A 229,528-nucleotide genomic window follows, 5' to 3' on the forward strand; every position below is an offset into this window, starting at 1 on the left:
GAAAAACCCGCCGACCATGCCGCCCGCGCGCATCCGGGGCAAGTCGAGATGGCCGGTGCCATCGCCTTCCAGCCAGACCCGCGTGCCATCGGCGCCGGCCGCCACGACGCGCTGGATAAAATCGTTGTGGCCGTCGAATACCGGGATCATCGCAAGGCTCCTTAACTGCTTTGTGCCGACCATGCACCGTGCGCGGGGCGGCGACAATGCCCCGCACCTTGGTGGCTTGTCAGCAGGGAAAATCCGCCTAGGCTGGGACAACGGCACAGCCAGAGGGAGGCAAGCCATGCCTGATATCCGTTCCGATTTCGACGGCCAGACCGTCATCTGCACGTTCGAGGTCACGCCGGGCAGCGCCCATGACGTGCTGGATCTGCTGACCGATGCGTGGGATCAGGTGATCCGGGTCCAGCCGGGATTCATCTCTGGCGCCATCCATCTGAACGACGCGCAGACCCGGATCGCCACCTATTCGCAATGGCGCGATCGCAAGGACTACCAGGCGATGCTGCGCACCGATGAAATGCGCGCCCGCAACCGCGCCATCCACTCGATGTGCAAAAGCTTCGAGCCGGTCATGTACGAACTGCAATCTGTCTTCGACGGCTGATGCTGCGTGTGCAAATACCCCGTGCAATCGTGCCAACGGGGCGCTAACGTCCGGTAAAATCACGGTGAAGGAGCGGCAGGCATGGCAGGCAGGATCATCACGGTGGCGCAGCAGAAGGGCGGCTCGGGCAAGACGACGCTGGCTGTGAACCTGGCGGTTGCGCTGCATGGGCGCGGCCATTCCGTGGCCTTGGTCGATACGGATCCGCAAGGCAGCATGGGACGCTGGTTCATTGAGCGGATGCAGGCGCAGGGCGAGGATGAGGCCATGGATTTCTCGACCTCGTCGGCCTGGGGGGCCAGCTACGAATCCGAAAAGCTGAAGAAGCGTTTCGATTATGTGATCGTCGATACGCCGCCAAAGATCGACAGCGATCTGCGACCGGCGCTGCGGGTCGCAGATCTGGTTATGGTGCCGGTTGCGACAAGTCATGTTGATCTGTGGGCGACCGAGGGCGTTCTGGACCTTGCGCGGCGTGAAAAGGCGCCTGTTCTGGTCGTGCTGAATCGCGTCCGTCCGAACACGCGCCTGTCGGTCGAGGTCGCGGAAAAGGCCGTCGAACTGGGCGCGACGGTCGCGAAGACCCAGATCGCCAATCGCGTCGTCTATGCCGAGACCTTGGGCGTGGGGTTGGGTGCGATCGAGCGTGCGCGCACAGGTCCCGCGCGCGACGAGGTGTTGGCACTGACCGACGAGGTTCTGTCGATCATCAGCTGAAATTCCGATATTAGAATATCAACTGCCCTCTCGCAGCCATCCGTGCTACGCTTCTTCAAATCCGAGGAGGAGGCACGGAATGTTTCGTAATCTTGTCGTTTTGTCGGCGCTTGTCGCCGCACCGCAACTGGCGCACGCGCAGGATGCACCCCGCGTGGGGATCACTGCCGACATGGCCAGCGTGACGGTCGAGACGGCCGATGGCCCTGTCGAGATCAAGCGTGAACAGGCCGAGGGGGCGACGCTGGAAGGTGATTGGGCGTTGGTGGGGCGCGACTGCCCGCCATTCTGCATCCAGCCGAATACACCCGCCGAGGGCGTGGAAACCATCGGCGAACTCGAGCTGTTGGACGCCCTGAAGACCGGCAATGCGACGGTGGTGGATTCCCGCACGCCCGACTGGTACGCGACCGGCACGATCCCCGGCGCGATCAATATTCCCTATACTCAGGCGGTCGAACAGCTTGCCAAATTGAGCTGCGAACCAGATTTCGACGGTCAGTTCGACTGTGCCAATGCCGATCGGGCGATCCTGTTCTGCAACGGTCTGTGGTGCGGCCAGTCTCCGACCGCGATCCGGGCGATGATCGATGCGGGCTTTCCCGCCGACCGGATCAGCTATTATCGCGGTGGCATGCAGACCTGGCGGCTTCTGGGACTGACCGTCGCGGGTGGGTCCGGCAACCCGGTGGTCGAGGAAACCACGACCGAGGCTGCCATGGACGGCGCTGCGCCGGTCGAGGAAGACGGGAAATGAAGGGGCATTGGGCGGCCTAGATCGGCAGGATCGCGGGCCCATCCGGCGTGTCGATACGCCGCGCGGTAATTCCGAAGGCGCGGCGCAACAGATCGTCGGTCAGCACCTGATCGGGGGCTCCGTCCGCCAGAACCTGCCCCTTGTCCAGCAGGACAAGGCGCGTGCAGAACCGTGCGGCCATTCCCAGATCATGGATCGAGACCAGCAGACCGCGGCCTTCCGTCGCCAGTGCGCGAAACAGGCGAAGACAAGCAAGCTGCTGCGCTGGATCAAGACCGGCGATGGGTTCGTCCGCGATCAGCAGCGGCGTTTCCTGGGCCAGCGCGCGGGCGATCAGGGCGCGGGTCTGTTCGCCCCCCGACAGGCGCAGGGCGGTGCGCGTCCGGAAATCCTGCAGGTGCATGCGGGCGATCGCCGCGTCGATGGCGGCGCGATCGGCGGGGCCGCGTCCGCCGCCGGGCCAGGGAATACGGCCAAGGGCGATCAGATCCTCGACGCTGACGGGCCAGGCGATCTCGCGCGATTGCGGAAGATAGGCGGCGGCACGCGCCCGGTCGGTCGCCGCCATCGCCGCAAGGTTCGACGCGCCGCTGAACGGGATCAGTCCCAGTGCCGCCTCCATCAGGGTGGATTTGCCCGCCCCGTTGGGTCCGATCAGGCCGACCAGTTCACCGGCCGCCACGCTCAGGCTGACGCGGTCCAGCACCGGTCGGTTGCGGCGGGTGACGGACAGGCCCTGCAGTTCCAGCATCAGACGCGTCCTCCGCTGCGGGTTTTCCAGATCAGGTGCAGAAACAGCGGCGCCCCGACAAGCGCGGTCAGAACCCCCAGCTTCAGATCGCGTTCCGGCAGGATCAGCCGCACCGCAATATCTGCCGCAAGCAGCAGCGCAGCCCCGCCAAGCGCCGAGGCTGGCAGCAGCGCGGATGGCCGTGCCGCAACCCACGGGCGCAGGATATGTGGCACGACCAGCCCGACAAAGCCGATCACCCCGGCAACCGCCGTCGCGGGCCCGACGATCAACGCGACGCCGGCGATCAGTCGCCAGCGCAGACCGGTCGCTGAGACACCCATCGCCGATGCCGCCGATTCCCCCAGTGTCAGCGCGTCCAACCCGCGCCCCGTCGTCCAGATCAGCGCCGCCCCAAGCAGCATCGGCGGCAGCGCCAGCCAGACATGAACCATCGACCGGTCCGCCAGCGATCCCATCAGCCAGAATACGATCTCGTTCGCGGCATAGGGGTTGGGCGACAGGTTCAGGACCAGCGCCGTGCCGGCGCCCGCAAGGGCCGATATGGCGATGCCCGCGAGGATCAGCGTCACAGATCCGCCGCGCGGCCCAGCAAGCGCGACCAGCAGACCGACGCCGATCGCGGCGCCCGTCAGCGCCGTGGCGGGCAGGGCCAGTGCGGTGCCGAGCGATAACCCGGTCTGGATTGCGATGACGGCACCCAATGCCGCCATGCCCGAGACGCCGATCAATCCCGGTTCGGCCAACGGGTTGCGCAGATAGCCCTGCATCGCGGCACCGGTCAGGCCAAGCCCCGCCCCGACCGCCAGGCCAAGAAGGGCGCGGGGTAGCCGGATTTCACGCATCACAATGGGCATCGGGCCGTCGCCGCCCAGGATCAGCGACCGCAGACCGTCCAGCGCACCGATCCCCGCCGGCCCGGTCATCAGAGAAATCGCGAACAGCGCCGCGACAAGCAAGGCGAGGGTGGCGAACAGGGGTTTCACTTCAGCGCCTCGATGGCCCGCAGGACGAAGGGTGTGCCGCAAACCCAGTCGCGGTCGGTGACCTCGGCGGTCTCGGGGGCGATCCGTGCCAGCGCCGGATGATCCAGGATGGCCTCGCCACGCGACTGGCCAGGCCATTTCGCCCCCGTGATCAGCCGGTCGGGTCGCGCCATGACCAGCATTTCCAGCGGCAGGCTGCGAGTGTCGGTGATCCCCAGATCGTCGGCGACATTGCGGTATCCCGCCGCCGTCAGAATCGTGCCGGCCAGCGTGTCGCGCCCTGATGTATAGCCGTTGGCGTAATACAGCGCCGCGCGACCCCGGTCCGCATTGCTATCAGCCAAGATCAGACCGCGTTCGAACCGTGCAAGAACCTCGGCGGCCTTGTCCTCGCGTCCCAGAAGCCCGCCCATGCGCATGATTTCGGCCCGGATCGCGTCGATGTCTTCGGCGGGCGGCAGCACCTCGACCCGGACACCCAGTCTGCGCAGCATCGCGACCGTCGGACCCGACGCATATTGCCCGGCAATGACCAGATCCGGGCGCATGAGATAGATTTCCTCGGCGCGGCCATGATTGATCGGATAGTCCTGCGCCCGATCAGCCATCGGCGACATGCGCGGATCGCGCGCCAGATCACTGACCGAGACCAGTTGCCCCGGCGCCGCCAGCAGCATCGCGATCTGGTCGGTGCACAGATTCATCGACACCACGCGCTGCGGCGCGGCCCCGGCAGAAGAGGCGATGGCTGATCCGGCGGCGGCGATCAGTGCCGCCGTCAGCCAGCGGCGTATGCGGTCAGAACGACGCACGAATGCCCGCATAGACCGACCTGTCCGGCATGCCGTAGCCGTCGTTCAGTTGATATTCCTCATCAAATAGGTTCTCGACCCGCAGATATGCCTCGGCGTTCGGGTGCACGTCATGGGTCAGCAGCAGATCGACGGTGGTGAAATCGCCCATGTCATTTGGACGCTTTGCGACGTGCTGAAGCGCGATTTCGGCCTTCGTTCCGGTCGCGAACGCCTTCTGGAACCCCAGGTTCAGGACTTGTTGCGGCACTTCTGCCCATTCCGAAGCGACCTGATTATCGGTGTAGGTGAAGCTGCCCGTCACCGCGTAGCCTAGGCCAAATGCGTGACGTCCGTCCAACTCGACTCCCCTGCGCCGCGCCTTGCCATCGACCTGCGCATAGCAGCCGAATGGTTGGCCACAGGCGGTCGAAGCCGGATCGAACCCGATCAGGCTGTCGGCCTCGGTCCAGAAGGCGGTCGCACGCATATACCCGTCATCGGCCCAACGTTTTTCAATGCCGATTTCGGCGGTGCGGCTTTCTTCACGATCCAGGCCCGCATCGCCATAAGGTCCAAACAGTTCATAAAGCGAGGGCGCGCGGAAACCGTTGCCGAAAGCCGCGCGAAGCAGAAGATCTTCGCGGACCCGCCAGACCCCTGCCAACCGGCCCGATGTGAACCCGCCGAACCGCGAGTGGTCGTCGCGCCGCAGCGAGGCGCTGAGGTCGATATCGGTGCCCACCGGGGCGCTTAGCTGCCCGAAGACCCCTGAAAGCCGGGTATCACCCAGGCCGTCCGCCTTTTCCTTTTCGGACTCGGCCCCGAACACCACGCGCGCGCCGGACGCACCGATATCGGTCGCACCCTGCCAGGACAGCTTGTCGCGGGTTCCGACGAACGGCGTTGAAAATCCGTTCGACCAGCTTGTGCGGTCGATATGATACCGGGTCAGCGCGACTTGGTGATCGACGGCACCTGTTGTGAAATCCGCGAACGCCCGCAGGCCATAGGATGACTTTTCAGAATAATCGTCACCCGGCGTGCCCGCGGCATCGCCTTCGAAATCGTCAAAGTCGCCCGTGCTGTCTTCCCAGAACCCGTTCAGGCCGATCCTTGCGCCATTTTGCAGCCTGTGCGCGGCATAGAAGGTAAGGCGCGTCGCGTCATAACCATCCTCCTCGAAATTGCCGTCATTCTCGTCGCGTGCGGAGAATCCATCGCTGTGAATTCGCGTCGCGGAAAAGGCCAGATCGGTGTCATCCTGCCGCAGCGTGACCCCATAGCCGGCCTGAAGGGTATTGTAACTGCCTGCCTCTATCGAGAAGCTGTGTTGAAGCCCGTCTTCCGTTGGTCGCAGCGACTGAAGGTTCAGAACCCCGGCCACCGCACGAGAGCCGTAGAGTGCGGATTGTGCGCCACGCAGCAATTCGACCCTGCCGATGGACGCGGTCGTCAGACCACCGATATCGAAATAGGGCTGTCCGGCGGCGGGATCGGAAATATCGATTCCGTCTATGATCGTCGGCAGATACTGGGCAGGCGCGCCGCGAAGCTGAATTGACCCGGTGGTGCCAAGCGACCCCGATTGCCGCCAGGTCACGCCGGGCAGTCGGGTCAGGCTGCGCGCCAGCGGCTGCCCGGCCCGGTCAGCAAGCTGCGCATCGGTCAGGATCGATACCGAACTGCCGGATCGGCTGAGTTCGGTTTCCTCCAGATTGGCGGTCAGGGTGATTTCAGGCAGCACATAGGTTTCCTGCGCTGTGGCGGGCAGGGCGGTCGCGGCTGAGGTCGCGGCCAGGATGGCAAGATGTTTCACGAGATAGGGTCCTTCCGGTCGCCCGGGGCGGGCGCGATGCGTGTTGTCCGGAAGAGATTCTGCCGGACGGCGAATACCACCACGACGGAAGATCCGCTTCGCACATGCCCCACGCATGCACTCAGGGTGATCGCCTTCGGCAGGTCTCCTGACTTCGCGGGTCATGGCTTGGCCGGACCTTCCCATCCGCGCGGATGCGGACAGTGGCATTTTCCGGCCTCGCTCGCCGCTGACAGTTGCGGGGGCAGCTGCGGAGTTGCACCGCATTCCCTTTTCACCGGGCATGGCCCGGAACCGAGGCAGGGCGGGGTTAACCCAGCCTCTGGATTCGCGCAAGGATTAAACGCGCTTATGCGATCGGGGCGGGCAGACTGATGCGCGCGATGACCGGAAAATGGTCGCTGATCTTCCAGTACTCGGTCCCCGCCGCCGTCTCGCGCGGGATCGCGGCCTCGGTGACCCAGCCGGCCGGCGCGTTGCGAGAATACAGGATATGGTCGATCCAGACCCGGTGATGAGTGTCGTTGAAGATCGGATCGGGAAAGCGCGTGGTACTGAGGTCGCTGAAATCGAGGCCGTCCCGATCCTTGACCGGCAGGCTGTCGTACAGCGCGTTGCCAAGTGTCAGCACGGGCTTCCAGACCGATCCCATCAGGGTCTCGACGCCCGATGCCAGCAGGCGCATCTCGGACGTGTCAAAACCCGGACCGTCGTTGATGTCGCCGCAGACGACCAGAGGTATCCCCGAGGTCTCGGCCGCGGTCAGATAGGGGTCCAGGAAATGTGTCCGGATATGGCGGCACTGTGCCAGCAGTCGGCGGCGGTTGGCGTCGGCAAGTTGCCACCATTTCGACCATTCATAGGCCTGAAAAATTCCCTTGGATTTCAGATGCAGCCCCAGCACGCGGAACGAGCGACCATTGGCGGGCCGGATCTCGACATAAAGTGGACGGCGCTCGTAGCGGAACCATTCGAAGACGCCATCTTCCTCGATATCCAGGAAGAACGGTTCCGACGCTGCGTGAATGCTGCCGGAGGCTGGATCCTCGCTGTCCCAGAAGATCGCGGGCGGATCTGCGAACCGGCCGCGATCGGTGCGCAGCGCGATACCCACACATTGCGCAGAGCCCAGACGGCGGCCGTCGGCGCCGGGCCGCGACTGATAACGGGATCGCTGCACATGGCAAAGCCATTCCCCCGGCGCCAGCGCGTCGAAGATCGCCTGCAGTTCGGAGGTCAGATTCGGTCCCTCGACCACGACGATGGCGTCGGCATCCAGATCGGCCAGCCCCTCGGCGATCAGCGCGCTGCGTGCGGCCACGGTCGGGTTCTCGGTCTGCCAGGGTGGCTTGGGTCCGCGCACCCGTGCATCGTCCGGCTTCAGGACCGGCTGACCCTGATCGTCGGTCGTCACCATGTCGTTCAGCCATTCCAGATTCCAGACGGCAAGTTTCATGACAGGGCCTCATCGGTCGCAACAGGATGATATTGCGATCCTATCATGAAAGCCGCGTGACGGCGCGTCCCGTGTCAGCGGCAGATCGCGTTGACCCATTCCGGCACCGTTGCCGAAGCCGGGCCGTGGATGCGGCGGTCGAAATCGCGGGCGTTGGCGCTGTCGTCCAGATTGAACTCCAGACATTCCGCGCCCATCCTGCCCGCGTGCTGCGCAAATCCCGCCGCCGGATAGACATTGCCCGAGGTGCCGATCGCTGCGAAGATGTCGGCCGCCTCAAGCGCCTGCCAGATCCGTTCCATGTGATAGGGCATCTCGCCGAACCAGACGATGTCGGGCCGCGTCGCGGGTTTGTTGCAGCGCGGACAGGGATCAGTTGCCGACATCGCCGCAGGTGCGTCCCAGCGATGTTCGCATGCCGCACACAGCGCGCGGCGCAGGCTGCCATGCATGTGGATCACGTCGGAACTGCCCGCGCGTTCGTGCAGCTCATCGACATTCTGCGTGACCAGGGTCAGATCGTGATGGCGGGCCAGTTCGACAAGCGCGCGGTGGGCCGGGTTCGGATGCGCGGCGGCGGCCCTGGTCCGACGGGCATTGTAAAAGCCATGCACCAGATCAGGGTCCCGGGCAAAGGCCTCGGGGGTGGCGACATCCTCGATCCGGTGTTGTTCCCACAGCCCGTCGCTGGCGCGAAAGGTGGCAAGCCCGCTTTCGGCGGAAATGCCTGCGCCTGTCAGGACGGTGATGTGCATTCACTCAGCGGCAATATGCCTCGGCCGCGCCTGCGAATTTCTTGTAGCGCGCCCAGAATGCGTTGTCGGCGTTGCTTTTCGACATGCGCACGACCTGCGCCTGATGCGGGTCGCGGAAGAAATCGGCCGCGCGGCGCTGATCGGAACGCGACAGCGTCTGGTTGGCGACCTGCTGGATGCAACCGCACAGCGGGGCGTTGCCGCGCGCGCGGTCTGATCTGATGCATGCACTGTCGATGGGGCCGGCCATGGCCAGCGGAGCGGTCATCATCACGGCGGCGGCCGCGATCACGATGCGATTCAGCATGGACTGTCTCCTCGGGTTCCTGAACCTATCCTCTGCGAGAGGGGTGCCGGCTGGACCGGTCTCGATGCCCTCTTCATAGTCCCAAGTCATAGCAAAAACGTTAAGCTCGCTCAATCACCACGATGAGAGCGTCCGTGATCTTCCGATCCGGCGCGGCGCTGCGGTCAGTGACCGGTGTGGCGATGCCCACCGCCGGCAAGATATTCGATGCGGGATCAACGCCCTGCCGCCGGCTGTCTTCATGGATGCGCCGTGGCCCGACGCATTTGACAACCGCGACGCGCCATGATCTCGGTGCGCCTTGCCGCGGGTGCTGCGGCATCTGGACGCAGGAGGGGACGATGATCGACGCGATCGGGCTGGATGCCGATGATACGCTGTGGGAGAACGAGACCTTCTTCCGCGTCACGGAAGCCCAGTTCGCAGCGCTGCTTGCCGATCACTGCGATCCCGACACCGTGGCAAGCCGGCTTTATGAGACCGAGCGGCGCAACCTTCAGCGTTACGGATACGGCATCAAGGGCTTCATGCTGTCGATGGTGCAGACCGCAATCGAATTGACGGATGCCCGGATCGATGGTTGCGCCATCGCCCGCATCCTTGAACTGGGCCAGGACATGCTGGCCCACCCGGTTCACCTGATCGAGGGGGTTGAGGACGCGCTTGCGGATCTGGACGGGCGCCGGCTGTTCCTGATCACCAAAGGCGATCTGATGGACCAGGAGCGCAAGATCGCCGCATCGGGTCTGGCCGAGCGTTTCCACGCGGTCGAAATTCTTGTCGACAAGACACCCGAGGCCTATGCTCGCATTCTGTCGCGTCACGGCGTTGCGCCTGACAGGTTCATGATGGCCGGTAATTCGATGCGCAGCGATGTGCTGCCGGTGGTCGAACTGGGCGGGCACGGCGTCTTCATTCCGCATGATCTGACCTGGCTGGCCGAACAGGCCGAGGCGTCGGATCATCCGCGGCTGCATCATCTGGACGCGATTGCCGACCTGCCGCAGTTGGTCGCAAGGGTGGAGGACGGTGCATGACGCCCAATGCCCGCGCTGCTGCCCTGATGACGCTGGGGATGGCCGCCTTCGCGTGCGAGGATGCGCTGCTGAAGCTGCTGTCGCGCGGCATCTCGATCGGGCAGTTGCTGCTGATGATCGGCTTTGCCGGGATGGTGGTGTTCGGGGCCTGGGTGGCGCGCAGTGCGGAAGGTCTGCGCTGGCGCGACCTGCTGCATCGCGGCGTCCTGCTGCGCAACCTATCCGAGGCGATTTGCGGCGTCTGCTTTCTGACCGCTTTGTCGGTCGGTGATCTCAGCATCGCATCGGCGATCCTGCAGGCGCTGCCGCTGCTGATGACATTGGGGGCCGCGCTGGTGCTGGGCGAACCTGTAGGCTGGCGCCGCTGGAGTTCGATCATCGTTGGGCTGATCGGCGTGATGATGATCGTGAGGCCAGGCACCGATGCCTTCCAGCCAGGGTCAGTTCTGGCCCTGGTGGCGGTAGTCGCGCTGGCGGTGCGCGATCTGGTGACGCGGCAACTGCCCGCGCGGATCGGCTCGGGGTTGCTGACCGCTTCGGCCTTTGGGTCGATGTCCGTGGCGGGCGCGGTTCTGGTCCTGATCGGCGGGCAAAACATGGTGATGCCGAACCCGGTCGAAGCCGGGATGATGGCTGTCTCGCTGGGGTTCGGGCTGCTGGGATACATGACCATGGTGATCGCCACACGGATCGGCGAGATCGGCGCGATCGCACCGTTCCGATATTCGCGGCTGGTCTTCGCGATCATTCTGGGCGTTCTGGTCTTCGCCGAACGGCCGGACGGCTGGACGCTGGCCGGGGCGGCGATCATCGCGTTCGCCGGCGGCTATGCCATGTGGCGCGAGGCAAGGCTGCGCCGGCGCCCGCGTCGCGCACCCGCCAGCAGTCTGACTCGGCCAGGCTGAGGTGTGCCGACGGGCACGGCACTCGTTTCAGGCTTTCGGATAGCCGATACCCTTCAGCGCCGTCCTGATCTCGTCCAGGATCGCCGGGTCGTCGATCGTGGCGGGTGTTCTGAAATCCTCGCCATCCGCGATCTTGACCATTGTGGCGCGCAGGATCTTGCCCGACCGGGTCTTGGGCAGACGGTCCACCACGCAGGCCAGCTTGAAGGCCGCGACCGGTCCGATCTGGTCGCGCACGCGGGCGACGACCTCGCGCATCACCTGGTCGTCGGGCGTCTCGACGCCTTTCTTGAGACACAGGAAACCCAGCGGCATCTGTCCCTTCAGACTGTCCGCGACGCCGATGACCGCGCATTCGGCGACGGCCGGATGACCCGACAGCACCTCTTCCATCGCGCCGGTGGACAGGCGGTGACCGGCGACATTGATGACGTCGTCGGTGCGCGCCATGATGTAAAGATATCCGTCCTCGTCGACATAACCCGCATCGCCGGTCTCGTAGTAGCCGGGAAAGTGATCCAGATAGGCCCTGCGGAACCGGTCTTCGGCGTTCCACAGCGAGGGCAGCGTGCCCGGCGGCAACGGCAGCCTGATCGCGATGGCGCCAAGCGTTCCGGGTTCGACCGGATGCCCGGCCTCGTCCAGAACCTGCACGTCATAGCCGGGCATCGCGACCGAAGGACTGCCTTTCTTGATCGGCAGCTTTTCGACCCCGAACGGATTGGCGGCGATGGCCCAGCCCGTTTCGGTTTGCCACCAGTGATCGATCACCGGCAGATGCAGCTGATCTTCCAGCCACTGGATCGTGTCCGGATCGGCGCGTTCCCCGGCCAGAAATACCGCCTGCAGGCTGGACAGATCATAGTCCCGGATCAGTTCACCTTTTGGATCCTCGCGCTTGACGGCGCGTATCGCGGTCGGCGCGGTAAAGAAGGATTTCACCCCATGATCCTGGATCACCCGCCAGAACGTGCCGGCATCGGGCGTGCCGACGGGCTTGCCCTCGAAGACGATGGTGGTGGCACCCGCGATCAGCGGGCCATAGCAGATATAGCTGTGGCCCACGACCCAGCCGACATCGGATGCCGCCCAGAAGACATCGCCGGCATCGACGCCGTAGATGTTCCTCATCGTCCAGTTCAGCGCGACCAGATGGCCTGCGGTGTGGCGGATCACGCCTTTCGGCTGACCGGTCGTGCCGGACGTATAAAGGACATAGGCCGGGTGGTTGCCTTCGACCGGCACGCAATCTGCAGGGGCGACGCCGTGCTGGAATTCGTGCCAGGCCACATCGCGGCCCGGTGTCAGCCCGGCGACTTCCTGTTCACGCTGAAAGATGACGCAGAAATCGGGCTTGTGCCTGGCCTCGTCGATGGCGGCATCCAGCAACGGCTTGTAGTGGATCACCCGTCCCGGCTCCAGCCCGCAGGACGCTGCAATGATCGCCTTGGGCTGTGCGTCGTCGATCCGGACGGCCAGTTCATGCGCGGCGAAGCCGCCGAACACGACCGAGTGGATCGCCCCCAGCCGCGCGCAGGCCAGCATCGCCTCCAGCGCCTCGGGGATCATTGGCATGTAGATGATCACGCGGTCGCCCTTTTCGATGCCCTTGGCGCGCAGCGCGCCGGCAAGGCTGGCCACGCGTGACTGCAGCTCGCGGAAGGTGATGCCGCGGGCTGAGTGGGTGATCGGGCTGTCATGGATGATCGCCAGTTGATCGCCGCGACCGGCCTCGACATGGCGATCGACCGCGTTCCAGCAGGTGTTCACCATGCCGTCGGCAAACCATTCGCCCACGGGCCCCTGATCGAAATAGGCCCTGCTGGGGCGGCTGTCCCAGTCGATCTTGTCGGCGGCCTGCATCCAGAAACCTTCCGGATCTGATTTCCAGCCGTCATAGATGTCGCTGTATGCCATCTTATGCCCCCTCCTTGACGCTGCCCGAAGTGTTACGGGGCGCTCAGGCTGTCGCGCAACAGTGTTAGCGGGATCGGAAACGGGACCGCGACGAAAATTCGCTAAACATGCCAGGCAAAGTTTGCAAACAGCGCGGCGCTGCAAAATCGACTTCGCGCCGCGCCGAAGTTTGCAAAAACAACGGTGATTGCGTGTCAGAAGCGGCGGGGGTGATTCGCCCGCGCCGCTTCTGTCATGGGTCAACTGTAATGGGCGACCGGGGTCCCTGCCAGCACGCTCATGTTCAACAGACCGCGCGTCGTGATCGACGGTGTCACGATATGGGCGCGGTTGCCCATTCCCATCAGGATCGGGCCGACCTCCAGACCATTGGCACGCATCTTCAGGGCGTTGCGCACACCCGATGCGGCGTCCGTGCCCGGGAAGACGAGAACATTCGCGGCACCTTCCAGGCGCGAGCCTGGGAAGATCCGTTCGCGCAGCGCAGGGTCCAGCGCCGCATCGACATGCATTTCACCGTCATACATGAAGTCCGGCTCGCGCGCGTCCAGCAGCGCCAGCGCTTCGCGCATCTTGCGGCCCGTATAGGTGTCGAGGTTGCCGAATTGCGAATGGGCGCACAGCGCGATCTTGGGCGTCAGGCCGAAGCGGCGGACATGGCGCGCGGCACCCAGCACGGTTTCCATGATCTCTTCGGGCGTGGGGTCGTTGTGGCACTGCGTGTCGGCAATGAACAACGGCCCGTCTTCAAGAATGATCATAGACAAGGCGCCGACCGGATGCAGCCCGCCGCGAGCAAGCACCTGGCTGATATATTGCAGATGCCAGTTATACTGTCCGAACGTGCCGCAGATCAGGCTGTCGGCCTCGCCCCGGTGAACCATCACGGCGGCGATGGCGGTGGTGTTGGTGCGCATGATCGCCCGGGCGATGTCTGGGCTGACGCCGCGCCGCGCCATCAGTTGGTGATATGTCTCCCAATAATCGCGATAGCGGGGATCGTTCTCGGGGTTCACGATCTCGAAATCCTTGTCGGGACGGATCGGCAGTCCGGCGCGTTCGGCGCGGGTCGAGATGACATCGGGACGGCCGATCAGGATCGGCACGTCGGTCGTCTCTTCCAGCATCGCGTTGGCGGCGCGCAGCACGCGTTCGTCCTCGCCTTCGGCGAAGACCAGCCGACGCTGGGTCGTGGCGGCTGCTTCGAAGACCGGGCGCATGATCAGCGCCGAACGGAAGACCGATCCGTCCAGATTGCGCTTGTAGGCGTCCAGATCCTCGATCGGACGGGTGGCTACCCCTGATTCCATCGCCGCGCGCGCGACCGAGCTGGAGACGATACCGACGAGACGGGGATCGAACGGTTTGGGGATCAGGTAATCAGCCCCGAAGGTCAGCGTCTCGCCGCGATAGGCCGCTGCGGCCTCGGCGGCGGTTGTGGCGCGCGCCAGGGCCGCGATGCCTTCGACGCAGGCGATCTCCATCTCGTCGTTGATGGTCGTCGCGCCGACATCCAGGGCGCCGCGGAAGATGAACGGGAAGCACAGGACATTGTTGACCTGGTTCGGAAAGTCGCTGCGGCCGGTGGCGATGATTGCATCGGGCGCGACGCTGCGCACATCGTCTGGCAGGATCTCCGGCGTCGGGTTGGCAAGCGCGAAGATGATCGGACGTTCGGCCATTTTCTGGACCATCTCGGGCTTCAGCACGCCGGGTCCCGAAAGCCCAAGGAACAGGTCCGCGCCGTCGATCACCTCGGACAGGGTCCGCAGGTCGCTGGCTTGCGCGAATTCGGACTTCTGCGGGTTCATGTCTTCGACGCGGCCCTCATGCACCAACCCGTTAATATCGCATAGCCAGACATTCTCGCGCTTGACGCCCAGTTTCAGCAGCATGTTCAGGCAGGCGATTCCAGCCGCCCCGCCGCCGGTCGAGACGACCTTGATATCCTCGAACGTCTTGCCAGCCACGCGCAGCGCGTTCGTGGCGGCGGCGCCGACGACGATGGCGGTGCCGTGCTGGTCGTCGTGAAAGACCGGGATGTTCATCCGTTCGCGGCACAGCTTCTCGACGATGAAACAGTCTGGCGCCTTGATGTCTTCCAGGTTGATCGCACCGAAGGTCGGTTCCAGCGCGCAGACGATATCGGCAAGCTTCTCGGGATCGGACTGGTCCACCTCGATGTCGAAGCAGTCGATATTCGCGAATTTCTTGAACAGGACCGCCTTGCCCTCCATCACGGGCTTGGAGGCGGCGGCGCCGATATTGCCCAGGCCAAGCACGGCTGTGCCGTTCGACACCACGGCGACCAGGTTGCCGCGTGCGGTATAGCGGCTGGCGGTTGCCGGATCGGCCTTGATTTCCAGGCAGGCTTCGGCGACGCCCGGTGAATAGGCGCGGCTGAGATCGCGTCCATTCGCCAACGGCTTCGTCGCTCGGATCTCGAGTTTGCCGGGCCGCGGAAATTCGTGATAATCCAGTGCCGCCTGACGCGCGTTGTCCTGCCTGCGATCTTCCATCCTTGCCCCTCCGTCTGGGAATTTAGTTCACCGTTAAACCATTTCTCGGACAAGGAACAGGCGGCTTCGGCTTGCGTTGGTGCCGCCCAAGGCGCAAAACTGCCATCATCGACCGGAATGAGGGAAAGCCATGTCACTTCTGGATGCGGCGCGCGAGGTTCGCGAAATGGCCTATGTGCCCTATTCGCGGTTCAAGGTTGGCGCTGCGGTGCGCGGCCCGTCCGGCGCCATCTATCGCGGCTGCAATGTCGAAAACGTGGCCTATCCCGAAGGCACCTGCGCCGAGGCCGGGGCGATTGCCGCGATGGTCGCGGCGGGCGAGACCGAACTGGTAGAGGTGGCGGTGATCGCGGACAGCCCGTCTCCGGTTCCTCCCTGCGGAGGGTGCCGGCAGAAGCTGGCCGAGTTCGGGCGTCATGACACCCGGGTTCTGCTGGCGACGATCGACGGTGCGACCCTGGCGACGACGATCGGTGAATTGCTGCCCGGCCGCTTCGACGCGGGCCATATGAGCAAGGCCGAATGACAGATCCGCGCGCGGTCATAGCGGCCATTCGTGATGGCCGAGGTCTGGACGGGCCGGGCGCTTCCTTGATCGCGCAGGGGTTGGCCGACGGATCGGTCAGCGATGCGCAGGCGGGCGCCTTTGCGATGGCGGTGCTGACGCGGGGTGCGGGCGACAACGGCCGCGTGGCGTTGACCCGCGCGATGCGGGATTCCGGTCATGTGATGCGCTGGGAACTGCCGGGTCCGGTGGTGGACAAGCATTCGACCGGCGGCATCGGAGACACGGTCAGCCTGATCCTGGCGCCGCTTCTGGCGGCAAGCCGGGTCTATGTGCCGATGATCTCGGGGCGGGGGCTGGGTCACACCGGCGGCACCCTGGACAAGCTGGAGGCGATCCCGGGCTATATTTGCGATCAACCCGAGGAACAGTTTCGCCGGATTGTTGAAAACGTCGGCTGTTCGATCGTCTCTGCGACCGCCGATTTCGCGCCTGCGGATCGCCGTCTTTATGCGATCCGGGACGAATCGGCCACGGTCGAATCGATCGACCTGATCACCGCCTCGATCTTGTCGAAGAAGCTGGCGGCGGGGCTTGATGCGCTGGTGCTGGATGTGAAGGCGGGGTCGGGTGCCTTCCTGAAGAAGCCCGACAGCAGCGACCGGCTGGCGCGCGCATTGGTGCAGACCGCGAATGGCGCGGGTTGCCGCAGCTCGGCCTTGATTTCGGACATGGACCAGCCGCTGGCGCGCAGCGCCGGGAACGCGCTGGAGGTCGCCGAGGCGATCCGCGTCCTTGGCGGCGAAGGCGGCGCGCTGCGCGATCTGACGCTGGAACTGGCGGCCGAATGTCTTCGTCTGGTCGGGCGGGACCCGGATGGTCTGGCAGGACTGATCGATTCGGGCGCGGCGGCCGAAACCTTTGGTCGGATGGTTGCCGCGCAGGGCGGGCCGCACGACCTTCTGGACCGGCCCGACGCGTATCTTGAAACAGCCCCTGTCATTTGTCCGGTTCCGGTCGGGCAGGGCGCGGTTGCGGCGATCGACGTGAGCGCGCTGGGACACGCCATTGTCGCGCTTGGCGGCGGGCGTGTCCGAGCGGGTGAGAGGATCGATCATCGCGTGGGTCTGAGCGCGTTGGCCAAGCTGGGCGAACCGGTCGGACCGGACAGGCCCGTGGCGATGGTTCATGCCGCCGACCAGACTGCTGCGGGTATCGCCGTTGCCGCCGTGCAGGCCGCCTACAGGATTGGTGAGGCCGCCGTCGCGGGTCCGCTGGTCCGTGACAGGATCAGCGCATGACCCGAAACCGCGCCTTCCTGATCGTCATGGACAGTGTCGGAATCGGCGGGGCGCCGGATGCCGGGCAGTTCTTCAACAATGATACGCCCGATACCGGCGCGAATACCGTCGGCCACATCGCCCAGGCGCAGACACTGCACCTGCCCAATCTGGATCGTCTGGGACTTGGCGCGGCGATCCGGCTTGCCTCGGGGCTGGACGCGCCGGGGCTGACGGCGGCGGCAGAAGGGTTATGGGGCGGCGCGACAGAGATTTCGCCCGGCAAGGACACGCCATCCGGTCATTGGGAAATCGCCGGCGTGCCGGTGCCGTGGGAATGGACCTATTTTCCGAAGACCGTTCCAGCCTTTCCAGACGCGGTGACCGCGCGCATCTGCGAACTGGCCGGAACCCAGGGCATTCTGGCAAATTGCCATGCATCGGGAACCCAGGTGATCGAGGATTTCGGGGCCGAACATCTCAGGACCGGCTGGCCGATCTGCTATACCTCGGTCGATAGCGTGCTGCAGATCGCCGCACATCAGGATCATTTCGGCCTGGATCGCCTGATCGCGCTGTGCGAGGGGCTGGCGCCGATGTTGCATCAGATGCGCGTGGGTCGCGTCATCGCGCGGCCTTTCCTGGGTGAGCGACCGGGCGAATTCAGCCGCACGCCCAATCGCCGCGACTTCGCCATCGCACCGCCTGCAGATACGATTCTGGACATTGCTGCCGGCGCCGGTCGCGTGACGCATGCCGTCGGCAAGATCGGCGATATCTTCAGCCACCGTGGCATCACGCATCTGCACAAGGGAAAGTCCGACGCCGATCTGGCCGATCACCTTCTGCGATTGGGACGCGAGGCCGAGCCCGGCAGCCTGACATTTGCCAATTTCGTCGAATTTGACACCAATTTCGGACATCGCCGCGATATTCCCGGCTATGCCGCACAGCTGGAATGGTTCGACAGCGTGGCGGGCCAGTTCATGAACCTGCTTGGGCCGGGCGATCTGGCGATCTTCACTGCCGATCACGGCAACGATCCATCCTGGACCGGCACCGACCACACGCGCGAACGGGTGCCGGTGCTGGGCTTCGGCCTGGGGGCAAGGGGGCTCGGGCTGGTCGGTTTCAGCGATATTGGCGCGTCGATCATGGCGCATCTGGAACTGCCCGCGCCGCAACATGGAAAGTCTTTTATTTGAACAAGATAGAGCTTCATCTTCATCTAGAAGGCGCGGCACCGCCGGGTCTTGTCCGTGCGTTGGCCGCGGAAAAACATGCCGACCTGTCGCGGATCTTCGATGCGCGCGGACATTATGCCTATGACGGTTTCGACGACTTCCTTCGGGTCTATGAGGCCGCGACAAGCGTGCTGCAGACTCCCCGCGACTATGCGCGGCTGCTGCGCGACGTGCTGGAACGCAGCGCCGAGCAGGGCGTGATCTATACCGAGCTTTTCGTCTCTCCCGAATTTTGTGGCGGTGGCGATCTGGCCGCGTGGCGCGACTATTTGGCGGCGATGATCGAGGTCGCAGACCAGATGCGGGCGCACGGCATCGACAGCCGGGGCATCGTCACCTGCATCCGGCATTTCGGACCTGATCGTGCCAAGGCATCGGCATTATGTGCGGCGGAAACCGCCGGGAACTGGATCACCGGATTTGGCATGGGTGGCGCAGAAGCCGTTGGAAAGGCAACCGATTATCGGTGGAGTTTCGATTGCGCACGCGAGGCAGGCTTGGGCCTGACCTGCCATGCCGGCGAATGGGGCGGACCCGACAGTATCCGGCAGGCTCTGGATCTGGGCGTGACGCGGCTGGGACACGGCGTCCGCGCGATCGAGGATGACGCGCTGGTCCGGGATCTGGTTGCGCGCGGCACCGTGCTGGAGGTCTGTCCCGGCTCGAACGTGGCGTTGGGGTTGTATCCTGGCTGGTCGTTGCATCCGATCGCACGGCTGGCGGATGCCGGGGTCAAGGTGACCGTCTCGACCGATGACCCACCGTTCTTCTACACGACCATGCGGCATGAATACGACCGGCTTGCCGATGCCTTCGGTTGGGGCGAAGACGACTTCGCACAGATCAACCGATGGGCGGTCGAAGCCGCGTTCTGCGATACCCCGACCCGCGACAGGCTGAGAAAGGAATTCCCGTGACCGACCCGCATCTGACCGTCATCACCCACCCGCTGGTCCAGCACAAGCTGACGATCATGCGTCAGAAGGACGTCTCGACCGCCAGTTTCCGGCGATTGCTGCGCGAGATCAGCCTGCTTCTGGCTTACGAGGTGACGCGCGAACTGGAACTGACCACGACGACCATCGACACCCCGTTGTGCCAGATGCAGGCGCCAACGCTGGAAGGCAAGAAGCTTGCTCTGATCTCGATCTTGCGGGCGGGCAACGGATTGCTGGACGGAATCCTGGAACTGATCCCGGCGGCGCGTGTCGGATTCGTCGGGCTGTACCGCGATCCCGAAACGCTGCAGCCGGTCGAATATTATTGCAAGGTTCCGGCCTTGGATCAGCGCATGACCATTGTCGTCGATCCGATGCTGGCAACCGGGAATTCCTCGGTCGCGGCCATCGACATGCTGAAGGCGCGCGGGGCGAAAAACCTGCGTTTCCTGTGCCTTCTGGCCGCACCTGAAGGTGTTGCGCGAATGCGCGAAGCCCATCCCGACGTGCCGATCTGGACCGCCGCGCTGGATGAGCGCCTGGACGATCACGGCTATATCGTCCCGGGGCTGGGCGATGCCGGTGACCGGATGTTCGGCACCAAGTAGCCCGGTCGTTAACCTGTGTTTCAGGCTTTTGGCCTAGCTCTGGGCCAAAGGGTCGAATCGCGGGTGGATGGATGCGGGTGTGGTGGTGTGCGGTCTGGATGATGGCGTTGACGGCCACGGTGCAGGCCGCCCCGGTGCCGCAACCGCCGCCGGAATTCGCCGGCGGCCAGTATATCGACGGCGAAGGCTGCGTTTTCCTGCGCGACGGCAGCGGATGGGTTCCGCGTCTGGACAGATCCGGCGCGGCCATCTGTGGTTTTCCCCCGACCTTGTCATCGCGGCGCACGGATCCTGACAGTGAACGTGTCTTATCCTCTGCCCAGGAAGAATCGCAGCCTTCGGCCGAGGATATCCTGATCGAAACGCTTGCGTCGGGCTTGCGGCAGGGTGAATTCAACGCGGACCCCGCGCCGGTCGCGGAACGCCGCGATCCGCCGATCCTTCGCCGCAATGATCCGGTCACCGACGAGTTGGGTCAGCTTGCCGCGCAGCAGGCTGCGTTGCGTGGCGTTCTGTCGGGCGCTGCCGGCAGTAGTTCCAGGCTTTGCGACTTGCTGGGATATCAGCCGGTTGGGAATGCCGCACCAATCCTTGGCGGCGACGTCACCCAAGGGCTGTGCGCAGGCATGCGCGCCCCGGTGCCGGAAGAACGGATCATCAAGGTCGGGAAACGCGACGAACGCGAGAACGCGCAAATCGCGTCGTCCGCCAGACCGGAAACAAAACGGGCCGGCCCGCAGGCCGCAGAGTCAGTTGCCGTGGATCGCCGGACGGACCACGCCGTCTCGCCCACCCGCAAGTCCGACCCGTCACGGGTCGCAAATTCTGCGCTGGGTCGCGGACTGGCGTCCAGGTCAGCCCAGGCGCAGGCACCCACGGTCGAGATGATCCCGGCCTCGGCGCGCTATGTCCAGATCGGCGGATATGCGGATGACGGGAACGCGGTGTCCGCCATCCGCAAATTGTCCGCGATGGGATTTCGCGTGGCGCAGAGGCGCGACCGTGACGGTGATCGCGTCCTGAGGGTCATTCTGGCAGGGCCGTTCACCGACCGGCGCGATCTGGTCGAGGCACTGAACCGGTTGCGCGACAGCGGATATCCCAACGCCGTGGCACGCTGACGCGCTATCGCCGATGACTGCCGGCACGTCCTGGGTGGCACGCTGCTGATGCTTGCCGGGTTGGCCCGACATGGGCGATCAGGCTGCGCGCTGCGCGTCGAATTCGGTCACGACGATGCGGGGCCGTTCGTCTCGGCTGTAATAGGCATACATCTGGTCCAGCACCGCTTCGGCCTCCTGGGCGCGCTTGCGGTCCGCGATGCTCTGCGGCTTTGACGCTTGGCTCATGTCTCGTCTCCGGTCATGGAGTGATCTCCTCCACGAGCGGCCACTTAGTCGGCATCAAACGCCATTTCCAGCCTTCGTAACGCACCGTCACCGAGACGTTACGGACGCACGATGCTAGCCGACCCGCACCATGCGATGCTTTTTCCGGCCGACCGAGACTTTCAGTCCGTCGCCGATCAGCGCCTCGTCAATGGGCAGTTGCGGATCGCTGACGGGATCGTTGTTAAGGCGCAGCCCGCCTTCGGCGATCAGGCGCTTGGCCTCCTTGCCGCTGGCGGTGATGCCGGTCTGGACCAGCATCTGAACGACCGACAATCCGCCGTCCAGCGACCCGGCGGGCAGGGTGGCGATTTCCAGATCGCCACCCGCGCCGCCCTGTTCGAAGACCTCGCGAGCCGTCGCCTCGGCGCTGGCTGCCGCGTCGGCACCGTGCAGAAGCGTTGTCACCTCGTTGGCAAGGCGCATCTTGGCCTCGTTGATCTCGGACCCTTGCAGCGCGCCAAGACGGTCGCATTCCTCGACCGGCAGTTCAGTATACAGCTTCAGGAAACGGCCCACATCGGCGTCGGTGGTGTTGCGCCAAAACTGCCAGAACTCGTAAGGCGACAGCATCGCGCTGCTCAGCCAGACCGCACCTCCCGCAGACTTGCCCATCTTGCGCCCGTCGCTGGTCGTCAGCAAAGGCGAGGTCAGCCCCCAGATCACCGCATCGTCCACGCGCCGGGTCAGGTCGATCCCATTGACGATATTGCCCCATTGATCCGATCCGCCCATCTGCAACTGGCAGCCATAGCGGCGGTGAAGTTCAAGAAAATCATAGGCCTGCAGGATCATGTAGTTGAATTCCAGGAAGGACAGCGACTGTTCGCGGTCCAGCCGGGATTTCACCGACTCGAAGCTCAGCATCCGGTTGACGCTGAAATGCCGGCCGATATCGCGCAGGAATTCCAGATAGTTCAGCCCGTCCAGCCATTCGGCGTTGTTCAGCATCAGCGCCGCGTTGTCGCCATAGTCCAGATAGCGTGCAAAGACCTGACCCATACCGTCGATATTCGACTGGATCGCCGCGGCGTCCAGAAGCGGCCGTTCCTCGGACCGGAAGGACGGATCGCCGACCTTGGTGGTGCCGCCGCCCATCAGCGTGATCGGCCGGTTGCCGGTCTTCTGGAACCAGCGCAGCATCATGATGTTCAGCAGATGGCCCACATGCAGGGAAGCGGCGGTCGCATCATAGCCGATATAGGCCGTCACCGGCCCGGCCAGCAGCGCACGGTCCAGCCCTTCGTAATCGGTGCAGTCGGCGACATAGCCACGTTCGATCATCACGCGCAGGAAGTCGGACTTTGGGGCATGGGTCATGGGCTGTTTCCTTCTGATCGGGGCGGATATACCGGCTGGGGAAGCAAAGGAAAAGCATGATGATACGGGCCTTGGGAATGATGTCTGGCACATCTATGGACGGTGTCGATGCGGCGCTGATCCAGACCGACGGTGTTCGTATCGGCGGCTTTGGTCGCAGTGCGTTCCGGGCGTATTCCGACAACGAATCCGCCGCATTGCACGCGGCGCTTGGGCGCTGGCCCGACGATGAAGGGGTGGCGGATGCCGCCGAAGTCTCGATCGCAAGCCATGCCGCGCTGGCTGGCGAATTTCCCGAGGCCGAGTTGATCGGCTATCACGGCCAGACTCTGGCCCATGATCCGCGTGGCCGCGGGACGCATCAGGCAGGCAGCGGTGCGGTACTGGCGCAGGCCACCGGGCGACCCGTGATCTGGGATTTCCGCCGCGAGGATGTGCGGCGCGGCGGCGAAGGTGCGCCGTTGGCACCGTTCTTCCACTGGGCCTGCGCGGACTGGGCCGCCGGAAACGGTCTGTTGGTCCGCAGCCCGGTTGCGTTTCTCAATCTGGGTGGGGTGGGCAACATCACTTGGGTCGATCCGGCCGCGTCCGCGCCCGAAGCCCCCGGCGCGTGTCTGGCCTTTGATACCGGTCCCGCCAACGCACCGATCAACGACCTGATGCGGACACGTCGTCGTCTCCCCCATGACGCCGACGGCTCGTTGGCCGCTTCAGGCCTCGCGGATGAACGGATTGTGGGGGATTTCCTGCGCCATCCCTATTTCGAACGGCCACCGCCGAAATCCCTGGATCGTGACCAGTTCGCGGACTTGCCGCGCGCGGTTCAGGATCTGGACGACGCCGATGCCGCCGCAACGCTGGTTTCCGCGTTGGCGGGGGCGGTGGCATCGGGGTGGAGATGGCTGCCGTCGGCCCCGGACACGGTGCTGGTCTGCGGCGGCGGGCGGCACAATGCGGCGATCATGCGGTCGCTGCGCGACCGGCTTGATGCGGATGTGCAACCGGTCGAGGCGGCAGGGCTGGATGGCGACATGCTGGAAGCGCAGGCCTTCGGATGGCTTGCGGTGCGTGTCCAGCGTGGATTGCCCATTTCGGGTCCGCTGACGACCGGAGTCCCGACGCCCAGTTGCGGCGGTCGGATCAGCCATCCGCACTAGGCGTTTGCCGCCGCGAAAATGACGGCGCGATTTTTTGTTCTGCTCTCTTGACGCGACCGTGCGCACTGCGTAAACCGCCCCTCACTTCGGCGGGCGATCAGCCGGAGCAAGGTGAGTGTGCGGTTGTAGCTCAGTTGGTTAGAGTACCGGCCTGTCACGCCGGGGGTCGCGGGTTCGAGCCCCGTCAACCGCGCCACTTACACCTTTCGCCCGGATATATGCGCGGTTGTAGCTCAGTTGGTTAGAGTACCGGCCTGTCACGCCGGGGGTCGCGGGTTCGAGCCCCGTCAACCGCGCCATTTCCCTTCCTTTCAGTCCGTGCCCGGTTTCTTGCGTCGTGATCGCATCAGGCGCGTTCCACACGGCACAGAAAGCAGTTGTTGCTGGCCGACCGGATGTGGACGAACGCAACCTCGGGCCGTGCAAGAAGTTCGGTGCAGCGCGCGGTGATGTGTTCGGTCGCGATCACCCCGCCGGTGCCATAAAGGATGCGTTCCCTGCTGCAGTAGCCGCGCACGATATGGGTCTGCGCAGTCAGGATGTCAGTCGGAAATTCGGTTCCTGCCATCGGACACGCGTCGTCGCACAGGAAGACCGGGCCGGTTTCGGTGTAGGGGTTCAGCCCCGAAAAGGGCCGGTGCGCGGCGATCAGATACGGGCGGCCCGGCGGAACCTGCCGCAGGCAATGCCGACATGGCGTGCCCGTGCCGCTGGACGAACCTGCGTGTTCGGCGGACAGACCATTTGCATCAAGCCCGGTTCGCAACGCCCATGCGGTCGCACTGTTGATCGCGAGAAAACGAATGGTCATATCGGGACTCCTGTTCTGCATCCCGATTGGTTATGCAGGGACTCCGGGTCGCGCGGGCGCGCGGAACGGGCGTTACATTCGAAAAAAGACGGGCAAGGATCACGGGCGATGAAGGATATGGACGACGCCGAGGCGCTGATCGAACAGATGGGGCAGGCCGCGCGCGCGGCGGCTGTCGAACTGGCGACGGCAAGCGCCGAACGCAAACACGCCGCGCTGATCGGTGCGGCCGAGTCGATCCGACGCAATGTGCCGGCGATCCTCGAGGCGAATGCCCGTGATCTGCAGTTCGGTCGCGAAAAGGGGCTGAGCGAGGCGATGATCGACCGGCTGAGGCTGGACGAGGACCGGCTGCGCGGGATCGAGGACGGGCTGCGCGCCGTGGCCGAGCAACGCGATCCGGTGGGTGAGGTCGTCGCCGAGTGGGACCGCCCGACCGGGCTGCATATCCGCCGCGTTCGCACGCCGATCGGGGTGATCGGGGTGATCTATGAAAGCCGACCCAACGTCACCGCGGATGCCGGTGCGCTGGCATTGAAGTCGGGCAATGCGGTGATCCTGCGGGGCGGATCGGAAAGCCTGCATTCAAGCCAGGCGATTCATGGCTGCATGGTCGAGGGGTTGCGTCAGGCCGGTCTGCCCGAGGCGGCGATACAGCTTGTGCCGACTCGCGATCGCGCGGCGGTTTCGGCCATGCTGAGGGCGCAAGGTCTGATCGACGTCATCATCCCGCGCGGCGGCAAGGGCCTTGTCGGGCTTGTCCAGCGCGAGGCGCGGGTGCCGGTTTTCGCGCATCTCGAGGGCATATGTCACATCTATGTCGATCGCGATGCCGACGCCGAAAAAGCCTGTCGAGTTGTGTTGAACGCAAAGACCCGCCGCACGGGCATCTGCGGTGCCGCCGAATGCCTGCTGATCGACCGTGGGGCGAAACCAGCGCTGCGCGAGGCGCTGATCGCCGATCTGGTGCAGGCCGGGGTCGAAGTGCGCGCCGAGGGCGAATTGGCAGATCTGCCGGGCACCGTGCCGGCCCAGCCCGACGATTTCGGGCGCGAGTTTCTGGACATGATCATTGCCGCCAAGCTGGTCGATGGCGTGGACGGGGCGATCGACCATATCCGACGCCATGGCAGCCAGCACACCGAATCCATCCTGACCGAACGCGACGCCACCGCCGAACGGTTCTTCGCCGGTTTGGACAGTGCGATTCTGATGCACAACGCCTCGACCCAGTTTGCCGATGGCGGCGAATTCGGGATGGGCGCGGAAATCGGCATCGCAACCGGCAAGATGCATGCACGCGGTCCGGTCGGTGCCGAACAACTGACCAGCTTCAAGTATCTGGTCAGCGGAGATGGCACGATCAGAAGCTAGAGAGAATTCCAGGGCTGGCTAGAAGGCGATTTCGGCGCCTTTCTCATCCAGCTCCCACGCCAGCGCGCGGCCTGATCCGCGCGCGGCTTCGGCCAGCAACGCGAATTGCACCTCGGCCGGAGACGGATTGCGCGAAGGGCCTGTCGCGCCGTCGGAAAGCCAGGACCAAAGCGCCGGGTCGGGACGCATCCGGTCGCTTTCCGCGACCAGTTGCCAGCCGGGCAGCTTGCGCAGGACCATGACCCGTCCGCCCCAGGGCATGGCGGTTTCCAGGCACATCAGCGCCAGCATCACCATGCGGATCTCGGGGCGGGCGAAATCTCCGTCGGCGTCCAGTTCGATCCGCAGCCTGCCATGCGCAGCCATACCGTCAAGCAGCCGGGACAATTCGACGCGCGCAACCCGCTGATCGCCTTGGGCGTGGCCGAAGGCCATCCGGAACGCCTGAATTCGCGACCGCGCCGCCGCCACCGATTCCGCGATCAGACGCAATTCGGGACTTTGGGCGATTGTCGGGAAATCGGTCGACATTTCAAGCAGTTCGACGCCGTTGCCAATCGCCCCCAGCGGTGAAACCAGATCGTGACACAGGCGCGATCCCAGCAATGCGGCAAGATCGCCCGGCGCGATCTGCGTTGTATCAAGGCTCATGCGGGATTACCTTTCGTGGGGTTGAGCGGAGCGTTGGCTGTGAACGAGATACTTGAACCCGGCATGATCGTCAGACATCCCGACGCCCCCGACTGGGGCGACGGGCAGGTCCAGTCACGCATTGGGGATCGTATCACCGTGAACTTCCTCGAAGCGGGCAAGAAGGTCATCGACGGTCGTCGCGTGACGCTGCAGATCGTGGGATTCGACAAGGGATGAACGGCTCGGTGCATGGCGCAAGAATTGCAACCAAAGATTGTGTCATGCAAGAGATAGTTGCATCGCACCCAGCTTCGTGTCGTCGCATCTGTTGCAAACCTCTGCCGCCCCCCCTAGACAGGCCAGCGCCGCAGCATGCTTTGCAGATGAAGGCCGCATGAAGTCTGATCCGTCATATTTCGACATCCGCATCGCCACCACCGAACGCGATCTGCTGGCGGCGCAACGGCTGCGCTATCGGGTGTTCATCGAGGAACTTGGCGGGACCGGACCGCTGGTGGATCATGACGCGCGACTGGAACGGGACGAGTTCGATCCGGTGGTGGATCATCTCTGCCTGGTGGACCGGCGCCGTTCGGCCGAGGAACTGGATCATGTCGTCGGCGTCTATCGCCTTCTGCCGGGTCAGCGGGCCAGGGAATTCGGCCGCTTTTACTGCGATGCGGAATATGACCTGACGCCGCTGCGAAACTCGGGGCGTTCGGTGCTGGAGCTTGGCAGGTCCTGTGTCGATCCGGCCTATCGTGGCGGATCCGGTATGTTCCTGCTGTGGAATGCACTGGCGGATTATGTGCTGGAACTGGGCATCGAGGTTCTGTTCGGCGTCGCCAGCTTTCACGGCACCGATATCCAGACTCTGGCGCCGTCGCTGAGCTGGCTGCATCACCATCATCTGGCACCCGCAGAACTGTGCCCGCGTGCACGACCCGAAGGGTATCAGGACATGAACCTGATCCCCGCCGACCGGCTTGACCGCCGCGAGGCGCTGGTGGCGATGCCGGCCTTGATCAAGGCCTATCTTCGGCTTGGCGGGCTGGTGGGTGACGGTGCCTTCGTGGATCGCGATTTCAACACCACGGATGTCTTTCTGCTGATGGACACAAAGATGATGTCCGAGAAGCACCGCAAGTTCTATGAAAGCCGCTGGCAACCGCAATGACCCGCCAATCAGCCGAAACCTCGGGCGGCATCCGGATTGATCCGGGTCGAGGCGATGCAACCTGGCGGGCGGGCGTGCCGCCGGCGCTGCCACGTCCCAGCGGCTTCCGCGGCTGGTGGCGTGTCGTCCGGCGCGGCGTGCCGGCGATCCTGGTGTTGCTGGCGGGGGTGATCCTGATCCTGCCGATGCGTGGGACCGAGCGTCTGGTTTACGGCGCGCGGCGACCCTGGACAGGGCCGTATGTCGGGGTGGTGTGCAGGCTGGTGTTAAGCTGCATTGGCATCGGTTGGCGGCGCAAGGGGCAGCCGATGCGCGGCCCAGGCGCGGTCGTGGCGAATCATTCAAGCTGGCTGGACATCCTGGCGATGAATGCGGCCATGCCGATCTTTTTCGTCAGCAAGGCCGAGGTTCGGGGCTGGCCTGGAATCAATATCCTGACGGCCGTCACCAACACGCATTTCGTCGTTCGCGACCCGAAACACGCTCGGGCGCAGGCACTGGAATTCGCGGCCCGGATCCGTGCGGGCCATCGCCTGCTGTTCTTCCCCGAGGGCACATCGACCGATGGCAGGCGTGTCCTGCCGTTCAAGCCGACGCTGTTTCAGGGGTTCCTGGACCCGGATCTGCCCGACGGGCTGGCCATCCAGCCGATGAGCGTGATCTATCACGCGCCGCCGGACGCGGATCCGCGCTTCTACGGCTGGTGGGCCGACATGGCACTGGCCGATCATTTGCTGGCCGTGTTGTCGGCACCTCGCCAGGGAAGCGTCGATGTCATTCTGCATGCGCCGATTTCCGTCGCGGACGAGACGCGCAAGACCCTTTCTCTGAAATGCGAAATCGCGGTTCGCCAAGGGCTTGAAGGGAACATTCTGGCCGTGGAAAAAAGCGATTGAAGCTTCGCAGATCCGACAATATCTGGTACAGTCTCCCGCCCTCGATACCAAGGAATGCCCCATGACCCGCTTTGCCGCCCCTATCGCCGAACAGATCTGGGACATGAAGTACCGGATGAAGGATGGCGCGGGACAGCCCGTCGATACCTCGATCGAGGACAGCTGGCGCCGTGTTGCGCGCGATCTGGCGCGGGTCGAGGCAGAGCCTGCGAAATGGGAAGACCGGTTCTATGCCGCGCTTGAGGATTTCAAGTTTCTGCCGGCCGGCCGCATCCTTGCGGGGGCCGGAACGGGCAGGGCGGTGACGCTGTTCAACTGCTTCGTCATGGGGACGATTCCCGACAGCATGGGCGGCATCTTCGACATGCTGAAGGAAGCCGCGCTGACCATGCAGCAGGGTGGCGGGATCGGTTATGACTTCAGCACCATCCGCCCGCGCGGCGCCGAGGTGAAGGGCGTAGCGGCAGACGCTTCCGGCCCGCTGAGCTTCATGGATGTGTGGGACGCGATGTGCCGCACGATCATGTCTGCGGGCTCGCGGCGCGGGGCGATGATGGCCACGATGCGCTGCGACCATCCCGATATCGAACAGTTCATCGAGGCCAAGCAGGACAGTGCGCGTCTGCGCATGTTCAACCTGTCGGTTCTGGTCACGGACGACTTCATGGAGGCTGTCAAGGCCGATGGTCCGTGGGAACTGACCTATGGCGACAAGGTCTATCGCACGGTTCAGGCGCGCGATCTGTGGAACCGGATCATGAAGGCAACCTATGATTACGCCGAGCCGGGCGTGATCTTCATCGACCGGATCAACAAGGCCAACAACCTGAACTACGCCGAGACGATAGCCGCGACCAATCCCTGCGGCGAACAGCCGCTGCCGCCCTATGGCGCCTGCCTGCTGGGTTCGGTCAACCTGGCGCGGCTGGTCACCGACCCGTTCACCGACGCGGCGAAGCTGGATGAAAAGGCGCTGGATGACCTGGTCCGTACCGCGATCCGGATGATGGACAACGTCGTCGACGCCTCGAAATTCCCGCTGCCCCAGCAAGAGGCCGAGGCGCAGGCCAAGCGCCGGATCGGCCTGGGCGTGACGGGCCTTGCCGATGCGCTGCTAATGCTGGGCCTGCGTTACGGCGCGCCAGATGCGGTGGAACAGACCCGCGCCTGGATGAAGGCCATCGCCAATTCCGCCTATCTTGCCAGCGTCGATCTGGCCAAGGAGAAGGGCGCCTTCCCGCTGTTTGATGCCAAGAAATACCTTGCCTCGGGCTTCATGTCGAAAATGGACTCCCAGGTGCGCGACGCGGTGGCAAAGCATGGTATCCGCAACGCGCTGCTGACCAGCATCGCGCCGACCGGCACGATCAGCCTCTATGCGGGCAACGTCTCTTCGGGGATCGAGCCGGTCTTTGCCTATGCCTACACGCGCAAGGTTCTGCAAAAGGACGGCTCGCGGACCGAGGAAGAGGTCGTCGATTATGCCGTCCAGATGTGGCGCGACCTGAAGGGTGATGCGCCGCTGCCGGATTATTTCGTCAACGCGCAGACCCTGGCGCCCAAGGATCACGTGGCCATGCAGGCGGCGGCGCAGGACTGGGTGGACAGTTCGATCAGCAAGACGATCAATTGCCCCGAGGATATCGGCTTCGAGGATTTCAAGGACGTGTATCTGTCAGCCTGGGACCTGGGCTGCAAGGGCTGCACAACCTATCGTCCTAACGAGGTCACGGGCAGCGTCCTGTCGGTCAGCGAAAAGACCGAAAGCACCCCCGAGGCCGACAAGGGTGCGGACGTGGTCTATCTGACCGAGCCGCTGGACCGGCCCGCCGCGCTGGAAGGCACGACCTACAAGCTGAAATGGCCGGGCAGCGAACACGCGATCTATATCACCGTCAACGATATCGTGCAGGGGGGGCATCGCCGTCCGTTCGAGGTCTTCATCAACTCGAAGAACATGGAACACTATGCCTGGACGGTCGCATTGACGCGGATGATCTCGGCCGTGTTCCGGCGCGGCGGCGATGTGTCCTTCGTGGTCGAGGAACTGAAAGCTGTCTTCGATCCGCGCGGCGGCGCCTGGATGCAGGGCCGCTATGTGCCCTCGATCCTGGCGGCGATCGGCGGTGTGATCGAACGCCACATGATCTCGATCGGCTTCCTGGAAGGCGAGGGGATGGGGCTGAAAACCGACCCGAAGGCCGAGGCGGTCGCCGTCGGCGAAGCGCCGCGCGGTCCCGCCTGTCCGTCATGCGGGCAATATGGAATGCGCATGGTCGAAGGCTGCATGACCTGTCCAAGCTGTGGTCACTCAAAATGCGGCTAGGGGTTTAATCCCTACATTATTCTGACTTTGCATTTTTCGCCCAGCTGTATGTCATCACGACACCAAGCTGGGCGGAAAACTTCTATGCCTGACATGCGTTGCGAAGCACATAAGTCGGCGTCTATTTATATGTGCAGTGCAATAGAGTTTCCGGTCGTATTTTTGTTCACTTTGCTGCCCTGCGGCATTCTCCGGAAGCAAGCCGAACCGGTCCATTCGAAAATCCTCGGTGCTCTTTGTAAAGAAAAGGTTAATTTCCCGGAATTTCGCTGGAAGTGAAAAGCAGAAATCTGCTGCGTTCGCAAAGCAAGGTGATTCGGAAATCTTCGAATCGAAGCATCGAGACATTATGAGCGTTATGTTCGCGCCTCCTGCAACCACAGGTTTCAGAATGCCGGGTGATTCGCATTTCAATTGATGATCAAATTGATCTTATTCGATTCTGTTGGCGCGGCTGTGCCTAGGTTTTCTGCGAGATGGTAAAAAACCGCCGATCCCGCCTATTGGCACCGAGCCATCCTTGCGCCGCGTTCATGGCCTAAAATATGGTCGCGCTAACCTCTCGGCGTATTCTCCGTTAGTACCATGTTAAGTTGTATGTGCCTTCTTGGCCGCGTCGGAAACGAAATCGACTGACCGACACGGGCACTGCTGCCCGGGTCGCGGGAAATCTTTTGGGAAGGTCTTCGGGAAATGGCTAGGACTCCGGTTTCGGCGGGCGATCTGTCGACGGGCGTGAACTATGAAACAGGCCTGCACGGCGCGGTATATACAGGCGAAGATTTTGACAGCCTGTTCGACGCACTCGACAGCATGCAGCGCGACCCGGACGCGACCTTTGTATCGGACGCGTTCGATTACTCTGCGTCATACGGCACATTGCGCGATTTTCTTGGAGAGGACGCGGAAACGCTGAGCGATCCGGCGACGCGCGCCATTTCGGATCAGTATGCGCTGCATTTTTCGGGACAGATCTATCTCGAGGCCGGGCGGCACAGTTTCTACAACATGACCGATGACGGTTTCCGCCTGACCATTGGTGACGAGTTGGTCGCGCAATATTCCGATCCGCGCGCAAGCGGCCTGACCGAGGGTCAGGTGACGGTCAGCGAAGCCGGATGGTACACGATCAATGTCGATTATTTCGAGCAGTGGGGCGCATCCGAACTGCGCATCGGGCATCGGCTGAACGGCGGCCCGCTGGAATATCTTGGCGGCGACAGGTTGAGATACGCGGCCGAGACTACCGGTGTGCCGACGAACACGCCGCCGGAATCTCGCAACGATTTGATGCAGGTGGCAGAGGATGGACGGCTGACGCTGGATCCGCTGGCGAACGACACGGACGCAGACGGAGACAGCCTGACCCTGGGCGCCATCAGCGATCCCGATCACGGCACGGTCACGCGCAACGCGGACGGGACATTGACCTATGTTCCAGAGGCCGATTTTCATGGCCGCGACAGCTTTACCTATACGATTTCCGACGGGCGCGGCGGCGAAGATACGGCCCGCGTGGTCATCGACGTCTCGCCTGTGAACGATGCGCCCGACGCTGTCGGGGACGGCGGTTTCTCGGTCGCGGCCGGGCAGACTCTTATGCTGGACATTTCCGAGCTTCTGTCCAATGACCGCGACGCCGACGGCGATGCGTTGTCGATCCTGGGACTGAGCGATGTCAGGAACGGCACCGCCGATATCGTCGGCGACCAGATCCGGTTCATCGGCAACGGTGCGGGCGATGCCAGTTTCCGTTATGTGCTAGGCGACGGGAACGGCGGGCGCGATACGGCCACCGTATCGATTGCTGTCACCGGTGGTGCCACTGGCACCCCTGAGGAGAACCGGGCACCGCACGCGCGAAATGACGTTCGCCGGATCGACGAGGACGGACAGGTGACGCTGGATCCTCTTGAAAACGATAGCGATCCAGATGGCGATCCGTTGACGATGTATCGTCTCGATCAGCCCGCGCACGGGACGGTCGTCAGAAATCCGAATGGCACTGTGACCTATGTTCCCGATGACAATTTCAATGGTCGGGACAGCTTTGTGTATTTCGTGAACGACGGCAACGGGCGCATTAACGCGGCTCGGGTCGTGGTCAATGTAACTGCCGTAAACGATGCACCCCAGGCGAACGACGACGACGGCTATGAGGTCGAGGCCGGACAGGTTCTGACCATCGACATCGCCGATCTGCTGCAGAACGACAGTGATGCGGACGGCGACGACCTGTCGATTATCCGCCTTGACGATGTGACCAACGGCTCTGCCGAGATCGTCGGCGACCAGATCCGGTTTGTCGGAAATGGCGAAGGTGAAGGCAGCTTCAGCTATCTTGTCGGTGACGGAAATGGCGGGCGCGACCAAGCGCGCGTTCTGGTCGATGTCAGTGGATCGGACGATCACGGCGGCTCGGACGGCGGCGACAGCGGATCGGGCGATCACGGCGGCTCGGACGGCGGCGACAGCGGATCGGGCGATCACGGCGGCTCGGACGGCGGCGACAGTGGTTCGGGCGATCATGGCGGCTCGGATGGTGGCGACAGCGGTTCAGGTGGGCATCACCACGGTGGCGGCTCGTTCGAGCCGATCGATCCGCCGCAGACCCCGGCCGAGATCGCGGCCTTCGTCAACATGGTCATGAACATGCCCGAGGACATGATGGAGGGGCATCCCGCCGGGATGGCCAACCACATGGCGACGCTGAATCTGGTTGATCGCAGCGACTCCACGCATGTAGCGATCGGTCATGGCGACTGGAACGACCCGTCCACCTGGCATAACGGCGAAGTTCCCGGCGAGGGTGCGCGCGTGCTGATCCCCGAGGGGATCTCGGTCGGCTACAGCCAGCAGAACGACGCCTCGATCTTTACCGTTCGCGTCGATGGCGAGCTGCATTTCGCGACCGACCAGGACAGCCGTCTTCTGGTCGATACGCTGGTGGTTTCGCCGTCGGGACGTCTGGAAATCGGCACGGCGCATGATCCGATCGAGGCGGGAACCTCGGTCGATATCGTCTTTGCCGACAACGGGAATATCGACGTGGGCTGGGATCCGGCGCTGCTGTCGCGCGGCATGGTCGCGTTCGGCGAGGTGGATATTGCCGGACAAGAGAAAAGCTCGCATCTGAAGGTGCAGGTCGATGCGATGGCCGGCGACACGACGCTGACCCTGGCCGAGGCTCCGACGGGCTGGCAGGTCGGCGACAAGCTTGTCCTGACCGGCACCTATCAGCAGGGCTTCTACTGGAACAACGACATCCAGGCGACGGATTTCGCGGAAAGCCAGGATGAGGAAGTGGTCATCACGGCGATCAACGGCAACACCATCTCGCTGGACCGGCCGCTGACCTTCGATCACGACACGCCACGCGACGATCTCAAGGCCTATGTGGCCAACATGACCCGCAATGTGACCTTCTCCAGCGAAGGGGGAGAGGATCTGCCCGCCCATCAGCGCGGCCATGTCATGTTCATGCACAACGACAATATCGACGTGCGCTATGCGGGCTTCAACGATCTGGGTCGTACCGACAAATCCGAATTTGCCGGACCGGCAAGCGCGTTCGGCGGCGTCGGCAACCTGTCGCCCGACACGAATGTCGAGGCGCGCTATTCCTTCCACATCCATGAAGCCGGGGTCGCCGATATCGAAAACCCGGCCAGCGTTGTGGGCAACGTCGTGGACGGATCGCCGGGATGGGGTTTCGTGCAGCATTCCTCGAACGCCGACCTGACCAACAACGTCGCCTATGACGTCTGGGGGGCATCCTTTGTCGCCGAGGACGGAAACGAGACCGGCACCTGGTATCGCAATATCGCCATCAAGGGCGAAGGCTGGGCCGCCGGCGACATCGCCGTGAAGCACAGCGAGGTGGATGGCAATGACGGGCGGACAGGCGACGGTTTCTGGTTCGCGGGCCGATTGGTCGAAGTGGTCGAAAACGTGGCGGCCAACACCACCCATGGGTTCGTCTGGCTTCACCGGGGTGAACGCGACAGCATCGACCCCGACACGATGCATCAGTACGAACTGGGCTATGGCCGGGACATGCTGGAAACCGACAAGGCGCCGATCCAGGGCTTCCGCGACAACGAGGCGTTCGGCACCAATACCGGGCTGATCGTCGTCAAGCAGAACCCCGATCAGGCCCATGACGTGCGCAGCGTCTTCGATGGTTTCCTGAACTGGGAAACACGCGAGGGCGTCGCCGTCAGCTATACCGGCCACTATACCTATCTGGATTTCGATCTGGTGGGCCAGCGACCCGAACCCGGCGAGGTGACCGATCGCGCCTATCAGGGCGTCAATCTGGGTGGCAACGCCTTCGACATGGTGTTCAACAACATTCGGATCGACGGCTTCGAACATGCCTTCAATCTGACCGATAATGCCAATGTCGATACCGGTTCGGGCCGAGGCCTGGAAAATGTCGTCATCGACGGAGAGTTCCTGAACATCTCCAACTCGGATATCCGGCAGAATTATCCGGGACAATTGCAGGTCTTGGGCGGGGGTGATCTGACGCCCGGCCGGCTTGAATTCCGCCTGACCGCCGACCGGATCGTGTCCGATCGCGAGCATATGTTCTTCGATGGCATCAAGACGGATTCCATCGGCGATATCGAACGCAACTTCGATCTTGAGCAGCAGGGGATCTGGGGCGTCGATCAGTTTCTCAATGCAAACGGGTATTGGGAATTGCCGGATGGGACGCCGGTCGCGCTGGTCGAGGACTACATTTCGGACAGGGCCACAGGCGAGATGGTCAAGCAGATGCTGGTCTTCGAACTGGACTACTCTGCCGCGATGCTGGAAAGAAGCTATCCGTTCAACGGTGTCGTCGATCTTGGCGGTCGGGGGGCGATCGCGCGCGACGACCGTGTCAGCACCTCGGTCAATCAGGATCTGATCATCGATCTGGTGGCGAACGACAGCGATCCCGATGGTGGACGGGTCTATGTCGATGGCTTGATCGACTCGCGGAACGGCACGGTCTACATGCAGGATGACGGCACCGTGCTGTATCGGCCGAACGAAGGCTTCGTCGGGGAAGATCACTTTACTTACTGGGCGGCCGATGAAGAGGGCAACTTCACCAGGGGCGAGGCTTTCGTCACCGTGATGCCTGGAAGCGGAATGATGCACGAGGCGATGCAGGCGGACATGTTCGACATGTGATCGTATCCGTCGATCACCGTCCTGCCCCGGCGAGAAAACGCCGGGGCAGGGCAATCCCGCCCCGGGAAGGGCGGGCAAAAGAAAATACCAGACAGCGATTTCAGAAACGACGCGACGTGTTCCGTGACCGTGCAAGCCGCGGTGCTCATGGACCCAGGGCCTGACCCGGTCGTTTCGCGTGCGGCTCGGCGCAGCGCGCCGCACCAATCGGAACTTCTATCGTATCGAAATGGCCGCCCGCCAGCAGGATCGAAACTGTGGCGCAGATCTTGCGGGGCATGCCGAACCTGGTGATCACATGCTGTAGGGGGGCGTTTCGCGACGTGAACTTGCGCCCTCGGATCAGCGGTCACCGATTTTCATCACGCTGCTGTTTCCACCGCCGATACATTCGCGCAGCGGGCCATTGGCGAGGGCTTGTCCCCAAAACGAAAAAGAACCCCCGGCGCCAGGCCGGGGGTTCCGCATCTTGAACTGGTCCTGTTTCAGCCCGCCGCGAGGTTGCGCAGCACATAGTGCAGGACGCCGCCGTTCTTCAGATACTCGATCTCGACCTCGGTATCGACGCGGGCCTTCAGCTTGATCTCCTTCGTCGTGCCATCGGCATAGGTGATCTTGCACGGCACCAGCGACAATGGCTTGAAATCGCCATCCAGCCCCTCGATCGAGATGGTTTCGTCGCCGGTCAGCTTCAGCGTCTTGCGGCTGTCGCCGTCGGTGAACTCGAACGGAATGACGCCCATGCCGACCAGGTTCGACCGGTGGATGCGTTCGAAGGATTCCGCGATCACGGCCTTGACGCCCAGAAGGTTGGTGCCCTTGGCCGCCCAGTCCCGAGACGAGCCGGCACCGTATTCGACGCCGCCGACGATCACCAGGGGCGTGCCCTGATCGGCGTATTCCATCGCCGCGTCATAGATCGCTTCCTGCTTGCCGTCCGGTCCCTTGGTGAAACCACCCTCAACGCCGTCCAGCATCTCGTTCTTGATGCGGATATTGGCGAAGGTGCCGCGCATCATCACCTCGTGGTTGCCGCGCCGCGAACCATAGCTGTTGAACTCGCGCGGCGGCACCTGACGTTCGGTCAGATAGCGTCCGGCCGGCGTCGATTCCTTGAACGACCCGGCGGGCGAGATGTGGTCGGTGGTGATCATGTCGCCCAGCAATGCCAGGACGCGGGCGCCCTCGATATTGTGGATGCTGCCCGGCTCCTTGGACATCCCCTGGAAGTAGGGCGGGTTCTGGATATAGGTCGAGGTCGATGGCCAGTCATAGGTTTCGCTGTCGGTCACCTCGACGCCCTGCCAGCGTTCGTCGCCCTTGAAGACATCGCCGTATTTGTCGATGAACATCTCGCGCGTGACGACGCTGGCCACCAGGTCCGCGACCTCCTTGGTGCTGGGCCACAGATCCTTCAGATAGACCGGATTGCCGTCCTTGTCGGTCCCCAGCGGGTCACGCGTCAGGTCGATATTCATGTCGCCGGCCAGCGCGTAGGCCACGACCAGCGGCGGCGAGGCCAGATAGTTGGCGCGCACGTCGGGCGAGATGCGTCCCTCGAAGTTGCGGTTGCCCGACAGCACCGACACGGCGATCAGGTCGTTCTCGTTGATCGACTTCGAGATCGCGGGCTCCAGCGGACCGGAATTGCCGATGCAGGTAGTGCAGCCATACCCCACAAGATTGAAGCCGATCGCGTCCAGATCGTCCTGAAGACCGGCGGCTTCCAGGTATTCGCTGACGACCTGCGATCCCGGAGCCAGCGAGGTCTTGACCCAGGGCTTGCGGTTCAGGCCCAGTTCGCGTGCCTTGCGGGCCACCAGACCGGCGGCGATCAGCACCGACGGGTTTGAGGTGTTGGTGCATGAGGTGATCGAGGCGATCACGATGCTGCCGTCATGCAGCGTGTAATCCTCGCCCTCGACCTTGCCTTCCGAAAAGCCCTTGTGACGGCCCCCGGGAACATAGCCGGGATCGCGCGTCCCGCCTTCTTCGCGCCAGTCGGTTTCGGCGTCGTCCGTGGCATCGGGGAAACGCACGCCGCGAACCATCTTCAGGAACGCGTCGGCCGACTGGTCCAGCGGCGTGTGGTCCTGCGGACGCTTGGGGCCGGAAATCGCGGGCACCACATCGGCCAGATCCAGATGCAGGGTCGAGGAGTAGACCGGCTCATAGCCTTCGTGACGCCAGAACCCGTTCTCTTTCGCATAGGCCTCGACCAACGCGATGCGGTCCTTGTCGCGGCCGGTCTGTTCCAGATATTGCAGCGTGATCTGATCGATCGGGAAGAAGCCGCAAGTGGCGCCGTATTCCGGGGCCATGTTGCCAATCGTGGCACGGTCGGCCAGCGGCATGTTGTCCAGACCGTCGCCGTAGAACTCGACGAATTTGCCCACAACACCATGCGCCCGCAGCATCTGCGTGACCTTCAGCACCAGGTCGGTGGCGGTGACGCCTTCCATCATGGCGCCGGTGATCCTGAATCCGACCACTTCCGGGATCAGCATCGAGATCGGCTGACCCAGCATCGCGGCCTCGGCCTCGATCCCGCCGACGCCCCAGCCCAGAACGGCAAGGCCGTTGACCATGGTGGTGTGGCTGTCGGTGCCCACCAGCGTGTCGGGATAGGCGACTTCGTTGCCGTTCTGATCGGTGTCGGTCCAGACGGTCTGGGCCAGGTATTCAAGGTTCACCTGGTGGCAGATGCCGGTTCCGGGCGGCACCACGCGGAAATTCTGGAACGCCTTCTGGCCCCACTTCAGGAACTGATAGCGTTCGATATTGCGCTCGTATTCGCGTTCCACGTTGAACTGGAAGGCGCGCGGTGTGCCGAATTCGTCGATCATCACGCTGTGGTCGATGACCAGATCGACCGGGTTCAGCGGGTTGATCTTCTGTGCATCGCCGCCCAGGGCCTTGATGCCGTCGCGCATCGCGGCAAGATCGACGACCGCCGGCACGCCGGTGAAATCCTGCATCAGGACGCGCGCCGGACGATAGGCGATCTCGCGCGGGTTCTTGCCGCCCTTGTCGGCCCATTTCGCAAAGGCCTTGATATCGTCGGTGCTGACGGTCTTGCCGCCATCCTCAAAGCGCAGCATGTTTTCCAGCACGACCTTCAGCGCGGCCGGCAGCTTTGAAAAATCGCCCAAGCCCGCATCGGACGCGGCGGCGATAGAGAAGTAGTCGACCTTTTGATCGCCCACGCTCAGCGTGCGGCGTGTCTTGGCGGTATCGGTTCCGGTCTGGATCGGCATCAGGGCCTCCCTGTCTGCAAGATGGATGGGTCGGGCATGCGTTCCCCTGATTTGCCCCATGCGGCAATGCAGCGCAAGGGCAGTCAGGATGAATTGTATGCCGTTGCATACCATAGGCAGCTCTGTTGCTCAAGAGGCACTGGTCGCAATTCACGCGACGGCTAACAAAGCCTTGATTTGTTCAGGGCCCATGGCAGCCGCTATGCAGATAACAGGCAAGGGGAAATCATGGACAGTTGCATGCGGACAGGGTCGGTGGACCGGATCACGGGCGTTTCGGTGATGCGCGGCATTCCGGCTGCGATGGCGCTGCTTGCCTGCCTGATGTCGGCGCCGGTTCTGGCTCAGACGCCGGGCGCTGATGTCGATGTCGGGACATCGGCATCGGGTGGCTCCGCCGTGACCTCCGCAAGCGACGCATCGGCTGTGGGCGCGGCACCGGCCGAATTGGCCGATGACGCCCCCGTGATCCCCGCACCCGACGATGCCGGCCGGGCAGAGCCCGGCGTGATGGGCTTCGCGGCGTCGGAATCGGGCGGCTTCAACAGTTTTGCGGCCCCGGATGCGCCGCCTCTGGACAGTTTTGCCCCGCCGACATTGCCCGTGGTGGTCGAACTGTTCACGTCACAAGGCTGTTCATCCTGTCCGACCGCCGACGCGATGCTGGCCGCTCTGGCCGGCAAGCCCGGCGTTCTGCCGCTGTCGTTCCACGTCGATTACTGGGACTATCTTGGCTGGGCCGACAGTTTCGCGCGGCCCGAATTCACCGCCCGACAGGAAGGCTATGCCCGCGCCTCGGGCGAAAGGTCGCTTTATACGCCGCAGCTGATCATCGACGGTCAGGATACCGCGGTCGCGCCGGGCCCGGCGCAGCTGATGGCTCTGATCGACGCCAACCGGCTGTCGCCCGCCATGCTCAGCGTCCAGCGCGACACCACCGCCGAGGGCGAGGCGATCGAGCTGATGCCGCTGTCGGATCTTGGCGGTCGGGTCGAGATCCTGTTGGTCCGCTATGCGCCGCGCCGCGACGTCAAGGTGATGGCGGGCGAGAATCGCGGCCGGACGGTCAGCTATGTGAATGTCGTGCTGGCCCTGGACGAACTGGCGAAATGGGACGGCACCGCGCCGCTGCGCCTGACGGTGCGCCCGGACGGCGAGCCGGATGAGGAGTTTCCCGCCGATGCGCGCCACGCGCTGCTGATCCAGAAGGAACTGACGGGCGATGACCTGCCGGGACCGATCCTGGCTGCGATCCGGCTGGACTGACGCGCGGCCCTGACGCCGGACGCGGCCGGCACATCTTGCAGATCCTGCAAATTCGCGCCATCACCAGCGGATGAGCGAATGGGTCATCCAGATCGCGGGCACGCCCGAGGGCGCGCGGGTGGCCTCGGCGCTTGCGGTCATGGCGGCATTCCTGCACGCGCTGTTCGGCGCCCTGCAGAAGGGGCGGCACGACCCGTGGCTCAGCCGCGCCGCCATCGATCTCAGCTATGGTGTGATGGCATTGCCGGTAGCGTTGTTCGTCGTGCCCTGGCCTTCGGCCGCGCTGTGGCCGGTGCTGCTGGGGGCGATGGTCATTCACATCGTCTACAAGATCGCGCAGGCGATGACCTATACGCGCGGGGCCTATACGGTGGTCTATCCTGTCGTGCGCGGCAGCGCGCCGCTTTTCGCGGTAATCGCGGCCGGGGTGGTGTTTCACGAACATTTCAACCTGATCCAGTGGGGCGGCGTGCTGCTGCTGACCGGGGGCATCTTCGGGCTGGCGGCGTGGAACCGCGCCCATCTGAAGGTGGGCCGCGAAACGCTGGGACCGGCCCTTGCCTGGGCAGTCGTGACCGGCGGTTTCGTCGCGCTTTACACGACCTATGACGCCTGGGGAATCCGGTTGGCGGCCGATCCCTTCACCTTCCTGGCCTGGTTTTTCGTGCTGGATTCGCTGTTCATGCCGATCTGGAACCTGCGCCGCCTCGCGCGGCTGCGCGGCGCCGAAATCGCCCCGCTGGCCACGCGCGGAATCCTTGGCGCGCTGGTCGCGTTCGCCAGTTTCGGCGCGATCATGCTGGCGACCCGGATCGACGATGTCGGGCGCGCTGCGGTCCTGCGCGAGACATCGACCGTGTTCGCGGCCCTTGTCGGCTGGCTGATCCTGGGCGAAAAGGTGGGGCTGGTGCCGGCCGCGCTGATGGCGCTGATCGCGGCCGGCGCGGTGGTGGTGGAATTCGCCGCCTGACAAGGCAGGAGTAGTGACGCGATGAAGGAACCGAAACCTTGGGTCAAACCGGTGCTGGAGCTGGGGCCCGTGCTGATCTTCTTCCTGGTCTTCATCCTCAAGCGGGGCGAGACGACCGTGATCGCCGGCCAGGAATACAGCGCGTTCATCCTGGCGACGCTGGTCTTCATCCCGGCGCTGGCGCTGGCCACGCTGATTCAGTGGCGGCTGACCGGCAAGCTGGCGCCCATGCAGATCGCGACGCTGGTGCTGGTGATCGTTTTCGGCGGGCTGTCGGTCTGGCTGAACGATCCGCGCTTCTTCAAGATGAAGCCGACGATGATCTATCTGCTGTTCGCGGCGATTCTTGGCTATAGCCTGCTTGCGCGCAAGAACTGGCTGCAGGCGGTGCTGTCCGAGGCGCTGCCGATGGACGCGCTTGGCTGGCGCAAGCTGACCCTGCGGATGGCTTTGCTGTTCCTGGCACTGGCCGTGGCGAACGAGGTCGTCTGGCGCACCATGTCCGAAACCACCTGGGTCTATTTCAAGACCTTCGGCCTGCCGCTGATCCTGTTCGTATTCCTGATGGGCAATGCCGGGCTGTATCGGGCCCATGCGATCCAGACCGATGCAGATGAAGGAAACCCGGACAACGGCCGGAAATGACCCGCTAGCCGCGCGCCAGCCCGAACTGGGCGGGCCCGGCCAGCAGGCGTGACCAGCGCGGTTCGATCCGGCCGGGCAGGCGGGCATGCAGCATGCCGATCGGCAGCGCCCATGGCCGGCACAGCGCGGTGCGATAGAAATCGAACAGGCCGCGGCGCAGATAGGGCGTCCAGTGCGACAGGCGCAGCGGCCGCCGTTCTGTCGGGAACCCCAGTGATTCCAGCGCGGCCAGCGTCTCGCCGTGATCGATCTGCACGTCGATCCAGTTGCGCGACGGCGTGTCCAGCCCGAACCCCAGCGCCTGACGCCGGCCCCGGGACAGCCATTGTTCCAGCGCGAAATCGAAGATGTCGTTCTCGCGCGAGGTGACATTGATGATCTCGGCGTCTTGCCCGGCCCGGCTGTCCAGCGCGTCGGCGGCGGCGCAGCGGAACTCGGCGCCCGTCAGCAGGATCACCCGGCCGATGCTGCCGGGATCGGCGTGTTGCAGCGATTGCAATGCCACGCGTGCGCCCAGGGAATGTCCGATCACCGCGACGGGTCGTCCGGCCCGTTCGGCCAGTTGCGATACGATCCGGGCCAGCGATGCACCGGCTTCGCCTGCACGGCGATAGGCGCCGCCCAGGCTGCCCCGCGCCTCCCATCCGAAGGCCAGTGCCAGCCCTTCCTCCCGCGCGCCGGTGCCGAATCCCAGCGCACGCGGCCAGGAATGGGCGCGCCGACAGCTGTGATCGGGGTCCAGCGACAGGATATGGCGATGCGGGTCATGTGCCGGGCTGGAGGGCGAATAACGGTACCCGTGCACCATCACGACGATCGGTGCCCCTTCCTGCAGCGTCTCGGCGGTCTGCCACAACCGCCGCGGCGCGTCGTGTTGTGCGTTGACCTTGACGACCGGCATTCCGACCTCCTGAACAACCACCGTTACGCGACGTGGTAGGTGGATGTTGCGACAACGGCGTGAAAGAAGCGTTAAGCTCGCGTGAAGGCTGGGGCCGTTGACGGATTATTTCATAAATCTGTTTCAAAACAGGATTTTGAAGACGTTATGTAATGAATGGCATGTTGCTTTCACGGCGGCTGTTGCGCGGTCGCAACCTGTCTTCCGTCGGTGTCGCGCAACAGGGTCCGGGCCGATCGGCCCGAAGTGTCCCGGTCTTGCGGCCCCGATGACCGACACGGCACTCGGGCGCCGATTCGACGCGTGATTTCTTTTCGGCATTGAAACTTGCCCTCATCCACCTCTATGTTGCGGTTATGCGTCATGCGCCCTCAACTTCGGGTTGCGACGCCAACAGTTTCGCAGCGCGGCACCTCTGGTCCCGGCCGACAGCCAGGCGACATGTGTCTCGCGGAAAACTCAGCCTCTGTGCAGCGACCTATCGCGACCGGGGCGATGTAGGACAGCGGTCCGGCCAGCCCTGCGGCTGACGGGCCATCACAAGGAACAGACGCGATGAAGCGCGCGACGGTCGGAGTGGAGCACGGAGGGCGGGCCGCAGGCCAAGCCGGACCCGTGACCACCGCCATCGCCGCCATCGCGCCCACATCATCCAGCAGCCATCTTTCGTCGGGGCCATTGGCGCCGACGGACGCATGCCTGCGCGAAAGACATAAAAATGGCAAAGAAAATGCTGATCGACGCCACCCACGCCGAGGAAACTCGGGTGGTCGTGGTCGATGGAACGAAAGTTGAGGAATTTGACTTCGAGACCCTGAACAAGCGTCAGATCTCGGGCAATATCTATCTGGCAAAGGTGACGCGGGTCGAACCCTCGCTGCAGGCGGCCTTCGTGGACTACGGCGGAAACCGTCACGGTTTCCTGGCATTTGCGGAAATCCACCCCGATTATTACCAGATCCCCGCCGCCGACCGCGAGGCGCTGCTGGCCGAGGAGCGCGCCCATGCCGAGGCTCAGGAGGCCGAGGAAAGCAGTGGCCGCGGCCGCCGCAGATCCGCGCCCAGGGCCGAAAAATCCGAGACCGGCGATGAAACCGTCTCGGCCGAGGCCGCGTCGCAGGACGGCGAGGCCGATGGCGACAACGGTTCCGACGCAAAGGGCGACGCCGCCTCAAAGGACGACAACATCGAGTCGGTCGCCGACGAGGATGTGTCCGAAGAGATCCGTCCGTCCAGAAAGCCCCGCGCCCGCCGCTACAAGATCCAGGAGGTCGTGAAGGTCCGCCAGATCATGCTGGTGCAGGTCGTCAAGGAAGAACGCGGCAACAAGGGCGCGGCGCTGACCACCTATCTGTCGCTGGCCGGACGCTACTGCGTGCTGATGCCCAACACCGCGCGTGGCGGCGGCATCAGCCGCAAGATCACCAATGCCGCGGACCGCAAGAAGCTGAAGGACATCGCGGGCGAATTGTCGGTGCCCAAGGGCGCCGGGCTGATCATCCGCACCGCCGGCAGCCAGCGCACCCGCACCGAGATCAAGCGCGACTACGAATATCTTCTGCGCCTGTGGGAACAGATCCGCGACTTGACCTTCAAATCGGTCGCGCCTGCGCCGATCTACGAGGAAGGCGACCTGATCAAGCGCAATATCCGCGATCTCTATTCCAAGGATATCGACGAGGTTCTGGTCGAGGGCGATCGCGGCTATCGCGTCGCCAAGGACTTCATGAAGATGATCATGCCGTCCCACGCCAGGAACGTGAAGAATTACGCGGATCCGATGCCGCTGTTCGCGCGCTACCAGGTCGAAAGCTACCTGTCGGGCATGTTCAACCCGACCGTGCAGCTGAAATCGGGCGGCTATATTGTCATCGGCGTGACCGAGGCGCTGGTGGCCATCGACGTGAACTCGGGTCGGGCCACTAAGGAAGGCTCGATCGAGGAAACGGCGCTGAAGACCAACCTGGAAGCCGCCGACGAGGTGGCGCGCCAGCTGCGTCTGCGCGACCTGGCCGGTCTGATCGTGATCGACTTCATCGACATGGAAGAGCGCAAGAACAACGCCGCCGTCGAAAAGCGCATGAAGGACCGGCTGAAATCCGACCGTGCGCGCATCCAGGTGGGTCGGATCTCGGGCTTCGGCCTGATGGAGATGTCGCGCCAGCGGCTTCGTCCCGGCATGCTGGAAAGCACGACGCAGCCTTGCGCGCACTGCCACGGCACCGGCCTGATCCGGTCCGATGACAGCCTTGCACTGACGATCCTGCGTTCGGTCGAGGAAGAGGGAACGCGCAAGCGGTCGCGCGAAGTGCTGGTCCGCGCGCCGGTGGCCGTCGCGAACTTCCTCATCAATTCCAAGCGCGAACATATCGCCGGAATCGAGCTGCGCTACGGCATGTCGGTTCGGATCGAGGGTGATCCCGCGCTGATCTCGCCCGATTACACGATCGAGAAATTCAAGACCGCGATCCGCACGGTTCCCGATGCGGCCCACCCGGTCCTGTCCGTCGATGCCGAACTGATGGCGCAAATCGATGATGAGGATGTGGGCGATCAGGACGACGACAGCGAAGCCGCTGCGCCGACCGATGAGGCCACCCCGGATGCCGCAACAAGCAAGCCGGCGGAAGCTGACACCAGCCCGTCCAACGGGGATGACGACGACGCTGGCCGCGGCCGCCGCCGTCGCCGCCGCCGGCGCAGGAAATCGGGCGAACGCGGCGAGGATCAGAACGGTGACGACACCGCCGCGGCGTCTGACCGGAATGATGGCGACGCGGATGAGGCGGAACAGGCCGCGTCGGGCGATGCGTCCGATGCATCGGCTGATGCCGACGAAAAACAGCCCGAATCCGGCCGCAAACCCCGTGCCCGCTCGCGCAGCCGTCGCCGCGACAGCCGTCAGGACGCGGATCGCGACACCGCCGCAGGCGCCTTGCCGGACGCCGTCGATCTTGACGACAAGGGCGAGGAAACCCGCGCCGACACGCTGCCCGGCGTGAATGCAGGCTATCCGAAGGCGGCTTCCACGGCCAGCGAGGTCACGCCTCAGGCCGGTGCCGAGGTGACCGCCGAGGTGCGCGAACCCGTCGCGGCCCAGTCTGATGACGCGGCGCACGAACCCGCCCCGCAAGCCGATATGCAGGGCGCCCCCGTCGATGCGGTCGCGGCCGAGGACGTCGCGGCGCAAGAGGCGGTCGAACGTGACGAACCCGCGGACGCCGAACCGGCACCGCAACTCGCCGACGCCGCGGCGCAGGTGACCGATGACCGCGCCGGCGAGGACGCGGATCAGGGCCGTGCGCCCGAAATGGCCGAGGCCGAGGCTGCGTCCGAAGCGCAGCCCGAGGATGATCGTCCCAAGCGCCGCGGCTGGTGGTCGCTGGGTCGCTGAACGGCTTTGATCCCGGGGCGCGCGCGCGCTGGCATTGACGCGCGCCCCGGCTGCACCCCACGCAACCGTGACGATTTGTCCCTAGGCGCCACGCGCCAAGTGGCTATTGTCGCGCCATGCTTGGAATCGAACTTGCCAGTGCCGCCTTCCTGCCCGCCGCCTTCGTGGCGCTGCTGGCAGGTCTGCTGTCTTTCCTGTCACCCTGCGTGCTGCCCATCGTGCCGCCCTATCTGGCCTATATGACCGGGGTCGGAGTCAACGGGCTGAAGACCGGCGAACGCAGCGCAGTCCTTCCGGCGCTGTTCTTCGTGCTGGGGCTGTCCACAGTCTTTCTGGTGATGGGCTTCGCCGCCTCGGCCTTCGGGCGCGCCTTCCTGCAATATCAGGACATTCTGGCCAAGCTGGCCGGGATCGTGGTGATCGTGATGGGGCTGCATTTCCTGCATGTCATCCGCATCCCGTTCCTGGATCAGGAGGCGCGGATCGACGCCGGTCAACAGGGCGGCGGGGCGCTGGGGGCCTATGTGCTGGGGCTGGCCTTCGCCTTCGGCTGGACGCCGTGCATCGGCCCGCAGCTTGGCATGATCCTGTCGCTGGCGGCGACCGGAGGTGAACTGTCGCGCGGCACGGCGCTGCTGGCGGTCTATGCGCTGGGGCTGGGCATCCCGTTCCTGCTGGCGGCGATCTTCATCCGCCGTGCCATCGGTCTGATGAACCGGCTGAAACCCTATCTGAAGACGATCGAAAAGATCATGGGTGCATTGCTGGTCGTGGTCGGACTGATGCTGCTGTTCGGGGCATTCTCTGCGTTCTCTTTCTGGCTGCTCGAAACCTTTCCGGCGCTGGCCGAACTGGGCTGATCGCAGGGCCGCGCGGCGGTTCCTGGAAAGCGGGGGGCACACCGCCGCTCCACCGTGGGGTATTTCCGCAAGGAAGAATCCTTCCAGTGGTCACGTGCCGACGGTTTTGTGATCTGCGCCGCAATCGGGAGTGGCGCGACAGATGAAATCACGCTATCCTTGCCGACAGATCCGGAAAAACCGGACGATGCAGAGGCAGTGACGGCGGTATTCCCATGACCGAGATGGTCTTTGGTGCCACGCCCGCAAGGGCGGGCGACCCTATTCTTCCACGCTGGTGGCGCACGCTGGACAAGTGGTCACTTGCCTGCGTCCTTGGGCTGTTCACGATCGGCTTGCTGCTGGGTCTGGCGGCGTCGGTGCCGCTGGCCGAAAAGAACAATCTGCCGCGTTTCTACTATGTTCAGCGCCAGGCGTTCTTCGGCGGCGTCGCGCTGTGCGTGATGCTGGTCATCTCGATGATGTCGCCGCGACAGATCCGCAGGCTTGGCGTCCTCGGCTTTCTTGCGGCCTTTGCATTGATCCTTGCGCTGCCGGTGATCGGCACGGATTTCGGCAAGGGTGCGACGCGCTGGCTGTCCCTGGGCTTCGTATCGGTTCAGCCTTCGGAATTCCTGAAGCCGGGCTTCGTGGCGCTATGCGCGTGGTTCATGGCCGCCAGCCAAGAGGTCGGCGGCCCGCCGGGCAAGTTCTATTCCTTCGTCACTGCCGGGGCGATCGTGGTGCTGCTGGCACTGCAGCCCGATTTCGGTCAGGCCTCGCTGGTGCTGTTTTCGTGGCTGGTGATGTATTTCGTGGCCGGTGCGCCGCTGATCCTGTTGATGGGGGTCGCGGGCATGGCGATCGCGGGCGGCGTCTTCGCCTATGGCGCGTCCGAACATTTCGCCCGCCGGATCAATGGCTTTCTCAATCCGGAAATCGATCCGCGCACGCAGATCGGCTATGCCACCAATGCTATTCAAGAGGGCGGCTTCTTCGGCGTCGGCGTCGGCGAGGGCACGGTGAAATGGTCCTTGCCGGACGCGCACACAGATTTCATCATCGCCGTCGCAGCGGAAGAATACGGCACCATCATGGTGCTGGCGATCATCGCGCTGTACTGCACCATCGTCGTGCGGTCGCTGCTGCGCCTGTTGAAGGAACGTGACCCGTTCACCCGCATCGCCGGAACCGGTCTGGCCTGCGCGTTCGGCGTGCAGGCGCTGATCAACATGGGCGTCGCGGTGCGGCTGCTGCCCGCCAAGGGCATGACGCTGCCCTTCGTCAGCTATGGCGGATCGTCCGTGATCGCCTCGGGGATCGCGCTGGGGATGCTGTTGGCGCTGACCCGGACGCGGCCACAGGGCGAGATGGCCGAAATCCTGCGGCGGGCACGCTGATGGCCCCCAGGCTGGCTCTGATCGCTGCCGGCGGCACCGGCGGACACATGTTTCCCGCGCAATCGTTGGCGGAACTGCTGCTGGCCGAAGGATGGCGGGTCAAGCTTTCGACCGACGATCGCGGCGCGCGCTATGCGGGCGGCTTTCCCGATGCGGTCGAACGTGTCGTCGTCCCCTCGGCCACGACGGCCCGCGGCGGCGTCATCGGCAAGCTGACCGCGCCGCTGAAGATCGCCGCGGGGGTGATGGCGGCACGCGCCGATTTCCGCCGCGACCGGCCATCGGTCGTGGTGGGTTTCGGCGGCTATCCGACCATTCCGGCGCTGTCGGCGGCGTTCACGATGCGCCTGCCGCGGCTTGTCCACGAACAGAACGGCGTCATGGGGCGGGTCAACCGGATCTTCGCGGCGCGGGTGAACCGCGTGGCCTGCGGCACCTGGCCGACCGATCTGCCCGCGGGGGTCGAGGGTGTCCATACCGGCAACCCGGTCCGCGCCGCCGTGCTGGACCGCGCCGCCGCAACCTATGCCGCGCCGGGGCTGGGCGTGCTGCATCTGCTGGTGATCGGCGGCAGCCAGGGCGCGCGCGTCCTGTCGGACGTGGTGCCCGCCGCGACCGCCGCCTTGCCCGATGATCTACGCGCACGACTGCGCGTCAGCCATCAGGCGCGGGCCGAGGATGCCGACCGCGTCACCGATGCCTATGCCCGATCCGGTGTCACCGCCGATGTGCAGCCCTTCTTCACAGACGTGCCGCAGCGGCTTGCCCAGGCTCAGCTTGTCGTCAGCCGCTCGGGCGCGTCCTCGATTGCGGATATCACCGTGATCGGCCGCCCGGCGATCCTGATCCCCTATGCCGCGGCCACCGGCGATCACCAGACTGCCAATGCGCGGGCGCTTGCCCGGTCCGGCGCCGCGCTCGTCCGGCCGGAATCCGGGCTTGACGCAGGCAGCCTGACGCGCGACATCCTCGCGATCCTCACAGACCCTGCGCGCGCGTCCGGCATGGCCGCGGCCGCCTTGGAACTGGGCCGCCCCGACGCGGCCCGCCGCCTTTACGATTTGATCACGGAGATAGTGCCATGAACGCCGCCACCAAACTGCCCGGAGAGCTTGGCCCGATCCATTTCACCGGCATCGGCGGCATCGGCATGTCGGGCATCGCCGAGGTGCTGCTGACCCTGGGCTACCAGGTTCAGGGCAGCGACCTGAAACGCTCGAAGATCACCGACCGGCTGGAAGCCCTGGGCGCCACAGTGTTCGAGGGCCAGCGCGCCGAGAATATCGGCGAGGCCGGCGTGGTGGTCATCTCGACCGCCATCAAGAAGGGCAATCCCGAACTGGAAGAGGCGCGCCGCCGCGGCCTTCCGGTCGTTCGCCGGGCCGAGATGCTGGCCGAGCTGATGCGCATGAAATCCAATATCTGCGTTGCCGGCACCCACGGCAAGACGACGACGACCACCATGGTCGCCACGCTTCTGGACGCCGGCAACCTGGACGCCACGGTCATCAATGGCGGCGTCATCCATGCCTATGGCAGCAACGCGCGCGCGGGCGAGGGCGAATGGATGGTGGTCGAGGCCGATGAAAGCGACGGCAGCTTCAACAGCCTGCCGACCGACATCGCCATCATCACCAATATCGACCCCGAACACATGGAACACTGGGGCGATTTCGACGCGCTGCGGCAGGGGTTCTACGATTTCGCAAGCTCGATCCCCTTCTACGGCCTCGCCGTCTGCTGCACCGACCACCCCGAGGTGCAGTCGCTGGTCGGGCGGCTGACCGAACGCCGCGTCGTGACCTTCGGCTTCAACGCCCAGGCCGATATCCGCGCCATGAATCTGCGCTATGAAAAGGGCATCGCCCATTTCGACATCGCGCTGCAGGGCGAACGCGCCAAGGACAGCACGCAGGTCGAGATGATCGAGGGATGCACCCTGCCGATGCCCGGCGATCATAACGTCTCGAACTGCCTTGCCGCCGTCGCCGTCGCCCGCCATCTGGGCATGAAGAAGGCCGAGATCCGCGAGGCGCTGGCAAAGTTCGGCGGCGTCGGCCGCCGCTTCACCCGCGTGGGCGAGGTCGATGGCGTCACCATCATCGACGACTACGGCCATCACCCGGTGGAAATCGCCGCCGTGCTCAAGGCGGCGCGCCAGGCGACCGAGGGCAGGGTGATCGCCGTCCACCAGCCGCACCGCTATTCGCGCCTGTCCAGCCTGTTCGACGATTTCTGCACCTGCTTCAACGAGGCGGACGTGGTTGCCATCGCCGATGTCTATGCGGCGGGCGAGGATCCGATCCCCGGCGCCTCGCGTGACGATCTGGTGGCCGGGCTGATCGCCCATGGCCACCGCCACGCCCGCGCGATCCTGTCCGAAGACGACCTGGAACGGCTGGTCCGCGAACAGGCGCGGCCCGGCGACATGGTGGTGTGCCTGGGCGCCGGCACCATCTCGGCCTGGGCCAACGCGCTGCCCGCGCGGCTGCAAGGCAAGGCCGCGTGACCGGGCTTCATCTTGCCACCGTTGCCGTCGCGGCGGTCTGGCTGCTGCTGGCCTGCCTGCTGCCGTGGCTGCGCGCCCATCATCGTCCGCGCGCCTTCTGGGCGCTGGTCGCCACGGGCGTGCCGGTGCTGGGCTGGCTGACCCTGAACTGGGGCCCGATCCTGGGCGTTGCGGGCTTCGCGCTTGGCCTTGCCGCGCTGTTCTGGCCACCCCGCCGCCATCCCCGCGATCCGATGCTGCCGCCGCTGGACTAGGACCGCGCGGGTGTCCCCCTGGCTCATCGCAATCGCCTGCGCCTCGGGCGCCGCGCTGATCGCCGCCGCCAGCATCTGGCTGCGCCTGCGCTGGCCGCTTGCGATCCTGTCGCTGCTGCTGGCAGCCATCGCGACCCAGCTTTTCTTCGCAACCAGGGGCCAGAACGGCTTTCACGACCTTGCCGCCCTGCGCGCCCAGATGTTCACCGTCCTTCCGGCTCTGGGCGGTACGGCTCTGGCCCTGATCGTCAGCGAAAGATTTCTCCGCCGATATCCCTGGCAAAGCCTGCCGGGGGTGTTGACGCTGCTGGGGCTGGCCGCCGCAGTCGGGATGTCGGGATGGACGATGCTGCTATAGGCAAGATGGCTTGTGCAGGCCGCTTTGTGCGTCAAAGCTGATGACATGAACGAACGACATCGCATCGCCAATATCGACGATCTCAAGATCTGACGTCAGAATGGTGATCCGGACGAGGCGACCAAATTCGCCCATCGCGCCGCCACGAGGGTAGCCCCGGTTTGGATAGCGTCCGTAGTCAAGCAATGGTCACAGAAATACGATCTATCGCCTCTGCCGGCGCTGCGCTTGGGCCTTTTGATAGGGGTCGCGATTAGATGCTCATCCGATGAGGTTCAGGTCGCGGCATCTGCAGCCGACGCTGCTTATGCAGGCTATGACGCCGCACACAAGGTGTATCGGGCAGATGACAAGGGCGCTGGCCATGCGTTGACGCGATTCGCTACGCAGTACGCGCCAACTCCAGCTATGCCGCTGTAGCAGCGTCCTCGGCCGCCGATGCATGTGCATATGCAGTCGATAGCCGTGGCGCTACCGCGTCTTGGGTCTCATTCGAGACGGATCTCAATGCAATATTTTCTGGTCGCGATCTGCTGTCATTGCCTCTCTGGCCTGAGCACAACCCGCTTTCGGGAATCTGGTCGTCCTCGATCCCGGTTCTGAAGGATGCGCCCGGCGGCGATTTCTGGATCGACTGGTATCAACGCGCCCTCGATTGCCGTCCGCATAGCTGGTCGCTGCTGCGCGACATCGCGCTGATCGACGATACGCAGTGGAAGCAGGGCGGCGAGGCGCTGGATCGTGAAATACGCCAGATCTCGGATCGACATCGCTTGCTGGAAGAGGTTCGCAGGCTGAAGGCTGCGCTAAGCCAAGCCGGCTTGGACGGGATCCTTGCTCCGCATCGGCGGCACAACGACCCGCCAGAAAGACTGTGCGATCAGGCTGATGCGGCGGTTGCCGCCGCGCAGTCCGTCGTCGAGCAGCTTGAACAGGCCGAACAGGAGCTTGAAAAGCAGCAACCTTCGGCCTCTAGATTGCGCGCCGTGGCGCGGCTTCTCAGGCAGGCAGTCATTTCGGTGGTTGAGTATGGGGCAGGGCTAGCCGACGAGGTGTTGAGAGGCGCGGCCAGAGAGATCGGCGGGTCAGTGGGCAAGTGGACGGGTCCGGCGGTTGTCACCTGGATCTTGTCGCAGAATCTGGACCTGCATCGGTTGGCCGATGCGCTGCTTCAGTATGCCGACGTGTTCATTCCCTATCGATCCCTTAACGCCGGGTCCGCAAGCTGTGTACGCTCTGTGCACGGGCTGTGCCGCCCCGGTGCACGGGCTGTGCGGCCGAAATCCCTGCGTTTGCTGGCCCTGCCGCCATCGGGGCGCGCGTCGCGGCATCACGCAACGCACGCCCTGTTGCGCGGCCCGTGCAACACCCGCGATGTTGACGCCTCGCGCGGCTCTGGCTACCAGCATCGGATGACCCTCGATCTTCCCACCCCCCGCGGCATGCTGACCCCGAACCGACCCCTCGACAGCCTGACATGGCTGCGCGTCGGAGGCCCCGCCGACTGGCTGTTTCAGCCCGCCGATCCGCAGGATCTGGCCGAATTCCTGGCTGCGCTGGACCCCGCCGTGCCGGTCTTTCCCATGGGCGTCGGCAGCAACCTGATCGTCCGTGACGGCGGCATCCGCGGTGTGGTGGTCCGTCTGGGGCGCGGCTTCAACGGCATTGAAATTGCTGGAGAAACCGTCACTGCCGGGGCCGCCGCGCTGGATGCCCATGTCGCCCGCCGCGCCGCCGATGCGGGGCTGGACCTGACCTTCCTGCGCACCATTCCCGGCAGTATCGGTGGTGCCGTACGGATGAATGCGGGCTGCTATGGCAGCTATGTCGCCGATCATTTAAGCTTGGCCCGCGCCGTCACCCGCGACGGTCGCCAGATCACCCTGACGCCGCAGGATCTGAACTTCGCCTATCGTCACGCGGACCTGCCGCCGGGCGCGATCATCACCGAAGCGGTGTTCCGCGCCGCAACGGGCGACCCCGACGCGCTGCACGACAGGATGGCGCGGCAACTGGCCAGGCGCGACGACACCCAGCCGACCAAGGACCGCAGCGCCGGCTCGACCTTCCGCAACCCGGCAGGCTTCAGCTCGACCGGCCGCGACGACGACAGCCACGACCTGAAGGCATGGACGCTGATCGACCGAGCGGGCCTGCGCGGGCACAGCTGGGGCGGCGCGCAGATGTCTGAAAAACATCCGAATTTCCTGCTGAACACGGGTGGCGCGACCGCAGCCGAGCTTGAGGCATTGGGCGAGCTGGTGCGGCGGCGGGTGATGGAGGACAGCGGTCACGACCTGCAATGGGAGGTCATCCGCATCGGCGACCCGCTGCCAGACGGCGACGACCCGCGCTAGGGCCAACATTCTGCGCGGAAACGCAAAAATGTCCTTTTGCGATTTCCGCTTTGCGGCTATCCTGCCGGAACAAGACGCAGGATCGGGAACAATCCGGCCGCGTCTCAACCAATCCAGCCCGGAAAAACCGGGCGAATGAGGCGAAAACGTGACGGGCAGGTCGAGCAGGACAGCCCATACCGTAGCCGTTCTGATGGGTGGCCCCTCGGCCGAGCGCGAGGTGTCGTTGTCATCGGGGCGCGAATGCGCCGCGGCGCTGCGGGTGGCGGGCTATGACGTGATCGAGGTCGAACTGGGGCCGGATCTGGGCAGCGATGTTGCTGCGCGGCTGTCCCGGATTGCGCCCGATGTCGTCTTCAACGCATTGCATGGCCGCTGGGGCGAGGATGGCTGCGTGCAGGGCATCCTGGAATGGATGGGCCTGCCTTATACGCATTCCGGTGTGCTGGCTTCTGCCATGGCGATGGACAAGACCGTGGCCAAGCAGGCGTTTCGCGATGCCGGACTGCCGGTCGTGGAAAGTGTCATCGCGGACGCGGCCGACGTTCGGACGCGCCATGTGCTGTCTCCGCCCTATGTGGTCAAGCCCAACGACGAAGGCTCCAGCGTCGGGGTCTATATCGTGCACGAGGCGGCGAACGGTCCGCCGCAGCTTGCCGATACGATGCCGGCTCGAGTCATGGTCGAGACCTATGCACCCGGACGCGAACTGACGACCACGGTCCTGGGCGATCGCGCGCTTGGGGTGACCGAGATCATCACAGAGGGTTGGTACGATTACGACGCCAAGTACAAGGCCGGTGGATCGCGCCACGTCATCCCCGCTGCGGTCCCCGCCGAGATCGCCGAAGCCTGTCTGGATTATGCCGTCCGTGCGCACGCGGCGCTTGGCTGCCGTGGCCTTACCCGAACCGATTTCCGCTGGGACGAGGCGCGCGGCCTAGCCGGCCTGATTCTGTTGGAGGTGAATACACAGCCGGGTATGACCCCGACCTCGCTGGCGCCCGAGCAGGCGGCCCATGCCGGTATGGATTTCCCCGCACTGATGCGCTGGATGGTGGAGGATGCGCTGTGCCGGACGTGATCGATCATCGTCCTCGGCCGCGTGCCGATGCGCCGTCGTCGCCCCGCATCAAGCGCGATCCGGCGCCGTCGCGGCTGAAATATCGGCTGGAACGGATGTGGCTGACGCCGCTGTATCGGCGACTGCTTCGTGTCGGTGTGCCGGCCTTCCTGATCGCGATGACCGCAGGGCTTTGGCTGTCCGACGAGGATCGCCGCGCCACCTTGACCGGAGGCGTCACCGCGCTGATCGACAAGGTTCAAAGCCGCGAGGAATTTCAGGTCCGCATGATGACGGTCGAAGGTGCGTCACCGGTCGTGGACAAGGCGTTGCGGGCGATGCTGCCGGTCGATCTGCCTGCGTCCAGCTTTGACATCGACCTGCCAGCACTGCGGCTTCAGGTGATGCAGCTTGATGCCATTGAATCGATTGATCTGCGGGTCAAGCCGGGCGGCATCCTGTCGGCTGTGGTGACCGAACGCGAACCGGCGCTGCTGTGGCGCCATGCGCGCGGCATCGAGATCCTTGACGAGGGCGGACACCGGGTTGCAGGCGTCACTTCACGCGAGGTTCGACCCGATCTGCCGCTGATCGCCGGGGATGGTGCGGATCTGGCAAGCGCCGAGGCCTTGGAACTGATCGACGCGGCGGGGCCGATCCTGCCGCGGCTGCGGGGCTTGGTGCGCCGCGGCGAGCGGCGCTGGGACGTCGTGCTGAATCACGGCCAGCGGATCATGCTGCCTGAAGACGGCGCCGTGATCGCGCTGGAAGCGGCGATCGCGCTGGACCGGGCCCAGGACATGCTGGGCCGAGATGTCACGACCGTCGATCTGCGCGATCCCTCGCGACCTGTTTTGCGCCTGGGCATCGACGCGCGCAACACCATCCGTCAGGCACGCGGCAAGCCGCTTCTGGGACCGGACGGCAATATTCTTGAAGACGAGAAGAAGGGGGGCTGAGACCAGATGGCGGAATTGTATCAGACGCAGCGGGCAATGCGGAACATGCGCCGCGCAGCCCTGCAACGCGGGGTTATCGGCATTCTTGATATCGGCACCTCGAAGATTGCGTGCCTGGTCCTGAAATTCGATGGCACCGGCACGTTCCGAGAGACCGACGGCGTCGGCCCGATGGCGGGGCAAGCGAATTTCCGGGTAATCGGCGCGGCCTCGACCCGGTCGCGCGGGATGCGGCGTGGCGAGATCGAGACCATGGCCGAAACGGAACGCGCGATCCGAACCGTCGTGACCGCCGCCCAGAAACTTGCGGGCGTACGTGTCGATCACGTTATTGCCTGCCTGTCGGGCGGTCGCCCGGCCTCTTACGGCTTGGCGGGTGAGATCGTGCTGGAATCCGGCAAGGTCGGCGAACACGATGTCGCGTCGGTGCTGGCGGCATGTGATGCGCCGGATTTCGGGCGCGGTCGCGAAGTGCTGCACGCGCAGCCGGTCAATTTCGCAGTTGATAACCGCAGCGGCCTGGCCGATCCGCGGGACCATGTGGGCAACAAGCTGGCCTGCGACATGCATGTGCTGACCGTGGACGGCGACATGTTGGGCAACCTGGTCCAGTGCATCCGGCGCTGCGACCTGGAACTTGCGGGTATCGCGTCGGCATCATACGCCTCGGCTCGGGCCAGCCTTGTCGAGGATGAACAGGAACTGGGCGCCGCCTGTATCGACTTCGGCGGCGGCGGCACATCCGTTTCGATTTTTGTTAAGAAACACATGATCTTCTCGGATCATGTTCAGATTGGCGGCGCGCTGGTGACGCAGGATATCGCCCAAGGGCTGCGGGTTCCGTTGCCGATGGCCGAACGGTTGAAGACCCTGAATGGCGGGGTCGAGGCAACCGGGCGCGATGACCGGGACATGATCGAGGTCGGCGGCGATACCGGCGATTGGGAGGCGGATCGTCGGCTGGTCAGCCGCGCCGACGTCATCGGCGTGATGCGGCCGAGGATCGAGGAAATTCTAGAGAATGTGCGCCAAGTCCTTGATGCTGCGGGATTTGATTTCATGCCCAGTCAGCAGATCGTGTTGACGGGCGGCGGCAGCCAGATCCCAGGGTTGGACGGGTTGGCGGCACGGATACTGGGTCCGAATATCCGCTGCGGCCGACCCTTGCGAATCGACGGGCTGGCGCATCAACTGACCGATCCCAGTTTTTCCAGCGCAGTCGGGCTGGCTTTGTTCGCGGCCCATCCGCAGGACGAATGGTGGGATTTCGAAATGCCGGCCGAGGCGTATCCGGCCCGCAGCTTGCGTCGGGCCTATCGCTGGTTCCGCAACAACTGGTGATTGCAGGAAAGTTTCACTATGGGCGCGCCACAGTGCGGCCACCATATTCAGGTTGCTTGGCAAGATACCGCCGATATGAACCGGCAGGAACGCCAGATTTTGCGGTGAAGAACTGTTTTTCGGGTGACGCGCGGTATCCTAACCGCTACGATTGCAGTTAATTCGGGGGATTCGAACGGGCGGTTCACGTCCGCGGCGAACTAAGACAAACAGGCGGAAACCATGAATCTCAATCTGATGATGAACGACGAAGAAGAGCTGAAGCCACGCATCACCGTGTTCGGTGTCGGCGGCGCCGGCGGCAACGCGGTCAACAACATGATCGAGAAGCAACTCGACGGGGTCGAGTTCGTGGTTGCCAACACCGACGCGCAGGCACTGGCCCAGTCGCGCGCGACAAGCCGCGTGCAGATGGGGCCGAAAGTGACCGAAGGGTTGGGCGCAGGCGCCAAGCCGTCGATCGGTGCCAAGGCCGCCGAGGAAACGATCGAGGATATCGTTGATCACCTGATGGGCGCGCATATGTGCTTCATCACCGCCGGCATGGGCGGCGGCACCGGCACCGGTGCAGCGCCGATCATCGCGCAGGCCGCCCGCGAGATGGGCATCCTGACGGTTGGCGTCGTGACCAAGCCCTTCCAGTTCGAAGGCACCAAGCGGATGCGTCAGGCGGAAGAGGGCGTCGAGGCCCTGCAGAAGGTCGTGGACACGCTGATCATCATCCCCAACCAGAACCTGTTCCGCCTGGCCAATGAGAAGACCACCTTCACCGAAGCCTTCGCGATGGCCGACGACGTGCTGTATCAGGGCGTCAAGGGCGTCACCGACCTGATGGTGCGCCCGGGCCTGATCAACCTCGACTTCGCTGACGTTCGCGCGGTGATGGACGAGATGGGCAAGGCCATGATGGGCACCGGCGAAGCGGCCGGCGACAACCGTGCGCAGGAAGCCGCCGAACGCGCCATCGCCAACCCGCTGCTGGACGAGATCAGCCTGAACGGCGCCAAGGGCGTGCTGATCAACATCACCGGCGGTTACGACATGACCCTGTTCGAGCTGGACGAGGCCGCGAACGTGATCCGCGACAAGGTGGACAGCGACGCGAACATCATCGTCGGCTCGACGCTGGATCCCGATATGGAAGGCAATATCCGCGTTTCCGTCGTCGCGACCGGCATCGACGCCAGCGCTGTCGAGGAAGTTCCGGCCCCGCGCCGCAGCATGGCTGAGCCGCTGACCCAGACGCCGTCGGTTGCCCGCAAGGATGACGCTGCCGATGACGTCGTTGCTGGCGACGACCTGCCGGTGCCGCCGCGCCGCACCCCGGCCGCCGAAACTCGTCCCGCCGCGCCGGTGTCCGCGTCCCGGACGGAAGAGGACATGCCGAAGCCCGCGTATCAGCCGAAAGAGCCTGCTCGTGCGGCTGCGGTTCGGGTTGATGACGACATGCCCGATTTTGTCGCTCCGCGCGCGCCTGCCGGTGGACGTGGCCAACCCGCACCCGAGGTGATGGATCGCCTGCGCCGCGCGGTCGAACATCACGGCCAGGGTCGTGCGCCGCAGCAGCCCGCTGAACGCGCCCCGCAGCAAGTCGCCGATGCACAGCAGCGCACCAGCCACGGTCAAAGCCGGATGAGCGGGCTTGGCCGGATGCTGGAGCGGATGGCCGGACATAATGAACAGGGTGGACATGCCCCGTCGAAGCCGGGCGGTTCCTCCATCGCCGAACGGGTCAGCGATCGCGTTGCCGCCCGCGCGCGTCAGCAAGAAACCGACTTCGACGATCTGGCCGATCCCGACCACGGCCAGGATAACGTCGAGATCCCCGCTTTCCTGCGTCGTCAGGCGAATTGAGCCGATCACGAAACTGTCACGAAGACTGACCTAAAGGGCCGCCTCGCGCGGCCCTTTTCTTTTGTTTATCAGATAATTACGACAGCACCCGCCGGGGTTGCGCCGGGTTCGCGTCTGAATGTTTCATGCCGTTACAATTCGTTAATTGAACGCTAACGCCGCTGCGCCTAGCTGAAACTGTGCCAAAGCGATCAGGCTTTGGACAACGAATTCAAAAGCAGGCTCGTCATGCAGGCAACGCTGAAAAAAATGGTGACCTTCGCCGGTGTGGGACTGCATTCCGGCGCGCCCGCGCGGCTGGACATCCACCCGGCGCCGGCAGATCACGGCATTGTCTTCCGCCGTGCCGATCTGGACCCGGCAGTCGATATCGTGGCGCGCTGGGACAACGTGACACCGTCGAAGCTGTGCACGCTGCTGGACAACGGGGCGGGTGTGACCTTGTCCACCGTCGAACATGTGATGGCGGCACTGGCCGGTACCGGCATTCATAACGCGCTGATCGTCGTGGACGGACCCGAGATCCCGATTCTGGACGGTTCGGCAGCGCCATTCGTGCGCGGCATCCTGCGTGTCGGTATTGCGATGCAGTCGGCCAAGTTGCGGGCCATTCGCGTCCTGCGCCCTGTCGAGGTGCGCGAAGGCGCGGCGTTTGCCCGGCTCAGCCCGGCCGACCATCTAGAGATCGAGTTTCACATCGACTTCGTGGACGCGGCGATCGGCCGGCAGCAGAAAACGCTGGATATGGCAAACGGCGCGTTCCTGCGTGAACTTGCCGACAGCCGCACCTTCTGCCGTCAGGCCGATGTCGATGCGATGCGCAAGAACGGACTTGCGCTGGGTGGTACCTATACGAATGCGGTCGTCGTTGACGGCGCACAGGTTCTGTCGCCGGGCGGCCTGCGTCACACCGACGAAGCCGTGCGTCACAAGATGCTGGATGCGATGGGTGATCTGGCCTTGGCCGGGGCGCCACTTCTGGCGCGCTATACCGGCCATCGCGCCGGTCACGCGATGACGAACCGCCTGCTTCGGGCCCTGTTCGCCGATCCGACCGCATGGACGTGGGAGACCTGTTCGCCCGCGCTTGAGGACCGTCTGCCTGGTGCGGGCGTTGCCGCCTACAAGGAACTGGCGGGAATCGAGATGGCCGCGCTGTAAGGCGCGGCCGCCGTGCCCGAGTCGCGTTTCGTCGCGGCAGTCCGATCAGGACCGGACAGAGCCTCAAATCACTCGTGAAATTCAACGGATTGCCATTTTGCGCCCCCTGATGTTCTGTGCTAGGAGATGCCGGCAGCCCGGCCTGAAACGGGCGGTCGCACAGCAGAATCGCAGGGCAGGGTAAAGATGGCGCGCTCGAAAATCTCGGCTTCCATGATGGCTGCGGTGTTGGCGGGGATGACGCTGGCGGGGTGTTCGTCGCTTGGTTCGGACGACTCGGACAAGCGGAATCTGGAACGCTTCACCGCCGAACAGATCTATACACGCGGCGAATTCGAACTGGAGAACAGTCGCAGCCCGGAAGACGCCGTCTTCTATTTCAGCGAGGTGGAGCGGCTTTACCCCTATTCCGAATGGGCCAAGCGCGCGCTGATCATGCAGGCTTATGCAAATCACCGGGCCAAGGAATATGAAGAGGCGCGCGGCGCCGCGCAACGGTTCCTCGACACCTATCCCGGTGACGAGGATGCGGCCTATGCACAGTATCTGCTGGCGCTGTCCTATTACGACCAGATCGACGAGGTCGGTCGCGACCAAGGTCTGACCTTCCAGGCGTTGCAGGCCCTGCGCACCGTGATCGAACAATATCCCGACAGCGAATATGCGCGCAGCGCGATCCTGAAGTTTGACCTTGCCTTCGATCACCTTGCGGCGAAGGAAATGGAAATCGGTCGCTATTATCTGAAGCGTGGGCACTACACGGCCGCGATCAACAGATTCCGGGTTGTCGTCGAGGAGTTTCAGACCACGACGCAAACGCCCGAGGCGCTCTTGCGCCTGACCGAAGCCTATCTGGCACTTGGCCTGAACGACGAGGCACAGACCGCAGGGGCCATCCTTGGCTATAACTTCCAGTCGTCGCCCTTCTATGACGATGCCTATCGGCAGTTGCGTGGGCGCGGACTGGCGGCCGAGGCACGTGGCGACAGTTGGCTGAGAAATGTCTATCGTCAAATGATTCAAGGCCGCTGGCTGTGATCGGGGACATGCCGCGCTGACGCGCGGCCTGTGGGGGCGGTATGCTGCGAAGCCTCGAAATCCGGGATATGCTGCTGATCGACCGGCTGGACCTGACGTTCGGGCCGGGTCTCAACGTGCTGACCGGCGAGACCGGAGCGGGCAAGTCAATACTTCTGGATTGTCTGGGTTTCGTGCTTGGCTGGCGGGGTCGTGCGGATCTGGTCCGGCAGGGTGCGTCCCAGGGCGAGGTGACTGCCGTCTTTGATCTGCCTGCGGATCATCCGGCGCGGGCAGTACTGGATGAGGCAGGTCTGTCCATCGACGATGACGAATTGATCTTGCGGCGCGTCAATGGCGGAGACGGGCGCAAGACCGGGTTCGTCAATGATCGCCGCGCCTCGGGCGAGGTTCTGCGGCGGCTGTCCGAATTGCTGATCGAACTACACGGACAGCACGATGATCGGGGGCTGCTCAATCCGCGCGGGCACCGCGCCTTGCTTGATGCGTTCGGCGCACAGGATCTTGGCCCGGTCCGCGCAGCGTGGGCGGCGCGGCGCGAGGCGATGAGGGAACTGGAAGCTGCCGAAGCGGCGCTGACAGCCGCCCGCGAGGAGGAGGATTTCCTGCGACATGCCGTCAAGGAACTGGACGACCTGAACCCGGTGGTTGGCGAGGAACAGGATCTGGATATCCGCCGTCGTGCGATGCAGGCGGCTGAAAGGATCCGCAAGGATGTCGCGCAGGCATTGCACTTGCTGGGACCGGAAGCGGCCGAAGGCGCCATGCTGGATGCCACGCGGTGGTTGGAGACGTCGGCCGACGCAGCCGATGGCCGTCTGGATGAACCCATCGCAGCACTGTCCCGCGCGCTGATCGAACTGGGCGAGGCGCATCGTGGTGTCGAGGATGCCCTGTCGGCGATGGATTTCGATCCCCGCGCACTTGAGGCCGCCGAGGAGCGGCTTTTCGCGCTGCGCGCACTGGCGCGCAAACACGATGTGCTGGCCGATGACCTGCCCGGCCTAGCGGGCCAGTTCCGCGACAGGCTGGACCGCATCGACGCAGGGGATGCGCGGATCGGGGATCTGCGCGCGGCGGCACGTCGCGCGGAAGAGACGTATCATGCTGCGGCCGACAAGCTTAGCCACGAACGGCATCAGGCGGCGATACAGCTTGACCGTGCGGTTTCGGCCGAACTCGCGCCGTTGAAGATGGATCGCGCGGTGTTCGAGACGCGTCTGTCGCCGGCCGACCCCGGCCCAGAGGGCAAGGACAGCGTTGCTTTCACGGTCGCGACCAATCCGGGTGCCCCGGCCGGACCTTTGGACAAAATCGCCTCGGGCGGAGAACTGTCCCGGTTTCTGCTGGCGCTGAAGGTTTGCCTGGCACGCGGCAACGACGCGCTTGTGATGATCTTCGACGAAATCGACCGTGGCGTCGGTGGGGCCACTGCTGATGCCGTTGGCCGCCGTTTGAAACGTCTTGCCCAGGATTCCCAGGTGCTGGTCGTCACCCATTCACCGCAGGTCGCCGCGCAAGGAGACAGGCATTTCCGCGTCGCCAAGTCGGTTGCCGACGGGATGACCACATCCACGGTAACGGCGCTGCCCGACGGCGCGCGGATAGAGGAAATCGCGCGGATGCTGTCGGGCGACAGGATCACCGACGCCGCGACCGAAGCCGCCCGCGCGCTTCTCAGCGGGTAAGCTTGCAGGTGCTGATCCCGAAGATCGAATAGGCGGGGCAAGTTCTCATCAGGCCCGTCAGCAGGGGCACGATGCCAAGCAGATACAGCCAGCGATAGCTTGCATCACCGTCCAGGAAGAACCCCGCGATCAAGGACAGGCCAATCAGGATGCGCAGGAAACGGTCCGCGCCGCCGACATTCCGGGTCATCTTCAGATCTCCTATTTTTTCATTCATGATAATGAATATATAAGCTCGGAATTCTGTCAAGTCACCATTGTCGTGTGCGTGGCGTCACGCCTTGTCGGTGACTGTCGCTGCGGCTACCGTGGGGCCCAGCCAATCAGCCGCAAGGATAGGCCATGTCAGACCGTCGCAATCCCGGCATTGATCTGGACACGTCATTTTTCGCGGATATCCGCATCAATACGCCCGCGGTCGAACGGCGCGCGGCGACCTTGCCGGTGCGTCGCAGCCTCAAGAAGGACTGGCAGGCCGCATGGCTTCTGAACGCGGTGCGCTGCATCGATCTGACGACACTTGCGGGCGACGACACCCCGGATCGCGTCGCGCGCCTGTGTGCGAAGGCACGTCAGCCGATTGCCTCGGATCTGCTGGCCGCGATGGGCGTCGAAGGTCTGACCACAGGTGCGGTCTGCGTCTATCCGACGATGGTCGCCGCCGCCAAGACCGCGCTCGGAAATTCCGGCATACCGGTGGCCAGTGTCGCGACCGGATTTCCCGCCGGGCTGATGCCGTTGGATCTGCGGCTGGCCGAAATCCGCTATGCCATCGATCAGGGTGCCGACGAGATCGACATCGTGATCACTCGCGCCCATGTCCTGCGCGCCGACTGGGGCGCCCTGTATGATGAATTGCGGGCCATGCGCGCAGCCTGTGGCTCCGCGCGGATGAAGGCAATTCTGGCGACTGGCGATCTGAAATCGCTGGAAAATGTTGCGCGTGCCAGTCACGTGGCCATGCAGGCTGGCAGCGACTGGATCAAGACATCGACGGGGAAAGAAGGCATCAACGCCACTCTGCCCGTCTCGTTGGTGATGTGCCGCGCGATCCGCGACTATTGCGCGCGGACCGGACACAGGGTCGGCTTCAAGCCCGCCGGAGGATTGCGGACTGCCAAGGATGCGATCAGTTGGCAGGTGCTGATGCGCGAGGAGCTTGGACGCGATTGGCTGTCGCCGGACCTGTTCCGCATCGGCGCCAGCAGTCTTCTGGGCGATATCGAAAGACAGATCAGCCACCACGTCACCGGCCGATACGCCGCCGGTCATCGTCAAGCCATTGCCTGAGGAAGATATGAGCCGCGTGAGCGAAATCATGGAAAACATGGAATATGGTCCGTCGATCGAGGACAGCGATGCGGTGCGCGACTGGTTGCGCGGCCGAAGCCCCTTCGGCCACTTCATCGGCGGCAAGTTCACACGGTCCGGCACGACCTTCACTACACGCGACCCTTCCACGGGCGAGGTGCTGGCCGAGGTCACGCAAGGCGGCGACCAAGACGTGGCCGAGGCCGTCAGGGCCGCCCGCAAGGCGCAAAACAAATGGTCGGGATTATCGGGCACCGAGCGTGCAAGGTATCTCTATGCAATCGCGCGTCACATCCAGAAACGCGAACGGTTCCTGTCGGTTCTGGAAACCCTGGATAATGGCAAGCCGATCCGAGAAAGCCGCGATATCGACATTCCGCTGGCCGCGCGGCATTTCTATCACCATGCCGGATGGGCGGAATTGCGAGACAGCGAATTTCCCGGTCACGCGCCGCTTGGCGTTTGCGGACAGATCATTCCCTGGAACTTTCCGCTGCTGATGCTGGCCTGGAAGATCGCGCCGGCGCTGGCGGCCGGGAATACCGTCGTGTTGAAGCCTGCTGAATATACACCCCTGACGGCGCTGGCCTTTGCCGAGATTTGCCAAGAGGTCGGATTGCCCGCAGGCGTCGTCAACATCGTGACCGGCGACGGGGCAACGGGCGCGGCGCTGGTTCAGGCCGAACTGGACAAGATCGCGTTTACCGGCTCGACCGAGGTGGGGCGCGCCATTGCGGACAGCCTTGCCGGGACAGGCAGGAAGCTGACCCTTGAACTGGGCGGCAAGTCGCCGTTCGTCGTGATGGATGACGCCGATCTGGACGCGGCGGTGGAAGGGGTCGTCGATTCGATCTGGTTTAACCAGGGGCAGGTCTGCTGTGCGGGCTCGCGCATTCTGGTGGCAGAAGCGGTGGCGGAACGCTTCGAGGCTCTGCTGCGCGCGCGGATGGAAAGACTGCGTATCGGACAGCCGCTGGACAAATCCACCGATATCGGCGCCATCGTCGATCCAGTGCAGAAGGACCGGATCCTGTCGATCTGCACCGAGGCAATCGGGGCGGGCGCAGAACTGATCGGCGGTCAGCAGGGCGAAGGTTGCTTTATCGCACCGGGCTATCTGCGCAACATCGCGCCCGCAAATCCGGGTATGCAGCAGGAAATATTTGGCCCCATCGCCACGCTTTCGACATTTCGTACCGCGGATGAGGCAGTCGAACTGGCCAACAACACACGCTACGGGCTGGCCGGATCGGTCTGGTCAGAAAGCGCGACGGTCGCCACCGATATCGCCGCGCGGATCAAGGCCGGGGTCATCTGGATCAACTGCGCGAACATGTTCGACGCCAGCGCGCCCTTCGGCGGATATCGCGAAAGCGGCTTTGGTCGCGAGGGCGGGCGCGCAGGCATGCTGGACTATCTGTCCGAACCAAAGGTGAAATCAGCCAGGGACCCGGCGCCGAGGCAGCCTGTGTTGATCGACGGTGCCGAAGGCAAGGGCCACGATATCGACCGCACGATGAAGCTGTATCTGGGCGGCGCGCAGAAGCGCCCCGATGGCGGGGCCATGTACAAGGTGCCCGGCGGGCTTGCGCCCCTGGGCAACCGCAAGGACATTCGCAACGCCGTCGAGGCTGCGGCTAAATCAGGAAAATGGGCTGCGATGGGCGGTCATGCGCGCGCGCAGGTGCTGTATTACATCGCCGAGAACCTGTCCGCCCGCGCCGACGACTTTGCCAAGCGAACCAATCGACAGGAAACCGACGCGGCCATCGCCCGCGCGTTCCAATATGCAGCTTGGGCCGACAAGTTCGACGGTACGAATGTGCAGGCAAAACCGGGCCATCTGGTCAATGTGCTGCCCGAACCGTACGGCGTGATGGCCATCGCCTGTCCGAACACCCAACCGCTGGCGGCATTCATGTCGCTGGTGATGCCCGCCATCGCGATGGGCAACAATGTCGTCGTCATTCCCGCGCAGGACGATCCGCTGGTGCTGTCGGACCTGTATCAGGTGTTCGATACCTCGGATCTGCCCGGCGGTGTGGTCAACATCGTCACGGGCGTCCGCGATGAATTGGCCCGCACGGCCGCCGCACATGATGGGGTGGCCGCGATGTGGTATGTCGGGGATCGTGACGGGCTGGCATCTGTCGAACGCGACGCGGGCGGCAACCTGAAACCCGTCTGGTCGCCCGCAAATCGCGACTGGACCAAGCCTGACGCGCAAGGCGCCGTGTTCCTCCGTCACGCGATCCAGTGGAAGACGATCTGGCTGCCTTACGGCGCCTTGCCCGAGGGCAGTGGCGGCGCGGCCTATTGAGATGAAAAGGGGGCTGTCTGCCCCCTCTTGTCTCGTGGCCGATTCACCCCTGAGGGTTTTTTCGCGAAGAAGCAGCGGCCAGAGGATCTGGGGGACGTCAGCGACCTCGAATCCGCGGATCCATCGCGTCGCGCAGGCCGTCACCGATATAGTTCACGCACAGCACCGTCAGCGAGATGAAGACGCCCGGCAGGATCACCCGGCTGGGATACAGCACCATCTGGTCGACGGCGTCGTAAAGCAGCCGACCCCAGGTCGGAAAATCAGGTGGAAACCCAAGACCCAGAAAACTGAGCGCGCTTTCGGTGATGATCGCGGTGGCGATCCCCAGCGTCGCGGCGACCATGATCGGTGACATCACGTTGGGCAGGATATGGCGCAGGATCATCCGGCGAGGCGGCGTGCCGATGGATCTTGCCGCCAGGATGAATTCGCGTTCCTTCAGGCCCAGAACATCGCCGCGCACGATCCGCGCCGATTGCATCCAACTGGTTGCGCCGATGGCCGACACGATCAGGATGAAGATCCCCATCGCGGGACCGAAATTCTGCGACAGCGGCTCGCGGAACAGCGTCACCATCAGCAACAGCAGGGGCAGAAGGGGCAGAGCCAGAAACAATTCGGTCATGCGCATCAGCGGCGCATCGAGACGCCGGAAATAGCCCGCCATCACGCCGATGAAACTGCCAAGGGTGACAGCGATGATCATTGCCGTCAGCCCGACAGCGATTGACACGCGTCCGCCCGCCATCAGGCGGGCCAGCATGTCGCGGCCCAGTTGGTCGGTTCCCAGGGGATGGGCTGCGACAAAGCCCGAGTTGCGTGCACGGATATCGACATAGGTCGGGTCGATGGTCCACAGAAGCGGTCCAATCGAAACGAACAGAAGTACGCCGGCGAACAGCACAAGCGCCACCATGGCGCCCTTGTGGCTGCGGAACTGCCGCCAGACATCGCGCCACTGGCTGCGCGTCTGGTCGCCGGCATGCACCGGGTCGTCGGGCGGCAGGTCGCTGGTGACGGGCGCGGCCGAAGCGGTTTCATCGACCAGTTCTCGGGTATCCAGCCGTGCCTGGCGGTCGGTTTCAGTCATAGCGGATCCTCGGGTCGAGCACGCCGTAGAGTATGTCGGCGATCAGGGTGAACATCACGATCAGGATCGCGAACAGGAAGGTCACCGTCAGCACCATCGGCAGGTCGTTGGCGTAGATGGCGGTGATCAGCAACTGCCCCAACCCGTTCACCTTGAACACCTGTTCGGTGATCAGCGCGCCGCCGAAGACGGTCGGCAACCCCAGCGCGATCACTGTCACGACCGGGATCAGGCTGTTGCGCAGCACATGCTTCAACACCACGGTCCGTTCGCCCAACCCCTTGGCACGCGCGGTGCGGACATAGTCCTGCCCCAGATTGTCCAGCATGGACGCGCGCATGAAACGACTGACCTGCGCGGCATTATAAAGTGCCAGGACCGTCACCGGCATCACCATCTGTCGGACCTGGGCCATGAAGCTGTCCCAGTCGCGCACTTCCAGCGTCGTGTCATAGACCGACGGAAACCACTGCAGCTTCACGCCGAAGATGATGATCATGACGACGCCGGTGAAGAAGGTCGGCATCGAGAAGCCGATCATCGACACGAAGGTGCCTACCTGATCGAACCATGAATACTGCTTGTAGGCCGACAGGATGCCGATCGGAATCGCGATCATGACTCCGACGACATAGGACATTCCCACCACGATCAGCGTCTGCGGCACGCGCTGCGCGATCACGTCGAAGACCGGGCTGCGGGACTGGAAGCTGATGATCCGCTGCATGCCGTCGCTGAAGGATGTCCCGAAGACCTGATCGAACCAGAACAACGGCTCGACCCAGAAGAACTGCTTCAGCCAAAGCACATAGCGAATATACCACGCTTGGCCCAGACCCAGCGCCTCGCGCATCCTTTCCTTCACCTCGGGTGGCACGGTCAGCGGCACGTCACCCAAGGGGTCGCCTGGCGACGCCTCGAGCAGCAGGAAGATCACCAGTGATATGAACAGCAGCGTCGGAATGGCCAGCAGCAATCGGCGGATGGTGAAGTTGAGCATCTGGACCTCTTTCACAGGTCTTGAGATCTGCCCGCACCGGTATTGCCGTGGGTCTGGCGCGGACGATGTGACATGACTTCCGGCGGTGCCGGTCTGCGGGACCGTCGGGGCAGGGCGCCGTTTTCGGGGACGGAACGGAAACCCTGAACCTTTTCCTTGTCCGCGTCGATCCGGGATCGCCGCTCGCCCAAGGGCCCACGCCGATCAATGACCGGCGTGGTGAGGTGCATGATCAACTCATTCCGTCTTGCGATGCCACTCCGCGACGTTCCACAGCTCCGTATCCCAGGCGTTCAGTTCGACCCCGCCAAGCGTATCGCTGACCGCCGAGGCGGTGCCGCGATAGACCAACGGAATGATCGCGTTGCTGTCCTTGGTGATCAGGTCGTTCATCTGTTGGCCCAGCTTGCCGCGAGCTTCCAGATCGACTGTCTTTCCCAGTTCCGCAAGCAGTTCGTCATGCTTCGGATCGCAGAAGCGACTGGTATTCTCGCCCTGCCACTGGTTCTCGGGGCCGGGCGCCTTGTTGCAGGTATTCTTCGCCAGATACGGCTCGGGGTTGTTGCCTTCGAAGTTGTTGGCATACATCTCGACATCTGCATAGAATTTTTGCAGCGTGTCGGGCGAGCCCGCGTCACTGCCGAAGAACACCGAGGCATCGACGGTCTTCAACTCGGTCTCGATTCCGATTTCCGACCACCACTGCTTGATCAGCGCCTGAAAATCCTGACGCACGGCGTTGACCGAGGTCTGGAAGACCATCGACAGGCGCACGCCGTCCTTTTCGCGCACGCCATCGCCGCCCGGCACCCAACCTGCCTCGTCCAGCAATGCCTTGGCACCCTCTATATCCTGGGTCAGGCATTCGGTGTTGTCCGAGGCCCATGCCGCGGGCGCGGGAACAAGATTGCAGGTTGGTTTGCCGGCCTGTCCGTAACCGATCTCGGTCAGCAGGTTGCGGTCGATTGCCATCGACAGCGCCTTGCGTACAGCGGGATCGGTCAGGAACGGATGCGGATGCTTGGTTGTCGACCGCTCGCCTTCGGGCAGCGACGACGACGGATCGGTCAGGTTGACGTGGATCCGTTCGACAAGGCTGCCAAACGCCGCCTGCACATGGCCCTTGCCATTGGCCTCCATCCCCTCAAGCACTTCGGGTGCAAGCTGGGTGTTCCAGGCATAGTCGAACTCGCCGGTTTCCAGCACCGAACGCGCCGCTGCCGCCGCATCGCCGCCGCCCTTCATGGTCAGCGTCGCGAAGGCGGGCTTGTCAGGGTCGCGATATTCGGGATTGGCCTCGAAGGTGATGACGTCGTTGGTCTTGAACTCGACCACCTTGAACGGGCCGGTGCCGATCGGGTTGAAGTTCTGGTCGGTGCAGGTGGGGGCCGCCGAACCGATGCATTGTTCGAACTGCGCCTTTTGCAGGATCGGGGACTGACCGCCCACAAAGGCAGAAAACGGATCGGGGTGCGGTTCCGTGAAGGTGACCTTGACGGTCAGTGGATCGACGGCTTCAACGCTTTCGACACCCTCGAATTTTGCCAGCTGTGCGCAGCCGCCATCGGGATGCATGCAATAATTGGCGGTGAATACGACGTCATCGGCGGTCAGGTCGGTCCCGTCAGACCACTTGATCCCCTCTTTCAGCTTCCATGTGACGGTCTTCAGATCCTCGGAAATGCCGCCATTCTCGATCGACGGCAGTTCGGTCGCCAGGCGCGGCGTCAGCGTGCCTTCGGGGGTAAAACTTGCCAGCGGCTCCAGCGTCATGCTGGCGGCGATGATATCCTTGGTGCCGCTGGACAGATACAGATTCATCGTCGATGGCGCCTGCCACATGATGACATTGACCTGACCATCGGCGCCTCGCTCGGCCATCGCCGCCGGCGCAAACGCCATCGTGGCCGCCGCGCTCATCAACAAGGTTCTCAGTTTCATCGCTTGCTCCTGTTGGGTGTCCGAACCCGCGGGATTCCGGTCAGGCGGTTTTCCCAAGCCGTTGTCTGGCTTTCATTATTCATTGCCTTCCCCGTTTGGCCGGGTGTGTTGTTGGGTGCCGTCATCCCTGCGGACTGCGATCAGTTTCAAACGAAGCCCATTTGGAAAGCAAGTCCAATCGCGCGGCGGTTGCCGCGAGGTTTCGTCTTTGACTTTCTACGCACGCCCGCTAGCCTTTGCGGAAGACCTGATCTGGGGGTGCCGTATGCTGGACGAAAAACCGCTTGTTTCCATTGAGAAACTTCGTGTCGAGTTCGAAACAAATGACGGCGTCGTGGTGGGCGTCAAGGATGTCAGCTTCGACATCAAGCCCGGCGAATGCGTCTGCGTGGTGGGGGAATCCGGATCCGGCAAGTCGGTCAGCTCGCTGTCGCTGATGCGGCTTGTCGAATTCGGCGGCGGCACGATCACCAAGGGCCGGCTGATGTTCGATCCCGGCGATGGAACCATGGTTGATCTGGCACAGCAATCGTCCCCCACGATGCGCGATATCCGCGGCAACAAGATCGGCATGATCTTCCAAGAGCCGATGACCGCGCTGAACCCGGTCTTCACCGTCGGCGATCAGTTGACCGAGGGGCTGATCGAACATCGCGGGATGGACAAGAAACAGGCCCGTGCCCGCGCGCTTGAGATCCTGAAGCAGGTCCGCATCCCCGAGCCAGAACGTCGATTGGATCAGTACCCGCATGAATTGTCGGGCGGTATGCGCCAGCGCGTCGTCATTGCCATCGCGATGGCCTGCGAGCCACGACTGCTGATCTGCGACGAACCCACCACCGCGCTGGACGTGACGATCCAGGCCGAGATCCTGGCCCTGATCGACAGGTTGAAACGCGAAAAGCAGATCGCCGTGCTGTTCATCACCCATGACATGGCGGTGGTCGCGCAGATGGCCGACCGCGTGGTGGTGATGTATCGCGGCGACAAGGTCGAAGAAGGGCCGGTCACCGACATCTTCGAAAACCCGCGCGAGGATTATACCAAGATGTTGCTGGCCGCCGTCCCGCGTCTGGGCGAGATGACCGGTAAGGCCGCGCCCGAAAGGCTGCGCCTGATGCGCGACGGGTCCATGGGACAGCCCGAACCCATCATCGTCAAGGATCCAAGGCCGCTGCTGACGGTTCAGAACCTGATCACGCGATTTGCGGTCAAGGGCGGCCTGCTGCGGCGTATCGTGGCGAATGTCCACGCCGTCGAGGATGTCAGCTTCACCATCAACGCCGGCGAGACGATGTCGCTGGTGGGGGAATCGGGTTGCGGAAAATCGACCTGCGGCCGGTCGATCCTGCGGCTGGTCGAACCGAATTCGGGTCATGTCACCCTTGGCGACACAGATATTCTGGCATTGTCGCAGTCGGATCTGCGCAAGGCACGTCGCGATATGCAGATGATATTTCAGGATCCGTTCGCCAGCCTCGATCCGCATATGAAACTGTATGATCAGGTCGCCGAGCCGATGCAGAATTACGGCATCGGCAGCCGCAGCGAACGCGAGGACCGGATCGCGCAACTTTTCGACCGGGTCGAACTGCCACGCAGCTTCATGCGGCGATATCCGCACGAAATGTCGGGCGGGCAGCGCCAGCGAATAGCCATCGCCCGCGCACTTGCACTGAACCCGAAGCTTATCGTCGCGGATGAGGCGGTTTCCGCGCTGGACGTATCCGTGCAGGCGCAGGTGCTGAACCTGCTGATGGAGTTGCAGCAGGATCTGGGGATCTCGATGCTCTTCATCAGTCACGACATGGCGGTCGTGGAACGCGTGAGCCACCATGTCGGCGTGATGTATCTGGGCCGCATCGTCGAGATGGGCACAAGGCAGCAGGTCTTCGAAAATCCCCAGCACAGCTATACCAGACAGTTGATGCTGGCCGTGCCGGTCGCAGATCCGCGTCAGAAGAAGATCAGCGAGGACCTGAGCTTCACGCCGATCCCGTCGCCGATTCATCCGGTGGATCACGTGGCCCAACCCTCGGTCTATCGCGAGGTCGCACCGGGGCATCGTGTTCTGGTCGATCCGGTGACCCATTCGTGAGGACAGCCCCGCCGATCGGCCCGGACTGTGCGCCGCGTTTTCGTGACCCTCTGCCCGATGCGGCAGATGTCGTGGTTATAGGCGGCGGTATCGCGGGTATCACGACGGCGCTGTATCTGGCGCGCGAGGGGCTTTCGGTCGTGCTGTGCGAAAAAGGCGTGATCGCGGGCGAACAATCGTCACGCAACTGGGGCTGGATCCGGGCGCAGGGTCGCGATGCAGCCGAAATCCCGATCATGATGCAGGCCAGGGATCTGTGGCGCGACCTGTCGCGGGAACTGGGCCACGAACTTGGCCTCAGGGTCTGCGGTGTCACATATCTGGCGGATGATCGGGCTGCCATGGACCGCTATGAGGCCTGGTTGGGAATTGCCCGGCAGCACGGGCTGGACAGCCGGCTGATGGGGCAGGCCGAACTGGCGACAGCGCTGCCAAATCGGGCGGGCTGGATCGGCGGTCTGATCACGCCTTCCGACATGCGGGCGGAGCCGGCGTCCGCCGTGCCCGGCATCGCGCGGCTTGCCGCCGCTGACGGGGTAGTCATTCGTGAACACTGCGCGGTGCGTGCCCTTGATTTCAGCGCCGGACATCTTTCGGGCGTGCTGACCGAAGATGGACCTGTCCGCTGCGATCGTGTGTTGCTGGCCGGGGGGGCATGGTCGGGGCTGTTCGCTGGCAATGCGGGACTGTCCGTTCCGCAGCTTTCGGTTCGGGCCACCGTCGCCGCGACCGAACAGATGCCAGATTTCTGGACCGGCGCCGCTGCGGGTTCGAATTTCGCCTTCCGACGCCGCGAGGATGGCGGCTATACACTGGCGCCCGGAATGGCGCATGATTTCTGGATCGGCCCGGCGGCATTCCGCCATCTGCGCGCCTATCTGCCGATGATGCGCCGCGACCTGCGCCTGACCCGACTGCAACCCTCTGCGCCGCGCGGCTTTCCCGACGCATGGACCACGGCGCGCCGCTGGTCGCCCGACCGGAAAACCCCGTTCGAGGCGATGCGCGTACTGTCGCCTGCACCGAACCTCGCCCGCGTCGCGCGGCTGCAGGATGACTTCGCCGCAGCCTTTCCGCAGGTCGGCCGCCCCAGGATACGGGCAGCATGGGCCGGGATGATCGACACGCTGCCCGATCAGGTGCCTGTCCTGGATGAAACCACCTTGCCGGGTTTCTTTGTCGCGACCGGATTGTCCGGTCACGGCTTTGGAATTGGCCCCGGGGTCGGCCGCGTGATGGCCGATCTGATCCGAGGGGTCGATCCCCGCCATGACCTGACACGTTTCCGGTTCAGCCGCTTCTTCGATGGTTCGGGGATCAAGCTGGGCCCTGACCTCTAGCGCCGCAAGCGCCGTCTGGCTTCACAATCGTCTGAGGCCGGGGATGAAAAGATGACATCTTCTCGTGTCCGGCTATGCTGACAGCCGCGCGGTATCTCGCCATGGGGAACATGACAATGAATGCTCGCTGCAAACTTCTGGCGGCTCTAAATTCGGCCAATTCGACGACTGGGTTGTTTCCGCGTGGCAGAAACAATGCCATGTCAGCTTTTGTCGCGTTCGCCGTACTTTTGGCCGTGCCGTATTCGCAAGCGTCTGCGCAGGCCGGGGCCGGCGACGACGTTCCCTCTGCGCAGCGGATCTGGCGTCATCTGCTGGATAATCCGTTGACCGAAGATGGGGCGGAAAACCAAGAATCCGCGCCAACCGCAGAGATGACAACGTCGGTCGATGCCGACCGGTCGTCTCACCGCCCCGTCGCGCAGACGGATGAGGCCTCGCTTGCCCGGGCCCGGGTTGTCATTCATCATCCGTCATCCTCCGGTGAGGCGGTGTCGCAGGCCGTGGCCAGCCGTCTGCGCAACGCAGGGGCGGGCGAGGTCGAGATACGACGGGTTCCGTTCGGGATCGATCAGGAAAGCATCCGCTTTTTCTTCGGGGCCGATCGCGGCGTTTCGGAAGATATCGGGACTTTGATCGCGCCCGAGCGCAGGGCCGAGGTGCAGGACTTTACCCATTACGCGCCTGCACCGCGCAGGGGCACGGTTGAAATCTGGCTGCGCTGACGGCTATCCGATGCCCCCCGTCCGGCGGTTCACGGCCTGTGCGGTCTGTCGTGCCCCTGATACTTCCAGGCTTCGCGGATCGGACTTTGCGAGCTTTGTGCAAGCCGTTCGCGCAGGCGCAACGCAAGCGGTGACAGCGGACGCCGCCGCAGATCCAGAAGATAATATGGCGACACCCGCAGATCGTGGCGCACGCTCAGCCGACTGAAGCCGGCGGAAACGGGCGGTTCGATCAGCAGGTCGGCAACTTCGTCCGAAACCGGGGCGATCGCATTGCTTTGCGCAAGATAGGCCATGGTCAGAAGAAGCGACGGACTGTTGACGACATTCGCCGGTTCGGGCAACCCGACATTAGCAAAGGCGGCCAGTGTGGCCTCTCGGATGGGGGCGCCACGCTGCTGCATGATCCATTCGCTGCCTGCCAGTTCGGTCAGCGTGACCGAATGCGATCTGGCCAACGGGTGGGACGAGCGGGCGATGAAGACGACCCGTTCGTCGCGCATTGGCAGAATGTTGAAATCATGGCTGTCGAATTCCGGCAGAATGCGCGCCAGAACCAGATCCATCTCTCCGGCTTCCAGATGGGTCAGCAATTCGCGCGACGGCATCACGTCAACGGTGATGTCCGCCTCGGGCGCTTCGTGCTTGATCTGCCTTATCGCACCGACCAGGTGGCTGACAGCCGGTCCGGTGACCGCGCCCACGCGAACCGCACCGGCATAGCCTTCGCGCAATCCGCGAACATCGGTCTCGATACTGGCCATTTCGCGGATGATGGCACGGGCGCGGCGAAGGACCGCGATCCCGATCTCGGTCGGTTCCATCCCCTTGGGCTGTCGGATGAACAACGGCGCGCCGATCTGGCGTTCGGTCTCTGCCAGCATGCGCGAGGCGGCCGGTTGGGTCATCGCCAGCGCCTCTGCCGCGACCTGCAGCTGATGATGGGTGGCGATCTGGTGGATCAACCGAAGCTGCGCGGGTTTCAGGGTCAGCCGAGGGATTGACATAACATTACCGGTATGCAGATTGCACGATTTCTCATTTTACCGACATGTCATCACCCTGCTACAACTTTCTCACCGACACAGGGACGTGACCCGGACCGGGCACGGCAGGGAGGAAATATCATGAAAATCAGAAACGCCGCGGTCGCGCTGGCGATCGGAGTCTCGTGGCTGGCGTCCGGCGCGATGGCTGAAACCGTGGGCATCTCGATGCCGACGAAATCCTCGGCCCGCTGGATCGACGATGGCAACAACATGGTCAAGCAGTTTCAGGACGCAGGCTACGACACCGACCTGCAATATGCCGAGGATGACATTCCCAACCAGCTTGCGCAGGTCGAGAACATGATCACCAAGGGTGTGGATGTCCTGGTGATCGCGGCCATCGACGGCACCACTTTATCCAACGCGCTGGCCAATGCGAAGGCCGCAGACATCAAGGTGATCGCATATGACCGGCTGATCCGCGATACGCCAGACGTGGACTATTACGCGACCTTCGACAATTTCAAGGTTGGGGTAGAACAGGCGAATTCGCTGGTCGAAGGACTGAACGAACGGTTCCCCGACGAGAAGCCGTGGAACGTCGAACTGTTCGGCGGCAGCCCCGACGACAACAATGCCTATTTCTTCTATGACGGGGCGATGTCGGTTCTGCAGCCGATGATCGACGCAGGCGACATCGCGATTCCGTCCGGTCAGATGGGCATGGATACGGTCGGCACGCTGCGCTGGGACGGCGCGGTTGCGCAAGCGCGGATGGATAACCTTCTGTCGGCAAACTACACCGACAAGAAGGTGCAGGGCGTGTTGTCGCCCTATGACGGATTGTCCATCGGCATACTGTCTTCGCTGAAGGGCGTCGGCTATGGCTCGGGCGACATGGCGATGCCGATCGTCACCGGCCAGGACGCCGAGGTTCAGTCGGTCAAATCCATCCTTGCCGGTGAACAATATTCGACGGTGTTCAAGGACACGCGTGAACTGGCCCGTGTCACAGTGGGCATGGTCGAGGCAATGCTGAAGGGCGGCGAGCCGGAGATCAACGACACCGAAACCTATGACAACGGCGTCAAGGTCGTGCCGTCCTACCTGCTGGAGCCAGTGGGCGTGGACAAGTCGAACTGGGAAGAGGTGCTGATCGGATCGGGTTACTACACCGCCGATCAGATCCAGTAGCGGCGTTCCTCGGGGGGACGGGGCCGCGTGCCATGATGCGCGGTCCCGCTGTGAAGGGAAGACAGGCATGGCCGCGCTTCTGGAAATGCACAACATCACCAAGACATTTCCCGGTGTGAAGGCGCTGGACAATGTCAGCCTTGAGGTTCGCGAGGGCGAGATCCACGCGATCTGCGGCGAAAACGGTGCCGGAAAATCGACACTGATGAAGGTGCTGTCGGGTGTCTATCCGGTCGGGACATATGACGGCCAGATCGTCTATGACGGTCAGCCTGCCCGCTTTTCCGGGATCCGCGACAGCGAGGATCGGGGCATCATCATCATTCACCAGGAACTTGCGCTAGTGCCGCTGCTGACCGTGGCCGAGAACATCTTTCTGGGAAACGAACGTGCAAGTCGCGGTGTGATCGACTGGCCCGAGACATTTCGCCAGACCGAGGCACTACTGGCCAAGGTCGGTCTGCGCGAGACGCCGGGCACCAAGGTCGACAGTCTTGGCGTCGGCAAGCAGCAACTGGTCGAGATCGCGAAGGCCCTGTCCAAGAATGTCCGCCTGCTGATCCTGGACGAGCCGACGGCGGCCCTTTCCGAAGGCGACAGTCAGGCGCTGCTGGATCTGCTGCTGGAACTGAAATCGCAGGGTGTGACCAGCATCATCATCAGTCACAAGCTGAACGAGGTCCGCCGCATCGCCGACAGCGTGACGGTCATCCGCGACGGGGCGACGATTTCCACCATCGATGCGCGGGGCGGTGACCTGACCGAGGATCGGATCGTGCGCGATATGGTCGGCCGCGACATGGCGCACCGCTATCCCGACCGGGATCGCCGCGCAGGCGACACCGTGTTCGAACTGAAGGATTGGAATGTCTGGCATCCCGAACATGCCGATCGCCAGATGATCCGCGACCTGTCGATGACCGTGCGCGGCGGCGAGGTCGTTGGCATCGCCGGGCTTATGGGGGCGGGCCGGACCGAACTGGCGATGAGTATCTTCGGACGTTCCTACGGGCGCAACATCTCGGGTCAGGTGCTGATGCATGGCAAGCCGGTCGATGTCTCGACGGTGGATCGGGCGATCAAGGCCGGGCTGGCCTATGTCACCGAGGATCGCAAGTCGCTTGGCCTGATCCTCGAAGAAACCATCCGTCGCAACACGGTGCTGGCCAATCTTGATGCGGTCGCCACGCGCGGCGTGGTCGAGGAGGGGCGCGAAACCGCCGTGGCCGAAAAATATCGCGACGTGCTGTCGATCCGCACGCCATCGGTTTTCCAGAAGGTCATGAACCTGTCGGGCGGCAACCAGCAGAAGGTGGTTCTGGCCAAATGGCTGTTCACCGAACCCGACCTGCTGATCCTGGACGAGCCGACGCGCGGCATCGATGTCGGCGCCAAGTATGAAATTTACAGCATCATCAACGATCTCAGCGCTGCGGGTAAGGCCGTCATCATGATTTCGTCCGAGATGCCCGAACTGTTGGGCATGTGCGACCGGATCCATGTGATGAACGAAGGCCGCTTCGTGGGTGAACTGACCGCCGAAGAGGCCAGTCAGGAAGCCATCATGTCGCTGATCGTAAGGGAATAGGAACATGACCGCCAACCAGACCGACCAGACCGCCCGCGCGCCGGGGATCGGCATCGGCGCCTATATCGCCAAGCATATCCGCGAATACGGACTGCTTTTCGCGCTGATCGCGATCATGGCCTTTTTCCAGGTCGTCACCGGCGGCGTTCTGCTGAAACCCGTCAACATCACCAATCTGTTCCTGCAGAACAGCTATATCATCATCATGGCGCTGGGGATGCTGCTGGTGATCGTGGGCGGCAATATCGATCTGTCGGTCGGTTCGGTCATGGGATTCATCGGCGCGCTGGCTGCCGTGATGATCGTCAGCTGGCAGATTCCGGTCGGCGTGGCGATGCTGGTCTGCCTGGTGGCCGGCATGGTGATCGGCGGCATCCAGGGCTATTTCGTGGCATACTGGAAAATCCCGTCATTCATCGTGACGCTGGCCGGGATGCTGGTCTTTCGCGGGCTGTCGCTGTGGCTGCTGGCGGGACAATCCATCGGGCCGTTCCCGCGCAGCTTTCAGGCCTTGTCCACAGGTTTCATCCCTGACCTGTTCGGAGTGGGCCGGCCGAACGCGCTGGCCATGACGATCGGCGTTGCCGCCGTTCTGCTGATCCTGTGGCTGGGGCTGCGGACGCGCGCCCGGAACGCCCGCTACGGCATCGAGGACGAGCCATGGGGCCTGTTCATCCTGCGCAACGCCATCGTGGCGGCGGCACTGTTGTTCGTGACCTGGAAGCTGGCCTGGTTCCGCGGCCTGCCGAATGTGCTGCTGTCGATGGTGATCCTGACGGTGATCTATGTCTTCCTCACCGAGCGCACGACGCTTGGCCGCCGGATCTATGCGGTCGGCGGCAATGCCAAGGCCGCCAAGCTGTCGGGCATCCGGACCGAACGTCTGACCTTCCTGACCTTCGTCAACATGGGGCTGCTGGCTGCATTGGCCGGGCTGGTCTTCGCGGCGCGGCTGAACACGGCGACGCCCAAGGCGGGGTTCGCGGTCGAATTGGACGTGATCGCGGCAGTGTTCATCGGCGGTGCGTCGATGTCGGGTGGCGTCGGCAAGATCGTCGGCGCGGTGGTCGGCGCCTTCATCATGGGTGTGATGAACAACGGCATGTCCATCATGGGGATCGGTATCGACTATCAACAGGTCATCAAGGGACTGGTGTTGTTGGCCGCGGTCTTCTTCGACGTCTACAACAAGAACAAGGAAGCCTGAGCCATGTTTCTGTCGCAACTTCACTTGCCCGACGGAACGCGTGTCGTGGCGAAGCGCCAAGGCGAGACGGCCCATCTGGTGCGCGGTGCGTCAGGCACCCGAGAACTGGCGCTGGCGGCCATCGAGGCCGGGCGCAGCTTGGCGGACGAGGTCGCCTTCCGTGGCGTAGGCGATCCCGTCGATCTTCCAGCGGCGCTGGCCCAGGGTCGAATGCTGCCGCCGGTCGATCATATCGATCCCGCACATCTGCACATGACCGGCACCGGGCTGACGCATCTGGGCAGCGCCTCGACCCGCGACGCGATGCATCAGAAGACCGACCCCGAGGATCTGACCGACAGCATGAAGATGTTCCGCATGGGGCTGGAAGGCGGCAAGCCCGCGGCAGGGCAGATCGGCGCGCAGCCCGAATGGTTCTACAAGGGCAACGGATATGCCGCCGTTGCCCCGGGTGCGGCACTGACCAGCCCCGGCTTTGCGCTGGACGCGGGCGAGGAACCTGAAATCGCGGGTCTTTATGTCATCGCGACCGATGGCCGACCCTTTCGTCTTGGCTTTGCCCTTGCCAATGAATTCTCGGATCATGTGACCGAGCGCGGCAACTATCTGTGGCTGGCACATTCCAAGCTGCGCCCGGCCAGCTTTGGTCCCGAAATGCTGGTCGGCGATCTTCCTGCACATATCGAAGGCGTCAGCCGGGTGATCCGGGACGGCAGCACGATCTGGGAAAAACCCTTCCTGTCGGGCGAGGCCAACATGTCCCACAGCCTGGCCAATCTGGAACATCATCATTTCAAGTATGCGCTGTTCCGGCAACCGGGAGATGTGCATGTCCACTTCTTCGGGACCGCGACGCTGTCGTTCGCCGACGGCATCTCGACCCGCCCAGGCGACGAATTCCAGATAGAATGCACAGCCTTTGGCCTGCCTTTGCGCAACGCCATCACCCAAGACCCCAATGACGCGGCTCCGGTCGCCGTCGCAGCCCTATAGGTGCGCCATGTCCTTCACCCCCGCAAAATGGCCCCGCAAACTGCGCTCTCAGGAATGGTATGGGGGCAATTCGCGTGACACGATCTATCACCGCGGCTGGCTGAAAAATCAGGGCTATCCGCATGACCTGTTCGACGGCCGCCCGATCATCGGCATCCTGAACACATGGTCCGACCTGACGCCATGCAACGGGCATCTGCGGGAACTGGCAGAGAAGGTGAAAGCCGGCGTCTGGGAGGCCGGTGGCTTTCCGGTCGAGGTTCCGGTGTTCTCGGCGTCCGAAAACACATTCCGCCCGTCGGCGATGATGTTTCGCAATCTGGCGGCGTTGGCGATCGAGGAAACGATACGCGGACAGCCGATGGACGGAGCGGTGCTGCTGGTCGGCTGCGACAAGACCACGCCTTCGCTGATGATGGCGGCTGCATCGACGGACATCCCGTCAATCGTCGTCACCGGCGGGCCGATGCTGAACGGCTGGTTCCGGGGCGAACGTGTCGGATCGGGCACCCATCTTTGGAAATTTTCCGAAGCCGTGAAAGCCGGCGACATGACGCAGGACGAGTTCCTGGAGGCCGAGGCATCGATGTCGCGATCCTCCGGCACCTGCAACACGATGGGCACGGCGTCGACCATGGCCTCGATGGCCGAGGCGCTTGGCATGGCATTGTCCGGCAATGCCGCCATCCCGGCGGTGGACAGCCGCCGCCGGGTGATGGCGCAACTGTCCGGTCGGCGGATCGTGCAGATGGTCAAGGACGACCTGAAACCCAGCGACATCCTGACGAAACAGGCCTTCGAGAACGCAATCCGGACGAACGGTGCGATCGGCGGATCCACCAACGCGGTCGTGCATCTGCTGGCCTTGGCTGGTCGGGTCGGGGTCGATGTGACGCTGGACGATTGGGACCGCTGCGGGCGCGACGTGAAGACCATTGTGAACCTGATGCCATCGGGCAAGTACCTGATGGAAGAGTTTTTCTATGCGGGTGGCCTGCCTGTCGTCCTGCGTCGTCTGGGCGAGGCGGGACAGTTGCACAGGGACGCACTGACCGTCAGCGGTGGCCCGATTTGGGACGAGGTGAAGGACGTCACCAACTGGAACGAGGATGTGATCCTGCCCGCCGACCGGCCGCTGACCGATCAAGGGGGAATCGCAGTGCTGCGGGGCAATCTGGCGCCGAACGGCGCGGTCCTTAAGCCTTCTGCGGCCAGTCCGCATCTGCTGACCCATCGCGGTCGCGCCGTCGTGTTCGAGGATATCGACGATTACAAGGCCAGGATCATCGACGACGATCTGGATATCGACGAGACCTGCGTGATGGTCCTGAAGAACTGCGGTCCGCGCGGCTATCCAGGCATGGCCGAGGTCGGGAATATGGGCCTGCCGCCCAAGGTTCTGAAAAAGGGCATCACCGATATGGTGCGCATTTCGGACGCGCGCATGTCCGGCACCGCCTACGGCACCGTGGTGCTGCATACCAGCCCCGAGGCAGCGGCCGGCGGCCCGCTGGCGGTGGTCCGGGACGGCGACATGATCGAACTGGACGTGCCCAACCGCCGCCTGCATGTCGAGATCAGCGATCAGGAAATGGCCGCGCGTCTGGCAAAATGGCAGCCGCAGCCCGGCCTGCCCGAAAGCGGTTACGCCTGGCTGCATCAGCAGCATGTGATGGGCGCGGATACCGGTGCGGACATGGACTTCCTGCGCGGCTGTCGCGGCAACCCGGTCGGAAAGGACAGCCACTGATGGCACGCAACAGAGTTGCCCTTGTCGGTATTGGAAAGATCGCGCTTGACCAGCACGTGCCCGCGCTGGCGGCCAGCCCCGACTGGGAATTGGCCGCGACGGTCAGCCGTCACGGATCGGTCGAGGGGATCGAGGGTTTTGCGGACATCCAGACCATGCTGGATAAGCGTCCGGATATCGGCACAGTCAGCCTTTGCCTGCCGCCCGTGCCACGGTTTCACGCCGCGCAGGCGGTCCTGCGGGCAGGTCGCAACCTGATGCTGGAAAAACCACCCGGCGCGACGCTGGCCGAGGTGCATATTCTGCGCGACCTGGCGCAGGCGCAAGGTGTCAGCCTTTATGCCACTTGGCACAGCAGGATGGCCGAGGGTGTCGAGGCCGCCCGCCGTCTGCTGGCCGATCGTGTGATACACGAAGGCCGGATCACATGGCGCGAGGATGTGCGCAAATGGCATCCCGGACAGGACTGGATCTTCGAGGCCGGTGGGATGGGGGTCTTCGATCCCGGCATCAACGCGCTGTCGATCCTGACCAGGATCCTCCCGGTTCCGGTTCATCTGACCGCGGCCGATCTGGACTTTCCCGCAAATCGTCAGGCACCGATCGCCGCGCGCCTGACGTTCTCGGGCGGGATCACTGCCGATTTCGATTTCCGGCAGCAAGGCCCGCAGACCTGGGACATGGAATTTAAGACCGACCAAGGCATCGTCGCCCTGCGGATGGGGGGCAACCGGCTGGAAATAGACGGCCACAAGGCCGGGGGCGACGACAGCATCATGGGCGAATACCCGGCGCTTTATGCGCGCATGGCGGAACTGTTGCGGGACAATGCGTCGGATGTGGATCTGTCGCCGATGGTGCTGGTCGCGGACGCGTTCACGCTGGGACGCCGCGGCATCGTCGAACCGTTCGAATTCTGAAGGAGAGACCATGGCATTCACCCCTCATGGCAAGCATCTGATCGCGGGCGAGTGGATCGCCGGGGACGGGCATTTCACCTCGCGCCCCGCATCGGGACCGGCGCATGAATTCAGTTCCGGAACGTCCCGAATGGTTGATTGCGCGGCCAGGGCCGCAGAGGATGCGTTCTGGACGTTTGGCTACACCTCGCGCGAAGATCGCGCCGCGTTTCTTGATGCCATCGCCGACGAGATCGAGGCTCGGGCCGAACAGATCACCCTGATCGGCACGCAGGAAACCGGATTGCCAGCCGCCCGGCTGCAAGGAGAACGGGGACGCACCACGGGTCAACTGCGGCTGTTCGCGGCGCATATCCGCAAGGGCGACTATCTTGACCGCCGCCATGATACGTCACTGCCTGACCGCGAGCCGCTGCCGAGGCCGGATCTGCGGATGATCCAGCGTCCGATCGGCCCGGTTGCGGTATTCGGGGCCTCGAACTTTCCGCTGGCCTTTTCGACGGCGGGCGGCGACACCGCATCGGCGCTTGCTGCGGGTTGCCCTGTCGTCGTCAAGGGCCATCCCGCCCATCCCGGCACCGGTGAGATCGTGGCAGAAGCCATCGACGCCGCGATCCGCGGGACCGGAATGCCGGTGGGTAGTTTCAACTTCATCCACGGCGACAGCCACGAGGTCGGACAGGCGCTGGTCCAGCATCCCTTGATCCGGGCCGTGGGCTTCACGGGCAGTCTTGCTGGTGGCCGGGCGTTGTTTGACATGTGCGCCGCAAGGCCCGAGCCGATTCCGTTCTTCGGTGAACTGGGGTCGATCAACCCGATGTTCCTGTTGCCAAACGCGGTCGCTGCCCGTGGTGACGAGCTGGCGCGGGGCTGGGCCGGATCGCTGTCCATGGGGGCAGGGCAGTTCTGCACCAATCCCGGCATCGCGGTCATCCGCGCCGATCAGGCCGGGGAATTCGCCGCAGCAACCGTGGACGCACTTCGTGAGACGGGGCCGCAGGTGATGCTGAGCGATGGTATCGCAGAAGCCTTTGCGAAGGGGCGCGACCGGGTGAAGGGACGGTCGGCGGTGCTTGATCTGCTAAGCCAGCCCTGTGATCGCCGTCAGGCGACGCCGCAGCTTTACATGGTCGAAGCTGAGCACTGGCTGGAAGATCAGACCCTGGCGGAAGAGGTATTCGGCCCGCTTGGCCTGATCGTGACGGCGGCGGATGACGATCAGATTGTCGCGCTGGCCCACGCGTTCGAGGGGCAATTGACCGCAACGCTGCATCTGGACGACGCGGATGCTGCACTTGCTGCGCGCCTTCTGCCGGTTCTTGAACGCAAGGCCGGCCGCATACTTGCCAACGGCTTTCCGACCGGCGTCGAGGTCAGCGAAGCGATGGTGCATGGCGGCCCCTATCCGGCCAGCACCAATTTTGGCGCGACCAGTGTCGGGACGTTGGCGATCCGCCGCTTCCTGCGCCCGGTCTGTTTCCAGAACATCCCCGAGAGCCTGCTGCAAGACGACTTACGGGGTTGAACGTGCCTGTTTGAAATCAAAACACCAAGGGAGGATAACATGACTACCAACACACTGATGACGACGGTCGCCGCTTTGGCGATTTCTGCCACGGCCGCGATGGCCGAGGGTGAGACGATTGGCTTCTCGCAGATCGGATCGGAATCCGGCTGGCGCGCGGCGGAAACGACGCTGACCCGGAACCAGGCGGAAGAGCGGGGCTACCAACTGCAGTTCTCGGACGCGCAGCAGAAACAGGAAAATCAGATTGCGGCGATCCGATCCTTCATCGCGCAGGGCGTTGATGCTATCCTCTTGGCCCCGGTCGTCGCGACGGGCTGGGATTCCGTCCTGGAAGAGGCCAAGGAGGCCGAAATCCCGGTCGTCCTGCTGGACCGTCAGGTGGACAGCAGCGACGATCTTTACCTGACCGCGGTCGGATCGAATCTGGTCCACGAAGGCGAGGTTGCAGGTCAGTGGCTGGCCGATGCGGTGGGCGACAAGGAATGCCGCATCGTCGAATTGCAGGGCACAACCGGATCAAGCCCGGCCATCGACCGCAAGACCGGATTCGAGAATGCGATCAGCGGTCATGACAACCTGTCCATCGTTCGCAGCCAGACCGGCGATTTCACCCGCGCACAGGGCAAGGAAGTGATGGAAAGCTTCCTGCAGGCCGAGAATGGCGGTCAGGACATCTGCGCGCTGTATGCCCATAACGACGACATGGCCGTAGGCGCGATCCAGGCAATCAAGGAGGCCGGAATTGCGCCGGGCAAGGATATCCTTGTGGTGTCGATCGATGCGGTGCCCGACATCTTCAAGGCCATGGCTGACGGTGAAGCCAATGCAACGGTCGAACTGACCCCGAACATGGCAGGACCGGCCTTCGATGCGCTGGAGGCCTATTGGGCAGATGGCACCATGCCTGAAAAGTTCATCCAGACGGAATCGAAGCTGTATACCCAATCGGACGACCCGGCCGGGGAATACGAAGCGCGCAAGGATCTGGGCTACTAGGCCGAACATGCCGGGCTGTCTGATGGCGGCCCGGCATTCACCCGCGAGGTTCCGACATGCTTCTGTCCGTGCAGGCGATGACCAAGACCTTCCCCGGCACACGTGCGCTGGACGCGGTCGATTTCGACCTGCGGGCCGGAGAGGTTCATGCCCTTCTGGGCGAAAACGGCGCCGGGAAATCGACACTGATCAAGTGCCTGACGGGTGCCTATCATCGCGATGGCGGAACCGTGACGCTGGACGGGGCGCAGATCACGCCCCGTTCAACCGTCGAGGCGCAGGAGCTGGGGATCGGCACGGTCTATCAAGAGGTCAATCTGCTACCCAATTTGACCGTGGCGCAAAACCTGATGTTCGGCCGCGAACCGCGTCGCTGGGGACTGATCGACGGCCGCGCGGTGCGGGCCCGGGCACGCGAGGTGCTGACCAGCTATGGATTGGAGATCGACGTCGATCGTGATCTGGGCAGCTATTCGGTCGCGATCCAGCAGATCATCGCCATCGCGCGGGCCGTGTCGCTGTCGGGCAAGGTGCTGATCCTTGACGAACCGACCGCCAGTCTGGATGCCGCCGAGGTGCGGATGGTTTTTGACGTCGTGCGATCGCTGCGCGAACGGGGGCTGGGGATCGTTTTCGTATCGCATTTTCTGGATCAGGTGTTCGAACTGACTGATCGCGTGACGGTGCTGCGCAATGGCCAGAAGATCACGACCGAAAGCACCGCCGATCTGGACCGCGTCAGGCTGATCGAACATATGCTGGGCCGTGCGCTGGAGGTCGAGGTTTCGGACCAGTCCGCCGATGAGACCTATCACCGCAGGCCAGAGATGCTGTCCTTCCGGAACTTCGGTCGGCGAACTGTCGTCGAACCGTTTGACCTGGACGTGACCAAGGGCGAGGTCGTCGGCTTGGCGGGTCTGCTGGGATCGGGGCGGACGGAAAGCGCGGAACTGATGTTTGGTGTGCGTTCGGCCCAGACCGGCGAGGCGCGTGATCAGACGGGCAAGCTGGACCTGTCTGGTCCGCGCGCCGCCATCGCTGCCGGTTTCGGCTTCGCGCCCGAGGATCGCAAGACCGACGGCATCGTGGCGGATCTGTCGATCCGCAAGAACATCGTCCTTGGCCTGCAGGCGCGGCGGGGCTGGGCGCGGCCTATCGCCCGTGCCGAACAGAACCGGCTGGCCGACGATTACATCGCGCGGCTGGATATCCGCACCTCGGGACGCGAAAAGGCGATCGGGGACCTGTCGGGCGGCAATCAGCAAAAGGTCGTTCTGGCCCGCTGGCTGGCCATGAACCCGCGCTTTCTGATCCTTGATGAACCCACCCGCGGGATCGACGTCGGAGCGCATGCCGAAATCCTGCGCCTCATCCGCGAACTGACCCAAGCCGGCATGTCGGTCCTGGTCATCAGCAGCGAGATCGACGAACTGGTCGCCGTGGCCGACCGCGTGATCGTGGTTCGCGACCGACGCCATGTCGCGGAGTTGTCAGGCCGACGCGTCACCGGGGACGAGATCATGCGCGCCATTGCCAGCGACGACGAGGAAGGAGATGCGGCATGACCCTGCTGAGACGCATCGCGCCACAATTGATCGCGCTGGCCGCGCTGATCGTGCTGGTCTCGGTTTTCTTTCCCGGTTTCCTCAGCGTGCAGATCAATGACGGCCGCCTGGTCGGGCCGGTGATTGACGTGCTGAAACGCGGCGCGCCGGTGGCGTTGCTGTCGGTCGGCATGACGCTGGTCATTGCGACCCGTGGCATCGATCTGTCGGTGGGCGCGATCATGGCGATCTGCGGTGCGGTCTCTGCCGCCAGCATCGCGGGCGGCATGGGTTTGGGGCCGTCTCTGGCGGTGGGTCTGCTGGCGGGTGCGGCTGCGGGCCTGTGGAACGGCGCGCTGGTCGCCATCGTCGGGATCCAGCCCTTTGTCGCCACGCTGATCCTGATGACCATGGGTCGTGGCATCGCGCAGCTGATCACCGAGGGGCGCATCCTGACATTCACCGATTCGGGCTTTGCGTTTCTGGGATCTGGCACCGTTCTGGGCCTGCCGGTTCCGGCATGGTTATGGCTGTTGACCGGGGCAGGGGTCGCGGCCCTGATGCGGCGAACCGCGCTTGGCATGCTGATCGAGGCCACCGGCATCAACCGGCGTGCCAGCGCGCTGGCAGGCGTCAACGCGACGGTGCTGCTGATCGCAGTTTATGTTGCATCGGGCCTGTGTGCGGCGCTGGCGGGGATCATCGTGACCGCCGATATCCGCGGCGCGGATGCCAACAATGCCGGGCTGTGGCTGGAACTGGACGCGATCCTGGCGGTGGTTATCGGGGGAAATTCCTTGCTGGGCGGCCGGTTCTCGATCATCGCCTCGCTTCTGGGGGCGATGATCATCCAGACCATCGATACCGGAATCCTGCTGGCGGGGTTCCCGTCGGAATACAACCTCGTCATCAAGGCGGGGCTGGTACTGGTCATCCTTGTGCTGCAATCGCCGCGCATCGCGGCGGAATGGCGGCTGTGGCGCGAAAGCCAGCGCGCCAGCCGCGAAGTGCTGGCGCAACGGAGGCATTCATGAACACCCGCGCGCTTCCCCTGTACGCGACGATTGCGATCTTCCTGATCGCCTATCTGCTGTGCTGGCTGCAGTTCCCGAATATTCTGTCCACACGCGTCATCGGCAACCTGCTGACCGACAACGCCTATCTGGGAATCGTGGCGGTCGGGATGACGCTGGTGATCCTGTCGGGCGGGATCGACCTGTCGGTCGGATCCGTCATCGCCTTTTCCGGAGTGTTCATCGCCGTGGTGCTGCGTGACACATCGCTGCATCCGCTGCTGGTCTTCGCAATGCTGCTGGCAATCACGACCGCGTTTGGCGCGGCGATGGGGGTGTTGATCGACCGTCTGGCCATGCCCGCCTTCATAGTCACCCTGGCCGGCATGTTCCTGGCGCGGGGGGCTGCCTACATGCTGTCGATTGATTCCGTGCCGATCCAGCATCCGTTCTACAAGGCGTTGCAATCGACCTATTACCTGATGCCGGGCAAGGGGCGGTTGACCTTGATCGGCATGGTGATGGTGCTGACCGTGATCGTCGGCATGATCGTCGCCCACAAGACCCGTTTCGGCGCCTCGGTCTATGCGCTTGGCGGTGGCGAACAGACGGCGCGGCTGATGGGCGTCCGGCAGGGACGCACGACGATGCTTGTCTATGCGTTCTCGGGATTGATGGCGGGTCTGTCGGGGATCGTCTTTTCGATATATACCGGGTCTGGCTATTCGCTGGCCACTGTCGGCACCGAACTGACCGCCATCGCCGCGGTGGTGATCGGCGGCACTCTGCTGACGGGGGGCGCGGGCTACATGTTCGGCACGCTGGTCGGCGTGCTGACCATGGGGCTGATCCAGACCTACATCGTGTTCGACGGCAGCCTTTCCAGTTGGTGGACAAAGATCGTCATCGGCATCCTGCTGCTGGTTTTCATTCTGCTGCAGAAGGGTCTGCTGAAGCTGTCGCAATCCAGGCTTAGCGGAGCATCCTGATGATCCCGTTCGACACCCGTATCTGCGAACTGGGCGAAGGCCCGATCTGGCATCCGGCGCGCGAACAGTTCTTCTGGTTCGATATCCTGAACCGGCGCCTGCTGTCCCGCGATGCGGACGGTGCGCGGGAATGGCACTTTGACAGGATGGCATCTGCGGCGGGTTGGGTCGATCATGATCGTCTGCTGATCGCGACCGAAACCGGGCTGGCGATGATGGACCTGAGGGATGGTGATCTGCACGAGATTGCCCAGATCGAATCCGACAATCCCCAGACACGGTCGAATGACGGGCGCGCGGACCGGCAGGGTGGGTTCTGGATCGGAACCATGGGCAAGCAGGCGGAAGACGGCGCGGGCGCGATCTGGCGCTGGTACCGCGGCGAGCTGCGCAGGCTGGTCGAAAATATCACTATCCCGAACGCGATCTGCTTTTCGCCCGATGGTCGCGTCGCGCATTATGCCGACACGCGCGCGGGGAAGGTCTGGCGGCAGGCACTGGACAAGGACGGCTGGCCGCAGGGCGCGCCGGCGCTGTATCTGGATTGCGCGGCGATGGGGCTGAACCCTGATGGCGCGGTCATCGATTCCCATGGGGCGTTCTGCGTCGCCTGTTGGGGGGCGGGCGCGGTGATCCGCTTTGCGGCCGACGGCATGCGCATCGACCACTACGAGGTTGGCGGACGCCACAGCAGTTGCCCGGCCTTCGGCGGCCCGGACATGCGCGATCTGCTGGTGACGACCGCGCAGGAGGGTGTCAAGAACCCTGACGCGGCGCAGGGCCTTCCCTATCTTGTCCGCGCTGCCGTGCCCGGCCATCCCGAACCGCGCGTGATCCTGTGATGCAAATCTTCGGAACGCTGCCGGATGGGCGCGACGTGCACCGGATCAGCCTGCAGAGCGGAGGGCTGAGCGCGCAGGTGCTGACGTTGGGGGCGATCGTGCAGGATCTGCGGCTGGATGGGGTTGCCCATCCGCTGGTCCTGGGATGTCCGGACGTCGCCTCGTATCTGGGACCGGCGCGCTATTTCGGTGCCATCGTCGGGCGCTTCGCCAACCGGATCGGCGGCGGCCGCTTCACCATTGACGGGCGAGATTATCGCACCGATCCGAATTTTCTGGGCCGTCACACGCTGCATGGCGGCGCGGACGGCGCGGATGTCCAGATCTGGCAGGTCGAGGGGCAGGCCGATGATCACGTCATCATGGGCCTTACGATGGCCGACGGGCATATGGGATTCCCCGGCAATCTGCGCATCACGGTCTGGATCGCGCTGCATGAAGACGCGCTGGAAATCGTGCTGACCGCGGTGACGGATGCGCCGACGATCTGCAGTCTGGCACATCATGGGTTTTTCGATCTGGACGGGCAGGGTGACGTTCGCCGTCATGCGCTGATGATCGCCGCCGACCGCTATCTGCCGGTCGATTCCGACCTGATCCCGACAGGAGAGGCGGCGATGGTGACCGACACAGACTTCGATTTCCGCAAGAAACGGATGATCGGCATCACCGGCTATGACCACAATTTCTGCCTGTCCAATGGGCAGCAGCCTCTGCGCCCGGTCGCGCAGTTGACCGGTGAAGGCGGGCTGTCGATGGCGGTCGAAACGACGGCCTGCGGGCTGCAGCTGTATGATGGCGCGCATATCGACAGAATCGGCGGACTGGATGGCCGCCGCTATGGCCGTCATGCTGGACTGGCGCTGGAGACGCAGTTCTGGCCCGACGCGCCGAACCGGCCGGGCTTTGCCAGGCCGATCCTGCGACCCGGGCGCGAATATCAAGAAGTCACGCGTTATCGATTCGCGTGGTCCTAGCGATCAGTGCAGCCCCGCCAGATACAGGACCAGACCGGCCAATGCAGCGCAGGTCAACGTCGCCGCCATGCCAAGCCGCAAGGCAAAGACGGCCAGCAAAGACCCCAGCGAGAGCAGCGCGGCGGTGGGATCAAGCGACGAGGGCAGCGGCAACTCCATCCGCAGCGGGCCGGCCGTAACCAGTTCGGTCCGGGTCCCGATGACATGGATCGCGAACCAGATCGCAAGATTGGCGATCACGCCAACGACTGCCGCCGTGACCGCCGCCAGGGCCGATGCCAGCCGGTGATTGCGACGCAAGGTCTCCATGTACGGCGCGCCAAGAAAGATCCACGCGAAGCACGGCGCGAATGTCACCCAGGTTGCCAGAATCCCGCCCAAGGTTCCGGCCAGCAATGCACTGTCCCAGCCAGCCTCGCGAAAGGCGCCCATGAAGCCCACGAATTGCAGCACCATGATCAGCGGGCCGGGTGTCGTCTCGGCCATGCCCAGACCGTCCAGCATCTGCCCCGGCGCCAGCCAGCCATAGGTTCCGACCGCTTCCTGGGCGACCCAGGCCAGCACCGCATAAGCGCCGCCAAAGGTCAGCATGGCCAATTTCGAGAAGAACATTGCGATGTCGGTGAAGACGCTGTCGGGCGCGATCAGATACAGACCCGCAACCGGCAACAGCCACACGGCAAGCGCGACGATGGCTGCGCGCTGCGCCCCCAAGGACTGGTGTCGCGACAAGACATGTTCCTGCCCCAGGACCGTCCCTGCACCGTCCGCGTGCTCCGAATCCTGCGTTCCGGACCCTGTCGGCCTGCCAGGCACGAAGGCGGTCAGCCCCGCCGCTGCGCCCATATACCCAGCCAGCGCCGCAAGCGCGATCACCAGCGGAAACGGGGCGGCAAACAGGAAAAGCGACAGAAATGATGCCAATGCGATCAGACGCATCGCGGCATTGCCAAGCGCACGCCCGGCGATCTTCACCAAAGCCTGCACGACGATCGCAAGCACGGCGGCTTTCAGACCGAAGAACATGGCCTCGACGACCTCGACCTCACCGAAGACCACATAGACCCAGCTTAACAGCATGATCGCGGCGACGCCGGGCAGGATGAACATTATCCCCGCTATTAGCGCCCCCCGCACGCCATGCATCAGCCAGCCGATATAGGTCGCAAGCTGCTGCGCCTCGGGGCCGGGCAGCAGCATGCAGAAGTTCAGCGCATGCAGGAAGCGGTCATTGCCCAACCAGCGCTGCTCTTCGACAAGGATGCGATGCATCACCGAGATCTGCCCCGCCGGCCCGCCGAAACTGAGCGCCGCGATTCGTGCCCACACCATTGCGGCTTCCCCTGGGCTTGGGTGTGGCGGCGACGGTGAAGCGGTCATGGCGGCATCGTCTTTTCCAAGGGCCCAAGCAGCTGACGCGACCATCGTTGACTGACTGGCCACGGTCAATCCGCAAGTGTTTGTCCACTCTGGTCGAACAGTCAGCGCAAAGCGGCAGGCCTAATCGCGGACCGGCGCAGGAGTTATCTGGTTGCCATGACGCGAGACGCGCCGAACTTGAAAGGAAAAATCATGAAACGCTTTGCCATTGTATTGACCGCCCTTGGACTCGCCGCCGGTGCCGCTCAGGCCGCAGGTTTTGATCAGCCGCATAACAGCCCGGTTCGTCCGTTCACGGCCGAACAGACGGCTCAAGTCCGGGCCGACGAAGTTCTGTCGCCGCGCGAACTGAACCAACGAGACATCGCCCCCGACGCCGTGATCGAGGTGACCAGCTTTCCGTCGAGCGATCGCATTGATCCGCCGAGCCGGAACGACTGATCGTCCGACACCGACATTCCGGGACACGCGGCCGCGTCGAACCTGCAAGGGTTCGGCGCGGACTTTTCTTTTCGTGGATTTGGTTCCAATAAGGGCCCCCGCAAAGGGTCTTCGCATCAAGCTCTTCCGCCCCTTCAACGCCAGGAAAGAATCATGGATGTCGCAGTACTGCGTTGTTTTGTAAGTGTTCTGGAAGAGGGTGGCTTTGCACCGGCCGCCCGGCGCATAGGCATATCCAGAAGCCTGTGCAGCAAGTATATCTCGGATCTCGAAGCGGATCTGGGGACACGCCTGTTCACCCGCACCACACGTTCGGTCGTTCCCACCGCCGCGGGCACATTCTATGCCACGCGGGTGCGCGATGCGCTGCGTCGGCTGGATGAGGCGACCGAGGCCGTGCGTGCCGTGTCCGGAAACCCGGCAGGCCCGCTGAAGATCGGATCGCCCATCGCTTATACCTTGAAGATCCTGCAGCCACATCTGCTGCGGTTCATGGAAACCTATCCCGATATCCGGCTGGAGGTCGTGCTGGACGATGGCCGCACCGACCTGATTGGCGAGGGCTATGATGCCGTGATCCGGATTGGCCAGCTTGAGGATTCCATGCTGCTTGCCCGCCGCCTGCAGGAGGTCCCGGTGATGCTTGTCGCCGCGCCTGCCTATCTTGAAGCGGACGGCATCCCGCAAGAGCCCGCCGATCTTCTTCGGCACCGCTGCCTGCACTACAGCAACCTTCGCGGTGCCGGAACCTGGCCCATGCAGCGCGGCCGCGAGATGATCCACCAGCGGATTCAGCCGGTATTTTCCAGCAACAACGGCGAAATGCTGCGGGCGATGGCCGTTGGCGGAAAGGGCATCGCCATGCTGCCCCAGTTTGTAATTGGCGATGAGATCGAACAGGGACATCTGGTTTCGGTGCTTGAGGATTATCGGCTTCCGGATCTGCCGATCAGCCTGGTCTATCCGTCGCGCAAGCTGATCACCGCAGCGATGCGCCATTTTCTGGATTTCATGGAGAACGTGGATCTTAGACGATAGTCATCGCCGAACTTGCATCCTGTGCAGTCGTGGTGCGACAAGGCGGCATGGCACGAATAAATGAAGATAGTCCTGCGGATCGCCTGACGCGTCAGGGCATGGTCGCGATGGTTGCTGCGACGCTGCTTTTGCCGATTGGCGATGCGCTGTCGAAATTGCTGACCGGGATCGTGACGCCGTTCGATGTGACCGTTTGGCGGACAGTGATGCAGGCGATGTTCCTGATTCCAGTCGCGGTGCTGTTGCGCAATCGGCTGACCGGGGCGGTATTCTCGTGGCCCTCCCTGCTTTCGGGGGCGTTGATCTCGATCGCGATGTTCTCTCTGATCAGCGCCTTCCAGCAGATGCCGATCGCCACCGCGATCGCGATATTCTTCATCGAGCCGCTTCTGCTGACATTGCTTGCCGCGCCGCTTCTGGGCGAGGTGCCCGGACGGCGGAGACTGATCGCAGTCGGGATCGGCCTGATCGGCGCATTGATCGTGATCAGGCCAAATCTTGCCACCTTCGGTCCGGTTGCGCTGTGGCCTCTGGGGGCGGCGCTGGCGTTCGCGCTGAACATGATCGTGCTACGCACGGCGACACGGACCCGGTCGGCCCTGTCCGTCCAGATCGGCGCCACGATCTCGGCGGCGGTGCTGCTGATGGGCGTGCAGGTGTTGGCCGGCGTCGCCTTTGATCGGGCGATTCCCAATCCCTTCGACCTGCCGGCATGGGCGGTCGGTGCGCTGCTTGCTGCCGGGGCGCTGGCCGCAATCACTTTCGTGCTGATTGCCGTGGCGTTCAGCAAGGCCGAGGCGGGGCTGCTGGCGCCGTTCCAGTATCTTGAGATCGTCGGCGCCACGATCGTGGGATATCTGGTCTTCGGCGACCTTCCCGACGCGCTGACCTGGCTGGGAACGGCAATCATTCTGGGCGCCGGAATGTATGTCTTCTACCGAGAGCGTCAGAGCGGACGCGGCCTGACCGGCCAGCAATCCAGCTAGCCAGATGATTTGGCAGACTCGGCCGACTTGACATCGCTGCGTCGCGGGTTAAGAGGGCTGCGTCATGGGGCCGTAGCTCAGTTGGTAGAGCGCATCGTTCGCAATGATGAGGTCAGGGGTTCGATTCCCCTCGGCTCCACCAGACAGGATCATCTGAAAATATCGTAAATACCGCCGCTTGCACGTGGCTACGATGCCCTCGTTGCAGGTAGGCCGGGCCTAGCTTCTCAGGCCGGTGCGCTTCAGCAGTCCCTTGCGCTTTGCCTCGTAATAATAGCCTCGGGCATACCACATGACCGCATCATCCGGATCGCCTTCTGCTACCAGCCACGCGCCGCGCAGATACTTGACGCCGTATCGCAGGTTGGTGTCGGCCTCCAGCAGCCCCGACGCAGATCCACGATAGCCCATCGTCCGCGCCGTCTGTGGCAGGATCTGCATGAGGCCGTAATAGGGACCGTTGCGGGCATCGGGGCGGTGACGCGATTCGCGTATCACGACGCGCTGGACCAGCTCGGCCGGAACCTCGTAGTGGCGGGCCCAGAAATTGATCCGTGATCTGAGATAAGGGGTCTCGTTCGGATAAAGCCCGGACGCGCGCAACCCGGCACGAGTATCGCCCGATCCGGACCGTCCTGTGCCGCATGCGGCGAGGATCAGCGCAGCCATCAGCAAGCTGCGCCGACCCATGCGTTTGAGGCTGGCCGATGCGGCGCGGCGCGGGGGCATGGCCCCCGCAGGTCGATCAGACATGGATTGGACCGTCGCCGCAGGCCAGCGCGGCCTCGCGGACGGCTTCCGAAGTGGTCGGATGCGCGTGGCAGGTCAGGGCCAGATCTTCGGCCGCGGCGCCGAATTCCATCGCCACGCAGACTTCGTGGATCATCTCGCCCGCGTTCGGGCCGATGATATGACAGCCCAGAATCCGGTCGGTTTCCGCGTCCGCGATCAGCTTCACGAACCCGTCGGCCTGCATCATGGCCTTTGCGCGGGCGTTGCCCATGAACGGAAACTTGCCAATCTTGACCTTGCGGCCGGCGTCTTTCGCGGCCGCTTCGGTCATGCCGACATTGGCGACCTCGGGGGTGGTGTAGATCACGCCGGGGATCACGTCGTAATTCACATGGCCATGCTTTCCGGCGATCACCTCGGCCACGGCCATGCCTTCATCCTCGGCCTTGTGGGCCAGCATGGGGCCGGGAACGCAGTCACCGATCGCATATACGCCCTTGACGCTGGTTGCCCAGTGTTCGTCGATCTTGATGAAACCACGATCGGTCATCTGCACGCCCAGGGCGTCAAGGCCCAGCCCATCCACCTGCGGACGGCGGCCGGTGGCAACCAGTACGCAGTCGGTGTCGATGCTGTGCTCGCTGTCGTCCTTTTTCAGGCTATAGGCGATCCGCGCCTTGCCCTTTGCCGCTTCGGCGGATTTCACCGCCGCGCCAAGGATGAATTTCAGGCCCTGCTTGGTCAGTATCTTCTGAAACTGCTTCTGCACCTCGGCATCCATGCCCGGGGTGATCTCGTCAAGATATTCGACCACGGTCACCTCGGCGCCCAGACGGGCATAGACCGAACCCAGTTCAAGCCCGATCACACCAGCGCCGATCACCACCATGGATTTCGGGATCTTCGGCAGCGAGAGCGCGCCGGTCGAATCCACGATGACGCCGCCCGCATTGTCGACCTCGACGCCCTTCAGCTTGGCCGGGTCCGACCCGGTGGCGATGACGACATTCGTCGCCTCGTGCACTTTGTCGCCGACCTTCACCTTTCCCGGCGCCTCGATGCTGGCCCAACCCTTGAGCCAGTCGATCTTGTTCTTCTTGAACAGGAATTCGATGCCCTTGGTGTTGCCCGAGACGGTTTCCGCCTTGTAGCCCTGCATCTTGGTCCAATCGACCTTCACCTTGGCGCCGGTCAGGCCCATGCGGTCGAAATTCTCGTGCGATTCGTGCAGCATGTGGCTGGCGTGCAGCAGTGCCTTGGAAGGGATGCAGCCCACGTTCAGGCAGGTTCCGCCAAGCGTCTCGCGGCCCTCGACGCAGGCGACTTTCAGGCCCAACTGGGCGGCGCGGATGGCGCAGACATAGCCGCCGGGGCCGGCGCCGATCACGATCAGGTCATACATGTTTCATGTCCCTTCTTTCAGTGGCGGCAGACGGATTTTTCGCATCCCGCGCCGGGTCGTCGGATCAAGCCGGTCTAGAACAGGCTTGCGAGAATCATCAGCAGTGTGGCCGCGAAACCGACCGCCCAGATGAAGGACCGCCACGGAACCCAGCCCAGCACATAGGCTGGCACATAGACAATCCGGGCGATCAGATAGGCCCACGCGCAGGCCGCGGTGAATGCAGACGCCGCGTCACCCAAAGTGACGACGACGACCGCCAGCGTAAACATGACAAGACCCTCAAAATGGTTATTTAGGGCCCTTTGCAGTCGGCCTGCCGTGCCGGTCAGGGCGGGCGGGTTGTCGCGAGTTCCCATCGCGACCTTGGGCCCGACCTGCCGGTTGGCCGCGATGGAAAAGCCCGCGAACTGAGCCACTTGCAGAAGCCCGGCCAAGGCCAGAACGGTAAGTTCGGTGGTCATCATCAGGCGGTCTCGACGAAATGGAAGCTGGTGGCGGTGACGCCAGCCTGCGAGTTGAATACGGCTGCCGCGCCGTCCAGATAGTTGCGCGCCGCCTTGGCGTCCCGGATGTCGAACAGCGCCCAGGCGCTGCCGTCATTTTCGTGCCACAATTGCAGCAGCGCCAGTCCGTTATTGCCGCGATCCTCGGCATCGGCATCGAAAGCGGTCTTGAAGGCGGCGTAGTCACCGATCGAATAATGGGCGATCATCTGCATGTCTTGGTCCTGCCTTTCGGGTGAACGAGGCTGAGTATCCCCTGCCTTCCGACCAACGGTTCCGGGGCGCGGATGGTTGCCTGAGGACGCCGACCACGAAGCGTCTCCTGTTGCGCAACGGCAGCGTGCGTTGCGCGCACGGAGCATGTTCCCGTGCGTGGGTCACAGCGCCTGCGATTGCTGGGATTTTCGCCGCACAGGGAATGCGCCGCGCGTGCACCGCGGGTGCACAACGCGTACACAGCTTGCGCGCGTTGCGCGGCCGTTTCGTGCGTATCCGCACAAACCGTCGCGCTGCGGTCAGTATCTGTGCGAAAACCCATGATCGACCTCGGGGCGGTGCAGGACAAGGACGGCGTGATACCGTTGCCGCGCGCCACGTCCCTTGCAGGCACGGCGCGCGGCGCCGGGATTACAGATCCATCAGCAGGCGGCGCGGATCTTCCAGCGCCTCCTTGACGCGCACGAGGAAGGTCACGGCGCCCTTGCCGTCCACGATGCGGTGATCGTAGCTGAGGGCCAGATACATCATCGGACGGATCACGATCTCGCCGCCGACGACCATCGGACGTTCCTGGATCTTGTGCATGCCCAGAATGCCCGACTGCGGCGGGTTCAGAATCGGCGAGGACATCAGCGAACCATAGACACCACCATTCGAGATGGTGAAGGTTCCGCCCTGCATCTCGGCCATCGACAGCTTGCCGTCGCGGCCCTTGGCGCCCAGTTCACCGATTTCTTTCTCGATCTCGGCGAAGCTTTTCTGGTCGGCATCCTTGACGACCGGCACCACCAGACCCGAGGGCGTGCCGACGGCAACACCCATGTTGACATAGTTCTTGTAGACCACATCGGTGCCGTCGATCTCGGCATTGACCTCGGGCACTTCTTTCAGCGCGTGGCAGCAGGCCTTAACGAAGAACGACATGAAGCCCAGCTTGACCTTGTGCTTCTTTTCGAACGCGTCCTTGTATTCGTTGCGCAGACCCATGACGCCGGACATGTCGGCTTCGTTATACGTGGTCAGCATCGCAGCGGTGTTCTGCGCGTCCTTCAGGCGCCGCGCGATGGTCTGGCGCAGGCGGGTCATCTTGACGCGCTCCTCGCGCGCCGCATCCTCGGGCTTGGACGGAGCGCGGGCGGCGGCCGGCGCGGATTTCGGTGCCGACGAGGCCTTGGCCACGTCTTCCTTCATCACGCGGCCATCGCGGCCCGATCCTTCGACCTGATCGCGGCTGACGCCTTTCTCGGCCATCGCCTTCTTGGCCGAGGGCGCATCCTCGAAGTCCTTGGCGTCGGCTTCGGAACGTGGGGTCATCTCTTCGGGTCCGGCGTCGGTGGCCTTCTCGTCGGGCGTCGCGGCGGCGGGCCTGCCTGCCGACGCACCTTCGCTGATGACGGCCAGTTTCGCCTTAGCGTCCACAGTCGCGCCTTCCTCGGCCACGATTTCGGCCAGCACGCCGGCAGCCGGAGCGGGAACTTCGACCGACACCTTGTCGGTTTCCAGTTCGCACAGCATCTCGTCGGCCTCGACCTGATCGCCGACCTTCTTGAACCAGGTCGCGACGGTGGCCTCGGTGACGCTTTCACCAAGCGCCGGCACCATCACGTCAACGGAATTGCCGCTCATGTCCTTCTGTCCCTCCGGGCTTTCTGTGGCCTTGTTGTCGGCCTGCGGTTTTTCGGTCTTTTTCGGGGCGTCGCCAGAGGCGGCGCCGGCTTCGTCGATCTGGGCCAGCAGCGCGTCCGGTGCGACCGTCTCGCCTTCGGCGGCGACGATCTCGGCCAGGACGCCTGCGGCGGGGCTGGGCACCTCGACCGTGACCTTGTCGGTTTCCAGCTCGCACAGCATTTCATCGACCTCGACGGAATCGCCCGGTTTCTTGAACCAGGTCGCGACGGTCGCCTCGGTGACGGATTCGCCCAGTGTAGGCACGCGGACTTCGGTGGTCATCGGATCATCCTTCGATATCGAGCGCTTCGTTCACCAGCGCTTCCTGTTCGGCCTTGTGGCGCGAGGCCAGTCCGGTCGCGGGCGATGCGGCGGCGTTGCGGCCCACATAACGTGCGCGAGAATGTTTGGATCCAAGCCGTTCCAGCACCCATTCCAGATACGGATCGACAAAGGTCCAGCCGCCCTGATTCTTGGGCTCTTCCTGGCACCAGATCACCTCGGCCTGCTTGAAGCGGCCCAGTTCCTTCACCATCGCCTGGGCGGGGAAGGGGTAGAACTGTTCCAGACGCAGCAGATAGATATCGGTGATGCCGGCTTCGTCGCGCGCCTTCAGCAGGTCGTAATAGACCTTGCCCGAACAGATCACGACGCGCTTGATCTTGTCGTCGTGGTCCAGCTTGGTGTCCGACAATCCGCGCTGCGCGTCGTCCCACAGGATCCGGTGGAAGGTCGATCCGGTCTGGAATTCCTCGGCCTTGCTGATCGCCAAGGGGTGACGCAGCAGGGATTTGGGTGTCATCAGCACCAGCGGCTTGCGGAAGCCGCGATGCAACTGACGGCGCAGGATGTGGAAATAGTTCGCGGGCGTCGTGCAGTTGGCGACGATCCAGTTATCCTCGGCGCATTGCTGCAGGAAGCGTTCCAGACGGGCAGAGCTGTGTTCAGGCCCCTGGCCTTCGAAACCGTGGGGCAGCAGCATCACCAGACCGGACATGCGCAGCCATTTCTTTTCGCCCGACGAGATGAACTGGTCGAACATGATCTGCGCCCCGTTGGCGAAGTCGCCGAACTGCGCTTCCCACAGGGTCAGGGTGTTCGGCTCGGCCAGCGAATAGCCATACTCGAAACCCAGCACCGCGTATTCCGACAACATGCTGTCGATCACCTCGTAGCGGCCTTGGCCTTCGGCGATGTTGTTCAGCGGGTAGTAGCGATCCTCGGTCTTTTGGTCGATGATCGCCGAATGGCGCTGGCTGAAGGTGCCGCGGGTGCTGTCCTGACCGGCCAGCCGGACCCGGTGACCTTCAAGCAGCAGCGATCCGAAGGCCAGTGCCTCGCTGGTGGCCCAGTCGAAGCCCTCGCCGGTCTCGAACATCTTGCGCTTGGCTTCCAGCAGGCGGCCGACCGTCTTGTGCAGCCCGACGCCTTCGGGGGCGGTCGTCAGCGCCCGGCCGATCTGTGTCATGTCCGATTCCGGGATGCCGGTCTCGCCGCGGATATATTCGGCGCCCTCGCGTTCGATGCCCGACCATTTGCCGTCCAGCCAGTCGGCCTTGTTCGGCTTGTAGTTCTTGCCGATCTCGAATTCTTCGTTGAGATGGGCCTGGAAGGCGGCCTTCATGTCATCGATTTCGCCCTCGGGGATCAGCCCGTCGGCGACCAGCCGGTCGGTATAGAGCTGCAGGGTCGTCTTGTGGCCCTTGATCTTGGTGTACATGGCCGGGTTGGTGAACATCGGCTCGTCGCCCTCGTTATGGCCGAAGCGACGATAACAGAAGATGTCCAGCACCACGTCCTTGTGGAACTTCTGGCGGAATTCGGTGGCCACGCGGGCAGCGTGGACGACCGCCTCGGGGTCGTCGCCGTTGACGTGGAAGATCGGCGCCTCGACCATCAGCGCGATGTCGGTCGGATAGGGCGAGGTCCGGCTGAAATGCGGCGCGGTGGTGAAGCCGATCTGGTTGTTCACGACGATATGGATCGTGCCGCCGGTGCGGTGGCCGCGAATGCCCGACAATTGCAGGCATTCCGCGACGACGCCCTGACCCGCGAAGGCCGCGTCGCCATGCAGAAGGATCGGCAGCACGGCGGTCCGCTCGGACTGATCGTCCAGCTGGTCCTGCTTGGCGCGTGCCTTGCCCAGAACGACGGGGTTGACTGCCTCCAGGTGGCTGGGGTTTGCAGTCAGCGACAGGTGGACATTGTTGCCGTCGAATTCGCGGTCCGAGCTGGCGCCGAGATGGTATTTCACGTCGCCGGACCCGTCCACGTCCTCGGGCTTGAAGCTGCCGCCCTGGAATTCGTGGAAGATCGCCCGATATGGCTTGGACAGCACGTTGGCCAGAACCGACAGGCGGCCGCGATGCGGCATTCCGATGACGATATCCTTCACGCCCAGGGCGCCGCCGCGCTTGATGATCTGTTCCATCGCGGGGATCAGCGCCTCGCCGCCATCAAGGCCGAACCGCTTGGTGCCCATGTATTTCACATGCAGGAATTTCTCGAATCCCTCGGCCTCGACCAGCTTGTTCAGAATGGCGCGGCGGCCGTTCTGGGTGAAGGCGATTTCCTTGCCGTACCCCTCGATCCGTTCCTTCAGCCAGGCGGCTTCCTCGGGGTTCGAGATATGCATGTATTGCAGTGCGAAGGTGCCGCAATAGGTGCGGCTCATCAGGTCGGTGATCTGCCGGATCGTGGCGATTTCCAGGCCCAGCACGTTGTCGATGAAGATCGGCCGGTCCAGATCATCGGGTCCGAACCCGTAGGTCGAGGGGTTCAACTCGCCATGGTCCGGGACGTCGCGCAGACCCAGCGGATCCAGCTTGGCGTGAAGATGACCCCTGATCCGGAAGGCCCGGATCAGCATCAGCGCGCGAATGCTGTCCAGCACCGCCTGGCGCATCTGCTGGGTGGTCATCTCGACGCCCTTGTCCGCCGCCTTCCGGGCGATCTTGCGGATCGCGGCGTCGGCGTCGGCCTTGTCGGCTTGCGGCCATTCGCCGGTCAGCGCGGCAAGGTTGTCGTCGCTTGGCGCGGGCGGCCAGTCCGACCGTTTCCAGCTGGCGCCTTCGGCCTCGCGCACGGCATCGGCTTCGGGATCGCCCAGGCCACGGAAGAATTCGTCCCAGGCCTGATCGACGGCGGCGGGATCCTTGGCCCACTGGCCGTAAAGCTGTTCCACCCAGGCCGCGTTGTGGCCCTGAAGGAATGACGAATCGTGGAATTCAGAGTTCTTGGGTTGGTCGGTCATGGGCTCATCCCCGGTTCAGGGTCAGGAAATCAGGCACAGGTAATGTCGATGATGGCCGCGCCGGGATCCGAATAGGGATCGAGGCGCGGGATTCGGTCGATGCCGGCGACGGCGCGGCGTTCCAGCCCGCATAGCGCGCTTGCGGCGCGCCTGTCGGCATTCACGGGCGCACGGGCGGGGTGATAGATCAGCCGCCAGCCGTAATCGCGACGGGCGACGGTGCGCACCGAGTCGGGGGGCAGGGTGCTGGCCTGATGCAGGTCGGTCCGGGCGGGGATGCCGCCGGGCAGGATCAGGTCGGTCATGCGGTCGCCGCAGGCGCCCAGAGTCAGAAGCGCGGCCAGTGACAGCGGGGCGGCTCTGCCGCAGCCGACCGCCGTGCGCGTCGCCGCGCTGCGGGCCGGGTCGGGCTCTGGTTCCTGCTGGCTCAATTCCTGCCTCGCGCGGTGGGTGTCCCGCGCCCCATACTTAGGTGGGGCGCGCGGGGTGTCAAATCATCAGCCCTTGATGGCCTTCAGCACGGCTTCGCCGAGACCGGCGGGGCTGTCGGCGACGACGATCCCGGCCTTCTTCATGGCCTCGATCTTCGATTCCGCGTCGCCCTTGCCGCCCGACACGATCGCACCGGCATGGCCCATGCGGCGGCCCGGAGGCGCCGTGCGGCCGGCGATGAAGCCGGCGGTGGGCTTCCATTTGCCCTTCTTCTTCTGCTCGGCCAGGAATTCGGCGGCTTCCTCTTCGGCCGAACCGCCGATCTCGCCGATCATGATGATCGATTCGGTTTCGTCGTCATCCAGGAACATCCGCAGCACGTCGATATGTTCCATCCCCTTGATCGGGTCGCCACCGATGCCGACGGCGCTGGACTGACCCAGACCCACGTCGGTGGTCTGCTTGACCGCCTCGTAGGTCAGCGTGCCCGAGCGCGAGACGACGCCGACGCTGCCGCGCTGGAAGATGCTGCCCGGCATGATGCCGATCTTGCATTCGTCGGGGGTCATGATGCCGGGGCAGTTCGGGCCGATCAGGCGGCTGGCGCTGCCTTCCAGGGCGCGCTTGACGCGCATCATGTCCAGAACCGGAATGCCCTCGGTGATCGCGACGATCAGGGGGATTTCCGCGTCGATGGCTTCCAGGATCGAATCCGCCGCGAACGGGGGCGGGACATAGATCGCGCTGGCGGTCGCGCCGGTCTTGGCGACGGCCTCGTGGACGCTGTTGAAGACAGGCATGTCCAGATGTTCGGTGCCGCCCTTGCCGGGCGTGACGCCGCCGACCATCTGCGTGCCGTAGGCGATCGCCTGTTCGGTGTGGAAGGTGCCCTGGGACCCGGTGATCCCCTGGCAGATTACTTTGGTATTCTTATCAACGAGAACGGCCATTTTTTGGCTCCTCAGTAAATTTCATTCCCTACGTGATCGCCTATCAACCTGGGCGAAGCAGTCGCCTCAGCCCCCTAGGATTCGACCAAGAAATAGAGACCTTGCGGAGTATCAGCGAATTGGAACTTGGCCGTCCGCGACGGTGTCTTGACCGTATAAACGAACATTCCGCCTCCTTCGATCGTGCCTCCATTTCGCGCAGCATACGCTCGAGCCAGGGCCTCAACTTCGGCCTCGCCATTGGGAGCCTTGCCTGACGACGATGTCACCATGCACCCTCGACGACGGGTGTCATATTGGACGCCGACGTCTTCGCCGGAAGTGTCACCGCCGAGTTTCAGCGTACCCAAAGCGGGCATCGGAGCGCTTTTGAAATAGGCGTTCGCCAGATCGACACCGTCAGTCGCCTCGCCAATGCTCGTGACGCAGAACTGGTCAAAGCGTTGAGCTGCCAAACTCATGCTCTGCCTGTCGACATTCGCAGCCTCTGGAGGCGGAGCAACAGCCGGCGCGCCTCCGCACGCCGCCACGATCAGCGGCATCGCCAGGAATCCAAGCTTCATCGAAGTGCTCATCCTCTGACCGCTTTCACAATCTTCTCGGCCGCATCCGACAGGTCGTCGGCCGAGGTCACGTTCAGGCCGCTTTCGCTGATGATCTGCTTGCCTTTTTCGACATTCGTGCCTTCCAGGCGCACGACCAGCGGAACCTGCAATCCGACATCCTTCACGGCGGCGACGATGCCTTCGGCGATAATGTCGCAGCGCATGATGCCGCCGAAGATGTTGACCAGGATGCCTTTGACGTTCTGGTCGCTGGTGATGATCTTGAACGCCTCGGTGACCTTTTCCTTGGTCGCGCCGCCGCCCACGTCAAGGAAGTTGGCGGGTTCGGCGCCATACAGCTTGATGATGTCCATCGTGGCCATCGCAAGGCCCGCGCCGTTCACCATGCAGCCGATCTCGCCGTCCAGGGCGATATAGTTCAGGTCGAACTTGGACGCCGCCAGCTCCTTGCTGTCTTCCTCGGTCTCGTCGCGCAGCGCCATGATGTCAGAATGGCGATACAGCGCGTTGTTGTCGAAACCCATCTTCGCATCGAGGCATTTCAGGTTGCCGTCGGTGGTCACGATCAGCGGGTTGATCTCCAGCATCTCCATGTCCTTCTCGATGAACATGCGATACAGGTTCCGGATCAGTGCCACGCATTGCTTGACCTGCTGGCCCGAAAGTCCCAGCGCGAAGGCCACGCGGCGGCCGTGGAAATCCGACAGGCCCGAGGCCGGATCGACACTGAAGCTGACGATCTTTTCCGGGGTCGAGGCCGCGACTTCCTCGATATCCATGCCGCCTTCGGTCGAGGCGACGAAGCTGACGCGGCTGGTCTGGCGATCGACCAGCAGCGCAAGATACAGCTCGCGTTCGATGTCGCTGCCGTCCTCGATATAGATGCGGTTGACCTGCTTGCCGGCCGGGCCGGTCTGGTGGGTGACAAGGGTGCGGCCCAGCATCTGACGGGTCAGTTCCTCGGCCTCGGCCACCGATTTGGCCAGCCGGACACCGCCTTTTTCACCGGCAGCAGCTTCCTTGAAGCTGCCCTTGCCGCGGCCGCCCGCATGGATCTGGGCCTTGACGACCCAAAGCGGGCCGTCCATTTCGCCGGCTGCCGATTTCGCCTCGTCGGCCTTCATCACCACGCGGCCATCGCTGACCGGCGCGCCGTACTGACGCAGCAGCGCCTTGGCCTGATATTCGTGGATGTTCATCGCGACCCCCTTATCGGTTCTGCAGATTTGCGGGTGTATTGGCACAAACTGGCATGGCGGCGAAACGATTTCCCGGTAAAAATGTCAAAACCGGCAGGAACCCGCATATTGTGATCACAGGCGGAAATGCCGTGATCACAAAGCGTGGGGTTGGGCGGGGCTGATCTGATTCGCAGGCGTGCAAAGCAAAAAAAACGGCGCACCAAAGGGCGCGCCGTTTTCAGTCGTGTCAGTCGTCCGGGGGAGGCGCCCGGGATCAGGCCAGGCTGCTGTCGATGCCCTTGCAGGCTTCGACCAGGCCTTTGACGGCGTCGATGGACTTGTCCAGCATCGCCTGTTCGTCCTTGTCCAGCTTGATGTCGATGACCTTCTCGATGCCGCTGGCGCCGATCACGGTCGGCACGCCGACATAGATCCCCTTCAGTCCGTAGGCGCCATCGACATGCGCCGCGCAGGGCAGCACGCGTTTCTGGTCCTTCAGATAGGCCTCGGCCATCTCGATGGCGCTGGTCGCGGGGGCATAGAAGGCGCTGCCGGTCTTCAGCAGGCCGACGATCTCGGCGCCGCCGTCGCGGGTGCGCTGGACGATGGCGTCCAGATTGTCCTGCGTGGTCCAGCCCATCTTGACCAGGTCGGGCAGCGGGATGCCCGCCACCGTCGAATAACGGGTCAGAGGCACCATGGTGTCGCCGTGGCCGCCCAGCACGAAGGCCGACACGTCCTTCATGGAGACGCCGAATTCCAGCGACAGGAAATGCCGGAAGCGGGCCGAATCCAGCACGCCGGCCATGCCGCAGACCTTGTTCGCGGGCAGGCCCGAGAATTTCTGCAGCGCCCAGACCATCGCGTCCAGCGGGTTGGTGATGCAGATGACGAAGGCGTCGGGGGCGTGTTTGGCGATTCCTTCGCCCACCGATTTCATGACCTTGAGGTTGATCCCCAGAAGGTCGTCGCGGCTCATGCCCGGCTTGCGCGGCACGCCTGCGGTGACGATGCAGACATCGGCGCCCGCGATGTCGGCATAGTCGTTGGTGCCCTTCAGCGCCGCGTCAAACCCCTCGGCGGGGCCGGATTCCGCGATGTCCAGCGCCTTGCCCTGCGGCGTGCCTTCGGCGATGTCGAACAGGATCACGTCGCCCAGTTCCTTCATCGCGGCCAGATGTGCCAGCGTTCCGCCGATCTGCCCCGCACCGATCAGTGCGATTTTGGGTCGGGCCATGGATAACCTCCGATTTCAAGGATGATTGTTGCGCGGTGGTTAGAACTTTGCGCAACGAATCGCAAGCCTCACGCGCTGCACCGCGGCGCTGATGGCCCTAACACTTGCCCCGCGGTGCGCGTCCCTGCGCGGCGTCAACTTTATTGTTGGGTGAATTCAGACCAACTTGGCGTGGCGTGCGTGGCCGATGCCGCACTGCGGCGAAATTCTCCTTGCCATTTCTGACGCAGCACGGCAGTTTCGCGCAAGAAAATTTCCCGGAGGTGTTCATGGCCCGCCCGTATCGGTCCGTCCTGTATATTCCCGCCGCCAATGCCCGCGCCATGGAGAAGGCGCAGGGTCTGCCCGCCGACGCCATCATCTTCGATCTGGAAGATGCCGTTTCACCCGGCGAGAAATCGGCGGCGCGCGATGCGCTTAAGGTGGCTTTGACCGGGGATTATGGCCCGCGGGCGCGGATCGTCCGGATCAACGCGCTGGACAGCGCATGGGGCGAAGACGACGCAAGGCTCTGTGCAGGGCTGGACGGTTATGCCGATGCGGTGCTGATTCCCAAGGTCGATTCCGCCGCCGATCTGGACAAGGTCGCTGCGTTGATTCCTGACACCCCGCTGTGGGCGATGATGGAAACCCCGCTGGGGATGCTGAATGCCGCAGGGATCGCGGCCCATCCGCGTCTGGCCGGAATGGTGATGGGCACCAATGATCTGGCCAAGGAACTGAACAGCCGCTTTCGCGCGGATCGTTTGCCGATGCAGGCAGGGCTTGGCCTGTGCCTGCTGGCAGCGAAAGCCCATGGCAAGCTGATCGTGGACGGCGTGTTCAATGCGTTTCGCGACGAGGACGGGCTGCGGGCCGAATGTGAACAGGGCCGCGACATGGGCTTTGACGGCAAGACGCTGATCCACCCCGCGCAACTGGCCATTGCCAATGAATGCTTCGCGCCGACCGAAGCCGAGGTCGACCTGGCGCGGCGGCAGATCGACGCGTTCGAGCAGGCGTCAGCCGAGGGCAGGGGGGTCGCCGTCGTCGATGGCAAGATCGTCGAGAATCTGCATGTGGAGACGGCCCGCACGACACTTGACCGCGCGCAGGCGATTGCGGCGATGGCCGGATAAGGGCAGGGTGAGCACGATTCACGTCCAGCGAAAGGAAGCCAGATGCTGATCCTGATCCTAGGCGTCGCCCTGTGGTGGGCCGCGCATCTGTGGAAACGTGTCGCGCCCGCAAGCCGGGCCGAATTCGGAGAAAAGGGCAAGGGGCTGGTCACCGGCGCCCTGATCCTGTCGGTGCTGTTGATGATCTGGGGCTACAAGATCGCCGACGGGCCGGTCTGGTGGGGACGCTCGGCCGCGACGGTCGGCATCAACAACCTGCTTGTGCTGATCGCGTTCTATCTGTTCGCAGCCAGCGGCATGAAGACCCGCGTGACCGCAATGACCCGCCACCCGCAACTGATCGGGTTCTCGCTGTGGGCATTCGCGCATCTGCTGGTCAACGGGGACCTGCCCAGCCTGATCCTGTTCGGCGGCCTTCTGGTCTGGGCGCAGGTCGAGATCCTGCTGATCAACCGCACGCCATGGACGCCGCCTTCGGGACCGTTCCCCGCCAGGAAGGAAGCCATGGCCGCCGCCGGGGCCGTGATCGTCACGCTGGCCGTCGGAATGATCCATGGCTGGCTGGGCTACTGGCCGTTCGGAGGCTGAGATGACCACGATCTATCGCTGCATCACCGAAGATGACACCGCGCAGTTCTGCCACCGGGTGACCGAGGCGCTGTCGCGCGGCTGGCAGTTGCATGGCAGCCCGTCGATGGCCTTCGACCCGGTCAAGGGCATCATGCGGATGGGGCAGGCCATCACCAAGGACATCCATGCCGAATATCACCCCGACATGAAACTGGGACAGCAATAAGGGCCGCAATGACGAAGACCAATCCGGGCCGCTTCTTCGAGGATTACACGATCGGCCAGATCATCCGCCACGCGGTGCCGCGCACCGTCGCCGAGGGTGAACGGGCGCTGTATCACGCGCTGTATCCGGCGCGCCACGCGCTGTATTCCAGCGATGAGTTCGCGGCCTCGTCCGGGCTGGAAAGCAGCCCGCTGGACGATCTGATCGCCTTTCACATCGTCTTCGGAAAGACGGTGCCGGATGTCAGCCTGAACGCGATCGCCAATCTCGGCTATGCCGAGGGGCGATGGCTGCGGCCGGTCTGGCCCGGCGATACGCTGCGGTCGGAATCCGAGGTGATCGGACTGAAGCAGAACAGCAACGGCAAGTCCGGCGTGGTCTGGGTGCGCACGCGCGGCCTGAACCAGATGGACGAACCGGTTTTGGACTATGTCCGCTGGGTGATGGTTCGCAAGCGCGACCCCGAAGCGGCAGCCCCCGAAACGGTGGTGCCCGACCTGGCGCAGGTCGTCGATCCGACCGATCTGGTCATTCCCGAGGGGCTGGACTTCACCGGCTATGATTTCGATCTTGCCGGCGAGCCGCATCGCTGGGGCGATTACGAGATCGGCGAGAAGATCGATCATGTCGATGGCATCACCGTCGAAGAGGCCGAACACATGCTGGCCACGCGGCTGTGGCAGAACACCGCCAAGGTGCATTTCGATGCCACCAATCGCGAGGACGGCAAGCGGCTGATCTATGGCGGCCACGTGATCAGCATGGCGCGTGCGCTGTCCTTCAACGGCCTGGCCAACGCGCAGATGATCGTGGCGCTGAACGGCGGTGCGCATGCCAATCCCTGCTTTGCGGGCGACACGGTGCGCGCCTGGTCCGAGGTTCTGGACAAGGCCGACACGACCGCGCCCGGTGTCGGCGCGATCCGGCTGCGGCTGGTCGCGACCACGGGCGACAGCGCGGCGTTCCCGCTGCGGGGGCAGGACGGCAGGTATGCGCCCGAGGTCCTGCTGGACCTGGACTACTGGGCCCTGATGCCGGTCTAGGCCGTGGCGCGGTCGATCCAGCGAATCATGATCGTCGGAGGGCCGGGATCGGGCAAGTCCTGGATGTCGCAGCGTCTGGCGGCGGTCAGCGGCCTGCCGGTCTGGCACATGGACCACATCCACTGGCTGCCCGGCTGGGTGGAACGTGACAGGCTGGAAAAGGACATGCTGACCCGAGAGGTTCACGCCCGCGACGCGTGGATCTTTGAGGGCGGGCATTCGCGCACCTATCGCGAACGTGCCGCAAGGGCGCAGTTGCTGGTCTGGCTGGATCTGCCGGTCGGGCTGCGGATTCGGCGTGTCCTGTGGCGCGCGATCCTGCATCACGGCAAGGTGCGACCGGGCATGGCCGCGGGATGTCCTGAAGCGTTCGGCCGGCAGACGGTCGATTTCCTGCGCTTCATCTGGCGCACGCGAGAGACCGGACGGCAGGCCGTGCAGCGCGTGCTGGACGCCGCGCCCGCACATCTGCAGGTGGCGCATCTGCGCGGCGCGGCCGAATTGCGCGGATTTCTTTCGACCGCCCGACCTGCGATGCCGGGGCCGGGACTGATCCTGTCCAGCGACCTGCGCGATGACCGAGGCAAGCCGTGATTCCCGCAGGTTTCAGGCGCCCTGCGGGTCTTGCTGCCCTGCCGTCGTGTGGCCAGAACGATCGCGTCCTTCGTTGTGCGCCTGTTGTGATCACGCCTGCGGCACGCGTGATCACAAATCTGCGAATCCACGACTTTTCTTGCAAGGCACTGGTATCTGCGGGTGACAGATGGCACAAAAGCCGACAGATGATGCGCCAATCGCCAGCCCGCGAGGCCAGCCCAAAGCCTGCGACGGGACGTGTGAGAACCGACAAAGGAGGGCCGCTTCATGGCTGACGTGAATCGGGGAAACCGGCCGCTTTCCCCCCATCTTCAGGTCTATCGCCTGCCGGTTGCGGCAGTTACCTCGATCCTGACACGCATCACCGGGCACGCGCTGGTCGCGGGAATCCTGCTGATCGTGTGGTGGCTGGTCGGCGCCGTCAGCGGGCCCGAGGCCTTCGCGATGGCAGACTGGGTCGTGCGGTCCTGGCTGGGCTTTCTGATCCTGACCGGATCAGCATGGGCGCTGTGGTATCACACGCTGGCCGGGATCCGGCACCTGTTCTACGACGCCGGGATCGGGCTGGAGATCGACGAGGCTCGCAAGTCGTCCTGGGCGATCATCATCGGATCGGGCGTGCTGACGCTGCTGTCCCTGATCCTGTTCTTCATCGGCTGAGGCGAGGGTTCGAAGATGCGCTATATCACCCCAAGAAAAGCCGCCGCCGGTCTGGGTTCCGCCCATAGCGGCACGGGCCATCACTGGGCGATGACGGTCAGTGCCTGTGCGCTGATCCTGCTGACCCCCGCCTTCCTGCTGGTCGTCGGCAGTGCCATCGGCCTGCCGCGCGAGGCGCTGATCGGTTATTTCGGTCGGCCCTATCCCGGCATCGTGACGGCACTGTTCGTGATCGTGGGCATGATCCATTTCATCAAGGGCACCCGGATCATGATCGACGACTATTTCCAAGGCACCGCCCGCAAGGGTGCGATCATCATTTCGGTGATCTTCAGTTGGGCGGTCATCGCCGCCGCGGTCTTCGCCCTGGCGAAGATGGCCTTCATCACCATCGCGATCTGAGGACGACATGGCTGCATATGAAATTCAGACGCATGATTACGACGTGGTCGTGGTGGGCGCGGGCGGCGCGGGTCTGCGCGCCACGCTGGGAATGGCCGAACAGGGGCTGCGCACGGCCTGCGTGACCAAGGTGTTCCCGACCCGGTCGCACACCGTGGCCGCGCAGGGCGGCATCGCCGCCTCGCTGTCGAACATGGGGCCCGACAACTGGCAGTGGCACATGTATGACACCGTCAAGGGGTCGGACTGGCTGGGCGACACCGACGCGATGGAATACCTGGCGCGCGAGGCGCCGAAGGCGGTTTACGAGCTGGAACATTATGGCGTGCCGTTTTCGCGCACTGAAGAGGGCAAGATCTATCAGCGCCCGTTCGGCGGACACACGACCGAATTCGGTGAAGGCCCCCCGGTCCAGCGGACCTGCGCCGCGGCCGACCGCACCGGCCACGCCATCCTGCACACGCTTTACGGTCAAAGCCTGAAGAACAACGCCGAATTCTTCATCGAATATTTCGCGCTGGACCTGATCATCACCGATGGCCGCTGCACCGGCGTCGTCTGCTGGAAGCTGGACGACGGCACGATGCATGTCTTCAACGCCAAGATGGTGGTGCTGGCGACCGGCGGTTACGGCCGCGCCTATTTCAGTGCGACCAGCGCCCATACCTGCACCGGCGACGGTGGCGGGATGGTGGCGCGTGCGGGCCTGCCGCTTCAGGACATGGAATTCGTGCAGTTCCACCCGACCGGCATCTACGGCTCGGGCTGCCTGATCACCGAGGGTGCCCGCGGCGAAGGCGGCTATCTGACCAACAGCGAGGGCGAGCGTTTCATGGAACGCTATGCCCCCACCTACAAGGATCTGGCCAGCCGCGATGTCGTCAGCCGCTGCATCACCATCGAGATCCGCGAAGGCCGTGGCGTGGGCGAGCACAAGGACCACATGCATCTGAACCTGATGCATCTGCCGCCCGAAGCCCTGCACGAACGTCTGCCGGGCATCAGCGAATCGGCCAAGATCTTTGCCGGTGTTGACGTGACCAAGGATCCGATCCCGATCCTGCCGACGGTCCACTACAACATGGGCGGCATCCCGACGAATTACTGGGGCGAGGTGCTGAACCCGACCGAGGATAGCCCCGACGCCGTGTTCCCGGGTCTGATGGCCGTGGGCGAGGCCGGTTGTGCCAGCGTTCATGGCGCGAACCGTCTGGGCTCCAACAGCCTGATCGACCTTGTCGTGTTCGGTCGCGCCGCCGCGATCCGTGCCGGTCAGGTCGTCGATCGCGAAGGCGCGATCCCGTCCACCAACCAGACCGAGGTGGATCGCGCGCTGGACCGGTTCGACAGGTTCCGCAACGCCGACGGCGGCACGCCAACGGCGGAGCTGCGGCTTGAGATGCAGAAGACGATGCAGGCCGACGCCGCCGTCTTCCGCACTGACAAGACGCTGGCCGACGGCTGCGGCAAGATGGAGGCGATCGCCGCGAAACTGGACGATATTCATGTCACCGATCGCGGTTTGATCTGGAACACCGACCTGATGGAGACGCTGGAACTGGCGAATCTGATGCCCAACGCGCTGGCGACCATCGTCGGCGCCGAGGCGCGAAAGGAAAGCCGCGGTGCCCATGCTCACGAGGATTACCCCGAGCGGGATGATGCCACATGGCGCAAGCATTCCCTTGCGTGGGTCGAGGGGAACAAGGTTAAACTGGACTACCGCCCTGTCCACATGGACCCGCTGACGACGGAAGAAGAAGGCGGGATCGACCTGAAGAAGATTGCTCCCAAGAAAAGGGTTTACTGATGCGTTTCAATCTGACTGCCGTTTTTGCTGCGGGTACACTGGCGCTGGCGGGCTGTGTCGCCCCGATGCCCACCACCGCGCCTGTCCCGACCACCCCGACCACGACTGCGCCGACCACGCTGGACGCCGCATCGCGGTCGCTGGCGCGCAGCGTCGTCAATTCCGAGATGGAAAAGCGTCTGCCGGGCGTGAACGTCGCCCCCTACAGCGATTGCGTCATCAACAACGCCACCACGGCCGAGCTGATCGATATCGCGCAGATGGCGCGGTCGGGGACCATGGGGACCGCCGACAGCGTTGCGTCGATCGTGTCGCGGCCTGCGACGACCCAGTGCATCGCCAACGCCGCGCAGTCCGTGTGATGCGATGAGGCGGGCGCACATTGCGATTCTGGCGCTGTTGCCGCTGGCTGCGTCCGTATCGGCCTGCGGGCCGGTTCCGGTCGATCAGGCCGAGGCCAGCTGCCAAAGCAATGCGCGTCTTGCCGAGCGTCCGCGCGGCAGCGTGACGATGGGCGCCGGCGCAGGGTCCGACGGATTCTCGGGCGGGTTCGGCCGGGTCGAGCTGGATATCAGCAGCGACTATCTGATGGGCCGCGATCCTGCCGAAGTCTATCGAAGCTGCGTGATGCGACGTTCCGGCCAGTTGCCGCGGCAGCCTTATTACAGCCAGACGGGCCAGGGCGGATCGCGATGATACGCGCGTTCTATCGTCCTGACCCCGCGCATCGCGGCGGTGCCCATCGCGCACCCTCCGAAGGCACTTCCTGAAAGGAGCACCCAATGGTCCAGTTCACCTTGCCCAAGAACAGCCAGATCCGGGTCGGCAAGACCTGGCCCAAGCCGGACGGCGCCACCAATGTGAAGAAGTTCCAGATCTATCGCTGGGATCCCGACACCGGCGAGAATCCTCGTCTGGACACATATTTCGTGGATCTGGACAAATGCGGACCGATGGTTCTGGACGCGCTGATCAAGATCAAGAACGAAATCGATCCGACGCTGTCCTTCCGGCGGTCCTGCCGCGAAGGGATCTGTGGATCCTGCGCGATGGTCATCGACGGCGGCAACCGGCTGGCCTGCATCTTCGGCATCGACGAGATTGCAGGGGATGTAGCGATCTATCCGCTGCCGCATATGCCGGTCGTCAAGGACCTGATCCCCGACCTGACGCATTTCTATGCACAGCATGCCAGCGTGAACCCGTATCTGCAGACCAAGTCGCCGACGCCGGGCAAGGAATGGAAACAGTCCATCGAGGATCGCAAGAAGCTGGATGGGCTGTACGAGTGCATTCTTTGCGCCTCGTGCTCGACGGCGTGCCCGTCCTATTGGTGGAACGGGGACCGCTATCTGGGCCCGGCCGCGCTGTTGACGGCCTATCGCTGGATCATCGATTCGCGCGACGAGGCCACGGGCGAGCGGCTGGACGAATTGGAAGACCCGTTCAAGCTGTATAGGTGCCACACGATCATGAACTGCACCAATACTTGCCCCAAGGGCCTGAACCCTGCGAAGGCGATCGCGTCGATCAAGCACATGATGGTCGAACGGCAGGTCTGATCGCGTCAACGCGACGGTCGGTCTGCCGGCCGTCGCCATGTTCCGAAAGCCCAAGCCCCCGGCGCATGTCCGGGGGCTTTTTGCTTGGCAACGGATCCTTCCGAAACGAAAACCCGCCCGGGCTGATGCCGGGCGGGCTGTTTCTTCGTACGCTGCAAAGCTGTCAGTCGACCAGATCGGTGTCTTCGCCGGTCTTCTTCGCCAGCTGCATGCGCCGCTTGAGCATCTTGCCGGCGACCATTGGCATGATGAAGCCGATGATCGCGATGCTCCACAGGCCGATGGTCAGGGGTGATCCGAACAGCACCGAATAGTCGCCATCGGCGATGGTGACGGCGCGGCGCAGATTGACCTCCATCTCGTTGCCCAGAAGCGTGCCCAGGATGATCGGGACCAGCGGGACATCCAGCTTGCGCAGCACCCAGCCGCCGATACCGAACAGGATCATCACGACCAGATCGAAGGTCGAGCCCGAGATGCCGTAGATGCCGACAAAGGAAATCATCGCGACGATCGGCATCAGGATCCGGGGCGGCACCATCAGCACCCGCGTGAACAGACCGATCATCGGGATGTTCAGGACCAACAGCATGACGTTGCCGATGAACAGGGCCGCGATCAGGCCCCAGACCACGTCGGGGTTGTTGGTGAACAGCAACGGCCCCGGCGTGATGTTCAGCGCCAGCAACACCGCCAGCAGAACCGCCGTGGTCCCGGATCCCGGCACCCCCAGCGCCAGCATCGGCACCAGCGCGCCGCCCGCAGCGGCGTTGTTGCCGGTCTCGGGTGCGGCGACACCGCGCGGATCGCCGGTGCCGAAGGTGTTTTCGCGGTCCACGAGGCGCTTTTCCATCGAGTAGGAGATGAACGAGCCAAGCGAGGCCCCGGCGCCGGGCAGGACACCGGCGATGAAGCCAAGGACCGAGGTGCGCGCCATGGTCGGGATGCAGGACCGAACCATGCTCCAGGGTGGAATGATGCGCCCGATCTGGACCTTGGGCCCGGTCGAGGAATCCTTGTCCGTGCCGCGATGTTCCAGGAAGATGAACACTTCGGACAGGGCGAAAAGCCCGACGATGGCGACAAGGAAGTCGATCCCGTCGTAAAGATGCACCTCGCCGAAGGTAAAGCGCGGAACACCGGTCTGCGTATCGACGCCGATCATCGCCAGCCCCAGCCCAAGTGCAGCCGCGAAGGCCGCCTTGGCCTGATTGGTCGAACTGATCCCGCCAAGCGTGGCGAAGGCCAGAACGAACAGCGCGAAATATTCGGCCGGACCGAACAGCAGCGCCACCTTCACAAGCTGCGGCGCCAGGAAAACCAGGCCCCAGGTCGCGAAGAACGCGCCCACGAAGGATGCGATGCCCGACAGGGCCAGCGCCTCGCCGGCCTGGCCCTTGCGCGCCATCGGATAGCCGTCGAGACAGGTCATCATCGCCGGTTCGTCGCCGGGAATGTTCAGCAGGATCGACGAAATCCGCCCGCCATACATGGCCCCGTAATAGACCGAGGTCAGCAGGATCAGCGCCGGCGTGGCGTCAAGGCCAAGCGTGAATGCAAGCGGGATCAGGATCGCGACCCCGTTCGAGGGACCAAGACCGGGCAGGGCGCCCATGATGGTGCCGAGAAGACAGCCCAGAAGCGCCAGTCCGATATTCTGGAAGGTCAGTGCGACAAGAAATCCGTCGCCGAGAGATGAAAGAAGCTCCATTGATCAGGGTCCTAGAATCCGAGGGGGCCACGGGCCAGCGACAGGCCCAGGATCAGCCGGAACACCACATAGATGCCGACCGAGGTTCCGATGCCGACCAGCACTGCCTCGACGGGTTTCGATCCAAGCCGCCAGGCCAGATATCCGGCTGCGAACATGGTCGCGACGACGAAGCCCAGCACCGGCAAAAGCTGCGCATAGGCGAACAGCACCAGAACCGCGAAACCGATCTCAGCCAGTCGCCCGGCCTGCGGCCAGTCCGGCGCGGGATCCGGCTTCACCAGGAAATAGATCGAGGCAAGCCCCATGATTGTGGCAACGATGATCGGAAAGACCGACGGCCCCACGGCGTCGCTCATGAAGGCGACTTCGATCATCGTCGCCTGGATGCCGAAGAAGATGGCGAGAACAAGCCCGATCCCGCCGAAGATGCGGTCGCTCATTGTGACCTCCCTTGATGATGTGCCCAAGGCTTCCGGCCACGCGGCCGGAAGCACATTGGCGGATGCGGCCCGGTTACTTGATCAGCCCGATCTCGCGCGACAGTTCTTCGATGCGGGCGATCGAGGCGTCCACATATTCCTGAAACTCGGGTCCGCTAAGATCCAGAGGCGCCAGGCCGTTGGTCTGCATCACCTGCTTCCACTGGTCGCTTTCATAGACGTCATGAATGGTCGTGGCCCAGTATTCATAGGCCTCGTCGCTCATCCCGCCGGGGGCGTAGAAGCCGCGCCAATTGGCGCCCACCGCGTCGATGCCCTGTTCGATGGCGGTCGGAAACTCCGAGAATTCACCTTCCAGACGCTCGGGCGCCAGCACGGCGATCACCTTGATGTCGCCGGAATCGACGAACCCTTTGGCTTCGGACAGATCACCCGTATAGGCCTGCAGCGATCCGGCCAGAAGCTGGGTGATCGCCTCGCCACCGCCCGCGAAGGCGATATACTTGACGCTGCGCACGTCTTCGATACCGGCCTCGTTCGCGGCGATCAGCACTTTCAGATGGTCCCAGCCGCCGACTGCCGAACCGCCACCGATCGAGATCGACCGCGGGTCCTGCTTGATCATGTCCAACAGTTCGGGCAGCGTCTCGACCTCGCTGTCGGCGGCAACCGCGATGACGCCATAATCGGCGCCAAGCGATCCCAGCCAGCGCACCTGATCGGAGGTGTTGCCGGGATAGGCCTTCTGTGCCAGCCGCGTCGCCGTGGCGGTCGAGGCCGCGACAACCAGATCGTTGCTGTCATTGCGCTTGTTCACCACCTCGGCGAAGGCGACGCCGCCACCGCCGCCGGACAGGTTCACGACCTGCATAGTGCCGGGGATCGCGCCTATATCCTGGGCGACCTTGCCGAACTGCCGGCAGGTAAAGTCCCAGCCGCCGCCCGGGTTGGCCGGGGCGATGCATTCGGTCGCTTCGGGTTCGAAGGCCGCCGCAGGGCCGCCGATGATGGTCGTGGCCAGGATCGCCGCCGCAAATGCGCGGCCGAAAATCATGTTCGGTTTCATCTTGCTGTTACTCCTCCCGTCGGGGTCGTGTGGCGTCCGGACGCCTCTCTCCGCGCCGGACCTTCCGTGTGGTACTATGCGAGGCTGTCGCGAAGCTGTCACACCGCGCAATCCGCAATTGTCAGAAAGGGTCGAGGGCCTATACTGGGCCGTCACGGCAGAGGGGGCCGTGGGGAGGAAGTGTCTGATGCGTATCCTGCTGGTCGAGGACGCGATGGATGTCGCCGAGGCGATCTCGGCCATGTTCACCAGGCGCGGTGACGCCGTCGATCATGCCGCGACCGTTCTTGCCGCGCAGGATTATCTGGCGGTGCAGGGCTATGACATCGCCATTCTCGATATCGGATTGCCCGACGGCCTGGGAACCGAAGTGCTTGCCGCGCTGAGATCGGCGGGCAAGGCGACGCCGGTGCTGATGCTGACCGCGCAATCGGATGTCGATGACCGGGTGTCGGCGCTGAACAGCGGGGCCGACGACTATCTTGTGAAACCTTTCGATCTGCGCGAGCTGGAGGCGCGGGTGCGTGCGTTGATCCGGCGCAACAGCGGCGATGTCTCGGGCTGCATCGAGTTTGCCGATCTGCTGTTCGATCCGGCCGGTTGCAGCCTTGAGATCGGTGGCGCGCCGGTGACGTTGACGCGGCGCGAATTCAGCCTGCTTGAGATCATGTTGGCCAATCGCGGTCGGGTGATCCCCAAGGAGCGTATTCTCGAACGCATGTATGCCTTTGACCACGAACAGGTGGGAACCAACACGGTGGAACTGTATGTCGCCCGGCTGCGCCGCAAGTTGCAGCCAAGCCGCGTGGCCATTCGCACGCTGAGGGGCCTGGGTTACCAGCTTGTCGCAGATAGCTGATCCCGACATCGCGGGCAAAGGTGGGTCGCTGACCCTTCGCCTTGCGCTGGCTTTCGCGCTGATCTTCGCGCTTGGCGGGGTCGCCGTCGCGGTGGCGGCGTTTTCCTACGGTCGTCAGGCGGCGCAGCAAAGCTTTGACCGGCTGCTTGTCGGGGCCGCCGATCAGATCGCGCGGTCGATCACGCTGCAGGATGGCGCGGTGTCGGTCGATCTGCCGGTCGGCGCGTTCGAACTGCTGTCCCTGGCACCGAATGACCGCGTGATCTACGCCGTCTATGGGCCCGATGGCGGGCTGATCACAGGCTATGAAGGGCTGGAGGCATTTCCCGAGGGCCGGCGATTTCATGACGCGACATTCGCGGGCGAGCCGATCCGCGCCATCCGCGTCACCCGCCCCTTCGCCGAGCAAAGCTATGCCGGCACCGTCGTGGTGGTCGTCGGCCATACGCTGCGCGCCCGCGCCGAAATGGCTGCGCAGATCACCCGCAACGCCGTGATCGCGGCAGGGTTGGTCGCCCTGGTGATGGCGGGGCTGGCAGTTCTGGCCGTGCGGGCGGCGCTTGCGCCGGTGAACCGGGTCGGGACGGCGTTGCACGGTCGTTCGCCGCAGAACCTGACCCCGCTGGATGTCGCCGTCCCGCGCGAGATCTCCAGCCTTGTGCAGGCGCTCAATCGCTTCATGGGGCGGCTTGACCGGCAGGTGGGGATCATGCGCAACCTGATCGCCGATGCCTCGCACCAGCTGCGCACGCCGATTGCCGCGCTGCGGGTACAGGCCGAACTTGCCGAAGAAGAAAACGATCCCGAGGCGTTGCGCCGGATCGTTCAGCGGATTCACGCCCGCGCGGTCAATCTGAGCCATCTGACCGACCAGCTTCTGAACCACGCCCTGATCATTCATCGCGCGGATTCCGTTCCGCTGGCGCGCGTGGATCTGCGGCAGGTGGTGATCGACGCCATCGAACATGTCGATCATGCGGTGCTGGACGGCCGGACCCCTGCGATGCTGGACCTGCCGGAGGATCCGGTGTGGTGCGACGGGGATGCCCTGTCATTGATCGAGGCCACGAAGAATCTGGCCGGAAACGCGCTGCGTCATGGGGTCGATCCGGTTCGGGTCTCGGTCGCGCAGGAGGGGGATCGCGCGCGGATCCTGGTGCGGGATGCAGGTCCGGGGATACCGCGCGATTACTGGGACGAGGCCGGGACGCGTTTTGCCCGCAGCAGCGGCGTATCCGCGAAAAGCGCGGGGCTTGGTCTCGCGATCGTGCAGTCGGTCGCGGCGGCGCATCACGGCCGGCTGGAATTTCGGACGGGCACGCCGTCCGGGTTCGAGGCGGCGATCGTGCTGCCCCTTGCCGAAAACGGGGCGCGATGATGGCTGGCTGGAGGATGCTGCTGCCCTTGATTTCGTGCCTGGCTGCGCCGGCGCTGGCGCAGCCCGTGCCGGAAGCCACGCAGGACTATGGCCGGTCCGACGCGCCGTTTGCCATCCTGGTTCGCAGCACCACCGACATCGCTCTGTTCGGCCCGGTCCTTGACGGGTTCGTGGCCGCCAATCCCGATATCCGCGTCGATTATGAGCAATGGGGATCGAATGATCTTTACGCCGTTTCCCTGGCCGAGTGCAGGTCCGGCGCAGAGACGGCGGATCTGCTGATCAGCTCTGCTGTCGATCATCAGGTGAAGCTGGTCAATGACGGTTGCGCGCGGTCGCACAGCTCGCCCCTGACCGAGGCGCTGCCGGCCGAGGCGAACTGGCGCGACGAGTTGTTCGGAATCACGCAGGAGCCTGCGGTGATGGTCTATAACAGCGACCTCGTGCCCGCGCAGGAGGCGCCGCGCACGCGTTTCGATCTGATCGACCTGCTGCGGCCAGAGGGCAGCCGGTACGAGGGAAAGGTCGCGACCTATGACATCGAGGAATCCGGGCTTGGCTATCTGTTCGCATTCGTGGACGCACAGCAGGCGACCACCTTCGGCAGCCTGATCGAGGCCTTCGCACGCAGCCGTGCCGTATCGACCTGCTGTTCGGCCGAGATCATCGACGGCGTGGCCAGCGGGCAATATGTCCTGGCCTATAATGTCCTGGGATCCTATGCGCTGGATCGGGCCGAGCAGGCGGACAACCTGGTCGTCGTGGCGCCGCAGGACTATACGCTGGTTCTGTCGCGCGGCGCGATGATCCCCCGGAATGCGCCGAACCCGGTTTCGGCAGGCCTGCTTCTGGATTTCCTGGTCTCGGATCAGGGGCGGCGGGCCATGGCCGCCGAGCATCTGTATGGCGATGCCACCGCGGTGGCGCCGGATAGCCTGGGACAAAACGAGGCGGTTCTGCGGCCCATTCCGCTGTCGCCTGTTCTGCTGGTTGGACTTGACCGGCAGAAGCGGGCGCATTTCCTTGCGCTGTGGCGCGACACCTTCGCCCGGCCACAGCGTGGGGCGACGACACCGTCGGAATAGACGATGCCCGGAACCCGGACCACGATGCAGATGCGCAAGGTTCGGGGATCGGCGCCATGGCGCAGGCTTCCCGCAAGTGATAGATATCGCGAGGTATTTGGACAAAGAAGAAATGCAGGTCTTTGACAAGATCATCTCGGATCGCGGGTCACGATATGCCGTGTCGGGCGGGAAGGCCGCCAGCCGCGAAGAGGCGGCGGCGTTGCTGGCCCAGTTGAAGCGCAACAAGCGTTTCGCGAAGGCCACGCACAACACATGGGCGGCAATCCTGTCGGGCGAGCCGGTCAAGGATGACGATGGCGAGGCGGGGGCAGGCGCCCTGATGCTGCAGATGCTTGAACGTGCGGCGCTTGTCGATCACGTCGTGATCGTCACCCGATGGTATGGTGGCAAACATCTGGGCGGCGACAGGTTCCGCCATGTGGCGGATGCGGTGCGGCTGTATCTGCGCGAAACCGGGCTTGGCGATCAGGGGGCATAGGCGCGGCGGCGGCCAAGGTAACGTCTGGATACACTGGCTTCGTCCCGACGCGCCTCAGGCGCAGCCGCAGTCCTCGACTATTCGGCGGCATTCACCTTTTCGGCCACATATTTCTGGAAGTTCTCGCCGTTCTCATAGCCGTGGTCGCGGACCCATTCCAGAAGCGCCGCGGTGGTTCCCTTGCCGAAGGCACCCGGCATGGTGGCCACCGCAGCCTGCGCGGCGGTCTGGCCTTCGGGCACCTCTTCGGGCAGGAAGATCATCGTCGGCGTGAACATCGCGCCCCAGCGGTTCACCATTTCCTTCTCGGGCAGTTCGGTGCCGTCGAAATCGGTGACTGCGACATCACCGAACATGTTGATCTGGATGACGAAATAGTTGTCGGTGATGTCCTGCGCGATCTCGGGGTCGGAAAACACCTCTTCATGCATCTTCTTGCAATAGATGCAGCCGCGCTGTTCGATCAGGATCATCAGGCGCTTGCCTTCGGAATTGGCTTCGGCCAGATCCTCGCGCAGATCCTTGAAAGTCTCGCGCAGCCAGGGTTCCTTGTGCAGCCCGTCATCGCCGATCGTGGCGGCCTGGACGGGCAGGGCCAGCGACAGCGCCAGCAGGGTGATGCGGATAAAGCTCATCTTGGTGCCTCCTCAGGTGATGGTCGCGGACCAGTCAAAATTGCGGATCATCCAGTCGGCGATCAGGTTGACGGTGTTCGTGGCGATGAGAACGGCGAACAGGATCAGCATGACGCCCATCACCTTTTCCACATAGCCCAGATATCTGCGGTTGCGATTGGCCCAGGCAAGGAAGGGGCGGGCGAAGAACGCCGCCAGAACGAAGGGCAGCGTCATCGCAAGCCCGTAAACCAGCAGCAATGTGCCGCCGCGCAGCAGATCGCCGGTGCCGGACGCGACCAGCAGGATCGCCGTCAGCGCCGGTCCCACGCAGGGTGTCCAGCCGAAGCCGAAGGCAAGACCCATGACATAGGCGCCAAGCATGCTGGAGGGTTTCGCCGGGCCGTCCAGCCGCGCCTCGCGGTACAGGAACGGGATGCGGATGACGCCCAGAAAATGCAGCCCGAACACGAACAGAATTGCTGCCGCCACATAGGACAGCGGCTGCTTCCATTGCGCAAAGACCTGGCCAAGGGCGGTTGCGCCCAGTCCCAGCAGCACGAAGATGGACGTCACCCCCAATGCGAAGGCAATGGAGGACCCGATCAGGCGGCGCTGTGCGCCCGGCGCGATCCGGCCATCCCCGCGCAGTTCCGCCATCGAGATACCGGCCATGTAGGACAGGTAGAACGGCACCATCGGCAGGATGCACGGCGACAGAAAAGACAGGATGCCCGCGACGGCAGCGCCCCAATAGCCGATCTCAAGCATGTCGATCCCCCTTCACGCGCATCGTCGTTTGACGAGGGATAACAGTCAATCATGAATGCGAATATGTGAAGGGGTTGTCCGTGTTTTTATGGTCCTGTGCGACGTCGATCTGCGTTCGTCTTCAGGTCGGTGCGTCGCAATCAGCCCAGATATGCCTTGATCGCCGCCGCCACGCCCTGTTCCTGAACCAGCTTCAATTTGCGGGTGAACGCCTCTTGAAAGCGGGGATTGTCGGCCAGCGGCCCGAACACGGTGCGGTTCGACAGGAAGGCCAGCGGATCCTTGCGCGAGGCCAGCGCGAACTCCCGCAAGGCGTCGCTGTTGTCGTCGTTCGGCGCGATCTCGTTGCCGGCCTCATCGGTGCGTTCGCAATAGCGGCACCAGAAGGCGACCTCCTGGGCCAACCCGTCGATGGGGAAATCATGACGCAGCGCGTCGGCCAGCGTCGGAAGGATGAATTTCGGCTGCCGGTTCGATCCGTCCAGGCACAGGCGCGGGATCGTGTCGCCGATCTCGGGATTGGCGAAGCGGCTGACGATCAGTTCCAGATAATCGGCGTAATTCACACCGTCGATCGGCGTCAGGGTCGGAACGATCTCGCGCGATTCCAGCGCGCGCAGCCACGCCTCGATCTGCGGATCGGCCATGGCGTCGTGCACGAAATGGTGCCCCAGCAGCGCCGAGGGGTAGGCGATGGCTGCGTGGCCGCCATTCAGGATGCGCAGCTTCATCAATTCGTGCTTGCTGACATCTGCGACGAATTCGGCTCCGACCTTTTCCAGCTGCGGGCGGCCCTGCGGGAAATTGTCTTCCAGCACCCATTGGCGGAACGGCTCGCATACCACCGGCACCGCATCGGTGATCCCGAACCTGTCGCGCACCAGCGCCCGCTCACGGTCAGAGGTCGCGGGCGTGATGCAGTCCACCATGGAGTTCGGAAAGGCGATGTTCTGGCGGATCCATTCGGCCAGCGCGGGATCGGAAAGCTGGGCCAGTTCGGTCACCGTCCGCGCGCAGACATGGCCGTTTTCCGGCAGGTTGTCGCAGGACATGACGGTGAAGGGATCGTGCCCCGCCGCGCGACGCTTGCGCATCGCGGCCAGGATCATGCCGAACACGCTGCGCGGCGCGTCGGGATGGGTTGCGTCATGGGCCATGTCGGGATGCGCGGCGTCGAAACCGTCGGTCTTTGCATCGACGTAGTACCCGCCCTCGGTGATGGTCAGCGATACGATGCGGATCGCGGGATCGGCCATCGCATCGATGACCTTGGCGGGATCGACCTCGACGAAGTCGATCATCGAACCGATGACGCGGGCGCTCAGACCATTGGGATCCAGCTCGACCACGGTCGTCAGCCAGTCCTGCGCGGCCAGCCGGTCGCGCATCGCTGCATCGCCGGGTCTGACACCGGCGCCGACCAGCGCCCAGTCATGCCCTTCGCCCGCCTCGAAAAGCTGATCCAGATACCAGGCCATGTGGGCGCGATGGAAATTGCCCACGCCGACATGCAGGATGCCGGGCTTCAGACCGGCCCGGTCATAGCCGGGACGATCGACCGTGGCGGGCAGATCGTTCAGTGCGGAAGTCGTCAGGGCGATGGCCATGTCTGGACCTTTCATCGGGTATGTCACGCCGGTCCGGCGCGGATCGGTTCTGCTGTGCGGCGAGGCGGCGGGTCCGGAAACCGCAGCCGGATCACCTTGTCTGAGGGCCTCCGACTGCGGTTGAGGAAAGATCAGTCGATGCGATCGCCGCTCTGGTCGAACTTGTGGATCTTGTCCTCGTTCGGGGTCAGCCAGACGGTGTCACCGTGGCGCAGGCGAACCTCACCGTCAGAACGGACGGTGATCGTCTCGGCCAGCCCGGTGTCCTCGACGTAGAGGAACGTGTCGGACCCCAGATGCTCGCTGACGCCGACGCGGCCTTTCCATTTTCCGCCCTCGGTCGAGACGCCGATATGTTCGGGGCGCACGCCGATGGTCGCGGCGCCGTATTCCGCTGCTGTCTCGCCCGAAAACAGGTTCATCTTGGGACTGCCGATGAACCCGGCGACGAAGGCGTTCTTGGGGCGCAGATACAGTTCCAGCGGCGATCCCACCTGCTCGATCCGGCCAGCGTGAAGAACGACGATCTTGTCGGCCATGGTCATCGCCTCAACCTGGTCGTGGGTGACGTAGATCATCGTGGTTTCAAGACGGTTGTGCAGTTCGCTGATTTCCAGCCGCATGCCCACGCGCAGCGCGGCATCCAGGTTGGACAGCGGTTCGTCGAACAGGAAGGCCGAGGGTTCGCGCACGATGGCCCGGCCGATCGCCACGCGCTGCCGCTGACCGCCCGATAACTGGCCGGGGCGGCGTTCCAGATAATCGGTCAGGTTCAGCGCTTTGGCCGCGGCATCGATGCGGCGGTTCTGTTCATCCTGCGGCACCTTGGCCATCTTCATCGGGAAGGCGATGTTCTTTCTGACCGACATGTGCGGATACAGCGCATAGCTTTGGAACACCATCGCCAGGCCACGCTTGGCCGGGGATTCGTCGGTGGCATCCTGCCCGTCGATGAGGATGCGCCCGTCGCTGACATCCTCCAATCCCGCGATCAGCCGTAGCAGGGTGGATTTACCACAGCCCGACGGGCCCACGAAGACCACGAACTCGCCGTCTTCGATATCCAGGTTCAGGGGCGGGATGACTTCGACATCGCCGAAACGCTTGGCCACGCCTTCAAGGGTAATACGTCCCATCGTGGTTCTCCTTATTTAACCGCGCCGAAGGTCAGGCCGCGGACAAGTTGCTTCTGGCTGAACCAGCCAAGGATCAGGATCGGCGCGATGGCCATGGTGGATGCCGCCGACAGCTTTGCCCAGAACAGACCCTGCGGGCTGCTGAAGGATGCGATGAACGCAGATAGCGGCGCCGCGTTTGTCGTGGTCAGCTGGATCGTCCAGAACGCTTCGTTCCATGCCAGAATGATGTTCAAGAGCATGGTCGAGGCGATGCCGGGCACGGCCATCGGGGTCAGGATATACAGGATCTCGTCGCGCAGCGTCGCACCGTCCATCCGCGCGGCTTCCAGGATTTCGCCCGGAATTTCACGGAAATAGGTGTATAGCATCCAGATGACGATCGGCAGGTTCATCAGCATCAGGATGATGACCAGACCGGTGCGGGTATCCATCAGCCCGGTGCGAAGGAAGATCAGGTAGATCGGCACCAGCACCGCGACGGCGGGCATCATCTTGGTGGACAGCATCCACATCAGGATGTCCTTGGTCCGCTTGGTGGGCGAGAATGCCATGGCCCAGGCGGCCGGGATCGCGACGATCAGCGCCAGCAGGGTGGACCCCACGGCGATGACAACCGAGTTCATGAACGGCCGGAAATAGTTGTTCTGGTTCTGGACCGTCTCGTAGCTGGAGAACGAGAATGACGGGATCAGGTCGAAACCGGCGATCGCCTCCTGTTCGGTCTTGAGGCTTGTAATGATGGTATAGAGGATCGGGAAGAAGATGATCAGCGCCACGAGCCATGCGGCGACGGTCCACCCGATCTTGCTGTTGCGAGAGATTGCGCGTGCCATGTCCGACCTCCTCAGTCCAGGTTCTTGCCGACGGCGCGCATCAGGAAGATGGCGACGAAGTTGGCCAGGATGACCGCGATGATGCCACCAGCGGCTGCACCACCGATATCGAAGTTCAGTCGCGCGGCGCGATAGATCAGGAAGGTCAGGTTGGTCGAGGCGTAGCCCGGCCCGCCATTGGTGGTCACAAGGATTTCCGCATAGATTCCCAGAAGGAAGATGGTCTGGATCAGGACCACCACGGTGATTGCGCGGGCCATGTGCGGCAGGGTCAGATAGATGAAGCGGCTGATGGCGGGTGCACCATCCATCTCGGCTGCCTCCATCTGTTCGCCGTCAAGCGATTGCAGCGAGGTCAGCAGGATCAGCGTCGCGAAGGGCAGCCACTGCCAGGCCACGATGATGATGATCGACAGCAGCGGATAGGTGGCGAACCAGTCCACCGGCGAGGCGCCGAAAAACTTGGCGATGTCCGCGAAGACGCCATAGCTGGGATGCATGATCATGTTCTTCCAGATCAGCGCGGCGACCGGCGGCATGACGAAGAATGGGCTGATCACAAGGATCCGCACGATGCCCTGTCCGAAGATCGGCTTGTCGATCAGCATGGCGATCGCGATGCCGCCGCAGACGGTGATCAACAGCACGCCCATCACCAGGACGATGGTGTTCCAGATCGCCTCGAAAAAAGCCGGGTCGGTGTAAAAATACTGATAGTTGAACCAGCCCGCCCAGCTTGTGTTCGCCGGGTTCAGCAGGTTGTAATTGAGAAACGAATAGTAAAGCGTCATCCCCAGCGGGATCAGCATCCAGATCAGCAGCAGAATGATTGCAGGTGCGCGCATCAGCCGCGCAAGGCTCGCGGTTTGGCGGGTCGCCATGGCGTGTGTCCTCCTCCGACAGCGGCGGGGCTTCCGGCCCGCGCGCTTTCCCCGTAGGGCGTCGCCCGGACAATACCGGGCGACGCGGTCGCGTGACTTACTTGATGTAGCCCGCGCGCGTCATTTCGCGCGTGGTGTTGGCCTGAGCCGCGCTCAGCGCATCTTCAGCCGACATCTGACCTGCCAGAGCCGCCGAGAACTGCTGCCCGACCGCAGTGCCGATGCCCTGGAATTCGGGGATCGCCACGAACTGACCGCCGGTATAGGGGATGTCCTGCACCGAGGATTTCTGCGTGTTGGCCGCATTGATGGCCTGCAGGGTCATTGCCGCGAAGGGTGCTTCGCTTTGATAGTCCGGGTTCTCATAAAGCGATGTGCGGGTGCCCGGAGGGGCCGCACGCCAGCCATCCTTGCTGGCCACCAGTTCGGTGTAGCCCTTCGAGGTCGCCCAGGCGATGAACTGCTTGGCAGCATCCTGCTTTTGCGACGACGCCGGGATCGCAAGGCTCCACGCCCACAGCCAGTTGCCGTGGTTGTCCATGCCCTCCTTGTTAGGGAACTGAGCGAAGCTGACCTTGTCGGCCACGGTCGAGTTTTCCGGGTCGGTCACGAAGCTGGCGGCAACGGTGGCGTCGATCCACATGCCGCATTTGCCCTGCTGGAACAGCGACAGATTTTCGTTGAAACCGTTCGAAGAGGCGCCCGGAGGACCGTAATTCGTCATCAGGTCCAGATAGTCGGTCAGCGCCGCATTCCATTCCTGGCTGTCGAACTGGGGTTTCCAGTCCATGTCGAACCAGCGCGCGCCATAGCTGTTGGCCATTGCGGTCAGGAACGCCATGTTCTCGCCCCAGCCCGGCTTGCCGCGCAGGCAGATGCCATAGACTTCGTTGTCCTTGTCGGTCATCGCCTCGGCCGCGGCCTTGATATCGGCCCAGGTCGGGCTTTCGGGCATGGTGATCCCGGCGGCCTCGGCCAGATCGGTGCGATACATGACCATCGCGGATTCGCCGTAGAACGGCGCCGCGTACAGAGTCCCGTCGACGGACAGCGCTTCGCTGACCGCAGGCAGCAGGTCGTCTGCGTCGTAGTCGTCGGGCAGGCCGTCCAGCGGAACCAGCCATTGCTGCTTGGCCCAGATCGGAACCTCGTAGGTCCCGATGGTCAGCACGTCGTATTGGCCACCCTGCGTGGCGATGTCGGTCGTGACCCGCTCGCGAAGGATGTTTTCTTCCAGCGTGACCCATTCGACGGTGATATCGGGATGCTTCTCGGTAAAGTCGCTGGTCAGGCCCTGCATACGGATCATGTCGCCGTTGTTCACGGTCGCGACGGTCAACGTGGTGTCCTGAGCAGCGGCGATTCCGGCGGTGGCGCACAGCGCGGTCGCGCCCATCAGGGCGCGGATAGTCCTGTTCATGATGTCCTCCCTTGGCGGCGTGGGCAATTGCCACGTCGATGGGCAAATACTCACGCATTCAGTGGCACATGTCAATGCCGAACCCTGCAGCGCCTTATCTGGAAGGTGTTCCGGGCAGCATTGGCGTTGATTGTCGCACAGAATTCGTGAAGTTGCACAATTTATGCGTTTAAAAGCTTTGAGGCAGTTGCTTCCGAGGTAATCAGCCCGTTGACCAGCTTTCCGGCCAGCGCCGCCCGAATCGCCGGCAGCTTCGCTTCGCCCGTCGCGACCGCGATCACCGGACGTTCGGCGGCGCGCGGCAGCGGGGCCGAGGCCACGCGGGCGTTGAACGCGCAGTCCATCACTCGGCCTTGGCGGTCATAGACCCAGCTTGTGATCTCGCCCGCGGCGCCGGCCGCGGCCAGTTGATCCATTTCGGCGCTGCTTGCGAAGCCGTCCACGAACATCGGCGCGCTGCGGTCCATCTGTCCGATTCCGACCAGCGACAGATCGGCGCGCTGGCACAGGGCGATGGTGTTCTCGACGGCCTTCTGTTGCTGCATCGCGGCCAGTTCCTCGGCGTCCTGGGCCAGAACCGGCAGCGGATAGGGGAAATGCGGTGCGCCGATCCGTTCGGCCAGCCGGATCGTCGCGTTATAGGGCGAGGCCGAGCCATCCTGCATCATGTTTCCCAACCGCGACACCACGATATGCTGCGGGCAGGCCATGCGCGGCAGCTGTTCGACGGTTGCCTTCAGGGCCCGACCGGTGCCCAGGCTGATGATTTTCTGATCCGGCGATTTCAGCGTCTTCTCGAGTTCTGCCGCGGCGGCGATCGCGACGCCGGTCAGCAGATCGGGCGCGTCGGGATCAGACGGAACAACCTCGCAGACTTTCAGTTCAAACCTGTCGGACAGCGCGCGGGCAAGGTCCATGCAGTGGGCGATGGGGTGATCCATCCGCACCTTGATCAGCTTTTCGCTGACGGCCATAGCCACCAGGCGCTGAGCGGACTGGCGGCTGACGCCCAGCTTGCGCGCGATCTCGTCCTGCGTGTTGCCGGCGACATAGTACAACCAGCCCGCCCGCGCCGCATCGTCCAGACGCGACGCCTCGGGTGTGAAGCGCCCAGAATTCACGGCTGTTCTGCCCCCTGTCCAAGATCCAGCAAGAGTTGCGGGAATTCCGACCAGTTGTCAAAGGACCGGACATCGGCAACCGGATCGGACGCGCCCCGCAGATGCGATCCGCCAGTAAAGTGAAGCACCCGCATTCCTGCCGCCAGCCCCGCGTCGATGCCCGGGCGGCTGTCCTCGACCACCAGCGCGCGGGCCGGCGATACGCCCATGCTGTCTGCCGCGAACAGGAACAGGTCGGGCGCAGGCTTGCCAAGCGCGACCTGGCTTGCGGTGAAGACATTGCCACCAAAACGTCCGGCCAGTCCAAGGATCTGCAGCGTCCGTGCAACCCGCGGCGGTGAGGACGAACTGGCGATGCAGACGGGCACGGTCAGGGATGACAGGATTGGCAGAAGTCCGGGGGTGGGGTGCAGTTCGGTTTCATAGCGTTCCAGCAGGCGGCGGCGATACTGGGCTTCGAAATCATCCGGAAGCGGGCGTCGAAACCGATCGCGTATCATCCCGGCGACCGTCGGAAAGCTGCGGCCCAGGAAATACTGGCGGACATAACCAGGGCTGACATCTATGACCAAAGCCGCAAGCTGTTCGATCAGCACCGTTGCCGACAGAACCTCGCTATCGGCGATTACGCCGTCGCAATCGAATATGACCAGATCCAGCTGCAATCCGCTCCTCCTGCCCGGTTGGCGCAGCATAGACGGGCGCAGCGGCGGCGCAACATTGTGGAGTCTAATCGGAAGCTGTCAGACGGTTCGCGGCGGTCAGGAAGAACCGGGTCAGCCCGTAAAGATAGGCCAGCAGCCCAAGCAGCCAAATCGGCAACTGACCAAGCCACGCCGCGACCGACATGATCGCGCCCATGAATTTTCCGTCCTGGTCATCGGCAATCACGAGTCCGTCCCCCAGCGGCGCGATGTTGAACACCGCGGCGACGTCATGCGGGACCACCGTATTGCCCTGCAGATCCGGATGAAACTGTTGCCAGGCGATCAGTGCCAAACCCAAAGAAATCCATGCCGCCGCCCAAAGGGCACGAAACACGACCCGAGGCTTTCGAACTCTGTCAGCCTCTCCGGCACTTGGCCCCAGAGACAGAAGCGATGGCATCATGATAGCCATAAGTCCCAGATTCCCTGACAGCCAATACGCGACAAGCGAAGCCCTGATCCCGTATCCTGCGATCAGGCATGCAACCGCGCCGACAAGGCCGAATATGACGGCAACAATCAGTGCGGGAGCGAGGATCATTCCGGAAACACAGCCTTCCTGCGCATCAACGAGGCTGACCGACGCGACATGATAGCCCGAAAGCCTGTGCGTTAATCCCTGGTAGGATGGCAGCCTCGGTGTGAATTTCAACTATTTGCAAGCTTATCGCATATCCGACGTCGTGTATATATATTCGGCCGAGTGGGATCGCGCCCGGCGGCATCCGACTTTGATATCCAATCGGGCGAAGGTCTGGCTAATACAAGCGCCGCCCTCCTTGCAACCTCTAATTGTAGATCAAGGAAGCGGCTTTGATGATCACAGGCGGCAGCATGTCCGGCAAGCGTGGTCCGGCCTGATGTTTCAGATGCTCCCCAAGGTTTCGGGAAACGGTCAGAACGGTATGCATCGCGCCTTAGCGACGCAGCCATGATCGGCGGGCGCGCCGTGCCCCAAAGATCCCGATGAACGTCGCCAGGAACACCGCTGCGCAAAGCATAGCCTTTGACGTCGGCTCCATGGTGCCCTCGATCAGCATCGCATGAACGATGCTGCCGGTCATGATGGCGATCGCCAGGCTTAGATGAATCCTGCGCCACCCCGGCAGCTTGCGGTGAAACAACGCGACAAAGGTCGTGACGAACAGCGCCCACATCGCGATGACGCCCCACACCGAAAAGGGGGTCGGGGATGTGAACAGCAACGCATCAATGACGTCGGGCGGGCTGGTGATCCATAGACCCGCGACATGAATGATTACCGCCACCAGCAAACCGGCCCCAACGAGCCTGTGCAGGCTGCGACCGCGGCTGCCGCCCAATCCGGGAAGCATCGACGCCGCCAGCATCGGTTGCAGCAGCAGAAACGCCATTCCGACGATTCCCGCAAAACCGGCCACGATATAGACAGGTCTCCGCCACGCCAGAAGCGGGCTTTGGGCCGCGATCACGATCGGCACGGAGATCAGCAGCGCGATGCAGATCCATGTCAGGACCGCGCGGATCGATCCAAGGCTCAAGCGGTTCAGGCCTGCTGAAGCACGAAATGAGCTTCCAGCGACGTGTCGCGCGCGCTGCTCATCACCGGGCGCAGGAACACGGTCGCGAAATCTCCGCTGTCATAGGCAAGATGGCCATGAGGCTGGCCAAAGGCCGGGACGATCTGCGGCATCTCGAGCCGGAACACGCCATCCGCGTCGGTCAGCGTCGCGCCGTGACTGTGCGGATCGCGTTCGTGCCCCTCGGTGGTGTGCGCCCAGATCTGGATGCGCTGACCTGCAAGCGGTGCGCCATCGCCCGCGCGCCGTACAGTCCCGGTCATCCAGAAGCCGCCGCCGCCGATGCGCTCCACGATCGGGGCGCCGGGAAGATAGTTGTTGGCGCCTCCGCGCATCGAGGCGGTCGGAGCCACGCCCTGCGCTCTGGCTGGGACGGTCAAACCGGTCGCGCCGGCAATCAGCAGGGCGGTGCCGCCAGCGATCAGGGTCCGGCGATCATGCACGATATCGGTCATCGTCATTTCCTCCTGCGTGCAAAATTCTGGACGACGGCCTTATCCGCCGCCCGTCTTCGGACATGATCCTACCGCGAAAGGGGCGCGCGCCAAAGGCCTGTGGGCCGAACTCACGAGGACTTGCAAACACCATAGACGATGAACATTCGCGGCCGCGCCACCATGGTGGCGCGGCCGCAGGTCGTGGATCAGGCGCAGGGCGGTTCAAGACCCCGCGCGCCGGAAGGGAGGTCCGGTCAGCCGATCCAGCCAACCAACTGGGCATAGATCAGGAAGATGGATGCGATCGCGACCCAGATTCCCAGCAGCGGCAGGAAGAAGCGCACCCAGCGATCCCAGCTGACACCGGCCAGCGCCAGGGTCGCCATGAAATAGCCCGAGGTCGGGAAGAAGATGTTCGAAAGCCCGTCACCCAGCTGATAGGCCAGAACCGAACTTTGCCGCGTGACCCCGATCAGATCCGACAGGGGCGCCATGATCGGCATCGTCACCAGCGCCTGACCACTGCCCGACGGTACCACGAAGTTGAACCCGAACTGCGAGGCGAACATCCCCAGCGCCGAGAAGGTGGACGGCAGGCCGCCCACAAGGTTTCCAAGGCCGTGAACCAACGTGTCCATGACCTGGCCCTGTTCCAGCATCACAGCAACGGCGCGCGCCAGACCGACGATGATCGCGCCGACCAGCACGTCCTGAAATCCTTCGTTGAAGGCGTCGCAGATCCGGGTCGTCGTGAGCCCCGCGATCAGTCCGACCGAGATGCCCATGATGACGAACAGACCTGCCATCTCGGTCATGAACCAGCCACGCGTCAGCACACCCCAGACCATGATCGCGAAAAAGCCGATCGTCGCGATGCCTGCCCATTTCTGGCGGGGCGAAAACCGCATCGCGTCGGCTTCGTCGTCATGGACATAGACTCGCCGCTTTTCGGCCTCTTTCGCGTCGTCCGCCATCAGGCTGAGTTCGGGATTGGCGCGAACCTTCAACGCATAGCGCATCAGATAGGCGATGGCAGCGACGGTCAGGCAGATCAACAGCAATGCGCGCAGCCCAAAGCCCGAATACAGCGGCAACTGCGCGATGGTCTGGCCCAGCCCGGTATTGATCGGGTTCAGCACACCGGCCGTGAACCCTGCCGTCGTCGCCAGCAGCGCAGTGCCGACTGCGACGACCGAATCAAAGCGCAGCGCGATCATAAGGGGCAGGATCACCGGCACATAGACCAGCGCCAGTTCCTGTGTGCCGATCAGCGTCGCGATGACCGCAAAGGTAGTCATCAGTACCGGGATCATCAGCACGCTGCGGCCCGCAAAGCGACGGGTCAGCTTGTCCACCGCGACATCGATGATCCCGGTGCGGCGGATCACCATGAACATGCCGCCGATGATCAGGGTGAAGAACACCACCTGGGCCGCATCCATCAGCCCGCGCGGCACCGCCATCATGAACTGTTCAAGCCCGACCGGCGCGGCCTCGACATAGCGGAACGTGTCCGGGTCCACCGCGACCCGACCGTTCGGCAGCGTGATCCGGTCATACATCCCGGCGGGGATCACATGGGTCAGCAGCGCGGCGATGGCGGTGAAGACGAAAAGGATGACGTAGATATGAGGCATGCGGAAACCGCGCGACGCCTTGTCATCGGTTGATTCGTGGGTCGTGTCCGACATGTACTTCTCCCTGTCGTCTTGCCGAGTTGGACCTGTTTCTGATGCCGGTTGAACCTGGCATTCTTTGTTTTATTTCTAGTAAAATGTTACATGATAGGTCAGTCTTCTGACTATGCGCGTTTCCAGAATGGTTTCGCTAGGGATTCTTGAAAGTCTATCAACGCGTATCGAAAGGGTGGCTCATGGATGTGGCGCGGGAACTGCAATCGGAACAGGCATTTACGGCGCTGCTGCGTGCGCTGAAAGCGGGCAGGGTCCGCAGCAGTGAATTCCTGACAATGCCGGGCCTTTCCGCGATTCTGGACTTTCCCATCGCCTCGACCCGCGAGGCGGTGAAGCGCGCAGAGGAACAATCGCTGCTGACCATCCTGCCGAAACGCGGGGTGATGATCATGGATGCGGGGCCCGAGATAACCCGGGCCTGCATGGACATGCGCGCCGTGCTTGAGAAAGAGGGGGTGCGTCGTCTTCTGTCAGCAGGCCGGCAGGAACTGGCGCAACTGCGCGACAATCACGAGCGTTTGCTGGAAGAGGCGCGCTCGCAGCCTGCATCTGATCTGTCCGTTCGGGCGCTTGCGACCGATCTGTCGCTGCATGATTTCATGGCGACAGGCCTGGATAATCCGTTCCTGCGTCAGGCCTATCAGTCCAATCGCAACCGAATCACCGTCATCCAGAACGCGCGCAGCTTTTTGCCCGATCGCGTCGTTCCCGCCATGCAGGAACATCTGGATATCATTACCGCGTTGCAGAACGGCGATATAGCCGAAGCCGTTGAACAGATCGAACGTCATCTGGGGCAAACGCTGCGTTGGTGGGGCGTCGGCACTAGCTGATCGACGGCTCATTCGAGTCGGGAGGATCGGAAGAACACATGCCCCCGCAGCCCTTGATCGCGGCCCGCGCATGTTTGCCGCCCGAAGCTCGACACGCTGTTGCGCCTTTGCATCAGCTGTGCGCAACCTGAGGATGAATCAGGGATAACCCTGTGGAAAAACCCTGAAGACAAATTCGTACTGCTTTGTAAACGAAACGCAATTTCCAGCTGTATCCTGATCTGACAACTCTGTTCGGACATTGCTGTGTGCGAATCTGCGCGGCGTCCATCCACGCTTCTGTCAACGGAAAACACTGTCTGCCGCGTGCAAAAAATCTGTTGAAAGCAGTGAAAGAAGGCGGCAGGTTGTGTGCTACGGCCAAAGCGGCACAAGATATGGTGGCAGCTGCCACTGACCACCACCGACGCGGCACGGCTGGGAATTTGGAACTTCAACGACTGTGGTCCCTGACCATCCGGCTTGCGTCATCTGCCGCAGGTCCGGGGGTGGACGACTATTGGTCCGGTTCCAGTTTCCGATGAGGGACAAAAGAGATCAGGACCAGAGGGCAGGCATGAAGATCGAACGGCGCTTTACGACAGCAGACGGCGGGGCCTACGGGGACATCGCCTTCACCACCACGATCAGCGAGATCCGCAATCCCGACGGCAAGATCGTGTTCCGCAACGAGAATGTCGAGGTGCCGAAGGGCTGGTCCCAGGTTGCCAGCGACGTGATCGCGCAGAAATATTTCCGCAAGGCCGGCGTTCCGGCGGCCCTGAAGCGCGTCAAGGAAAAGGGCGTGCCGGAATTCTTGTGGCGCAGCGTCGCGGACACGGACGCGATGGCCGATCTGCCCGAAGATCAGCGCTATGTCGGTGAAACCAGCGCAAGGCAGGTCTTTGACCGGCTGGCTGGCGCTTGGGCTTACTGGGGCTGGAAGGGCGGATATTTTTCCAAAGAGGAAGACGCCCGCGCCTATTACGACGAGATGCGCCACATGCTGGCCCGCCAGATGGCGGCGCCGAACAGCCCGCAATGGTTCAACACCGGCCTGCACTGGGCCTATGGCATCGACGGTCCGTCGCAGGGGCATTTCTACGTCGATTACAAATCCCGCAAGCTGGTCAAGTCCAACAGCGCCTACGAGCATCCCCAGCCGCATGCCTGCTTCATCCAGTCGGTCAGCGACGATCTGGTGAACGAGGGCGGCATCATGGATCTGTGGGTCCGTGAAGCGCGGCTGTTCAAATACGGCTCGGGCACCGGCACCAACTTTTCGTCCCTGCGTGCCGAGGGCGAAAGCCTGTCGGGCGGCGGCAAGTCCAGCGGGCTGATGGGTTTTCTGAAGATCGGCGACCGCGCGGCGGGCGCGATCAAGTCTGGCGGCACCACGCGCCGGGCGGCCAAGATGGTGATCTGCGACATGGATCACCCTGATATCGAGGCCTTCATCAACTGGAAGGTCATCGAGGAACAGAAGGTTGCCAGCCTCGTCGCCGGATCCAAGGCCCACGAGGCAAAACTGAACGAGATCTTCGCCGCGATCCGCTCCTGGGACGGCGAGATGGCCGACGCCACCGATCCGGCCACCAATGCCGGGCTGAAAACCGCGATCCGCGCCGCCAAGCGCGCGATGATCCCGGAAACCTATATCAATCGCGTGCTGCAATATGCACGGCAGGGCTTCGACAGCATCGAATTCCCGACCTATGACACGGATTGGGACAGCGAGGCCTATGTCAGCGTCTCGGGCCAGAACTCGAACAATTCGGTTCGCGTGACCGACGCGTTCCTCGAGGCGGTCCGCGAGGACAAACCCTGGGAACTGCTGCGTCGCACCGACGGCAAGACCGCCAGAACGGTCAGCGCGCGCGAATTGTGGGATCAGGTCGGCCACGCCGCCTGGGCCTGCGCCGATCCGGGCATCCAGTTCCACGACACGGTGAATTCCTGGCACACCTGCCCGGCGGACGGACCGATCCGCGGCAGCAATCCGTGCAGCGAGTACATGTTCCTGGACGATACCGCCTGCAACCTCGCCTCGATGAACCTGCTGAAGTTCTGGACCGGCGATCAGTTCGACGCCGACGGCTATGTGCATGCCACGAGGCTGTGGACCGTCACGCTGGAAATCAGCGTGCTGATGGCGCAGTTCCCCAGCAAGGAGATCGCGCAGCGCAGCTATGATTTCCGCACGCTGGGACTGGGCTATGCCAATATCGGCGGCCTGCTGATGAACATGGGGCTTGGTTACGACAGTGAACAGGGCCGCGCGCTGTGCGGGGCGCTGACCGCGATCATGACCGGCGTCGCCTATTCGACCTCGGCCGAGATGGCGGCGGAACTGGGCGCGTTTCCGGGCTATGCCAAGAACGCCGATCACATGCTGCGGGTGATCCGCAACCACCGCGCCGCCGCGCACGGAATCGGCAACTATAACGGCATCAATGTCCGCCCCGTGGAACTGGATGCCGATAACTGCCCGGATGCGCGTCTGGTCGCCATCGCCCGCGAGGCCTGGGACGAGGCGCTGACCTTGGGCGAGGATCACGGTTTCCGCAACGCGCAGGCCACGGTGATCGCGCCCACGGGCACGATCGGTCTGGTGATGGATTGCGACACGACCGGGATCGAACCCGATTTCGCACTGGTCAAGTTCAAGAAGCTTGCGGGGGGCGGCTACTTCAAGATCATCAACCAGTCGGTGCCCGCGGCGCTGGAAACGCTTGGTTACGGCAGCGCCCAGATCGAGGAAATCATCGCCTATGCGGTGGGCCATGCCTCACTGGGCAACTGCCCGGGCATCAACCACACGGCGCTGGCCGGTCACGGTTTCGGCCCGCGCGAGATCGAGAAGGTCGAGGCGGCCCTGGCCACGGCGTTCGACATCCGCTTCGTCTTCAACCAGTGGACCCTGGGCGAAGAGTTCTGCAAGCAGACACTGGGCATTCCCGCAGACAAGCTGAACGATCCAACCTTCGATCTGCTGCGCCATCTGGGCTTTACCCGCGCCCAGATCGATGCCGCCAACGACCATGTCTGCGGCACCATGACGCTGGAAGGCGCGCCGTTCCTGAAGGACGAACATCTGACGGTCTTCGACTGCGCCAATCCCTGCGGAAAGAATGGCACGCGGTATCTGTCGGTCGAAAGCCATATCCGCATGATGGCCGCCGCGCAGTCGTTCATCTCGGGCGCGATCAGCAAGACAATCAACATGCCCAACAGCGCCACCATAGCCGACGCGCTGGCAGCCTATGAATTGTCCTGGTCTCTGGGGATCAAGGCCAACGCGCTGTATCGCGACGGATCGAAGCTGTCGCAACCGCTGGCCGCGGCGCTGGTCGAAGATGATGAGGAAGCCGAGGAAATCCTTGCCAGCGGAAGCGCCCAGGAAAAGGCCGCCGTCATCGCCGAGAAGATCGTTGAAAAGATCATCGTCAAGGAGGCTGTGCGCAGCCACCGTGAAAAACTGCCCCAGCGCCGAAAGGGTTACACCCAGAAGGCGGTCGTCGGCGGACACAAGGTCTATCTGCGCACCGGCGAATATGACGACGGCAAGCTGGGCGAGATCTTCATCGACATGCACAAGGAAGGGGCGGGCTTCCGGGCGATGATGAACAACTTCGCCATCGCCGTCTCGGTCGGGCTGCAATACGGGGTGCCGCTGGACGAGTTCGTGGACGCCTTCACCTTCACGCGGTTCGAACCGGCCGGGATGGTGCAGGGCAATGACAGCATCAAGAACGCGACCTCGATCCTCGACTATGTGTTCCGCGAACTGGCCGTCAGCTATCTGGACCGCACCGATCTGGCCCATGTGAAGCCCGAAGGCGCGCGTTTCGACGACATGGGCGGCGGCGAGGAAGAGGGTCAGAACGTCGCGCCGGTCAGCGAACAGTCCGAACTGAAATCCTTGACCATGCTGAAACAGATCAGCAGCGCTGGTTACCTGCGCAAGCGCCTGCCGCAGGAACTGATGGTGCTGCAGGGTGGCGTATCGTCATCGGCGGTTGCCAGCGGCATGTCCGATGCGGCGGCCAGCTACCAGGTCGCCTCGGTCGCCAGCACAGCGATGGATGTCCGCACCAAGGCACGGATGCAGGGCTACGAGGGAGATCCCTGCGGAGAATGCGGCAACTACACGCTGGTCCGCAACGGCACCTGCATGAAGTGCAATACCTGCGGCGGCACCTCGGGGTGCAGCTGATCTAGCCGGGGCCGCTGCGGCGGCCCCCGAGTTTATGTCAGGCGAAGGGCGCGGGGCTCCCTCCTACCCGCGCGCCTATCGAAGCAGCCAGCCGCCCGGCAAGAGGCGCGCATCCTGACATCCCGCCCCCCGCGTTGTGGCAGCAATCGCGGGGGGTGACTTTTTTGCGGACAGCGCGGCGGTGACGACCCCGTTCCGCGGTTCCTTCGTACCACCGAACCCTGTGTGTGGACCGTCGGACGACGGGATAGGCCACATCCTTTCCTTGTTTCCGAGCGTGCGATAACGCCGTCGCGATAATGGTTGCAATTGAAACGAAATCTGTTAAGCAGATCAGGAAAAGGGATTGCCTGCCACGCGTCCGTTCGTGTGCCCGGCAGGACCTGAAGCAGACACAGGGGACATCAGATGCCGATGGTCGAACAGCCATTGCGCAGCCGGGTATCGGCTGCGAACGATGAAGGATGTGATTTTCCGATCCAGAACCTGCCGTTCGGCGTGTTCTCGGACGGGCAGGGGCCGCGCTGCGGGGTGGCGATCGGCGACATGATCGTTGACTTGGCCGAGTGCGAGGCGCGCGGCCTGCTTGAGGCGGGCGGCACCTTTCGGGCACCGCAGCTGAACGATTTCATCGCGCTGGGTCGGGCGGCATGGGACCGGGTTCGTGCCCGGCTGACCGAACTGCTGGCAGAGGGCGCGGACGAGGATGTGCCGCTGGTCCCGATGGACAAGGCCACGCTGCATATGCCGATCAGGGTCACAGAGTTCACGGATTTCTACGCCTCGAAGAACCATGCCTTCAACGTGGGCGTGCTGTTTCGCGGTCCCGAGAACGCCTTGCCGCCGCAATGGACGCATATGCCCATAGGCTATAATGGCCGGGCATCCTCGGTCGTGGTCTCGGGCACCGATATCCGTCGTCCGATGGGTCAGGTGAAGGCCGAGAACGGTCCCGAATGGACGGCCTGCCGTCGTCTGGATCTGGAACTGGAACTGGGCGCCATCGTGGGCGCCGACAGTGCCATGGGTCAGCGCGTCAGCGTCGAAGAGGCCGAGCAGATGATCTTCGGCTATGTGCTGCTGAACGACTGGTCGGCGCGTGACATCCAGGCGTGGGAATATCAGCCGCTGGGTCCGTTCCAGTCCAAGGCGCTGGGGACGACGATCAGCCCGTGGATCGTGACCCAGGCCGCGTTGGAGCCGTTCCGAAGCGAAGGCGCGGCGCGGGTCAACGACCTGCTGCCCTATCTGCGTGAAGAACGTCCCGGCTTCTATGACATGACCGTCGGCTGGACCATGAACGGCCAGAAGATGGGCGAGACGAACTACAACGTGATGTATTATTCCAGCGCCCAGCAACTGGCCCACCATACCGAGTCAGGCTGTCCGATGCGGGTTGGCGACCTGCTGGGGTCGGGCACTATCTCGGGGCCCACCCAAGATCAAACCGGCGCGCTGCTGGAGATGACGCAGGGCGGCAAGTCTCCGGTCAAGGTCAATGGCGCCGACCGAACCTTCATCGAAGATGGCGACCGGATCGGGCTCTACGGATTCGCACAAGGCGACGGTTACCGCATTGGTTTCGGTCCCTGCACCGGCAAGATCCTTCCGGCGGACTGACAATGACTGATATCGTCCTGCATGACTACTGGCGATCCTCGGCATCCTACCGGGTGCGGATCGCACTGGGGCTGAAGGGCATCATCTATACGGCGGTCCCGGTCGATCTGGTCATCGGCCAACAGCACGCAGCCGATCACCTGGCCCGCAACCCGCAGGGCCTGGTGCCGGTTCTGCAGATCGACGGTCTGGTGCTGACCCAGTCGCTGGCGATCCTGGAATATCTTGACGAAACCCGCCCCGAACCACCGCTGCTGCCAATTGACCCTGCCGCGCGTGCCCATGTCCGGGCCCTCGCCCTTGCCATCGCCTGCGAGATCCACCCGCTGTCCAATCTGGCCGTGCTTGGCCGGGTCGAGGCTTTGGCAGGCGCCGGGGCACGCAGCGACTGGAATCGTACCAATATCGAACGCGGACTGCGCGCGGTCGAGGCGATGCTGGACCATCCGCAGTTCGACGGGCGGTTCTGCCACGGCGGCGCGGCGTCGATTGCCGACTGCACGCTGATGCCGCAGCTTTACAATGCCGCCCGCTGGGGCGTCGGCTTCGACCACCTGCCGCGCATTGCGGCGGTGGCGGAACACTGCGCCACGCTGCCGGCCTTTGCCGGGGCACATCCCGACAGATCCGACCCTTCGCGACAGGCGAAGGCATCACAGGAGGAGAGCCGATGAAACCGCTGAAATTCGCCCTTGCCGGTCTGCTGCTTGCCGCGCAACCCGTGTTGGCCGAGGAACTGATCATGTCCTCGTGGCTGCCGCCCAAACACCCCATCGTCGTCAACGCGTTTGAACCCTGGGCCGAAGAGGTCGAAAAGGTCACCGATGGCCGCGTGACGGTGCGGATCATGGGCAAGCCGCTTGGCAGCCCGCCCGCACATTTCGACATGGCGCGCGACGGCATCGCCGACATCACCTACGGTCTGCATTCCTTTACCGAGGACGACCGCTTCACCCGCGCCAAGCTGGGCCAGTTCAGCTTTCTGGGCGACGATGCCATCGGCAACTCCAAGGCCTATTGGTCGATCTACGGCACCGATCTGAACGCGGCCGAGGAACACAAGGGCACGCATCTTTTGGGCCTGTTCATGCACGGGCCGGGCCTGCTGCACAACAATGTCCGCAAGATCGAGACACCCGGCGACATGCAGGGCCTCAAGATCCGCGTGCCGGGCGGCTATGTCGCCGATCTGGTGTCTGCGCTTGGCGCCACGCCGTTGTTCATGTCCTCGCCCGAGGTTTATGAAAAACTGTCGCGCGGCGTAATCGACGGGGTGGCCTTTACCTATGAGGCGATGACTGCCTTCAACCTGGTCGATGACATCAAGTATTCGATGACGGTGCCCGGCGGCATCTACAACACAACCTGGTTCTTCGTGGTCAACGAAGACCGCTGGAACGGGATTTCCGACGAGGACCGCGCGGCCATCGACGCGATTTCGGGCGAGGCATTCGCGGAACGGGTCGGGCAGGCCTGGAACGATGCCGATACCGCCGCCAAGGCCGAGATCGGCGACAAGGTCGATTTCTATCAGGCCAGCGCCGAAGTCGTCGCGCCGCTGCGTGACGCGGCGGCGACGCTGGAACAGGCATGGTCCGACAGTCTGGGGGACGGCTATGACGGCGCCGCCGCGCTGGCCCGGTTCCGCGAGATGACCGGCACCTCGGTCGCGGAATGACCGCGCAGGAACATGGCAATGACGTCCCGGCACCCGAGATGATGCCGGGACGCCCCCCGCATCGCCACAGGCGGTGGTATCGGGTTCTGGCCGGCGTATCGGCAGTTCTGATCCTGCTGCTGATCGGCGTGACCTGCGTCGATGTCGTGGGACGCTATCTGTTCAACCGGCCCTTCGGCGGCGCCTATGAGCTGACCCAGATCCTGCTGGCGGCGCTGGTCTTCGCGGCGCTGCCGCTGACCAGCGCCGATGGCGGCCATGTCGAGGTCGATCTGGCACTGCACCTGCTGCCGCGCCGGGTCCAGCGCCTGCTGGGACGATTGGCGGCAGGTGTTTCGGCGGTGGTTCTGGTCTATTTCGCGTGGCGGCTGGCGCTGATCGGCCTGGACCAGATGCATGACGGCGCGCGCAGCGCGTCGCTGGCCATTCCGATGGCGCCGCTGGCGTTTCTGGCGTCGATCAGCTGCGTCGCCTCGGCCATCGCGATGATCCTGCGGCAGGAGACAGCATGACCGTTTCCCTGATTGCCTTCGCCATCCTGCTGGGGATGGTCTTCATCCGAATCCCGATCGCGTTTGCGATGGCGGTCGTCGGCGGCGCGGGATTCGCGCTGCTGCGGGGCTGGGGCCCTGCCGGGGCCATGGTCGGCAACGCGGTCTTCGAAACGGGGCTGAACTATTCACTCTCGGTCGTGCCGCTGTTCATCTTCATGGGCAATGTGCTGGCAGGGTCGGGCATCGCGCAGGGTCTTTTCTCGGCCGCGGACCGGATCTTCGGCCGGATGCGCGGCGGGCTTGCGATGGCGACGGTCCTGTCCTGCGGCGGCTTCTCGGCGGTTTGCGGGTCGTCGCTGGCCACCGCGGCGACCATGTCCAAGGTGACGATGCCCTCGATGCGGCGCTTTGGCTATTCCGACAGTCTGGCGACCGGGGCGATTGCCGCGGGCGGCACGCTGGGGATCCTGATCCCGCCGTCGGTCGTGCTGATCATCTTCGGACTTCTGACCGAGGCTGATATTGGCAAGCTGTTCCTTGCCGGGATCATCCCCGGTATCCTGGGCATCATCGGCTATCTTCTGGCCGTGATGGTCGCGGTCCGCCTGAAGCCGGAACTGGCCCCGAAGGTCGGCGAGGTTCACCCGATGACACGGCGTGATGCGATCAGCGTCGTTGCCGTCCTGTCCCTGTTCGTCTTCATCATGGCCGGGATCTATGGCGGGTTTTTCACGCCGATCGAGGCTGCCGGGATGGGCGCCGCCGCCGCGCTGCTGATCGCGTTTGCGACAGGCGGTCTGACACGCGGGGCGCTGTGGACGGCGTTTCTGGACAGCGCCACCGCCTCGGCGATGATCTTCGCCATCATCATCGGGGCCGAAATCTTCAGCAATTTCGTCACATTCGCGGGGCTTCCCGATGCATTGTCGGCCATCGTGACGGATCTGGGACTGTCGCCCTGGGTGGTGTTGCTGGTGATCGTGGCGATCTACATGGTGCTGGGCTGTTTTCTGGAAAGCCTGTCGATGATCCTGCTGACCGTGCCGGTCTTCTATCCGCTGGTCTCGGATCTGGATTTCGGGCTCGCTATTCTGCAGGATCCCGATGCCGTCCTGATCTGGTTCGCGATCATCGTCGTGGTGGTGACCGAGATCAGCCTGATCACACCGCCCATCGGCATGAATGTCTTCGTGCTGCGTTCGGTGCTGCCGGATGTGACGCTGGGGACGATATTCCGGGGTGTCTATGTGTTCTGGCTGGCCGACCTGCTGCGTCTGGCGCTGATCATCATGCTGCCGGTCCTGTCGTTGTATCTGGCCACCTGACCGGTCCGAAGCCCGCCGGGCCGTTCGGGAACTTGCTTTCCGGCCGTCCGCACGGCATCCGGTGCACCCGTAACGTCATCCGCCCAGAAAGGTGGCAGCCATGCGTATCGAGACGTTCTTTCCCTATCGCCTCGCCGTCGTGGCCGAGGCATTTTCGCGCCAGCTTGTCGCCGTTTACGGTCGCGAACACGGCCTGACGCGCGAGGAATGGCGGCTGCTGTTCCTGCTGGAGGATGCCGGAACGCTGAATTCGCTGCAACTGTCTCAACGGACCTCTCTGGACAAGGTGCAGGTCAGTCGCGCGGCCTCGCGGCTGGAAGCCAAGGGCCTGATCACCCGTGAGGTGCTTGGATCGGACCGCAGGCTGCGGAACTATGCGGTAACCGAGGAAGGGCGTCAGGTATTCCAGCGTGCCTTCGGCGGGGTCGAGGCACGGGCCGCCGAGATCCTCGAGGCGATGCCCGTGGCCGACCGCGACGCACTGCAGCAGGGCATCGCCGCGCTGGATCGCGCCATCGCCAGGGTCACCTCGCCCCAGGAGGGTCGCGGCACGGCCTTTCCACGGCCGGGCACTGCCGAGCCGACCGACTGATTGCGGGCGCCGCCAGTCTTGCCGGCTGGCGGCGAGCCGCGTATCAACCTCTCGGCGGCCCGCCCAAAGAAGGAGAGTTCCGATGGATCATGCAAGCGCCGGCGAGCCCCGGCTTACATCGCTTTCTCATGGTGGCGGCTGCGGCTGCAAGATTGCCCCCGGGGTGCTGACCGGGCTGCTGCGCGGCACGGCGATGCTGCCGGTCCCCGAGGAACTGATGGTGGGAATCGAGACCTCGGACGATGCGGCGGTTTATCGCCTGAACGACGGACAGGCGCTGGTCGCCACGACCGATTTCTTCATGCCCATCGTGGATGATCCGCTGGATTTTGGCCGGATCGCGGCGACCAACGCGATCAGCGACGTCTATGCGATGGGGGCCACGCCGATCATGGCGCTGTCGCTGGTCGGCATGCCGATCAACACGCTGTCGTCCGAGACGATCGCACGCATCCTTGAGGGCGGGGCAGCGGCCTGTCGCGATGCAGGCATTCCCATCGGCGGCGGGCATACCATCGACTCGGTCGAGGCGATCTATGGTTTGGTGGCACTGGGCATCGTGCATCCCGATCACGTCAAGCGGAACTCTGGCGCCCGACCAGGCGACCTGCTGATCCTTGGCAAGCCGCTTGGCGTCGGGGTCTTCTCGGCGGCGTTGAAGAAAGAGGCGCTGCCCGCCGAGGGATATCAGGCGATGATCGCGGCGACGACGCGGCTGAACACGCCCGGCCCCGATCTGGCGGGGTTGCCGGGCGTTCATGCGATGACCGATGTAACCGGGTTCGGGCTGGCGGGCCACGCGCTTGAAATGGCGCGCGGATCAGGCTGCGAAATTCGGGTGGACTGGTCGGCCGTGCCGTTGCTGTCGGGGGCACGCGATCTGGCCGAACAGGGCTTTGTCACCGGCGCATCGGGGCGGAACTGGGCCAGCTATGGTGGTGACGTGGTCCTGGCGGACGATTTTTCGCAAATCGACCGGGATCTTTTGTCGGACCCGCAGACCAGTGGCGGACTTCTGGTGGCCTGCGACGCCGAAACCGCGGACCGGGTTCTGCGGATCTTCCGCGATCACGGATTTGCCGAGACGGCCGTGATAGGCGAGGCCGCCGAGGGCGCGGGCAGGTTGGTTCTGCGCTGATCCTTCCGGTTTTCCGGCGGCACGCGCAGCCGGGGATCCGGGCAAGGAAGAAGCCCCTCAGCGATAGCCCCGTGCCTGCAATTCGAACAGTTCGCGATAGCGTCCTTCGCGGGCGACAAGCTGGTCATGCGTGCCTTCGTCCTGCACCCTGCCATGTTCGATCACGATGATCCTGTCGGCCATGCGAACACTGGAAAACCGGTGCGAGATCAGCAGCGCGGTGCGGCCCGTGGACAGGTCGTTGAAGCGCTGGAAGACCTCGAACTCCGCGCGGGCGTCCAGCGCCGCGGTTGGTTCGTCCAGGATCAGGATCTGGGCGTCGCGCATATAGGCGCGCGCGATCGCCAGCTTCTGCCATTCGCCCCCAGACAGGTCCAGCCCGTGGGCAAAACGCTTGCCGACCATTTGATCATATCCGGCGGGCAGTTTCGCGATCACCTGATCGGCCAGCGCGCGTTCGGCGGCGGTTTCGATGCGGGGACGGTCGGTGCGTGCCTCGATCCGACCGGCGGCGATATTGTCCGAGGCCGACATGGCGTAGCGTACGAAATCCTGGAAGATCACCCCCACCGCCGCGCGCAACTGGTCTAGATCATAGTCGCGCAGGTCGCGCCCATCCAGAAGAATGCGGCCTTCCGTCGGATCATAGAGCCGGGCCAGAAGCTTGACGATCGTGGTCTTGCCCGCGCCATTCTCGCCCACCAATGCCACGGTTTCGCCCGCGTTCAGGTGGAACGACAGATCGCGCACGGCCCATCGACCGGCACCGGGATAGCGGAAGCCGACATTCTCGAACGTGATGCCCTGGCGGATCGGCGCCGGCACCGCCAACGCGTCGGGGGGCGAGGCGATACCGGGACGTTCGTCGAAAAAGCGGTAGAGGTCGTCCAGATACAGTGCCTGCGAGGCCATGTTCGAAAATGATGACAACAATCCTTCGATCAGGCCGCGCAGGCGCAGGAAACTGCCCGACAGGAACGTCAGATCGCCAAGCGACAGCGTGCCTGTCAGCGTGCGCCCGATGATCCACAGATAGGCGCCATAGTAACACAGCGTCCCGATACCCGTCAGGACGGCCATCACCACCAGCTGCCGCCTGTTGATCACCCGGTTCTCGGCGTAGAACCGTTCGGCCAGTTCCCGATAACGGTCGCGCAGAAAGGCGTTAAGACCGAAGATCTTGACCTCTTTCGCGGACTCGGATGTCGCGCCGATCATCCGCAGATAGTCGCGTTCGCGCCTTTCGGGCGCGCGGCGCCAGTTCATCGCGTAAAGTTCGGCGTTGAAATGCATCTGCCCGACCAGTGTCGGGATCAGCGCGACCAGCAGCAGCACCACCAGCCACGGGTTATAGGCGATCAACCCTGCGCCGAAGCTGACGACCGTAACGCCGTCCTGCATTTGCTGCATGACCTGACCCACCAGCGGAATCCGCCCCATGGTCTGGCGGCGGGCGCGGTCCAGCCGGTCCTGAAACCCGGCATCCTCGAAACTGGCAAGATCCAGATCGGCGGCATGGTTCATCAGGCGCATCGACAACGAGATGACCAGGCGTTCCTGCAGCAGGCTGTCTGCGTAGGTCACCAGCCGCCCGAAGAGGTCCGAGGCCAGCGCCAGTCCAAGCTCGGCTGCGATCAGAAGGATCAGCTGGTCCGAAAGTCCCGATTGCCACCATTCGACCAGCGTGTCGGGGCGCGCGTCCGCAGCCATCAGCCGCACCACCTCGTCGATGATCAGCTTGCCGATCCACAGCATCGCGACCGGCATCACGGCGCGGGCCAGCCGCAGCAGGATCATGGCACCGGTCAGGCCCGGACTGGCACGCCAGACCAGGCCCAGGAATGGCGGGATGTTCTTCAGCGCGGCCCAACGCGCGGCATAGGTGGGCGCGTCGGACGAGGCCACGCTCAGGCGGCCTCGGTATTGCGCGCGCGGGCGATTTCCGCGTCGGTCAGCGGGCCCGGAAAATGACAGGCTGTCCTGTGATCCTGGCCCAGAAGCGCCGGCACCTGTTCGGCGCAGGCCGCTTGGGCCCGCGGACAGCGGGTGCGGAAGACACAGCCGGAGGGCGGGTTCATGGGCGACGGCAGATCGCCTGACAGCGGGACGACCGAACCGGCCAGATCATGCGCGGGATCGGGCACCGGAACCGCCGACAGCAGCGCCTGCGTATAGGGGTGCTGCGGATCGGCAAAGAGGTCGGCCGAGCTTCCGATCTCCATGACCTTGCCCAGATACAGGACCATCACCCGGTCGCTGATATGCTTCACCACCGACAGGTCATGCGCGATGAAGACCAGCGCCAGCCCCAATTCCTTTTGCAGCCGGATCAACAGGTTGATGACCTGCGCCTGAATTGACACGTCAAGGGCGCTAACGGGTTCGTCGCAGATGATCAGTTTGGGTTCGACGATCAGGGCGCGGGCGATACCGATGCGCTGACATTGCCCGCCGCTGAACTCGTGTGGATAGCGGTTGATCTGGTTGGGCAGCAATCCCACCTTTTCCATGATCGCCTTGACGCGGTCCTTGACCTCGGCGGATTTCAGGCCGGGGTGGTGGGTCCTCAGCGGCTCGGCGATGATCTGGCCCACGGTCATGCGAGGGTTCAGAGAGGCCAGCGGATCCTGAAACACCATCTGGATGTCGCTTCGATATTTCATCATCTGCCGTGGTGACAGGCCGATCAGGTCGCGCCCGTCGATCCACTCCGCTTGTCCCTCGGCCGGGACAAGGCCGATCAGCGCGCGGGCAAGGGTGGATTTGCCGCAACCGGATTCGCCGACGACGCCCAGGGTCTCACCAGGGTTCAGGGTGAAATCGACACCGCCGACGGCATGTAGGGGCAGGGGGGCGGACCACGGCATCGCCCCCTCGCGGTGGATCCGGAAGGTCACGCGCAGGTCGCGCACATCGAGCAGGGGTTTCGTCATCATTCGTCCACCTTGCTTGGGGTTCCGGCCATACCGGCGCCCGCGATCGCGGCCATCGGCGTGGCTTCTTCCTCTACCGGATCTTCCGCGCCGATCTCGATGTCGCGCAGATGCACGGTCTGCCGTCGGGCCAGAACATCGGGCAGCGGCGCAAAGCAGGCGCGCGCGCGATCCGGCGCGAACACCTCCAGCGGGGGGCGCTGGCTGTCGCAGCCTTCGCGACGATAGGGGCAGCGCGGCTCGAATGCGCAGCCGGCGGGCGGCTGTGTCATGTTGGGGGGCGATCCGGGGATCGCAGCCAGTTCGTCGCCTCCCTGGTTGATGCGCGGAATCGCGTGCAGCAGGCCTTGCGTATAGGGGTGCGCGGGTTCGGCAAACAACGGCCCGACCGGGCCGGTCTCGCGGATGCGCCCGCCGTACATGACGGCGACACGTTCGCAAGATCCCGCGACGACGCCCAGGTCATGGGTGATCAGGATCATCGCCATGCCGAATTCGCGCTGCAGATCGGCCAGCAGCGTCATGATTTGCGCCTGCACCGTCACGTCCAGCGCGGTCGTCGGTTCGTCCGCGATCAGCAGTTGCGGACGGCACAGCAAAGCCATGGCAATCATCACCCGTTGCCGCATCCCACCGCTGAATTCGTGCGGATAAAGCCGGACGCGCCCCTTGGCATCGGGGATCTTGACCGCGTCCAGCATCCGCACGGCCTCGGTCACCGCCTGCTTCTTGGACATGCCCTTGTGAAGGGTCAGAACCTCGGCCATCTGGTCCGAGACCCGCATATAGGGGTTCAGCGATGTCATCGGGTCCTGAAAGATCATCGCGATCTTTTCGGCCCGGATGCGGTTCAGAACCTTCGGCGGGGCGTTCAGGATCTGCTGGCCGTCGAAGCGCACATTGCCGCTGGCCCGACCGTTCCTGGCCAGAAGCCCCATCAATGCAAAGGACAGCTGCGATTTTCCGGACCCGGATTCGCCGACGATGCCAAGCGTTTCGCCGGCCTCGACCGACAGGTTCACGTGATTGACGGCCTGCACCTCGCCATCGTTGGTGGCAAAGCGGACGGAAAGGTCGTCTATTTCCAGCAGCGCCATATCAACGATCCTTCGGGTCAAGGGCATCGCGCAGGCCATCGCCCACGAAGAAAAAGCCGAACAGAGTGATGACAAAGAAGAACAGCGGAAAGGCCAACTGCCACAGCGTGCCATAGTTCATCGTGCCCGCGCCTTCCGAGATCAACGCCCCCCAACTGGTCAGCGGTTCCTGCACGCCAAGCCCCAGGAAGCTGATGAAGCTTTCGGTCAGGATCATCAGCGGCACCAGCAGCGTGGCATAGACCGCGACGAGGCCAAGCAGGTTTGGCACGATGTGGCGGATGATGATCTTCCATGACGGGACGCCGGTGGCGCGCGCGGCCTCGATGAACTCGCGGTTCTTCAGGGACAGGGTCTGGCCACGGACGATGCGGCTCATGTCCAGCCAGGAAATCAGGCCGATGCCCAGAAACAGCATCGCGATGGACCGCCCGAACATCACCAGCAGCAGGATCAGCACGAACATGTAGGGGATCGACATCAGGATATCGACGGCCCGCATCATGATCTGATCGGTCCGCCCGCCGACATAGCCCGCCGTCGCGCCGTAAAGCGTGCCGACGATCACCGCGATCGCGGCGCCGACGATGCCGACCATCAGGCTGATCTGCGTGCCCTGCACGGTGCGCGCGAACAGGTCGCGGCCCAGATCGTCGGTGCCGAAGTAATGCCCGTTTTCGAAAGAAGGCATGCCCATGGTCGCGACCTGACCCATGACGGTAAAATCCAGATCCTCGTTCGACCACTGGGCGAACTGATTTCCAAGCAGCGCGAATAGCGCCACCCCGATCAGGATGATCAGTCCCGTCATCGCCGCCTTGTTGCGCAGGAAGCGCTTGCGGGCATCCGCCCAAGGGCTGCGACCCTTCACCTCGTCCTGCGACATGCGGGTGGCAAGCGATTGCATCTTGTCTTGTTGAATGACCATGGCTCAGTACCTGATCTTTGGGTCGATCCATGCGTACAGCACATCGACGACAAGGTTGAACACGATGGTCAGCGCGCCGACCAGGATGGTCACGCCCATCATCACCGCATAGTCGCGGTTCAGCGCGCTATCCACGAAGGCCTTTCCGATGCCCCCGGTCGAGAAATAGATGTCGATCACCACCGAACCGGTAATCATCGACACGAAGACCGGCCCCAGATAGCTGATGACCGGCAACATCGCGGGTTTCAGGGCGTGCCGGATGATGACGCGATGTTCGGGCATGCCCTTGGCGCGGGCGGTGCGGATATGGTTACTGCCCAGCACCTCCAGCATCGATGAGCGGGTGATCCGCGCGATCGAGGCCATGTAGCTGGTGCCTAGCGCGATCACCGGCATGATCCAGAAGCTGGGATCGCTGAAAGACCAGCCACCGCCCGGCAACAACCCATACCACAGCGTGAAGATCAGCACCAAGATCGGCGCCATCACGAAATTCGGCAGCACCTGCGCGCCGATGGAGATACCCACCGCCAGATAGTCCAGAAAGCTGTTGTGCCAGATCGCGGCGACGACACCCAGGCCGACGCCCATCACCACCGCAGCGATGAATGCCAGCGAGCCATAGGTCAGCGTCACCGGAAAACCTGCGGCGACCAGTTCGTTCACGCTGCGGTCGGGATAGACGAAGCTGGGTCCGAAATCGAAATGCGCGACGATGCCCCAGATATAATTGATGATCTGCTTCCAAAGCGGATCGTCCAGGCCGTATTTGGCATTCAGGTTCGCAAGAACCTGCGGCGGCAATTCACGTTCCTGCGTGAACGGCCCGCCCGGCGCAAGATGCATCAGGATGAAGGAAAAGACGATCAGCAGCAGCAGCGTGGGTACCGCCACAGCCAAGCGCCGCATGATATATGCGAACATCGCGTGCAGCCTCCCTGCAAAGGAAAGTTAAGCGTCCATGACCACGGTCCGGAAGGGAATAGTGCCCCTTCCGGAAAGCCAGTGGATCTGGCCAGGGTCAGTCCGCCAGACGATACAGGTCCTTGGCGTACCAAGAATTCAACACGTTTTCGGTCGGCAGGCCCTTGATGTCGGGGTTGATCATATCGACCTTGGCGTAGTGATAAACAAAGGCTGCCGGCACTTCTTCAGCCAGAATTTCCTCGGCTCGGGTATAGATAGGCGTGGTATCCTCGGCCGTCTTGGCGTCGGCCATCAGTTGATCGAATTCCGCATTTGACCATTTGCCGCTGTTATATCCGTCGGTCCGGAACCAGTCCAGGAAGGTCGAGGCTTCGTTGTAATCGGCGCACCACGCATAGCGGGCCATGTCGAAATCCTGGTTCTGCATCCGGTCGGTATGCACCTTCCATTCGACATTGTTCAGCGTGATGTTGACGCCAAGCGGCTTCCAGAACTGCTGCGCGGCAATGGCCAGCTTCTTGTGGTTTTCATCGGTGTTGTACTGCAGCGTCAACGAAATCGGATTGTCGGGTCCATAGCCGGCCTCGGTCAGCAATTCCTGCGCGCGCTGGGTCTTTTCTTCCTGGCTCAGCGTCGCAAGCTCGGTCTCGGGCTGATCGAACCCCTCGATGGCCCAATGGGTCCATGTGGTGGCCGGTTTCTGACCACCCTGCAAAACGTTGTTCACGATGATGTCGCGGTTCAGCGCCAGCGACAGCGCCTCGCGGACGCGCACATCTTTCAGGGCCTCGGGTCCCTTCTCGGACACATTATAAACATAGGCATAGGAACAGGCATAAGGCAGTGAAACCGCCTGATCCGGGGCTTCTTTTTCCAGTCGCGGATACTGACCGGCCGGGATCTGCACACGGTCCAGTTCTCCGGCCTGATAGCGGGTCAGTGCGACATTGTTGTCGTTGACGGTGATGCCCTTGACGGTCTGCATCACGACATTCTCGGCGTCCCAGTATTCGGGGTTCTTTTCCATCGTGATATCGACGCCCAGATTGTGCGATTTCAGCACGAAGGCGCCGTTGCCGACCAGATTGCCGGGCTGGGTCCAGGCATCGCCGTGCTCCTCGATCACCTTTTGCGGCACCGGGAAAGTCGTGGCATGCGACAGCGTCTTGATGAAATAAGGGGTCGGCGTCGTCAGCGTGACCTCCAGCGTCTTGTCGTCGATCGCCTTCACGCCCAGTTTTTCAGGGGATTTTTCGCCCTTCACGATATCGGTGGCGTTGACGATGTTCATCAGTTCCATGAACCACGCATATTCGGACGCGGTTTCCGGGTTCACGGCGCGTCGCCAAGCATAAACGAAATCGCCCGCGGTCACCGGCTCGCCATTCGACCATTTGGCGTCGCGCAGCTTGAAGGTGTAGGTCAGCTTGTCGTCGCTTTCCTCAAAGCTTTCGGCAACGCCGGGCACCATCGCGCCCTTTTCATCCTCGTTCATCAGACCTTCGAACAGCTGACGCAGAACGTCCGAACCCTCGACATCGGTGTTCTTTGCCGGGTCGACCGATTTGATCGCGTCCAGCAGCCAGAAGTTATAGACCTGATTTTCTGCCAGCTGCTCACCCTCGGCCGGCTGAACGGCAAAAGCTGGCATGGCGAGCGAGGCGACCAGGGCGGTCGTTGCGAAAAACTTCGTCATGAGGCATCTCCTCCTAGTTGAGTGCGGTGTCTTCTGCACCGGAATGAGGCGAAGGTAGTAGATCGTCCGGCGGGGTAAAGCAGGTTTCGGCTTTCATCGCCCTCGGGCTTGTGGAAGATGGGGCGGCAATGACGAAGAACGGGCATATCACCCTTGTCACCGGCGGGGCCCGTTCGGGGAAATCCGCGCTGGCCGAGCGGCTGGTCGCGCGGCATGCCGGGCCGCGCATCTACATCGCGACCGCGCAGGCGGGCGATGCCGAGATGGCGGAAAGAATACAATTACATCAACTGCGTCGCAATGACGCCTGGACGACGATCGAGGCACCGCACGATCTGACCGGGGCGCTGCACGCCAGCGACGGGCAGGGGGTTCGGCTGGTGGATTGCCTGACACTGTGGCTGTCGAACTGCCTTGGATCGGCAGATTTCGGCGCATTGGTCGGGACGTTGCGTCAGCAATGCTGTCCTGTTGTCCTTGTTACCAATGAGCTGGGGCACGGCATCGTGCCGGACAACGCGCTGGCACGCAAATTTCGCGATCAGCACGGCTGGATGAATCAGGCCGTCGGGGATATCGCCGATGAGGTCTGGATATCGGTCAGCGGCCAGCCCTTGCGTCTGAAACCTATGCGAGAGTCACCGGATGAGATCATTTGACGAAGTCGCGGCACAGCGTGCGCGCGATCGCCAGAACCAGCTGACCAAGCCACCCGGATCTTTGGGACGACTTGAGGAACTGGCCGTCTTCATGGCGGGATGGCAGGGTCGGGATCGGCCCGAGCTGAACCGAGCGCAGGCGCTGGTTTTCGCAGGCAATCATGGCATCGTCGCGCAGGGCGTGAATCCGTTTCCGGCCGATGTGACGGCGTTGATGGTTCAGAACTTCGCGGCCGGGGGGGCGGCGATCAACCAGATCTGCTCGGTCGCCGGGGCTGAACTTGCCATCGTGCCGATGGACCTCGACCGACCGACCCGCGACTTCACCCAAGCTGCGGCGATGGATATGCCCGAGGTCCATGCGGCCATGTCCATCGGCGCGGATTCGGTCGATCCCAAAGCCGACATCCTGATCCTTGGCGAAATGGGGATCGGCAATTCATCGGTCGCGGCGGCACAGGCGGCGTCCGTTTTCGGGGGCAGGGCGGAAGACTGGGTCGGGCCGGGAACCGGCGCCGAAGGTGATGTCCTTGCCCGCAAGCAGCGTGCGGTGTCCACGGGCATCGCCCTGCATTCCCCCAGCACTGCGCGGGAAACGCTGGCTGCGTTCGGCGGACGGGAACAGGCAGCGATCTGCGGTGCGATCCTGCGCGCACAAGAGCTGGGCCTGCCGGTGATCCTGGACGGGTTCATCTGCACCGCAGCCGCCGCGGTTCTGAGGCGAGACGACCCCGAGGCGCTGGCCCATTGCCTGATCGGTCACGAAAGCGCCGAGCCCGGACATCGTCGCCTGATTGCGGCGTTGGGGATGCGCCCGGTCCTGTCACTGGACATGCGTCTGGGCGAAGGCTCGGGCGCTGGGGTCGCGCTGATGGTTCTGCGTGCCGCGATCGCCTGCCATGGCGGCATGGCCACCTTCGCCGAGGCAGGGATTGGTTAGGCGCTGGCATCAGTTTCTGCTGGCGCTGGTCTTTCTGACCCGGCTGCCGCTGGGGAACGCGCTGCCGCCGCGCATCATGCCGCTGGCGCAAAGCGCATGGGCTTTTCCACTGGTCGGTGCGGTAGTCGGCGCAATCGCATCGCTGCCGCTGTTGCTGCCTGGGCCGCCGATGCTGACGGCGGCGCTGTCGGTGGCGCTGTCGGTCTGGTTGACCGGCGCGCTGCACGAGGATGCGCTGGCCGATCTGGCCGATGCAGGCGGCGGCAAGGATACCGAATCCCGTCTGCGGATCATGCGTGATTCCCGCATCGGCAGCTATGGGGTCATGGCCCTGATCCTGGTATCGATTGTGCGGGTGGTGTCCCTGACCGCGCTGGGACCGGCGGCGCTGATCGCCGCCGCGGCCTCGGGGCGCGCGGCAAGCGTCTTGGTCATGGCGGCGCTGCCGCCCGCGCGGTCGGACGGGCTGGGCCACGCCGCCGGTCGCCCCGCCTGGGCCGGCGTAGCTTTTGCATGCCTGACCGCGCTTGTCGCGGTACTGTGCGCGGGGCCGGGCAGCGTCATCGCTCTGATCGCGGCAATTTTGGCGATCGCGGCGGTGATCCGCCAGGCCCGGATCTGGCTGGGCGGCCAAAGCGGGGATGTGCTGGGCAGCGCCTCGATCCTGACCGAAACCGCAATTCTTTCAGCGTTCGCGATGGCTGGCTAAGCCCTTCGGCGGTCATGCTTGACGCTGCGAAAACCCTCGCGCATACCCCCGAGACGGTGCGAGAATGCAGCGCAAGGTGGCATATCCGAACAAGGCTGCCTGCCAACGAACCGGGGAGGATATCATGGGCAGCCTGTTGGCCCTTTCGCGCGGCATCGACCGCATCAATACGCTGATCGGCCGAACCGCGTCGTGGCTGATCCTGCTGGCGATCTTTGTCAGCGCCGTCAACGCGGTCGTGCGCAAGGTCTTCAGCGTATCATCGAACGCCTGGCTTGAATTGCAATGGTATCTTTATGGCGGGGCGTTTCTTCTGGCGGCGGCCTATACGCTGCTGGAAAACGAACATATCCGGATCGACGTGATCTATGGCCGGTGGTCGCGGCGCGTGCAGCACTGGATCGACCTTGTGGGCACCACGCTGTTCCTGCTGCCCTTCTCGGCGATCATGATATCGCTGGTCTATCCCTCTCTGATGAGTTCGTGGCGCGCGCATGAAATATCGATGAATGCGGGCGGGCTGCTGATTTGGCCGGCCAAGGCCGTGCTGCTGGCCGGATTCGTGCTGCTGTTTGCACAGGGGCTGTCGGAACTTGTCAAGAAGATCGCCGTGATGCGCGGCGTGATCCCCGACCCGCATGCTCCCGCCGGCACCCACGACAGCGCCCTTCACGAGGCCCGGCTGATGACTGTCGGCACAGCGCCTGACCACAGCCGTGACGACATCAGCGACGATCGGGAGAACCGCGCGTGATCGACCTTATCGCCCATAATCTTGCGCCCATCATGTTCTTCTCGATGGTCGTCTTTCTTCTGTTCGGCTATCCGATCGCCTTCGCGCTGGCGGCGAACGGGTTGCTGTTCTTCTTTTTCGGCGTCTTCATCACGCCCTATACCGATCAGGTCAACCTGGGCTGGAACCTGCTTGGTGCGCTTGGCGACCGGGTCTTTGGGGTCATGCGCAACGACACCTTGCTGGCCATCCCGTTCTTCACCTTCATGGGGATCGTTCTGGAAAGGTCACGCATGGCCGAGGAACTGCTGGATACCGTCGGCCAGTTGTTCGGTCCTGTTCGCGGCGGCCTGGCCTATGCGGTGGTTCTGGTCGGGGCGCTGCTGGCCGCGACCACCGGCGTCGTGGCGGCATCGGTCATCTCGATGGGGCTGATCTCGCTGCCGATCATGATGCGCTATGGTTATGACAAGCGGCTTGCCAGCGGGGTCATCACCGCGTCCGGCACGCTGGCGCAGATCATTCCGCCGTCGCTTGTGCTGATCGTGCTGGCCGACCAGTTGGGCCGTTCCGTCGGCGATATCTACAAGGGTGCCCTGATCCCGGCATTCGTCCTGGTCGGGATCTATCTGGCCTATATCGCCGTGCTGTCCATCATTCGCCCCAAGACGATGCCCGCACTGCCGCCAGAGGCGCGCACCCTTGGCGGCGGTGGCTGGTCGCTGATCGTGTCGATCGTCGCGGCAATCGCCATCTACTGGCTGGCCGAGCGTTACCTGGGTGCCACGCTGGGTGATGACAGTGCCATCTGGGCGGCGACGCTGTCGGTTGGTGTCATGCTGATCGTGGCATTGGCCGACCGGTATCTGAAGCTGGGGCTGATGTCGCCGATGACACGCGAGGTGATCATCGTGATGATCCCGCCGCTGGCCCTGGTGTTTCTTGTGCTGGGCACGATCTTCCTGGGCATCGCCACCCCGACCGAGGGGGGCGCGATGGGTGCGGTGGGTGCGTTGGCGCTGACCGCGATCAAGGGCAGGCTGACGGTGGATGTCGTGCGTCAGGCCCTGCTGTCCACGACGCGTCTTTCCAGCTTTGTCATGTTCATCCTGATCGGCGCGACAGTCTTTTCGCTGACCTATTATTCGATCAATGGCCATATCTGGGTGCGCGATCTGCTGACCGCGCTTCCCGGGGGCGAATACGGGTTCCTGATCGCGGTCTGCGCGATCATCTTCTTCCTGGCCTTCTTTCTGGACTTCTTCGAACTGGCCTTCGTGATCGTGCCGCTGCTGATCCCTGCGGCAAACGCGCTGGAGATCGACCTGATCTGGTTCGGCATCATTCTGGCGATGACGATGCAGACATCGTTCCTGACGCCGCCGGTGGGTTTCGCGCTGTTCTACCTGCGATCAGTGGCGCCGCGCAAAGCCTATCGCGACGCCGTCACCGGCAAGGAAATCGGGTCCGTCAGCACCGTCGACATCTATCGCGGTGCGGTCGCCTTTGTCGGTCTGCAGATCATGATGATCGCGCTGGTGATCGCTTTTCCGCAGATGGTCATGCACTACAAGGGCGCGCCGGTTGATACCTCGAATATCAGGATCCAGATCCCCTCTAATGGCGGGGGGCTGGGTGGACTGGGCGGTGGTCTTGGGGGCGGACTTGGCGGCTCGCCGTTTGGGCAGCCACCGGCGGCGGGCGGCGATGGTGCCGGTACGCCATCTGGCGGGCTTGGCGGTCTGGGTGGCACCCCGAATTTCGGCGGCAGCGCCGGTGATGCCACCGCTGATGCACCGGCGCTCACGCAGCAGCCCGATCAGGACGCGCCGGCAAATGAACCGTCCGGCGGGCTTGGCGGGATGGGCCTTGACGGCCCGCCGCCGGGACTGGGCGGCGGCAACTGATCGAACGGTGCCGGTCCAGACCGGCGCTTTTCTTTCGTCACGGCTTCGAGAATCGAAAACGCCCGCCGCGAGAGATCGCGGCGGGCGTCGGATCAGGAACTAAGGGCTTACTGCCCACCGCCCGGCGCAAGCTTGCCGTTGCGCTGCTGGATCATCATGAACGTGTCGAACGTGTATTCTGCTGTCTGGGCATACAGATACCAATCGTCGCGGAACTGCAGCATCGCGTCATACTGCTTCTTGAACGATGCGTTCTCGCTGGACAGTTCGGCATAGACTTCGTTCGACGCGGCGAACGCGGCCGTCAGGATTTCCTCGCTGAAGGAACGCAGCTGCGCGCCGGATCCGACCAGCTCTTTCAGGGCGGTCGGGTTCTTCATGTCGTATTTGGCCAGCATGTTCTGGTCGGTGGCCTGGCAGCAGGACCGCACCAGCGACTTGTAGCTGTCGGGAAGCTCGTCCCATTTCGCCTTGTTGATGAAGAAGCTGACCGTCGGGCCGCCTTCCCAGAAACCGGGATAATAGTAGTACGGTGCAACCTTCTGGAAGCCCAGCTTGCTGTCATCATAGGGACCGACCCATTCGGCGGCATCGATCGTGCCCTTTTCCAGCGACGGATAGATGTCACCGCCCGCGATCTGCTGGGGCACGACGCCCAGTTTTTCCACCACGCGGCCCGCAAGACCCGAGATCCGCATCTTCAGCCCCTGAAGGTCGGCCAGGGTGTTGATTTCCTTGCGATACCAGCCGCCCATCTGGACGCCGGTATTGCCGCCGGGGAAGCTGACGAGGCTGTACTGTTCGAGGAACTCGTTATAGTTCTCGATCCCGCCGCCCTGATAGTTGTAGGCGGCTTTGGCCCGGGCCGAGAAGGTAAAGGGCAGGTCGGCGCCGCAGGCGAAGGCCGGGTCCTTGCCCCAGTTGTAATAGCCGACAGAATGCGCGCATTCGACGGTCCCGTCGGTTGCCGCGTTGATCGCATCAAGTCCTGGAACGATCTCGCCGGCCGCAAAGACCTGGATGTTGAACTTGCCGTCGGTGGCTTCCTTCAGCCGAGTCGAAAGCTCTTCCCCGCCGCCATAGATCGTGTCCAGCGATTTCGGGAAGGACGAGGCCAGCCGCCAGTTGATCGTCGGCATCTCCTGCGCGATCGCCGGTGCCGCAAGCGCCGTTCCGGCTGCCGCCGCAGCGCCGCCGACCGAGGCGCGTGTCAGGAAGGAACGCCGGTCCAGGCTTTTGGAATCTTTCATGTAATCTCCTCCAAGCGGGTCGGATGGAGCTTTTGCCCCGACGAATTTCCGCCCTGCATGGCGCCGCAGTTTAGTCACTGATCGACGCCTGTCGAGGGGGCAGAGAGGACAGATTTTCGGGATTGGCCGCTGCCCCTGCGTCAATTTCACGCCACGGCGCGGCATTGGTCAGGATCCTGGCATTGGCGCCCAGAAAAGCCTGCCCGCGACTGGATCGCGGACAGGGCTAGAATGTCAGCGCAGGATCGAACGGCCCGCGTATTCCGCCGTCTCGCCCAGCATCTCCTCGATCCGGATCAACTGGTTGTATTTTGCCAACCGGTCCGAACGCGCAAGGCTGCCGGTCTTGATCTGGCCGCAATTGGTGGCCACCGCCAGATCGGCGATGGTCGCATCCTCGGTCTCGCCCGAGCGGTGCGACATCACGCTGGTATATCCCGCGCGGTCGGCCATCCGCACCGCATCCAGCGTTTCGGACAGGGTTCCGATCTGGTTGACCTTGACCAGCAGGCTGTTGCCGCAGCCCTTGGCGATGCCATCGGCCAGACGCGTGGGATTGGTCACGAACAGATCGTCGCCGACCAGTTGCACCTTGTCGCCCAGCTTTTCGGTCAGCAGCTTCCAGCCGTCCCAGTCGTCCTCGGCGCAGCCATCCTCGATCGACAGGATCGGATAATCACCGCACAGCGCCGCAAGGTAATCGACATTCTCGGCAGGCGACAGCGATGCGCCTTCGCCCTTCATCTCGTATTTGCCGTTGCGGAAGTATTCGGTCGAGGCACAATCCAGAGCCAGCATGATGTCGTCGCCGGGCTTGTAGCCGGCCTTTTCGACCGCCTTCAGGATAAAATCCAGCGCGTCGCGGGTGGACGACAGGTTCGGCGCAAAGCCGCCCTCGTCGCCGATCCCGGTGGACAAGCCAGCCGCCGACAGTTCCTTTTTCAGCGTGTGGAACACCTCGGACCCCATGCGCACGGCTTCGCGGATATTCTCCGCACTGACCGGCATGATCATGAATTCCTGGATGTCGATGGGGTTGTCGGCATGTTCGCCGCCATTGATGATGTTCATCATGGGCACCGGCAAAATCCGCGCCGAGGTGCCGCCAACGTAGCGATACAGCGGCTGCATGCAGTCTTCGGCAGCGGCTTTTGCCACGGCCAGAGACACGCCCAAGATCGCGTTCGCGCCAAGGCGGCCCTTGTTCGGGGTGCCGTCCAGATCGCACATCATCGCGTCGATGGCGCGTTGTTCGGTCGCGTCCTCGCCGATCAGGTTCTCGGCGATCTCTCCGTTGACGGCGGCGACGGCTTCCAGAACGCCCTTGCCCATGTAACGGGCCTTGTCGCCGTCCCGTTTCTCGACCGCCTCGTGGGCGCCGGTCGATGCGCCCGACGGCACGGCCGCGCGGCCCATCGTGCCGTCTTCCAGCGTCACGTCGACCTCGACAGTCGGATTGCCGCGGCTGTCCAGGATCTCGCGGGCGAAGATATCGATAATGGCGCTCATCGGCTCCTCCATTGGCTTGCGTTAGCGCCTACATAGCTGCCGTGGCGGCAAGTCGAAAGCCGCAATTTGTCAGGGCAGGGTGATCTCGGCCCAGATCGGCAGGTGATCCGAGGCATCGCGCGCGCCCGCGCCCGAGAACACCCCGTGCCGCAGCAATTCCAGATGTCGTGACATTGCGATGCGATCCAGCCGGAAACGTGGCAACGGGGCGGGATAGGACGGGCCGGGCGCAATAACCCGGAATCCGGCCAGAGATTCCAACCCGCGCTCATCATGCCATTCATTGAAATCGCCCATCAGCACGATGTTGTCGTCCGCGATCCGTGCGGCCTGCGCGCTGATCCGAGCCAGCTGCGCGCGCCGCGACGACCGCACCAGTCCCAGATGAACGCCAATGATCGTCAGCCCAGGCAAACGCAAGGCCAGCGCTCCGCGCGGTTCCAACCCCGGCAGGGGAAGCCGCCGCACGACGGCGTTCTGGGCCAGCTCGGGCCGCAGCAGGATGGTCTGGCCGTGCCAGCCAAGAGAGTTCTCGCCGCTTGGTCTGCTGATGTCGGCGGGCACAAGACCGGTCTGGTCCTGGATCAGCGCCCGCGGCAGCGCCTCGGGGCGGGCGCCAAAGCGGAAATCGACCTCTTGCAGGGCAATGATATCGGGGCGCATGGCCGCTATGACGGCCAGATTCCGCTCGGGGGCGTGCGGGCCGGTCAGGCCGCGGCATTTGTGCAGGTTGTAACTTGCTACTCGAATGACCGCCACGTCGCGTCCTCAAAAGGTTCGTCAGAAGATATCGCGACGGTGCCTGGTCGCAAGAGGACTTTGCCGAACGACAGGGGAATGTCGGGCCAAAGAAAGCACGGGTGCTCAGGTTCCGCAGAATGTCTGCCGCACAGCCTCGGACGCCAACGGCGCGTTTGCCAGGTGATCCCATTCCTGACGAACCTCACGCGGATGGGTGACAGCATCGAACAGCAGCCGGAAAGGCTGAAGGTCGTCTTTCACGGCAGCCTGGATCGCCTGTTCGACCCGGTGGTTGCGTGGAATGCGTCTTGGGTTGGCGTGGGCCATCAGCGCCGGGTCCGGGTCATGTTCCTGCCAGCGCAGCGCCCAGTCGTCGAATGCCGACGGATCCTTGAATTCGTCGCGCGCCGTGCCGTCGCTCAGCCCTGCGAAGACGCGCGTGAAATCCGCCCGGTCGCGGGCCATCAGCGTCAGCAATTCCTCGGCCAGTTCCTGCACCGGGGCGGCCTCGGTCAGGCCCAGCTTCTCGCCAAAGCGGCGACACCAGGCGGCCTGATACAGCGGCGCAAAACCGTGCACCGATTTCGTCGCCGCCTCGATCGCCGCATCGCGCTGACCCATCAGCGGGATCAGGCAGGTGGCCAGCTGCGCCAGATTCCAGACCGCAACCTGCGGCTGCTGCGCCCAGGCATAGCGCCCCGCGTGATCGATAGATGAGAAAACCGTATCCGGGTGATATGCATCCATGAAGGCGCAGGGGCCGTAATCGATCGTTTCGCCCGATATTGCCATGTTGTCGGTATTCATGACCCCGTGGATGAATCCCAGCGCCATCCACTGCGCGATGGTTTCGGCCTGCCGCGCGACGATATGATCCAGCAACGATAACGGCCCGGTCGCCTGCGGATAGTGCCGTTCGATGACATGGTCGGTCAGCGCGCCAAGCGCCGATTCGTTGCCGCGCACGGCGAAGTACTGGAATGTGCCGACCCGAATATGACTGGATGCGACACGGGTCAGCACAGCACCTGGAAACCCGTCCTCGCGCCACACGGTTTCACCGGTCGCCACGGCCGCCAGCGCGCGGGTGGTGGGCACGCCCATGGCGGACATGAATTCGCTGACGACGTATTCCCGCAGCACGGGTCCGATCCAGGCCCGGCCGTCGCCGCGGCGCGAAAAAGGTGTCTTGCCGCTGCCCTTCAACTGAATATCGAAACGGGCACCATCCGGCGCCACGACTTCGCCCAGAAGCACGGCGCGCCCGTCGCCAAGCTGCGGAACGAACCCTCCGAACTGATGCCCTGCATAAGCTTGGGCGATGGGTTCCGCGCTGTCGGGCATGGCGTTCCCGGCTAGCATCGCCGTGCCTTCCGGTCCACTCAGCCATGCCGCATCCAGACCAAGCCGGCCCGCCAATCCCTCATTCAGTGCCAGCAGAACCGGCTTGGTCACAGGCGTCGGATCGACGCGCGCGAAGAAACCATCGGGCAGACGGGCATAGCTGTTGTCGAAATGGATCATGGCAGCCTCCTGCTTGACATCTAGGGACTGGAGCCCGCACGGAAAAGGGTTGGCATCGCAGGGTGTGTCACAAAGGCATCCTCGAACCCTGCCGTCCCGGGTCTTGCACGATCGGGGCAGCGCGCGTATCGCATCCCCCGGAACAGGAGCTGCGTCATGAAATTCCTCGATCTCGCCAAGGTCTATATCCGTTCGGGCGGAGGCGGCGCAGGCTGCGTGTCTTTCCGGCGCGAGAAGTTCATCGAATATGGCGGCCCGGACGGCGGCGATGGTGGAAATGGCGGAGATGTCTGGGCCGAAGCGGTGGAGGGGCTGAACACCCTGATCGATTTCCGCTACCAGCAGCATTTCTTCGCCAAATCCGGACAGCACGGCATGGGCAGCCAGATGACCGGCAGATCGGGCGACGACATCGTTCTGCGCGTGCCGGTTGGGACCGAGATCCTGGAAGAAGACGAAGAGACGGTGATTGCCGACCTGACCGAACCAGGCGCGCGCGTCCTGCTGGCGCGCGGCGGCAATGGCGGTTGGGGCAACCTGCATTTCAAGTCATCAACCAACCGTGCGCCGCGCAACGCCAACCCGGGCCAGCCGGGGATCGAACGGACGATCTGGCTGCGGCTGAAGCTGATCGCGGATGCCGGGCTGGTGGGGTTACCGAACGCCGGTAAATCGACCTTCCTGGCGGCCGTGTCCAATGCCCGGCCCAAGATCGCGGACTACCCGTTCACGACGCTGCACCCGAACCTGGGCGTGGTCGGCGTCGATGGGCGCGAATTCGTGATGGCCGACATTCCCGGCCTGATCGAAGGCGCCAGCGAGGGCAGGGGGCTGGGCGACCAATTTCTTGGCCATGTCGAACGCAGCAACGTGCTTTTGCACCTGGTGGACGGCACGGCCGAGGATGTTGCGGGCGATGCCCGAACCATCCTGACCGAGCTTGCGGCCTATTCCCCGGTGCTGATGGAAAAGCCGCGCATCACTGCGCTGAACAAGATCGATGCCCTGGACGACGACACCATCGCCGAGCGCAAGGCCGCGTTGGAGACAGAGATCGGCGGCACTGTCCATCTGATGTCCGGCGTGGCCAAGCTGGGCGTGACCGAGGTTCTGCGTGCCTTGTGGACCGAGATCGCGCCCACCCGGGTCACCGATGAAGACCAGCCCGACGCGCCATGGCAACCCTAGCACCATCGCTGACGCGTGCACGGCGTCTGGTCATCAAGATCGGCTCGGCGCTTCTGGTCGGGCCGGACGGGCTGAACGCTGACTGGCTGCGCGGCCTGTGTGATGACGTGGCCGACTGGCGCCGGCGCGGCAGCGATATCGTTCTGGTGTCTTCTGGCTCGATCGCGCTGGGACGGCGGGTGCTGGACCTGCCGCCGGGCGCGCTGCCGCTGGAACAGGCGCAGGCGGCCGCAGCGGTCGGCCAGATCCGGCTGGCGCGCGCCTATGAAGAGGCGCTGGCCCCGCATGGCGTCAAGACGGCGCAGATCCTGCTGACGCTGGAAGACAGTGCCGACCGCCGACGCTATCTGAACAGCCGCGCGACGCTGCAGACGCTGCTGGGGCTGGGTGTGGTGCCCATCGTGAACGAGAACGACACCGTCGCCACCGACGAGATCCGCTATGGCGATAACGACCGGCTGGCCGCGCAGATCGCCGTGACCTGTGGCGCGGACCAGTTGCTGTTGTTGTCGGATGTCGATGGGCTGTACACTGCGAACCCCAAAACCGATCCCGACGCGCGTCATCTGCCGGTAATCGAACGCCTGACGCCCGAGATCGAGGCGATGGGCGGTGACCCGGTCTCGGGGTTGTCGAAAGGCGGCATGAAGACCAAGCTGATGGCGGCGCGCACGGCGATAGCGGGCGGTTGCGCGATGGCGATAGCCGAGGGGTCGGTGATGCGGCCATTGTCGGCGGTGGCCGATGGTGCGCGGTCCAGTTGGTTCCTGCCCGAAGGCGATCCGCACGCGGCGCGCAAACGCTGGATCGCGGCGATGAAACCCAAGGGCACGCTGATCGTCGATGACGGCGCGGCACAAGCGTTGCGCAGTGGAAAGTCGTTGCTGCCCGCCGGCGTTCGTGCCGTTTCGGGCGATTTCGGTCGCGGCGACCCCGTCGCGATCAGCGGTCCTTCGGGTGAAACGCTGGGGCAGGGCATGACCCGCTATACGGCGACCGAGGCGCGTCTGATCGCCGGACACCGCTCTGCCGAGATCGAGACCATCCTAGGCTATCCCGGCCGGGCGGCTCTGATCCACCGCGACGACATGGCATTGTGATGGCGCATCTTGAGATCACCTATTGCACGGGGTGCAACTGGCTGTTGCGTGCGGGCTGGTATGCGCAGGAATGCCTGTCCACCTTCGGTACGTCGCTGCGCGTCACAATCGTGCCTGATGACAGCGGCGGGGTGTTTCGCATCACGCTGGACGACCAGCAGATCTGGGAACGCAAGGCGGATGGCGGTTTTCCGGATATCAGGACGCTGAAGCAGCGTATCCGCGACCGGATCGCACCGGAACGATCCTTGGGACATCTGGATCGCGACAGCGGCAAAGGCTGAGCGGAAGGCTTACACAGCCGGGGCGCCCAAGCCACCAGCAGAAGATCCCCAGGATCAGGCGACGCTTTTCGAGGGCCGCGACAGACGCGCGCCGGTCGCCCCGCGCGTCAGCCTTGGCGCGTCCTTGTCCGGTGCGGGCAATGCCAGCACCGTGTCGCGCAGGGCCGCAATCGCCTCTTCGCTGTTGCGTGGCAGGGTTGCCGGATCGATCGGCCTGCCGACGCTGACCCGATAGGTCTGGCCGGCCTTGTTCAGCACCTCGTTGAACAGGGTGACATCCCGAAGCGTCGGGTGGATCGCATCCAGCAGATAGAACAGCGCGGAATTACGCGCCCGTATCCGCAGCGGAATGACCGGCACGCCGAACTTCCGTGCGATCATCGCCGCGCTGGCCATCCACGGCCGTTCCGTCAATGTCAGTCCGCGCCGCTTGGCCAGCCGTCCCGAGGGAAAGATCAGGCCAATCCGCCCTGCTTCCAACGCGGTGCGGGTATAATCCATCGTTGCCTTGGTCTTGGCATGGCTGCGCTTTTCGTGCCGCCACTCGACTCCTGCGATCATATCCTCGACCTGCGGCAGGACGCGGATCATGTCGTGATTCGCATAGATGAACAGATCGTCGCGCATCTGCGCCAGAACCGCGTGCATCACGATCCCGTCCGCGATGCCGGTGGGATGGTTCGACACGATCAGCGCCGGTCCGGTCGCCGGGATATGTTCGATCCCGGTCACGCGCACGTCGCGGACGATCAGATCGGTCATCCGGCGCATGATCTCGGGCGCGGGAAGGTCACGGAATTCCGCCCCCAGCTCAATCGTGCGGGGATAGCGCAGCAATCCCATCATCGCCCGTCGTGCGATCCGGTGATGCAGCCGGTTCGAGTAAAGCCACGGTGCCCGCTCGGCAATCAGCGGGTCCAGTCTGGCCTGCATCTCGGCCCTTGCATCGGCGTATCGGTCACTCATCTGCAGCATCTTGCATCGCCCCGCGCGCGCCCGCAAGCGCCGTCATGAACGCGCTTCTCCGGCGGCAATCATCCGCGACACCATCTCGCGAAGGTTGCGGCTGATGCCGTCCATCGCCGCCATTCGCTGCAACGCGGCACGTGCATTTTCGCGCCGTTCGGCATCGTAACGGGGCCATGTCTCGAAGGCGGTGGACATGCGCGCGGCGATCTGCGGGTTCACCTTGTCCATCCGCATCAGCCAGTCGGCGGTGAAGTCATATCCCGACCCGTCCGCGGCGTGGAAGCCTGCGTGATTGCCGGCCAGTCCCCCCAGCAGGGCGCGGAATCGGTTCGGGTTCTTCCAGTCGAAATCATTGCGGGCGGCCAGACGCTGCGCGATGCCGCTCGCCTGGGCGGGATCGGCGGCCATCACCTGGACCGAGAACCACTTGTCCATCACGAGCCGGTTATCGTCGAACTGATCGTGCAGGGCTTCAAGCGCGGCCTGACCGCGACCGCGCCGGATCAGACAGATCAGGGCGGCCATCCGCTCGGTCATGTTGCCGGCCGTGCCGAACAGCACCTCGGCGCGGTCGCCACGGTCGATCCGGTTCAGCAATCCCAGCGCGGCAATCCGCAACGAGCGCCGCTCGGCCGAGCGGGCATCGGGAGAGTATGCCCCGGAAACGGCCATGCTGTCGTAAAGATCGGACAACAGATCCGCATGCGCGTCCGCCACGCGGCGGGCCAGATCGTCACGGGCCGAATGGATCGCGTCGGGGTCCGGGGTCACGCCTTCCGCAGCAAGCCTTGTCGCGATTTCTTCATCGCCCGGCAACATCAGGCACAGCGCGCGAAATGCGGGATCTGCGCCGTCGTCCGCGGCCAGACGCCCGATCGCATCGATATAGTCGGCGCCAGCCGCCTGTCCCTGCGACAGGGAAATCAGCGCAGACATCGCCAGATCGCGCCCCGCCTCCCATCGCGCGAACGGATCGGTGTCGTGCGCAAGCAGGAATGCCCGCGTGGCATCGTCGATATTGCGGTCCAGAACCACCGGGGCCGAGAACCCACGCAGCGCCGAGACGACGGGCCGGGCGCCCAGGCCATCGAAGCTGAAGCTTTGCTGCGCCTCGGTCATTTCCAGCATCCGGGTGGCCTGCACCTCATCCCCGTTCGGGCCTATCAGGCCGACCGCAACCGGGATCACACGCGGCGGTTTGTCGTCCTGACCGGGGGTGGGCGGCGTGCGCTGGCTGAATGTCAGGGTCAGCTGACCGCCTGACGCGGCCTCGTCCCAGTCCTCGGCCATGGTCAGGTGCGGTGTGCCAGCATCTGTGTACCACCGCTTGAACTGGGTCAGATCCCGGCCGGTCGCATCCTCGAAGACCTTCAGCCAGTCCTCGATGGTCGCGGCCTCGCCGTCATGGCGCTCGAAATACAGATCCAGCGCCCTGGCATAGCCGTCATCGCCGACCAGCCGTTTCAGCATGCCGATTACCTCGGCGCCCTTCTCATAGACAGTCGCGGTGTAGAAATTGTTGATTTCCTGATAGTTATCGGGCCGCACCGGATGCGCCAGCGGGCCCTGATCCTCGCGGAACTGGCGCGCGCGCAGGGCGCGCACATCCTCGATCCGCTTGACCGGCGCGCTGCGCATGTCGCTGGTGAACTGCTGATCGCGAAACACGGTCAGACCTTCCTTCAGGCACAGCTGGAACCAGTCGCGGCAGGTGATGCGATTGCCGGTCCAGTTGTGGAAATACTCATGCGCGATCACGCTTTCGATGCGCTCGTAATCGGCATCGGTCGCGGTCTCGGGGCTGGCCAGAACCAGTTTCGAGTTGAAGATGTTCAGGCCCTTGTTTTCCATCGCGCCCATGTTGAAATCATCGACCGCGACAATGTTGAACACGTCCAGATCGTATTCGCGGCCATAGACGTCCTCGTCCCATTTCATCGACTTGATCAGCGACTCCATGGCAAATCCGGCTCGATCCTGATCACCCGGACGAACCCAGACATTCAGATCTACGCGGCGTCCGGAGCGGGTGGTGAAGACGTCTCTGACGGCCACCAGGTCACCTGCGACCAACGCGAACAGATAGGCCGGTTTCGGCCACGGGTCGTGCCATTCGGCGACGCCATCGCCCACGCTGACCGGGTTCCCGTTCGACAACAGGATCGGCTTTTCAGACCGGATGGTCACACGGAAAGGTGCCATGACATCAGGGCGATCGGGATAGAAGGTGATGTGCCGGAACCCTTCGGCCTCGCACTGCGTGCAGAACATTCCGCCCGAAAGATACAGCCCCTCGAACGCGGTGTTGGACGAGGGGTCGATGCGCACCTCGGTGGTCAGGCTGAACGGCGCGTCGGGCAGGGCTGCGGCGGCAATCGTCAGGGTCTCGTCGTCGCGGGCGACCAGCGCCGGGTCAGGCACCTTTCCATCGATATGCAGCGACAGCAATTCGACCGCGCTGCCGCCGTCCAGAACCAGATCCTTGGTCGCGTCGCGGGGGCGCATCTTCAGGTTTGCGCGAACCCGCGTGGCATCCGGCGCCAGGTCGAAATCCAGACGCGTCTCTTCGAGGATGAAGGGGAACGGCTGGTAATCGGCAAGATATCGCGTATCCGGGTTGTTGGGCTGGGTCATGGCGCTCTCCGGCTGAAAAAGCTTTGCGGCAGGCGGAACCTGTTCGTCTTTGCCTGTGTTAGTCGGCTGAAAGCCGGGTCGCAAGACAGGCCGCGTTCGCCTATCCGATTGACAGGCGCGGGCGGCTAGACCACAGGGTAGCGACGCTAATCCGGTGTTCTGACAGTCATAATGGAGGCCAGTGATGACCTACGACCCCAACGATCCCAAGCGCACCAATCCGGTGGACAGCGATCCGGCGACCCCGAAGGAAGCCTATGTCGAGCCGGTCGAGCGCCGCTCGTCGCCGCTGCCGCTGATCATCGGCGTGCTTCTGGCCTTGGCCTTGGCATATTTCGTGCTGCAGCGTTTCATGACCGATGATACCGTCGCCGTAGAGGGTGACACCACCACCGTCACGACCACGGAAGAGGCGCCTGCTGACGCGACCGTCGGCGACGAAGCTGCCGTCGAAGTCGAAGACGCTGCCGATGACGCCGAGGCTGCTGCCGAAAACGCCGCCGCCGACGCCGAAGCCGCAGCGGACGAAGCTGCAGCCGAGGCCGAGACCGCCGCTGAAAACGCTGCGACTGCGACCGAGAACGTTGCCGAGGATGCTGCCGAAGGTGCCGAGAACATGGCGGACGACGCAGCCACCGCGACCGAAGATGCTGCGGGCGACGCAGCCGCCGCGACCGAAGACGCAGCGGGCGACGCGGCCAGTGCCGCCGAGAATGCGGCTGACAACGCTGCAACTGCTGCCGATAACGCCGCCGATGCGGTTGGTGAGGCGCTGGACAACGCTGGTGAAGCCGCGTCCGAAGCCGCTTCGGATGCAGCCACCGCTGCCGAGAACGCCGCACGGGATGCTGCCGATGCCCTGGACGACGCCATCTCGGTGGAAGAAGAGCCTGCGGTCACCGACGATGCGACCGGTGCGACCACCGAAACCCCTTCGGAGACGACCAACACCAACTAAAGTTCGGATTTGCCGAGACTTGAGAACGAGGGCCGCGCGTTTCGAACGTGCGGCCTTTTTTATCAACACCTTGACGGATGAATATTCGACGGCAGCCGACATCAAGCCACGCATTTCGTGCCGATCTGCGGTCAGGAGAGTGGGTCGGACGAATCGCGGCCTTGTGATTGTTTGCGACGCGATGCTATGCAGACGCGACTGCGAACTGGGATATCGGGGGGCTTGAACGCCATGAAGATTGGCGCTTTGAAGGAGAGTTTCGAAGGCGAGGCACGGGTGGCGATCACGCCGGCATCTACCGCGCATCTTCAGAAACTGGGGCACGAGGTCTTCGTCGAAAGCGGCGCAGGCGAAGCGGCCGGATTTTCGGATGAGGACTATCGCAAGGCCGGTGCAACGGTTGCCGAAACGGCGGGCGCGCTGATCGAGGCGGTGGATGTTGTGGCCAAGGTGCGCCAGCCATCCGAATCCGAAATCGGGCAGATGCGCGAAGGTCAGACACTGATCTCGTTCTTCTACCCTGCTCAGAACGCCGAACTGCTGGAAAAGGCCAAACAGCAGGGCATCACGGCGATCGCGATGGACATGGTGCCGCGGATCAGCCGCGCGCAGAAGATGGACGCCCTGTCCTCGATGGCCAACATTGCGGGTTATCGTTCCGTGATCGAGGCCGCGAACAATTTCGGTCGGTTCTTTACCGGTCAGGTGACGGCGGCGGGCAAGGTCCCGCCGGCCAAGATCCTGGTGGTCGGCGCGGGTGTGGCGGGTCTGGCCGCCATCGGCACCGCGACCAGCCTTGGCGCGCAAGTCTACGCCTTCGACGTTCGTCCAGAAGTGGCCGAACAGATCGAGTCCATGGGCGCCGAGTTCGTCTATCTCGATTTCGAGGAACAGACCAAGGACGGTGCCGAGACGGGCGGTTATGCCGCACCGTCCAGTCCCGAATTCCGCGAAGCGCAGCTGAAAAAGTTCCGCGAGCTGGCCCCGGACATGGACGTGGTCATCACCACCGCCCTGATCCCCGGCCGCGACGCGCCGGTGCTGTGGACCAAGGACATGGTCGAGGCGATGAAGAAGGGCAGTGTCATCGTCGACCTGGCCGCCGAAAAGGGCGGCAACTGCGAACTGACCGTCGCCGACAAACGCATCGTGACCGACAATGGCGTGGTCGTCATCGGCTATACGGATTTCGCCAGCCGCATGGGCGCCCAGTCGTCCGAACTTTACGGCAACAATGTCCGTCACTTCATGGCGGACCTGACGCCGAAAAAAGACGGCGTGATCGACCACAACATGGATGACGACGTGATCCGCGGCGCCACCGTGGCGCATGATCACGACATCACCTATCCGCCGCCCAAACCCAAGGTCGCGGCGATCGCCGCGCAGAAGCCGAAGGAAAAGAAGAAGGAACTGACGCCCGAGGAACGCCGGGCGCAGGAAATCGCAGCCTTCAAGGCCGAAACCAAGTCACAGGTCACCCTGCTTGCGGCAGGCGCGATCGTGGTGCTGCTGGTCGGGCTTGTCGCCCCTGCCAGCTTCATGTCGCACTTCATCGTCTTCGTGCTGGCCTGTTTCGTGGGCTTCCGCGTGATCTGGAACGTCGCCCATTCGCTGCACACGCCGCTGATGGCGATTACCAACGCGATCAGTTCGATCATCATTCTTGGCGCGCTGATGCAGATCGGCTCGGGCTCGGCTTGGGTGCTGATCCTTGCGGCGCTGGCGGTGCTGATGGCGGGCGTTAACATTTTCGGCGGCTTCCTGGTGACGCGCCGGATGCTGGCCATGTTCCAGAAGTCGTAAGGGAGAGGGCACATGGAATACGGATTTACCACTGCCGCCTATGTGGTCGCAGCGATCCTGTTCATCCTCTCGCTTGGGGGGCTGTCGGGTCAGGAAAGCGCGAAACGCGCGATCTGGTATGGCATTGTCGGCATGGGGCTGGCCGTTCTGGCGACGCTGTTTGGTCCGGGTGCGGGCAACTGGCTGCTGTCGGTCATCATGATCGCCATCGGCGGCGGCGTCGGCTGGGTCGTTGCAAAACGCGTCCAGATGACCGAGATGCCGCAGCTGGTCGCCGCGATGCACAGCCTGGTCGGTCTGGCCGCTGTCTTCGTGGGCTTCAACGCACAGATCGAACTGGCGCGCGTCCTGCGCCTGAAGGCCGAGAACGCGGCGCATGAGTTTCAGGGTTTCGCGGCGGTCCTGGCGCACAAGACCCCGGCTGAGATCGGCATGCTGAAGATCGAGGTGTTCCTGGGTATCTTCATCGGTGCCGTGACCTTCACCGGATCGGTGGTGGCGTTCGGCAAGCTGGCCGGCAAGGTGGACGGCAAGCCGAAGAAACTGCCCGGCGGACACATGCTGAATGCCGGTGCGGTTGGTCTGTCGCTGCTGCTTGGCATTCTTTATTGCACCGGCGTCGGGCCGGGCGTGTTCTGGCTGATGCTGATCGCGCTGCTGGCGTTCTTCGTCGGCTATCACCTGATCATGGGGATCGGCGGCGCCGACATGCCCGTGGTCGTGTCGATGCTGAACAGCTATTCTGGCTGGGCCGCAGCCGCCATCGGCTTTACCCTTGGCAACGATCTGCTGATCGTTACTGGGGCGCTGGTCGGCTCGTCGGGTGCGATCCTGTCCTATATCATGTGCAAGGCGATGAACCGGCATTTTGTGAGCGTCATCCTTGGCGGTTTCGGGGGCGATACCGGACCCGCAGCCGAGATCGAGGGCGAACAGATCGCCATCGACGCGGACGGCGTGGCCTCGGCGCTGAATGACGCCGACAGCGTCGTGATCGTTCCGGGCTACGGCATGGCCGTGGCGCAGGCGCAGTCGGCGGTCAGCGAACTGACCCGCAAGCTGCGTGCTGCCGGCAAGGAGGTGCGCTTCGCCATCCATCCTGTGGCAGGCCGTCTGCCGGGCCACATGAACGTGCTGCTGGCCGAGGCGAAGGTGCCGTATGACATCGTTCTGGAAATGGACGAGATCAACGATGACTTCCCGAATACCGATGTGGTCATCATCATCGGATCGAACGACATCGTGAATCCGGCCGCGCAGGACGACCCCAACAGTCCGATCGCCGGCATGCCGGTTCTGGAAGTCTGGAAGGCCAAGCAGGTCTTTGTCAGCAAGCGCGGGCAGGGCACCGGCTATTCGGGCATCGAGAACCCGCTGTTCTTCAAAGAGAACACCCGGATGTTCTACGGCGATGCCAAGGACAGCGTGAACAAGCTGCTGCCGCTGCTGGATTGAGCACAGAAAGGGGCGCCTTCGGGGGCCCCTTTTCCTCTTCCGGATCGATTCGTGCATGGCTTGCCCGCCATCCGGGCAATGCGACTAGCAAGAAATCGTAAATACTGTATCAACGAATTCCGCAGCCATCAGCTTGCCAACAGGCTTGCGTCGCTGCCTTTCCCCGCGCTGAGATGAGATTGTTAACAATTCAGCAGGGGCGGAAAAATGAATCACGCAGATTATGTTCATATCAGCGGCGGCGATCCGTCGCTGTATAATGAGGATCTGGCGCCAGTCCCGCACGAGCGGCGAAACTGGGGCAGTTTCGAGATCTTCAACGTCTGGAACAACGATATTCAAAGCCTGTTTGGCTATACTCTAGCGGCATCGCTGTTCCTGTCATACGGGCTGAATGGTTGGCTGACTTTCGCCGCAATCGTGGTGGCCGGGCTTCTGGTGATGTGGCTGGTGAACCTGTCGGGGCGCCCGTCTGTCCGCTACGGTATTCCATATGCGGTCATGGCGCGTTCGGCGATGGGTGTGAAGGGCGCGCGGTTTCCCGCACTTGTGCGCGGGATCGTCGCGATCTTCTGGTATGGCGTGCAGACCTATTTCGCCTCGACCGCCGTTGCGCTGGCAATCCATGCGCTGTTCGGGATCGAACATGGGGCAGGGGGCTTTCTGGGACTGACCGGGATCGACTGGATCGCTTATATCATCGTCGCCGGATTCCAGATCGGACTGTTCCTGATGGGCATCGAATGGGTCGGCAAGTTCCTGAACTGGGCCGGCCCCTTCGTCTATGTGGTGATGATCGCCCTTGCGCTGATGATCTGGTGGAAGGCCGGCAACGGTATCTTCTCTGAGATCGGGGTGATTTTTCAGGGCGATGAAACGGAAGGTCAGGTCATTTCCGGATTTGTCGCGGTCGTCGGCACAATGGTCGCTTATTTCGCCGCGGTGGTCATCAATTTCGGCGATTTCTCGCGCTTTGTGAAGACCGAGGAGCAGATGCGGGCCGGCAATTTCTGGGGGCTGCCGGTGTCGATGGCGTTCTTCAGCTTTATCGCGCTGTTCATCACCGCAGGCGCGGTCGTGCTGTTCGGTGAGCGACTGACCGATCCTACAGCCATCGTCGAACGCGTGGACAGCCTTGCGCTGACGCTGATTGCGGCGGTGACATTCTTCGCCGCGACCGTCGGGATCAACCTGGTCGCCAACTTCATTCCGGCGGCCTATGACATCGCGAACATGTCGCCCTCGACCATCAGCGCCCGGACCGGCGGCATCATCACGGCCGCGATCGCCTTTGTGATCGGTGCATTGTGGGTGTCGCTGATTTCGACCATCGGGATTGCCGGGTTCGTGGACACGCTGGGGGCGATTCTGGCGCCGCTCTACGGGATCCTGATCGCGGACTATTATGTGGTTCAGAAGCGACACTTGGTCATAGATCAGCTTTTCACCGAAGACCCGGCAGGCCGGTATTACTATGATGGCGGCTGGAACATGCGCGCGATCGCAGCGGTGGGACTTGCGGCCCTGTTTTCGATCGGGACCGTCTGGCTTCCGGCGCTGCAGGCCCTTTCGGGCTTTGGCTGGCTGATCGGCGCGGTACTGGGCGGGGTGCTGTACATCGTGCTGTGCGGCCGAAGATAAAGGAGACTGGCGTGGGCCCGGCAACCGAACATCCCTTGCGCTATGCGCTGGTGAATGAACTTCATGCCCGGCCCTCGCCCCGTCTGGGGGCGCCATCGACCTGTGCTTTCGTCGCCTTCAAGGAACCCCGGGACGCCGTGAACCGTGATCGCGGTCGCGATGTGGCCCATCTGGAACAGTTGACCGGCCGTCACGGCGCGCCGCGGCCCGACCCCGACGAAAGCCACTATCAGGGCCAGTTGGGACGGCACGAACTGAAATGGGAAAGCCATACCGAGTTCGTGACCTACATGGCCACCACCCCCGGTCTGCCCGCGCGCGCCTTCGATCCATCGGCGGCCGCGATATTTCCGGATGAATGGCAACAGGCGGCGCCGGGCAAGCGGGTGGCGGCGGTGCTGGTCCAGATCGACCTTCTGCCAGAGGATCCGCAAGAGGTTCTGGACAGGATTGGTGACTGGTTCGCGCGCGACAGCCTGACCGCCGTCTGGGTGCTTGATGAGACGGCGATGATCGCAGGAGATTTCCGCATCGACGCGGATGGCTGGATGCGCTTTGCGCTGTTTGTCAGGCCGGACACCGGTTCCGGCAGGATCGGGCGGATTGTCCATCGGGTCGTCGAACTGGAGACCTATCGCGCCATGTCGATGCTGGGGCTTGGGCGCGCGCGCAGCCTGTCGCGCCGCCTCAACGAGTTAGAGCCGCGCCTGTCCGCGATCGTCGATGGAATGACCGAGGACAGGCCCGCGGATGCACTGCTGCAGGAACTGCTGTCGGTCTCGGCCGAGTTGGAGGCGCAGGCGGTCCAGCATTCCTTCAGATTCGGAGCCACGGCGGCCTATGAAGCCATCGTGATGGATCGGATCAGTGCACTGCGCGAGACGCGCTTCATGGGGCGGCAGATGCTGACCGAATTCATGCGCCGCCGGTATCAACCTGCGATGCGGACGGTCAAATCGAATGAAACGCGCCTGAAGACAATGGTCGAACGCGCCGCCCGCGCGGGCGAGTTGCTGCGCACCAGGGTCGATGTCGAACGATCCGCGCAGAACCAGGATCTGCTGGAACGAATGGACCGCAGGGCCGATCTGCAACTGCGACTGCAGCATACCGTCGAGGGTTTGTCAGTCGTCGCGATCAGCTATTACGCGGTCGGGCTGCTTTCCTATGCCTTGTCGCCGCTTGCCCATGCCATCGGTCTGGACAAGTCCTACCTGATAGCCGGGATGACGCCCGTTGCGGTGCTGCTGGTCTGGTGGGCCATGCGGCAAGTGCGACGGCGGCTTCAGCAGCCCGGCGAACGCGGGCATTTGTGACTTGCGGGTTGCGTTTGCGAACGCGATAACGCGGGCAGGGGACTTGCAAGGGAAAGCAGCGATGCGGCGATATCTCGGGCTTCTGGCTGTGTTGACCCTATCGGCATGCGGCGTGCCTTTCGTGCCGTTCATCTGAACCATATGGAGATGCGGATTTGTCGAGGAAACTGACGATGTATGGGTTGGCCCATTGTTCGACCTGTCAGAAGGCCCAGGCCGCCCTGCAGGACCACGGCTGGTCGGTCGAATTTCGCGATGTCCAGAAAGAGCCGTTGTCCCAGGAAGAACGGACAAGGCTGGTGGCCGAGTTCGGCGACAAGATCATCAACCGCGCCAGCCTGACGTGGCGCGGCATGTCCGAACAGGAACGTCTGGCTGATCCCGTCGTCATGATGGGCGAGAAGCCCAGTGTGATGAAGCGGCCGGCGATCATGGCAGACGACCTGCGGCTGCTTGGCTGGACCGCGAATGTCAAACGTGCGCTGGACGTGCCGGCCTGACGCCCGACGCGCCGATCACAGCTTTCGGTTGGCCAGCGACGCCAACAGGGGCCGGACGGGAGACAGATCATAGCCTGCGCCTGTCGCGGTCTCCAGGATTTCGGTTTCGGGACGCTTGCTGGCCTGACTTAGTGCCCACAGAACCGTGCAGCGGTGACCCGAGCGGCAATAGGCAATCACCGGCGCATGTCCGGCGGACGCGGCGCTGAAATCGGTTATCAGTTCAGGCGTGATCTGGCCGGGATGGAACGGCAGATAGTGATACTGCATCCCGGCTGCCTCGGCCGCCTTCGCCATCACCTCGTGATCGCAATCGGCACCGACCTCCTGATCGGGGCGATTGTTGATCAGAACCTTGAAGCCTGCCGCAGCCAGATCGGCCACGTCCTCGGGCCTGATCTGCGCGGATACCGCAAGATTGGGGCTGAGTTGACGCAGATCCATGACGACCCTTTCGTTGTCGAATGCGACTGCCCCAGTGCCGTCATTGCGATCGTTATGTCAAGTTTGCGACCCGCGTGCTGAGAAAAAAGTCGCGGGGTTGCCCAGGATTCAGTCAATCGATCACCGATCACGATATTGGCGTCTTATCGCAACGCTTCGGCTTCGATCAGGCGGGGAAGTCCTTCGAAATCACCGAAAGATTCCCGAAATATCAGATTTTCCAAGGGGATTTGTCGGTAACCTCGATCATAGATCAGGAACGGGACCGGCACGGCGGCTGCACAGGCCGCATCGAACTCGCTGTCGCCCACATAGATTGCCTTCGGGGTTTCCGGGTCGGCGCCAAGCGCCGCAAGGGCGGCACGCAACGGCGCGGGATCGGGCTTTTTCTCGGGCATGGAATCGCCGCCGATGATGGTTGCGAACATTCTGTCGATCCCGAAATGCTCCAGTATCGCCCGTGTCGGTCCAAGCGGCTTGTTCGTGCAGATCCCCAGCGGATGCCCGCGATCCGCCAGTTGCCCCAACGCCTCTGGCACCCCGGGAAACATTCGCGTCAGCGAAGTTGCCGTGTGGTATCGGGTCATGAACGACGCGACCAGATCGCGCTGGTGGGACGGATCGACTCCGGTCGCCGCGACGACCTTGGTCCACAGCACGTCCACACCGCCGCCGATGAAACTGCGCACACGGTCGAGGCTGAGAGGCGCAATCTGGTTTTGGCGAAGCACCGCGTTCACGCAAGCATGGATGTCGGGCGCGCTATCGATCAGTGTGCCGTCAAGATCGAAAACGACCGGGCAGGGCGCCATACAGACATTCATGCAGCTTTCCACTTTATTGAACAACCCATCGAAGGCGTCTGATTTTCTGGACCTTTCCCGGTTTCGGCGATTTCAAGCATCGCCTCTAGCAGTTCGCGGCGCGCGTCCTGAGGGCCGGCAGTTCTGGCCGATGAATCGAACCGTCCTCGATACTGCAGTTGACCGGCGGCGTTGTAGCCGAAGAAATCCGGGGTGCATTCCGCACCATAGGCCTGTGCGACAGCCTGCGTTTCGTCATAGAGATACGGAAAGGTAAAGCCGTGACGATCGGCTTCGGTCTTCATGTGCTCGGGTCCATCCTGAGGATAATCCGCGACATCGTTCGCCGAGATGGCGACGACGCCGATGCCGGCGGCCTGCATCTCTTTCGCGTCGCGAACGATCCGGTCGATGATCGACTGGACATAGGGGCAATGGTTGCAGATGAACATGATCAAAGTGCCGTTCGGACCGGTGACATCCTCCAGGCAGTAGCTGCGTCCATCCGTGCCGGGCAGGATGAAATCATGCCAAGGCGCGCCGAAATCGCACACGGGTGGTGAAACGGCCATGTGATCCTCCTTCATGCTGTTCGGGCGATCTTGGGGAAGCCCGGAAGCCGGGACAAGTCTGTAAATGGTCGCAGGGTTAATCTTGATCGGCCCGGAACACGAAGGCATCTCCGTCGCGGATTACCTTGCCGATTCCACCGTCGGGAAGGTGATAGCCGATGATCACTGATCCTGATTCTGCTAGCTGATTCAAAACCTTCTGACGCGTTTCCGCACCTTTTTCTGGGTTTTGATCGCTGCCCGACGGCAGCCATGGACGCTGAAAGCCCAAATGCGGCGTGGTGACCACATCACCGGCGACGAATGCCTTGCCGGCAAGGTCGAAACTTGTATGGCCCGGCGTATGTCCGGGGGTCAGAATGGCCTTGATGCCGCTTGCGACCTCGTCACCGTCCTCGAAGGTTTCAAGCCGGTCACCAAGCGTCTCGATCCGCCGCCGCGCACCCGCAACGAAGCTTTGCCGAGACGGATCAATGCTTTCCATTGTTGCTGGAGCCATCCAGTAATCACGTTCGACACGATTTATCAGGTGGCGTGCGTTGCTAAACAGCGGCTCATCGAAATCATCCAGAACGCCCCAGATATGGTCGGGATGCGCGTGAGTGAAGACAACATGCGTGATCTGATCGGCTGAGATTCCGACAGCATCCAGCGCTTCGGAAAGCTTGCCTGCGCTTGGCATGAAATCGGGCCCCGAACCTGCATCGAACAGGATCAGATCTTCGCCGCGGCGCATCAGCGTCAGGTTCAGCGGAGAATCGTAGCTGTCGCCGTCAAGCCCGGCGCTTGTCAGGATGTCGTTGACCTCGTCGCGACTGACGCTCTCCGGTATCAGGAAATCCATGGGCAATACCAGTTTGCCGTCGGAAAGCGTTTGAATCGAGAATCCGTCGAACTCCGCCTCGGTGATTGCCCAGGCACGGGAACCAACAAGTCCGAGCGCGGCAACACAGTGAAGAAGATGGCGGCGGGTCAGGTTTTTCATAGGGGTCCTCCAGTAGGACACATGCTAACATAAGGATATGATGCCGGCATACCGCATTTATGTTCCATAATACTGATTATTACGCTTATAGATCGCCTTGGTTTTGCAGCTTCTATCGCTGAGTTCGCCGCCTTGATCCGACACTCCCCTTGTGCAGCGAAGTTCGCCATGCTGACCCAAGGCCTCTTGTGCGCATCTCAAGGCTCGGAACCGTTGGGCCGCTTCAGGCGTCATCTTCCCAGTGATCTTTTCCTCAGGACCGACGAAAACAAGGAACATCTCATGCGTACTATGACCTCTATACTTGTTGGCGGCATGCTGTTTGTGATTGCTGCCTGTGGAAACAATGCCACGGAACGTGCCGCCACAGGCGGTTTGGGTGGCGCCGTTGTCGCGGGACCTGCTGGCGCCGTCGTCGGTGGTACGGTCGGTGCCGCGACCGCGGAATAAGCCCATCAGTTGGCCGCTGTGGTGGCGCATCGTCGCGGCGGCCATTCTTCCGTGACCTTGCGGCGCTTTCCTGCATCCCCTACATCTGGCGAGGAACCAGGAAGGACTATGCCATGGCGATGGAAGCTCATGACATTGAAATGCTGATCCGTCGGGCGTTCCCCGACGCCGTGATCACGATCACCGATCTGGCCGGCGATGGGAACCACTACGCGGCCGAGGTCATCGACGAGAGTTTTCGCGGCAAGAACCGGGTGCAACAGCAGCGTGCCGTCTATGCCGCCTTGCAAGGCAAGATGGATGGCCCCGCAGGCGAACTTCACGCTCTTGCCCTGACGACCAAGGCGCCTGACTGATCAGACGCCCGACCTGCAACAAGATGACATCGACCCGCCCATGGCGGGTTTCCGACCGAAAGGACCGACCAGATGAGCGATGTGAAGACCCGGATCCAGGATATGGTGGATGCCGCAGATGTCGTGCTGTTCATGAAGGGTACGAAGGAAATGCCGCAATGCGGGTTTTCCAGCCGCGTGGCCGGCGTTCTGAACTATATGGGCGTCGACTACCGCGACGTGAACGTGCTGTCTGACGAGGAAATACGGCAAGGTATCAAGGATTATTCCGACTGGCCGACGATCCCGCAACTGTATGTCGCCGGCGAGTTTGTCGGCGGTTGCGACATCATCACGGAAATGACCCTGTCCGGAGAGCTGGACCAGCTGTTCGATCAGAAGAAGGTCGCCTACGACAAGGCGGCAGCCGAGAAGATCCGCGAAGCCAACGCCTGATTTTATGGGGCTTTGACAACCTAACGCAATACGCGGCCGGGCACCCTGCCCGGCCGTTTGCATTGCCCGCAGGGGCAACCTGAGATGCCCGCGCTTTCTGCTTTGACCTGTGTCGGAAAGCCTCCTAACCTGCTGCCTCATAAGCAATCAGGGAGGAAAAAATGACGCTTCGCAGCAAGTTGGTGGCCGCCGCCGCCGTGGTGACGCTTGGCGCCGTGCCGTTCGCGGCAGGGGCACAGCAATTCATCAACATCCTGACCGGCGGAACCTCGGGCGTCTACTATCCGGTCGGCGGCGCACTGTCCAAGATCTACACGGACGGCATCCCCGATGCGAAGGTTCAGGTCCAGTCCACCAAGGCCAGCGTCGAAAACCTGAACCTGTTGCAGCAGGGCAAGGGCGAGATCGGGATCGCCCTTGGTGATTCGGTCAAGTTCGCGGCCGAAGGCAACCCCGAGGCTGGCTTTCCGCAACCACTGGAGAATTTGCGCGGAATATCCGCAATGTATCCCAATTTCATCCAGATCGTCGCCAGCGAGGAGTCCGGCATCAAGACGCTGGACGATCTGCGTGGCAAAGCCCTGTCCGTGGGGGCGCCGAAATCGGGGACCGAGCTGAACGCACGCGCGATCCTGCAGGCGGCTGGCATGGCCTATGACGATCTGGGCAAGGTCGAGTATCTGCCCTTCGCGGAATCTGTCGAACTGATGAAGAACCGTCAGCTTGATGCGACGTTGCAATCGGCGGGTCTTGGCGTCGCATCGTTGAAGGATCTGTCCACGTCGATCCCGATCACGGTCGTCTCGGTCCCGGAAGACATCGCCTCGACGCTGGGGGCACCCTATGTCGCCGAAACGATCCCCGCGAACACCTATGACGGCCAGACCGAAGATGTCCCGACCGTTGCCGTGATCAATTTTCTGATCAGTTCGACCGAGGTCAGCGATGACACGGCCTATCAGATGACCAAGCTGATGTACGAGAACCTGGATGAGTTGAAGGCCGCGCATGCCGCCACTGCCAGCATCGATGTCAAGAACGCGCTGACCGGAATGCCGGTGCCGGTCCATCCCGGCGCAAAGCGCTACTATGATGAGGTCGGCGTCAGCGCCGAATAATCTGGCACATCTGCCGCCAGTGTCGGGGGCCGGGATCACGCATCCCGGCCCGCCTGGACAACATCGGATGACATCATGACCGACCTGCGCCACCCTGCCCCCGTCGGCGATGCCGATCTGACGATCCGTGATCCTTTGGCCGAGAGCTTTCCCGAAGGACGGGAAGGCCGTGCCCTGTTCTGGATTGCCGTGGCATTCTCGCTGTACCAGATCGCGATCGCCGCCCATCTGGTGACCCTCAGCAGTCAGATCCAGCGGGCCCTGCATCTGGGCTTTCTGATGTTGCTTTGCTTTCCGCTGCTGGCGGCGCTGCGCGGGCGTGGTCGGATGGGCAAGCTGTTGTCCTGGGCGCTGGCGGGACTTGGCGTGGTGGTCGCGGGATATCAGTGGGTCGAATATGTCCCTCTGATGATGCGTTCCGGGATGCTGAACCAGTGGGATGTCGTGATCGGCGTGCTGGCGCTGATCACCACATTCGGCGCGGCCTATGTCGTGATGGGGCCGGCGCTGCCGATCGTTGCCGGGCTGTTTCTGGTCTATGCGCTGTTCGGACAGTATTTCCCCGGACCACTTGTGACGCGCGGGTATGATTTCGCCCAGGTGGTCGAACAGATGTCCTTCGGGACCGAGGGCATCTATGGCACGCCGCTGTATGTCAGCGCGACTTACATCTTCCTGTTCATCCTGTTCGGCTCTTTTCTTGAAAAGGCCGGCATGATCCGGTTGTTCACCGATGTCAGTCTGGGCTTGGTCGGGCACCGCATGGGCGGCGCAGCCAAGGTCAGCGTCGTCAGTTCGGGCATGATGGGCACGATCTCGGGTTCGGGCGTGGCCAATGTCGTGACCACCGGACAGTTCACGATCCCGCTGATGAAAAGTTTCGGCTATCGATCCGCATTCGCTGGCGGGGTCGAGGCCACATCGTCGATGGGCGGCCAGATCATGCCGCCCGTGATGGGCGCGGTCGCCTTCATCATGGCCGAGACGCTTGGCGTCGCCTATGTCGAGGTCGTCCGTGCCGCGATCATTCCCGCGATCCTCTATTTCGCCAGCGCCTTCTGGATGGTCCATCTTGAGGCGGGTCGCCGCGATCTGCGCGGCATGTCCAAAGAGGATCTGCCATCGGCTCGCAAGGCGCTGCGCGAACGCTGGTATCTGATCCTTCCTTTGGCAGTGCTGGTCTATCTGCTGTTCTCGGGCTACACGCCGCTGTTTGCGGGCACCGTTGGCCTCGGACTGACCATCATGCTGATCCTTGGCGCCTCGGCCGCGCTGGGATTGCCGGGAACGGTGCTGAAGACGATCTTCTGGATCGGACTTGGGCTTGTTGCGGCCAGTTTCCTGCGCTTTGGCAATACCGCGCTATGGGGCGGGATTGCCGCGTTGCTGGTCTGGAACATGATCTATTCGGGCGGGCGCAAGACGATCTGGCAGGTCATCGAAAGCCTGGCCGAAGGGGCCAAGACCGCCCTGCCCGTCGGCGTTGCCTGTGCGCTTGTCGGCGTCATCATCGGCACCATGACTCTGACCGGGGCCGCGAATACCTTTGGCCTGTATATCGTGTCGGTCGGCCAGAACAGCCTGATCCTGTCGCTGATCCTGACGATGATCACCTGCATCGTTCTGGGCATGGGTATCCCGACGATCCCGAACTATATCATCACCTCGACCATCGCGGCGCCTGCCCTGCTGGAGTTGGGTGTGCCGCTGATCGTCAGCCACATGTTCGTGTTCTATTTCGGGATCCTGGCCGACCTGACCCCGCCCGTCGCACTGGCCTGTTTTGCCGCCGCGCCGATCGCGAAAGAGAACGGGCTGAAAATCAGCTTCGAGGCACTGAAGGTGGCCGCCGCCGGTTTCGTGATTCCCTATATGGCGGTCTATACGCCCGCCCTGATGCTGCAGGATGGAGGCCCGCTGGCGCAGGCCATCGGATATTCTGCAGCCGTCGCATATATCGTAGCGAAATGTGTGATCGCCATTGGTCTGTGGGGCATCGCCGTGATCGGCTGGCTGGGGCAAAGACTGCCGATCCGGCAACGGGTGTTGGCCGCGGTCGCCGCATTCACGCTGATCGCCGCGCTACCGCTGACGGACGAGATCGGCCTGGCGCTTACGGCGCTGTTCGTCGGTCTATGGTGGCTGCGGACGCGTCGCTCATGAGCACTTGCCTTCTGGCCGGCGCCGTGGCCCTGTCCCTGAGCGCGCGAAATTTCACATTGGAATGGACACATTCGATCGAGCATGTGGTCTGGCGCGAATTCTGGCGGGTCGAAACAGACCGGCTGGTTCTGACTGGTGCCGCGATAAAAGGGTCTGGTGCCGGCATGGAACCTGGGCCGGACGCCGTGCTGCGCGATGGTTGGTGGGTCTGGACGCCCGATCTTGCGCCGCAGCGCGAACTGCTGTTGGCCGCCAGCGGGGCGACGGGCGGCGGCTGGCGGATCTGTGACGGCGCGCGGACCTGCCACGAATTGGGCGAGGCTTCGGGTGAAGCCATTTCTTTGCGCCCCTGTCCAGCAAGCGCAGATGACTAGATCGGATCAGGGTTACGAAAAGCTGACAAAGGTTTAATTGCCTTAGCATATGCGGAATGTGATGCTGCTTGCATTATGACCGACTCAAAGCTCCGCTTCGTCATCATCGAAAAGGACAGCTTCATCGCCCACGACATGCAAAGTGGGCTGCAGGCTGCCGTGCCCGGTTGCGATACCAGATGCCTGCCAAATGTCAGCGATGTCGTCGAGCAGCTTCCGTCGGCGGCGGCCGATGCGCGCACGGTGCTTATCACCAAGCTGTCGCTGTCACAGCTTGAGGAAACCGGCCTGTCTTACCTGGCGCAGCAACGTGGCGCTGAGATCGTGGTACGGCTTGGTGAAGATCCCAAAGAAGAAATTGCCCGACGAGGCTGGTTCAGCCTTCAATCACCGTTCACTTGGGACGATCTTGCCGATCTGGTAGGCGCTCTGTCGTCGCGCAGCGTGACGATGTAGCCGGGCAACCCGTCCAGAAAAGGGGATGCGCGCTTTTGCGCATCCCCTGTTTGATTGGCGCTTACAGGAAATCGTCGAAATTGTCGTCCGAACGACGCTTCTCCTGCAGCTTTGCTGCAAGAGTGATGCCAATGGCAAACGCTCCGATCAGCTTAGCCATGCTGCCTGCGTTGCTTTCGGAGGCACGTGTTACACGCTTGTGCGCATCGGCCACCTTTTCGGCATCCAGCCCGACATTCTCGGTACGTTTGCGGACAAACCCGTGGACCGCCCTTTCGGCGCGGTTCGCGGTGTCCTTGGACCGAAAGCCGACGCGGTCCATTAGCGAATGCACCTTGTTCTCGGCCATATCGGCGACGCGCAGCGCCTCGGATTGTGCTCGGCCAACAGCAGCATCGGTTGCCAAGCTGACCCTGGCCTCGACCTCACGGCGCAGGTCTTCGCCTGTCGGCATCGTGTGCTTGGGCTTCGAGGCTACCAGCAGGATAATGATGCCGATCAGAGCGAAACCGCCGCCGACGGAAAGCGATGCCAAGGTTGCACCCCAGCCAACACCATAGGCCAGCCAAGACCATAGGGCGGCAATCAGGAAGCCTACCGCGACGGCAAGAACCACCCCCGCAACAACCTTGAGAACAGAGCGCCGGGCGATATCACCCAGCGCTAGTTGCAGTCTTTGCGCGTAGTCGAACATTCCAGGATCCTAGCGCCGTGCCAGAATCAGCCCGACCAGAAAGCCCACGCCAGCGGCAATGCCAAGCGACTGGGCGGGGTTGCGGCGCACCATTTCGGACAGTTCATCATACCGATCTTCGGCGTAATGCGCGACCTCATCGGCCGTCCGCTGACCCTTCGCATACAGGCGATCTGCCTCGGCGCGTGCGCGCTCGGCGTATTCCTCACCCTTCTCGCGCGCCTGATCGGCATAATGCCGTCCGGTCTCAAGCGCATTTTCTGCCAACTCGGAACCACGCTGACGCAGCTTGTCGGTACCTGAGTTGTCGGCCAGATCACGGGCGGTGTCACGGACGTCGTCGGCGATCTTGCGGGCGCCGTCACGCAGATCGTCACGTGCCTCGCGAGCGGCGGATTCGGCGTCACGCCGAAGTTGTTCGGCGCTAGGGTTCGATTGAGCCATGGAAATATCCTTTCCGAAGGTCGAAGTTGCGTTTCATGTGGAAAACCCGCGGCGATACCGCTTCGTTCCACTGCAACGAAGAAAATTGCACAGCCGGAACAGAAACGTCGGCTTCAGGAACCAGCTAGCTTGCGGCTGGCAAGAACGACTACCTTGGAGAGCGGATCGGTCGCATGCTCGGCCTGTTGTGCATACATCAGCAGCACCCCCGCCCCCAGCTCGGGTGACATTTCCCGTGCAATCAGATCGGCGATGTCCTGGCGAGACTGGCATGAACTGGAAAGGCTGGCGAGGAACTGCAGCGCGGCCGCATCCAGTATCGTCATTTCCGGCTCCATCCGAAGCGGTGGCACATCGCCTGCCCACGTAAAATTCCGCATCGCGGCGCGGCACCCAGGCGTTCCTGAGCGCCTGAAGCTATTATAGCAGCCACTTTAGCAGATGAAGACCTGCCCTTTTCAGTAGGCAGGGTTGCCTATTGCGCGACTTTCCGCCGCACCGCACAGCGTGAAGCGGCATCCGGGCACAGACCGGGTCTGCAAATCACCCTAAATGATCTTGGGGAATGGTACCGCCTCCCCGGCTTGAACGGGGGACCTCTGGATCCACAATCCAGCGCTCTAACCAACTGAGCTAAGGCGGCACGGGAGCGTTCTGTAAACCGGCCCGGATCAGGTTGCAAGCCCGACTTGCCGTGAATTTCCCCACAGGATACAGAAAGCGTCAGCGAAAGCGAGGACAGCGAACGTGAGCATCAATAGCGAAAGCAATATCTCCGCCAACCTGCAGGTCGGCCCCACCGATCAGGGCATGGTGCGGATCTATGTCGAGGCAGAGGGCGTCGATCTGCCGCTGGACTTCGATCCTGACGAGGCAGTCGAGATCGCCGAAGAACTGATGGCCGCCGCCGAGGCCGTGCGACAGATCCGCAGCAAATCAGACAAGCCTAAGAAACCGCGCCGCTAAACGCTTCGGGATCGTTCTGCATCTGCAGTCTCAGGGCGGCGATGCGCGCAATGTCACGGATCAGGCGGTTGCGCCGGGCACCGGCAAGCCGGGTCTCTGGCGCCATCCGCACAATTTCGGCCCCATAGGGATCTGCCATGATCAGCCCGCTGTTGTCAGGCAGAAGTTCGGTCGGAAAATCGGCATCGACAGCCCAGAAATAGCGATCGCACCAATCAAGATAGCCTTGCCATTTTCGGTCCGATGTAAAATCGGCACGGCTGCTTTTGCATTCGATGATCCAGACTTCGGATCTGGGACCGATGCTGATCAGATCGACCCTCAGACCGCGACGTGGAACGAACTCGGTCACCGCAGCGTGGTTCATGCTGTGCAGCAGCCGCGACACGCCGCGCGCCAGGCGTTGCCCGGGCATGTCCGGAGAGATGTCATGGGGCTCTGTCGGGTCAATGGTCTGCATCGCGAAAGACTAGAACGAAGCGGCAACATTGCGCAAGGGCGCCGGCTTCCCGATTCTTGAACACATGACTTGAAAGCACGGCAACTGCGCCCTATCTGTCAGCGGTGGCGGGTTTCTGCTCTGCTCGCGAGCGGCCATTTTTCCACTGGCCTATAACTTTTCCGAGGGGGCTGGCTCTGTCGAGGCCCTGGTCTCGTTACCTGGCACCCACCTGGTACTCCAGGCTTTCGGGAAATCTCGCGCTGCCGCGGCTGCTGCGGTTCCCGCCACTTCCATCACCGCCCTGCCCCGTGGCAGCGGCGGTTTTTGCGTATCCGTCACATGGTAGACATGAAAAAGGGCGGGTATGAACCCGCCCTTCCAGAGAGACAATTGATCCGGTTGGGATCAGAAGCCGTAGACCACAGCAACACCAAGGGTGTTGTCGGTGCGGATCTCGCGGTTTTCCTGATATTCGGTCGTGTAGCTGACGCGGGTTGCCAGCTGATCAGACATCTTGAAGTTCAGGCCCAGCTCGTTGGTGATGACGTCATCGGCATCGCTGGAACCCAGGTAGTCGGTGTCGTTGGTCACGAACATCATGTCGTTGATGCGGTGATACAGACGCGACGACGCGATGTAACCGGTTTCGGTTTCCGAATCGTCGTCGATATACTGCTGACCCGTCTGGGTGTAGCGAACGCCAACACCGGCCTGAACACGCCAGGTCGTGCTGTCGTTGTTGATGATGCGGTAGCCCGGACCGAAGCCAAGGAAGCCATCGCGACGCAGGTCGGTCAGTTCGTCGGCGACGTCAGCGGGGGTTTCCGAACCCTCGGCCTCACCGTCGACCAAGCTGTCGATTTCGAACCGGCCCAGAGCGAAGGCATAGAAGCGGTCGTTGAAGTAGTACTGCGCGTCATAGATCGCGCTGACTTCTTCCTTGTCCTTGTCACCGGTTTCGTTTTCCCCGAACTCGATGGCCAGGCCGACCGACTGGGCGAAAGGTGCCTGATTGTAGGACACGCGGCCAGCAATCGCCAGATCCTGCGATTCCGAGTTACCGGTCGAACCGCTGTACTGCAACGACATCGAACCGAACAGGCCCTGACGACGATCGCTCGGACCGAAGCGATCGGGGTCAGACGAGCGGTCGAAGTCGTCGGTCACATCGTCTTCGATGTCAGTGATGCGATCGTCGATCGCGGCAACACCGGTCGCATTCGCGCCGGTTGCCATTTCGGTCTGGGCGAAAGCCGGAACCGACAGGGCGGCCAGAATTGCGGCGGTGCCGGTCAGCAGCGTAACTTTTTTCATTTTATCCTCACGAGCTGAGTTTCGTTGTCCTGACCCGTTTCCGGTGCCAGAGCATCTCTGCTGAACATGAATTAGTATTGCCCGCCGCCGGTTCATAGGCGGTCGAAGGACATCAAGGGATGCCGAAAATGTGAGGAGTCATGATGCGGTGATAGGGTGGCGAAAAAATGCCGAAATATAACCGTGACCGCAAAATGTGGAACCAAACTATTTTACGCTCAACTGCGGTTTCTAAAACGAAAATCCGCCATAGATGCGCCCGAAATCAGGAGCTGACCCGTCCGGAACATCGAAATATTTCCGTGACTGCCTATAAGTTAAGCAAGTAACAACGGCGACGCGTGTCGTGTTCCTGTTGCATATTCAGCACGAGGTGGATGAATTCTGCCGCAGGTTGAAGTGCCGTGTCGGTCATCTGCGCGCGCACGCCTGCTGAGAAGAAGGTCTAAGGCGGTTCAGAAAGATCCCGGTGCCGCCGCATGGCGGGGGCGAATCGGCAAGCCGCATCACGGCGATTCCGAACTGCACGGCTGCAAACACGATCATGTTGAGGATGATAAGCGTGATTCCGGCAAGCCAACCGTCCCTGCTGCCCAGCACCAGATGCCGCAGGCCACCCACATCCAGCAGCAACAGCAGCGCGACGAACACGACCGACAGCCCAAGCCCTGCAAGCGCGCTGAAGATGTAAAGGCGAACAAGGCGCGGCATTGAAGAACCCGGAGTTGGCAGCATGATTGCTGCCTCTACCTTACCCGATCCCGCGAAGGAGTGAACAGCTTAGTTTGATGCTTTCGCGAAATCGTCCGGGCGCAACTGCCGCGCGACATGATCCAACACGGCATTCACGAATTTCGGCTCTTTGCCTTCGGTAAAGAAGGCTTCGGCCAACTGGACATATTCCGTAATCACCACGCGCGACGGTGTTCGCGGTGTCACAAGCTCTGCCCCGGCAGCACGGAACAGCGCCCGCAACACCGGGTCGATCCGGTCTATCGGCCATTTGGCGACCAGCCCGCGATCTGTGGCCTGGTCGATTTTCGACTGCCAGGTGACCGCATCACCGACAATCCGTTCAAACAACGCCTCGTCCGCCTCGGGCGATACGCCCTCGGCCTCTTCGGCACCGATGCGATAGGTCCGGAATTCTTTCAGGACGCGATCGGCGGATTGTCCCGCGGATTCCATCTGAAATAGCGCCTGAACGGCATAAAGCCGTGCGGCGCGGCTGAGTGTGCGGCGATCGCTGCGTGGGGTCGCCCCCTTGTCGGCATTTCCGCTCATGACCGGTCCTGCCCTTCCAGCTGTCCCGCAAGGCGGATCAGATCCGGATCACCGGGAGGGTTCGGGCTGCGATGCCCCGACCATTTACGCGACAGCGCCACCAGATGCAGCGCCGCGGCGGCCGCGCCGCCACCTTTGTTCTGTCCGGTCGGATCGGCCCGCACTTCGGCCTGGGCGACATTCTCGACCGTCAGGATGCCATTCCCGATGCAGACCCCCTGCAACCCCAGCAGTGTCAGTGCGCGCGAACTGTCATTGCAGACCGTATCATAATGGGTCGTTTCGCCCCGGATCACACAGCCAAGCGCCACGAACCCATGATAATTCGCCTGTCGTGCAGCGATGCCGATGGCCGTCGGAATTTCCAGCGCGCCCGGCACCTCGACCACATCCAACGCCGCGCCCGCCTGTTGTGCGGTGCCACGCACACCTTGCAACAGCGCGTCCGCGATATCCTTGTAGTAGGGCGCGACCACCGCCAGCAGGCGAACCGGCTGTTCGAAGCGTGGCAGATCAAGCTGATGGTGCTGGGTGTTCGATGCCATGCGCTCAGTCCTTTGGAATAGGCCGCGTGGAATGGATCGAAAGCCCGTAGGCGTCAAGCCCCACCACCTTCACAGGGGCGGAATTCGTCAGCAGCACCAGTTCAGACAGTCCCAGAGCCGACAGGATCTGCGCCCCCAGACCATATTGACGCAAGGTATGCGGCCCGACCTCGCCCGGCGAGGCGACGGCATTTGTCAGGTCACGGATCAGCACCACGACGCCCCTGCCCTCTTTCGCGATTTCGGCCATCGCCGCGGGCAGGCTGCCGGCGTCCTCGCGACCGATTCCCAGAACGTCGTGCAGCGGATCCAGCGCATGCATGCGGACCAGAACCGGACCTTGCGCAGTCAGATCGCCCTTGGTCAGCACGATATGTTCGGCTCCCTGCGTCTCGTCGGCGAAGACCCGCATCATCCAGTCGCCACCATGCAAAGAGTTGACGGCGCGCTGGCTGCGTTCGGCAATCAGGTTGTCGTGGCGGCGGCGATAACGGATCAGATCGCTGATCGTGCCGATCTTCAATCCGTGCTTCTGCGCGAATGCCACCAGGTCAGGCAGCCGCGCCATGCTGCCATCCTCGTTCATGATCTCGCAGATCACGCCTGACGGGTTCAGCCCCGCGAGCCGCGAAATATCGACCGCTGCCTCGGTGTGGCCCGCACGAACCAGCACGCCCCCATCGCGGGCGCGAAGCGGGAAGATGTGGCCGGGGGTGGCGATGTCGGCCGCGCCCTTGCCGGGATCGATGGCGACACTGACCGTGCGCGCCCGGTCATGCGCGCTGATGCCGGTTGTGACGCCTTCGCGCGCCTCGATCGACATGGTGAACGCCGTTTCGTGACGACTGGAATTCTTCGGGCTCATCAGCGTCAGGCCCAACGCATCGATGCGATCACCCGGCAGCGACAGACATATCAGGCCACGGCCATGCGTCGCCATGAAGTTGATTGCATCCGGGGTCGCCATCTGCGCCGGAATGACCAGATCGCCTTCATTCTCGCGATCTTCGTGATCGACGAGGATGAACATGCGACCGTTGCGGGCATCCTCGATGATCTCCTCGATCGACGAGATGGCCTCTCCAAGATCGCTTTCGACCGGGCCGGGTTCTTCATACTGCATGTTGGTTCCCCTGGAAATTCGATGTGCTGTCCGTGACTTCCGCCGGTGGCGCCCGGTCGGGGCCCGCCCATTTGCGGTTCAGGTGCACGCTGCGCTCCACCTCAGTGATCTGTCATTCCGGCCTCAGCCAATCGCGCGACATAGCGTGCCAGCGTATCGATCTCGAGGTTGACGGAATCGCCCTCGGCTACCTCGCCCCAAGTCGTCACCTGGCGGGTATGCGGGATCAGGTTCACGCCAAAGCGGTTGCCCGACACCTCGTTCACCGTGAGTGACGTGCCATTCAAGGCGACCGAGCCTTTCTGCGCGACGAAACGCGCCAGCTCAGTCGAAACTTCGAATGTCAGGCGCAGGCTGTCCCCCTCGGTCATCATGTTGACGATCCGCGCCACGCCGTCGACATGACCGCTGACGATATGTCCGCCCAGCTCGTCGCCGACCTTCAATGCACGTTCAAGATTAAGCTGTTTGCCGACGGCCCATCCATTCGCACCGATATTCGTCTTTGCGATCGTTTCGGCCGAAATATCGACATCGAACCAGTCCGCGCCCTTTGAAATCACGGTCAGGCACACGCCGTCGCAGGCGATCGAGGCACCCAGATCGACAGTCGTCATGTCATATCCGCAGCCGATGCGGGCACGCATGTCGCCGCGCATCTCGACAGCGCGGACGGTTCCGATATCCGTGATGATCCCGGTGAACATCCCCGAACCCCCAATTCCTTGTTGCGGTTGACCTAGGACATCGCCCGCGCCCGCGCAAGCGTCGCAGATGCGGACCAAACCGTCCAAACCATGAAGCTGCACGCGAAAATTGTGGAAATCGTAACACTTGCATGCGATGAGATGCGAAACCGTCAGAACCGCGTTTCAGGATGCTTCACCAGACCGTGCCCGTTGGAACCCAGAAGAACGATGATCCGCCTTCGGATCGCGTCTTCCTGCTGCTTCAGGGACCGCACGGCCCGTTCTTCGATCAGCTGGGACGGCTGCTGCGCGATGCTGGCGCCTCGGTCTGGCGCTGTGGCTTCAACGCAGGTGACGAATTTTTCTGGTCCGACAAGGCGCATTACATTCGTCATGAAGGCTCGATGCAGGATTGGCCGGCGCATCTGGACAGGATCCTTGTCGAAAAGGGCGTAACGGATATCGTGCTTTACGGCGATGTGCGCCCGATCCACGACATCGCCCGCAGCGCCACACAGGACGATGACCTGCGCCTGCATGTCTTCGAGGAAGGCTATCTTCGCCCCTATTGGATCAGCTATGAACGCGGCGGATCAAACGGGCATTCGCCGATGCTTCGGATTCCGCTGTCGCAGATGCGCGCCGCGTTGCGTGACTCGGGCAACGAGATACACCGCCCGCCGGCCCATTGGGGGGACATGCGTCACCACAAGTTCTATGGTGCCTTGTATCATTTTCTGGTGCTTGTCGCGAATGGCGGCTATCGCCGGTATCAGGGGCACCGTGCGATATCGGTCGCGCAGGAATTCCGGCTGAATCTGCGGCGTTTCCTGATGTCGCCGCTGTATAACCTGACGACACGATTGCAATGGCGCAAATGCAGGCTGGCGGGATGGCCGTATTCGCTGGTTCCGATGCAGCTTGAACACGATTCGAATTTCCTTGGCCATTCTGCGTTCAGCAGCAACGCGCAGTTCATCGACACGGTGGTCGCAGAGTTCGCCAGGTCGGCGCCTCGCCACCATCATCTGATTTTCAAGGCCCATCCGCTTGAGGATGGGCGTGCGGGGAATCGCAGTTCGGTCCGGGCTGCCGCGGCAAGGTTCGGGGTCGCCGGTCGCGTGCACTATCTGCGCGGCGGCAAGCTGGCAGCACAGCTTGCCCATGCGAAATCGGTGATCACCGTGAACTCGACGGCGGCACAGCAGGCGCTGTGGCGCGGCATTCCCGTGAAGGCGCTGGGGCGCGCGATCTACGCCAAACCGGGCATCATCGCAGACCAGTCGCTGGCCGATTTCTTCGCCGACCCGCAACCTCCCGATCCCGGCGCGTATCGGGTGTTGCGCGACTATCTTCTGCAGACCAGCCAGATCCCCGGCGGATTTTATTCCCAGCGGTCGCGCGCGCACGCCTTGCGGCTTGTCGCGGACCTGATCCTGCAGGCCGAAGATCCGTACGAGGCGCTCGCTCAGGGGCGTGTCGCACATCGGCACCAGATATTCGATCTTGGAGCCTGAGATCGCACGAAATGGTGGTGCCGCCGGGTCTCTGCGGCTAGATTGGGCACGAAAACCAGATCATAACCTGGCATGAGAATAACGGGAGTTTCAGAGGTGACAGTCTTTTCTTCACGGGCCGGCGTCCTGCGCCTGAGCATGCTTGCGGCGCTGGTCGTTCTTAGCGCCTGCGGATTGCCACGCTCGGGGCCGAACAAGAATGAAATCTACGCCGGTGCTGTCGAGCGCGGCGGAAACGCCCATGTGATCTATGTCAACGATCATGTGACACGTGCGACGAACTTTGCGCCGACCTACGGTTTCTCGAACAGTTTCCTTCGCGCAGGACAGGTCGGCGCCGACGAAATCCGCTCCGGCGACGTTCTGGGGCTGTCGATCTGGGAAAACGTCGATGATGGCCTGCTGACAGCGCTTGGGTCCAGTTCGACCGCCCTGACCGAAATTCAGGTGGACAGTGCCGGTTATATCTTCGTCCCCTATGCGGGTCGCATCCGTGCCGCCGGAAACAGCCCCGAACAACTGCGCCAGATCATCACGGACCGGCTTAGCGCACAGACCCCCGACCCGCAGGTGACTGTCAGCCGCGTCGCAGGAAACGGTGCGACGGTCTCGGTCCTGGGCAAGGTGATGGCACAGGGCGTGTATCCCATCGAACGGCCCACACGGTCGCTGTCGGCGATGCTGGCACGCGCCGGCGGCGTCTCGGTGGAACCCGAGGTGGCAGTTGTCACCGTCAAGCGCGGCAACCAGCAGGGCAAGGTCTGGTTGACGGATCTTTACGGCAGCAGGTCCAACGACATCGCGTTGCGTCCCGGCGACATCGTCCTGGTTGAGGAAGATCAACGCAGCTTCACCGCGTTGGGCGCATTGGGCGGACAGACGCGGGTGCCGCTGGGGAACGAAGCCATCAACGGGGTGGAAGCAATCGCGATGGTTGGCGGCCTCAGTTCGGCTTTGGCAGATCCGACCGGGGTCTTCGTGCTGCGCGATGAGCCTGAATCGGTGGCCAGCAATGTGTTGGGCAAGCCGGTGAACGGCATGCAGCGGATCGCGTATGTGCTGGATCTGACACGTCCAAACGGGCTGTTTCTGGCGCGCGATTTCCTTATCCGTGACGGCGACACCGTCTATGTGACCGAAGCGCCTTACGTCCAGTTCTCGAAAGTCCTGGCCGCTGTCACGGGCAGCGCAGATTCGGCAGACTCGCTGACCTCGATCGGCGATTAGACCGCGCATGCGCGAAACCGAAGATCAGGCCGTCGGGGACGATCCCCGGCGGCTTTTCGTATTCAATGGCGGGTTCTGGTGGAAGCCGCGCCTGCGGCGCATCCTTGCGCTTGCAGGATGGCGACTGTCCGCGGGCATTCCTGCGGAAGGACGGGATTGCGTCGGCATATGGGGCGCAAGCCCCACATCCTGGCGCGGCCGCCGGGTTGCAACGGCGCGGAACGCCCGCCTGATCACCGTCGAGGACGCGTTCCTGCGATCGATCCTGCCCGGGCGGGCATCGGGACATGTCGCGCGGCGCGGACCGATCGGCCTGATCATCGACCCCGACGGCGCGCATTTTGATCCCGCCTGCCCCTCGCGGATTGAACTCCTCGCCGCCGCGCCGCATCCCGCACCTCTGCTGGAACGTGCCGCACGCAGCATTCAGCGGCTGCGCGATCTGGACCTGTCCAAGTATAACGCCCACGACCCCGATATTGCCGCGCCGACTCCCGGATATGTGCTGGTCGTCGATCAGACAGCAGGCGACGCATCACTTATGGGGGCGGGACGTGCGACATTCCTGAGAATGCTGATGACCGCGCGCGCCGAACACCCGGGGGCGCAGATCGTCCTGCGCACCCATCCCGAGACGGCCTCGGGGCTGCGTCCGGGCCATTTCGTTCCCGAGGATCTGCAACCTGGCGATCAGATCTGCAGCGCCCCCGTATCGCCGTGGCGTTTGATCGAGAACGCCCGCGCCGTCTATGCCGTCAGTTCGCAGCTGGGGTACGAGGCGATCCTGGCAGGGTGTCGCCCGCGATTGTTCGGGCAACCCTTCTACGCGGGCTGGGGCCTCAGCGATGATGAACTTGCCTTGCCCAAGGGGCGCCGCGGCCATGCCACGCGCGAATCCCTGTTCGTGGCCAGTCATCTTCTTGGCCCCGTCTGGTATGATCCCTGTCGCGACCGTCTGACCGATTTCGAGGGCGCAGTGGATCAGGTCCATGAAGAGGCGCGGGTCTGGCGGCAGGATCGCGCCGGTCACGTGGCCTATGGCATGCGGCTGTGGAAGCGAGCATTCATCAGCCGCGCCTTTGGCGACGCCCATCCGGTCCGCTTTACCGCAACGCCCTCGCCTCAGGTCACGCTGGGATGGGCCGGGCATGCCGATCAGGTTCCCCATGCGACCCGCGTCGAGGACGGTTTCCTGCGGTCCCGGGGGCTGGGGGCGGCGCTGACGCCTCCGCTGTCGCTGGTCGCGGATGACCTGGGGATCTATTATGACCCGACACGCGAAAGCCGCCTTGAAAGGCTGATTGCAGCCGGCCCACCGCCGGGTGGCGAGGCGCGCGCCTTGCAGATCATCGACCGGGTCCGGGCAGCCGGCCTGTCGAAATACAATCTGGATGGGGCGGCACCGATACTTCCCGGCACGGACGGGCGGCGCGTCATTCTGGTTCCCGGTCAGGTCGAGGATGACGCCTCGATCCGCCTGGGCGCCGGACGCGAAAATCGCAATCTGGATCTGCTTGCACGAACCCGCGCCGAGAACCCGGACGCATATCTGATCTACAAGCCGCATCCCGATGTCGAAACAGGGTTGCGGCCCGGCGTGATCGCCGAGGCCGATCTGCAGTGGCTGGCGGATCATGTGGTGCACAATACCGATGCGGCTGCGCTGCTGACCGCGGTTGATGAGGTCTGGACGATCACATCGACGCTGGGGTTCGAAGCCCTGCTGCGCGGCGTGCCGGTGACTGTGCTGGGCGCGCCTTTCTATGCCGGTTGGGGGCTGACCCACGATCTGGGCAAGCCACCCGCGCGCAGACAGGCCCGCCCGTCACTCGCGGCGCTGGTTCATGCCTGTCTGATCGCCTATCCTCGTTATCGCGATCCGGTAACTGGGCTGCCCTGCCCTGTCGAGGTTGCACTGGAAAGACTGGCCGACCCGTCGCTTGTGCCACGTGGCGCGGGCTTGCGTATTCTGTCGAAGGCGCAGGGGGCGTTGTCCGGCCATTCCTGGATCTGGCGCAGATAGGTTTTGCGCGCGATCAGTCGCGGCCCCAAAGGTGCAGGATGTCATTGCCGATGCGCCGCGTCTCGAGCAGGCGGAAACGCGGCGCGTCGGCCAGACGCGCCAGCCCAAGCCCGCCAAGCGACGCACGAGCATCCTGACCCAGAACCAGCCCGGCGGAATAGCAAAGCAATTGGTCAACCCGATCCGCCGCGATCAATTCGGCAGCCAGCTTCCCTCCCCCCTCGCAGAAGACGCGGGTAATCCCCCGGTCGGCGAGCTGTTCAAGGATGTGGTCAATCGGCCCCGACAGATCCCAAAGGGGCCCGTAATCTTGACCCTCGGGCGGCAGTTCGGGCAGCTTCTGCGACGACAGGATGACGCGCGCCGGCTGACGAACCGGGCCGAAACCGCGCACATTCAGTGCGGGATGATCTGCACGCGCGGTGCCTCCACCCACCATGATGGCGTCATGCTGCAGACGCATGGCATGCACATGCCGCCGCGCCGCCGCGCCGGTGATCCACCGGCTTTCGCCCTGTTGTGTGGCAATACGTCCATCAAGACTGGTCGCAAGTTTCAGCGTGACGAATGGCCGACCCTGCGTGACGCGCATCAGGAAGCCCGCCTGAATGGCGCGCGCCTGTGGTTCGCAGACGCCTTCGGTGACCTCGATACCCGCCTCGCGCAGGATCGCATGGCCACGCCCCGCCACGCGCGGGTCGGGATCAGTCAGTGCGGTGACGCAGCGCGCGATTCTGGACGCGACCAAAGCCTCGGCGCAGGGCGGCGTCCGACCGTGATGCGCACAAGGTTCCAGCGTGACATAGGCCGTCGCGCCGCGCGCCTGCGCGCCGGCCTGTTCCAGGGCGACACGTTCGGCATGCGGCCGTCCTCCGGGCTGTGTCCAGCCGCGACCGACCACCCGGCCCGCGCGCACCAGAACGCATCCGACCGCCGGATTCGGCCACACGTTGCCCAGCCCCCGCCGCGACAGGCGCAGGGCATGGGCCATATGTTGGCGGTCTTCGAGGTCTTGGCTCACTCTGGCAGATTGCCGGGCCGCAGTTCAGACACGAACTTGTCGAAATCGTCGGCATCCTGGAAGTTCTTGTAAACGCTCGCAAAGCGCACATAACCGACATTGTCGATCCGCGACAGCGCCTCCATCACGATCTCGCCGATCATCTTCGAGGGAATATCCGTCTCGCCCGTGCTTTCCAACCGCCGCACGATGCCCGAGATCATCTGTTCGATCCGCTCTGGTTCGACGGGACGTTTCTGCATGGCGATGCGGATCGACCGGGCCATCTTGTCGCGGTCGAAATCCTCGCGCTTGCCATTGCTTTTTACGACGACCAGATCGCGAAGCTGCACCCGTTCATAGGTGGTAAAACGCCCTCCGCAGGCCGGGCAGAAACGTCGACGCCTGATCGCCACATTGTCCTCGGCCGGACGTGAATCCTTGACCTGCGTATCGACATTTCCGCAAAACGGGCAGCGCATCCCTATGTCCCCTCGGCCGCGACTTCCGCATGAACTATAGGGTCGACCGCAGGGATTGGGTAGCGTTATCCACAGCCCACAAGATACGGCCTGCGGAACCTGTGGCCCGAATGCCGCGTTCACCGCGCAGCGACGCGACAGATTTCAGCTCAAGAAAGGTGCGACATGCCCAAGACCCTGTTCATCACCGGGGCCTCGTCCGGTATCGGTGCAGCGACTGCCCACGCCGCCGTGGCCAGTGGCTGGAACGTGGCGTTGATGGCCCGTTCCGAGGATAAGTTGAGGTCCCTGCAGAACGAGTTGGGCGATGCCGCGGCGATCTTTCCGGGCGATGTCACGCAAGAGGCTGATCTTCTTCACGCCACATCCGGTGCGGTTGATCGTTTCGGCGGCATCGACGCGGTTTTCGCCAACGCCGGTCGCGGACTGTCGAAGCCCGGCACAGAGGGCGGTGATCTGGAAGATATCCGCGGCATGATAGATCTGAATATCACCGGGTTGGTGATGACCGCGCGGGCAACCCTGCCGGAACTGCGGAAGACCCAAGGCACCCTTGTGCTGACCGGATCGGCCGCCGGCAGACGGCATATCGCCGGCTCAATCTATGGCGCGACGAAATGGTTCGTTCACGGCTGTGCCGGGAATATGGCCGAGGAAATGCGCGAATGGGGCGGTCGCTGCGCCGTGGTTGCGCCCGGCATGGTGGACACGCCGTTCTTTGATCAGGGCGCGCCGGACAAGTTGCAACCCGAAGATGTCGCGAATGCCGTGATCCAGATCATCGATGCACCAAAGCGCGCGGCGATCCGCGAGGTATTCCTGATGCCGCAGGCATAGAACGGTTCATGAGGTCTGGAACATCGCCGCGACCTGCCGCCGATGCGGCGCGCGCCGGTGTTCCACCAGATAAATCCCCTGCCATGTTCCCAGTTGCATCCGTCCGCGAGCCACGGGGATCTGCAAACTGACCGGAAGCACCGCAGCCTTCAGATGCGCGGGCATGTCGTCTGGACCCTCGTCGCGGTGGGTGATCCACCCCATCGTCGGGTGATCAGCGGGGCGCGCAATCCGGTCCAGCCAGTTCAGAAGATCGACCTGCACATCGGGATCGGCATTTTCCTGAACAAGCAACGAACAAGACGTATGACGCACCATCAGCGTCAGAACCCCATCGCGGGCCTGCAAATTTCCGAGCCATGCGGCAATTTCTTGCGTGAACTCATGGCAGGCGGGGCCGTGTGTCTCGATGCGGAAGACATGGTTCATTCTGCTGCCTCGCCGGCACCGGTGGGCGGGGGCGACAGGGGCTGATGCTGATCCTGTCGGTCATGGTCCATCGCGATCTGCTTTTGCGCCCGCGCCCCCAGATCGCGCAGCATCTCGACCTGACGGATGACATTGCCCGGACCGCGTGACAGGCGATCCACGGCTTGGCCGTGCGCGCGGCTTGCCTGATCCAGCGCACGGCCTACGGCTTCCATGGAATCGACAAACCCCGCGACCTTGTCATAAAGCGCGCCCGCGCGGCTGGCGATTTCCATGGCGTTGCTTTCGCGCCGCTCGACCGACCAGATATGTTCGACGGTGCGCAGGGTCAGCATAAGGGTCGTGGGCGTGGTCAGGCCGACACCGCGTTCCAGCGCAAAGCCCGCAAGCGACGGGTCGGCGCGCAACGCATCCGAAAACGCGCCCTCGATCGGGATGAACATCAGCACATAATCGACCGAATTGTCGTCCATGCGGTGATAGCCCTTGTCCCCCAGAGTGACGATATGGGTGCGAATTGCGGCGACATGACGACGCAGCGCAGACTGGACTTCGGCCGGATCCTCGGCATTGACCGAGACTTCGTAATCGTTCAGCGACACCTTGCTGTCGATCACCATGATCTTCTGACGCGGCATCTTCACCACGACATCGGGTCGCCACAGCTTGCCATCCTCGTCACGCCAGCTGGCCTGAATGTCGTAATGCGTGCCGGATTCCAGCCCCGACCCCTCAAGAATACGCTCCAGCACCATTTCGCCCCAGGCGCCCTGCCGCTGCTTGTCGCCCTTCAAGGCGCGGGTCAGGTTCACGGCCTCGCGCGAGATGTCCTCGGACCGTTTGTGCAGGAACGCGATCTGTTCGCGCAGACGCGCACCTTCTTCGTCCAAGACCTTGTTCCGGCTTTGAAGTTCGGTCTGGAAACGATGCACCTGTTCGCGGAAGGGATTCAGCAGTGCCGTCAGTTGTTCGCCCTGCGCCTTCTGGATATCGTTCTGCTGAACGCGCAACGTCTCGGCCGCCAGCAGCTTGAACTGGCCTGTCATTTCCTCGCGCAACTCGCGCAACGTGGCGATTTCGCGTTCTGCAGCTTCGCGATCCTTGCGCGCGCCAAGACGGGTCTCGGCCAGATCGGACTGAGCTTGCGACAGTTGCTGCCGGGTCTGATGCAGGACATCGGCAAGCCCGTCGCGCTCGTCACCCAGTTCGGCAAGCCGCGCCGACTGCGCCTCGGCTCGCGCCTCGCGCTGGCCCAGATCAAGCTCGAACTGCCGGTTGCGTTCTGTCGATGCGTCAAGTTCCGCGCGCAGATCATGAATCTGCGCGGACTGCCCTTGCAGGATCGACTGAGCCTGTGCGCGTCCGCGCCGCCAGCGTGCGGCGACCAACCACAGCAGAATCAAAGCTGCCAAGGCAAACGCCAGCATTGTCTGCACCGTCGCCAGATCGCTGAACGAGGCGACAAGCTGCTGCAAAAGGTTCTCAGGCATGAACGCTCCGTCTTCTCACGCGACAGTGTTCACTTTTTGTGCTGCAACGCAACCCCGCGCCTGACGCTGTGGCAGTCAGGAAAGGACCTAGACCGCCACCGATTGCAGGAACGCCACGACGCCACCGGCATAGTCGCTTGGATCCACTGTCGAGGCGGACGAGCTGGCAAACCAGTCCATCAACGAGCCATGTTCACGATCGGAAAACCGCATCCGCCAATCCTGGAATCGCCGTTGCGCCAGACTGCCTTCGCCAAGCACGGAGATGTCACGGTGCCTGGTATCGCGGAGGATCGACTGGATGACGTGCTGCAACTGGTACTGCGGTCCCTCCAGCCACTGAAAGAACAACCCGTCCTCGTGATGCAGACACCCGGTCAGGCCGGCCGCGTCATTGCGCTGGCGGGCAGCCTTAAGGATATCCTCAAGATCGCCGACATTCAGACCGTCGCAGGCTGTGCTGCGATACAGAAAAAATCCTAGCCCGTCGAACATGATCGGATCACTGGTCAAGGAAGGACCGCAACTTTCTGCTGCGCGACGGATGCTTCAGCTTGCGCAAGGCCTTCGCCTCGATCTGGCGGATACGTTCGCGGGTGACGCTGAACTGCTGGCCGACCTCTTCCAGGGTGTGGTCGGTGTTCATGCCGATGCCAAAGCGCATGCGCAGAACGCGTTCCTCGCGCGGGGTCAGGCTGGCCAGAACACGGGTCGTGGTTTCCTTCAGGTTTTCCTGAATGGCACTGTCCAGTGGCAGGACGGCGTTCTTGTCCTCGATGAAATCGCCAAGCTGGCTGTCTTCCTCGTCCCCGATCGGGGTTTCCAGGCTGATCGGCTCCTTGGCGATCTTCATCACCTTGCGAACCTTTTCCAGCGGCATCTGCAGCTTGTCGGCCAGTTCCTCGGGCGTCGGCTCGCGGCCGATCTCGTGCAGCATCTGGCGACCGGTGCGGACCAGCTTGTTGATCGTCTCGATCATGTGGACCGGAATACGAATCGTGCGGGCCTGGTCCGCGATGGACCGGGTGATCGCCTGACGGATCCACCACGTCGCATAGGTCGAGAACTTGTAGCCACGACGATACTCGAACTTGTCGACGGCCTTCATCAGACCGATATTGCCTTCCTGAATAAGATCAAGGAATTGCAGGCCACGGTTCGTGTATTTCTTGGCGATCGAGATAACCAGACGCAGGTTCGCCTCGACCATCTCCTTCTTGGCCTGACGAGCCTCTTTCTCGCCGCGCTGAACCTGGCTGACGATCCGGCGGAATTCCTCGATATCGACGCCGACATACTGTCCGACCTGCGCCATCTCGGCGCGAAGATCCTCGACCTTGTCGCGCGAGCGGTCGAACAGGGCCTGCCACCCGCGCCCGGCGTTCTGCGACAGGCGTTCAACCCAGTTCGGGTCCAGCTCGCTGCCGCGATACGCATCGACGAACTCGCGGCGGTTGATGCGTGCCGCGTCGGCCAGCTTGACCATCCCGCTATCGATCGTGACGATGCGGCGGTTGATGCCGTAAAGCTGGTCAACCAGCGCCTCGATACGGCTGTTGTTAAGGTGCAGCGAATTGACGAGAACGACGATCTCGCTGCGCAGTTTCTGATAATCGGTTTCGGCGGTGGCAGAAAAGCTGCTGTCCTCGTTCAGCGTCGCCGACATCCGCTGGTCCTGCATGTCGGCCAGACGTTCATAGTCCAGCGCGATCGCTTCCAGCGTTTCAAGAACTTTCGGCTTCAGGCTGGCCTCCATCGCGGCCAGCGACAGATTGGCGCCGTCGTCCTCGTCCTCGTCATCTTCGCGCGACATGGGATTGCCATCGGCATCCAGTTCCTCGCGCTTTTGCGAAGTGTCGTCCGACGTGCCGGTTTCGGCCAGTTCTTCTTCCTCGGCGCCTTCTTCATCGTCCATCGACTGACCGAAGGTGGTCTCCAGGTCGATGACGTCGCGCAACAGGATTTCTTCGTCCAGAAGTTCCTGCCGCCACATCGTGATGGCCTTGAAGGTCAGCGGGCTTTCGCAAAGCCCCGCGATCATCGTGTTGCGACCGGCCTCGATGCGCTTGGCGATGGCAATCTCGCCCTCGCGAGACAGCAGCTCGACCGAGCCCATCTCGCGCAGATACATTCGGACAGGGTCGTCGGTGCGATCAAGTTTTTCGGTTTCGGTCGCGGCGACGGCGACCTCGCGCGAACCGCTGCCGGTGGTCGCGACGGCACCGCCCTCGGACTCTTCGGCGCCTTCCTCTTCCTCGATGACATTGATGCCCATTTCGGACAGCATCGACATCACGTCTTCGATCTGCTCGCTGCTGACCTGCTCGGGCGGCAGGACGGAGTTCAGCTGATCATAGGTGATGTAGCCACGCTCGCGCGCCTCGGCGATCATCTTCTTGACGGCCGCCTGGCTCATGTCCAGCGAATGCGCGTTTTCGTCCTTGTCGGTCTTGTCTTGATCGTCGTCCTTGGCGGCCATCCAGGGCTCCTTCTCGGGGCGGTGATTCGCGAGGTGGTGCGAATCAGCACGAATCGCCCTTACTTCTATCGCGAACCGGGGCCGGATCAAAGGCCGTCCCCGCTTGATGATTCGCAAGCCTTCGCGAAACGATTCGCACCTGCCCGGTGCTGCGTTCAGCGACGCGGCGGCTTGCGCCAGATCTGATCGCTGAGCCAGCCGGCAAGCTGTGCCGACAACGCATCGCGATCCTCGTTCAGATCTCCACTGTCCTCCATGTCCGGGCGTTCGGCCCGATGGCGGGCGCGGGCGATCTGTTGCATGCGCCAGGTCAGACCCTCGTCGGCCTCTCCCTGGATTTCGGCCTCGGCGCGGACAAGCTCGGCACCCGCAGCACGTTGCGCCTCGAGCCGGTCGAGAAGATTGGTCAGGATCGCCGCGGCGGCCGCGTCGTCCTGCGCCTCGATCACGGCCGGGGTCAGGCCCAGATGGGCGTCGGCGCGAAGCGTTTCAAGGGCACGGCGCCCCGCGGCACTGTCGCTGCCCGCCAACAGGTCATGCAGAAGCGCCGCGCGGTCCGGATCGTGCGGAACCAGCCGCTCCAGATTCCGCTCGGCCAACGGCACAAGATCAGGACGCAGCGCGCAGATCAGCAGGCTTGCGCCTTCCAGCAGCCATTCGCCCGGCTGCCCGCCCGCACCCGCCGTCGAGGCGGGGATCGGCGCGCGCGGGGCGGGTCCGCGACCAGCCGGTCCCTTTCCCGCGCCCTTCGCCGATGCGCCGCGCGTCTTGCCCCGATCGCGCCACGCGGTTCCGAACAGATCGCGGCGTTTGGCTCGAAGCTCGTCGCCATAGTGACGGCGCGTCGACTCGTCCGGGATCCGTGCGATCGCATCCTGCAGTCTGCGTTCCAGTGCCGCGCGGCGTTCGGGGCTGTCAAAAATCTGCCCCTCGGTCTCGCGCGTCCAAAGCAGATCGACCAGGGGACGGGCCTGATCCAGCAGCGCACCCATCGCACCCGGTCCCGCCGCACGGATCAGGTCGTCCGGATCCTGCCCGGCTGGCAGCATGACAAAGCGCAACGCCTGCCCCGGACCAGTCATCGGCAGCGCCAGGTCAATCAGCCGCTGCGCCGCGCGTTGTCCCGCCGCATCGCCGTCCAGCGCGATGATCGGTTCGGGCGAGATGCGCCACATCAGCCGCAACTGTTCCTCGGTCACTGCTGTCCCGAGGGGGGCAACGGCCCCCTCGAACCCGGCGCGAGCAAGGGCGATGACATCCATGTAGCCTTCGGCGACCACAAGGCGCTGACCGCGCGCCACCGCCGTGCGGGCGGGGGCCAGATGATAAAGATTGCGACCCTTGTCGAACAACGGCGTCTCGGGACTGTTGAGGTATTTGGCCCGCGCGTTCGGGTCCATCGCCCGCCCGCCAAAGCCGATGCAGCGCCCCTGCCCGTCCCGGATAGGAAAGATGATCCGCCCGCGAAAGCGATCATAGGCCGCGCCGCCATTGTCGGGCTTTGCCGCCATCCCGGCCTCGACGATCAGCGCCTCAGCGAACCCCTTCTCGCGCAGCGCCGATGTCAGGGCGGTGCGGCTGTCTGGCGCAAAGCCGATCTCGAAGCGATCCTCGGCATCGCGATCCAGCCCGCGGCGGATCAGATATTCACGCGCCTCGGCGGCCGCGCCGGTCTGCAGTTGCAGACGAAACCAGCGGCAGGCGGCTTCGGTGACGTCAAGCAGGCGGCTGCGGCGATCGCTGCGTTCGCGCGCGGCGGGGTCAGGCTCGGGGACGGTCATGCCGGCCTCGGCTGCCAGCACCTTGACCGCGCCCATGAAATCCAGCCCGTCAATCTCTCGCAGGAAGGTCAGCGCATCGCCTTTGGCGTGGCATCCGAAGCAATAGTAGAAGCCTTTCTGGTCGTCGCAATGAAAGCTGGCCGATTTTTCCTGGTGAAAGGGGCAAGGCGCCCACCAGTCGCCACGAGCCTGATTGGATTTGCGCTGATCCCACACCACCTTACGCCCGATCACACGGCTGATCGGGACGCGATTGCGCAATTCGTCAAGGAAGCCGGGCGGCAGACTCATGGGGCGATCATCGGGACGGCAGATGGTGACGGCAAGCGCCGCCATGGGCGTATCTGGGCAATTGAGAGGCCGCGGTCAATCGGCACCGACGGCACCGCGTGCAAGGCCCCAATAGACATCACCGATCCGCTGGCGGTCAAGCCGCCCCCCCTCGCGATACCAGTTGGTCACGCCGGTCAGCATCGCGATCAGCGCCATGGTCGCCAGCTTGCGGTCATCGATGTTCATGCGGCCGGCGGACATCCCGTCACGCAGGATTCCGTCCAGAAGATCTTCGTATCTGCGGCGCAGTCCGGCGATCTTGCGGTAATTCTGGGGGGTTAGATTGCGCAATTCCATATAGGACAGGAAGACCGCGTCTGAATGATCGAGGCTGAATCCGATGTGAAACCGCACGAAGCGTTCAAGCCGGTCCAGCGGGTCCGCATGCGGATCGTCCTGCCATGCATCCAGTAGATCCTGCATATGGCTTTCCAGCAGATCGTACAGCAACGCCTGCTTGTCGGGCGTGTAGGCGTACAGTGCGCCGGCCTGCACCCCGACGGCGGCCGCGATCTGACGCATCGAAACGGCCGCAAATCCCTTGTGGGCAAACAGCTTGCGCGCCTCGGAACGGATAAGAGGGCCGGTGATTTCGGCGCGGGATCCCTGGGTTCTTGCCATCTGGCCTTATTAGAGCCCGCGCGGCCCCGCGGAAAGCCCCAACATTGCGCCGTTGCCGTCACCGGACGGGGCGCATAACCTGCCGCCATGAGACATGTCGTTCGCCTTGCCACCCTGCCCCTCCTGCTGCTTGCTGCGGGCTGCGACCGCAACGCCGCGCCCTATCCGACATTGTTGCCGACACAGCAGATCCTGTCGGAACCTGCGCTGCCGGATCACGCAGCGGACGCCGGCGCGAATCCCGATGCCATCGATGCGGCAACCGAGGATCGCGCCGACGCCTTGCGTGGCCGTGCAGAGGCGCTGCGGCGCCCGGTGATCGAGCCCGAACTCCGCGCCAGGATGGAGCGCAGCGCCGGATGATTGCAGCGACGTGACAGCGCAGCTAAGACGGTCGGAACCAGTTCGGAGAGCCGGAACATGCCCGTCATAACCTGTATCGATGACCTCAAGGCGCTGCATCGGGCGCGCACGCCGAAGATGTTCTATGACTATGCGGAATCGGGCAGCTATTCCGAACAGACGTTTCGCGACAACACGACCGATTTCGCGCGGCTGAAGCTGCGCCAGAAGGTGGCGGTTGACATGTCCGACCGTTCCACGGCCTCGGACATGGCCGGCCTTCCGGTCAGCATGCCGGTGGGGCTTGCGCCGATCGGGATGGCGGGCATGCAGCACGCGGACGGCGAAATCCATGCCGCGCGCGCGGCCGAGAAGTTCGGCGTGCCCTTCACCCTGTCCACAATGTCGATCTGTTCGATCGAGGATGTCGCGGCACATACAAGCAAGCCCTTCATGTTCCAGCTTTACGTGATGAAGGATCAGGATTTTCTGGCCGCCATCATCGATCGCGCGAAGAAGGCAAGATGCAGCGCGCTTGTGCTGACGCTGGATCTGCAGATCTTGGGACAGCGGCACAAGGACCTGAAGAACGGCCTGTCCGCGCCGCCGAAGCTAACCTTGCCGGTGATGCTGGACCTTGCGACCAGGTGGCGGTGGGGTCTGGGGATGCTGAAGACCCGCCGTCGCCATTTCGGCAACATCGTCGGTCACGCGAAGGGTGTCGGCGATACCTCGTCGCTGATGAGCTGGACCGCCGAACAGTTCGATGATCGGCTGGACTGGGGCAAGATCGCGGCGATCCGCGACATGTGGGGCGGCAAGCTGATCCTGAAGGGTATTCTGGACCCCGAGGACGCGCGGCGCGCCGCCGATTTCGGCGCAGACGCGATCGTGGTCAGCAATCACGGCGGCCGGCAACTTGATGGGGCACTGTCCTCGATCCGGATGCTGCCGCATATCGTAGAAGCAGTCGGCGACAGGGTCGAAATCCATATGGACAGCGGCATTCGCAGCGGTCAGGACGTACTAAAGGCGCTGGCGCTTGGGGCACATGCCACATGGATCGGGCGCGCGTTCCTGCACGGTCTGGGAGCGATGGGCGAGCCCGGCGTGACCTCAGCGCTGGAAGTGATCCGGAAGGAACTGGATATCAGCATGGCGCTGTGCGGCGAACGGAAGGTCACCGACCTGGGCCGGCATAACCTTTTGATCCCGCAGGGGTTCACGACCGAATACGGCGCCTGAGCCGAAGTTCAGCGGCTGTTCATGCGCGATGCGCTGTCGCGCGGATGCCGGGCAGCATCGCGGTTCTTGTGTCGCGCGCCAAGCCACGGAAAGCCGGGCGTCGCCAGAACGACCGCCGTTGGAATCAGCACCGATGCCGCGAAATTCGGCCACAGCGACTTTAGCCCGAAATGCATCATGGCAAGAATGACCCCAAGATGCGCCAGATAGATCATCACCGACAAGGTGACCAGATCGACGCGTGGCTGCGGCAGGTTCAGTCGCATGAAGGCCAGCATGACGATCAGCGGATAACCATAGGCAAGCAGCGGAAATTCGGGCGGATCCCAGTCATGTGCGCCGGGCAGGCCCAGGAAATACCCGGCTTCCAGCAGCCGCAGGACCGACATCACGATCACCGCCAGCCAAAGCCATCCCGCGGCGGGAAGCATCGCCCGGCCGCTATCCCCCATCCATTCGGCAAGAAGATATCCCATTGCCACGAAGGGATAGATGAAAAACGCACTGTAACGGATCATCTCAAGGTGCAGGTCGATGAAGCCGAGAAAGAACCCATATTGCAGGAAGCTTCCCAGAAGCGCGACGACCAGCGCGCTGGTCATGACCAGACGGCTTGCACGCTTGTGGTCGGGGATCAGCAGGAACAGCAGCAGCATCAGGGCCACCGACTGCAGTAAGGCAGCGATATACCACAGATGCATCGGCCCAAGGATCATCTGACGGATGAAGTCCTGAACGCTGCCTATATCGCGCAGCCACAATGGCGCATAGATCACGCACCAGAGAAGATAGAGCCACATCAGGCCGATGGTCCAGGACTTCAACCTTCCGCGCTTGACAGTTTGATAGGCACCATAGCCGGAAATCAGGGCGAAAGTCGGCACCAGCGACCGAAGGATGCCATTTCCGAAAATCGGCACCCAATCGGCGTATTGCCCGTTCAGCATCGCCGCGTGAGCGAAGGCGACACCGCAAACGAGAATCACCCGAAGGTAATCAATTCCATGATATCGGGTGCTCATTTAACTTCCAAAAAATTCAACCGGACACGACTCGCAGCTTACATTAGTCGGCAATTATTCGCCTAGTCAATCTTTGTTCACTGGCGGCAAGACTTGTCTCTTCCCATCGATGCCGAATTGCAGTATGCGCCGCATCCTGCCGTCATGCACCCTTGGAGGATGGCGGCGTCAACATTGATCATAGGATGATATATCATGGCCAAAGAGATCCCGGATCTGGTGGCCGAGGCACGCGCGGGGACAGGCAAGGGGGCCGCCCGCCAAGCTCGCCGCGAAGGCAAGGTGCCCGGCATCGTATATGGAGACCACAAGGAACCGGTCGCCGTTGCGTTCGATTTCAACAATCTGCTGACCAAGCTGCGTGCCGGTCGCTTCATGTCCACCCTGTGGAACCTGAAGGTTGACGGTCAGGACGATGTGCGCGTGATCTGCCGCGCCGTCCAGAAGGACGTGGTCAAGGATCTGCCGATCCATATCGACTTCATGCGCCTGCGCCGCACCTCGAAGGTGAACCTGTTCATTCCGGTCGAATTCATCGGCCAGCAGAACTGCCCCGGTCTGCGCAAGGGCGGCACGCTTGTGACCGTGCGTCCCGAGGTCGAGCTGGTGGTGACTGCGGGCGACATTCCCGACCACATCACGGTCGATCTGTCGAACCACGAAGTCGGCGACAGTATCCACATCGACGAGGTGGACCTTCCGGCCGGCGCCAAGCCGACCATCGACCGCAACTTCGTGATCGCCAATATCGCGGCACCGTCGGCGCTGCGTTCCAGCGATGATGAAGCCGACGATGGCGACGAGGCCGCAGAAGCCGAAGCGGAAACCGAAGAATAAGCCCCTGCCCGCCTTGGGTGACAGGCTTTCTTCAAGGGCGGCGCCGCTGGCGCCGCCCTTTTCAAATTCAACGGTCGCTGCTAGCAGATGCGTCCGGTTTGTCGAAGGAGATCCCGCATGCAGCCCGTCCATATCATCGGTGCAGGATTGGCCGGGTCCGAGGCCGCGTGGCAAGTGGCCCAAGCCGGAGTGCCCGTCGTCCTGCACGAGATGCGCCCCCATACAGGCACCTTCGCCCACAAGACCGGCGACTGCGCCGAGATGGTCTGTTCCAATTCCTTCCGGTCAGATGACGATGTCATGAACGCGGTCGGACAGCTGCATTGGGAAATGCGGGCGGCGGGCGGGCTGATCATGGCAATGGCGGACCGCCACCGCCTGCCTGCCGGCGGCGCCCTGGCCGTGGATCGCGAGGCGTTTTCGGCGGCCGTGACCGAAGCGTTGCGTGCCGAACCCCTGATCGAGATCCGGACCGACGAGGTGGCGGAACTGCCGGATGACGGCAATTGGATCGTTGCGACCGGCCCGTTGACGTCGGACAAGCTGGCTGATGCGATCCGTCGGCTGACCGGGACCGAGGCGCTGGCCTTTTTCGATGCGATTGCCCCGATCGTTCATGCCGACACCATCGACATGAGCGTTGCGTGGGAACAAAGCCGTTACGACAAGGGCGAGACCGAGGCCGAGCGCCGCGCCTATATCAACTGCCCCATGACCAAAGCCGAGTACGAGGCATTCATCGACGCATTGCTGGCCGCCGACAAGACCGAGTTCCGCGAAGGCGAAACCGCCGGCTATTTCGACGGGTGCCTGCCAATCGAGGTGATGGCCGAACGCGGCCGCGAGACGTTGCGCCACGGCCCGATGAAGCCGGTCGGGCTTACAAACACCCACAATCCGACTGAAAAGCCCTATGCTGTGGTTCAACTTCGCCGGGATAACGCGCTGGGAACGCTTTATAATATTGTCGGATTCCAGACAAAGATGAAATACGGTGCGCAGACGCAGGTCTTTCGGATGATCCCGGGACTTCAGAACGCCGGGTTCGCGCGCCTGGGCGGCATCCACCGCAATTCGTTCCTGAACTCTCCGACGCTTCTGGACGACCGGATGCGGTTGCGCCGCCAGCCGAACCTGCGTTTCGCCGGTCAGGTGACGGGGGTCGAAGGCTATGTCGAAAGCGCGGCCATGGGACTGCTGGCTGGCAGGATGGCGGCGGCCGAGGCCGCGGGCCGGGACTTGACCGCACCGCCCTTCACTACTGCGATGGGCGCGCTGGTCAATCACATCACCGGCGGGGCCGAAGCAAAGACGTTTCAGCCGATGAACGTCAATTTTGGTCTGTTTCCGCCGCTGGACCAGATGCGCGGGGGCCGCAAGGGACGCAAGGACCGCTATCCGGCCTATACGCAGCGCGCCAAGGACGATTTCTCGGCATGGCTGTCGGCGCAATAAGGCGAACCCGCTTCGCACCGTCGCCAACCGGCCTGCTGCATCTTGGTCATGCCTACGCCGCGCTGGTCGCATCGGGGGCAGCGGACCGGAGTGAATTCCTGCTGCGGATCGAGGATATCGACCTTGACCGCTGTCGGCCGGAATTCGAGACCGCGATCTATCAGGATCTGGCATGGCTGGACCTTGAATGGCCGCGCCCGGTCATGCGTCAGTCTGACCGTATGGCTGCCTATCGCGATGCGCTGAAGCGGCTGGCGCCACTGTGCTATCCCTGCCGCTGTCGGCGCGGTGACATCCGCGCGGCATTGTCGGCACCGCAAGAAGGCGCCCTGCCGGCTGGACCGGACGGATTGATCTATCCCGGCACCTGCCGCGGACGCGCGATGTCCGACGCGGGCCCGGACGATGTCATCCGCCTTGACGCGGCCCGCGCCTTTGCGGCGATCGGGATCGACCGGATCGGGTTTCGGGACGAAATCATCCTGCCCGACCACGACCACGTCCTGACCTGCGCCGAATTTCGCGCTGGGATCGGCGACGTCATCCTGTCGCGGCGGGGTATGGGCACATCCTATCATCTGGCCGTCGTGGTCGATGACGCGGCGCAGGGGATCACGGTGGTCACGCGCGGCAAGGATCTGTTCGATTCGACCTGGATCCATGTGCTTTTGCAACGCCTTCTGGAACTGCCGACGCCGCTGTATCACCACCACCGGCTGATCCGCGACGATGCGGGCAAACGTCTGGCCAAGCGTGACGACGCCCGCGCCATTCGCATGCTCCGCGACGAAGGCGCCACGCCGCAGGATATTCGCGAAATGCTGGGCGCATGATCCGTACTGGGGCAATCCACGTCAGGCCTGCTGCATCGGCTCCATGATCACGCGCTCTTCTTCGTCACGGATCGCGGTATAGAAGCAGCTGCGCCGGTTGGTGTGGCAGGCCGGACCGGTCTGGTTGACCAGCGCCAGCAGGCAATCTCGGTCGCAATCCACCCGCAGTTCGACAAGGCCCTGCGTGTGACCGGAACTTTCACCCTTGACCCAGAATGCGGCACGCGACCGTGACCAGTAGGTGACCTTGCCGCTGTCCAGCGTGCGTTCCACCGCCTGGGCATTCATCCATGCCATCATCAGCACCTCGCCCGTATCCGCATCCTGCGCAATGCACGGGATCAGCCCATTGATGTCGTATTTTAGGCTGGCAGGGTCGAACATCGGGTTTCCTTTCGCAAAAGCGCTACCTATCTAGGATGAATGGACCGCACGGGGAAGGACCGATGGCCGACAGCGATCTGATGCTGCTTTACTCGCGCCGGATTCTGGCGCTAACCACCGCGATTCCGCATCAGGGTCGGCTTGACGCCCCCGATGGCAGCGCGATGCGCCGCTCGCCGCAATGCGGGTCTTCGGTCACGGTCGATGTCGTGGTGCAGAATGGCCGGATTGCCGATTTCGCGCAACAGGTTCGGGCCTGCGCGCTGGGTCAGGCCTCGGCCGCCGTGCTGGGTTCGGCGGTAATCGGACGTGATCGCGACCAGATCTGCGCCGCCCGCGACCAACTGCGCGCGATGCTGAAGGAAGATTCTGCCGCCCCCGCCGCGCCTTTCGCCGATCTCGAAGCTTTGCTGCCTGCGCGCGAATACCCCAATCGCCATGCCTCGATCCTGCTGGCCTGGGACGCGACGCTGGAGGCGTTGGACCAGGCGCTGGCCGCAGCCTGACGCCGCAGATCACCGCAAGAAAAAACCGGCCCAAGCAGGGCCGGTCAAGTTGCGCGAGCAGGGACAGGTCGGTGCACAGGCGGTGGCACCGGATTGCGTCGCGGGGCAGAAATCAGGCTTGCAGGATGGCGGGAAGCCATAGGACGACGATGGTGGTCACTGACAGCGCGGCCAATCCAAGGGCGTCGCTGACGAATTCGCGGGACATGAAGTGGTGCGGCATGGGCAACTCCTCTGTGTTGCTCCTTTGTTCTCACACGCCTTGCACTCTGTAAAGAACTTTTTAGGAACATCCTAAGGATTCTTAACCGATCCCGATCAGCCGGATCGCCTCGTCCTGGCTCATCAGCCACATAAGCAGCCGCACCGCCCGCCCGCGCGGACTGTCCAGCGACGGGTCACGTTCCAGAAGCGCGCGGGCATCCTGCCGCGCGACCGCCATCAGACCGGCCTGATGTTCCAGATCGCCGATATGAAAGCGTGGCAACCCGGACTGTGCCGTGCCGATCACGTCGCCTGCGCCGCGCATCTCCAGATCGACCTCGGCGATCCGGAACCCGTCCTCGGTGTCGCGCAGCGTCGTCAGGCGGCGTGCGCCGGTGTCGTTCAGCGGCGCGTGATACATCAGCACGCAGGTCGAGGCGCCCTGCCCACGTCCGACCCGACCGCGCAGCTGGTGAAGCTGCGCCAGACCGAAGCTCTCGGCACGCTCGATCACCATGATCGTCGCCTCGGGAACGTCCACACCGACCTCGATGACTGTCGTCGCCACCAGGATCGTGGCGCGGCCGTCGGCAAAATCGGCCATTGCCGCATCGCGCTGATCAGGCGGCATCTGGCCGTGGATCAGCCGAACCTGATCGCCGAACTGCGCGCGCAGCGACTGGAACCGGGCCTCGGCGGCGGTCAGGTCGCTGACCTCGCTTTCCTCGACAAGCGGACAGACCCAATAGGCGCGTGCCCCCTGGTCCAGCGCGTGTCGCAAACGCGCCGTCACCTCGTCCAGCCGGTGATCGCCGATCATGACGGTGGTGATCGGCTGCCGTCCGGGCGGCTTCTCGTCCAGCACCGAAAGATCCAGGTCGCCATATTGTGTCAGGGCCAGCGATCGCGGGATCGGCGTCGCCGTCATCACCAGCATGTCGGGTGGCGCGCTACCCTTGGCGGACAGTTCCAGTCTCTGCGCGACGCCGAACCGATGCTGTTCGTCGATGATCGCGAGCCTGAGATCGTTGAAATGCACATCTTTCTGGAAAACCGCATGGGTGCCGACAAGAATATCGATCCGACCTTCGGCCAGATCCTGCAGCAACTGCGCCCGCAACTCGCCCTTGTCGCGCCCGGTCAATGCGGCAAGACGTATGCCCGCCGCCTGCGCCAAAGGCTGCAAGGCGCGGGCATGCTGGCGTGCCAGGATCTCGGTCGGGGCCATCAGCACGGCCTGTCCACCAGCCTCGACCGCGACCAGTGCCGACAGCATCGCGACCAGCGTCTTGCCTGCACCCACATCGCCCTGCAGAAGCCTGCTCATCCGGCGGTCGCTGGCCATGTCGGCGGCGATTTCGTCGACTGCGCGAGATTGCGCGCCAGTCGGCGGCCAGGGCAGGCTGTCCAGAACAGCGCGCCGCAGCCGCCCGTCACCCGCGGTTGGCCGACCGCGCGACCGGCGCTTGTCCCGTCTGACCAGCGCCAGGGTCATCTGGTGGGCCAGAAATTCGTCATAGGCCAGTCGCGCGCGCGAGGGAGTGTCCGGTGACAGGTCGCGCGGCGAATTCGGCGCATGCGCATCGCGCAGCGCCTGCCCGAGATCCGGCCAGCCGCGCGAGGTGATCACCTGCGGGTCAATCCATTCCTCGACCTGGGGCACGCGGGTCAGCGCCGCCTCGATCGCCTTGGCCATCATCCGCTGGGTCAGCCCCGCGGACAGCGGATAGACCGGCTCGAAATCAGCTGGAAGGGGGTCTTCCTCGCGCAGAATGTGATCGGGATGGACCATCTGCGCCAGCCCGTCGAACAGTTCGATCTTGCCGCTGACGATGCGGCGTTGGCCGGTTGGAAGCTGTTTTTCGATCCAGTCGCGGCGGGGATGAAAGAACACCAGCGTCAGATCCCCGCCGTGATCGTCGCCGCAGTGGACGCGCCACGGGCGACCGCGAACCGTAGGCGGATGGTGACGACCCGCAGTAATCGCCAGCGTCACGGTCTCAGGCGCCCGGGCGTCAGTGATCCGATCGATTCGCCGCCGCGTCACGCCGCTGGCTGGCAACGTCAGAACCAGGTCGCGCGGCCGCTCAACGCCCATCTGCGCCAGCGCCGCTTGCCCCTTGGGGCCGATGCCGGGCAGTGTGTCGATCGCTGCAAACAGCGGAAAAAGCGACGGCGGCCGGCCCTTTGGCTGGTTCATTGCCCTGCGATCCGCAGCCATTCGTCCTCGTCGATGACGGTGACGCCAAGATCGGCCGCCTTCTTGGCCTTGGATCCGGCACCCGGCCCGGCAATCAGCAGATCCGTCTTTGCACTGACCGAGCCTGCGACCTTCGCGCCCATTCGTTCCGCCACTGCCTTGGCCTCGGCCCGGGTCATGCGTTCCAGTGTCCCGGTGAAGACCAGCGTCTTGCCACTGATCTCGGTATCACCGGCACTCTGTGTCTGATCGGGCAGAACATCCAGCTGCGCGACCAGCCGGTCGATGCTGGCACGCTCGGACTGCTGCTGGAAGGTTGTCACCAATGACGTGACCAGAACGGCACCGACGCCGTCGATCCCTGTCAGATCGGCCCAGTTCGGACTGTCCGGCAGCGCCGTGCGACGTGCCTTGTCGTCGCTGGCTGCGAATGCCGGTTCGTGCGAGGCGGCGTCAACCGTGGAAGCCAGCACATCCCAGGTTCCAAAATGGCGCGCCAGAGTCCCCGCCGCAACCTCTCCGACGTGACGGATCCCCAAGGCGAAAATCAGACGCTTCAGGGGTATACTTCGGCGATCCTCGATAGCATCGAACAATTTTTGCGCCGAGCGTTCTCCAAAGCCGTCGCGATTCTTCAGCTTGCCAAGATTTTGCGCATCGCGTTCGGCAAGCGTGAAAATATCGGCCGGCTCGCGAATGGGCAGCAGGTCATCGGCAAAGAACATCTCGATCTGCTTGGCGCCCAGACCGTCAATGTCGAATGCCGCACGACCAACGAAATGTTTCAACTTTTCAATCGCCTGCGCCGGACATATCAGGCCGCCCGTGCAGCGACGGACGGAATCGCCAGGCTCTCGGATCGCATCCGATCCGCATTCTGGACAACGTTCAGGGAAATCGTAGGGCTGACTGTCGTCGGGTCTGCGCGACAGATCGACATCGGCGATCTTGGGGATCACGTCGCCTGCGCGATAGACCATCACCCAGTCACCTTCGCGAATATCCCGCCCCTCGCGGATCTGCCCGCCGGTATTGTCGCGCCCGGCGATATAATCTTCGTTGTGCAGGGTCGCGTTCGAGACAACGACACCGCCGACAGTCACCGGCTCCAGACGGGCAACGGGCGACAGGGCCCCGGTGCGCCCGACCTGAATCTCGATCCGGTTCAGACGGGTCCACGCGGTTTCGGCGGGAAACTTGTGGGCCAGCGCCCATCGTGGCGTGGTCGAACGAAATCCAAGCCGCGCCTGATAGCCCAGATCGTTGACCTTGTAGACGACCCCGTCGATGTCATAGCCAAGCGTCGCGCGCTGCTGTTCGATCCGGGACCATGCCTCGATCAGTTGCTCCGCGTTGTCGCACAGGCAGGTCAGATCGTTGGTCTGAAACCCGAACGCGGCCAGGCGCCGGACCGCCTCTATCTGCGTGTTGGCAAGCGGCTGGGACAGCTCGCCCCAACCATAGGCGAAAAAGCGCAGCGGACGGCTGGCGGTGATTGCCGGGTCAAGCTGTCGCAAGGAACCCGCGGCGGCGTTGCGGGGGTTGGCGAAGATCCGGCCGCCGCCATCGGCGTTCAGCCGCGCGAAATCATCATGCGCCATGTAGACTTCGCCGCGAACCTCGACGACCTCGCCCGCGTCACCCTGCAATTCCTGCGGAATGTCGGCTATTGTTCGGGCATTCGCGGTGACGTTCTCGCCCACCGTGCCGTCGCCGCGTGTGGCGGCCTGAACCAGCTTGCCGTGCTCATAGCGAAGCGACAGCGACAAACCGTCGATCTTGGGCTCGGCCGTGAATGCCAAGGCTGCGTCATCGGGAAGGTTCAGAAAGCTGCGAATCCGGGCGACGAAATCGGTGACCTCCTCGGCGTCGAAGGCGTTTCCAAGCGACATCATCCGTTGGGCGTGCCGGACCTTGCCGAACCCCTCGGACGGCGCCGCGCCGACCTTGCCTGTCGGACTTTCGGGCGCGGCCAGTTCGGGGAAGGCCGCTTCCAGCGCGGCCAGCCGACGCTTCAGGCTGTCATAGTCCGCGTCGCTGATCACCGGGGCGTCGTTCCCGTGATATGCCTCATCGGCCGCGCTGATCTGCGCCACAAGATCGGCGATCTCCCGGTCCGCCTGCTGCGGATCCAGGTCGGATTGCTTTGGTCTGTTCCGGTCGGTATCGTTCACCATCTCTGCCTGCCCTGCCCGGCCATTCGCTTGATAGGGGATCTATACGACGACCAAACCCGCCGCGGCCAGAGCGTCGCGCCGATTGCCGCGATGATCATCTGTGCCATGCAGGACATCGCCGACCGCCAAGCCGAAATAGCCCGCCGGCGCGATGGCTACGCGCGGCGGGACTGACTGGAAACGTAATACGGTCGAGCCGGACTTCAGCGACTATGCCCCCAGGGCCAGCCGTCCTTCACTGGCGGGACGGGGATCACGCAGCACATAGCCGCGCCCCCATACCGTCTCGATGTGATTTTCACCGTCCAGCGCTTCGGAAAGTTTCTTGCGAAGCTTGCAGATGAACACGTCTATGATCTTCAACTCGGGTTCGTCCATGCCGCCATAGAGATGGTTCAGAAACATTTCCTTGGTCAGGGTCGTGCCCTTCCGAAGGCTGAGCAACTCAAGGATCTGGTATTCCTTGCCGGTCAGGTTCACCGGCTTGCCCTTGATCTCGACCGATCTTGCGTCAAGATTCACCATGATTTCGCCTGTCTGGATGATCGCCTGGCTGTGACCTTTCGAACGACGGATGATCGCCTGTATCCGGGCCTGCAGCTCCTCGCGATGAAATGGCTTGGTCATGTAATCGTCCGCACCGAAACCGAACCCGCGCAGCTTGCTTTCGGTATCGTCGGACCCCGTCAGGATCAGGATCGGCGTATCGATGCGGGCCAGACGCAGATGACGCAAGACCTCCATTCCGTGCATGTCCGGCAGATCCAGATCGAGCAGGATAAGATCGTAATCATAGAGCTTGGCAAGATCGATGCCTTCTTCGCCCATGTCGGTGCGAAAGACATTGTAGCTGGCGGCTGTCAGCATCAGTTCGATGGCACGCGCCGTGCTGGCATCATCTTCAACCAGAAGTATTCGCATGACTGTTCTCGCCCTTGATTCGCGTCAATATCTATGACGAGAATTGACCCAATTCGTTAATATGTCGTTACTTATGACATGAAAAAAGGCTCGCGCAACCTATGGTTGTCTAAATCTCTGCAAAGCCGTCACTTTCAACGCTGCGCGCCCATGTCTTCGGACGGCATCCGTCCAGGCGTCGAACTCTTCCTCTGAAAGGCCATAGCGGCGCAGCGCCTCATCCCGGGCAAGAATTCCGTGTGTGACGGCCAGTACTACCGTTTCTTTCCGGCTGGCGACCCAGCGGGTGTTCACCGGCGGCAGGTCCGCCACAGTCAGGATCGACCCGTTCGGCAGGGTCACGGTGCGAGGGCCACTGATTTTCTTCACGAACATTCCACCTGTCCTTTGATCGCGTCCTACGAAAGTCGTGGAAAGCCCTTAAGGTGACGTTAGCCCGATCCGCTTTTTCGCCGGGTTCGGGTTGAGAATGTGCCGCATTTGACTATATCTCGAGACAGTTCGCGACAGGCCTTCGAGTTCATGACCAGTACCACAGCCCTGACCCGCAGCCATGCGGGCGATACCACATTGAACAGCTTGGGCTTTGCCAAGTCCCCGGCGCAAACCCGTGTGGTCGTCGCCATGTCCGGAGGGGTGGACAGTTCGGTGGTCGCGGCCATGCTGTGCCGCGAAGGTTATGATGTCATCGGCGTGACGCTGCAGCTGTACGATCACGGTGCGGCACTGGCCAAGAAAGGCGCCTGCTGCGCCGGCCAGGATATCCATGATGCCCGCCGCGTGGCCGAGCGCATGGGTTTTCCGCATTATGTGCTGGATTATGAAAACAAGTTCCGCGAATCCGTGATTGATGAATTCGCCGATGCCTATCTGTCCGGCGCGACCCCAGTTCCCTGTATCCGCTGCAACGAGCGCGTGAAATTCCGAGACCTGCTGCAGACCGCGCGGGACCTTGATGCCGATTGCATGGCCACGGGGCACTACATCCAGCGCAAGGACGGCACGCAACGCGCCGAATTGCACATGGCCGCCGACGCAAACCGTGACCAAAGCTATTTCCTGTTCTCGACCACGCAAGAGCAGCTGGATTTCCTGCGCTTTCCGCTTGGCCACCTGCAAAGCAAGGCCGATACGCGCGCCTTGGCTGCCGAGTACGGGCTGTCGGTGGCTGACAAGCCCGACAGCCAGGATATCTGCTTCGTGCCGAATGGCGATTATGCCTCGGTGATCGAAAAGTTGCGTCCCGGTGCGGCCGATCCGGGCGAGATCGTGGATATGGATGGAAACGTCCTCGGCCAGCACCGGGGTGTGATCCACTATACGATCGGTCAACGGCGCGGGCTTGGAATCGGCGGGTTGGGCGATCCGCTGTATGTCGTTCGCCTGGAACCCGAGACGCGCCGGGTTGTCGTCGGCCCGAAATCAGCGCTTGCCACGACGATCGTTCCTGTCACCGAGGTGAACTGGCTGGGCGATGGTTCATTGGAGGGCGAAATCGCGTGCATGGTCCGCATTCGTTCGACACGCCCGCCCCGTCCGGCGATCTTGCGCCCCACCGGCGCCGGTCGCGCCGAAGTCGAGCTGCTGACAGCCGAGGAAGGTGTCAGCCCCGGTCAGGCCTGCGTGTTCTACGCCCCAGACAGCACGCGCGTCCTGGGGGGCGGCTGGATCACGCTGCGGCGCCGGAAAGCTGCCTGATCCGCTCGACCATAGCGCGCAAACCGTTTGATCGCTGCGACGACAGATGTTCGTCCAGTCCAAGCCGCGCAAGCTCTGCATGTGCATCCACCCGGGCCACCTGTTCCAGCGGCAGCCCCGCATACAGCGCGTGAAGGATGGCGATCAGCCCGCGCACGATCATCGCATCGCTGTCGCCCTGAAAATCGAAACGACCACTCTCGATCCTTGGCATGATCCAGACCTGGCTTGCGCAGCCCTCGACCTTGGTCGCAGGCACCTGCAGCGCCGGATCCATGGGCGGCATGTCCTTGCCCATCTCGATAACATGCCGATACCTCTCCTCCCAATCGTCGAGGAAATCGAATGTGGCGGCGATGTCTTCAAAGGCGGGGCTGGCCATGGCGGTTCTCCGGTCTGTGCCGTCCGGGTTAACGCGATGCGCGGGCAAGGTCAAAGAGGCTTTCACCGCGCCGCGCTTTCGCCTAACAATCGGGCCAAAGAAGGGATGGTGACATGACGAAACTGATCGCGCCGCTGCTGATCTCGACCCTCGTTCTGTCTGGCTGCGGCGGGCGCTTCAGCGACAGCGGCTGGAACCCTCTGGGCTGGCTGGGCGGAGGCGGTGGCACGCCGGATGGCGGATCGCTTGAGCCGGAAGAGGGTTATGCCAGCCTCGCGGACAGCAGGCCGGGAATCCCGCAGATCACTGGGGCGCGTTGGGAACCGCTGAACGAAGGGCGTCTGCTGGTCGTGACCGCGATGGCCCCGACCAAGGGTTACAATTCGGTCGAGATCGTGACCGCACGTCCCCAACCCCGCGGCCGCATTTCACCTGACGCGGACGGCGTCCTTCGCCTCAGAATGGTCGGCCTGCCCCCATTGCCCGACAGCGAGGCGGCGCGACTGCCCGCACGCGCCGAGACGGATCAGATCACGGCCGCGTTCGCTCTGTCTTATCGTCAGCTTGCCGGCATCACCGCCATCGAGATCGCAAGTGCCTCGAACGTCGTGACGATCCGTCGCTGAACATCTTGCGCGTCGGGGTGTCTCCGGCTAGGTCTGCGCCGGTCGGAGGCGTGGCAGAGTGGTTTAATGCACCGGTCTTGAAAACCGACGTGGGTTAGCGCCCACCGTGGGTTCGAATCCCACCGCCTCCGCCACGGTATATTGCTATTTATGGCAATATCTGCGGTGCGGACGAAGGGCCGGTATCCATACGTGTCGCGAGGTTTTGCCCCTTAACTATCGTCTAATTCTCTCTGATCACCACAAGCAGATGGCGTCTCGTCTATTGCGTTAGCTGATGTCAGGTTCGTGCTCTGCCCTACGTTCAGGTTCGCATCGACGATACCGGGCGCAAGCAGCGTGAACCGCATTGCGCGGGTCATCCAAGACCAATTGAAAGACCTGACCGACCATCACGACTGACACGGGCAGGCGGTACGCTGGGGCCGCCCGTTTCGATTCCGGCTGGCGCGGCGGGAACCCTTGGCGCGCCCGCCGGTTGAACCCGACATGCCACAGCCAGATCAGGATGCAGCCATGGCCACCACCTCCGCCACGCTTGACGTGAATGGCGAAGCACGCGAATTCCAGGGCGATCCGCGACAGACGCTGCTGGATTTCCTTCGCCTGGACCTGAAACTGACCGGAACCAAGAAGGGCTGCGATCACGGCCAATGCGGGGCCTGCACAGTGATGGTGAACGGGCGTCGTATCAATTCCTGTCTCAGCCTCGCGATCATGCATGACGGCGACCAGATCACCACGATCGAGGGCATCGGTACACCCGAAAATCTGGCTGCCATCCAGCGTGCCTTCGTCAGCCATGACGGCTTTCAATGCGGCTATTGCACGCCAGGCCAGATCTGCTCGGCCACCGCCATGCTGAAGGAACTGGCCGACGGTTGGCCGAGCGCCGTGACCGAGGCCGTCGCGGACACCCCCGCCCCCAGCGACGAGGAACTGCGCGAAAGGATGAGCGGCAATCTTTGCCGATGCGGGGCTTATTCCAATATCATCGCCGCCATCCGCGAGGTGATGCAGTCGGAGGAAGGCGCATGAGACCCTTCGACTATCGTCGCATGGCCGACCTTCAGCCCGTGGACCAGCCCGGAGACCGGCTGATCGCAGGCGGCACCAATCTCTTGGATCTGATGAAGCTGGACGTCGAGGCGCCGCGCCGACTTCTGGACATCTCTCGTGCCGGACAGGATCGCATCACGGAGCACGAAGGTGGGTTGCGGATCGGGGCGTTGGTCACGAATGCCGATTGCGCGGCCGATCCGCGCATCCGTGCCGATTATCCGCTGCTGGCGAAGGCAATTCTTGCCGGCGCCAGTCCGCAGTTGCGCAACAAGGCGACGACGGGCGGCAATCTGTGTCAACGCACCCGATGCCAGTATTTCATGGCCACGGACACGCGCTGCAACAAGCGTCAGCCCGGCAGCGGCTGCGACGCGCTGCAGGGGGTGAATCGCAATCACGCGATCCTCGGCACCTCGGAAGCCTGTATCGCGACCTACCCCGGCGATATGGCCGTGGCCCTGACCGCGCTGGATGCGACGGTCGAGGTGCTGGGGCAAGGCGGCACGCGCCTGATCCCCGTGGCGGAGTTCCACCGACTTCCCGGCGACGATCCCGCCCGTGACAACGTGTTGCGGGATGACGAGGTGATCACCGGGGTCACGTTGCCGGAACCGGTGGCCGGCCGGCAGATCTATCGCAAGATCCGCGACCGTTCGTCTTATGCCTTCGCCCTCGTCTCGGTAGGTGCGGTGATCAAGCTTCGGGAAGACCGGATCGCTCGCGTCGCGTTGGCCTTTGGAGGACTGGCGCACAAGCCTTGGCGTGATCCCCAGACCGAGGCGATCCTGACCGGGCAGCCGCCCTCTCCCGCCCTCTTCGATCAGGCCGCCGATGCCCTGCTGGCCAAGGCAAAGGGGCGCGGCGGCAATGACTTCAAGATTGCGCTGGCCAGACGCGCCTTGGCCGCCGTTCTGACAGAAGCGACGGAGGAATAGGCCATGTCCGACAGCTATGACACACCCGACCAGCGTAACCTGCTGGACCAAACCGCGCAGGGCGTGATCGGCCAACCGCTGGATCGCCCCGAGGGGGCGTTGAAGGCTTGCGGCCAGGCCACCTATGCGGCCGAGCATGACCTGACCAATTGCGCCGAAGGCGTGCTTGTCGGTGCAACCATCGGCTGCGGCAGGGTCGTCAGGATCCACCGTGACGAGGTTCTTGCCATGCCCGGCGTGCTGGCGATCTATGCTGATCAGGCAATGCTGCGCCGCAACGCGCAGGGCACTGCAGGCGAGGCCCCGATACAGGATGTCACGACCGTGGATTACTATGGCCAGCCTGTTGCGCTGGTCGTGGCGGAAAGCTTCGAACAGGCGACGGCCGCCGCCAAGGCGCTGCGGGTGGACTATGACGTGACCACGGACGCGGACTTCGATCCGGCGGCGGTCGAATACGAGCCGAGTGAAGAGGCCGATGAACTGGGCGATCTGGACCGGGCCATGGACGAGGCCGCCTTCAGCATCGACCGGACCTTCACGACCGAAGCCCACAACAGCGCCGCGATGGAACCGCATGCCTCGATCGCGGACTGGGATGGCAGAAAGCTGACGCTGTATGGCAGTTTCCAAATGCTGAAATACAACGTCAAGGAATTGGCGGATTCACTGGGCGTGGCCGAAAAGAATGTCCGCATCCTGTCGCCCTATATCGGTGGTGGCTTCGGTTCGAAACTGGGGATCAGCCATGATGCGGTTTCGGCGGCACTGGCTGCGCGCGAACTTGGCCGGCCGGTCCGTGTCACCCTGACCCGCCAGCAGGTCTTCGAGACGATCACGCGCCGATCCGAGACCCGCCAGCGCCTGCGCCTCGCCTGCGACCGGCAGGGGCGACTGACCGGCATCGGACACGAGGCGTGGGTCACCAACCTTCCCGACGAGGGTTTCGCCGAGCCGGTGACGCAAGCGACCAAGTTCCTGTATGCGGGACAGAACCGCAGACTGGCGCTGTCTATCGGGCGGGTTCAGCTGACCACCGCAGGCTCGGTCCGCGCGCCGGGCGAGGCGGTGGGCATGCAGGTGCTGGAGGCCGCCATGGACGAAATGGCCGAGGCCGCAGGCATCGATCCGATCGAGTTCCGAAAGCGCAATCTGCCCGCCGAACTGCCGGGCGAGGGATTGCCCTATTCCTCGCGCATGCTGACCGAGGCGCTGGATCGAGGCGCAAGATCCTTCGGCTGGGACCAGCGCCACCAGCAACCCTGCCAGCGCCGTGAGGGGGAATGGTGGATCGGCATGGGCGTCGCCTCGGCTGCGCGCGTGAACATCTTGTCCAAGGCCGAGGCGCGGGTGACGCTGCGTGCCGATGGCGGGGTTCTGGTCGAAAGCGACCAGACCGATCTGGGCACCGGCAGCTATGCCATTCTGGGCCAGATCGCGGCCGAAATGCTGGGCGTGCCCATAGATCGGACCGATGTGGCGCTTGGCGACAGCGACCTGCCGGCCGGGGCCGGCTCGGGCGGCAGTTGGGGCGCGACTTCGACCGGATCGGCCGTGTTCCGCGCCTGCGAGGCGATCCGCGCCACCCTTGCCCACAAGCTGAGTGTCGATGTGGACGAGCTGCGGCTGAAGGACGGGCTGGCGAACGACCGCCCCGTTACCGAGTTACTGGACAAGGACCTGGTCGAGACCGGCCGCATCGAACCCGGAAAGACCATGAAGGATTACAGCCAGGCCAGCTATGGCGCCTTCTTCTGCGAGGCGGCGGTGAACGCCTTCACCGGCGAGACGCGAATCCGCCGCATGACCGGCGCCTTCGGCTTCGGTCGGGTGCTGAACGCCAAGACGGCGCGGTCGCAATGCCTCGGCGGCATGGTCTGGGGCATCGGCAGTGCGCTGACCGAAGCAATGGAATTCGACCACCGCACCGGTCGTCTAATGACGCATGATCTGGCCGAATACCACGTGCCGGTGCATCGGGACGTGCCTGCCATCGAGGTGATCCTGCTTGAGGAACGTGATACCGTCGCCAGCCCGTTGCAGGCGAAAGGCGTCGGAGAATTGGGCATCTGCGGCGCTGCCGGCGCGGTCGCAAATGCCATCTACAACGCCTGCGGCGTCCGGTTGCACAGCTTTCCGATGACGCCTGACAAATTGGTAGGGCGCCTGCCTGATCCAGTCGGCGCGTGATGGGGCAAAGCATGACCGTCTTGGGGTGCGTTTCCATGCGGCAAGAAGGTCTCGCGGGAATGGCCCTGCCCCGTCGGCGCTGAACCAAACTCGCGTCCGGGGAGTTTCGGGTTCACAAGGAGGTTGCCATGGCATCGCGCGCGGTCTGGAAGGGGCAGCTGCGGCTGTCTCTGGTCTCGATCCCTGTCGAATTGCATTCCGCCACAAAAAGTGGTGCCCGGATCTCTTTCCGACAGATCCACCAACCGTCAGGCAAACCTGTCCGCTATGAAAAGACCGTTCCCGGCATCGGACCGGTCAAGAGCGACGAGATCCTGAAGGGCTATGAGACCGGCGACGGCGAATATCTTCTGCTGGAGCCGACCGAGATCGAGGCGATCCGGCTGGAGACAAGGAAAACCCTCGAACTGGTGCAATTCGTCGATCAGTCAGAGATCGCGCCCCTTTATTTCGACAAACCCTATTACGTTGTCCCAACAGACGAACTGGCCGAGGATGCCTATCGCGTCGTCCGCGATGCCCTGCGATCCGAGAAGAAGACCGGCCTGGGGCAACTGGCCATGCGCGGCAAGGAATACCTTTGCGCGATACGCCCCTGCGGCGACGGGCTACTGCTTGAAACCCTCCGATACGCGGATGAAGTTCGCGAGGCCGAGCCGATGTTTGCGGGCATTGAGGACGCGAAATCCGACAAGGAACTGCTGGATGTCGCCAAACAGCTGATCCAGCGAAAATCCGGGCCCTTCGACGCCAAAGCGTTCGAGGATCACTATAATTCCGCCCTGCGCGACCTGATCGCGAAAAAGCGCAAGAACCGCAAGACACCCCGGGCCAAGGTCGGGGATCACGAAGAACGGCCCTCGGGCGAGAACGTCGTCGATCTGATGTCCGCACTGAAGGAAAGCCTGAAGAAGGATGGCCAGGCCAAGAAACGGTCATCGTCCAAGACCAAGTCGAAATCCGCCTGATGCCGGATCTGGGCACATATCTCGACAAGCGCAACTTCGACGACACGCCCGAACCGTCCGAGACCGGCACCGCCTCTGCCCTCGGGTTGCGCTATTCGATCCAGAACCATCGCGCGACCCGCCTTCACTGGGATCTACGTCTGGAATGGAACGGTGTCCTGCTAAGCTGGGCGATCACACGCGGCCCATCCTTTAATCCATCCGAAAAGCGGCTTGCGGTCAGAACCGAGGATCATCCCGTGTCGTATCTGGGCTTCGAGGGGCTGATCCCGAAAGGCAATTACGGGGCAGGCACGGTCATGCTGTGGGATATCGGTTGGTGGCAGCCGCTGGACCCGATTCCGCGCGACCTGAAAAAGGGCCATCTGCATTTCCGTCTGCACGGGCGCCGCATGACCGGCGACTGGAACCTGATCCTGATGAAGGGCCGCAAGCTGGGCGATGACAAACGGCAGAACTGGTTGCTGATCAAGTCCGATGACGATGCGGCCGGTCGGCCCGATCCGGTCAGGCGGTACAAGCGCAGCGTCTCGACCGGGCGCAGCTTCGCCGAGATCGCCAAGGAGGCGGCGCCGATCAATCCCCAACGTGCCGGCAAGCTGCCCGGTCATGTCGCGCCGGAACTGGCGACGCTGACAGACGACCTGGCCGATCCCGGAACCCATTGGCACGAATTGAAGCTGGACGGCTATCGTGCGCTGATCGCGCTTGGCAAGGGCGGCCCCTTGGCCTTCACCCGCAACGGCCATGACTGGAGTGACCGTTTCGCCTCGCTTCTGCCTGGCTTCGCCGATCTGGATTGCGACAGCGCCCTG

210 protein-coding genes, 5 tRNA genes, 1 other RNA gene and 1 riboswitch (2 of these 217 cut by a window edge) are annotated in these 229,528 nt (G+C 63.3%); of the genes, 124 read left to right on the plus strand and 92 right to left on the minus strand.

Annotated elements, in window-relative coordinates; translation table 11 throughout:
- A protein-coding gene (locus tag MU516_RS04140; protein WP_260275928.1) for a dipeptidase crosses the window boundary here: on the minus strand, positions 1-150 show its 5' portion. 900 nt of this gene lie to the left of the window's left edge; 150 of the gene's 1,050 nt are visible here — the first part of the coding sequence; the start codon lies at positions 148-150; the stop codon falls past the left edge of the window.
- Positions 151-286: 136 nt separating this feature from the next.
- On the opposite strand from MU516_RS04140, the gene MU516_RS04145 reads away from it, so the two are divergent.
- The 3 genes from MU516_RS04145 to MU516_RS04155 all read left to right on the plus strand — a co-directional run bounded on the left by MU516_RS04145 (position 287) and on the right by MU516_RS04155 (position 2,084).
- The gene (locus MU516_RS04145) at positions 287-610 is read left to right on the plus strand and encodes an antibiotic biosynthesis monooxygenase family protein (protein WP_209055045.1); all 324 of its coding nucleotides are present in this window, start codon (positions 287-289) and stop codon (positions 608-610) included.
- A gap of 81 nt (positions 611-691) precedes the next feature.
- Positions 692-1,327, plus strand: a complete 636-nt coding sequence (gene parA, locus MU516_RS04150) for a ParA family partition ATPase (protein ID WP_260275929.1) — start codon at positions 692-694, stop codon at positions 1,325-1,327.
- Positions 1,328-1,406: 79 nt separating this feature from the next.
- The gene (locus tag MU516_RS04155; protein ID WP_260275930.1) at positions 1,407-2,084 is read left to right on the plus strand and encodes a rhodanese-like domain-containing protein; all 678 of its coding nucleotides are present in this window, start codon (positions 1,407-1,409) and stop codon (positions 2,082-2,084) included.
- Positions 2,085-2,100: 16 nt separating this feature from the next.
- Here MU516_RS04155 and MU516_RS04160 read toward each other — a convergent pair whose 3' ends face one another.
- From MU516_RS04160 to MU516_RS04190, 7 genes are all read right to left on the minus strand, one after another.
- Complete coding sequence (locus tag MU516_RS04160; RefSeq protein ID WP_260275931.1) at positions 2,101-2,835, minus strand: ABC transporter ATP-binding protein; 735 nt, start codon at positions 2,833-2,835, stop codon at positions 2,101-2,103.
- Positions 2,835-3,821: a FecCD family ABC transporter permease gene (locus MU516_RS04165; protein WP_260275932.1), complete on the minus strand. Its 987-nt coding sequence runs from the start codon at positions 3,819-3,821 to the stop codon at positions 2,835-2,837. The genes MU516_RS04160 and MU516_RS04165 overlap by 1 nt, the downstream gene beginning before the upstream one ends.
- A complete protein-coding gene (locus MU516_RS04170) occupies positions 3,818-4,645 on the minus strand; it encodes an ABC transporter substrate-binding protein (protein WP_260275933.1) in 828 nt (275 codons plus the stop codon). Before MU516_RS04170 ends, MU516_RS04165 begins: the two co-directional genes overlap by 4 nt.
- The gene (locus tag MU516_RS04175; RefSeq protein ID WP_260275934.1) at positions 4,620-6,431 is read right to left on the minus strand and encodes a TonB-dependent receptor plug domain-containing protein; all 1,812 of its coding nucleotides are present in this window, start codon (positions 6,429-6,431) and stop codon (positions 4,620-4,622) included. Before MU516_RS04175 ends, MU516_RS04170 begins: the two co-directional genes overlap by 26 nt.
- 121 nt (positions 6,432-6,552) lie before the next feature.
- Positions 6,553-6,745: riboswitch (cobalamin riboswitch) on the minus strand.
- A gap of 35 nt (positions 6,746-6,780) precedes the next feature.
- A complete protein-coding gene (locus MU516_RS04180) occupies positions 6,781-7,887 on the minus strand; it encodes an endonuclease/exonuclease/phosphatase family protein (protein WP_260275935.1) in 1,107 nt (368 codons plus the stop codon).
- 74 nt (positions 7,888-7,961) lie between these two features.
- The gene (locus tag MU516_RS04185; RefSeq protein WP_260275936.1) at positions 7,962-8,642 is read right to left on the minus strand and encodes an NAD-dependent deacylase; all 681 of its coding nucleotides are present in this window, start codon (positions 8,640-8,642) and stop codon (positions 7,962-7,964) included.
- A gap of 4 nt (positions 8,643-8,646) precedes the next feature.
- Complete coding sequence (locus MU516_RS04190) at positions 8,647-8,949, minus strand: hypothetical protein (RefSeq protein WP_260275937.1); 303 nt, start codon at positions 8,947-8,949, stop codon at positions 8,647-8,649.
- 341 nt (positions 8,950-9,290) lie between these two features.
- Between MU516_RS04190 and MU516_RS04195 the strand changes: the two genes are divergently transcribed.
- Positions 9,291-9,986 (plus strand): HAD family hydrolase, encoded by a 696-nt coding sequence (locus tag MU516_RS04195; RefSeq protein ID WP_260275938.1) that lies wholly within the window; start codon positions 9,291-9,293, stop codon positions 9,984-9,986.
- Positions 9,983-10,891, plus strand: a complete 909-nt coding sequence (locus MU516_RS04200; protein WP_260275939.1) for a DMT family transporter — start codon at positions 9,983-9,985, stop codon at positions 10,889-10,891. Before MU516_RS04195 ends, MU516_RS04200 begins: the two co-directional genes overlap by 4 nt.
- A 27-nt stretch (positions 10,892-10,918) precedes the next feature.
- Here MU516_RS04200 and MU516_RS04205 read toward each other — a convergent pair whose 3' ends face one another.
- Entirely contained in the window at positions 10,919-12,808 is a 1,890-nt protein-coding gene (locus MU516_RS04205) for a propionyl-CoA synthetase (protein ID WP_260275940.1), read from the minus strand.
- 239 nt (positions 12,809-13,047) lie between these two features.
- Entirely contained in the window at positions 13,048-15,327 is a 2,280-nt protein-coding gene (locus tag MU516_RS04210; protein ID WP_260275941.1) for an NADP-dependent malic enzyme, read from the minus strand.
- A 130-nt stretch (positions 15,328-15,457) separates the two neighbouring features.
- Here MU516_RS04210 and MU516_RS04215 point away from each other — a divergent pair, with 130 nt between their 5' ends.
- The 6 genes from MU516_RS04215 (at position 15,458) to MU516_RS04240 (ending at position 21,023) form a co-directional block, all read left to right on the plus strand.
- A complete protein-coding gene (locus MU516_RS04215; RefSeq protein WP_260275942.1) occupies positions 15,458-15,853 on the plus strand; it encodes a cytidine deaminase in 396 nt (131 codons plus the stop codon).
- Complete coding sequence (locus MU516_RS04220) at positions 15,850-17,133, plus strand: thymidine phosphorylase (RefSeq protein WP_260275943.1); 1,284 nt, start codon at positions 15,850-15,852, stop codon at positions 17,131-17,133. Before MU516_RS04215 ends, MU516_RS04220 begins: the two co-directional genes overlap by 4 nt.
- Complete coding sequence (locus MU516_RS04225; RefSeq protein ID WP_260275944.1) at positions 17,130-18,317, plus strand: phosphopentomutase; 1,188 nt, start codon at positions 17,130-17,132, stop codon at positions 18,315-18,317. The genes MU516_RS04220 and MU516_RS04225 overlap by 4 nt, the downstream gene beginning before the upstream one ends.
- Positions 18,314-19,273 (plus strand): adenosine deaminase, encoded by a 960-nt coding sequence (locus MU516_RS04230; RefSeq protein WP_260275945.1) that lies wholly within the window; start codon positions 18,314-18,316, stop codon positions 19,271-19,273. Before MU516_RS04225 ends, MU516_RS04230 begins: the two co-directional genes overlap by 4 nt.
- Positions 19,270-19,902, plus strand: coding sequence for a uracil phosphoribosyltransferase (gene upp, locus MU516_RS04235; protein WP_260275946.1), 633 nt, complete (start codon positions 19,270-19,272; stop codon positions 19,900-19,902). The genes MU516_RS04230 and upp overlap by 4 nt, the downstream gene beginning before the upstream one ends.
- Before the next feature lie 71 nt (positions 19,903-19,973).
- Positions 19,974-21,023, plus strand: a complete 1,050-nt coding sequence (locus MU516_RS04240; RefSeq protein ID WP_260275947.1) for an SPOR domain-containing protein — start codon at positions 19,974-19,976, stop codon at positions 21,021-21,023.
- A gap of 78 nt (positions 21,024-21,101) precedes the next feature.
- Here MU516_RS04240 and MU516_RS04245 read toward each other — a convergent pair whose 3' ends face one another.
- Both MU516_RS04245 and tyrS read right to left on the minus strand, forming a co-directional pair.
- Positions 21,102-21,251 carry a hypothetical protein gene (locus MU516_RS04245; protein WP_260275948.1) on the minus strand — a complete coding sequence of 50 codons (150 nt, stop codon included), beginning with the start codon at positions 21,249-21,251 and terminating at the stop codon, positions 21,102-21,104.
- 114 nt (positions 21,252-21,365) lie between these two features.
- Positions 21,366-22,610, minus strand: a complete 1,245-nt coding sequence (gene tyrS, locus MU516_RS04250) for a tyrosine--tRNA ligase (protein ID WP_260275949.1) — start codon at positions 22,608-22,610, stop codon at positions 21,366-21,368.
- Positions 22,611-22,666: 56 nt separating this feature from the next.
- On the opposite strand from tyrS, the gene MU516_RS04255 reads away from it, so the two are divergent.
- The 3 genes from MU516_RS04255 (at position 22,667) to MU516_RS04265 (ending at position 24,066) form a co-directional block, all read left to right on the plus strand.
- A complete protein-coding gene (locus tag MU516_RS04255; protein WP_260275950.1) occupies positions 22,667-23,767 on the plus strand; it encodes an anhydro-N-acetylmuramic acid kinase in 1,101 nt (366 codons plus the stop codon).
- A 119-nt stretch (positions 23,768-23,886) separates the two neighbouring features.
- Positions 23,887-23,963: transfer RNA gene (locus tag MU516_RS04260), tRNA-Asp, on the plus strand.
- Positions 23,964-23,989: 26 nt separating this feature from the next.
- Positions 23,990-24,066, plus strand: a tRNA-Asp gene (locus MU516_RS04265).
- Between the two features lie 47 nt (positions 24,067-24,113).
- Here the strand turns inward: MU516_RS04265 and MU516_RS04270 are convergent.
- Entirely contained in the window at positions 24,114-24,578 is a 465-nt protein-coding gene (locus MU516_RS04270) for a DUF1203 domain-containing protein (RefSeq protein ID WP_260275951.1), read from the minus strand.
- Positions 24,579-24,686: 108 nt separating this feature from the next.
- Between MU516_RS04270 and MU516_RS04275 the strand changes: the two genes are divergently transcribed.
- Entirely contained in the window at positions 24,687-25,952 is a 1,266-nt protein-coding gene (locus MU516_RS04275) for a glutamate-5-semialdehyde dehydrogenase (RefSeq protein ID WP_260275952.1), read from the plus strand.
- A gap of 18 nt (positions 25,953-25,970) precedes the next feature.
- Here the strand turns inward: MU516_RS04275 and MU516_RS04280 are convergent, their stop codons facing one another.
- Positions 25,971-26,603: a histidine phosphotransferase family protein gene (locus tag MU516_RS04280; RefSeq protein WP_260275953.1), complete on the minus strand. Its 633-nt coding sequence runs from the start codon at positions 26,601-26,603 to the stop codon at positions 25,971-25,973.
- A 39-nt stretch (positions 26,604-26,642) separates the two neighbouring features.
- Between MU516_RS04280 and MU516_RS04285 the strand changes: the two genes are divergently transcribed.
- The 5 genes from MU516_RS04285 (at position 26,643) to MU516_RS04305 (ending at position 36,171) form a co-directional block, all read left to right on the plus strand.
- Positions 26,643-26,822: a DUF3553 domain-containing protein gene (locus MU516_RS04285; RefSeq protein ID WP_260275954.1), complete on the plus strand. Its 180-nt coding sequence runs from the start codon at positions 26,643-26,645 to the stop codon at positions 26,820-26,822.
- Between the two features lie 157 nt (positions 26,823-26,979).
- Positions 26,980-27,762 (plus strand): L-ornithine N(alpha)-acyltransferase, encoded by a 783-nt coding sequence (gene olsB, locus MU516_RS04290; protein WP_260275955.1) that lies wholly within the window; start codon positions 26,980-26,982, stop codon positions 27,760-27,762.
- Positions 27,759-28,658, plus strand: a complete 900-nt coding sequence (gene olsA / locus MU516_RS04295) for a lyso-ornithine lipid O-acyltransferase (protein ID WP_260275956.1) — start codon at positions 27,759-27,761, stop codon at positions 28,656-28,658. Before olsB ends, olsA begins: the two co-directional genes overlap by 4 nt.
- 61 nt (positions 28,659-28,719) lie before the next feature.
- The gene (locus tag MU516_RS04300) at positions 28,720-30,984 is read left to right on the plus strand and encodes an adenosylcobalamin-dependent ribonucleoside-diphosphate reductase (protein WP_260275957.1); all 2,265 of its coding nucleotides are present in this window, start codon (positions 28,720-28,722) and stop codon (positions 30,982-30,984) included.
- A gap of 693 nt (positions 30,985-31,677) precedes the next feature.
- A complete protein-coding gene (locus MU516_RS04305) occupies positions 31,678-36,171 on the plus strand; it encodes an Ig-like domain-containing protein (RefSeq protein ID WP_260275958.1) in 4,494 nt (1,497 codons plus the stop codon).
- 485 nt (positions 36,172-36,656) lie between these two features.
- Here the strand turns inward: MU516_RS04305 and acnA are convergent, their stop codons facing one another.
- Complete coding sequence (acnA, locus tag MU516_RS04310; protein ID WP_260275959.1) at positions 36,657-39,428, minus strand: aconitate hydratase AcnA; 2,772 nt, start codon at positions 39,426-39,428, stop codon at positions 36,657-36,659.
- 228 nt (positions 39,429-39,656) lie between these two features.
- Here acnA and MU516_RS04315 point away from each other — a divergent pair, with 228 nt between their 5' ends.
- The 3 genes from MU516_RS04315 (at position 39,657) to MU516_RS04325 (ending at position 42,309) form a co-directional block, all read left to right on the plus strand.
- Positions 39,657-40,694 carry a DUF1223 domain-containing protein gene (locus MU516_RS04315; protein ID WP_260275960.1) on the plus strand — a complete coding sequence of 346 codons (1,038 nt, stop codon included), beginning with the start codon at positions 39,657-39,659 and terminating at the stop codon, positions 40,692-40,694.
- 70 nt (positions 40,695-40,764) lie between these two features.
- Positions 40,765-41,664: a DMT family transporter gene (locus MU516_RS04320; protein ID WP_260275961.1), complete on the plus strand. Its 900-nt coding sequence runs from the start codon at positions 40,765-40,767 to the stop codon at positions 41,662-41,664.
- A gap of 21 nt (positions 41,665-41,685) precedes the next feature.
- Positions 41,686-42,309 (plus strand): inner membrane-spanning protein YciB, encoded by a 624-nt coding sequence (locus tag MU516_RS04325; RefSeq protein WP_260275962.1) that lies wholly within the window; start codon positions 41,686-41,688, stop codon positions 42,307-42,309.
- Between the two features lie 4 nt (positions 42,310-42,313).
- Here the strand turns inward: MU516_RS04325 and MU516_RS04330 are convergent, their stop codons facing one another.
- The gene (locus MU516_RS04330) at positions 42,314-43,210 is read right to left on the minus strand and encodes a DUF726 domain-containing protein (RefSeq protein ID WP_260275963.1); all 897 of its coding nucleotides are present in this window, start codon (positions 43,208-43,210) and stop codon (positions 42,314-42,316) included.
- Between the two features lie 718 nt (positions 43,211-43,928).
- On the opposite strand from MU516_RS04330, the gene MU516_RS04335 reads away from it, so the two are divergent.
- The 15 genes from MU516_RS04335 to recN all read left to right on the plus strand — a co-directional run bounded on the left by MU516_RS04335 (position 43,929) and on the right by recN (position 63,425).
- A complete protein-coding gene (locus MU516_RS04335; protein WP_260275964.1) occupies positions 43,929-46,604 on the plus strand; it encodes an Rne/Rng family ribonuclease in 2,676 nt (891 codons plus the stop codon).
- Between the two features lie 116 nt (positions 46,605-46,720).
- Entirely contained in the window at positions 46,721-47,464 is a 744-nt protein-coding gene (locus MU516_RS04340) for a cytochrome c biogenesis CcdA family protein (RefSeq protein ID WP_260275965.1), read from the plus strand.
- 215 nt (positions 47,465-47,679) lie between these two features.
- Positions 47,680-48,843: a putative lipid II flippase FtsW gene (gene ftsW, locus MU516_RS04345; protein ID WP_260275966.1), complete on the plus strand. Its 1,164-nt coding sequence runs from the start codon at positions 47,680-47,682 to the stop codon at positions 48,841-48,843.
- Positions 48,843-49,928, plus strand: a complete 1,086-nt coding sequence (locus MU516_RS04350; RefSeq protein WP_260275968.1) for a UDP-N-acetylglucosamine--N-acetylmuramyl-(pentapeptide) pyrophosphoryl-undecaprenol N-acetylglucosamine transferase — start codon at positions 48,843-48,845, stop codon at positions 49,926-49,928. Before ftsW ends, MU516_RS04350 begins: the two co-directional genes overlap by 1 nt.
- Positions 49,925-51,352, plus strand: a complete 1,428-nt coding sequence (gene murC / locus MU516_RS04355; RefSeq protein WP_260275969.1) for a UDP-N-acetylmuramate--L-alanine ligase — start codon at positions 49,925-49,927, stop codon at positions 51,350-51,352. Before MU516_RS04350 ends, murC begins: the two co-directional genes overlap by 4 nt.
- Entirely contained in the window at positions 51,349-51,606 is a 258-nt protein-coding gene (locus MU516_RS04360; RefSeq protein ID WP_260275970.1) for a DUF2484 family protein, read from the plus strand. The genes murC and MU516_RS04360 overlap by 4 nt, the downstream gene beginning before the upstream one ends.
- Positions 51,607-51,616: 10 nt before the next feature.
- Complete coding sequence (locus tag MU516_RS04365; protein ID WP_260275971.1) at positions 51,617-51,964, plus strand: hypothetical protein; 348 nt, start codon at positions 51,617-51,619, stop codon at positions 51,962-51,964.
- A 1,412-nt stretch (positions 51,965-53,376) separates the two neighbouring features.
- The gene (murB, locus tag MU516_RS04370; protein WP_260276256.1) at positions 53,377-54,321 is read left to right on the plus strand and encodes a UDP-N-acetylmuramate dehydrogenase; all 945 of its coding nucleotides are present in this window, start codon (positions 53,377-53,379) and stop codon (positions 54,319-54,321) included.
- A 193-nt stretch (positions 54,322-54,514) separates the two neighbouring features.
- Positions 54,515-55,405: a D-alanine--D-alanine ligase gene (locus tag MU516_RS04375; RefSeq protein ID WP_260276257.1), complete on the plus strand. Its 891-nt coding sequence runs from the start codon at positions 54,515-54,517 to the stop codon at positions 55,403-55,405.
- Positions 55,393-56,343, plus strand: a complete 951-nt coding sequence (locus MU516_RS04380) for a cell division protein FtsQ/DivIB (RefSeq protein ID WP_260275972.1) — start codon at positions 55,393-55,395, stop codon at positions 56,341-56,343. The genes MU516_RS04375 and MU516_RS04380 overlap by 13 nt, the downstream gene beginning before the upstream one ends.
- A gap of 6 nt (positions 56,344-56,349) precedes the next feature.
- Complete coding sequence (gene ftsA / locus MU516_RS04385) at positions 56,350-57,684, plus strand: cell division protein FtsA (protein ID WP_260275973.1); 1,335 nt, start codon at positions 56,350-56,352, stop codon at positions 57,682-57,684.
- A 222-nt stretch (positions 57,685-57,906) separates the two neighbouring features.
- Entirely contained in the window at positions 57,907-59,538 is a 1,632-nt protein-coding gene (ftsZ, locus tag MU516_RS04390; protein WP_260275974.1) for a cell division protein FtsZ, read from the plus strand.
- A 228-nt stretch (positions 59,539-59,766) separates the two neighbouring features.
- A complete protein-coding gene (lpxC, locus tag MU516_RS04395) occupies positions 59,767-60,699 on the plus strand; it encodes a UDP-3-O-acyl-N-acetylglucosamine deacetylase (protein WP_260275975.1) in 933 nt (310 codons plus the stop codon).
- A 186-nt stretch (positions 60,700-60,885) separates the two neighbouring features.
- Entirely contained in the window at positions 60,886-61,737 is an 852-nt protein-coding gene (locus tag MU516_RS04400) for an outer membrane protein assembly factor BamD (RefSeq protein ID WP_260275976.1), read from the plus strand.
- 41 nt (positions 61,738-61,778) lie between these two features.
- Positions 61,779-63,425, plus strand: coding sequence for a DNA repair protein RecN (gene recN, locus MU516_RS04405; RefSeq protein ID WP_260275977.1), 1,647 nt, complete (start codon positions 61,779-61,781; stop codon positions 63,423-63,425).
- On the opposite strand, the gene MU516_RS04410 is transcribed toward recN, so the two are convergent.
- Positions 63,415-63,615: a YgaP family membrane protein gene (locus MU516_RS04410; protein ID WP_260275978.1), complete on the minus strand. Its 201-nt coding sequence runs from the start codon at positions 63,613-63,615 to the stop codon at positions 63,415-63,417. The two genes, recN and MU516_RS04410, sit on opposite strands and share 11 nt — an antisense overlap.
- A gap of 152 nt (positions 63,616-63,767) precedes the next feature.
- On the opposite strand from MU516_RS04410, the gene deoC reads away from it, so the two are divergent.
- Together deoC and MU516_RS04420 are read left to right on the plus strand one after the other, a co-directional pair.
- A complete protein-coding gene (gene deoC, locus MU516_RS04415; protein WP_260275979.1) occupies positions 63,768-64,715 on the plus strand; it encodes a deoxyribose-phosphate aldolase in 948 nt (315 codons plus the stop codon).
- A 7-nt stretch (positions 64,716-64,722) separates the two neighbouring features.
- Positions 64,723-67,056: an aldehyde dehydrogenase family protein gene (locus tag MU516_RS04420; protein WP_260275980.1), complete on the plus strand. Its 2,334-nt coding sequence runs from the start codon at positions 64,723-64,725 to the stop codon at positions 67,054-67,056.
- A gap of 97 nt (positions 67,057-67,153) precedes the next feature.
- Here the strand turns inward: MU516_RS04420 and MU516_RS04425 are convergent, their stop codons facing one another.
- The 3 genes from MU516_RS04425 to MU516_RS04435 form a co-directional block, all read right to left on the minus strand.
- A complete protein-coding gene (locus MU516_RS04425; RefSeq protein ID WP_260275981.1) occupies positions 67,154-68,149 on the minus strand; it encodes an ABC transporter permease in 996 nt (331 codons plus the stop codon).
- Positions 68,142-69,149, minus strand: coding sequence for an ABC transporter permease (locus tag MU516_RS04430; RefSeq protein ID WP_260275983.1), 1,008 nt, complete (start codon positions 69,147-69,149; stop codon positions 68,142-68,144). Before MU516_RS04430 ends, MU516_RS04425 begins: the two co-directional genes overlap by 8 nt.
- Positions 69,150-69,386: 237 nt before the next feature.
- Entirely contained in the window at positions 69,387-71,090 is a 1,704-nt protein-coding gene (locus MU516_RS04435; protein WP_260275984.1) for a peptide ABC transporter substrate-binding protein, read from the minus strand.
- Between the two features lie 265 nt (positions 71,091-71,355).
- On the opposite strand from MU516_RS04435, the gene MU516_RS04440 reads away from it, so the two are divergent.
- The 3 genes from MU516_RS04440 (at position 71,356) to MU516_RS04450 (ending at position 75,253) form a co-directional block, all read left to right on the plus strand.
- Positions 71,356-73,188: an ABC transporter ATP-binding protein gene (locus MU516_RS04440; protein WP_260275985.1), complete on the plus strand. Its 1,833-nt coding sequence runs from the start codon at positions 71,356-71,358 to the stop codon at positions 73,186-73,188.
- A complete protein-coding gene (locus MU516_RS04445; protein WP_260275987.1) occupies positions 73,185-74,528 on the plus strand; it encodes an NAD(P)/FAD-dependent oxidoreductase in 1,344 nt (447 codons plus the stop codon). The genes MU516_RS04440 and MU516_RS04445 overlap by 4 nt, the downstream gene beginning before the upstream one ends.
- 200 nt (positions 74,529-74,728) lie before the next feature.
- Positions 74,729-75,253: a hypothetical protein gene (locus tag MU516_RS04450; RefSeq protein WP_260275988.1), complete on the plus strand. Its 525-nt coding sequence runs from the start codon at positions 74,729-74,731 to the stop codon at positions 75,251-75,253.
- 29 nt (positions 75,254-75,282) lie between these two features.
- Here the strand turns inward: MU516_RS04450 and MU516_RS04455 are convergent, their stop codons facing one another.
- Complete coding sequence (locus MU516_RS04455) at positions 75,283-76,260, minus strand: LysR family transcriptional regulator (protein ID WP_260275989.1); 978 nt, start codon at positions 76,258-76,260, stop codon at positions 75,283-75,285.
- A gap of 120 nt (positions 76,261-76,380) precedes the next feature.
- On the opposite strand from MU516_RS04455, the gene chvE reads away from it, so the two are divergent.
- From chvE to MU516_RS04520, 13 genes are all read left to right on the plus strand, one after another.
- Positions 76,381-77,436, plus strand: coding sequence for a multiple monosaccharide ABC transporter substrate-binding protein (gene chvE / locus MU516_RS04460; protein WP_260275990.1), 1,056 nt, complete (start codon positions 76,381-76,383; stop codon positions 77,434-77,436).
- A 67-nt stretch (positions 77,437-77,503) separates the two neighbouring features.
- Positions 77,504-79,024, plus strand: a complete 1,521-nt coding sequence (mmsA, locus tag MU516_RS04465) for a multiple monosaccharide ABC transporter ATP-binding protein (protein WP_260275991.1) — start codon at positions 77,504-77,506, stop codon at positions 79,022-79,024.
- A gap of 4 nt (positions 79,025-79,028) precedes the next feature.
- Positions 79,029-80,231 (plus strand): multiple monosaccharide ABC transporter permease, encoded by a 1,203-nt coding sequence (gene mmsB / locus MU516_RS04470; RefSeq protein WP_260275993.1) that lies wholly within the window; start codon positions 79,029-79,031, stop codon positions 80,229-80,231.
- A gap of 3 nt (positions 80,232-80,234) precedes the next feature.
- Positions 80,235-81,224 (plus strand): AraD1 family protein, encoded by a 990-nt coding sequence (araD1, locus tag MU516_RS04475; RefSeq protein WP_260275995.1) that lies wholly within the window; start codon positions 80,235-80,237, stop codon positions 81,222-81,224.
- Between the two features lie 7 nt (positions 81,225-81,231).
- Entirely contained in the window at positions 81,232-82,974 is a 1,743-nt protein-coding gene (gene araD / locus MU516_RS04480) for an L-arabinonate dehydratase (protein WP_260275996.1), read from the plus strand.
- Positions 82,974-83,894 (plus strand): Gfo/Idh/MocA family protein, encoded by a 921-nt coding sequence (locus MU516_RS04485; RefSeq protein WP_260275997.1) that lies wholly within the window; start codon positions 82,974-82,976, stop codon positions 83,892-83,894. Before araD ends, MU516_RS04485 begins: the two co-directional genes overlap by 1 nt.
- Positions 83,895-83,904: 10 nt before the next feature.
- The gene (locus MU516_RS04490) at positions 83,905-85,419 is read left to right on the plus strand and encodes an aldehyde dehydrogenase (NADP(+)) (RefSeq protein WP_260275999.1); all 1,515 of its coding nucleotides are present in this window, start codon (positions 83,905-83,907) and stop codon (positions 85,417-85,419) included.
- Positions 85,420-85,458: 39 nt separating this feature from the next.
- The gene (ytfQ, locus tag MU516_RS04495) at positions 85,459-86,418 is read left to right on the plus strand and encodes a galactofuranose ABC transporter, galactofuranose-binding protein YtfQ (protein ID WP_260276000.1); all 960 of its coding nucleotides are present in this window, start codon (positions 85,459-85,461) and stop codon (positions 86,416-86,418) included.
- A gap of 56 nt (positions 86,419-86,474) precedes the next feature.
- Positions 86,475-87,983: a sugar ABC transporter ATP-binding protein gene (locus tag MU516_RS04500; RefSeq protein ID WP_260276002.1), complete on the plus strand. Its 1,509-nt coding sequence runs from the start codon at positions 86,475-86,477 to the stop codon at positions 87,981-87,983.
- The gene (locus MU516_RS04505; protein ID WP_260276003.1) at positions 87,980-88,996 is read left to right on the plus strand and encodes an ABC transporter permease; all 1,017 of its coding nucleotides are present in this window, start codon (positions 87,980-87,982) and stop codon (positions 88,994-88,996) included. The genes MU516_RS04500 and MU516_RS04505 overlap by 4 nt, the downstream gene beginning before the upstream one ends.
- Entirely contained in the window at positions 88,993-89,964 is a 972-nt protein-coding gene (gene yjfF / locus MU516_RS04510) for a galactofuranose ABC transporter, permease protein YjfF (RefSeq protein WP_260276004.1), read from the plus strand. Before MU516_RS04505 ends, yjfF begins: the two co-directional genes overlap by 4 nt.
- Positions 89,964-90,806, plus strand: coding sequence for an SMP-30/gluconolactonase/LRE family protein (locus MU516_RS04515; RefSeq protein WP_260276005.1), 843 nt, complete (start codon positions 89,964-89,966; stop codon positions 90,804-90,806). Before yjfF ends, MU516_RS04515 begins: the two co-directional genes overlap by 1 nt.
- Positions 90,806-91,783, plus strand: a complete 978-nt coding sequence (locus MU516_RS04520) for an aldose epimerase family protein (RefSeq protein ID WP_260276006.1) — start codon at positions 90,806-90,808, stop codon at positions 91,781-91,783. Before MU516_RS04515 ends, MU516_RS04520 begins: the two co-directional genes overlap by 1 nt.
- A 3-nt stretch (positions 91,784-91,786) precedes the next feature.
- On the opposite strand, the gene chrA is transcribed toward MU516_RS04520, so the two are convergent.
- On the minus strand, positions 91,787-93,115 hold the full coding sequence (gene chrA, locus MU516_RS04525; RefSeq protein ID WP_260276007.1) for a chromate efflux transporter: 1,329 nt from the start codon (positions 93,113-93,115) through the stop codon (positions 91,787-91,789).
- A 240-nt stretch (positions 93,116-93,355) separates the two neighbouring features.
- Between chrA and MU516_RS04530 the strand changes: the two genes are divergently transcribed.
- From MU516_RS04530 to MU516_RS04545, 4 genes are all read left to right on the plus strand, one after another.
- Complete coding sequence (locus MU516_RS04530; protein WP_260276008.1) at positions 93,356-93,604, plus strand: hypothetical protein; 249 nt, start codon at positions 93,356-93,358, stop codon at positions 93,602-93,604.
- Between the two features lie 153 nt (positions 93,605-93,757).
- Positions 93,758-94,642, plus strand: a complete 885-nt coding sequence (locus tag MU516_RS04535; RefSeq protein WP_260276009.1) for a LysR family transcriptional regulator — start codon at positions 93,758-93,760, stop codon at positions 94,640-94,642.
- A 47-nt stretch (positions 94,643-94,689) separates the two neighbouring features.
- A complete protein-coding gene (locus MU516_RS04540; RefSeq protein ID WP_260276010.1) occupies positions 94,690-95,628 on the plus strand; it encodes a DMT family transporter in 939 nt (312 codons plus the stop codon).
- Between the two features lie 66 nt (positions 95,629-95,694).
- Positions 95,695-95,770: transfer RNA gene (locus tag MU516_RS04545), tRNA-Ala, on the plus strand.
- A 77-nt stretch (positions 95,771-95,847) separates the two neighbouring features.
- On the opposite strand, the gene MU516_RS04550 is transcribed toward MU516_RS04545, so the two are convergent.
- From MU516_RS04550 to mdh, 11 genes are all read right to left on the minus strand, one after another.
- The gene (locus MU516_RS04550; RefSeq protein ID WP_425606810.1) at positions 95,848-96,318 is read right to left on the minus strand and encodes a transglycosylase SLT domain-containing protein; all 471 of its coding nucleotides are present in this window, start codon (positions 96,316-96,318) and stop codon (positions 95,848-95,850) included.
- Between the two features lie 55 nt (positions 96,319-96,373).
- A complete protein-coding gene (gene lpdA, locus MU516_RS04555) occupies positions 96,374-97,762 on the minus strand; it encodes a dihydrolipoyl dehydrogenase (RefSeq protein ID WP_260276013.1) in 1,389 nt (462 codons plus the stop codon).
- Between the two features lie 74 nt (positions 97,763-97,836).
- Complete coding sequence (locus tag MU516_RS04560; protein ID WP_260276015.1) at positions 97,837-98,226, minus strand: MAPEG family protein; 390 nt, start codon at positions 98,224-98,226, stop codon at positions 97,837-97,839.
- A gap of 2 nt (positions 98,227-98,228) precedes the next feature.
- A complete protein-coding gene (locus MU516_RS04565) occupies positions 98,229-98,483 on the minus strand; it encodes a hypothetical protein (protein WP_260276016.1) in 255 nt (84 codons plus the stop codon).
- A 412-nt stretch (positions 98,484-98,895) separates the two neighbouring features.
- A complete protein-coding gene (odhB, locus tag MU516_RS04570) occupies positions 98,896-100,437 on the minus strand; it encodes a 2-oxoglutarate dehydrogenase complex dihydrolipoyllysine-residue succinyltransferase (protein ID WP_260276017.1) in 1,542 nt (513 codons plus the stop codon).
- A gap of 4 nt (positions 100,438-100,441) precedes the next feature.
- Complete coding sequence (locus MU516_RS04575) at positions 100,442-103,408, minus strand: 2-oxoglutarate dehydrogenase E1 component (RefSeq protein ID WP_260276018.1); 2,967 nt, start codon at positions 103,406-103,408, stop codon at positions 100,442-100,444.
- A 29-nt stretch (positions 103,409-103,437) separates the two neighbouring features.
- Positions 103,438-103,839 (minus strand): hypothetical protein, encoded by a 402-nt coding sequence (locus tag MU516_RS04580; protein ID WP_209055122.1) that lies wholly within the window; start codon positions 103,837-103,839, stop codon positions 103,438-103,440.
- A 66-nt stretch (positions 103,840-103,905) separates the two neighbouring features.
- Entirely contained in the window at positions 103,906-104,790 is an 885-nt protein-coding gene (gene sucD, locus MU516_RS04585; protein ID WP_260276019.1) for a succinate--CoA ligase subunit alpha, read from the minus strand.
- Between the two features lie 74 nt (positions 104,791-104,864).
- On the minus strand, positions 104,865-105,353 hold the full coding sequence (locus tag MU516_RS04590; protein WP_260276021.1) for a hypothetical protein: 489 nt from the start codon (positions 105,351-105,353) through the stop codon (positions 104,865-104,867).
- A gap of 8 nt (positions 105,354-105,361) precedes the next feature.
- Positions 105,362-106,555 (minus strand): ADP-forming succinate--CoA ligase subunit beta, encoded by a 1,194-nt coding sequence (gene sucC, locus MU516_RS04595; RefSeq protein WP_260276022.1) that lies wholly within the window; start codon positions 106,553-106,555, stop codon positions 105,362-105,364.
- 256 nt (positions 106,556-106,811) lie between these two features.
- Complete coding sequence (gene mdh, locus MU516_RS04600; RefSeq protein WP_260276023.1) at positions 106,812-107,774, minus strand: malate dehydrogenase; 963 nt, start codon at positions 107,772-107,774, stop codon at positions 106,812-106,814.
- Positions 107,775-108,043: 269 nt separating this feature from the next.
- On the opposite strand from mdh, the gene MU516_RS04605 reads away from it, so the two are divergent.
- The 11 genes from MU516_RS04605 (at position 108,044) to MU516_RS04655 (ending at position 115,762) form a co-directional block, all read left to right on the plus strand.
- A complete protein-coding gene (locus MU516_RS04605) occupies positions 108,044-108,892 on the plus strand; it encodes an HpcH/HpaI aldolase/citrate lyase family protein (protein ID WP_260276024.1) in 849 nt (282 codons plus the stop codon).
- A gap of 42 nt (positions 108,893-108,934) precedes the next feature.
- On the plus strand, positions 108,935-109,480 hold the full coding sequence (locus MU516_RS04610) for an NnrU family protein (protein WP_260276026.1): 546 nt from the start codon (positions 108,935-108,937) through the stop codon (positions 109,478-109,480).
- Position 109,481: 1 nt separating this feature from the next.
- On the plus strand, positions 109,482-109,688 hold the full coding sequence (locus MU516_RS04615) for a DUF1737 domain-containing protein (protein ID WP_260276028.1): 207 nt from the start codon (positions 109,482-109,484) through the stop codon (positions 109,686-109,688).
- A gap of 8 nt (positions 109,689-109,696) precedes the next feature.
- A complete protein-coding gene (locus MU516_RS04620; RefSeq protein ID WP_260276029.1) occupies positions 109,697-110,731 on the plus strand; it encodes a MaoC family dehydratase in 1,035 nt (344 codons plus the stop codon).
- Between the two features lie 3 nt (positions 110,732-110,734).
- Positions 110,735-111,325 carry a P-loop NTPase family protein gene (locus MU516_RS04625; RefSeq protein WP_260276030.1) on the plus strand — a complete coding sequence of 197 codons (591 nt, stop codon included), beginning with the start codon at positions 110,735-110,737 and terminating at the stop codon, positions 111,323-111,325.
- A gap of 270 nt (positions 111,326-111,595) precedes the next feature.
- The gene (sdhC, locus tag MU516_RS04630) at positions 111,596-111,988 is read left to right on the plus strand and encodes a succinate dehydrogenase, cytochrome b556 subunit (protein ID WP_260276031.1); all 393 of its coding nucleotides are present in this window, start codon (positions 111,596-111,598) and stop codon (positions 111,986-111,988) included.
- 15 nt (positions 111,989-112,003) lie between these two features.
- Positions 112,004-112,390: a succinate dehydrogenase, hydrophobic membrane anchor protein gene (locus tag MU516_RS04635; RefSeq protein ID WP_260276032.1), complete on the plus strand. Its 387-nt coding sequence runs from the start codon at positions 112,004-112,006 to the stop codon at positions 112,388-112,390.
- Positions 112,391-112,397: 7 nt separating this feature from the next.
- Positions 112,398-114,200, plus strand: coding sequence for a succinate dehydrogenase flavoprotein subunit (gene sdhA, locus MU516_RS04640; RefSeq protein WP_260276034.1), 1,803 nt, complete (start codon positions 112,398-112,400; stop codon positions 114,198-114,200).
- A complete protein-coding gene (locus MU516_RS04645; RefSeq protein WP_260276035.1) occupies positions 114,200-114,562 on the plus strand; it encodes a hypothetical protein in 363 nt (120 codons plus the stop codon). Before sdhA ends, MU516_RS04645 begins: the two co-directional genes overlap by 1 nt.
- A 4-nt stretch (positions 114,563-114,566) precedes the next feature.
- Positions 114,567-114,896, plus strand: a complete 330-nt coding sequence (locus MU516_RS04650) for a hypothetical protein (protein WP_260276036.1) — start codon at positions 114,567-114,569, stop codon at positions 114,894-114,896.
- A gap of 86 nt (positions 114,897-114,982) precedes the next feature.
- On the plus strand, positions 114,983-115,762 hold the full coding sequence (locus tag MU516_RS04655; protein WP_209055137.1) for a succinate dehydrogenase iron-sulfur subunit: 780 nt from the start codon (positions 114,983-114,985) through the stop codon (positions 115,760-115,762).
- Between the two features lie 163 nt (positions 115,763-115,925).
- Here the strand turns inward: MU516_RS04655 and MU516_RS04660 are convergent, their stop codons facing one another.
- From MU516_RS04660 to MU516_RS04670, 3 genes are all read right to left on the minus strand, one after another.
- A complete protein-coding gene (locus tag MU516_RS04660) occupies positions 115,926-117,473 on the minus strand; it encodes a tripartite tricarboxylate transporter permease (protein WP_209055138.1) in 1,548 nt (515 codons plus the stop codon).
- A gap of 11 nt (positions 117,474-117,484) precedes the next feature.
- Positions 117,485-117,916 (minus strand): tripartite tricarboxylate transporter TctB family protein, encoded by a 432-nt coding sequence (locus MU516_RS04665; RefSeq protein ID WP_260276038.1) that lies wholly within the window; start codon positions 117,914-117,916, stop codon positions 117,485-117,487.
- Positions 117,917-117,989: 73 nt separating this feature from the next.
- A complete protein-coding gene (locus MU516_RS04670; RefSeq protein ID WP_260276039.1) occupies positions 117,990-118,982 on the minus strand; it encodes a Bug family tripartite tricarboxylate transporter substrate binding protein in 993 nt (330 codons plus the stop codon).
- A gap of 187 nt (positions 118,983-119,169) precedes the next feature.
- Here MU516_RS04670 and MU516_RS04675 point away from each other — a divergent pair, with 187 nt between their 5' ends.
- From MU516_RS04675 to MU516_RS04690, 4 genes are all read left to right on the plus strand, one after another.
- Positions 119,170-119,841 (plus strand): response regulator transcription factor, encoded by a 672-nt coding sequence (locus MU516_RS04675; RefSeq protein ID WP_260276040.1) that lies wholly within the window; start codon positions 119,170-119,172, stop codon positions 119,839-119,841.
- On the plus strand, positions 119,825-121,219 hold the full coding sequence (locus MU516_RS04680) for a sensor histidine kinase (RefSeq protein WP_260276041.1): 1,395 nt from the start codon (positions 119,825-119,827) through the stop codon (positions 121,217-121,219). The genes MU516_RS04675 and MU516_RS04680 overlap by 17 nt, the downstream gene beginning before the upstream one ends.
- Positions 121,219-122,304: an ABC transporter substrate-binding protein gene (locus MU516_RS04685; protein WP_311319096.1), complete on the plus strand. Its 1,086-nt coding sequence runs from the start codon at positions 121,219-121,221 to the stop codon at positions 122,302-122,304. The genes MU516_RS04680 and MU516_RS04685 overlap by 1 nt, the downstream gene beginning before the upstream one ends.
- A gap of 112 nt (positions 122,305-122,416) precedes the next feature.
- On the plus strand, positions 122,417-122,785 hold the full coding sequence (locus MU516_RS04690; protein WP_260276043.1) for a YigZ family protein: 369 nt from the start codon (positions 122,417-122,419) through the stop codon (positions 122,783-122,785).
- A gap of 77 nt (positions 122,786-122,862) precedes the next feature.
- On the opposite strand, the gene MU516_RS04695 is transcribed toward MU516_RS04690, so the two are convergent.
- From MU516_RS04695 to MU516_RS04755, 13 genes are all read right to left on the minus strand, one after another.
- Positions 122,863-123,420 carry a thioredoxin family protein gene (locus MU516_RS04695; protein WP_260276045.1) on the minus strand — a complete coding sequence of 186 codons (558 nt, stop codon included), beginning with the start codon at positions 123,418-123,420 and terminating at the stop codon, positions 122,863-122,865.
- Between the two features lie 12 nt (positions 123,421-123,432).
- Complete coding sequence (locus MU516_RS04700; protein ID WP_260276046.1) at positions 123,433-124,170, minus strand: cytochrome c biogenesis CcdA family protein; 738 nt, start codon at positions 124,168-124,170, stop codon at positions 123,433-123,435.
- Positions 124,171-124,310: 140 nt separating this feature from the next.
- Entirely contained in the window at positions 124,311-125,777 is a 1,467-nt protein-coding gene (locus tag MU516_RS04705; protein ID WP_260276047.1) for a mannitol dehydrogenase family protein, read from the minus strand.
- 131 nt (positions 125,778-125,908) lie between these two features.
- The gene (locus tag MU516_RS04710; RefSeq protein ID WP_260276048.1) at positions 125,909-126,913 is read right to left on the minus strand and encodes an ABC transporter ATP-binding protein; all 1,005 of its coding nucleotides are present in this window, start codon (positions 126,911-126,913) and stop codon (positions 125,909-125,911) included.
- A gap of 11 nt (positions 126,914-126,924) precedes the next feature.
- Positions 126,925-127,749 (minus strand): carbohydrate ABC transporter permease, encoded by an 825-nt coding sequence (locus MU516_RS04715; RefSeq protein WP_209055148.1) that lies wholly within the window; start codon positions 127,747-127,749, stop codon positions 126,925-126,927.
- Between the two features lie 11 nt (positions 127,750-127,760).
- Positions 127,761-128,630, minus strand: coding sequence for a carbohydrate ABC transporter permease (locus MU516_RS04720; protein ID WP_209055149.1), 870 nt, complete (start codon positions 128,628-128,630; stop codon positions 127,761-127,763).
- A 97-nt stretch (positions 128,631-128,727) separates the two neighbouring features.
- Complete coding sequence (locus MU516_RS04725) at positions 128,728-130,050, minus strand: ABC transporter substrate-binding protein (RefSeq protein WP_260276049.1); 1,323 nt, start codon at positions 130,048-130,050, stop codon at positions 128,728-128,730.
- 161 nt (positions 130,051-130,211) lie between these two features.
- The gene (locus tag MU516_RS04730; RefSeq protein ID WP_260276051.1) at positions 130,212-131,171 is read right to left on the minus strand and encodes a sugar-binding transcriptional regulator; all 960 of its coding nucleotides are present in this window, start codon (positions 131,169-131,171) and stop codon (positions 130,212-130,214) included.
- A complete protein-coding gene (locus tag MU516_RS04735; protein ID WP_260276052.1) occupies positions 131,168-131,836 on the minus strand; it encodes an HAD family hydrolase in 669 nt (222 codons plus the stop codon). Before MU516_RS04735 ends, MU516_RS04730 begins: the two co-directional genes overlap by 4 nt.
- A gap of 64 nt (positions 131,837-131,900) precedes the next feature.
- Complete coding sequence (locus tag MU516_RS04740; protein ID WP_260276053.1) at positions 131,901-132,212, minus strand: hypothetical protein; 312 nt, start codon at positions 132,210-132,212, stop codon at positions 131,901-131,903.
- A gap of 583 nt (positions 132,213-132,795) precedes the next feature.
- A complete protein-coding gene (locus MU516_RS04745) occupies positions 132,796-133,398 on the minus strand; it encodes a ferric reductase-like transmembrane domain-containing protein (RefSeq protein WP_260276054.1) in 603 nt (200 codons plus the stop codon).
- Positions 133,399-133,403: 5 nt separating this feature from the next.
- Positions 133,404-133,892, minus strand: a complete 489-nt coding sequence (locus tag MU516_RS04750) for a peptidase associated/transthyretin-like domain-containing protein (RefSeq protein ID WP_260276055.1) — start codon at positions 133,890-133,892, stop codon at positions 133,404-133,406.
- A 236-nt stretch (positions 133,893-134,128) separates the two neighbouring features.
- Positions 134,129-135,565: a YfcC family protein gene (locus tag MU516_RS04755; protein WP_260276056.1), complete on the minus strand. Its 1,437-nt coding sequence runs from the start codon at positions 135,563-135,565 to the stop codon at positions 134,129-134,131.
- 182 nt (positions 135,566-135,747) lie between these two features.
- Between MU516_RS04755 and MU516_RS04760 the strand changes: the two genes are divergently transcribed.
- The 9 genes from MU516_RS04760 (at position 135,748) to selD (ending at position 147,443) form a co-directional block, all read left to right on the plus strand.
- Positions 135,748-136,401: a GntR family transcriptional regulator gene (locus tag MU516_RS04760; protein WP_260276057.1), complete on the plus strand. Its 654-nt coding sequence runs from the start codon at positions 135,748-135,750 to the stop codon at positions 136,399-136,401.
- Positions 136,402-136,957: 556 nt separating this feature from the next.
- Positions 136,958-140,596 carry a vitamin B12-dependent ribonucleotide reductase gene (locus MU516_RS04765; RefSeq protein WP_260276058.1) on the plus strand — a complete coding sequence of 1,213 codons (3,639 nt, stop codon included), beginning with the start codon at positions 136,958-136,960 and terminating at the stop codon, positions 140,594-140,596.
- Between the two features lie 408 nt (positions 140,597-141,004).
- Entirely contained in the window at positions 141,005-142,216 is a 1,212-nt protein-coding gene (gene fahA, locus MU516_RS04770; protein ID WP_260276059.1) for a fumarylacetoacetase, read from the plus strand.
- Between the two features lie 2 nt (positions 142,217-142,218).
- Complete coding sequence (gene maiA, locus MU516_RS04775) at positions 142,219-142,890, plus strand: maleylacetoacetate isomerase (RefSeq protein WP_260276060.1); 672 nt, start codon at positions 142,219-142,221, stop codon at positions 142,888-142,890.
- Positions 142,887-143,894 carry a TRAP transporter substrate-binding protein gene (locus MU516_RS04780; protein WP_260276061.1) on the plus strand — a complete coding sequence of 336 codons (1,008 nt, stop codon included), beginning with the start codon at positions 142,887-142,889 and terminating at the stop codon, positions 143,892-143,894. The genes maiA and MU516_RS04780 overlap by 4 nt, the downstream gene beginning before the upstream one ends.
- A complete protein-coding gene (locus MU516_RS04785; protein WP_260276062.1) occupies positions 143,891-144,406 on the plus strand; it encodes a TRAP transporter small permease in 516 nt (171 codons plus the stop codon). Before MU516_RS04780 ends, MU516_RS04785 begins: the two co-directional genes overlap by 4 nt.
- A complete protein-coding gene (locus MU516_RS04790) occupies positions 144,403-145,713 on the plus strand; it encodes a TRAP transporter large permease (RefSeq protein ID WP_260276064.1) in 1,311 nt (436 codons plus the stop codon). The genes MU516_RS04785 and MU516_RS04790 overlap by 4 nt, the downstream gene beginning before the upstream one ends.
- Positions 145,714-145,813: 100 nt before the next feature.
- Entirely contained in the window at positions 145,814-146,305 is a 492-nt protein-coding gene (locus MU516_RS04795) for a MarR family winged helix-turn-helix transcriptional regulator (RefSeq protein WP_260276065.1), read from the plus strand.
- Positions 146,306-146,387: 82 nt separating this feature from the next.
- Positions 146,388-147,443, plus strand: coding sequence for a selenide, water dikinase SelD (gene selD, locus MU516_RS04800; RefSeq protein ID WP_260276066.1), 1,056 nt, complete (start codon positions 146,388-146,390; stop codon positions 147,441-147,443).
- Between the two features lie 57 nt (positions 147,444-147,500).
- Here selD and MU516_RS04805 read toward each other — a convergent pair whose 3' ends face one another.
- The 6 genes from MU516_RS04805 to MU516_RS04830 all read right to left on the minus strand — a co-directional run bounded on the left by MU516_RS04805 (position 147,501) and on the right by MU516_RS04830 (position 155,027).
- Positions 147,501-149,348, minus strand: coding sequence for an ABC transporter ATP-binding protein (locus tag MU516_RS04805; RefSeq protein ID WP_260276067.1), 1,848 nt, complete (start codon positions 149,346-149,348; stop codon positions 147,501-147,503).
- Positions 149,349-149,350: 2 nt separating this feature from the next.
- The gene (locus MU516_RS04810; RefSeq protein ID WP_311319097.1) at positions 149,351-150,379 is read right to left on the minus strand and encodes an oligopeptide/dipeptide ABC transporter ATP-binding protein; all 1,029 of its coding nucleotides are present in this window, start codon (positions 150,377-150,379) and stop codon (positions 149,351-149,353) included.
- Positions 150,376-151,473 carry an oligopeptide/dipeptide ABC transporter ATP-binding protein gene (locus tag MU516_RS04815; RefSeq protein WP_260276069.1) on the minus strand — a complete coding sequence of 366 codons (1,098 nt, stop codon included), beginning with the start codon at positions 151,471-151,473 and terminating at the stop codon, positions 150,376-150,378. The genes MU516_RS04810 and MU516_RS04815 overlap by 4 nt, the downstream gene beginning before the upstream one ends.
- Position 151,474: 1 nt before the next feature.
- Positions 151,475-152,401 (minus strand): ABC transporter permease subunit, encoded by a 927-nt coding sequence (locus MU516_RS04820; protein ID WP_260276070.1) that lies wholly within the window; start codon positions 152,399-152,401, stop codon positions 151,475-151,477.
- A 3-nt stretch (positions 152,402-152,404) separates the two neighbouring features.
- On the minus strand, positions 152,405-153,328 hold the full coding sequence (gene oppB / locus MU516_RS04825) for an oligopeptide ABC transporter permease OppB (RefSeq protein ID WP_260276071.1): 924 nt from the start codon (positions 153,326-153,328) through the stop codon (positions 152,405-152,407).
- Between the two features lie 97 nt (positions 153,329-153,425).
- The gene (locus MU516_RS04830) at positions 153,426-155,027 is read right to left on the minus strand and encodes a peptide ABC transporter substrate-binding protein (protein WP_260276072.1); all 1,602 of its coding nucleotides are present in this window, start codon (positions 155,025-155,027) and stop codon (positions 153,426-153,428) included.
- Between the two features lie 128 nt (positions 155,028-155,155).
- Between MU516_RS04830 and cobU the strand changes: the two genes are divergently transcribed.
- From cobU to MU516_RS04855, 5 genes are all read left to right on the plus strand, one after another.
- Positions 155,156-155,686, plus strand: coding sequence for a bifunctional adenosylcobinamide kinase/adenosylcobinamide-phosphate guanylyltransferase (gene cobU, locus MU516_RS04835; protein WP_260276073.1), 531 nt, complete (start codon positions 155,156-155,158; stop codon positions 155,684-155,686).
- On the plus strand, positions 155,673-156,626 hold the full coding sequence (gene cobT / locus MU516_RS04840) for a nicotinate-nucleotide--dimethylbenzimidazole phosphoribosyltransferase (RefSeq protein ID WP_260276074.1): 954 nt from the start codon (positions 155,673-155,675) through the stop codon (positions 156,624-156,626). The genes cobU and cobT overlap by 14 nt, the downstream gene beginning before the upstream one ends.
- Positions 156,619-157,335 carry an adenosylcobinamide-GDP ribazoletransferase gene (cobS, locus tag MU516_RS04845; RefSeq protein ID WP_260276076.1) on the plus strand — a complete coding sequence of 239 codons (717 nt, stop codon included), beginning with the start codon at positions 156,619-156,621 and terminating at the stop codon, positions 157,333-157,335. The genes cobT and cobS overlap by 8 nt, the downstream gene beginning before the upstream one ends.
- Positions 157,336-157,459: 124 nt before the next feature.
- Complete coding sequence (locus tag MU516_RS04850) at positions 157,460-158,089, plus strand: TRAP transporter small permease subunit (RefSeq protein WP_260276077.1); 630 nt, start codon at positions 157,460-157,462, stop codon at positions 158,087-158,089.
- Positions 158,086-159,975, plus strand: a complete 1,890-nt coding sequence (locus MU516_RS04855; RefSeq protein WP_260276079.1) for a TRAP transporter large permease — start codon at positions 158,086-158,088, stop codon at positions 159,973-159,975. Before MU516_RS04850 ends, MU516_RS04855 begins: the two co-directional genes overlap by 4 nt.
- 107 nt (positions 159,976-160,082) lie before the next feature.
- Here the strand turns inward: MU516_RS04855 and MU516_RS04860 are convergent, their stop codons facing one another.
- The 4 genes from MU516_RS04860 to MU516_RS04875 all read right to left on the minus strand — a co-directional run bounded on the left by MU516_RS04860 (position 160,083) and on the right by MU516_RS04875 (position 164,999).
- Positions 160,083-161,207: a TRAP transporter substrate-binding protein gene (locus MU516_RS04860; protein ID WP_260276258.1), complete on the minus strand. Its 1,125-nt coding sequence runs from the start codon at positions 161,205-161,207 to the stop codon at positions 160,083-160,085.
- Positions 161,208-161,459: 252 nt separating this feature from the next.
- On the minus strand, positions 161,460-162,734 hold the full coding sequence (gene eno, locus MU516_RS04865; protein ID WP_260276080.1) for a phosphopyruvate hydratase: 1,275 nt from the start codon (positions 162,732-162,734) through the stop codon (positions 161,460-161,462).
- Positions 162,735-162,803: 69 nt separating this feature from the next.
- Positions 162,804-163,493, minus strand: coding sequence for an endonuclease/exonuclease/phosphatase family protein (locus tag MU516_RS04870; RefSeq protein WP_260276082.1), 690 nt, complete (start codon positions 163,491-163,493; stop codon positions 162,804-162,806).
- Between the two features lie 105 nt (positions 163,494-163,598).
- Positions 163,599-164,999, minus strand: a complete 1,401-nt coding sequence (locus MU516_RS04875; RefSeq protein WP_260276084.1) for a protein adenylyltransferase SelO — start codon at positions 164,997-164,999, stop codon at positions 163,599-163,601.
- Positions 165,000-165,155: 156 nt separating this feature from the next.
- Between MU516_RS04875 and obgE the strand changes: the two genes are divergently transcribed.
- Genes obgE through MU516_RS04890 form a run of 3 tightly spaced genes read left to right on the plus strand, consistent with a single transcriptional unit; the run spans position 165,156 to position 167,571 of the window.
- The gene (gene obgE / locus MU516_RS04880) at positions 165,156-166,187 is read left to right on the plus strand and encodes a GTPase ObgE (RefSeq protein WP_260276086.1); all 1,032 of its coding nucleotides are present in this window, start codon (positions 165,156-165,158) and stop codon (positions 166,185-166,187) included.
- Entirely contained in the window at positions 166,175-167,287 is a 1,113-nt protein-coding gene (gene proB, locus MU516_RS04885) for a glutamate 5-kinase (protein WP_260276088.1), read from the plus strand. The genes obgE and proB overlap by 13 nt, the downstream gene beginning before the upstream one ends.
- Positions 167,287-167,571 (plus strand): Rdx family protein, encoded by a 285-nt coding sequence (locus MU516_RS04890; protein ID WP_260276089.1) that lies wholly within the window; start codon positions 167,287-167,289, stop codon positions 167,569-167,571. Before proB ends, MU516_RS04890 begins: the two co-directional genes overlap by 1 nt.
- 54 nt (positions 167,572-167,625) lie before the next feature.
- Here the strand turns inward: MU516_RS04890 and MU516_RS04895 are convergent, their stop codons facing one another.
- Positions 167,626-168,537: a lysophospholipid acyltransferase family protein gene (locus MU516_RS04895; RefSeq protein WP_260276096.1), complete on the minus strand. Its 912-nt coding sequence runs from the start codon at positions 168,535-168,537 to the stop codon at positions 167,626-167,628.
- A 42-nt stretch (positions 168,538-168,579) separates the two neighbouring features.
- Positions 168,580-171,174 carry an aminopeptidase N gene (gene pepN, locus MU516_RS04900; protein ID WP_260276098.1) on the minus strand — a complete coding sequence of 865 codons (2,595 nt, stop codon included), beginning with the start codon at positions 171,172-171,174 and terminating at the stop codon, positions 168,580-168,582.
- Positions 171,175-171,358: 184 nt separating this feature from the next.
- On the opposite strand from pepN, the gene MU516_RS04905 reads away from it, so the two are divergent.
- The 6 genes from MU516_RS04905 (at position 171,359) to MU516_RS04930 (ending at position 178,850) form a co-directional block, all read left to right on the plus strand.
- Entirely contained in the window at positions 171,359-172,132 is a 774-nt protein-coding gene (locus MU516_RS04905; protein ID WP_260276099.1) for a hypothetical protein, read from the plus strand.
- 231 nt (positions 172,133-172,363) lie between these two features.
- Complete coding sequence (locus MU516_RS04910) at positions 172,364-173,938, plus strand: Re/Si-specific NAD(P)(+) transhydrogenase subunit alpha (protein WP_260276101.1); 1,575 nt, start codon at positions 172,364-172,366, stop codon at positions 173,936-173,938.
- A gap of 12 nt (positions 173,939-173,950) precedes the next feature.
- Complete coding sequence (locus MU516_RS04915) at positions 173,951-175,393, plus strand: NAD(P)(+) transhydrogenase (Re/Si-specific) subunit beta (RefSeq protein WP_209055183.1); 1,443 nt, start codon at positions 173,951-173,953, stop codon at positions 175,391-175,393.
- Positions 175,394-175,600: 207 nt separating this feature from the next.
- Complete coding sequence (locus MU516_RS04920) at positions 175,601-177,034, plus strand: NCS1 family nucleobase:cation symporter-1 (RefSeq protein WP_260276104.1); 1,434 nt, start codon at positions 175,601-175,603, stop codon at positions 177,032-177,034.
- Positions 177,035-177,045: 11 nt separating this feature from the next.
- Positions 177,046-178,350 (plus strand): DUF3422 family protein, encoded by a 1,305-nt coding sequence (locus MU516_RS04925; RefSeq protein ID WP_260276105.1) that lies wholly within the window; start codon positions 177,046-177,048, stop codon positions 178,348-178,350.
- Positions 178,351-178,523: 173 nt separating this feature from the next.
- The gene (locus MU516_RS04930; RefSeq protein ID WP_260276106.1) at positions 178,524-178,850 is read left to right on the plus strand and encodes an arsenate reductase family protein; all 327 of its coding nucleotides are present in this window, start codon (positions 178,524-178,526) and stop codon (positions 178,848-178,850) included.
- Between the two features lie 15 nt (positions 178,851-178,865).
- Here the strand turns inward: MU516_RS04930 and MU516_RS04935 are convergent, their stop codons facing one another.
- The 5 genes from MU516_RS04935 to MU516_RS04955 all read right to left on the minus strand — a co-directional run bounded on the left by MU516_RS04935 (position 178,866) and on the right by MU516_RS04955 (position 182,149).
- On the minus strand, positions 178,866-179,294 hold the full coding sequence (locus MU516_RS04935) for a protein tyrosine phosphatase family protein (RefSeq protein WP_260276108.1): 429 nt from the start codon (positions 179,292-179,294) through the stop codon (positions 178,866-178,868).
- 143 nt (positions 179,295-179,437) lie between these two features.
- Positions 179,438-180,118 (minus strand): phosphoglycolate phosphatase, encoded by a 681-nt coding sequence (gene gph / locus MU516_RS04940; protein WP_260276110.1) that lies wholly within the window; start codon positions 180,116-180,118, stop codon positions 179,438-179,440.
- The gene (locus tag MU516_RS04945) at positions 180,115-180,669 is read right to left on the minus strand and encodes a thioredoxin family protein (protein WP_260276111.1); all 555 of its coding nucleotides are present in this window, start codon (positions 180,667-180,669) and stop codon (positions 180,115-180,117) included. Before MU516_RS04945 ends, gph begins: the two co-directional genes overlap by 4 nt.
- Before the next feature lie 76 nt (positions 180,670-180,745).
- On the minus strand, positions 180,746-181,654 hold the full coding sequence (locus MU516_RS04950; RefSeq protein ID WP_260276112.1) for an MBL fold metallo-hydrolase: 909 nt from the start codon (positions 181,652-181,654) through the stop codon (positions 180,746-180,748).
- Positions 181,655-181,711: 57 nt separating this feature from the next.
- Positions 181,712-182,149 (minus strand): hypothetical protein, encoded by a 438-nt coding sequence (locus tag MU516_RS04955; RefSeq protein WP_260276114.1) that lies wholly within the window; start codon positions 182,147-182,149, stop codon positions 181,712-181,714.
- A 68-nt stretch (positions 182,150-182,217) separates the two neighbouring features.
- On the opposite strand from MU516_RS04955, the gene MU516_RS04960 reads away from it, so the two are divergent.
- The 6 genes from MU516_RS04960 to MU516_RS04985 all read left to right on the plus strand — a co-directional run bounded on the left by MU516_RS04960 (position 182,218) and on the right by MU516_RS04985 (position 187,006).
- On the plus strand, positions 182,218-182,460 hold the full coding sequence (locus MU516_RS04960; protein ID WP_260276116.1) for a BolA/IbaG family iron-sulfur metabolism protein: 243 nt from the start codon (positions 182,218-182,220) through the stop codon (positions 182,458-182,460).
- 72 nt (positions 182,461-182,532) lie between these two features.
- Positions 182,533-182,895 carry a Grx4 family monothiol glutaredoxin gene (gene grxD, locus MU516_RS04965; protein WP_260276118.1) on the plus strand — a complete coding sequence of 121 codons (363 nt, stop codon included), beginning with the start codon at positions 182,533-182,535 and terminating at the stop codon, positions 182,893-182,895.
- 161 nt (positions 182,896-183,056) lie between these two features.
- Positions 183,057-184,013, plus strand: coding sequence for a TAXI family TRAP transporter solute-binding subunit (locus MU516_RS04970; RefSeq protein WP_260276119.1), 957 nt, complete (start codon positions 183,057-183,059; stop codon positions 184,011-184,013).
- Positions 184,014-184,088: 75 nt separating this feature from the next.
- Positions 184,089-186,176: a TRAP transporter permease gene (locus MU516_RS04975; RefSeq protein ID WP_260276121.1), complete on the plus strand. Its 2,088-nt coding sequence runs from the start codon at positions 184,089-184,091 to the stop codon at positions 186,174-186,176.
- Positions 186,173-186,550, plus strand: a complete 378-nt coding sequence (locus MU516_RS04980) for a DUF1850 domain-containing protein (protein ID WP_260276123.1) — start codon at positions 186,173-186,175, stop codon at positions 186,548-186,550. Before MU516_RS04975 ends, MU516_RS04980 begins: the two co-directional genes overlap by 4 nt.
- Positions 186,551-186,625: 75 nt before the next feature.
- On the plus strand, positions 186,626-187,006 hold the full coding sequence (locus MU516_RS04985; RefSeq protein ID WP_260276124.1) for a hypothetical protein: 381 nt from the start codon (positions 186,626-186,628) through the stop codon (positions 187,004-187,006).
- 61 nt (positions 187,007-187,067) lie between these two features.
- Here the strand turns inward: MU516_RS04985 and MU516_RS04990 are convergent, their stop codons facing one another.
- The 4 genes from MU516_RS04990 to MU516_RS05005 all read right to left on the minus strand — a co-directional run bounded on the left by MU516_RS04990 (position 187,068) and on the right by MU516_RS05005 (position 188,787).
- Positions 187,068-187,700, minus strand: a complete 633-nt coding sequence (locus tag MU516_RS04990) for a phage holin family protein (protein WP_260276126.1) — start codon at positions 187,698-187,700, stop codon at positions 187,068-187,070.
- A 9-nt stretch (positions 187,701-187,709) separates the two neighbouring features.
- Entirely contained in the window at positions 187,710-188,144 is a 435-nt protein-coding gene (locus tag MU516_RS04995; RefSeq protein ID WP_260276128.1) for an ElaB/YgaM/YqjD family protein, read from the minus strand.
- A 113-nt stretch (positions 188,145-188,257) separates the two neighbouring features.
- Positions 188,258-188,470: a hypothetical protein gene (locus MU516_RS05000; protein ID WP_260276130.1), complete on the minus strand. Its 213-nt coding sequence runs from the start codon at positions 188,468-188,470 to the stop codon at positions 188,258-188,260.
- A gap of 240 nt (positions 188,471-188,710) precedes the next feature.
- A tRNA-His gene (locus tag MU516_RS05005) sits at positions 188,711-188,787 on the minus strand.
- A 104-nt stretch (positions 188,788-188,891) separates the two neighbouring features.
- Between MU516_RS05005 and MU516_RS05010 the strand changes: the two genes are divergently transcribed.
- Entirely contained in the window at positions 188,892-189,110 is a 219-nt protein-coding gene (locus MU516_RS05010; RefSeq protein ID WP_209055200.1) for a DUF6324 family protein, read from the plus strand.
- Here the strand turns inward: MU516_RS05010 and MU516_RS05015 are convergent.
- Positions 189,091-189,525, minus strand: a complete 435-nt coding sequence (locus MU516_RS05015) for an MmcB family DNA repair protein (protein ID WP_260276132.1) — start codon at positions 189,523-189,525, stop codon at positions 189,091-189,093. The genes MU516_RS05010 and MU516_RS05015 overlap by 20 nt on opposite strands.
- A gap of 154 nt (positions 189,526-189,679) precedes the next feature.
- On the opposite strand from MU516_RS05015, the gene ssrS reads away from it, so the two are divergent.
- A non-coding RNA gene (ssrS, locus tag MU516_RS05020) (6S RNA) lies at positions 189,680-189,837 on the plus strand.
- A gap of 120 nt (positions 189,838-189,957) precedes the next feature.
- Here ssrS and MU516_RS05025 read toward each other — a convergent pair.
- The 6 genes from MU516_RS05025 to MU516_RS05050 all read right to left on the minus strand — a co-directional run bounded on the left by MU516_RS05025 (position 189,958) and on the right by MU516_RS05050 (position 194,525).
- Positions 189,958-190,866, minus strand: coding sequence for a DUF481 domain-containing protein (locus MU516_RS05025; RefSeq protein ID WP_260276133.1), 909 nt, complete (start codon positions 190,864-190,866; stop codon positions 189,958-189,960).
- A 411-nt stretch (positions 190,867-191,277) separates the two neighbouring features.
- Positions 191,278-191,577, minus strand: coding sequence for a hypothetical protein (locus tag MU516_RS05030; RefSeq protein WP_260276134.1), 300 nt, complete (start codon positions 191,575-191,577; stop codon positions 191,278-191,280).
- 69 nt (positions 191,578-191,646) lie between these two features.
- Positions 191,647-192,150: a transcription antitermination factor NusB gene (gene nusB, locus MU516_RS05035; RefSeq protein ID WP_260276135.1), complete on the minus strand. Its 504-nt coding sequence runs from the start codon at positions 192,148-192,150 to the stop codon at positions 191,647-191,649.
- Entirely contained in the window at positions 192,147-192,695 is a 549-nt protein-coding gene (locus tag MU516_RS05040) for a 6,7-dimethyl-8-ribityllumazine synthase (protein WP_260276136.1), read from the minus strand. The genes nusB and MU516_RS05040 overlap by 4 nt, the downstream gene beginning before the upstream one ends.
- Before the next feature lie 4 nt (positions 192,696-192,699).
- Positions 192,700-193,818: a 3,4-dihydroxy-2-butanone-4-phosphate synthase gene (gene ribB / locus MU516_RS05045; RefSeq protein ID WP_260276137.1), complete on the minus strand. Its 1,119-nt coding sequence runs from the start codon at positions 193,816-193,818 to the stop codon at positions 192,700-192,702.
- A 101-nt stretch (positions 193,819-193,919) separates the two neighbouring features.
- Positions 193,920-194,525, minus strand: coding sequence for a riboflavin synthase (locus MU516_RS05050; RefSeq protein ID WP_260276138.1), 606 nt, complete (start codon positions 194,523-194,525; stop codon positions 193,920-193,922).
- Positions 194,526-194,695: 170 nt separating this feature from the next.
- On the opposite strand from MU516_RS05050, the gene MU516_RS05055 reads away from it, so the two are divergent.
- The 3 genes from MU516_RS05055 to MU516_RS05065 all read left to right on the plus strand — a co-directional run bounded on the left by MU516_RS05055 (position 194,696) and on the right by MU516_RS05065 (position 199,274).
- Positions 194,696-196,024 carry a capsule biosynthesis protein gene (locus tag MU516_RS05055; RefSeq protein WP_260276139.1) on the plus strand — a complete coding sequence of 443 codons (1,329 nt, stop codon included), beginning with the start codon at positions 194,696-194,698 and terminating at the stop codon, positions 196,022-196,024.
- Positions 196,025-196,096: 72 nt separating this feature from the next.
- Entirely contained in the window at positions 196,097-197,251 is a 1,155-nt protein-coding gene (locus MU516_RS05060; RefSeq protein ID WP_486651768.1) for a polysaccharide biosynthesis/export family protein, read from the plus strand.
- Positions 197,252-197,258: 7 nt separating this feature from the next.
- Positions 197,259-199,274, plus strand: a complete 2,016-nt coding sequence (locus tag MU516_RS05065; RefSeq protein WP_260276140.1) for a capsular polysaccharide biosynthesis protein — start codon at positions 197,259-197,261, stop codon at positions 199,272-199,274.
- A gap of 13 nt (positions 199,275-199,287) precedes the next feature.
- Here MU516_RS05065 and ribD read toward each other — a convergent pair whose 3' ends face one another.
- Positions 199,288-200,265 carry a bifunctional diaminohydroxyphosphoribosylaminopyrimidine deaminase/5-amino-6-(5-phosphoribosylamino)uracil reductase RibD gene (gene ribD, locus MU516_RS05070; protein ID WP_260276141.1) on the minus strand — a complete coding sequence of 326 codons (978 nt, stop codon included), beginning with the start codon at positions 200,263-200,265 and terminating at the stop codon, positions 199,288-199,290.
- Between the two features lie 26 nt (positions 200,266-200,291).
- The gene (nrdR, locus tag MU516_RS05075) at positions 200,292-200,756 is read right to left on the minus strand and encodes a transcriptional regulator NrdR (protein ID WP_209055209.1); all 465 of its coding nucleotides are present in this window, start codon (positions 200,754-200,756) and stop codon (positions 200,292-200,294) included.
- 165 nt (positions 200,757-200,921) lie between these two features.
- Here nrdR and MU516_RS05080 point away from each other — a divergent pair, with 165 nt between their 5' ends.
- Positions 200,922-201,593 carry an SDR family oxidoreductase gene (locus tag MU516_RS05080; RefSeq protein WP_260276142.1) on the plus strand — a complete coding sequence of 224 codons (672 nt, stop codon included), beginning with the start codon at positions 200,922-200,924 and terminating at the stop codon, positions 201,591-201,593.
- 6 nt (positions 201,594-201,599) lie between these two features.
- Here the strand turns inward: MU516_RS05080 and MU516_RS05085 are convergent, their stop codons facing one another.
- The 6 genes from MU516_RS05085 to MU516_RS05110 form a co-directional block, all read right to left on the minus strand.
- Positions 201,600-202,022, minus strand: coding sequence for a secondary thiamine-phosphate synthase enzyme YjbQ (locus MU516_RS05085; RefSeq protein WP_260276143.1), 423 nt, complete (start codon positions 202,020-202,022; stop codon positions 201,600-201,602).
- Complete coding sequence (locus MU516_RS05090) at positions 202,019-203,512, minus strand: DNA recombination protein RmuC (RefSeq protein ID WP_260276144.1); 1,494 nt, start codon at positions 203,510-203,512, stop codon at positions 202,019-202,021. Before MU516_RS05090 ends, MU516_RS05085 begins: the two co-directional genes overlap by 4 nt.
- 87 nt (positions 203,513-203,599) lie before the next feature.
- Positions 203,600-204,025, minus strand: coding sequence for a BLUF domain-containing protein (locus MU516_RS05095; protein WP_260276145.1), 426 nt, complete (start codon positions 204,023-204,025; stop codon positions 203,600-203,602).
- Complete coding sequence (gene rpoD / locus MU516_RS05100) at positions 204,015-205,991, minus strand: RNA polymerase sigma factor RpoD (RefSeq protein ID WP_260276146.1); 1,977 nt, start codon at positions 205,989-205,991, stop codon at positions 204,015-204,017. The genes MU516_RS05095 and rpoD overlap by 11 nt, the downstream gene beginning before the upstream one ends.
- 155 nt (positions 205,992-206,146) lie before the next feature.
- Positions 206,147-208,063 carry a DNA primase gene (gene dnaG / locus MU516_RS05105; RefSeq protein ID WP_260276147.1) on the minus strand — a complete coding sequence of 639 codons (1,917 nt, stop codon included), beginning with the start codon at positions 208,061-208,063 and terminating at the stop codon, positions 206,147-206,149.
- A 75-nt stretch (positions 208,064-208,138) separates the two neighbouring features.
- Positions 208,139-208,726, minus strand: a complete 588-nt coding sequence (locus tag MU516_RS05110) for a TetR/AcrR family transcriptional regulator (RefSeq protein WP_260276148.1) — start codon at positions 208,724-208,726, stop codon at positions 208,139-208,141.
- 87 nt (positions 208,727-208,813) lie between these two features.
- On the opposite strand from MU516_RS05110, the gene MU516_RS05115 reads away from it, so the two are divergent.
- Both MU516_RS05115 and MU516_RS05120 read left to right on the plus strand, forming a co-directional pair.
- Positions 208,814-209,089, plus strand: coding sequence for a hypothetical protein (locus tag MU516_RS05115; protein WP_260276149.1), 276 nt, complete (start codon positions 208,814-208,816; stop codon positions 209,087-209,089).
- Between the two features lie 57 nt (positions 209,090-209,146).
- Positions 209,147-210,313, plus strand: coding sequence for an alpha-hydroxy acid oxidase (locus MU516_RS05120; RefSeq protein WP_260276150.1), 1,167 nt, complete (start codon positions 209,147-209,149; stop codon positions 210,311-210,313).
- 8 nt (positions 210,314-210,321) lie between these two features.
- Here the strand turns inward: MU516_RS05120 and MU516_RS05125 are convergent, their stop codons facing one another.
- Positions 210,322-211,335: an acyltransferase family protein gene (locus tag MU516_RS05125; protein ID WP_260276151.1), complete on the minus strand. Its 1,014-nt coding sequence runs from the start codon at positions 211,333-211,335 to the stop codon at positions 210,322-210,324.
- A 195-nt stretch (positions 211,336-211,530) separates the two neighbouring features.
- On the opposite strand from MU516_RS05125, the gene MU516_RS05130 reads away from it, so the two are divergent.
- From MU516_RS05130 to gluQRS, 3 genes are all read left to right on the plus strand, one after another.
- Positions 211,531-212,172: a 50S ribosomal protein L25/general stress protein Ctc gene (locus tag MU516_RS05130; protein WP_260276152.1), complete on the plus strand. Its 642-nt coding sequence runs from the start codon at positions 211,531-211,533 to the stop codon at positions 212,170-212,172.
- 117 nt (positions 212,173-212,289) lie between these two features.
- Positions 212,290-213,627: a methylenetetrahydrofolate--tRNA-(uracil(54)-C(5))-methyltransferase (FADH(2)-oxidizing) TrmFO gene (gene trmFO, locus MU516_RS05135; protein ID WP_260276153.1), complete on the plus strand. Its 1,338-nt coding sequence runs from the start codon at positions 212,290-212,292 to the stop codon at positions 213,625-213,627.
- Positions 213,609-214,460, plus strand: a complete 852-nt coding sequence (gene gluQRS, locus MU516_RS05140) for a tRNA glutamyl-Q(34) synthetase GluQRS (RefSeq protein ID WP_260276154.1) — start codon at positions 213,609-213,611, stop codon at positions 214,458-214,460. The genes trmFO and gluQRS overlap by 19 nt, the downstream gene beginning before the upstream one ends.
- A 21-nt stretch (positions 214,461-214,481) precedes the next feature.
- Here gluQRS and hisI read toward each other — a convergent pair whose 3' ends face one another.
- The gene (gene hisI / locus MU516_RS05145) at positions 214,482-214,844 is read right to left on the minus strand and encodes a phosphoribosyl-AMP cyclohydrolase (RefSeq protein ID WP_260276155.1); all 363 of its coding nucleotides are present in this window, start codon (positions 214,842-214,844) and stop codon (positions 214,482-214,484) included.
- 62 nt (positions 214,845-214,906) lie between these two features.
- On the opposite strand from hisI, the gene MU516_RS05150 reads away from it, so the two are divergent.
- A complete protein-coding gene (locus MU516_RS05150) occupies positions 214,907-215,350 on the plus strand; it encodes an iron-sulfur cluster assembly scaffold protein (RefSeq protein ID WP_260276156.1) in 444 nt (147 codons plus the stop codon).
- Positions 215,351-215,654: 304 nt separating this feature from the next.
- On the opposite strand, the gene recG is transcribed toward MU516_RS05150, so the two are convergent.
- The 4 genes from recG to sciP form a co-directional block, all read right to left on the minus strand.
- A complete protein-coding gene (gene recG / locus MU516_RS05155; protein WP_260276157.1) occupies positions 215,655-217,775 on the minus strand; it encodes an ATP-dependent DNA helicase RecG in 2,121 nt (706 codons plus the stop codon).
- Positions 217,751-219,931 carry an NAD-dependent DNA ligase LigA gene (ligA, locus tag MU516_RS05160; protein WP_260276158.1) on the minus strand — a complete coding sequence of 727 codons (2,181 nt, stop codon included), beginning with the start codon at positions 219,929-219,931 and terminating at the stop codon, positions 217,751-217,753. The genes recG and ligA overlap by 25 nt, the downstream gene beginning before the upstream one ends.
- A 210-nt stretch (positions 219,932-220,141) precedes the next feature.
- Complete coding sequence (ctrA, locus tag MU516_RS05165) at positions 220,142-220,852, minus strand: response regulator transcription factor CtrA (RefSeq protein ID WP_209055226.1); 711 nt, start codon at positions 220,850-220,852, stop codon at positions 220,142-220,144.
- A 99-nt stretch (positions 220,853-220,951) separates the two neighbouring features.
- Positions 220,952-221,227 carry a CtrA inhibitor SciP gene (gene sciP, locus MU516_RS05170; RefSeq protein ID WP_260276159.1) on the minus strand — a complete coding sequence of 92 codons (276 nt, stop codon included), beginning with the start codon at positions 221,225-221,227 and terminating at the stop codon, positions 220,952-220,954.
- Positions 221,228-221,374: 147 nt separating this feature from the next.
- On the opposite strand from sciP, the gene mnmA reads away from it, so the two are divergent.
- Positions 221,375-222,550, plus strand: coding sequence for a tRNA 2-thiouridine(34) synthase MnmA (mnmA, locus tag MU516_RS05175; protein ID WP_260276160.1), 1,176 nt, complete (start codon positions 221,375-221,377; stop codon positions 222,548-222,550).
- Here mnmA and MU516_RS05180 read toward each other — a convergent pair.
- The gene (locus MU516_RS05180; protein ID WP_260276161.1) at positions 222,522-222,932 is read right to left on the minus strand and encodes a SufE family protein; all 411 of its coding nucleotides are present in this window, start codon (positions 222,930-222,932) and stop codon (positions 222,522-222,524) included. The genes mnmA and MU516_RS05180 overlap by 29 nt on opposite strands.
- A 113-nt stretch (positions 222,933-223,045) precedes the next feature.
- On the opposite strand from MU516_RS05180, the gene MU516_RS05185 reads away from it, so the two are divergent.
- The 7 genes from MU516_RS05185 to ligD form a co-directional block, all read left to right on the plus strand.
- Positions 223,046-223,558 carry a hypothetical protein gene (locus tag MU516_RS05185; RefSeq protein WP_260276162.1) on the plus strand — a complete coding sequence of 171 codons (513 nt, stop codon included), beginning with the start codon at positions 223,046-223,048 and terminating at the stop codon, positions 223,556-223,558.
- Between the two features lie 44 nt (positions 223,559-223,602).
- Positions 223,603-223,692 (plus strand) — tRNA-Ser (locus MU516_RS05190).
- A 382-nt stretch (positions 223,693-224,074) separates the two neighbouring features.
- Positions 224,075-224,596, plus strand: coding sequence for a 2Fe-2S iron-sulfur cluster-binding protein (locus MU516_RS05195; RefSeq protein ID WP_260276163.1), 522 nt, complete (start codon positions 224,075-224,077; stop codon positions 224,594-224,596).
- The gene (locus MU516_RS05200) at positions 224,593-225,555 is read left to right on the plus strand and encodes an FAD binding domain-containing protein (protein ID WP_260276164.1); all 963 of its coding nucleotides are present in this window, start codon (positions 224,593-224,595) and stop codon (positions 225,553-225,555) included. The genes MU516_RS05195 and MU516_RS05200 overlap by 4 nt, the downstream gene beginning before the upstream one ends.
- 3 nt (positions 225,556-225,558) lie before the next feature.
- Positions 225,559-227,745, plus strand: coding sequence for a xanthine dehydrogenase family protein molybdopterin-binding subunit (locus MU516_RS05205; RefSeq protein ID WP_260276165.1), 2,187 nt, complete (start codon positions 225,559-225,561; stop codon positions 227,743-227,745).
- Between the two features lie 128 nt (positions 227,746-227,873).
- Positions 227,874-228,713: a non-homologous end joining protein Ku gene (gene ku / locus MU516_RS05210; protein WP_260276166.1), complete on the plus strand. Its 840-nt coding sequence runs from the start codon at positions 227,874-227,876 to the stop codon at positions 228,711-228,713.
- Positions 228,713-229,528 carry the 5' end (the start) of a DNA ligase D gene (gene ligD, locus MU516_RS05215; protein ID WP_260276167.1) on the plus strand. 1,611 nt of this gene lie beyond the right edge of the window, so the window shows 816 of its 2,427 coding nt (coding positions 1-816); it begins with the start codon at positions 228,713-228,715; the stop codon falls past the right edge of the window. Before ku ends, ligD begins: the two co-directional genes overlap by 1 nt.

This window comes from Paracoccus maritimus (assembly GCF_025195095.1).
In the GTDB taxonomy this organism is placed as follows: Bacteria; Pseudomonadota; Alphaproteobacteria; order Rhodobacterales; family Rhodobacteraceae; genus Paracoccus; species Paracoccus maritimus.

Bases quoted from the DNA above. Each gene is read 5' to 3' on its own strand.
- MU516_RS04145 (WP_209055045.1), top strand. From the start codon at position 287: ATGCCTGATATCCGTTCCGATTTCGACGGCCAGACCGTCATCTGCACG.
- parA (WP_260275929.1), top strand. From the start codon at position 692: ATGGCAGGCAGGATCATCACGGTGGCGCAGCAGAAGGGCGGCTCGGGC.
- MU516_RS04155 (WP_260275930.1), top strand. From the start codon at position 1,407: ATGTTTCGTAATCTTGTCGTTTTGTCGGCGCTTGTCGCCGCACCGCAA.
- MU516_RS04160 (WP_260275931.1), bottom strand. From the start codon at position 2,835: ATGCTGGAACTGCAGGGCCTGTCCGTCACCCGCCGCAACCGACCGGTG.
- MU516_RS04170 (WP_260275933.1), bottom strand. From the start codon at position 4,645: ATGCGGGCATTCGTGCGTCGTTCTGACCGCATACGCCGCTGGCTGACG.
- MU516_RS04180 (WP_260275935.1), bottom strand. From the start codon at position 7,887: ATGAAACTTGCCGTCTGGAATCTGGAATGGCTGAACGACATGGTGACG.
- MU516_RS04185 (WP_260275936.1), bottom strand. From the start codon at position 8,642: ATGCACATCACCGTCCTGACAGGCGCAGGCATTTCCGCCGAAAGCGGG.
- MU516_RS04190 (WP_260275937.1), bottom strand. From the start codon at position 8,949: ATGCTGAATCGCATCGTGATCGCGGCCGCCGCCGTGATGATGACCGCT.
- MU516_RS04195 (WP_260275938.1), top strand. From the start codon at position 9,291: ATGATCGACGCGATCGGGCTGGATGCCGATGATACGCTGTGGGAGAAC.
- MU516_RS04200 (WP_260275939.1), top strand. From the start codon at position 9,983: ATGACGCCCAATGCCCGCGCTGCTGCCCTGATGACGCTGGGGATGGCC.
- MU516_RS04205 (WP_260275940.1), bottom strand. From the start codon at position 12,808: ATGGCATACAGCGACATCTATGACGGCTGGAAATCAGATCCGGAAGGT.
- MU516_RS04210 (WP_260275941.1), bottom strand. From the start codon at position 15,327: ATGGAAGATCGCAGGCAGGACAACGCGCGTCAGGCGGCACTGGATTAT.
- MU516_RS04215 (WP_260275942.1), top strand. From the start codon at position 15,458: ATGTCACTTCTGGATGCGGCGCGCGAGGTTCGCGAAATGGCCTATGTG.
- MU516_RS04220 (WP_260275943.1), top strand. From the start codon at position 15,850: ATGACAGATCCGCGCGCGGTCATAGCGGCCATTCGTGATGGCCGAGGT.
- MU516_RS04225 (WP_260275944.1), top strand. From the start codon at position 17,130: ATGACCCGAAACCGCGCCTTCCTGATCGTCATGGACAGTGTCGGAATC.
- MU516_RS04240 (WP_260275947.1), top strand. From the start codon at position 19,974: ATGCGGGTGTGGTGGTGTGCGGTCTGGATGATGGCGTTGACGGCCACG.
- MU516_RS04245 (WP_260275948.1), bottom strand. From the start codon at position 21,251: ATGAGCCAAGCGTCAAAGCCGCAGAGCATCGCGGACCGCAAGCGCGCC.
- tyrS (WP_260275949.1), bottom strand. From the start codon at position 22,610: ATGACCCATGCCCCAAAGTCCGACTTCCTGCGCGTGATGATCGAACGT.
- MU516_RS04255 (WP_260275950.1), top strand. From the start codon at position 22,667: ATGATGATACGGGCCTTGGGAATGATGTCTGGCACATCTATGGACGGT.
- MU516_RS04270 (WP_260275951.1), bottom strand. From the start codon at position 24,578: ATGACCATTCGTTTTCTCGCGATCAACAGTGCGACCGCATGGGCGTTG.
- MU516_RS04275 (WP_260275952.1), top strand. From the start codon at position 24,687: ATGAAGGATATGGACGACGCCGAGGCGCTGATCGAACAGATGGGGCAG.
- MU516_RS04280 (WP_260275953.1), bottom strand. From the start codon at position 26,603: ATGAGCCTTGATACAACGCAGATCGCGCCGGGCGATCTTGCCGCATTG.
- olsB (WP_260275955.1), top strand. From the start codon at position 26,980: ATGAAGTCTGATCCGTCATATTTCGACATCCGCATCGCCACCACCGAA.
- olsA (WP_260275956.1), top strand. From the start codon at position 27,759: ATGACCCGCCAATCAGCCGAAACCTCGGGCGGCATCCGGATTGATCCG.
- MU516_RS04300 (WP_260275957.1), top strand. From the start codon at position 28,720: ATGACCCGCTTTGCCGCCCCTATCGCCGAACAGATCTGGGACATGAAG.
- MU516_RS04305 (WP_260275958.1), top strand. From the start codon at position 31,678: ATGGCTAGGACTCCGGTTTCGGCGGGCGATCTGTCGACGGGCGTGAAC.
- acnA (WP_260275959.1), bottom strand. From the start codon at position 39,428: ATGCCGATCCAGACCGGAACCGATACCGCCAAGACACGCCGCACGCTG.
- MU516_RS04315 (WP_260275960.1), top strand. From the start codon at position 39,657: ATGGACAGTTGCATGCGGACAGGGTCGGTGGACCGGATCACGGGCGTT.
- MU516_RS04320 (WP_260275961.1), top strand. From the start codon at position 40,765: ATGAGCGAATGGGTCATCCAGATCGCGGGCACGCCCGAGGGCGCGCGG.
- MU516_RS04325 (WP_260275962.1), top strand. From the start codon at position 41,686: ATGAAGGAACCGAAACCTTGGGTCAAACCGGTGCTGGAGCTGGGGCCC.
- MU516_RS04330 (WP_260275963.1), bottom strand. From the start codon at position 43,210: ATGCCGGTCGTCAAGGTCAACGCACAACACGACGCGCCGCGGCGGTTG.
- MU516_RS04335 (WP_260275964.1), top strand. From the start codon at position 43,929: ATGGCAAAGAAAATGCTGATCGACGCCACCCACGCCGAGGAAACTCGG.
- MU516_RS04340 (WP_260275965.1), top strand. From the start codon at position 46,721: ATGCTTGGAATCGAACTTGCCAGTGCCGCCTTCCTGCCCGCCGCCTTC.
- ftsW (WP_260275966.1), top strand. From the start codon at position 47,680: ATGACCGAGATGGTCTTTGGTGCCACGCCCGCAAGGGCGGGCGACCCT.
- MU516_RS04350 (WP_260275968.1), top strand. From the start codon at position 48,843: ATGGCCCCCAGGCTGGCTCTGATCGCTGCCGGCGGCACCGGCGGACAC.
- murC (WP_260275969.1), top strand. From the start codon at position 49,925: ATGAACGCCGCCACCAAACTGCCCGGAGAGCTTGGCCCGATCCATTTC.
- murB (WP_260276256.1), top strand. From the start codon at position 53,377: ATGACCCTCGATCTTCCCACCCCCCGCGGCATGCTGACCCCGAACCGA.
- MU516_RS04375 (WP_260276257.1), top strand. From the start codon at position 54,515: ATGGGTGGCCCCTCGGCCGAGCGCGAGGTGTCGTTGTCATCGGGGCGC.
- ftsA (WP_260275973.1), top strand. From the start codon at position 56,350: ATGGCGGAATTGTATCAGACGCAGCGGGCAATGCGGAACATGCGCCGC.
- ftsZ (WP_260275974.1), top strand. From the start codon at position 57,907: ATGAATCTCAATCTGATGATGAACGACGAAGAAGAGCTGAAGCCACGC.
- lpxC (WP_260275975.1), top strand. From the start codon at position 59,767: ATGCAGGCAACGCTGAAAAAAATGGTGACCTTCGCCGGTGTGGGACTG.
- MU516_RS04400 (WP_260275976.1), top strand. From the start codon at position 60,886: ATGGCGCGCTCGAAAATCTCGGCTTCCATGATGGCTGCGGTGTTGGCG.
- recN (WP_260275977.1), top strand. From the start codon at position 61,779: ATGCTGCGAAGCCTCGAAATCCGGGATATGCTGCTGATCGACCGGCTG.
- MU516_RS04410 (WP_260275978.1), bottom strand. From the start codon at position 63,615: ATGACCCGGAATGTCGGCGGCGCGGACCGTTTCCTGCGCATCCTGATT.
- deoC (WP_260275979.1), top strand. From the start codon at position 63,768: ATGTCAGACCGTCGCAATCCCGGCATTGATCTGGACACGTCATTTTTC.
- MU516_RS04420 (WP_260275980.1), top strand. From the start codon at position 64,723: ATGAGCCGCGTGAGCGAAATCATGGAAAACATGGAATATGGTCCGTCG.
- MU516_RS04425 (WP_260275981.1), bottom strand. From the start codon at position 68,149: ATGACTGAAACCGACCGCCAGGCACGGCTGGATACCCGAGAACTGGTC.
- MU516_RS04430 (WP_260275983.1), bottom strand. From the start codon at position 69,149: ATGCTCAACTTCACCATCCGCCGATTGCTGCTGGCCATTCCGACGCTG.
- MU516_RS04435 (WP_260275984.1), bottom strand. From the start codon at position 71,090: ATGAAACTGAGAACCTTGTTGATGAGCGCGGCGGCCACGATGGCGTTT.
- MU516_RS04440 (WP_260275985.1), top strand. From the start codon at position 71,356: ATGCTGGACGAAAAACCGCTTGTTTCCATTGAGAAACTTCGTGTCGAG.
- MU516_RS04450 (WP_260275988.1), top strand. From the start codon at position 74,729: ATGTCAGCTTTTGTCGCGTTCGCCGTACTTTTGGCCGTGCCGTATTCG.
- MU516_RS04455 (WP_260275989.1), bottom strand. From the start codon at position 76,260: ATGTCAATCCCTCGGCTGACCCTGAAACCCGCGCAGCTTCGGTTGATC.
- chvE (WP_260275990.1), top strand. From the start codon at position 76,381: ATGAAAATCAGAAACGCCGCGGTCGCGCTGGCGATCGGAGTCTCGTGG.
- mmsA (WP_260275991.1), top strand. From the start codon at position 77,504: ATGGCCGCGCTTCTGGAAATGCACAACATCACCAAGACATTTCCCGGT.
- mmsB (WP_260275993.1), top strand. From the start codon at position 79,029: ATGACCGCCAACCAGACCGACCAGACCGCCCGCGCGCCGGGGATCGGC.
- araD1 (WP_260275995.1), top strand. From the start codon at position 80,235: ATGTTTCTGTCGCAACTTCACTTGCCCGACGGAACGCGTGTCGTGGCG.
- araD (WP_260275996.1), top strand. From the start codon at position 81,232: ATGTCCTTCACCCCCGCAAAATGGCCCCGCAAACTGCGCTCTCAGGAA.
- MU516_RS04485 (WP_260275997.1), top strand. From the start codon at position 82,974: ATGGCACGCAACAGAGTTGCCCTTGTCGGTATTGGAAAGATCGCGCTT.
- MU516_RS04490 (WP_260275999.1), top strand. From the start codon at position 83,905: ATGGCATTCACCCCTCATGGCAAGCATCTGATCGCGGGCGAGTGGATC.
- ytfQ (WP_260276000.1), top strand. From the start codon at position 85,459: ATGACTACCAACACACTGATGACGACGGTCGCCGCTTTGGCGATTTCT.
- MU516_RS04500 (WP_260276002.1), top strand. From the start codon at position 86,475: ATGCTTCTGTCCGTGCAGGCGATGACCAAGACCTTCCCCGGCACACGT.
- MU516_RS04505 (WP_260276003.1), top strand. From the start codon at position 87,980: ATGACCCTGCTGAGACGCATCGCGCCACAATTGATCGCGCTGGCCGCG.
- yjfF (WP_260276004.1), top strand. From the start codon at position 88,993: ATGAACACCCGCGCGCTTCCCCTGTACGCGACGATTGCGATCTTCCTG.
- MU516_RS04515 (WP_260276005.1), top strand. From the start codon at position 89,964: ATGATCCCGTTCGACACCCGTATCTGCGAACTGGGCGAAGGCCCGATC.
- MU516_RS04520 (WP_260276006.1), top strand. From the start codon at position 90,806: ATGCAAATCTTCGGAACGCTGCCGGATGGGCGCGACGTGCACCGGATC.
- chrA (WP_260276007.1), bottom strand. From the start codon at position 93,115: ATGGTGTGGGCACGAATCGCGGCGCTCAGTTTCGGCGGGCCGGCGGGG.
- MU516_RS04530 (WP_260276008.1), top strand. From the start codon at position 93,356: ATGAAACGCTTTGCCATTGTATTGACCGCCCTTGGACTCGCCGCCGGT.
- MU516_RS04535 (WP_260276009.1), top strand. From the start codon at position 93,758: ATGGATGTCGCAGTACTGCGTTGTTTTGTAAGTGTTCTGGAAGAGGGT.
- MU516_RS04540 (WP_260276010.1), top strand. From the start codon at position 94,690: ATGGCACGAATAAATGAAGATAGTCCTGCGGATCGCCTGACGCGTCAG.
- MU516_RS04550 (WP_425606810.1), bottom strand. From the start codon at position 96,318: ATGGGTCGGCGCAGCTTGCTGATGGCTGCGCTGATCCTCGCCGCATGC.
- lpdA (WP_260276013.1), bottom strand. From the start codon at position 97,762: ATGTATGACCTGATCGTGATCGGCGCCGGCCCCGGCGGCTATGTCTGC.
- MU516_RS04560 (WP_260276015.1), bottom strand. From the start codon at position 98,226: ATGACCACCGAACTTACCGTTCTGGCCTTGGCCGGGCTTCTGCAAGTG.
- MU516_RS04565 (WP_260276016.1), bottom strand. From the start codon at position 98,483: ATGCAGATGATCGCCCATTATTCGATCGGTGACTACGCCGCCTTCAAG.
- odhB (WP_260276017.1), bottom strand. From the start codon at position 100,437: ATGACCACCGAAGTCCGCGTGCCTACACTGGGCGAATCCGTCACCGAG.
- MU516_RS04575 (WP_260276018.1), bottom strand. From the start codon at position 103,408: ATGACCGACCAACCCAAGAACTCTGAATTCCACGATTCGTCATTCCTT.
- sucD (WP_260276019.1), bottom strand. From the start codon at position 104,790: ATGGCCGTTCTCGTTGATAAGAATACCAAAGTAATCTGCCAGGGGATC.
- MU516_RS04590 (WP_260276021.1), bottom strand. From the start codon at position 105,353: ATGAAGCTTGGATTCCTGGCGATGCCGCTGATCGTGGCGGCGTGCGGA.
- sucC (WP_260276022.1), bottom strand. From the start codon at position 106,555: ATGAACATCCACGAATATCAGGCCAAGGCGCTGCTGCGTCAGTACGGC.
- mdh (WP_260276023.1), bottom strand. From the start codon at position 107,774: ATGGCCCGACCCAAAATCGCACTGATCGGTGCGGGGCAGATCGGCGGA.
- MU516_RS04605 (WP_260276024.1), top strand. From the start codon at position 108,044: ATGGCCCGCCCGTATCGGTCCGTCCTGTATATTCCCGCCGCCAATGCC.
- MU516_RS04610 (WP_260276026.1), top strand. From the start codon at position 108,935: ATGCTGATCCTGATCCTAGGCGTCGCCCTGTGGTGGGCCGCGCATCTG.
- MU516_RS04615 (WP_260276028.1), top strand. From the start codon at position 109,482: ATGACCACGATCTATCGCTGCATCACCGAAGATGACACCGCGCAGTTC.
- MU516_RS04620 (WP_260276029.1), top strand. From the start codon at position 109,697: ATGACGAAGACCAATCCGGGCCGCTTCTTCGAGGATTACACGATCGGC.
- sdhC (WP_260276031.1), top strand. From the start codon at position 111,596: ATGGCTGACGTGAATCGGGGAAACCGGCCGCTTTCCCCCCATCTTCAG.
- MU516_RS04635 (WP_260276032.1), top strand. From the start codon at position 112,004: ATGCGCTATATCACCCCAAGAAAAGCCGCCGCCGGTCTGGGTTCCGCC.
- sdhA (WP_260276034.1), top strand. From the start codon at position 112,398: ATGGCTGCATATGAAATTCAGACGCATGATTACGACGTGGTCGTGGTG.
- MU516_RS04645 (WP_260276035.1), top strand. From the start codon at position 114,200: ATGCGTTTCAATCTGACTGCCGTTTTTGCTGCGGGTACACTGGCGCTG.
- MU516_RS04650 (WP_260276036.1), top strand. From the start codon at position 114,567: ATGAGGCGGGCGCACATTGCGATTCTGGCGCTGTTGCCGCTGGCTGCG.
- MU516_RS04655 (WP_209055137.1), top strand. From the start codon at position 114,983: ATGGTCCAGTTCACCTTGCCCAAGAACAGCCAGATCCGGGTCGGCAAG.
- MU516_RS04660 (WP_209055138.1), bottom strand. From the start codon at position 117,473: ATGGAGCTTCTTTCATCTCTCGGCGACGGATTTCTTGTCGCACTGACC.
- MU516_RS04665 (WP_260276038.1), bottom strand. From the start codon at position 117,916: ATGAGCGACCGCATCTTCGGCGGGATCGGGCTTGTTCTCGCCATCTTC.
- MU516_RS04670 (WP_260276039.1), bottom strand. From the start codon at position 118,982: ATGAAACCGAACATGATTTTCGGCCGCGCATTTGCGGCGGCGATCCTG.
- MU516_RS04675 (WP_260276040.1), top strand. From the start codon at position 119,170: ATGCGTATCCTGCTGGTCGAGGACGCGATGGATGTCGCCGAGGCGATC.
- MU516_RS04685 (WP_311319096.1), top strand. From the start codon at position 121,219: ATGGCTGGCTGGAGGATGCTGCTGCCCTTGATTTCGTGCCTGGCTGCG.
- MU516_RS04690 (WP_260276043.1), top strand. From the start codon at position 122,417: ATGCAGGTCTTTGACAAGATCATCTCGGATCGCGGGTCACGATATGCC.
- MU516_RS04695 (WP_260276045.1), bottom strand. From the start codon at position 123,420: ATGAGCTTTATCCGCATCACCCTGCTGGCGCTGTCGCTGGCCCTGCCC.
- MU516_RS04700 (WP_260276046.1), bottom strand. From the start codon at position 124,170: ATGCTTGAGATCGGCTATTGGGGCGCTGCCGTCGCGGGCATCCTGTCT.
- MU516_RS04705 (WP_260276047.1), bottom strand. From the start codon at position 125,777: ATGGCCATCGCCCTGACGACTTCCGCACTGAACGATCTGCCCGCCACG.
- MU516_RS04710 (WP_260276048.1), bottom strand. From the start codon at position 126,913: ATGGGACGTATTACCCTTGAAGGCGTGGCCAAGCGTTTCGGCGATGTC.
- MU516_RS04715 (WP_209055148.1), bottom strand. From the start codon at position 127,749: ATGGCACGCGCAATCTCTCGCAACAGCAAGATCGGGTGGACCGTCGCC.
- MU516_RS04720 (WP_209055149.1), bottom strand. From the start codon at position 128,630: ATGGCGACCCGCCAAACCGCGAGCCTTGCGCGGCTGATGCGCGCACCT.
- MU516_RS04725 (WP_260276049.1), bottom strand. From the start codon at position 130,050: ATGAACAGGACTATCCGCGCCCTGATGGGCGCGACCGCGCTGTGCGCC.
- MU516_RS04750 (WP_260276055.1), bottom strand. From the start codon at position 133,892: ATGACCGATATCGTGCATGATCGCCGGACCCTGATCGCTGGCGGCACC.
- MU516_RS04755 (WP_260276056.1), bottom strand. From the start codon at position 135,565: ATGTCGGACACGACCCACGAATCAACCGATGACAAGGCGTCGCGCGGT.
- MU516_RS04760 (WP_260276057.1), top strand. From the start codon at position 135,748: ATGGATGTGGCGCGGGAACTGCAATCGGAACAGGCATTTACGGCGCTG.
- MU516_RS04765 (WP_260276058.1), top strand. From the start codon at position 136,958: ATGAAGATCGAACGGCGCTTTACGACAGCAGACGGCGGGGCCTACGGG.
- fahA (WP_260276059.1), top strand. From the start codon at position 141,005: ATGCCGATGGTCGAACAGCCATTGCGCAGCCGGGTATCGGCTGCGAAC.
- maiA (WP_260276060.1), top strand. From the start codon at position 142,219: ATGACTGATATCGTCCTGCATGACTACTGGCGATCCTCGGCATCCTAC.
- MU516_RS04780 (WP_260276061.1), top strand. From the start codon at position 142,887: ATGAAACCGCTGAAATTCGCCCTTGCCGGTCTGCTGCTTGCCGCGCAA.
- MU516_RS04785 (WP_260276062.1), top strand. From the start codon at position 143,891: ATGACCGCGCAGGAACATGGCAATGACGTCCCGGCACCCGAGATGATG.
- MU516_RS04790 (WP_260276064.1), top strand. From the start codon at position 144,403: ATGACCGTTTCCCTGATTGCCTTCGCCATCCTGCTGGGGATGGTCTTC.
- MU516_RS04795 (WP_260276065.1), top strand. From the start codon at position 145,814: ATGCGTATCGAGACGTTCTTTCCCTATCGCCTCGCCGTCGTGGCCGAG.
- selD (WP_260276066.1), top strand. From the start codon at position 146,388: ATGGATCATGCAAGCGCCGGCGAGCCCCGGCTTACATCGCTTTCTCAT.
- MU516_RS04810 (WP_311319097.1), bottom strand. From the start codon at position 150,379: ATGATGACGAAACCCCTGCTCGATGTGCGCGACCTGCGCGTGACCTTC.
- MU516_RS04815 (WP_260276069.1), bottom strand. From the start codon at position 151,473: ATGGCGCTGCTGGAAATAGACGACCTTTCCGTCCGCTTTGCCACCAAC.
- MU516_RS04820 (WP_260276070.1), bottom strand. From the start codon at position 152,401: ATGGTCATTCAACAAGACAAGATGCAATCGCTTGCCACCCGCATGTCG.
- oppB (WP_260276071.1), bottom strand. From the start codon at position 153,328: ATGTTCGCATATATCATGCGGCGCTTGGCTGTGGCGGTACCCACGCTG.
- MU516_RS04830 (WP_260276072.1), bottom strand. From the start codon at position 155,027: ATGACGAAGTTTTTCGCAACGACCGCCCTGGTCGCCTCGCTCGCCATG.
- cobU (WP_260276073.1), top strand. From the start codon at position 155,156: ATGACGAAGAACGGGCATATCACCCTTGTCACCGGCGGGGCCCGTTCG.
- cobT (WP_260276074.1), top strand. From the start codon at position 155,673: ATGAGATCATTTGACGAAGTCGCGGCACAGCGTGCGCGCGATCGCCAG.
- MU516_RS04850 (WP_260276077.1), top strand. From the start codon at position 157,460: ATGGGCAGCCTGTTGGCCCTTTCGCGCGGCATCGACCGCATCAATACG.
- eno (WP_260276080.1), bottom strand. From the start codon at position 162,734: ATGAGCGCCATTATCGATATCTTCGCCCGCGAGATCCTGGACAGCCGC.
- MU516_RS04875 (WP_260276084.1), bottom strand. From the start codon at position 164,999: ATGATCCATTTCGACAACAGCTATGCCCGTCTGCCCGATGGTTTCTTC.
- obgE (WP_260276086.1), top strand. From the start codon at position 165,156: ATGAAATTCCTCGATCTCGCCAAGGTCTATATCCGTTCGGGCGGAGGC.
- proB (WP_260276088.1), top strand. From the start codon at position 166,175: ATGGCAACCCTAGCACCATCGCTGACGCGTGCACGGCGTCTGGTCATC.
- MU516_RS04890 (WP_260276089.1), top strand. From the start codon at position 167,287: ATGGCGCATCTTGAGATCACCTATTGCACGGGGTGCAACTGGCTGTTG.
- MU516_RS04895 (WP_260276096.1), bottom strand. From the start codon at position 168,537: ATGAGTGACCGATACGCCGATGCAAGGGCCGAGATGCAGGCCAGACTG.
- pepN (WP_260276098.1), bottom strand. From the start codon at position 171,174: ATGACCCAGCCCAACAACCCGGATACGCGATATCTTGCCGATTACCAG.
- MU516_RS04905 (WP_260276099.1), top strand. From the start codon at position 171,359: ATGACCTACGACCCCAACGATCCCAAGCGCACCAATCCGGTGGACAGC.
- MU516_RS04910 (WP_260276101.1), top strand. From the start codon at position 172,364: ATGAAGATTGGCGCTTTGAAGGAGAGTTTCGAAGGCGAGGCACGGGTG.
- MU516_RS04915 (WP_209055183.1), top strand. From the start codon at position 173,951: ATGGAATACGGATTTACCACTGCCGCCTATGTGGTCGCAGCGATCCTG.
- MU516_RS04920 (WP_260276104.1), top strand. From the start codon at position 175,601: ATGAATCACGCAGATTATGTTCATATCAGCGGCGGCGATCCGTCGCTG.
- MU516_RS04930 (WP_260276106.1), top strand. From the start codon at position 178,524: ATGTATGGGTTGGCCCATTGTTCGACCTGTCAGAAGGCCCAGGCCGCC.
- MU516_RS04935 (WP_260276108.1), bottom strand. From the start codon at position 179,294: ATGGATCTGCGTCAACTCAGCCCCAATCTTGCGGTATCCGCGCAGATC.
- gph (WP_260276110.1), bottom strand. From the start codon at position 180,118: ATGAATGTCTGTATGGCGCCCTGCCCGGTCGTTTTCGATCTTGACGGC.
- MU516_RS04945 (WP_260276111.1), bottom strand. From the start codon at position 180,669: ATGGCCGTTTCACCACCCGTGTGCGATTTCGGCGCGCCTTGGCATGAT.
- MU516_RS04950 (WP_260276112.1), bottom strand. From the start codon at position 181,654: ATGAAAAACCTGACCCGCCGCCATCTTCTTCACTGTGTTGCCGCGCTC.
- MU516_RS04955 (WP_260276114.1), bottom strand. From the start codon at position 182,149: ATGGCCGCCGCGACGATGCGCCACCACAGCGGCCAACTGATGGGCTTA.
- MU516_RS04960 (WP_260276116.1), top strand. From the start codon at position 182,218: ATGGCGATGGAAGCTCATGACATTGAAATGCTGATCCGTCGGGCGTTC.
- grxD (WP_260276118.1), top strand. From the start codon at position 182,533: ATGAGCGATGTGAAGACCCGGATCCAGGATATGGTGGATGCCGCAGAT.
- MU516_RS04970 (WP_260276119.1), top strand. From the start codon at position 183,057: ATGACGCTTCGCAGCAAGTTGGTGGCCGCCGCCGCCGTGGTGACGCTT.
- MU516_RS04975 (WP_260276121.1), top strand. From the start codon at position 184,089: ATGACCGACCTGCGCCACCCTGCCCCCGTCGGCGATGCCGATCTGACG.
- MU516_RS04980 (WP_260276123.1), top strand. From the start codon at position 186,173: ATGAGCACTTGCCTTCTGGCCGGCGCCGTGGCCCTGTCCCTGAGCGCG.
- MU516_RS04985 (WP_260276124.1), top strand. From the start codon at position 186,626: ATGACCGACTCAAAGCTCCGCTTCGTCATCATCGAAAAGGACAGCTTC.
- MU516_RS04990 (WP_260276126.1), bottom strand. From the start codon at position 187,700: ATGTTCGACTACGCGCAAAGACTGCAACTAGCGCTGGGTGATATCGCC.
- MU516_RS04995 (WP_260276128.1), bottom strand. From the start codon at position 188,144: ATGGCTCAATCGAACCCTAGCGCCGAACAACTTCGGCGTGACGCCGAA.
- MU516_RS05000 (WP_260276130.1), bottom strand. From the start codon at position 188,470: ATGACGATACTGGATGCGGCCGCGCTGCAGTTCCTCGCCAGCCTTTCC.
- MU516_RS05015 (WP_260276132.1), bottom strand. From the start codon at position 189,525: ATGCCCGGGCAACGCCTGGCGCGCGGCGTGTCGCGGCTGCTGCACAGC.
- MU516_RS05025 (WP_260276133.1), bottom strand. From the start codon at position 190,866: ATGAAAAAAGTTACGCTGCTGACCGGCACCGCCGCAATTCTGGCCGCC.
- MU516_RS05030 (WP_260276134.1), bottom strand. From the start codon at position 191,577: ATGCCGCGCCTTGTTCGCCTTTACATCTTCAGCGCGCTTGCAGGGCTT.
- nusB (WP_260276135.1), bottom strand. From the start codon at position 192,150: ATGAGCGGAAATGCCGACAAGGGGGCGACCCCACGCAGCGATCGCCGC.
- MU516_RS05040 (WP_260276136.1), bottom strand. From the start codon at position 192,695: ATGGCATCGAACACCCAGCACCATCAGCTTGATCTGCCACGCTTCGAA.
- ribB (WP_260276137.1), bottom strand. From the start codon at position 193,818: ATGCAGTATGAAGAACCCGGCCCGGTCGAAAGCGATCTTGGAGAGGCC.
- MU516_RS05050 (WP_260276138.1), bottom strand. From the start codon at position 194,525: ATGTTCACCGGGATCATCACGGATATCGGAACCGTCCGCGCTGTCGAG.
- MU516_RS05055 (WP_260276139.1), top strand. From the start codon at position 194,696: ATGCTTCACCAGACCGTGCCCGTTGGAACCCAGAAGAACGATGATCCG.
- MU516_RS05060 (WP_486651768.1), top strand. From the start codon at position 196,097: ATGAGAATAACGGGAGTTTCAGAGGTGACAGTCTTTTCTTCACGGGCC.
- MU516_RS05065 (WP_260276140.1), top strand. From the start codon at position 197,259: ATGCGCGAAACCGAAGATCAGGCCGTCGGGGACGATCCCCGGCGGCTT.
- ribD (WP_260276141.1), bottom strand. From the start codon at position 200,265: ATGGCCCATGCCCTGCGCCTGTCGCGGCGGGGGCTGGGCAACGTGTGG.
- nrdR (WP_209055209.1), bottom strand. From the start codon at position 200,756: ATGCGCTGCCCGTTTTGCGGAAATGTCGATACGCAGGTCAAGGATTCA.
- MU516_RS05080 (WP_260276142.1), top strand. From the start codon at position 200,922: ATGCCCAAGACCCTGTTCATCACCGGGGCCTCGTCCGGTATCGGTGCA.
- MU516_RS05085 (WP_260276143.1), bottom strand. From the start codon at position 202,022: ATGAACCATGTCTTCCGCATCGAGACACACGGCCCCGCCTGCCATGAG.
- MU516_RS05090 (WP_260276144.1), bottom strand. From the start codon at position 203,512: ATGCCTGAGAACCTTTTGCAGCAGCTTGTCGCCTCGTTCAGCGATCTG.
- rpoD (WP_260276146.1), bottom strand. From the start codon at position 205,991: ATGGCCGCCAAGGACGACGATCAAGACAAGACCGACAAGGACGAAAAC.
- dnaG (WP_260276147.1), bottom strand. From the start codon at position 208,063: ATGAGTCTGCCGCCCGGCTTCCTTGACGAATTGCGCAATCGCGTCCCG.
- MU516_RS05110 (WP_260276148.1), bottom strand. From the start codon at position 208,726: ATGGCAAGAACCCAGGGATCCCGCGCCGAAATCACCGGCCCTCTTATC.
- MU516_RS05115 (WP_260276149.1), top strand. From the start codon at position 208,814: ATGAGACATGTCGTTCGCCTTGCCACCCTGCCCCTCCTGCTGCTTGCT.
- MU516_RS05120 (WP_260276150.1), top strand. From the start codon at position 209,147: ATGCCCGTCATAACCTGTATCGATGACCTCAAGGCGCTGCATCGGGCG.
- MU516_RS05125 (WP_260276151.1), bottom strand. From the start codon at position 211,335: ATGAGCACCCGATATCATGGAATTGATTACCTTCGGGTGATTCTCGTT.
- MU516_RS05130 (WP_260276152.1), top strand. From the start codon at position 211,531: ATGGCCAAAGAGATCCCGGATCTGGTGGCCGAGGCACGCGCGGGGACA.
- trmFO (WP_260276153.1), top strand. From the start codon at position 212,290: ATGCAGCCCGTCCATATCATCGGTGCAGGATTGGCCGGGTCCGAGGCC.
- gluQRS (WP_260276154.1), top strand. From the start codon at position 213,609: ATGGCTGTCGGCGCAATAAGGCGAACCCGCTTCGCACCGTCGCCAACC.
- hisI (WP_260276155.1), bottom strand. From the start codon at position 214,844: ATGTTCGACCCTGCCAGCCTAAAATACGACATCAATGGGCTGATCCCG.
- MU516_RS05150 (WP_260276156.1), top strand. From the start codon at position 214,907: ATGGCCGACAGCGATCTGATGCTGCTTTACTCGCGCCGGATTCTGGCG.
- recG (WP_260276157.1), bottom strand. From the start codon at position 217,775: ATGGCTGCGGATCGCAGGGCAATGAACCAGCCAAAGGGCCGGCCGCCG.
- ligA (WP_260276158.1), bottom strand. From the start codon at position 219,931: ATGGTGAACGATACCGACCGGAACAGACCAAAGCAATCCGACCTGGAT.
- ctrA (WP_209055226.1), bottom strand. From the start codon at position 220,852: ATGCGAATACTTCTGGTTGAAGATGATGCCAGCACGGCGCGTGCCATC.
- sciP (WP_260276159.1), bottom strand. From the start codon at position 221,227: ATGTTCGTGAAGAAAATCAGTGGCCCTCGCACCGTGACCCTGCCGAAC.
- mnmA (WP_260276160.1), top strand. From the start codon at position 221,375: ATGACCAGTACCACAGCCCTGACCCGCAGCCATGCGGGCGATACCACA.
- MU516_RS05180 (WP_260276161.1), bottom strand. From the start codon at position 222,932: ATGGCCAGCCCCGCCTTTGAAGACATCGCCGCCACATTCGATTTCCTC.
- MU516_RS05185 (WP_260276162.1), top strand. From the start codon at position 223,046: ATGACGAAACTGATCGCGCCGCTGCTGATCTCGACCCTCGTTCTGTCT.
- MU516_RS05195 (WP_260276163.1), top strand. From the start codon at position 224,075: ATGGCCACCACCTCCGCCACGCTTGACGTGAATGGCGAAGCACGCGAA.
- MU516_RS05200 (WP_260276164.1), top strand. From the start codon at position 224,593: ATGAGACCCTTCGACTATCGTCGCATGGCCGACCTTCAGCCCGTGGAC.
- MU516_RS05205 (WP_260276165.1), top strand. From the start codon at position 225,559: ATGTCCGACAGCTATGACACACCCGACCAGCGTAACCTGCTGGACCAA.
- ku (WP_260276166.1), top strand. From the start codon at position 227,874: ATGGCATCGCGCGCGGTCTGGAAGGGGCAGCTGCGGCTGTCTCTGGTC.